The organism is Paenibacillus sp. 01T424 (assembly GCF_056398745.1).
This window is the reverse complement of record NZ_JBFTPZ010000003.1, coordinates 1-230,686: the sequence shown is the minus strand read 5'-3', so window position 1 is coordinate 230,686 and position 230,686 is coordinate 1. Positions and strand designations below refer to the sequence as shown.

200 protein-coding genes, 4 riboswitches and 1 other annotated feature (1 of these 205 cut by a window edge) are annotated in these 230,686 nt (G+C 45.4%); of the genes, 163 read left to right on the top strand and 37 right to left on the bottom strand.

Translation table 11 applies throughout. From position 1 onward, the window contains the following. Positions 1-783: the 5' portion of a Cof-type HAD-IIB family hydrolase gene (locus tag AC1DPK_RS04425; protein ID WP_076268037.1), read on the bottom strand. Its footprint begins 21 nt before the window's first position; only the first 783 of its 804 coding nucleotides appear in the window; the start codon lies at positions 781-783; its stop codon lies off the left edge, out of view. A gap of 276 nt (positions 784-1,059) precedes the next feature. Between AC1DPK_RS04425 and AC1DPK_RS04420 the strand changes: the two genes are divergently transcribed. The 3 genes from AC1DPK_RS04420 to AC1DPK_RS04410 all read left to right on the top strand — a co-directional run bounded on the left by AC1DPK_RS04420 (position 1,060) and on the right by AC1DPK_RS04410 (position 3,371). After that, positions 1,060-2,484: a S41 family peptidase gene (locus tag AC1DPK_RS04420; protein ID WP_441879248.1), complete on the top strand. Its 1,425-nt coding sequence runs from the start codon at positions 1,060-1,062 to the stop codon at positions 2,482-2,484. A 68-nt stretch (positions 2,485-2,552) separates the two neighbouring features. After that, complete coding sequence (locus tag AC1DPK_RS04415; RefSeq protein ID WP_076268035.1) at positions 2,553-2,774, top strand: DUF1450 domain-containing protein; 222 nt, start codon at positions 2,553-2,555, stop codon at positions 2,772-2,774. Positions 2,775-2,867: 93 nt separating this feature from the next. Continuing rightward, positions 2,868-3,371 carry a ferritin gene (locus tag AC1DPK_RS04410; protein WP_076268034.1) on the top strand — a complete coding sequence of 168 codons (504 nt, stop codon included), beginning with the start codon at positions 2,868-2,870 and terminating at the stop codon, positions 3,369-3,371. A 92-nt stretch (positions 3,372-3,463) separates the two neighbouring features. Here the strand turns inward: AC1DPK_RS04410 and AC1DPK_RS04405 are convergent, their stop codons facing one another. After that, entirely contained in the window at positions 3,464-4,492 is a 1,029-nt protein-coding gene (locus tag AC1DPK_RS04405) for a Leu/Phe/Val dehydrogenase (RefSeq protein ID WP_477509452.1), read from the bottom strand. A 243-nt stretch (positions 4,493-4,735) separates the two neighbouring features. Here AC1DPK_RS04405 and AC1DPK_RS04400 point away from each other — a divergent pair, with 243 nt between their 5' ends. The 4 genes from AC1DPK_RS04400 (at position 4,736) to AC1DPK_RS04385 (ending at position 8,716) form a co-directional block, all read left to right on the top strand. After that, a complete protein-coding gene (locus tag AC1DPK_RS04400) occupies positions 4,736-5,713 on the top strand; it encodes a phosphotransferase enzyme family protein (RefSeq protein ID WP_477509451.1) in 978 nt (325 codons plus the stop codon). Between the two features lie 60 nt (positions 5,714-5,773). Next, positions 5,774-6,967 carry an NAD(P)/FAD-dependent oxidoreductase gene (locus AC1DPK_RS04395; protein ID WP_477509450.1) on the top strand — a complete coding sequence of 398 codons (1,194 nt, stop codon included), beginning with the start codon at positions 5,774-5,776 and terminating at the stop codon, positions 6,965-6,967. Positions 6,968-7,004: 37 nt separating this feature from the next. Further along, positions 7,005-7,883 (top strand): RNA polymerase sigma factor SigJ, encoded by an 879-nt coding sequence (gene sigJ, locus AC1DPK_RS04390; RefSeq protein WP_477509449.1) that lies wholly within the window; start codon positions 7,005-7,007, stop codon positions 7,881-7,883. Positions 7,884-8,155: 272 nt separating this feature from the next. Next, positions 8,156-8,716 carry a GNAT family N-acetyltransferase gene (locus AC1DPK_RS04385; protein WP_477509468.1) on the top strand — a complete coding sequence of 187 codons (561 nt, stop codon included), beginning with the start codon at positions 8,156-8,158 and terminating at the stop codon, positions 8,714-8,716. A gap of 71 nt (positions 8,717-8,787) precedes the next feature. Here AC1DPK_RS04385 and AC1DPK_RS04380 read toward each other — a convergent pair whose 3' ends face one another. Both AC1DPK_RS04380 and AC1DPK_RS04375 read right to left on the bottom strand, forming a co-directional pair. Further along, entirely contained in the window at positions 8,788-9,774 is a 987-nt protein-coding gene (locus AC1DPK_RS04380; RefSeq protein WP_477509448.1) for an HD-GYP domain-containing protein, read from the bottom strand. An 18-nt stretch (positions 9,775-9,792) separates the two neighbouring features. Then, complete coding sequence (locus AC1DPK_RS04375) at positions 9,793-12,027, bottom strand: UvrD-helicase domain-containing protein (protein ID WP_477509447.1); 2,235 nt, start codon at positions 12,025-12,027, stop codon at positions 9,793-9,795. A 69-nt stretch (positions 12,028-12,096) separates the two neighbouring features. Here AC1DPK_RS04375 and AC1DPK_RS04370 point away from each other — a divergent pair, with 69 nt between their 5' ends. From AC1DPK_RS04370 to AC1DPK_RS04355, 4 genes are all read left to right on the top strand, one after another. Beyond that, the gene (locus tag AC1DPK_RS04370) at positions 12,097-12,657 is read left to right on the top strand and encodes a GNAT family N-acetyltransferase (RefSeq protein ID WP_477509446.1); all 561 of its coding nucleotides are present in this window, start codon (positions 12,097-12,099) and stop codon (positions 12,655-12,657) included. Positions 12,658-12,762: 105 nt separating this feature from the next. Further along, complete coding sequence (locus tag AC1DPK_RS04365) at positions 12,763-14,067, top strand: MFS transporter (protein WP_477509445.1); 1,305 nt, start codon at positions 12,763-12,765, stop codon at positions 14,065-14,067. Further along, positions 14,060-16,024 carry a glycosyltransferase family 39 protein gene (locus AC1DPK_RS04360; protein ID WP_477509444.1) on the top strand — a complete coding sequence of 655 codons (1,965 nt, stop codon included), beginning with the start codon at positions 14,060-14,062 and terminating at the stop codon, positions 16,022-16,024. Before AC1DPK_RS04365 ends, AC1DPK_RS04360 begins: the two co-directional genes overlap by 8 nt. Next, a complete protein-coding gene (locus AC1DPK_RS04355) occupies positions 15,993-16,448 on the top strand; it encodes a hypothetical protein (RefSeq protein WP_477509443.1) in 456 nt (151 codons plus the stop codon). The genes AC1DPK_RS04360 and AC1DPK_RS04355 overlap by 32 nt, the downstream gene beginning before the upstream one ends. Before the next feature lie 2 nt (positions 16,449-16,450). Here the strand turns inward: AC1DPK_RS04355 and AC1DPK_RS04350 are convergent, their stop codons facing one another. Beyond that, positions 16,451-16,786 (bottom strand): DUF1904 family protein, encoded by a 336-nt coding sequence (locus AC1DPK_RS04350; RefSeq protein WP_477509442.1) that lies wholly within the window; start codon positions 16,784-16,786, stop codon positions 16,451-16,453. 143 nt (positions 16,787-16,929) lie between these two features. Further along, positions 16,930-17,856 carry an RluA family pseudouridine synthase gene (locus AC1DPK_RS04345; RefSeq protein ID WP_441879221.1) on the bottom strand — a complete coding sequence of 309 codons (927 nt, stop codon included), beginning with the start codon at positions 17,854-17,856 and terminating at the stop codon, positions 16,930-16,932. Positions 17,857-18,046: 190 nt separating this feature from the next. On the opposite strand from AC1DPK_RS04345, the gene AC1DPK_RS04340 reads away from it, so the two are divergent. Together AC1DPK_RS04340 and AC1DPK_RS04335 are read left to right on the top strand one after the other, a co-directional pair. After that, positions 18,047-19,597, top strand: coding sequence for a stalk domain-containing protein (locus AC1DPK_RS04340; RefSeq protein WP_441879219.1), 1,551 nt, complete (start codon positions 18,047-18,049; stop codon positions 19,595-19,597). Positions 19,598-19,754: 157 nt separating this feature from the next. Beyond that, a complete protein-coding gene (locus AC1DPK_RS04335) occupies positions 19,755-21,647 on the top strand; it encodes a B12-binding domain-containing radical SAM protein (protein ID WP_477509441.1) in 1,893 nt (630 codons plus the stop codon). An 83-nt stretch (positions 21,648-21,730) separates the two neighbouring features. On the opposite strand, the gene AC1DPK_RS04330 is transcribed toward AC1DPK_RS04335, so the two are convergent. The 3 genes from AC1DPK_RS04330 to mnmL all read right to left on the bottom strand — a co-directional run bounded on the left by AC1DPK_RS04330 (position 21,731) and on the right by mnmL (position 24,382). Next, positions 21,731-22,711 carry a type I phosphomannose isomerase catalytic subunit gene (locus AC1DPK_RS04330; protein ID WP_076268019.1) on the bottom strand — a complete coding sequence of 327 codons (981 nt, stop codon included), beginning with the start codon at positions 22,709-22,711 and terminating at the stop codon, positions 21,731-21,733. Positions 22,712-22,816: 105 nt separating this feature from the next. After that, entirely contained in the window at positions 22,817-23,410 is a 594-nt protein-coding gene (gene mnmM, locus AC1DPK_RS04325) for a tRNA 5-(aminomethyl)-2-thiouridylate-methyltransferase MnmM (protein WP_477509440.1), read from the bottom strand. Between the two features lie 6 nt (positions 23,411-23,416). Beyond that, a complete protein-coding gene (gene mnmL / locus AC1DPK_RS04320; RefSeq protein WP_441879213.1) occupies positions 23,417-24,382 on the bottom strand; it encodes a tRNA modification radical SAM protein MnmL/YtqA in 966 nt (321 codons plus the stop codon). Between the two features lie 282 nt (positions 24,383-24,664). Here mnmL and AC1DPK_RS04315 point away from each other — a divergent pair, with 282 nt between their 5' ends. Both AC1DPK_RS04315 and trmB read left to right on the top strand, forming a co-directional pair. Beyond that, a complete protein-coding gene (locus AC1DPK_RS04315) occupies positions 24,665-24,874 on the top strand; it encodes a hypothetical protein (protein ID WP_477509439.1) in 210 nt (69 codons plus the stop codon). Positions 24,875-25,027: 153 nt separating this feature from the next. Continuing rightward, positions 25,028-25,795, top strand: a complete 768-nt coding sequence (trmB, locus tag AC1DPK_RS04310; RefSeq protein WP_076268016.1) for a tRNA (guanosine(46)-N7)-methyltransferase TrmB — start codon at positions 25,028-25,030, stop codon at positions 25,793-25,795. On the opposite strand, the gene AC1DPK_RS04305 is transcribed toward trmB, so the two are convergent. Then, positions 25,792-26,364 (bottom strand): phosphatase PAP2 family protein, encoded by a 573-nt coding sequence (locus AC1DPK_RS04305; protein WP_076268015.1) that lies wholly within the window; start codon positions 26,362-26,364, stop codon positions 25,792-25,794. The genes trmB and AC1DPK_RS04305 overlap by 4 nt on opposite strands. A gap of 706 nt (positions 26,365-27,070) precedes the next feature. On the opposite strand from AC1DPK_RS04305, the gene AC1DPK_RS04300 reads away from it, so the two are divergent. From AC1DPK_RS04300 to AC1DPK_RS04280, 5 genes are all read left to right on the top strand, one after another. Continuing rightward, positions 27,071-28,309: a glycosyltransferase family 2 protein gene (locus AC1DPK_RS04300; RefSeq protein WP_076268014.1), complete on the top strand. Its 1,239-nt coding sequence runs from the start codon at positions 27,071-27,073 to the stop codon at positions 28,307-28,309. A gap of 66 nt (positions 28,310-28,375) precedes the next feature. After that, positions 28,376-28,533, top strand: a sequence feature (ribosomal protein L20 leader region). A 56-nt stretch (positions 28,534-28,589) separates the two neighbouring features. Further along, positions 28,590-29,087: a translation initiation factor IF-3 gene (infC, locus tag AC1DPK_RS04295; protein ID WP_144376751.1), complete on the top strand. Its 498-nt coding sequence runs from the start codon at positions 28,590-28,592 to the stop codon at positions 29,085-29,087. A 34-nt stretch (positions 29,088-29,121) separates the two neighbouring features. After that, positions 29,122-29,319, top strand: a complete 198-nt coding sequence (gene rpmI, locus AC1DPK_RS04290; protein ID WP_076268012.1) for a 50S ribosomal protein L35 — start codon at positions 29,122-29,124, stop codon at positions 29,317-29,319. Positions 29,320-29,369: 50 nt separating this feature from the next. Then, positions 29,370-29,729: a 50S ribosomal protein L20 gene (gene rplT / locus AC1DPK_RS04285; protein WP_054028358.1), complete on the top strand. Its 360-nt coding sequence runs from the start codon at positions 29,370-29,372 to the stop codon at positions 29,727-29,729. 185 nt (positions 29,730-29,914) lie between these two features. Next, positions 29,915-30,310 carry a hypothetical protein gene (locus AC1DPK_RS04280; protein ID WP_441879209.1) on the top strand — a complete coding sequence of 132 codons (396 nt, stop codon included), beginning with the start codon at positions 29,915-29,917 and terminating at the stop codon, positions 30,308-30,310. A 14-nt stretch (positions 30,311-30,324) separates the two neighbouring features. Here AC1DPK_RS04280 and AC1DPK_RS04275 read toward each other — a convergent pair whose 3' ends face one another. Next, positions 30,325-30,825, bottom strand: coding sequence for a GNAT family N-acetyltransferase (locus AC1DPK_RS04275; RefSeq protein ID WP_477509438.1), 501 nt, complete (start codon positions 30,823-30,825; stop codon positions 30,325-30,327). Positions 30,826-31,339: 514 nt separating this feature from the next. Here AC1DPK_RS04275 and ilvB point away from each other — a divergent pair. From ilvB to AC1DPK_RS04170, 21 genes are all read left to right on the top strand, one after another. Beyond that, on the top strand, positions 31,340-33,085 hold the full coding sequence (gene ilvB / locus AC1DPK_RS04270; protein WP_339207561.1) for a biosynthetic-type acetolactate synthase large subunit: 1,746 nt from the start codon (positions 31,340-31,342) through the stop codon (positions 33,083-33,085). Further along, entirely contained in the window at positions 33,082-33,567 is a 486-nt protein-coding gene (gene ilvN, locus AC1DPK_RS04265) for an acetolactate synthase small subunit (protein WP_076268009.1), read from the top strand. The genes ilvB and ilvN overlap by 4 nt, the downstream gene beginning before the upstream one ends. Positions 33,568-33,690: 123 nt before the next feature. Beyond that, positions 33,691-34,683 (top strand): ketol-acid reductoisomerase, encoded by a 993-nt coding sequence (gene ilvC / locus AC1DPK_RS04260; RefSeq protein ID WP_076268008.1) that lies wholly within the window; start codon positions 33,691-33,693, stop codon positions 34,681-34,683. A 120-nt stretch (positions 34,684-34,803) separates the two neighbouring features. Continuing rightward, on the top strand, positions 34,804-36,348 hold the full coding sequence (locus tag AC1DPK_RS04255; RefSeq protein WP_076268007.1) for a 2-isopropylmalate synthase: 1,545 nt from the start codon (positions 34,804-34,806) through the stop codon (positions 36,346-36,348). A gap of 364 nt (positions 36,349-36,712) precedes the next feature. Next, complete coding sequence (gene leuB / locus AC1DPK_RS04250) at positions 36,713-37,792, top strand: 3-isopropylmalate dehydrogenase (protein WP_339207563.1); 1,080 nt, start codon at positions 36,713-36,715, stop codon at positions 37,790-37,792. A 144-nt stretch (positions 37,793-37,936) separates the two neighbouring features. Continuing rightward, positions 37,937-38,485, top strand: a complete 549-nt coding sequence (locus tag AC1DPK_RS04245) for a peroxiredoxin (protein ID WP_477509437.1) — start codon at positions 37,937-37,939, stop codon at positions 38,483-38,485. A gap of 468 nt (positions 38,486-38,953) precedes the next feature. Beyond that, a complete protein-coding gene (locus AC1DPK_RS04240) occupies positions 38,954-39,370 on the top strand; it encodes a hypothetical protein (protein ID WP_076268004.1) in 417 nt (138 codons plus the stop codon). Positions 39,371-39,602: 232 nt separating this feature from the next. After that, a complete protein-coding gene (sigI, locus tag AC1DPK_RS04235) occupies positions 39,603-40,418 on the top strand; it encodes an RNA polymerase sigma factor SigI (protein WP_477509436.1) in 816 nt (271 codons plus the stop codon). Next, the gene (locus AC1DPK_RS04230) at positions 40,415-41,734 is read left to right on the top strand and encodes an anti-sigma factor domain-containing protein (protein ID WP_477509435.1); all 1,320 of its coding nucleotides are present in this window, start codon (positions 40,415-40,417) and stop codon (positions 41,732-41,734) included. The genes sigI and AC1DPK_RS04230 overlap by 4 nt, the downstream gene beginning before the upstream one ends. A gap of 198 nt (positions 41,735-41,932) precedes the next feature. Next, positions 41,933-43,303: an ATP-binding protein gene (locus tag AC1DPK_RS04225; RefSeq protein WP_076268001.1), complete on the top strand. Its 1,371-nt coding sequence runs from the start codon at positions 41,933-41,935 to the stop codon at positions 43,301-43,303. 232 nt (positions 43,304-43,535) lie between these two features. Next, on the top strand, positions 43,536-45,059 hold the full coding sequence (locus AC1DPK_RS04220) for a leucyl aminopeptidase (protein ID WP_477509434.1): 1,524 nt from the start codon (positions 43,536-43,538) through the stop codon (positions 45,057-45,059). A gap of 92 nt (positions 45,060-45,151) precedes the next feature. Then, on the top strand, positions 45,152-45,859 hold the full coding sequence (locus AC1DPK_RS04215) for a DNA alkylation repair protein (RefSeq protein WP_477509433.1): 708 nt from the start codon (positions 45,152-45,154) through the stop codon (positions 45,857-45,859). A gap of 166 nt (positions 45,860-46,025) precedes the next feature. Next, positions 46,026-47,030 (top strand): acetylxylan esterase, encoded by a 1,005-nt coding sequence (locus AC1DPK_RS04210; protein ID WP_477509432.1) that lies wholly within the window; start codon positions 46,026-46,028, stop codon positions 47,028-47,030. A 293-nt stretch (positions 47,031-47,323) separates the two neighbouring features. Continuing rightward, positions 47,324-50,239 (top strand): 2-oxoglutarate dehydrogenase E1 component, encoded by a 2,916-nt coding sequence (locus tag AC1DPK_RS04205; protein ID WP_339207570.1) that lies wholly within the window; start codon positions 47,324-47,326, stop codon positions 50,237-50,239. 6 nt (positions 50,240-50,245) lie between these two features. After that, the gene (gene odhB, locus AC1DPK_RS04200; protein WP_477509431.1) at positions 50,246-51,475 is read left to right on the top strand and encodes a 2-oxoglutarate dehydrogenase complex dihydrolipoyllysine-residue succinyltransferase; all 1,230 of its coding nucleotides are present in this window, start codon (positions 50,246-50,248) and stop codon (positions 51,473-51,475) included. 228 nt (positions 51,476-51,703) lie between these two features. Continuing rightward, entirely contained in the window at positions 51,704-53,506 is a 1,803-nt protein-coding gene (locus tag AC1DPK_RS04195) for a sensor histidine kinase (RefSeq protein WP_477509430.1), read from the top strand. Further along, a complete protein-coding gene (locus AC1DPK_RS04190; RefSeq protein ID WP_477509429.1) occupies positions 53,499-54,788 on the top strand; it encodes a response regulator in 1,290 nt (429 codons plus the stop codon). Before AC1DPK_RS04195 ends, AC1DPK_RS04190 begins: the two co-directional genes overlap by 8 nt. A gap of 169 nt (positions 54,789-54,957) precedes the next feature. Further along, positions 54,958-56,400: an ABC transporter substrate-binding protein gene (locus tag AC1DPK_RS04185; protein ID WP_477509428.1), complete on the top strand. Its 1,443-nt coding sequence runs from the start codon at positions 54,958-54,960 to the stop codon at positions 56,398-56,400. Between the two features lie 107 nt (positions 56,401-56,507). Continuing rightward, positions 56,508-57,413 (top strand): carbohydrate ABC transporter permease, encoded by a 906-nt coding sequence (locus AC1DPK_RS04180; RefSeq protein WP_477509427.1) that lies wholly within the window; start codon positions 56,508-56,510, stop codon positions 57,411-57,413. Beyond that, positions 57,410-58,285 (top strand): carbohydrate ABC transporter permease, encoded by an 876-nt coding sequence (locus AC1DPK_RS04175; RefSeq protein WP_477509426.1) that lies wholly within the window; start codon positions 57,410-57,412, stop codon positions 58,283-58,285. Before AC1DPK_RS04180 ends, AC1DPK_RS04175 begins: the two co-directional genes overlap by 4 nt. Before the next feature lie 243 nt (positions 58,286-58,528). Next, a complete protein-coding gene (locus AC1DPK_RS04170) occupies positions 58,529-60,340 on the top strand; it encodes a PAS domain S-box protein (protein ID WP_477509425.1) in 1,812 nt (603 codons plus the stop codon). On the opposite strand, the gene AC1DPK_RS04165 is transcribed toward AC1DPK_RS04170, so the two are convergent. The 3 genes from AC1DPK_RS04165 to AC1DPK_RS04155 all read right to left on the bottom strand — a co-directional run bounded on the left by AC1DPK_RS04165 (position 60,332) and on the right by AC1DPK_RS04155 (position 62,982). After that, positions 60,332-61,546 carry an MFS transporter gene (locus AC1DPK_RS04165; RefSeq protein WP_477509424.1) on the bottom strand — a complete coding sequence of 405 codons (1,215 nt, stop codon included), beginning with the start codon at positions 61,544-61,546 and terminating at the stop codon, positions 60,332-60,334. The two genes, AC1DPK_RS04170 and AC1DPK_RS04165, sit on opposite strands and share 9 nt — an antisense overlap. Positions 61,547-61,575: 29 nt before the next feature. Beyond that, on the bottom strand, positions 61,576-62,028 hold the full coding sequence (locus AC1DPK_RS04160) for a MarR family winged helix-turn-helix transcriptional regulator (protein WP_477509423.1): 453 nt from the start codon (positions 62,026-62,028) through the stop codon (positions 61,576-61,578). A 99-nt stretch (positions 62,029-62,127) separates the two neighbouring features. After that, entirely contained in the window at positions 62,128-62,982 is an 855-nt protein-coding gene (locus tag AC1DPK_RS04155) for a helix-turn-helix transcriptional regulator (RefSeq protein WP_477509422.1), read from the bottom strand. Positions 62,983-63,158: 176 nt separating this feature from the next. On the opposite strand from AC1DPK_RS04155, the gene AC1DPK_RS04150 reads away from it, so the two are divergent. The 17 genes from AC1DPK_RS04150 (at position 63,159) to AC1DPK_RS04070 (ending at position 82,561) form a co-directional block, all read left to right on the top strand. Next, positions 63,159-64,286, top strand: coding sequence for a Gfo/Idh/MocA family protein (locus AC1DPK_RS04150; RefSeq protein ID WP_339207580.1), 1,128 nt, complete (start codon positions 63,159-63,161; stop codon positions 64,284-64,286). Between the two features lie 4 nt (positions 64,287-64,290). Next, complete coding sequence (locus AC1DPK_RS04145) at positions 64,291-65,364, top strand: Gfo/Idh/MocA family protein (protein WP_477509421.1); 1,074 nt, start codon at positions 64,291-64,293, stop codon at positions 65,362-65,364. A gap of 205 nt (positions 65,365-65,569) precedes the next feature. Continuing rightward, positions 65,570-66,301 (top strand): UMP kinase, encoded by a 732-nt coding sequence (gene pyrH / locus AC1DPK_RS04140; protein WP_339207582.1) that lies wholly within the window; start codon positions 65,570-65,572, stop codon positions 66,299-66,301. Between the two features lie 209 nt (positions 66,302-66,510). Then, positions 66,511-66,819 (top strand): hypothetical protein, encoded by a 309-nt coding sequence (locus tag AC1DPK_RS04135; RefSeq protein ID WP_477509420.1) that lies wholly within the window; start codon positions 66,511-66,513, stop codon positions 66,817-66,819. Between the two features lie 11 nt (positions 66,820-66,830). Beyond that, the gene (locus AC1DPK_RS04130; protein WP_477509419.1) at positions 66,831-67,412 is read left to right on the top strand and encodes a hypothetical protein; all 582 of its coding nucleotides are present in this window, start codon (positions 66,831-66,833) and stop codon (positions 67,410-67,412) included. 16 nt (positions 67,413-67,428) lie between these two features. Next, positions 67,429-67,983, top strand: a complete 555-nt coding sequence (locus tag AC1DPK_RS04125; protein ID WP_339207584.1) for a sigma-70 family RNA polymerase sigma factor — start codon at positions 67,429-67,431, stop codon at positions 67,981-67,983. Then, complete coding sequence (locus tag AC1DPK_RS04120; protein ID WP_477509418.1) at positions 67,980-68,999, top strand: DUF4871 domain-containing protein; 1,020 nt, start codon at positions 67,980-67,982, stop codon at positions 68,997-68,999. Before AC1DPK_RS04125 ends, AC1DPK_RS04120 begins: the two co-directional genes overlap by 4 nt. A 120-nt stretch (positions 69,000-69,119) precedes the next feature. Next, the gene (locus AC1DPK_RS04115; protein WP_477509417.1) at positions 69,120-71,522 is read left to right on the top strand and encodes an ATP-binding cassette domain-containing protein; all 2,403 of its coding nucleotides are present in this window, start codon (positions 69,120-69,122) and stop codon (positions 71,520-71,522) included. Further along, positions 71,519-72,475: a serine hydrolase domain-containing protein gene (locus tag AC1DPK_RS04110; protein WP_477509416.1), complete on the top strand. Its 957-nt coding sequence runs from the start codon at positions 71,519-71,521 to the stop codon at positions 72,473-72,475. Before AC1DPK_RS04115 ends, AC1DPK_RS04110 begins: the two co-directional genes overlap by 4 nt. Before the next feature lie 39 nt (positions 72,476-72,514). Continuing rightward, on the top strand, positions 72,515-73,084 hold the full coding sequence (locus AC1DPK_RS04105; RefSeq protein WP_477509415.1) for a histidine phosphatase family protein: 570 nt from the start codon (positions 72,515-72,517) through the stop codon (positions 73,082-73,084). A 226-nt stretch (positions 73,085-73,310) separates the two neighbouring features. Beyond that, positions 73,311-74,903 (top strand): response regulator transcription factor, encoded by a 1,593-nt coding sequence (locus AC1DPK_RS04100; protein ID WP_477509414.1) that lies wholly within the window; start codon positions 73,311-73,313, stop codon positions 74,901-74,903. A 2-nt stretch (positions 74,904-74,905) separates the two neighbouring features. Continuing rightward, positions 74,906-76,678 carry a sensor histidine kinase gene (locus AC1DPK_RS04095; RefSeq protein ID WP_477509413.1) on the top strand — a complete coding sequence of 591 codons (1,773 nt, stop codon included), beginning with the start codon at positions 74,906-74,908 and terminating at the stop codon, positions 76,676-76,678. A gap of 124 nt (positions 76,679-76,802) precedes the next feature. After that, complete coding sequence (locus AC1DPK_RS04090) at positions 76,803-78,239, top strand: ABC transporter substrate-binding protein (protein ID WP_477509412.1); 1,437 nt, start codon at positions 76,803-76,805, stop codon at positions 78,237-78,239. Positions 78,240-78,323: 84 nt separating this feature from the next. Further along, positions 78,324-79,262: a carbohydrate ABC transporter permease gene (locus AC1DPK_RS04085; RefSeq protein WP_477509411.1), complete on the top strand. Its 939-nt coding sequence runs from the start codon at positions 78,324-78,326 to the stop codon at positions 79,260-79,262. Next, a complete protein-coding gene (locus tag AC1DPK_RS04080; RefSeq protein WP_076267977.1) occupies positions 79,259-80,089 on the top strand; it encodes a carbohydrate ABC transporter permease in 831 nt (276 codons plus the stop codon). Before AC1DPK_RS04085 ends, AC1DPK_RS04080 begins: the two co-directional genes overlap by 4 nt. Positions 80,090-80,116: 27 nt before the next feature. Further along, positions 80,117-81,961, top strand: a complete 1,845-nt coding sequence (locus AC1DPK_RS04075; RefSeq protein ID WP_477509410.1) for a glycoside hydrolase family 127 protein — start codon at positions 80,117-80,119, stop codon at positions 81,959-81,961. A gap of 120 nt (positions 81,962-82,081) precedes the next feature. Then, positions 82,082-82,561 (top strand): GNAT family N-acetyltransferase, encoded by a 480-nt coding sequence (locus AC1DPK_RS04070; protein ID WP_441879151.1) that lies wholly within the window; start codon positions 82,082-82,084, stop codon positions 82,559-82,561. A 29-nt stretch (positions 82,562-82,590) separates the two neighbouring features. Here AC1DPK_RS04070 and AC1DPK_RS04065 read toward each other — a convergent pair whose 3' ends face one another. Continuing rightward, positions 82,591-83,136 (bottom strand): pyridoxamine 5'-phosphate oxidase family protein, encoded by a 546-nt coding sequence (locus AC1DPK_RS04065; protein WP_477509409.1) that lies wholly within the window; start codon positions 83,134-83,136, stop codon positions 82,591-82,593. Between the two features lie 103 nt (positions 83,137-83,239). Between AC1DPK_RS04065 and pdxR the strand changes: the two genes are divergently transcribed. The 9 genes from pdxR to AC1DPK_RS04020 all read left to right on the top strand — a co-directional run bounded on the left by pdxR (position 83,240) and on the right by AC1DPK_RS04020 (position 92,553). Next, a complete protein-coding gene (gene pdxR, locus AC1DPK_RS04060) occupies positions 83,240-84,643 on the top strand; it encodes a MocR-like pyridoxine biosynthesis transcription factor PdxR (RefSeq protein ID WP_477509408.1) in 1,404 nt (467 codons plus the stop codon). 91 nt (positions 84,644-84,734) lie between these two features. After that, the gene (locus AC1DPK_RS04055; RefSeq protein ID WP_339207598.1) at positions 84,735-85,124 is read left to right on the top strand and encodes a tautomerase family protein; all 390 of its coding nucleotides are present in this window, start codon (positions 84,735-84,737) and stop codon (positions 85,122-85,124) included. Then, positions 85,111-85,518, top strand: coding sequence for a VOC family protein (locus tag AC1DPK_RS04050; protein ID WP_477509407.1), 408 nt, complete (start codon positions 85,111-85,113; stop codon positions 85,516-85,518). The genes AC1DPK_RS04055 and AC1DPK_RS04050 overlap by 14 nt, the downstream gene beginning before the upstream one ends. 184 nt (positions 85,519-85,702) lie before the next feature. Further along, positions 85,703-86,266: a hypothetical protein gene (locus AC1DPK_RS04045; protein ID WP_477509406.1), complete on the top strand. Its 564-nt coding sequence runs from the start codon at positions 85,703-85,705 to the stop codon at positions 86,264-86,266. Between the two features lie 525 nt (positions 86,267-86,791). Next, complete coding sequence (locus AC1DPK_RS04040; RefSeq protein ID WP_477509467.1) at positions 86,792-87,994, top strand: GTP-binding protein; 1,203 nt, start codon at positions 86,792-86,794, stop codon at positions 87,992-87,994. A gap of 169 nt (positions 87,995-88,163) precedes the next feature. Continuing rightward, positions 88,164-89,213, top strand: coding sequence for a LacI family DNA-binding transcriptional regulator (locus AC1DPK_RS04035; RefSeq protein WP_477509405.1), 1,050 nt, complete (start codon positions 88,164-88,166; stop codon positions 89,211-89,213). A 249-nt stretch (positions 89,214-89,462) separates the two neighbouring features. After that, positions 89,463-89,921 carry a VOC family protein gene (locus AC1DPK_RS04030; RefSeq protein ID WP_339207600.1) on the top strand — a complete coding sequence of 153 codons (459 nt, stop codon included), beginning with the start codon at positions 89,463-89,465 and terminating at the stop codon, positions 89,919-89,921. Positions 89,922-89,979: 58 nt separating this feature from the next. Next, positions 89,980-90,675 carry an SDR family oxidoreductase gene (locus AC1DPK_RS04025; protein ID WP_441879136.1) on the top strand — a complete coding sequence of 232 codons (696 nt, stop codon included), beginning with the start codon at positions 89,980-89,982 and terminating at the stop codon, positions 90,673-90,675. Between the two features lie 30 nt (positions 90,676-90,705). Continuing rightward, positions 90,706-92,553 (top strand): glycoside hydrolase family 9 protein, encoded by a 1,848-nt coding sequence (locus tag AC1DPK_RS04020; protein WP_477509404.1) that lies wholly within the window; start codon positions 90,706-90,708, stop codon positions 92,551-92,553. A gap of 75 nt (positions 92,554-92,628) precedes the next feature. On the opposite strand, the gene AC1DPK_RS04015 is transcribed toward AC1DPK_RS04020, so the two are convergent. The 4 genes from AC1DPK_RS04015 to AC1DPK_RS04000 all read right to left on the bottom strand — a co-directional run bounded on the left by AC1DPK_RS04015 (position 92,629) and on the right by AC1DPK_RS04000 (position 96,748). Next, the gene (locus AC1DPK_RS04015; RefSeq protein ID WP_339207603.1) at positions 92,629-93,708 is read right to left on the bottom strand and encodes a Gfo/Idh/MocA family protein; all 1,080 of its coding nucleotides are present in this window, start codon (positions 93,706-93,708) and stop codon (positions 92,629-92,631) included. A 34-nt stretch (positions 93,709-93,742) separates the two neighbouring features. After that, positions 93,743-94,690 carry an AraC family transcriptional regulator gene (locus AC1DPK_RS04010; RefSeq protein ID WP_076267964.1) on the bottom strand — a complete coding sequence of 316 codons (948 nt, stop codon included), beginning with the start codon at positions 94,688-94,690 and terminating at the stop codon, positions 93,743-93,745. Between the two features lie 41 nt (positions 94,691-94,731). Continuing rightward, complete coding sequence (locus AC1DPK_RS04005; RefSeq protein WP_477509403.1) at positions 94,732-95,736, bottom strand: Gfo/Idh/MocA family protein; 1,005 nt, start codon at positions 95,734-95,736, stop codon at positions 94,732-94,734. Positions 95,737-95,896: 160 nt separating this feature from the next. After that, on the bottom strand, positions 95,897-96,748 hold the full coding sequence (locus tag AC1DPK_RS04000) for a helix-turn-helix domain-containing protein (RefSeq protein ID WP_477509402.1): 852 nt from the start codon (positions 96,746-96,748) through the stop codon (positions 95,897-95,899). Positions 96,749-96,880: 132 nt separating this feature from the next. Between AC1DPK_RS04000 and AC1DPK_RS03995 the strand changes: the two genes are divergently transcribed. Both AC1DPK_RS03995 and uxaC read left to right on the top strand, forming a co-directional pair. Then, a complete protein-coding gene (locus AC1DPK_RS03995; RefSeq protein ID WP_339207606.1) occupies positions 96,881-98,173 on the top strand; it encodes a Gfo/Idh/MocA family protein in 1,293 nt (430 codons plus the stop codon). A gap of 21 nt (positions 98,174-98,194) precedes the next feature. Continuing rightward, positions 98,195-99,601, top strand: coding sequence for a glucuronate isomerase (gene uxaC, locus AC1DPK_RS03990; RefSeq protein ID WP_477509401.1), 1,407 nt, complete (start codon positions 98,195-98,197; stop codon positions 99,599-99,601). Between the two features lie 15 nt (positions 99,602-99,616). Here the strand turns inward: uxaC and AC1DPK_RS03985 are convergent, their stop codons facing one another. Beyond that, positions 99,617-99,871, bottom strand: coding sequence for a hypothetical protein (locus AC1DPK_RS03985; protein WP_339207608.1), 255 nt, complete (start codon positions 99,869-99,871; stop codon positions 99,617-99,619). Positions 99,872-99,971: 100 nt separating this feature from the next. On the opposite strand from AC1DPK_RS03985, the gene AC1DPK_RS03980 reads away from it, so the two are divergent. Then, on the top strand, positions 99,972-100,706 hold the full coding sequence (locus tag AC1DPK_RS03980; RefSeq protein ID WP_477509400.1) for an SDR family NAD(P)-dependent oxidoreductase: 735 nt from the start codon (positions 99,972-99,974) through the stop codon (positions 100,704-100,706). Between the two features lie 111 nt (positions 100,707-100,817). Here the strand turns inward: AC1DPK_RS03980 and AC1DPK_RS03975 are convergent, their stop codons facing one another. Beyond that, positions 100,818-102,032, bottom strand: a complete 1,215-nt coding sequence (locus tag AC1DPK_RS03975; protein ID WP_441908867.1) for an aspartate aminotransferase family protein — start codon at positions 102,030-102,032, stop codon at positions 100,818-100,820. 144 nt (positions 102,033-102,176) lie between these two features. On the opposite strand from AC1DPK_RS03975, the gene AC1DPK_RS03970 reads away from it, so the two are divergent. Then, positions 102,177-103,199 carry a dienelactone hydrolase family protein gene (locus tag AC1DPK_RS03970; RefSeq protein WP_477509399.1) on the top strand — a complete coding sequence of 341 codons (1,023 nt, stop codon included), beginning with the start codon at positions 102,177-102,179 and terminating at the stop codon, positions 103,197-103,199. Between the two features lies 1 nt (position 103,200). Here AC1DPK_RS03970 and AC1DPK_RS03965 read toward each other — a convergent pair whose 3' ends face one another. Next, positions 103,201-104,073, bottom strand: coding sequence for a helix-turn-helix domain-containing protein (locus tag AC1DPK_RS03965; RefSeq protein ID WP_477509398.1), 873 nt, complete (start codon positions 104,071-104,073; stop codon positions 103,201-103,203). A gap of 136 nt (positions 104,074-104,209) precedes the next feature. Between AC1DPK_RS03965 and AC1DPK_RS03960 the strand changes: the two genes are divergently transcribed. The 20 genes from AC1DPK_RS03960 to metE all read left to right on the top strand — a co-directional run bounded on the left by AC1DPK_RS03960 (position 104,210) and on the right by metE (position 129,482). Beyond that, positions 104,210-106,183 carry a glycoside hydrolase family 127 protein gene (locus tag AC1DPK_RS03960; RefSeq protein WP_477509397.1) on the top strand — a complete coding sequence of 658 codons (1,974 nt, stop codon included), beginning with the start codon at positions 104,210-104,212 and terminating at the stop codon, positions 106,181-106,183. A gap of 270 nt (positions 106,184-106,453) precedes the next feature. After that, the gene (locus tag AC1DPK_RS03955; RefSeq protein ID WP_441879117.1) at positions 106,454-107,248 is read left to right on the top strand and encodes a Nif3-like dinuclear metal center hexameric protein; all 795 of its coding nucleotides are present in this window, start codon (positions 106,454-106,456) and stop codon (positions 107,246-107,248) included. 23 nt (positions 107,249-107,271) lie between these two features. After that, positions 107,272-108,852 carry a response regulator gene (locus AC1DPK_RS03950; RefSeq protein WP_441879115.1) on the top strand — a complete coding sequence of 527 codons (1,581 nt, stop codon included), beginning with the start codon at positions 107,272-107,274 and terminating at the stop codon, positions 108,850-108,852. 47 nt (positions 108,853-108,899) lie between these two features. After that, positions 108,900-110,675 carry a sensor histidine kinase gene (locus tag AC1DPK_RS03945; RefSeq protein ID WP_441879113.1) on the top strand — a complete coding sequence of 592 codons (1,776 nt, stop codon included), beginning with the start codon at positions 108,900-108,902 and terminating at the stop codon, positions 110,673-110,675. Between the two features lie 135 nt (positions 110,676-110,810). Then, positions 110,811-112,520: a type 2 periplasmic-binding domain-containing protein gene (locus tag AC1DPK_RS03940; RefSeq protein WP_477509396.1), complete on the top strand. Its 1,710-nt coding sequence runs from the start codon at positions 110,811-110,813 to the stop codon at positions 112,518-112,520. A 192-nt stretch (positions 112,521-112,712) separates the two neighbouring features. After that, a complete protein-coding gene (locus tag AC1DPK_RS03935; protein ID WP_477509395.1) occupies positions 112,713-113,687 on the top strand; it encodes an ABC transporter permease in 975 nt (324 codons plus the stop codon). Between the two features lie 15 nt (positions 113,688-113,702). Beyond that, positions 113,703-114,647: a carbohydrate ABC transporter permease gene (locus AC1DPK_RS03930; protein WP_339207630.1), complete on the top strand. Its 945-nt coding sequence runs from the start codon at positions 113,703-113,705 to the stop codon at positions 114,645-114,647. Positions 114,648-114,665: 18 nt separating this feature from the next. Next, positions 114,666-115,685 (top strand): endo-1,4-beta-xylanase, encoded by a 1,020-nt coding sequence (locus tag AC1DPK_RS03925; protein WP_477509394.1) that lies wholly within the window; start codon positions 114,666-114,668, stop codon positions 115,683-115,685. A 28-nt stretch (positions 115,686-115,713) separates the two neighbouring features. After that, positions 115,714-117,762: an alpha-glucuronidase family glycosyl hydrolase gene (locus tag AC1DPK_RS03920; RefSeq protein ID WP_477509393.1), complete on the top strand. Its 2,049-nt coding sequence runs from the start codon at positions 115,714-115,716 to the stop codon at positions 117,760-117,762. A 183-nt stretch (positions 117,763-117,945) separates the two neighbouring features. Then, positions 117,946-118,428, top strand: coding sequence for a hypothetical protein (locus tag AC1DPK_RS03915; protein WP_477509392.1), 483 nt, complete (start codon positions 117,946-117,948; stop codon positions 118,426-118,428). Positions 118,429-118,460: 32 nt separating this feature from the next. Further along, positions 118,461-119,240 (top strand): SDR family oxidoreductase, encoded by a 780-nt coding sequence (locus AC1DPK_RS03910; RefSeq protein ID WP_477509391.1) that lies wholly within the window; start codon positions 118,461-118,463, stop codon positions 119,238-119,240. A gap of 129 nt (positions 119,241-119,369) precedes the next feature. Beyond that, the gene (locus AC1DPK_RS03905; protein ID WP_441879101.1) at positions 119,370-120,395 is read left to right on the top strand and encodes a DUF2332 domain-containing protein; all 1,026 of its coding nucleotides are present in this window, start codon (positions 119,370-119,372) and stop codon (positions 120,393-120,395) included. 72 nt (positions 120,396-120,467) lie between these two features. Then, positions 120,468-121,601 carry a winged helix-turn-helix domain-containing protein gene (locus AC1DPK_RS03900; protein ID WP_477509390.1) on the top strand — a complete coding sequence of 378 codons (1,134 nt, stop codon included), beginning with the start codon at positions 120,468-120,470 and terminating at the stop codon, positions 121,599-121,601. Positions 121,602-121,717: 116 nt separating this feature from the next. Beyond that, positions 121,718-122,968: an MFS transporter gene (locus AC1DPK_RS03895; protein WP_477509389.1), complete on the top strand. Its 1,251-nt coding sequence runs from the start codon at positions 121,718-121,720 to the stop codon at positions 122,966-122,968. Positions 122,969-123,006: 38 nt separating this feature from the next. Further along, a complete protein-coding gene (locus tag AC1DPK_RS03890) occupies positions 123,007-123,342 on the top strand; it encodes an HIT domain-containing protein (RefSeq protein ID WP_477509388.1) in 336 nt (111 codons plus the stop codon). A gap of 100 nt (positions 123,343-123,442) precedes the next feature. Beyond that, positions 123,443-124,051: a TVP38/TMEM64 family protein gene (locus AC1DPK_RS03885; protein WP_477509387.1), complete on the top strand. Its 609-nt coding sequence runs from the start codon at positions 123,443-123,445 to the stop codon at positions 124,049-124,051. Positions 124,052-124,277: 226 nt separating this feature from the next. Beyond that, positions 124,278-125,108 carry a 5-dehydro-4-deoxy-D-glucuronate isomerase gene (gene kduI / locus AC1DPK_RS03880; RefSeq protein WP_076267940.1) on the top strand — a complete coding sequence of 277 codons (831 nt, stop codon included), beginning with the start codon at positions 124,278-124,280 and terminating at the stop codon, positions 125,106-125,108. A gap of 25 nt (positions 125,109-125,133) precedes the next feature. Continuing rightward, positions 125,134-125,928, top strand: coding sequence for a DeoR/GlpR family DNA-binding transcription regulator (locus AC1DPK_RS03875; protein ID WP_430057569.1), 795 nt, complete (start codon positions 125,134-125,136; stop codon positions 125,926-125,928). Between the two features lie 4 nt (positions 125,929-125,932). Then, positions 125,933-126,688, top strand: coding sequence for a 2-dehydro-3-deoxy-D-gluconate 5-dehydrogenase KduD (gene kduD, locus AC1DPK_RS03870; protein ID WP_339207638.1), 756 nt, complete (start codon positions 125,933-125,935; stop codon positions 126,686-126,688). Positions 126,689-126,832: 144 nt separating this feature from the next. Continuing rightward, positions 126,833-127,026: riboswitch (cobalamin riboswitch) on the top strand. Between the two features lie 149 nt (positions 127,027-127,175). Continuing rightward, positions 127,176-129,482, top strand: coding sequence for a 5-methyltetrahydropteroyltriglutamate--homocysteine S-methyltransferase (metE, locus tag AC1DPK_RS03865; protein WP_477509386.1), 2,307 nt, complete (start codon positions 127,176-127,178; stop codon positions 129,480-129,482). A 73-nt stretch (positions 129,483-129,555) separates the two neighbouring features. Here metE and AC1DPK_RS03860 read toward each other — a convergent pair whose 3' ends face one another. Together AC1DPK_RS03860 and AC1DPK_RS03855 are read right to left on the bottom strand one after the other, a co-directional pair. Further along, positions 129,556-129,981, bottom strand: coding sequence for a hypothetical protein (locus tag AC1DPK_RS03860; RefSeq protein ID WP_076267937.1), 426 nt, complete (start codon positions 129,979-129,981; stop codon positions 129,556-129,558). A gap of 3 nt (positions 129,982-129,984) precedes the next feature. Further along, positions 129,985-130,146, bottom strand: a riboswitch (cyclic di-AMP (ydaO/yuaA leader). Between the two features lie 46 nt (positions 130,147-130,192). Beyond that, entirely contained in the window at positions 130,193-130,621 is a 429-nt protein-coding gene (locus AC1DPK_RS03855) for a hypothetical protein (RefSeq protein ID WP_477509385.1), read from the bottom strand. A gap of 439 nt (positions 130,622-131,060) precedes the next feature. Further along, a riboswitch (cyclic di-AMP (ydaO/yuaA leader) is annotated at positions 131,061-131,259 on the top strand. Positions 131,260-131,350: 91 nt separating this feature from the next. Further along, positions 131,351-131,521: riboswitch (cyclic di-AMP (ydaO/yuaA leader) on the top strand. A 118-nt stretch (positions 131,522-131,639) separates the two neighbouring features. On the opposite strand from AC1DPK_RS03855, the gene AC1DPK_RS03850 reads away from it, so the two are divergent. The 6 genes from AC1DPK_RS03850 to AC1DPK_RS03825 all read left to right on the top strand — a co-directional run bounded on the left by AC1DPK_RS03850 (position 131,640) and on the right by AC1DPK_RS03825 (position 138,955). Continuing rightward, entirely contained in the window at positions 131,640-132,038 is a 399-nt protein-coding gene (locus AC1DPK_RS03850) for an NAD-binding protein (RefSeq protein ID WP_441879092.1), read from the top strand. A 123-nt stretch (positions 132,039-132,161) separates the two neighbouring features. After that, positions 132,162-132,239, top strand: a complete 78-nt coding sequence (gene kdpF / locus AC1DPK_RS03845; RefSeq protein WP_076268070.1) for a K(+)-transporting ATPase subunit F — start codon at positions 132,162-132,164, stop codon at positions 132,237-132,239. An 18-nt stretch (positions 132,240-132,257) separates the two neighbouring features. After that, the gene (gene kdpA, locus AC1DPK_RS03840; RefSeq protein ID WP_441879090.1) at positions 132,258-133,937 is read left to right on the top strand and encodes a potassium-transporting ATPase subunit KdpA; all 1,680 of its coding nucleotides are present in this window, start codon (positions 132,258-132,260) and stop codon (positions 133,935-133,937) included. A gap of 18 nt (positions 133,938-133,955) precedes the next feature. Next, on the top strand, positions 133,956-135,989 hold the full coding sequence (kdpB, locus tag AC1DPK_RS03835; RefSeq protein ID WP_477509384.1) for a potassium-transporting ATPase subunit KdpB: 2,034 nt from the start codon (positions 133,956-133,958) through the stop codon (positions 135,987-135,989). Between the two features lie 31 nt (positions 135,990-136,020). Continuing rightward, entirely contained in the window at positions 136,021-136,629 is a 609-nt protein-coding gene (gene kdpC / locus AC1DPK_RS03830) for a potassium-transporting ATPase subunit KdpC (RefSeq protein WP_477509383.1), read from the top strand. A 4-nt stretch (positions 136,630-136,633) separates the two neighbouring features. Continuing rightward, positions 136,634-138,955, top strand: a complete 2,322-nt coding sequence (locus AC1DPK_RS03825; protein WP_477509382.1) for a histidine kinase — start codon at positions 136,634-136,636, stop codon at positions 138,953-138,955. Positions 138,956-139,026: 71 nt separating this feature from the next. Here the strand turns inward: AC1DPK_RS03825 and AC1DPK_RS03820 are convergent, their stop codons facing one another. Beyond that, entirely contained in the window at positions 139,027-139,350 is a 324-nt protein-coding gene (locus tag AC1DPK_RS03820; RefSeq protein ID WP_076267930.1) for a winged helix-turn-helix transcriptional regulator, read from the bottom strand. A 147-nt stretch (positions 139,351-139,497) separates the two neighbouring features. On the opposite strand from AC1DPK_RS03820, the gene AC1DPK_RS03815 reads away from it, so the two are divergent. From AC1DPK_RS03815 to AC1DPK_RS03805, 3 genes are all read left to right on the top strand, one after another. Next, complete coding sequence (locus tag AC1DPK_RS03815; RefSeq protein WP_477509381.1) at positions 139,498-140,262, top strand: DODA-type extradiol aromatic ring-opening family dioxygenase; 765 nt, start codon at positions 139,498-139,500, stop codon at positions 140,260-140,262. A 31-nt stretch (positions 140,263-140,293) separates the two neighbouring features. Further along, positions 140,294-141,040 carry a GTP cyclohydrolase II gene (locus AC1DPK_RS03810; RefSeq protein ID WP_477509380.1) on the top strand — a complete coding sequence of 249 codons (747 nt, stop codon included), beginning with the start codon at positions 140,294-140,296 and terminating at the stop codon, positions 141,038-141,040. Between the two features lie 245 nt (positions 141,041-141,285). Continuing rightward, positions 141,286-142,248 (top strand): aldolase catalytic domain-containing protein, encoded by a 963-nt coding sequence (locus AC1DPK_RS03805; RefSeq protein WP_441879082.1) that lies wholly within the window; start codon positions 141,286-141,288, stop codon positions 142,246-142,248. Between the two features lie 67 nt (positions 142,249-142,315). On the opposite strand, the gene AC1DPK_RS03800 is transcribed toward AC1DPK_RS03805, so the two are convergent. Next, positions 142,316-142,618: a hypothetical protein gene (locus AC1DPK_RS03800; protein ID WP_441879080.1), complete on the bottom strand. Its 303-nt coding sequence runs from the start codon at positions 142,616-142,618 to the stop codon at positions 142,316-142,318. Positions 142,619-142,776: 158 nt separating this feature from the next. Here AC1DPK_RS03800 and AC1DPK_RS03795 point away from each other — a divergent pair, with 158 nt between their 5' ends. After that, complete coding sequence (locus AC1DPK_RS03795; RefSeq protein WP_477509379.1) at positions 142,777-144,096, top strand: VWA domain-containing protein; 1,320 nt, start codon at positions 142,777-142,779, stop codon at positions 144,094-144,096. Between the two features lie 138 nt (positions 144,097-144,234). On the opposite strand, the gene AC1DPK_RS03790 is transcribed toward AC1DPK_RS03795, so the two are convergent. From AC1DPK_RS03790 to AC1DPK_RS03780, 3 genes are all read right to left on the bottom strand, one after another. Next, the gene (locus tag AC1DPK_RS03790; protein ID WP_477509378.1) at positions 144,235-145,614 is read right to left on the bottom strand and encodes a Glu/Leu/Phe/Val family dehydrogenase; all 1,380 of its coding nucleotides are present in this window, start codon (positions 145,612-145,614) and stop codon (positions 144,235-144,237) included. A 432-nt stretch (positions 145,615-146,046) separates the two neighbouring features. Further along, positions 146,047-147,333, bottom strand: coding sequence for a glycoside hydrolase family 27 protein (locus AC1DPK_RS03785; protein WP_477509377.1), 1,287 nt, complete (start codon positions 147,331-147,333; stop codon positions 146,047-146,049). 109 nt (positions 147,334-147,442) lie between these two features. Next, positions 147,443-148,324 carry a helix-turn-helix domain-containing protein gene (locus AC1DPK_RS03780; protein ID WP_477509466.1) on the bottom strand — a complete coding sequence of 294 codons (882 nt, stop codon included), beginning with the start codon at positions 148,322-148,324 and terminating at the stop codon, positions 147,443-147,445. A 74-nt stretch (positions 148,325-148,398) separates the two neighbouring features. Between AC1DPK_RS03780 and AC1DPK_RS03775 the strand changes: the two genes are divergently transcribed. Then, complete coding sequence (locus AC1DPK_RS03775; protein WP_477509376.1) at positions 148,399-148,809, top strand: gamma-glutamylcyclotransferase family protein; 411 nt, start codon at positions 148,399-148,401, stop codon at positions 148,807-148,809. Positions 148,810-148,873: 64 nt separating this feature from the next. Here AC1DPK_RS03775 and AC1DPK_RS03770 read toward each other — a convergent pair whose 3' ends face one another. Then, positions 148,874-149,032, bottom strand: a complete 159-nt coding sequence (locus AC1DPK_RS03770) for a hypothetical protein (RefSeq protein ID WP_339207657.1) — start codon at positions 149,030-149,032, stop codon at positions 148,874-148,876. A gap of 149 nt (positions 149,033-149,181) precedes the next feature. Here AC1DPK_RS03770 and AC1DPK_RS03765 point away from each other — a divergent pair, with 149 nt between their 5' ends. The 26 genes from AC1DPK_RS03765 to AC1DPK_RS03640 all read left to right on the top strand — a co-directional run bounded on the left by AC1DPK_RS03765 (position 149,182) and on the right by AC1DPK_RS03640 (position 181,469). Next, entirely contained in the window at positions 149,182-150,591 is a 1,410-nt protein-coding gene (locus AC1DPK_RS03765) for a copper resistance D family protein (RefSeq protein WP_477509375.1), read from the top strand. Positions 150,592-150,614: 23 nt separating this feature from the next. Then, complete coding sequence (locus tag AC1DPK_RS03760) at positions 150,615-151,472, top strand: sensor histidine kinase (RefSeq protein WP_477509374.1); 858 nt, start codon at positions 150,615-150,617, stop codon at positions 151,470-151,472. Continuing rightward, positions 151,469-152,173: a response regulator gene (locus AC1DPK_RS03755; protein ID WP_477509373.1), complete on the top strand. Its 705-nt coding sequence runs from the start codon at positions 151,469-151,471 to the stop codon at positions 152,171-152,173. The genes AC1DPK_RS03760 and AC1DPK_RS03755 overlap by 4 nt, the downstream gene beginning before the upstream one ends. 133 nt (positions 152,174-152,306) lie before the next feature. Then, positions 152,307-152,786 (top strand): ATP-binding protein, encoded by a 480-nt coding sequence (locus AC1DPK_RS03750; protein ID WP_339207663.1) that lies wholly within the window; start codon positions 152,307-152,309, stop codon positions 152,784-152,786. Beyond that, positions 152,783-153,127 carry an STAS domain-containing protein gene (locus AC1DPK_RS03745; RefSeq protein WP_477509372.1) on the top strand — a complete coding sequence of 115 codons (345 nt, stop codon included), beginning with the start codon at positions 152,783-152,785 and terminating at the stop codon, positions 153,125-153,127. The genes AC1DPK_RS03750 and AC1DPK_RS03745 overlap by 4 nt, the downstream gene beginning before the upstream one ends. A gap of 37 nt (positions 153,128-153,164) precedes the next feature. Continuing rightward, positions 153,165-154,385 (top strand): PP2C family protein-serine/threonine phosphatase, encoded by a 1,221-nt coding sequence (locus tag AC1DPK_RS03740; protein ID WP_477509371.1) that lies wholly within the window; start codon positions 153,165-153,167, stop codon positions 154,383-154,385. Positions 154,386-154,416: 31 nt separating this feature from the next. After that, complete coding sequence (locus tag AC1DPK_RS03735; protein ID WP_477509370.1) at positions 154,417-156,633, top strand: AAA family ATPase; 2,217 nt, start codon at positions 154,417-154,419, stop codon at positions 156,631-156,633. Positions 156,634-156,800: 167 nt separating this feature from the next. Continuing rightward, complete coding sequence (locus AC1DPK_RS03730; RefSeq protein ID WP_477509369.1) at positions 156,801-157,379, top strand: Pvc16 family protein; 579 nt, start codon at positions 156,801-156,803, stop codon at positions 157,377-157,379. Continuing rightward, positions 157,372-158,172 (top strand): peptidase associated/transthyretin-like domain-containing protein, encoded by an 801-nt coding sequence (locus AC1DPK_RS03725; protein ID WP_477509368.1) that lies wholly within the window; start codon positions 157,372-157,374, stop codon positions 158,170-158,172. Before AC1DPK_RS03730 ends, AC1DPK_RS03725 begins: the two co-directional genes overlap by 8 nt. Before the next feature lie 102 nt (positions 158,173-158,274). Beyond that, positions 158,275-159,987, top strand: coding sequence for a phage tail sheath family protein (locus AC1DPK_RS03720; protein ID WP_477509367.1), 1,713 nt, complete (start codon positions 158,275-158,277; stop codon positions 159,985-159,987). A 38-nt stretch (positions 159,988-160,025) separates the two neighbouring features. After that, a complete protein-coding gene (locus AC1DPK_RS03715) occupies positions 160,026-160,460 on the top strand; it encodes a phage tail protein (protein WP_076267913.1) in 435 nt (144 codons plus the stop codon). A 126-nt stretch (positions 160,461-160,586) separates the two neighbouring features. Continuing rightward, entirely contained in the window at positions 160,587-160,967 is a 381-nt protein-coding gene (locus AC1DPK_RS03710; protein WP_028611985.1) for a hypothetical protein, read from the top strand. Between the two features lie 17 nt (positions 160,968-160,984). Further along, positions 160,985-161,164, top strand: a complete 180-nt coding sequence (locus tag AC1DPK_RS03705) for a DUF6760 family protein (protein ID WP_076267912.1) — start codon at positions 160,985-160,987, stop codon at positions 161,162-161,164. A gap of 9 nt (positions 161,165-161,173) precedes the next feature. Then, positions 161,174-161,635, top strand: a complete 462-nt coding sequence (locus tag AC1DPK_RS03700) for a phage tail protein (RefSeq protein WP_256710880.1) — start codon at positions 161,174-161,176, stop codon at positions 161,633-161,635. A gap of 71 nt (positions 161,636-161,706) precedes the next feature. Continuing rightward, on the top strand, positions 161,707-165,501 hold the full coding sequence (locus AC1DPK_RS03695) for a hypothetical protein (protein ID WP_477509366.1): 3,795 nt from the start codon (positions 161,707-161,709) through the stop codon (positions 165,499-165,501). Positions 165,502-165,528: 27 nt separating this feature from the next. Then, on the top strand, positions 165,529-166,155 hold the full coding sequence (locus AC1DPK_RS03690) for a CIS tube protein (RefSeq protein ID WP_076267910.1): 627 nt from the start codon (positions 165,529-165,531) through the stop codon (positions 166,153-166,155). Positions 166,156-166,159: 4 nt separating this feature from the next. Continuing rightward, a complete protein-coding gene (locus AC1DPK_RS03685) occupies positions 166,160-167,245 on the top strand; it encodes a phage late control D family protein (protein ID WP_076267909.1) in 1,086 nt (361 codons plus the stop codon). Continuing rightward, complete coding sequence (locus tag AC1DPK_RS03680; protein WP_477509365.1) at positions 167,242-167,970, top strand: phage baseplate assembly protein V; 729 nt, start codon at positions 167,242-167,244, stop codon at positions 167,968-167,970. Before AC1DPK_RS03685 ends, AC1DPK_RS03680 begins: the two co-directional genes overlap by 4 nt. A 22-nt stretch (positions 167,971-167,992) precedes the next feature. Further along, positions 167,993-168,394, top strand: a complete 402-nt coding sequence (locus AC1DPK_RS03675; protein WP_076267908.1) for a GPW/gp25 family protein — start codon at positions 167,993-167,995, stop codon at positions 168,392-168,394. A gap of 14 nt (positions 168,395-168,408) precedes the next feature. Further along, a complete protein-coding gene (locus AC1DPK_RS03670) occupies positions 168,409-171,507 on the top strand; it encodes a baseplate J/gp47 family protein (RefSeq protein ID WP_477509364.1) in 3,099 nt (1,032 codons plus the stop codon). A gap of 53 nt (positions 171,508-171,560) precedes the next feature. After that, positions 171,561-173,825, top strand: coding sequence for a putative baseplate assembly protein (locus AC1DPK_RS03665; protein WP_477509363.1), 2,265 nt, complete (start codon positions 171,561-171,563; stop codon positions 173,823-173,825). 33 nt (positions 173,826-173,858) lie between these two features. Then, on the top strand, positions 173,859-175,964 hold the full coding sequence (locus tag AC1DPK_RS03660; protein ID WP_477509362.1) for a phage tail protein: 2,106 nt from the start codon (positions 173,859-173,861) through the stop codon (positions 175,962-175,964). Positions 175,965-175,990: 26 nt separating this feature from the next. Then, entirely contained in the window at positions 175,991-177,661 is a 1,671-nt protein-coding gene (locus AC1DPK_RS03655; protein ID WP_477509361.1) for a hypothetical protein, read from the top strand. A gap of 106 nt (positions 177,662-177,767) precedes the next feature. Beyond that, entirely contained in the window at positions 177,768-178,817 is a 1,050-nt protein-coding gene (locus AC1DPK_RS03650; RefSeq protein ID WP_477509360.1) for a DUF1835 domain-containing protein, read from the top strand. Further along, on the top strand, positions 178,817-180,475 hold the full coding sequence (locus tag AC1DPK_RS03645; protein WP_477509359.1) for an SGNH/GDSL hydrolase family protein: 1,659 nt from the start codon (positions 178,817-178,819) through the stop codon (positions 180,473-180,475). Before AC1DPK_RS03650 ends, AC1DPK_RS03645 begins: the two co-directional genes overlap by 1 nt. Positions 180,476-181,190: 715 nt before the next feature. Further along, positions 181,191-181,469, top strand: a complete 279-nt coding sequence (locus AC1DPK_RS03640; protein ID WP_477509358.1) for an IS3 family transposase — start codon at positions 181,191-181,193, stop codon at positions 181,467-181,469. Between the two features lie 53 nt (positions 181,470-181,522). On the opposite strand, the gene AC1DPK_RS03635 is transcribed toward AC1DPK_RS03640, so the two are convergent. Continuing rightward, positions 181,523-183,346, bottom strand: coding sequence for an MORN repeat-containing protein (locus AC1DPK_RS03635; RefSeq protein WP_477509357.1), 1,824 nt, complete (start codon positions 183,344-183,346; stop codon positions 181,523-181,525). Position 183,347: 1 nt separating this feature from the next. Then, on the bottom strand, positions 183,348-183,734 hold the full coding sequence (locus AC1DPK_RS03630; protein WP_441879030.1) for a DUF4280 domain-containing protein: 387 nt from the start codon (positions 183,732-183,734) through the stop codon (positions 183,348-183,350). Positions 183,735-183,967: 233 nt separating this feature from the next. Between AC1DPK_RS03630 and AC1DPK_RS03625 the strand changes: the two genes are divergently transcribed. The 6 genes from AC1DPK_RS03625 (at position 183,968) to AC1DPK_RS03600 (ending at position 197,771) form a co-directional block, all read left to right on the top strand. Then, entirely contained in the window at positions 183,968-186,697 is a 2,730-nt protein-coding gene (locus tag AC1DPK_RS03625) for an adenylate/guanylate cyclase domain-containing protein (protein WP_477509356.1), read from the top strand. 25 nt (positions 186,698-186,722) lie between these two features. Next, positions 186,723-187,220, top strand: coding sequence for a GNAT family N-acetyltransferase (locus AC1DPK_RS03620; protein WP_477509355.1), 498 nt, complete (start codon positions 186,723-186,725; stop codon positions 187,218-187,220). Positions 187,221-187,226: 6 nt separating this feature from the next. Next, positions 187,227-190,259, top strand: coding sequence for a cyclic nucleotide-binding domain-containing protein (locus tag AC1DPK_RS03615; RefSeq protein ID WP_477509354.1), 3,033 nt, complete (start codon positions 187,227-187,229; stop codon positions 190,257-190,259). A 514-nt stretch (positions 190,260-190,773) separates the two neighbouring features. Continuing rightward, positions 190,774-191,808 (top strand): phenylalanine--tRNA ligase subunit alpha, encoded by a 1,035-nt coding sequence (pheS, locus tag AC1DPK_RS03610; protein ID WP_477509353.1) that lies wholly within the window; start codon positions 190,774-190,776, stop codon positions 191,806-191,808. Between the two features lie 24 nt (positions 191,809-191,832). After that, positions 191,833-194,274 (top strand): phenylalanine--tRNA ligase subunit beta, encoded by a 2,442-nt coding sequence (gene pheT, locus AC1DPK_RS03605; protein ID WP_441879021.1) that lies wholly within the window; start codon positions 191,833-191,835, stop codon positions 194,272-194,274. A 242-nt stretch (positions 194,275-194,516) separates the two neighbouring features. Continuing rightward, the gene (locus AC1DPK_RS03600) at positions 194,517-197,771 is read left to right on the top strand and encodes a hypothetical protein (protein WP_477509352.1); all 3,255 of its coding nucleotides are present in this window, start codon (positions 194,517-194,519) and stop codon (positions 197,769-197,771) included. Positions 197,772-197,851: 80 nt separating this feature from the next. On the opposite strand, the gene AC1DPK_RS03595 is transcribed toward AC1DPK_RS03600, so the two are convergent. The 3 genes from AC1DPK_RS03595 to AC1DPK_RS03585 all read right to left on the bottom strand — a co-directional run bounded on the left by AC1DPK_RS03595 (position 197,852) and on the right by AC1DPK_RS03585 (position 199,837). Further along, positions 197,852-198,532, bottom strand: coding sequence for an SDR family NAD(P)-dependent oxidoreductase (locus AC1DPK_RS03595; RefSeq protein WP_339207694.1), 681 nt, complete (start codon positions 198,530-198,532; stop codon positions 197,852-197,854). A 340-nt stretch (positions 198,533-198,872) separates the two neighbouring features. Continuing rightward, positions 198,873-199,259 (bottom strand): cytochrome C oxidase subunit II, encoded by a 387-nt coding sequence (locus AC1DPK_RS03590; protein ID WP_339207695.1) that lies wholly within the window; start codon positions 199,257-199,259, stop codon positions 198,873-198,875. Between the two features lie 218 nt (positions 199,260-199,477). Further along, positions 199,478-199,837: a phage holin family protein gene (locus AC1DPK_RS03585; protein ID WP_076267892.1), complete on the bottom strand. Its 360-nt coding sequence runs from the start codon at positions 199,835-199,837 to the stop codon at positions 199,478-199,480. 255 nt (positions 199,838-200,092) lie between these two features. Between AC1DPK_RS03585 and AC1DPK_RS03580 the strand changes: the two genes are divergently transcribed. The 5 genes from AC1DPK_RS03580 (at position 200,093) to cysK (ending at position 205,939) form a co-directional block, all read left to right on the top strand. Then, positions 200,093-202,462, top strand: coding sequence for an endonuclease MutS2 (locus AC1DPK_RS03580; protein WP_339207696.1), 2,370 nt, complete (start codon positions 200,093-200,095; stop codon positions 202,460-202,462). 51 nt (positions 202,463-202,513) lie between these two features. Continuing rightward, on the top strand, positions 202,514-202,936 hold the full coding sequence (locus AC1DPK_RS03575) for a DUF350 domain-containing protein (protein ID WP_076267890.1): 423 nt from the start codon (positions 202,514-202,516) through the stop codon (positions 202,934-202,936). 112 nt (positions 202,937-203,048) lie between these two features. Then, positions 203,049-203,669 carry a hypothetical protein gene (locus AC1DPK_RS03570; RefSeq protein WP_144376747.1) on the top strand — a complete coding sequence of 207 codons (621 nt, stop codon included), beginning with the start codon at positions 203,049-203,051 and terminating at the stop codon, positions 203,667-203,669. A 127-nt stretch (positions 203,670-203,796) separates the two neighbouring features. Beyond that, a complete protein-coding gene (locus tag AC1DPK_RS03565) occupies positions 203,797-205,002 on the top strand; it encodes an MFS transporter (RefSeq protein ID WP_339207698.1) in 1,206 nt (401 codons plus the stop codon). A 19-nt stretch (positions 205,003-205,021) separates the two neighbouring features. Next, on the top strand, positions 205,022-205,939 hold the full coding sequence (gene cysK, locus AC1DPK_RS03560; protein ID WP_477509351.1) for a cysteine synthase A: 918 nt from the start codon (positions 205,022-205,024) through the stop codon (positions 205,937-205,939). Between the two features lie 18 nt (positions 205,940-205,957). Here cysK and AC1DPK_RS03555 read toward each other — a convergent pair whose 3' ends face one another. Beyond that, entirely contained in the window at positions 205,958-207,028 is a 1,071-nt protein-coding gene (locus tag AC1DPK_RS03555) for a CotH kinase family protein (protein ID WP_477509350.1), read from the bottom strand. A gap of 422 nt (positions 207,029-207,450) precedes the next feature. Between AC1DPK_RS03555 and AC1DPK_RS03550 the strand changes: the two genes are divergently transcribed. The 14 genes from AC1DPK_RS03550 (at position 207,451) to AC1DPK_RS03485 (ending at position 219,641) form a co-directional block, all read left to right on the top strand. Beyond that, on the top strand, positions 207,451-208,173 hold the full coding sequence (locus tag AC1DPK_RS03550; RefSeq protein WP_477509349.1) for a DUF6897 domain-containing protein: 723 nt from the start codon (positions 207,451-207,453) through the stop codon (positions 208,171-208,173). A gap of 71 nt (positions 208,174-208,244) precedes the next feature. Further along, a complete protein-coding gene (locus AC1DPK_RS03545) occupies positions 208,245-208,919 on the top strand; it encodes a DUF2642 domain-containing protein (RefSeq protein WP_441879009.1) in 675 nt (224 codons plus the stop codon). A 134-nt stretch (positions 208,920-209,053) separates the two neighbouring features. Then, on the top strand, positions 209,054-210,181 hold the full coding sequence (locus AC1DPK_RS03540; protein WP_477509348.1) for a GerAB/ArcD/ProY family transporter: 1,128 nt from the start codon (positions 209,054-209,056) through the stop codon (positions 210,179-210,181). Continuing rightward, positions 210,178-211,632 (top strand): spore germination protein, encoded by a 1,455-nt coding sequence (locus tag AC1DPK_RS03535; RefSeq protein ID WP_477509347.1) that lies wholly within the window; start codon positions 210,178-210,180, stop codon positions 211,630-211,632. The genes AC1DPK_RS03540 and AC1DPK_RS03535 overlap by 4 nt, the downstream gene beginning before the upstream one ends. Further along, positions 211,629-212,804, top strand: a complete 1,176-nt coding sequence (locus AC1DPK_RS03530; protein ID WP_477509346.1) for a Ger(x)C family spore germination protein — start codon at positions 211,629-211,631, stop codon at positions 212,802-212,804. Before AC1DPK_RS03535 ends, AC1DPK_RS03530 begins: the two co-directional genes overlap by 4 nt. Before the next feature lie 88 nt (positions 212,805-212,892). Further along, positions 212,893-213,117, top strand: a complete 225-nt coding sequence (locus AC1DPK_RS03525; protein ID WP_339207707.1) for a hypothetical protein — start codon at positions 212,893-212,895, stop codon at positions 213,115-213,117. A 36-nt stretch (positions 213,118-213,153) separates the two neighbouring features. Further along, a complete protein-coding gene (locus AC1DPK_RS03520; protein ID WP_477509345.1) occupies positions 213,154-213,549 on the top strand; it encodes a spore coat protein in 396 nt (131 codons plus the stop codon). Positions 213,550-213,747: 198 nt separating this feature from the next. Beyond that, the gene (locus AC1DPK_RS03515; protein ID WP_076267879.1) at positions 213,748-214,239 is read left to right on the top strand and encodes an Lrp/AsnC family transcriptional regulator; all 492 of its coding nucleotides are present in this window, start codon (positions 213,748-213,750) and stop codon (positions 214,237-214,239) included. 16 nt (positions 214,240-214,255) lie between these two features. Then, complete coding sequence (locus AC1DPK_RS03510; protein ID WP_076267878.1) at positions 214,256-215,476, top strand: aminotransferase class I/II-fold pyridoxal phosphate-dependent enzyme; 1,221 nt, start codon at positions 214,256-214,258, stop codon at positions 215,474-215,476. A 93-nt stretch (positions 215,477-215,569) separates the two neighbouring features. Continuing rightward, positions 215,570-216,142 (top strand): cob(I)yrinic acid a,c-diamide adenosyltransferase, encoded by a 573-nt coding sequence (locus AC1DPK_RS03505; RefSeq protein WP_441908963.1) that lies wholly within the window; start codon positions 215,570-215,572, stop codon positions 216,140-216,142. After that, on the top strand, positions 216,139-217,098 hold the full coding sequence (locus AC1DPK_RS03500) for an RluA family pseudouridine synthase (protein WP_477509344.1): 960 nt from the start codon (positions 216,139-216,141) through the stop codon (positions 217,096-217,098). Before AC1DPK_RS03505 ends, AC1DPK_RS03500 begins: the two co-directional genes overlap by 4 nt. Before the next feature lie 38 nt (positions 217,099-217,136). Next, positions 217,137-217,517, top strand: a complete 381-nt coding sequence (locus tag AC1DPK_RS03495; RefSeq protein WP_076267876.1) for an arsenate reductase family protein — start codon at positions 217,137-217,139, stop codon at positions 217,515-217,517. An 8-nt stretch (positions 217,518-217,525) separates the two neighbouring features. Beyond that, a complete protein-coding gene (locus AC1DPK_RS03490) occupies positions 217,526-218,731 on the top strand; it encodes an aminotransferase class I/II-fold pyridoxal phosphate-dependent enzyme (protein ID WP_477509343.1) in 1,206 nt (401 codons plus the stop codon). 43 nt (positions 218,732-218,774) lie between these two features. Next, on the top strand, positions 218,775-219,641 hold the full coding sequence (locus AC1DPK_RS03485; RefSeq protein ID WP_430057621.1) for a 5'-3' exonuclease: 867 nt from the start codon (positions 218,775-218,777) through the stop codon (positions 219,639-219,641). Positions 219,642-219,884: 243 nt separating this feature from the next. Here the strand turns inward: AC1DPK_RS03485 and AC1DPK_RS03480 are convergent, their stop codons facing one another. Next, entirely contained in the window at positions 219,885-220,766 is an 882-nt protein-coding gene (locus AC1DPK_RS03480; RefSeq protein WP_477509342.1) for a phosphotransferase enzyme family protein, read from the bottom strand. 210 nt (positions 220,767-220,976) lie between these two features. Between AC1DPK_RS03480 and AC1DPK_RS03475 the strand changes: the two genes are divergently transcribed. The 10 genes from AC1DPK_RS03475 to AC1DPK_RS03430 all read left to right on the top strand — a co-directional run. Further along, on the top strand, positions 220,977-221,387 hold the full coding sequence (locus tag AC1DPK_RS03475; RefSeq protein WP_076267870.1) for a helix-turn-helix domain-containing protein: 411 nt from the start codon (positions 220,977-220,979) through the stop codon (positions 221,385-221,387). Positions 221,388-221,487: 100 nt separating this feature from the next. Next, positions 221,488-222,240 (top strand): YveK family protein, encoded by a 753-nt coding sequence (locus AC1DPK_RS03470; RefSeq protein WP_477509341.1) that lies wholly within the window; start codon positions 221,488-221,490, stop codon positions 222,238-222,240. Next, positions 222,230-222,886: a CpsD/CapB family tyrosine-protein kinase gene (locus tag AC1DPK_RS03465; protein WP_477509340.1), complete on the top strand. Its 657-nt coding sequence runs from the start codon at positions 222,230-222,232 to the stop codon at positions 222,884-222,886. The genes AC1DPK_RS03470 and AC1DPK_RS03465 overlap by 11 nt, the downstream gene beginning before the upstream one ends. Positions 222,887-223,239: 353 nt before the next feature. Then, a complete protein-coding gene (locus AC1DPK_RS03460) occupies positions 223,240-225,066 on the top strand; it encodes a polysaccharide biosynthesis protein (RefSeq protein ID WP_339207721.1) in 1,827 nt (608 codons plus the stop codon). A gap of 25 nt (positions 225,067-225,091) precedes the next feature. Continuing rightward, positions 225,092-225,973, top strand: a complete 882-nt coding sequence (gene galU / locus AC1DPK_RS03455) for a UTP--glucose-1-phosphate uridylyltransferase GalU (protein WP_076267867.1) — start codon at positions 225,092-225,094, stop codon at positions 225,971-225,973. A 23-nt stretch (positions 225,974-225,996) separates the two neighbouring features. Then, positions 225,997-227,163 (top strand): glycosyltransferase family 4 protein, encoded by a 1,167-nt coding sequence (locus AC1DPK_RS03450; protein WP_430057627.1) that lies wholly within the window; start codon positions 225,997-225,999, stop codon positions 227,161-227,163. Beyond that, positions 227,126-228,313 carry a glycosyltransferase gene (locus tag AC1DPK_RS03445; protein ID WP_477509339.1) on the top strand — a complete coding sequence of 396 codons (1,188 nt, stop codon included), beginning with the start codon at positions 227,126-227,128 and terminating at the stop codon, positions 228,311-228,313. Before AC1DPK_RS03450 ends, AC1DPK_RS03445 begins: the two co-directional genes overlap by 38 nt. Further along, complete coding sequence (locus tag AC1DPK_RS03440; protein WP_477509338.1) at positions 228,240-229,325, top strand: glycosyltransferase family 1 protein; 1,086 nt, start codon at positions 228,240-228,242, stop codon at positions 229,323-229,325. The genes AC1DPK_RS03445 and AC1DPK_RS03440 overlap by 74 nt, the downstream gene beginning before the upstream one ends. 16 nt (positions 229,326-229,341) lie before the next feature. Further along, on the top strand, positions 229,342-230,253 hold the full coding sequence (locus AC1DPK_RS03435; protein WP_477509337.1) for a glycosyltransferase family 2 protein: 912 nt from the start codon (positions 229,342-229,344) through the stop codon (positions 230,251-230,253). A gap of 38 nt (positions 230,254-230,291) precedes the next feature. Continuing rightward, positions 230,292-230,686 (top strand): EpsG family protein (locus AC1DPK_RS03430; protein WP_477509336.1); only part of this gene is annotated, 395 nt, incomplete at its 3' end.

Here is a 230,686-nt window from a genome sequence, read left to right as displayed (position 1 = left end):
AAATTTCTCAATAACGTGGCGAACGCCTTCCTCGTTATTCGACAACGTTACATAGTCTGCAATGTCCTTCAGAGATTGAATGGCGTTGCCCATTGCTACACCAAGTCCGGCAGCGATAATCATTTCATTATCATTCCATGCATCGCCAAGGGCGATTGTTTGGTCCATTGTACAGCCAAGATGCTCGGCCATAAATTTCAGTGCATGTCCTTTAGTGCCTTCCTTATGCATGAACTCTAAATAGTGCGCTTTGGATTTAGTAATATGCACGCGATCACCGATTAGAGGCTTAAGCTGCTCAGCGATTTCATCGAGGCGAGCCGGATCATCGATAATAAGCATTTTGTTCATCGGAAAGTCGAGCAATTTGTTGAAGTCAGGCTCTATTTTGTAAGGGATATTGGCAAGCTTAGAATAAGCTTTGATTTTGTCATTGTCATGAGTGCTGTAAAGCTCATCGTCAACGTAAAGCTGCAGGTGCAAGCCGTTCTCTTCAGCGAAAGCGTGAAGCTCTTTAGCCGCATCAATCGGTACGTTTCTTTCATACAGGACTTGTCCATCAAGCAGTGTTTTGACGAGTGCCCCTTGATAGGTAATAATAGGAACATTGAGTTCAATTTGCTTAGCAATTTTTTGAGCGGAAGCAAACATGCGGCCTGTTGCCAGTGTAACCGTTACACCTTGGGCAATAGCAGCTTCCATGGCACGCTTCGTTCCTTCCGTTACGGTTAGGTCATCCGTTAATAACGTGTCGTCAACATCAATCGCGATAAGTTTATACATACTAGCGGTGAAGCTCCTCTCCAGCTCTCTATATTTAAAATATAAGAAGTTATAAGTTCCACATGTATAACTAGGCTTATATTTCGCAGCGAAACGATTGCAGACGCCGCCAAAGACAGCGTTGGCCGTTTGCGCTTTGATTAGGTTGATTGTAGCTAAAATGATCCAGACATTCAAGACTAGGCTTATGCTTTCGAAGTAAGTTTTGCTTCACAAAACTAGGCTTATGCTTACGAAGTAAGTTTTACTTCGTAAAACTTTTGAGGAGATGAACAGATGAACTATTTTACATCAGCGGCAGCAAAACAAAGATTTCTGACTCTCTGCGTCATGGGAGCTGTATTATTTACTGCTCTTGGCTTTGCAATAGGGTTTTTCTGGATGGGGAATCAGTATCCGATGATCAAGGAGCCGACCTTTAAGCAATTTACGGTTTCATACAACAAAATTATGAATGACTACTTAAACGGTGCTGAGCCGAAGAAGCTGATTAATGGAGCAATTGCAGGCATGGTTGGCTCGCTTGAGGACCCGTATTCCCGGTATTTGGCTGAGGAAAAGGGCAGTGCCTATACCCAGTCCTATGAGGGAGAAATATATGGAATTGGTGCTGAATTGCGCGAAGAGGAAGGCATGTTCATCATTACCGGGCTCACGAAGGGAGCTCCAGCCGAGCGAGGCGGCTTACTGACGGGCGATATCATTCTCTCGGTAGATAATCAGAAGCTGGCTGGAAAGACGTTTGAGGAGCTGCTTGGCCTTGTTAGAGGCAAGGAAGGAACATCAGTCTCGCTGCAGATTCAGCGCCCGAATCAAGTTGAGCCGATAACATTAAAGCTGAAGCGGGAAGCTATTCCAGTACATACGGTAACGTCTGAGCTTCTTGAAGGCGGTATCGGGCATGTTACGATTAGCCGTTTCGCTGAGAAAACTGCGGATGAATTCGAAGCTGCAATTACGGAGCTGCAGGCGAAGCAGCCTCTTAAGGGATTGTTGCTGGATATGCGATCCAATCCAGGGGGATTGCTGCAGCCAACCATTAAGATTGCGAGCAAGCTTATACCGAAAAACAAGGTTATTTTGAATGTCGTGTACAAAAATGAGCGGCAAACGATTTCGTATAAGTCTGATCAGAAGAAGGAATGGAAAGTGCCGATTGTAGTACTCGTGAATGGACAATCTGCAAGCGCGAGCGAGGTGCTGACGGCTGCGTTAAAGGAATCAGCGGGAGCAACAGTTGTCGGTGAAAAAACGTATGGCAAAGGTGTTGTACAAGCTTTTAATCAGTTTAAGGACGGTTCTGTCTTAAGCTTAACGGAAGCGCAGTGGAAGACGCCGGGCGGCACTTGGATTAACAAAACAGGCGTTTCACCGGATTTTGCAGTAGCCCTTCCCGAATATACGAAACTAAGACCGCTTGCGATTGGTACACATATGAAGATAGGCAGCTATGGCGAGGATGTAAAGACGCTGCAGATGATGCTGAAGGAGCTCGGTTATTCTCCTACAGGACAAGAAGGCATGTTCGATAAACAAACAGCAGCAGCATTAACTAAGTTCCAAAAAGCCGAGAAGCTGGAGGCTACGGGCAGTTTCAATGACAAAACGGGGTATAAGCTGCTGGAGCGTCTACGCGAGAAGCTTGGACGCGAGGACAGTCAGCTGATTAAAGGGTTAGAGGTTCTCAAAAACGGCAGTTGACAACGGGGATGATAATCATTATCATCAAATAGGAAGCAAATCCTTCGTTGCGCTGCGGGGTGTATCTTATGAAGAAGATTAAGTATTGCAAACGGAATCTCAAGAACGGTTTGGAGCCGGTTTATAAGGCGATGAAAAATCGATATCCGGATATTAAGCAGAAAAAAAGTGATTGCCTTGGCGATTGCAAAACCTGCAAGCTAGAGTGCTTCGTCGTGGTCAAGTCGAAGACGGTTAGCGCGCCGTCCGCAGAGAAGCTCTATAAGCGATTGAAAAAAATGATCGGGTAGCTTAAATTTCAATAAATTAACAAGAACGGCATTTGCCGTTCTTTATTTTTATGTTAGAATAAGTACAATCTAGGAAAGCTGAGGTGCATAAGCATGAATGATGGATTAGCAGAAGCATTAAATGAACAGATGAATTTTGAATTTTATTCAGCGCATGTGTATCTGGCAATGGCGGCTTACTGTTCAGGTGAAAGTCTTGATGGTTTCGCTAACTTCTTCATTGTACAGGCTGAGGAAGAACGGTTTCATGCAATGAAAATATACAAGTTTCTGAATGACCGTGGTCGTCGTGCTACGCTGTCTGCTCTTGGAGAGCCGAATAACGAATACTCTTCCATTTTGGACACTTTCGAGCAAGGCTACGGACATGAGCAGCAAAATACAAAACGTTTCTATAATTTATCTGACCTTGCGATCAACGATCGCGAGCATGCAACGATCAACTTCCTCAAATGGTTTATCGATGAGCAGGTTGAAGAAGAGGCGTTGTTTGATAACATTATCCATAAGCTGAAACGCATCGACAAGGATAGCAATGCATTCTATATGCTTGATGCTGAGTTCGCTGGACGTTCCTTCACTCCTCCAGCAGTTTAAGCTGGACACCGCAATAATGAATAATAAGGGGATGTGCCGGAAGTAGAGAAATCTACTTTCGATACATCCCCTTTTTTCGATCGAGTGGTTATTCAGCCCTTAAGCAATTGCTCCACAATTCGATTGGCTGCTGCTGCGGTTGAAATTCCATGTTCGTCAGCTGCTTGAAATACGTTCATCAGTGTACCATTTATTTTCTCAACCTTTTGCTGTGCTGTCGCAGCATCCCCGCCAATAAGCTCAACAGAGGTTACGATGATGCCGCCTGCGTTAATCACATAATCCGGTGCATACAAAATGCCAAGCTCATGAAGCTTCTCGCCATGGCAGCTTTCGGCTAATTGATTGTTCGCTGCCCCAGCAACAATGCTGCAGTCTAGCTGGCCTAATGTAAAATCATTTAGGATGCCACCTAAGGCACATGGCGAGAAGACATCACAAGGTATGCGCATAATGACGTTTGGCTTGCAAGGCATTGCCCCAAACTCCTCGACAACCTTCTTCACTCGTTTTGAATCAACGTCCGTTACAACGAGCTCTGCGCCCGCATGCTTTAAATAGCGGCATAGCTGATAACCTACTTTGCCTAATCCTTGAACGGCAATGATTTTTTGCTGCATATTTTCGGAACCGTAAACCGTTTTGAGAGAGGCCTGAATGCCAAGGAAAACGCCGTATGCGGTCATTTTAGCTGTAAAATCATTTACTGCTCCGAGCGAACCTGATACATCAGTCACATAGGGTGTCTCGAGGCGAACCCAGTCCATATCCGATACATCTGTACCCAGATCCATACCGGTAATATAGCTTCCTTGCAGGTTTTGAATATGCTGGCCTAGCGCCCGAAACAATATTTCCCGCGAGCTTTGACCGGGTTGGCTTAGAATGACAGCTTTGCCGCCGCCAAATGGCAAACCTGAGATCGCTGATTTATAGGTCATTCCCTGCGCTAGCCGCAGCGCATCGAGGACAGCAGCTTCATCGCTGGCATATTGCCAAAACCGGCAACCGCCGAGGGAAGGACCAAGCTTTGTGCTGTCTATTGCAATAATTGCCTTTAAACCGATAGAACGATCCTGGAGGAAGATGAGCTGCTCATAGCTTTGATTCCATACATCCAAGTGGATTCCTCCTTTGAGGTCTGCCTGTCGCGCTTCTTGTATGTAGTGTATTCATTGCTGCTATTATGAGCTACTTCATGTGTCCCAGCCGCATCAATAAAGCGGGCAAAATTAATCATAGTAATTCTCTACCAGATCGGGCACAAATAATTTGTTATAGTGGAATGGAATAGATTCATCATTTGCAAACAGCTAGGATGAATTCACGATTTAAAATAGATAATGAAAAAGGATGAGGTACCCTTGCATTTATTTCCTGTAGCATACTCGCTATTATCAACCGAAGCGTTATTGTCGCATATTAAAGTCCACTATGGCATTCATGAACCCGCTCGTCTGCACTATTTTCTGAGAGGGATGAACGATACTTATATTTTAGAGACGGAGCAAGGCAAATACATATTTAGAGTGTACCGAGCGGACCGGAGAAACCAATCAGAGATTGCTTTTGAGTTAGATTTATTAAACGATCTTCATGCAAAAGGGATAAGCGTGTCCGTACCGATTGAGAAAAATGACGGCACATTTATTAATGAGTTTTTGGTCCCTGAGGGTGTAAAGTTTGGAGTAATGTTTAGTTTTGCTGATGGTCAAGAAAAGCGAATGCAGCATCCAGAAGACAGTCGTCTATTTGGCGCATCCGTTGCTCAAATTCATCAAGCTGCCGACGATTTCACATCTGAGCACACAAGGGGAGAGCTCGATTTGGAGCATTTGATAGACAATCCGCTTCGCATAATTAAGCAACATATGGAAAATCGGAAAGAGGATTATCAATTTCTATATGAGCTGGTTATGCGCTTAAAAGATCAGCTTAACATCCATCTGAAAGCAGGACTGGACTTTGGAATTTGTCATGGGGATTTGCATGGCAATACGAATGTCGCTTTTACGGAAAATGGGACATTGACGCATTATGATTTTGATATTTGCGGTTATGGCTGGCGAGCTTATGACATTGCGGAGTTTAGACTGGCAAGAGAAATTCATAGCAGGCACGATAAAGAAGAGGTTGAACGTCTTTGGGATGCATTTATTTGCGGATACAGAGAAATCAGATCTATAGGCGAAAATGATATTCAAGCGGTTCCGATATTCGTAGCGCTTAGACAGCTTTGGCTCTTTAGCTTATGCTTCAGTGAATCTGAGTTGATCGGAGCAGCTGATTTTGATGATGGATTTATCGACAGCAAGATGGAGTATTTTAGAAATTTAGAGTAGATGTCACAAAAAAACTCATCTTATCGTTACATGTGCAAACATGCACAGGAGCTGATGGAGATGAAAGAGAAAAAGGAAATAACATGTGTCATTATTGGCGGCGGTTATGCAGGGATTAATGCCCTCAAGGCAATACGAAAAACATTGCAGCCGGAATTAGGAGCTGGGAAGCTCCGATTAATTCTAATTGATAAGCAGCCATACCATCTTCGGAAGGTATTGCTGTTCAAGCCGGCTGTCAATGATGATAATATTGTTGTTCCTTTTGGCAGCTTGTTTCCGGATGGTGTGGAATTTATTCAAGGAATGGTAGTGACCATAGAAAAAAGGGATAAGCGGTTATTGTATCAGGATGAGAGCGGGCAAGAGCAGAATTTAAAATACGATATTCTCATATTGGCAGCAGGCAGCGTTATTCGACAGCCCGATGCCGATCAGGGCGGAATTGCCTTGACAGGACTCGCAAGCGCAGCTCATATTCGAGAGCTTTGGCATGAAAACTTGAGAAAAGCGGTAAAGGAAACAAGCCGTGCTGAGCGTCAAAGATGGATGACTGTTGCCGTTGCAGGGGCGGGGATTAGTGGAATCGAATCATCTGCTGAGCTTGTTTATGCTTTGCGTAAGGAAGCAAGTGCACTTGGACTTGATCCGTCAGAGGTGATTCTCTACTTGCTAAATGCGCAGGATAGATTATTTCAGGAGGGACCGGCAAAGGTTGGCATGAAGCTGGAGCGCTTGCTTAAGGGCAGCGGAGTGACCGTTCTGCATGGACGCAAAGCTATTCGTGAGAGGGAAGGGGAACTTCTCTTATCGGATGGTGAGATTTTAAAGGTGGGCTTATGTATTTGGACGCTTGGCTTGCTGCCCAATCCGATGCTCAGAAGCATGGGGCTGCCGCTTACTGCATATGGTCGAGTCATTGTGGATGCTAATTACCGTGTGAAAGAAGCACCTGAGATATATAGCATTGGCGACTGTGCTCAAATTGTTGACCCGGTGAGCGGGCTTGAGGATAGGATGACGTGCAAGGAAGCGACTGCACAAGCGGATAGGCTGGGGAAAGTCATAACGGCAGATGTAATGGGTCATTCTGCACCTGTTCACAAGAGCTATATTGATTTTTTCTGTTTTGGTCTCGGGCCAGAGCGGGGAATGGTATGGACAAGGCAATGGGGCCTCGACATTGTCATAACGGGGAAGCTTGGATGGAAGGTACGGAAAATGACTTGGGATTATGCGAGTCTCATAAAATGATAAGAGCAGCATTTGTTATGAAACGAGGGATGGTGAAATGAAAGAGCTTTACCTGCAATATAAAGCGCTTTTGTTCAAAATTGCATACCAGCTTACGGGTTCGGCTGCTGATGCTGAAGATATCGTGCAGGATGTTTTTGTGAAGGCATATGATATAGATCCAGAGAGCATAGCCGAGCCAAAGGCTTATTTGTGCAAAATGGCGACAAACCGCAGCTTGGATTTGCTAAAGTCTGCTCGAAAGCAGAGAGAGCGGTACGTCGGGCCGTGGCTCCCAGAACCCATTTTTACAGAAGAGACGGATGCACTGGATGCCGTTATTCACCACGATTTGTTGTCTTATGCGATGCTGGTTTTGCTTGAACGGTTAACCCCCTCGGAGCGTGCCGTATTTGTGCTTCGTGAAGCGCTGGGCTTCGAATATTCGGATATTGCAAAGCTAATAGAAAAAAGCGAAGTCAATTGTCGAAAGCTGCTGAGCCGTGCGCGAGACAAAATGGGGATTTCCGAGGCTGAACCTGTTCATGCGCTGCCTGCGGGTGAAGAATGGGTTCGTCGTTTTGTATTGGAGCTTGCGGAGGGAAATGTGAAGGAGGTCCTTTCTCTGCTTGCAGAGGAGGTTGTTCTCCTTTCAGATGGCGGAGGCAAAGTGTCTGCTGCTATTCATCCTATTAAAACACGCGAAAACGTTTCTCGGTTTCTATTCGGTTTGGTTCAAAAAGGACCACTTGCTGATGGCAGTGTGAAAGCCGAGCTTAGAATTCTGAACGGTCAGACGGGACTTGTTTTACGATCAGATAAAGGAATCGAGGGGGTTACTCTTTTCCATGTGGTGCAGGGGGGTGCACTTCATCTCTACATTGTAAGAAACCCAGATAAGCTGAAACTGTTGGAATTGTATATTGGCGGATCATAAGGAGGGAGGTAGATCTTAGCACGGGAACATGGATTTATTTATGAGCCGCCCGGAGATATTCATACGCTCATAACGGAAGACGAGGAAGTGCTGACGCTCTTTATATTAGGGGGAGCGCTGCAATACTTCAATGACAACGATGAGATTACCGGACAAGATGATATTTTCACTCTACTTCAGAAGTATAAGGATTTTTGCGCACAAAATAATATACATGAAAATCATGAGTTGATTTATTAATGCTGAGAGTAAAAATAGGAGAGATTATTGTGATGACACAACTTGCAAAACACATCATTGAGGGAAATTCGGTATTATTGCGTCCAGCAAAGGAGTCCGATATAGAGGCTTATTTAGCTTTTTTACAAGATTCGGAGATGAACCTGCTGACAGGGTCACAAAAAGCTTTTACACGTGAGGAAATCGAAGCTTGGATTCGCAAAATTAGCGTCATAAACGAAGACCGATTTGATTCCATGATTATATTGAAGGAAACAGGAGAGCTGCTCGGCGAGGTTGTACTAAATGATATGGATACGATCAATCGCAGCGCGAATATACGTATCGGTATTCAAGGGACGCAGCATCGCGGCAAAGGATATGGTACAGAAGCGCTGCTTCTCATGCTTAGATACGGCTTTCAAAAGTTGAATTTGCACCGCATCCATCTCGGCGTTTACGCTTTTAATCCGCGCGCCATCCATGTGTATGAGAAGATCGGATTTCATCGCGAGGGAGTAGAGAGGGACGCTTTGTTTATGGATGGGAAGTTTCATGATCTCATTACGATGTCTATATTAGAGGATGAGTTCGACGCGCTATATGGAGCATAAAAATAAACAAATAAAGCGCCAATCGAGGACACGGTTCATTCCATGTTCGGGATTGGCGCTTTTTTTTGTAGCTACATCTCGTTAGAATGGAGCGCAAGGAAGGAGTCAACCAGCTCAGGGTCAAAATGCAGCCCGCGCTGTTCACTAATATATTCCAGCGCACGTTCTTCGGACCATTTTTCTTTGTAGGGACGGGTGCTGGTCAATGCATCATAAACATCAACGACGCTGACGATACGTGCTTCAATTGGAATGTTTTCTCCGGCAAGCTGATGCGGGTAGCCGGTACCGTCCCATTTTTCATGATGGTATAAAATAATATTTTTACCCATTTCGAGCTCAAGCTTAAATAAATCATCTGTAAGCTCAGCATAAATTTTATCAATGATATCAACGCCGATTTGGGTGTGCATCTCAACAATATTTCGTTCGTAATAAGCGAGAGGACCCGGTTTATATAGAATGCCTTCAGGAATTCCTGATTTGCCGATATCGTGCAAAATGCTCGCATGCGAAATGCGGTTCACGGCTTCCTCCGTCCAGCATAATTGCATGCGTTCATTATGGAAGTGAGTGAGCCGTTCCGTTAAATCCCGCACACGGACGAGATGCTGCTCGATGCCCGGATCACGAATTTCGCAAGAAATGGCGAGCACCTTAAGCATCGAGCTTTGAATGGAGCCGATGCGCTCCTCTGGTAAATAGAAGCCGCTCTTTAACTTCTCCAGCTCACGAAAAATACCGATATAATAGGTTACCCCTTCGATTTGCAGAGGTGTTATGGTAATGGAGGAATGCCAAATGCTGCTGTCTCTTCGCCGATTTGTTAGTACGCCTGACCATGGCAAGCCTTGTTTAAGAGCTTGCTTCATCTGATCATGCGTTTCCTTTGGCGTATAGGATGTTCGCAGGATGCCAGCCTTTTTCCCTGCTATTTCTTGTGATGAGTAGCCCGTAACCTTCTCGTAGGACGGATTGACTGCAAGAATATGATGTTCTATATCTGTGATGATCACAGCATCAGCTAGTTTAAGGTAATGGACTAGGTGTTCATTCATGTTGCAAATCGTTTCTCCTCACTTCTTTTTCTTCGGCAATATCTTTGTGCCTTGCTCCATTGGAGACTGACATAATGGGCAAGCACGAGTCTCTGATTGTGAATCCTCGTAAGTAATAATACGCTGCCATACCTCGCAGGAATTGCTAGTACATAACCATGCAAGAGCAGATTCTGTATCACCGTCCTCTTCTTCACCAGACATAAAGGCAGAGCGGATGAACCTTGATAGTTCAGCCGGTTTTCCCCGGTACAGAGCAGGGGAGCTGATATACAACTCCTCTTGGGCTCTAGTGACAGCAACATAGGCGAGTCTACGTTCTTCCTCCAGCGCTTCTGCCAGTGCGTTGTCTCCGGTTTGAATAGAGCTCCGGTCACTATGCTTATCCGCAGCTAATGCAGAGCTATGAGGTAAAATGCCTTCTGAGGCACCGATGACGAATACAACAGGAAATTCAAGTCCTTTGGATCGATGAATGGACATCAAAGATATCGCACTGCGGTTATGATTATGTTTCTGAAGCTGCTGCACGGCAGCATGCTTGTCTGTAATATCATCAATATAGGCCAGAAAAGCTTCGATGGTATCATAGGTGCTCGCCGCAGACTCGAACTCATCAAGCACTTCCTTTAGACCTTCCTTATGCTCCGTCATTTCATGACGCTTGCTCGTTTCAAGAAATTGATCATAAAAGGATTGGCGAAGCTGCATAATAGCTTCAGCAGGCTTTAATTCGGCCAGCGCTTTAATAAGCTTGATGCGTTCTTTGATTTTGTCTTTCTGAAATTCTTTGATCTGCGGAAATTCAAGCAGATGTATGAGCGGCCATTTCTTAGCACGCTGCTTGTCTTGGTTCCATATGAAAGCCATAGCCTGTTCCCGATTGACATAAAGCGAGGGCAGCAAAATTTCCATCGCATCGAAATTGCGGCGATCCATTGCAAGCCTCAGATGGGCAACTAGCGGCTTTATCGCCCACTGGTCATAAAAGAGCTGGCCGTCGCCGAAGTCGATAAATGGAAGCTCCTTTGTAAGAAGCAGCTCGACGAGCGCCCTGCTGCTGCTCGCAGTACGGAATAAAACAGCAAAATCGCCAAAGGAGCGATTGCCTTGAGCAATTAGCATGCTAATTGTGTCCGTAATGAGCTTTGCCTCGTCTTGCGTCGTCTTGAGCCGTGCATAGGAGGGGCTAACTCCTTTGGGCTTGACAGCAAAGAGCGATTTCTCTTTGCRGAGCTTATTATATTGAATGATAGCATTGCCAAGTCCGACGATTGTGCTCGTTGAGCGGTAGTTAATATCCAGTACATAAGTTGCTGCACCTGGATATTGATGCTCGAAGTTCAATATATAATCGTTTTTTGCACCGTTGAAGGAATAGATCGTCTGATCGTCATCGCCGACGACCATAAGATTGCGATGCTTGTCGGCAAGCATTTGGACGAGCACGTATTGCACCTGATTTGTATCTTGGAATTCATCGATCATGATGTACTGAAAGCGCTGCTGAAGGGTAGCAAGCAGCACCTTGTCGTCCCTCAGAAGCTTGTACGCTTCAAGCAGCAAATCATCGTAATCGAATTTATCCATCTCTTTCTTCCACTGCTCATAACGGGTGAAAAGCAGCTTTAGCTCTCTTTCCTCCGTTGTAGAAGCGGGAAGGTCTTCGATGTTGATCATCAGCAGCTTAATGGCGGAGAGCTGTGCAAGAATGGTTTCGGGCTCATATTCGTTTTGCAGCAAAAGCTCCCGCATCAGACGTTTGAAAAAAATATGCTTTTGTCCGGTTTCACCCAAAATGCCTTGGCGATAGCCGCGCCCTCGCAGCAGTTGGAGGCAGAAGGAATGAAAGGTACGAGCCTCTACGCCGCTTGCTGCTTGCGGATTAAGCACAGGAAGAGCGCGAATGCGGCTTCGCATTTCATCGGCTGCTTTTTTGGAAAAAGTCATTAATAAAATATGCTGTGGCAAGGCGCCTTGCACAGCCAGCAGATAAGCAGTTCGGCATACGAGTACAGACGTCTTGCCCGATCCTGCTCCTGCCAGCGTTAGTGCTGCTCCTTTGTTATGGCGAACAGCGGCAATTTGAGGCCTATTGAGTGATATGCCGAATTGCTCTAAAGACCGGAAGAAGCCGGCATCCTTCTGGCTTGCATCAACAAGCTGAAGGCTCGTTTCGGCTTCTGCTTGCTCGGCAAAAGGAACCTGACTGTTCCGAATGCCTATGGGAAATGTATAATAGACATGACTCACTACTTCATCACCTTTAAGAATAATATTCACTTATTATAACAGAACATTAAAAGAATGAGGGATGACATCATGATTGAACAAGCTGTGAAAGAAGACTTAAAAGAAGTAATGCCGCTGCTGCTATCTGCGATCGGCCATATTGCCTACACCTTGGCAGGAACTGAGGATGATTATGAAGTAGAGCGCATCCTTGGCGATTTTTATGTTCGCGAGGACAATCGGATTAGCTATAAGCATGTTCTTGTCGATAGGAGAGAAGATGGCATTGCAGGAATGCTTATTAGCTATTCAGGCGATGGAGCTGCAGAGCTGGATGTGCCATTTGTTACACGTCCTGGGCGAGATAAAGGTGTGCGTGCGGATGAAACGATTGCTGTTGAGGCACAAGAAGGCGACTTTTACTTGGATTCCATCGCAGTCGCCGAACGTTATCAGGGGCAGGGCATAGCTAAGGCGCTAATTAGCGCTTTTGAACAGAAGGGTGAAGAGGCTGGATGCAGCAGGCTGTCGCTGATTGTAGAGCCAGAAAATACGAGGGCTTATGCGATTTACAAAAAGCTTGGTTTTACTGAGGATGGTACGATTTTAGTGAGCGGAAGTCCTTATATCCGAATGGTGAAAATGAAGTAATTGTTCAATAAGTTAATTATGGAATAAAAAGGGTTTGTGCGGTAAGATGAGAGAGTTATATGTAATTTATAATAGACTTTCATCGTAACCGGGGGCGTTTTATTTATGGCTATGGCAAGCTTCAAATCGAAATTAGCTTACAGCTCGGGAAATTTATCAGTCAACTTAATTGCACAGGCCTTCGCATCTTACATCGTTTTTTATTATGTGGATGTGCTTGGTGTAAAACCGACTTTAATCAGTCTGGCCATGGTGATTCACGGCATCGTCAATGCGGTGCTAAACCCGTTGTTCGGACACATTTCCGACCGTACGAGCTCCCGTTTTGGCAGGCGCATTCCGTACATGCTGTTTGGCATGGTGCCGCTGGTGGCCTTGTTTACTGYGATTTGGTTTCCAGTTGGCACCGGATCAGCGCTGTTCTGGTACTTCTTAACGATCGTGCTGCTCTATGACATTATGTTCGTGATGGTTGTATTGAACTATTCTGCACTGTTCCCTGAAATGTTTACAACGATGAAAGAACGGGCAACGGTGTCTTCATGGCGTCAAATGTTCGGCATCTTAGGAATGATTATTGGTGTGGCTCTTCCTCCCCTCGTTTATGCGAATATGGGCTGGGGACCGATGGGAGCGATTTTTGCCGGGATCGCGCTTATTTTCTTTATTGTTATGGTATCGGCAAGCAAGGAAAAAATGGTTGTTTCGCGTGAAGAGGTTGGTTTCGTTCAATCCTTGAAATTCACATTCTCGAATAAGGCGTTTGTTTTATTCGTTATCGGCAGCTTTTTCGTCCAGTTTACCTTTGCCATGCTGCCCGCGGCTATCCCTTTCTTCACCAAATACGTGCTCGGAGCTGAAGATAGCAGCAATACGATTTTGCTTGGCGCTATTTTTGTCGCTGCCATCCCGTGCGTCTACATATGGGGGAAATTTCTGCAGAGATGGGGCCCGCGCAAGACCGTTATGATTGCCGTTAGTATTTACGCATTTGCAACGATTCCATTTTTATTCGTATCCAGCGTTGCAACTGCGGCCATGGCGGCGGTCGTGATCGGCATCGGTTTAGCGGGTTTGCTGGTATTGCTGGATGTTCTGTTGTCCGAGATTATTGATGAGGATGAGAAGCAGACAAACGTACGCAGAGAGGGCATGTACTTTGGGATGAACGGCTTTATCGTCAAATGGGGAATTTCACTGCAGGCTGTTGTTCTGGGTGTTGTGCTGGAGGCTACAGGCTATGTGAAGGACGCGGTTCAAGCGGATGCGGCTGTGTGGGGCATTCGTTCAATGCTCAGCTTCATCCCGTTCATAGCTCTGCTTGTGGCTCTTCTATTTTTCTATTTATACCCTATTCGTCCTACGAATACTATTACAAGAAGCGAAGCGGTGACCCATAGTAATGACTAGTTTTATAGATTGGGTAAAAAAGAACCCATTATTGCTGCTTCTGTTTCTCGTCGGGGCTGCGGTGAGAGTGGTATATGCGGGCGCCATACCAGGCGGCTTGAATCAGGATGAGGCATCGATCGGCTATGAGGCTTATTCTATTCTGCATTATGGCATTGATCGCAATGGCATATCGCTGCCGGTTCATCTTATTGCATGGGGAAGCGGTCAGAACGCGCTTTATGCTTACCTGTCTATGCCTTTTATCTATTTATTTGGTTTAAATGAACTGTCAGTTCGAATGGTTAGCATCTTATTTGGCCTACTGAGCATGGTGCTATTTTATCGGATTGCAAATCAGCTATTTAAAAGAAAGCATGCAGCTGCGGCTGCAGCTTTTTTTATCGTCATATGTCCTTGGCATATTATGATGTCACGATGGGCGCTGGAGTCGAATATTTTTCCTACTCTAGTGCTAATCGCCGTGTTTTTTTTGTTGAAAGCGCTGCAGCAGCCGAAATGGCTGATTGGCTTTACATTAACACTAGCCGCTTCGCTTTATGCTTATGGAACGGCTTATTTTTTTGTACCTGTTTTTGGAGTAGGCGTATTGGCTCTGCTCGTTGTTAAAAAGGCGTTCAAGCTGCGAGTTCTGCTTTGGAATTGCGCGGTTCTCATTATATTAGCAGCACCTATCGGTCTGTTTCTTCTTATTAATCGATATGGCATGGCGACCATACAATTTCTGTTTTCTATTCCTAAGCTAACTGTTCCTCGTGTAGAGCAAATCTCTACGGCATTTGGCGGTCATTTTTTCTCAACGTTTGCGGACAATTTCAAATCATTTTTGCAAATGTATTTGACTCAAAATGATGGTTTGCTGTGGAATGCCATGCCTAAATTTGGGTATATGTATCCGTTAGCATTACCGATGATCGGAATTGGCATCTTATATGGTGTTATGAAACTGATTAATAATTTCCGCATAGAGACAGCAGTCATTGCTATCTGGTTCGGAACGGCAATTCTAATGACATTGATTACTGATGTGAATATCAATCGTATTAATATTATTTTTTATCCGACGGTATACTTGGCAGTTGCAGGCCTTATGTGGCTGCACAAGCGGATTAAATACTCTTTCCCTATCGTTATAGCGGCATTCTCTATTTTCTTTGTTTTCTTCTGTGCTAACTATTTCACTACTTATTCCAAGCAAATAAGCCCGCTTTTCTATGAGTCCTTTGGAGAAGCTGTACAGTATGCATCGGATGAAACGGAGGGCAATATTTATGTGACGGATCAAGTGATGATGCCTTATATTTATGTATTGTTTTATGAAAAAATGGATCCGAAGCAGTTTATGAGCACAGTCGACTATATCAATCCGGGTGAACCCTTTCAGTTTGTTCGGGCATTCGGCAGATACCATTTTGGGCAGCCTGAGCTGAAGCCAAACGAGGAAGCGGCTTATATTTTCAAAAATAGCGACTCTATTCCGGGTGAGGATTCAGGCTATAAGATTAAAAGATTTAAACATTATACGGTCGTGAGCGGTACAGGAACAATGGTAGCTCCGAATGTTCATGAATCATTTCAGAACGGCGGCTTTGAGGAAGGGCAGCAGTATTGGTCATTTACTTCCGGTACGGGGATAGGCTCAAACCGTCCTTACAGCGGTTCCAACTTAATGTATGTTGACCCAGGCAACGGTCGTGTCGTTTCCCAGACCTTCTCGGCTGCTGATGACGGTGACTATATCCTTTCTGCTAAAGTGAGTACGAGCGCTGCTGGTGGAATGATCGGGCTTTCCATCAATGGAGTAAAAGTTGAAGATCTTGCGATTAACGCACAAGAGCAATATGTAGAAGTTAAGCTGCCTGCAGTATCCGTGAACATGGGGGATACCGTTTCTATCTATTTTACTGGAGGGGCGGGCTGGTTAAATGTCGATGATGTGGCGTGKAGCAAGAAATAGTGACCGTATTATTTTGCGTGCTAGAGTAATGTTGATTATTTTGATTCTTCTATTTGTTATTGTCTTAATAGGCTGCTCAAATAAGCAGATGGGAATGAAGGAAACAATCACCGCATATTACGACCACATGCATAATGGAAAGATGGAGGAGTCTCAAAACCTTTTGGATTGGGACTCCGGGGAGTGGGACATTGTTGATTATTACGTTACAATGCCTCTCATGAATAAAGACTATGGTTTGGTTTCGTTAGAAACTTTTGAAATTAGTTCATCCAAGAATGATGATGCTTCAGGAGAAGCTGTAGTTAAAATTACTTATAAGGATAAAGCTGATAAAAATCGAATTGAAATCAACACGTTAGAGTTACATACAGATTCCAACGATAACTGGAAAATAACGTCCATCACACGAAACATGGAATGAAATTAATCCGATACGGCTTCACCGTTAATATAATAGCTGTCCTCACGATATGCATGAAACACGATCTCAATTTCAGATAAGCCAATTTGGCTGACATATTTGGTAACTGCCTGTGCAAATCGATTTCTTACTTGCTGTCCCCGCTCGAACCAGCCGACCTCGATAAATGCAAACCCTTGATCATCTGCCTCACTGCCAAAAACGCTGGTCGTATTTAGACAAGCCATTGTAAAATTATCGGTACCGCACTCGCAAATAGCGGCAAGCTCAGCGGCAAGCGGTGTCGAAACAGACTTTAACTGCTCGGACGGTACTCCGCGGAATAATAAATGTGGCATTGCACTGTTCCTCCTGCATAGATAGATTAAATATCCATAGTAGTATATCAAAAAAAAGCATCAGCCGCTTATACCAGGGAATGCCGTCTGATTCACAATCATTGGCATTCCTGTATAACGACTGATGCTTGTTTGTTTGCTGCTTACTCCGTCACATGAAACGGCTTAAGAAACAGCTTAGGAATTTCAGTTTCAAACTTGACGAGTTTGCCGGTTACCGGATGCGTGAAGGACAATACGCGGGCATGCAAGCCAAGGCGGCCAATGATGCGTGTGCGTGCGCCGTATTTTTTGTCGCCAACAACGGGATGGCCAATGTCCTCCATATGAACGCGAATTTGGTTTTTTCGGCCTGTCTCGAGATTCACTTCGAGAAGCGAGAAGTTTTTATTGGAACGAAGCACCTTGTAATGGGTAACGGCGTGCAGACCATCGTTCGGATAGGAGCTGGAATACATTTTGAGCGTTTTGCTTTCCTTCAGCCACGAACTGATTGTACCTTGCTCCTTCTTAACCAATCCTTCTACGAGCGCGATATAGCTGCGTTCTTGAACCGAATCCTGCCAGCTGTTTTGCAACTGCTGCTGAACCGCCTCGCTCTTTGCAAACATCATGACACCTGAAGTATCACGATCCAGACGATGCACAACGTAAATCCGGTTTTTCGTATTCTCGACACGTACATGCGCCATAAGCTGGCGATAGGCGGTCACTTCATTTTCTGGCGCAGAATCAGATGATATGGACAGAAGTCCCGATTCCTTCTTTATAACGATAATATGCTCATCCTCAAAAAGGATCGCGAGCCCTTCCAGCGGTATTTTATCCTGCGGCCGGTCTCTGCCTACCGTAACGGTTTGACCGGGCTGAAGCGGATAGTTGTAAGCGGTCGTTGATTTTCCGCCTACAGATACTTGTCCATTCGCTAATATGGATTTCACTACATTGCGTCCAGCACCTGAAATATTTTTTATGAGAAAGGGAAGCAGTTCCATCGGTTCGTTAACCGGGTAGGACTTGCTCTTATCTGCTTGTGATTGAGGAGCTCCGCGCTTTTTTCCCCTGTGCATGCCAAAAAACCTCCTAGATTCAATGCTCCTACTATACCATGAGTATGGGCTTCAGTTCTAATCTTCTGTTTAGCAGTTTAACAACGCTCTATGAATCTCGATCTAATAGACAAAGAGTTAAGAGGAGTGGTAGGATTAATGATAGATTTACCAAATGGTGAAAAAGGAAAAGTTTGGAGGAAATGATCGCGTGAAAACAAAAATTTTAAAGACTATGCTAAGTCCTATGCTCATTGCCGGGTTATTGCTTGCCCCATTGTCAACACTTAGCGTAGATTCTGTAGCGGCAGCCAGCGCTGCAAGCAAGACGGTTGCCGTATCGACGCAACAACTGCAGGTGATTGTAGATGGCAAGAAATTATCTCTATCAGCCGGCGCGTATGCAGAGAAAGGCGTCACATTTGTTCCGATGCGCGATATTTTTACAGCACTGGGCGCTACCGTAACTTGGGAAGGCAAGACGGAGACGATTATTGGACGTAAAGGCAATCGTTCTATTTCTCTTAAAGTAGGCATGAAGCAAGCGGTCATTAACGGTAAAACAGTGAAGCTCGATTCACCTGCTGTCGTTCGCAAAGGCGTCACGTTTGTACCCGTTCGGTTCATCTCGGAAGCTCTTAACGCAAATGTGAAATGGGATAAAGCCGCTAACGCGGTTCGAATCACATCGCAAGAGGCTGCCGAGCAAGCAGAATACAACGAGTGGCTTGAGCAGCAGAAAAACATTCCTAGACTTACTCCTAAAGAAATCGTAGATAAATATGATGAGAGCGTTGTTCTCATTATGACCAATCGCGCTCAAGGCAGCGGCGTTGTTATTGGTGATAATCTGATTCTTACTAATTATCATGTTATCGGAGATGCAGCCTCTGCTACTATGCTGGATGTTTATGGTGATGAGCTGAAGATTACAGGCGTAGTTCATTATGATAAGTCAGCAGATCTAGCTATTGTTAAAACAGAAAAATCAATTGATATTCCGCCGGTCGTTCTAGGTTACGGGTTAAACTCGTATAAAGGCGGCAAAGTCGTTGCCATTGGAAGTCCGCTTGGACTGCAAAATACAGTTTCAGACGGTCTGATTAGCAACATCACCTATGAAGACGGTATCCGATACATTCAGACAAGTGCTCCGATCGATCACGGCAGCTCAGGCGGGGCATTGTTTAATGAGTTCGGAGATCTTATTGGTATCACCACGCTTGGATACTCTGGGACGAGCGCGGATTTGAATTTTGCTGTATCCGTTATTCATGCTGCTAGTTTGAATAGCGAAGTAACAGAGGAGAAAATAAAGAACGCTAAGTTTTTACCTTCAAGCTTGCCGGATACGCTCGTTGGCGCTCCTTTGGCTGATATCGAGAAGGTGCTGAAAGATCAATTCTCTTCTGTATCTACTACTGAAGGCGAGGCTAAGTTTACGAAGTGGGAAGCCAAACGTGATTCCGCTGGCTGGCTCGTACTGACAGCAGATATTGATCCTAGGTTTTATATGTTATACGGAGCGTCGATGTCTCAGGAGCTCAGGCTTTGGGCAATTAATCTAGGGAATGAGTTCCATAAGATGCTGCCGGATGAGAAAATTCAAGTGCTTATTTCCTTCGAGCGCGATTATGGTTTCGAGCCGCGCGGCTTTGAATCGGGCGAGGTCACAGCACTTGGCGGCGACAAATGGCGTGTTCGCTATCCAATTATCGATATGCAGCTCAAAAATGAACTTTATATTAAAGTAAGAGTGTAAAAAAATGGAGGCATCTGCTGCTGCGATCTGCGGCAAGGGATGCCTCTTCTTTTTTTTGATTTTTTTCTGTACAATAGAAGGCATCTTGCTATAAGCGCTGAAGGCTTTCGCAAGCGTGCTTTATAGGCAAATGCTTAAGTTAGAGAGGTTATTACTTATGAAAGTGGTACTGTCCACATTAAATGCCAAGTTTATACACACATCACTGGCGCTGCGCTGTTTGAAGGCGTTTAGCGGCGATCGATTCGATATTGAAATTGCAGAGTACACCATCAAAGATCCAGTGATGAACATCGTGTCCGATATTTTTTCGAGAAAACCGGATGTAGTCGGATTCTCCTGCTACATTTGGAACATCGAGGAAACGATTACGGTTATTAATATGCTGCGCAAAATCATGCCTGAAATCAAAATTATTTTAGGCGGTCCAGAAGTCAGCTATGATATGGACTATTGGATGGAGCGTGTGCAAGAGGTTGATTTTATCGTGGTGGGCGAAGGCGAAGAGACCTTCCATCATTTGCTTACTGAGATTGAAGGCGATGGCAAATACCATATGGTATTTGGAATTACCTATCGGAAGCAGCGCGAGGATCGCGTCGAGGTGCTGATTAATCCGCCGCGTCCCAAGCTGAATCTGAATGAGCTGCCATCCCCGCATCGCTTTGAGGAGGATATTCCTCATTTGGGAAGCCGTGTCGTTTATTTTGAGACAAGCCGAGGCTGCCCGTTCAGCTGCCAGTTTTGCCTATCCAGTATCGAGGTTGGCGTTCGTTATTATGATATGGAGCGGACGAAAGCGGATATTTTGTATTTGATCGAAAAAGGCGCCAAGCTTATTAAATTCGTCGATCGAACATTTAATATTAAACGGGATTACGCGCTTGAAATTTTTGAGTTTTTGATCAAAAACCACCAGGGCTGTGTTTTTCAATTTGAAATAACAGCAGATATCATGAGACCTGAGGTGCTTGATTATTTGGCTGAGAATGCGCCTCCAGGCATATTCCGCTTTGAAATTGGCGTACAATCTACGAATGATCCAACAAATGAAGCGGTTCAGCGTCGTCAGAACTGGATGAAGCTGGTGCGTACCGTTATGAAAGTGAAAAATTCTCAAAAAATCGATCAGCATCTTGATTTGATTGCCGGTCTGCCGCTTGAGAACTATGATACGTTCCGCGGAACGTTTAATGATGTATTCGAGCTGCGTCCCGAGGAGCTGCAGTTAGGCTTTCTCAAAATGCTGCGCGGTACGGGTCTCCGCCGTGAAGCAGATAAATGGGGCTATATCTATATGRACAGATCGCCTTATGAAATGCTGGGCAACGATCTGATGCCATTTGGCGATATCGTTCGCATTAAACGGGTAGAGGATGTATTGGAGAAATATTGGAATGCGCACCGAATGGATCATACGCTGCTTTATTTGGTTGATCGTGTGTTTCCATCGCCATTCGACTTCTTCCAGGCGTTCGGCGATTTCTGGGAACGAAGCGGCTGGCAAAAGATCGGCCATCAGCTGGAGGATCTGTTCTCGCGGCTCTCGGCGTTTCTTGGATCGCTGCCTATCTCAGCAGAGAAGAACTTCGAACAGGTGCCAGCACTGCAAGAGGATACGAAGAGAGTTTCTGCTTCACCAGAAGAAATACTTGCAATTGCAGGCGAACGCTTAGATAAGGACGTCGTGCTGGGGCTAATGAAATACGATTATTTCCTTAATCATAATTATAAGCCTCGCAAAATTTGGTGGGAGTTTACGATGGACAAGTCGCTGTGGAGCGGCTGGATGCGCCACTTAGCGGATCGCCCAGAGGATGTATCTCCTGAATTCGCAGCACTGCGATTTGGCGAGAAGGAGCTTCACAAACATGCGGTTATTGAGAAGCTGCCGTTTGATCTTGCAACGTTCCTTGCTACAGGAGAGGTTGATCGCGAACATCATACGCTGCTCGTTGTTCTGTATGCACTTGAGGCAGGTAGTAGCAAACCGAAGCCGCGTCCTTTCACTTTAAAGATTAAAGCTGGTCAAGAAGCGATGATTAAGTAGTCCAGATTGAAATGAAAAGAACCTCCAAACCCATGAAGCAAACGGGTTTGGAGGTTCTTTGTTATTGGTTTGAAAATATGAAATTAAACAGAAGCAGGTACAATGCTGCGAAGTACAGTCATGCTGCCGGAAAGCTCATAGTCGCCAAGATTAGCGGGAAGGAGGAAGCACTCGCCTGCTTTAACGGATTGCTCGCCATCTGCCCATTTCACTTGTCCCTCACCATCGGCAACTACAAGGATAACGAAGCTATCAAGCGATGTGGACAGCTTCCAAGGAGCGGCTACGATACCTTTCTCAACGATGAAGTAAGGAGAAGAAGCGATGGTCAGCCACTGGCCAGCTACTGCGCTGTCTGTTTTCATCCGCTCAGCGCCTGCGCCTTCATAGGCAATGACATTAAGAGAATCTTCGATATGAAGCTCGCGCAGCTGACCATCAAGCCCAAGGCGATTGTAGTCATGTAAGCGATAAGTAGTGTCGGAGTTTTGTTGAATCTCAGCTACAACAACGCCAGAGCAGAGAGCATGAACGGTTCCTGCGGGAATGTAAAATGCATCACCGGCTTCAACAGTCACTTCTTGAAGCGCGTCCATAATGCGGCCTTCAGTGATTGCTGCTTCCATCGCCGCACGGTCAATGCCGTCTTTTAGGCCATAGATGATTTTTGCGCCTGGCTTAGCGTCGAGGATGTACCACATTTCTGTTTTGCCAAGCTCGCCTTCAGGCAGCCCTTCGTATGCATCCGTTGGATGGACTTGAATGGATAGGTCATCATTGCAATCGAGCAGCTTGATAAGGAGCGGGAAACGTCCGTTTTTCTCGGAAAAGCCTTGTGAGCCAAACCATACAGGTCCGTAAGTTTCACGAATTTGGTCAAGTCCAACGCCAGCAAGCTCGCCGTTCATTACTTTTGTAATGCCGTTAGGGTGATCACTGATCATCCAGCCTTCGCCAATTGAGCCTTCAGGCATTTCAAGGCCAAAACCTTCTAGTGCGCGTCCTCCCCAAATACGTTCTTTCATTTCTGCTTTAAATTGTAATGGATAAGGTTTTACTGTCATTATTTATCTCTCCCATATCGGTAGTATGTCGTTCTACTTCAGCTAAAAAATAACATTCAGAGCAATTGGCTTTAAAGAGCTGTAAGGTCAACGCGTTGCAAAAGATTAACGAGYAGTTGGACGCTTCTCTGCCGCAATAAGGTAAGGGGCAGCCTTGCGCTGGGTCTGCCTGTAAATAACGGTCTGCGCTAGGCTTTGAGGCAGCTGCTCTGCCCATGATTCCACGGAGGCGGCTTCCTCAGCACCGCCAGGATGCCCTGGATACAAAACGCAGGTCACGATACCTCCAGGACGCAGCAGCATTATAGCTGCATCGAGCGCAGCCAGTGTTGTTGCAGGCTCGGTTATGATCGTGAGATCATCGCTTCCCGGCAAATAACCGAGATTGAACATTACGGCTGAGACTTGTCCGATAATAGAAGGATCAACAGTCTCAGCCATACTTGCGTGATTGCTCAGCACAAGTTTAATATCGGGAAGCTTATTGTTATTTTGAAGGGAAGAAAGGCGCTCTTGCGTGCGATCAAGCGCCTCCTGCTGGATATCAAAGGCATATACTGTGCCGTTAGGTCCAACAAGCTCGGCAAGCGCAAGTGTATCTACACCACCGCCGGCAGTAGCATCAATGACGATGTCACCCGGCGAGGTACGCTCGTTGATCCATTTGTGAGCCATGCTTAGGACTGATAGAAACCCCATATTTCGCTAAACCTCCTGCTGCCATAACTTGCCTTGCCACGTATTGCGGCGCGTAAGCTCGTCGTCGAAGGCATTCAGCACTGACCATTTATTCATGCTCCACATCGGACCAATCAACAGGTCACGCGGCGCATCTCCCGTAAGGCGATGCACGATCATTTCTGGCGGCAGAAACTCAAGTGTATCAACAATCAATTTCACATATTCATCCTGCTCAAGAAATTGAAGCAGACCAGCCTCGTACTGACGTACCATCGGCGTCTTGCGCATGAGATGAAGCAAATGAATTTTAATGCCTTGCACGTCCATCTTGGCGACGGCGCGACCTGTATCAAGCATCATTTCATGCGTTTCCTGAGGAAGACCGTAAATGATATGCGCACATACACGAATGCCGCGTTCCCGAAGACGCTTTACGGCATCGAGATAGCAGGCTGTATCATGTGCACGGTTAATGAGCTCTGAAGTAGATTCGTGCACGGTTTGAAGTCCCATCTCCACCCAAAGATAGGTTCGTTCATTCAACTCAGCCAAATAATCGACTACATCATCGGGCAAGCAATCAGGTCGTGTTGCAATGGACAAACCAACAACGCCAGGCTGCTGCAAAATGACTTCATAATATTCCCTTAGCTCTTCAACGGGCGCATACGTATTTGTATAAGCTTGGAAATATCCAATATACTGCGCATTTTGCCATTTCTGATGCTGACGGTCCCGTATTTTATTGAATTGTGTAACGAGGTCGTCCCGCCTGCTGCCCGCGAAATCACCAGAGCCGCGAGCGCTGCAAAATGTACAGCCGCCCTTTGCAATGGACCCGTCACGGTTTGGGCAAGTGAAGCCGGCATCAAGCGTAACCTTGAATACCTTGCCTCCCAACTGCTCATGCATTTCGTAATTCCATGTATGAAATCGTTTATCGCCCCAAAGCAGTGGCTGCTGCTGTTGCGATGTTGATAATTTAATCATCGTTTTCCCCTTCATTCAAGACCTACACCCTATATTTTAGCGAAAAACGAGTGGAAAAGCCACGTTTGTCATGCGAATAGATATTGAATGTTCGGAAAACGCTTTAATTGGAAATATTTTTTGAAATGGGTGTTTTTAGACTTGCGTAACCTTACATGAAGTGTTATATTAAAAGTGCGACAAAACAACAAATAAACCTAACATAGCCCATATGCACCTGCATTCATGAAACGTCGATTAAATGGAAATACTCTTACTAATAAATCGATGAGGTGATTAGAGATGAATRATGTAACCAAAATCCCGCACGGCGACGATACTGTAACTGTTGAGCTTACTGTAAAAGAATTGATGGCGCTTACAGGCGTCCGCTTTCACAATAATCATGGTGTAGAAATTTCTGCTCGCAAGAAGTTGAATGAAGTATTAGTGGGAACATACGAGCGTGAACAGAAAGAGAACGCTCCGATTCCGTATCAGCTTTTGCTGTAACGACTATACATCCAATGACATGATAAGCAAGCCGCATCGCCAATAATTGGCTGCGGCTTTTTTCTATCCTCTTTACATTGCTCAATTTCTTGGGCACAATAAGGACTAGTCTATTCGTTGCATCGTCTACGATAAATGGAGGAATCACTGCATATGCGTTTAAGAGGAAGAAAAGGTATTCGTGAAAGTTTAGAGGGTCAGCCGGAGCTAGTCGTGCTCGATGCTGCGCCGCACAAAGGCAAGTGGCGTGAGTTTTTTGGCAACGACCAGCCTATATATGTAGAGCTTGGCATGGGCAAGGGTCGTTTTATTAGTCAAATGAGTGCTCGCTACCCGCACATCAATTTTATTGGTGTCGACATGTATGATGAGCTTCTTCGCCGCGCAAGCGAGAAGGCACGCATCGTATGGGAGCAAAAAGGGGAGTCTCATCCGCCCAATCTTGCGCTGCTTCGCGCTAATATTGAAGGAATCGAGACGATGTTTGCTCCGGGTGAGCTTGAACGTGTCCATCTGAATTTTAGCGATCCTTGGCCAAAGGCTAAGCATGCGCGCAGAAGACTAACGCATCCAAGACTTGTTGCCAAGTATATTGAACTGCTTAACGAGCGCGGCGAAATCCATTTTAAGACGGATTCACAATCTCTATTTGAGTTTTCATTGAACAGCTTCGCGGAAATGGAACTTATCATGCGCAATATTTCGCTTCATTTACACAAAGAAGGCCCTCGAGAGGACCTTGTGTTTACGGAATATGAGATGAAATTTATGGAAAAAGGACAAAATATTTATCGTGTTGAAGCCGTTATCGGCTCCGAGGCTATTCGGAAGCATCGTGAAGCGAAACATGAGAAGTCGCTTAAAGAGGAAGCTGAGGCATCAGAATCCGTATCGAATGATTCGGATGATGAGGATAATTAATTTAGTCCTACTGCAGACGATACCCAGGAATAATTGACTGCCAAAGCTGTTATCGTTCCGATCAGTGCGCCAGCTGCAACATCAGATGGGTAATGCAGCCCTAGATACATTCTTGACCATCCAACGGATAGTCCAATTATTAACGCAAGCGGCACCAGCAGAGTCATCCATATCCCGCTAGTCAGCAATATAGGGACTAGCCATGCGAAGATCGCTGTTGTGTGTCCGGATGGAAATGAAGAATCGACAAGCGGCTTATGACATGTATTTACATCAGGCAGCGCTTGATAAGGTCGAAGTCGTTTGAATTTACGCTTTACAATTGCTACTGGCAGATGGCTTATGACGACCGCAGTTAAGCATTGCCACCCAGTAAGGCTCCAAGGAGCAGGTGCAAGTAGTGCATATAGAAGGGCGGTTGCGAGCGTAAAGGTTGCGCCGCCCATATGTGTGACCGTGCTTAACCATTTCCCCAGAATTCGATGTCTTTTTCTCCCTGAAGGTCTCCGGTTTGCCCAAATCAATAATCTTTGCTCACTCGTTTTCAGCCAGCCTATCATTCGTTCCATCGCTGTCATCCTCCTAACGGTGGCTTACTTCTATAACATTTATCAATTCCAGACTTAATTTTAGCATGTTTTTGTTCGCTGAGCGTAAACTATTTCTTGTCCCTATATTAAGGATAAGTAAGTATTATAGCACTAACTTGCTTTCCATGGGTGCTGCCTGATGAGAATGCGCTGTCATGCGTCTATCGGTATCCTGTTTTCGCTCCAAATACAGGGAATAAATATTGATTTCAAATTACTGTTTAATAATGTGCATTTGATGGTAAAACTGTAATGGACAAATTCCACGCGGTTGTGACAGGGTCTGTCGAAACCGCAAAAGATGTCGGAACGGAACTTTCTCGTTCACTTGTTCGTCACATAGACCTATTTCGATTTAAGAAACATTTTCACACATTTTAACGTAAATAAGGACGTTAGTGCTAAAAACTTAGCAATTGGTTGAAAATAAGGCTGAGTCGTCGTAAAAGGAGGTAATGTATTCATCCGTGAGCAATGCAAGCGTTTTTCTGCCGAGATTAAGCGCAATGAAGACTAATTCAACTTTTGACAAAGAAGTTGTTTCTGTGGAGAATCAATTATGGTCCGAGAGTGTTTGCAGAGAAACACTCATACAAAGAGAAAATATATAATAAAAAGCTTACGGCAGCCACGGGTGGATGCTGAAAAAAAGCAAAAAAAATGGGGTCTAAAGGGGTAATGCCGCATGTTCAATACGATTATGTTTGTGGTTCAAATTCTATTTGCGTTGCTAGGTGTGTATCAGCTGTTTTTAACGTTTTTCGGATGGCGGCGTAAAAAAGAAGATCTTTCTCATGCACCGAAAAAAACATTCGCACTGCTGATAGCAGCTCATAACGAAGAGCAGGTTGTTGGGGCACTGATTGAAAACTTGCAAAAAATGAAATATCCACGGGAGCTTTATGATATTTTTGTAATTTGCGATAATTGCACCGATGGTACAGTCGATGTTGTAAATAGTTATGATGGAGTATATGCATGTGTTCGTGAAAATCCAAATCAACGCGGCAAGGGCTTTGCAGTTGAGTGGATGCTTAAAGAGTTGTGGGCTATGCCAAAGAGCTACGACGGCGTAGCGATCTTTGATGCCGATAACCTTGTAGCGACTGATTTCTTGCAGTACATGAACAATGATTTGAGCAATGGATTCCGAGTTATTCAAGGCTACCTGGATACAAAAAATCCAAATGATTCTTGGGTCAGCTCAGCAAATGCAATTAACTACTGGTTCTGCAACCGGCTTTGGCAGCTTCCGCGTACAAATCTTGGCCTTGCCAACTTTCTAGGTGGAACAGGCATGTGCTTTGATTCAAAGCTGCTTCAGGAAATGGGCTGGGGAGCTACAAGCTTGGTTGAAGATTTAGAATTTACAGTCCGCTGCATTAAACGCGGAATTTATCCGAAGTTCAACTTTGAGGCAAAGGTGTTCGACGAGAAGCCGATTACGTTCCAAGCATCAGCTCGCCAAAGGCTTCGCTGGATGCAAGGACACTTTGATGTTACTCGTAAACATATGCTTCCTCTGCTTTGGCAGGGAATCAAGGATCGCAGCATGACGAAGATTGATGCGGCCCTTTATGTGTTCAATGCTTATAATTATTTGGCTGGATTTTTTATTGCAGCGATCATTTGGGGAGACATCCTGCTGTCAGGCGGAGATAACGTCACCTCCGTGTACAACCTGCTTCCAATTTGGCTGAGCATTCCGTACATGGCATATATTTTTGTGCAAATACCTTTATCCATGTATATGGCTAAAGTTTCGTGGAAGCTATATTTGCGGATTCCGACTTTTCTATTGTTCACCTTGTCATGGTGGCCGATAACGGTGCATGCATTCTTCACGCAAAACAACAAAAAGTGGAGTCATACCCAGCATACACGCGTCATCCGTCTTGAAGAAGTTCAAAGCAAACAAGTGTAATCGCTTGTTGACAAGGCTTTGTAGGCCATGGTATAGTAACACGGTAACATTTACAACTAACTTAATACGCACAAGCAGAAGCACCCGCTTCTCACCTTTCGGCTCAGGCTGGCTGGTTCGCGATAATCGATTAGTCATTCCATCATTTCAACTGAAGTGATGCTCTGACATACATGTACGGTTATGAGATGCGGGTTCGAGCGAACCCGCATTTTTTTATTGCGTGGAGACATGAACAAACCAATTTTGGAGGTGGCACGTTATTAGCAGAGAACATCAAATCAATGATGAAATCCGGGCCAGAGAAGTGCGTTTAGTAGGCGCTGAAGGCGAGCAAATCGGTATTAAATCCATTCGCGATGCTATGCAGCTTGCTATTGAGCTGAATTTGGACCTGGTGAACGTCGCACCGACGGCTAAACCGCCGGTATGCCGCATCATGGACTACGGAAAATTCCGTTATGAGCAGCAGAAGAAAGAAAAAGAAGCACGCAAAAACCAAAAGATCGTTGATCTTAAAGAAGTTTGGTTCCGTGCTAACATTGATGAAAATGACTACCAAACGAAGTTTCGTAACGTTGTTAAGTTTCTCAATGAAGGCGATAAAGTGAAAGCATCCGTAAGATTCCGTGGTCGTGAGATTGCTCATGCATCTCTAGGCCAAAAGATTTTGGATCGTCTTTCAAAAGAGGTTGCCGAATTATGCAGCGTTGAGCGCGCTCCTAAGCTGGAAGGCCGGAGCATGATTATGATTTTGGCACCCAAAACCAACAGCTAACAACTGATGAAGAACTTTAAGGAGGATAACTGATATGCCTAAGATGAAAACTCACAGCAGTCTGAAAGACCGCTTTAAAATTACTGGAACTGGTAAAGTAAAACGTTACAAAGCTTACCGTAACCACTTGCTTTCACACAAATCCGGTCGTCAAAAACGCGTACTTGCTGGCCAACCGCTTATGGCTGCTGGCGATGTTCGTCGTTTGAAACAAGGCCTTGCTAACTTGTAATAATAAGCTACACCAAATAAGCTAATTCAACCTACAGGAGGTTTCCACTCATGGCAAGAGTTAAAGGCGGTTTTGTCCGCACTCGTCGTCGCAAAAGAATTCTAAAGCTAGCTAAAGGTTATTTCGGTTCGAAACATCGTCTGTTTAAAACAGCGAAGGAGCAAGTTGGTAAGTCCCTAATGTACGCTTACCGTGACCGTCGCAACAAAAAACGTGACATCCGCAGACTGTGGATCGTTCGTATTAACGCGGCAGCTCGTATTAACGGACTTTCGTACAACAAATTCATGCACGGCTTGAAACTTGCGGGCGTAGAAGTAAACCGCAAAATCCTTGCTGACCTTGCAGTTAACGATATGACTTCGTTCAACTCGCTTGCTGGCATTGCAAAAGAAAAAATTAACGCTTAGGCGTTGACCACATATAAGGGCTGTCCAGGTCATCTAATCGATGATTTTTGGACAGCCTTTTTTGCGGTTTTTTTTTGCGAAAATGAACCGACATGCGCACATTTATTAGAGCAGAGGACAAATAAACAGACGGATGCCACCCTCCGCGAATATGCTGTAGGACAACGGGAAGGGAGGGATTTCGCATGCGTAACGTTTCCAAGCAGCAAGTACGGAAACTGGTCGGCAAATCCATTTATGCAGTACGTCCTGACGGCTCTGTCGTCACTGGCAAGCTCGTTCGGGTACACCAAAATAAACTGATCGTCGCTCCACTCGAAAAAGACAAAGGCAAGCTCGTGCAAACGAAAGCAATTTTGCCTCTCGTATTGTTTGACCTTCTTGCCATCGGCACGCTTCCTTTATGGGGCGGCGGCTTTGGTGGTGGTTTTGGCGGTGGCTACGGCGGCGGTGGCAACTGCTGCAATAACAATTTTAACCAATACGGCAATGGCAACTATGGTGGCTATGGTGGCAATGCTGGTTATAACGGCAATGCTGGCTACGGCGGTTATGGAAACCAGGGCTACAACGGTTTTTAATGGCAATTAAGTAATCATAGCGGGGTGAGCGGTTTAAGTAATTCGTAGCAGCGCAGCTCAGGATAGTATTGGACGGTATAGTAACCAAGCTTACTATAGAGTTGATGTGCTTTACCATTAACCTGATCGACAAACAGCCTGGCAACTTTGCAATTCTGCGTTTTGCCGTAAGCTTCGCTATGAGCTATTAATTTTCTGCCCCATTGTCTATTCCGATGATCAGGATGCGTGACGATCATATCTAAATAAAGCACCTCACCCATCACTTCAAAATGGATGAAGGAGACTGGAGGGCTTTTTTTAGATAAGGATGCTACAAAAGTAACACCGCGACGGAAACGCTTAGGGAGCTCTCGAATCGTTTGCGCATCATGTTGGTGTACCGTATGGGATAAGGGAATAAGCTCATTGCGAATGAGGCGAACCACTTCGGCTTGATCATACCTTGGCTCATAAATACGAATCATGCTCATCATTCCATTTCTACCGCGCCAAATGGATCTGGGACGCAGCATGAATTTGCCGCATTAGGGCTAAACTAGTATATGTAGCGCGCTAAAGGATTGCGCCGAATACATTTTACAACAAGAGTTGTTTATGGTTCTTGACGAACGGAGATTCACGGCATATAATAAGGAAAGTCTTATCTACCACGTACTGGTATTCGTACCATGTGGTAAATACAAAATCAGCATTGATGAGGACGAAGTGCTTAGGGCCCTTTTGAACAGAGAGCGGATGGATTAGCTGCAACCATCGCCAAAATCCCTTTTCTACGAGCTCACCTCGGAGCTGTTTCCTTGAAAAGCAACCATGTGTTGCCTATTAGGGGGAATCGCAGGGCAAGCGTTACAGTGCCATTGGTAGAACGTATATGCATGACGTTCTTACTTGTAGAGGTTATACATCGGGAGATGTGTAACGAATTTGGGTGGTACCACGGAAGATATACCTTTCGTCCCTCGTTGCTTCGTATTGGAGCATGAGGAACGAGAGGTTTTTTTGTTTTTTCTGAGAGGAGGATGACTGATGATAACGCAAGGTGCAACACTGAAGTCAAAAGAGGAAATGAAGGAAAGAATTTCGAAACCTGAGGTTATTTCTGGTTCGGAAATTTTGCTAAGAAGTCTATTGCTTGAGGGTGTAGATTGTGTGTTCGGCTATCCAGGTGGAGCAGTGTTGTACATTTATGACGCGATGCACGGAAACCCCGATTTCAATCATTTACTAACACGGCATGAGCAAGGCGCGATTCACGCGGCAGACGGTTACGCCCGCGCAAGCGGCAAAGTAGGCGTATGTATCGCTACATCAGGTCCTGGTGCAACAAACCTCGTGACGGGAATTGCAACTGCATATATGGATTCCGTACCACTAGTTGTTATTACCGGTAATGTCATCTCCAGCCTGATTGGCAGCGATGCTTTCCAAGAGGCAGACATTACGGGAATCACAATGCCAATCACTAAACACAGCTACTTGGTTCGCGACGTTGAGGATTTGCCTCGTATTATTCACGAAGCATTCCATATTGCCAACACAGGGCGCAAAGGTCCAGTATTGATCGATATTCCGAAGGACATCTCAGCGGCTAAGACATTGTTCAAGCCAGTAACAGAAGTAAGCATCCGTGGTTACAATCCAACGGTCACGCCTAACAAAAATCAAGTGGATAAGCTGATTAAGGCGATTGAACAAGCGGAGCGCCCGTTAATACTAGCAGGCGGCGGAGTCGTTTACTCTGGCGGACATGAAGAGCTGTTCGAATTCGTTACTAAAACGCAAATACCAATTACAACAACATTGCTTGGTTTGGGAGCTTTCCCAAGCGGCAATGATTTATTCCTAGGCATGCCAGGCATGCATGGCACATATACGGCTAATAAATCGATTCAAAGCGCAGACTTGCTAATTAACATTGGCGCTCGCTTCGATGACCGCGTAACCGGCAAGCTTGCGGGCTTTGCACCACTGGCGAAAATCGTACACATCGATATCGATCCAGCGGAAATCGGTAAAAACGTACCAACAGACATCCCGATTGTCGGCGATGTGAAGACTGTTCTTGAGATTGTAAATAAGCTCGCGAAACGCGCAGATAAAGCGGATGATTGGCGTGCGAAGCTCAAAGCTTCATGTGAGCAATATCCATTCAGCTATACGGATTCTGACGTTGAGCTTAAGCCGCAGTGGGTTGTTGAGCTGATCCATGAGACAACGAATGGCGATGCGATTGTAACAACTGACGTTGGTCAACATCAAATGTGGGCTGCACAGTATTACAAGTTCAATAAGCCTCGTTCATGGGTTACTTCCGGAGGGCTAGGCACTATGGGCTTCGGATTCCCTTCTGCTATCGGCGCTCAAATGGCGAATCCGGATCGCGTAGTCGTTTCCATTAATGGGGACGGCGGGATGCAAATGTGTGCGCAAGAGCTTGCGATTTGCGCAATTAACAACATTCCGGTTAAGGTAGTAATTATCAATAATCAGGTGCTCGGTATGGTAAGACAGTGGCAGGAGCTTATCTATGACAACCGCTACAGTCATATTGATCTCTCAGGCAGCCCAGACTTTGTGAAGCTGTCAGAAGCTTACGGAGTTAAAGGCTTCCGCGCAACGAACAAAGAAGAAGCGCGTGCCGCATGGGAAGAAGCATTACGCCATCCTGGTCCAGCTGTTGTTGAGTTCGTCGTTCGCAAAGAAGAGAACGTGTACCCAATGGTAGCGCAAGGAAGCACCATCGACGAAATGATCATGGGGGATGCGGAATGAAAAAACACACGATCGCAGTAATCGTTAACGATCAGCCCGGCGTTCTACAGCGCGTATCTGGTTTGTTCGGACGCCGCGGCTTCAACATTGAAAGCATAACAGTTGGTTCTAGCGAAGAAGCAGGCTTGTCGCGTATGGTCATCGTCACTTCTGGTGATGATCATACGCTAGAGCAAGTAACGAAGCAGCTATATAAGCTGATTGACGTTATTAAGGTCATTGATCTTAGCTCAAATCCGATGGTTGGCCGCGAGCTTGCACTCATTAAAGTGAATGCAGAGCCAGCATCTCGTCCGGAAATTTTAGGTGTTGTTGAAACTTTCCGCGCAGCGGTTGTGGACATTGGCACTCATTCGCTTATGGTACAAGTAGTAGGGGACACTGAAAAAATCGATGCTATGGTTGAACTGCTTAAACCGTATGGCATTCGTGAACTGTCGCGCACAGGAGTAACAGCATTAAACAGAGGCAATTCCAAGTAATAAGAGTTCATCATTCAACATCCCGCTTTGAGCGGGAGTTTAAGGGGAGAACCGCTGCTTAAGGGTCATTCTCTGCTTAAACACCCGCTCAAAAGGGTTAAACTAAAGGAGGCAATTATTAATATGGCAGTTACAATGTACTATGAAAAAGACGCTGATCAAGGCGTACTACAAGGTAAAACAATTGCAGTTATCGGTTACGGCAGCCAAGGTCACGCTCAAGCACAAAATCTTCGCGACAGCGGCTTGAAAGTTGTTATTGGTCTTCGTCCTGGTAAATCCGCAGACGTTGCTAAAAAAGATGGTTTCGAAGTACTTACAGTTGCTGAAGCAACTAAAGTGGCTGACGTTGTTCAAATTTTGCTTCCTGATGAAACACAAGCGAAAGTGTACAATGATGAAATCGCTCCTAACTTGAAAAAAGGCGCGGCTCTTATGTTCTCCCACGGCTTCAACATTCACTACGGACAAATCGTTCCGAACAAAGATACAGATGTATTCTTGGTAGCTCCAAAATCTCCTGGTCACATGGTTCGCCGTACGTACCAAGAAGGCTTTGGCGTTCCTGGACTAATCGCTATTGAGCAAGATGCAACTGGCAATGCTAAAGCTATCGGTCTTGCATATGCTAAAGGTATCGGCTGTACTCGTGCAGGCGTTATCGAAACTTCTTTCAAAGAAGAAACAGAAACAGATTTGTTCGGTGAGCAAGCCGTTCTTTGCGGTGGCGCTACTGCACTAGTTAAAGCTGGTTTTGAAACGCTTGTTGAAGCTGGCTACGCTCCAGAAATGGCTTACTTCGAGTGCTTGCACGAGCTTAAATTGATCGTTGATATGATGTATGAAGGCGGAATGGCGTCCATGCGCGATTCTATCTCCAACACAGCTGAATACGGCGATTATGTAACTGGTCCTCGCATTGTTACTGAAGAAACGAAAAAAGAAATGAAACGTGTATTGGAAGATATCCAATCCGGTCGTTTTGCTCGTGACTTCATCTTGGAAAACCAATCGAACCGTGCAATGCTTACAGCTACTCGCCGTAATGAAGCTGCTCACCCGATTGAAAAAACAGGCGCACAGCTTCGTGAATTGATGCACTGGATCAAGAAGTAATAAAAGATAGAATGTAGGAAAATATCCCGGTTCGCCGGATCGTTTGACGATGAGCACGTAGTATCGCCATGTGGTCCGAGCGCACCGGGATCATTTTGTTCACGGAGGTGCATTGCACAAATGCGGAAAATATATGTTTTCGATACAACGCTTCGTGATGGAGAGCAATCTCCTGGGGTTAACCTGAACACGAAGGAAAAGGTAGAGATTGCCCTTCAGCTTGAAAGGCTGGGAGTGGACCGCATGGAAGCTGGCTTCCCTGCTGCGTCTCCGGGAGACCTTGCTGCAGTTAATGCGGTAGCACGAGCAGTTAAAAATGCTACAGTTATCGGACTCTCACGCTCGCGTGAGCAGGATATCGATGCTGTTCGTGAAGCGCTTATCGGCGCACAGGATCCGTGCATTCACGTATTTCTTGCTACAAGTCCGATTCACCGCAAGCACAAGCTGCGGATGGAGAAGGAGCAGGTGCTTGAAACGGCAGAGCGTGCCATTCGGTATGCAAAGCAATATTTTGACAAAGTTGAATTCTCAGCAGAGGATGCAGGACGTACAGAGCTGGACTTTCTGTGTCAGGTCGTTGAGATGGCCATTAAAGCGGGAGCAACGGTCGTAAACATTCCGGACACGGTCGGTTATATGAATCCGCAAGAATTTGGGAACATCTTCAAGGTGTTGAAGGAAAATGTGCCGAATATCGAAAAAATTCAGCTGAGCGCACATTGTCACAATGATCTCGGCATGGCGACTGCAAATTCGCTAGCAGCGATCTTGAATGGTGCAGATCAAGTTGAGGGTACGATCAATGGTATCGGGGAGCGCGCAGGTAACACAGCGATCGAAGAGATTGCAATGGCTCTTGCTACGCGTCCGGACTACTTCGGAGCTCAAACTACGCTGAACCTGAAAGAAATTGCCAAGACGAGCCGCCTTGTCAGCAAGCTGACGGGCATGGTCGTTCCAGGCAACAAAGCAATTGTTGGTGCCAATGCATTCGCGCATGAATCTGGTATTCATCAGGATGGCATGCTGAAAGAAAAAACAACGTATGAAATCATTTCACCGGATACGATCGGACTGAAGGAATCCAAGCTGGTGCTTGGCAAGCATTCAGGACGCCATGCGTTCCGTGAGAAGCTGATCGACCTAGGTTATGAGCTTGAGGACGAAGCGGTTAATGCTGCTTTTGCTAAATTTAAAGATTTGGCAGATCGCAAGAAAACCGTAAGTGATGAGGATATTCTTGCTCTGCTTGAAGAGAAGCTCATCGATACGCCGGAAGTATTCAAATTAGAAATGATCCAAGTCAGTTATGGCAATCAATCTACGCCAAGCGCATCCGTTCGGATTCGTAAAGCGGAGGGTGAGGTCATAGATGAAGCGGCAATCGGCAACGGTTCCGTAGACGCCATCTATAACGCGATCGATAAGGTGACACAGGAAGTTGTGGAGCTTGAAGATTATTCGATCAAATCCGTATCGCAAGGCAAGGATGCGCAAGGTGAGGTTCATGTTGTACTAAAGCAGGATGATGTTTCTGCTCAAGGACGTGGACTTAGCACGGACATTCTTGAAGCTAGCGCGCGAGCATACATCGATGCACTTAATCGACTGATCGAGAAGCGCAAGACGCCAGGTCGCCGCGATAAGATGAGTCTAATCTAAATGAAAAGCAGTTCGCCAGAGTATAACCTTTGGGCGGACTGTTTTTTTGTTCTTTGATAGATATAGCTTCAAAAAAGGGATAATGAGTGACCCTATAGTTACAGCCTATAGAGTAAATAGATTTTATATCTTGGTAATCAACTCGTTTTTATGGTACAAATGATAATAGAATGAGAATGAATGTGTAGACTTGAACTTTTCAACAGGATTCGCCAAGCAAAAACGCTTTAGCGTCCTTTGGACGCTGAAGTAGCTTTGACGGTGAAATATAAGCCCTTTATAAGCTAACAAACTTATAAATTCTTATATTTTTGAAAACGTTGAATGGACAAGTTTAACTCAAAACGAGGAGTGTTACATTATTATGTCAGAAGTTAAAAAAATTGCAGTTATTGCCGGCGACGGTATCGGCCCTGAGGTAGTTGGCGAAGCGCTTAAAGTGCTCAAAAAAACCGAGGAGCTTTACGGCTACAAATTCGAAACAGAACACGGCTTGTTCGGCGGTATTGCAATCGACGAGAAAGGCACACCATTGCCGCAAGAAACACTTGACCTTTGCAAAGGTGCAGACGCGGTATTGCTTGGCGCAGTAGGCGGACCAAAATGGGACAACAACTCCAAGGAGCTTCGTCCAGAAACAGGCTTGCTAGGCATTCGCAAAGCACTTGGCCTTTTCTCAAACATTCGTCCAGCTACCGTATTCGATTGCTTGAAAGAAGCTTCAACTTTGAAGCCAGAAGTGCTTGAAGGCACGGATCTCATCGTTGTTCGTGAATTGACTGGCGGTATTTACTTTGGCGAGAAATTCCGTCGTGAAGGCGCTGGCGGCGAAGAAGCGGTTGATACATGCGTATACAACGTGCAAGAAATCGAGCGCATCGTTCGTCAAGCATTCGATATCGCTATGACTCGCGGCAAACGTCTTGCTTCTGTTGATAAAGCAAACGTACTAGAAACATCCCGCCTATGGCGCGAAGTGGTAAACCGGATCGCTCCTGAATATCCAGAGGTAGAGCTAGAGCACGTGCTTGTTGACAACTGTGCAATGCAATTGCTTCGCCGTCCTTCGAGCTTTGATGTCATCGTAACAGAAAATATGTTCGGCGACATTCTTAGTGATGAAGCTGCAATGCTGACTGGATCAATCGGAATGCTCTCATCTGCATCGCTTGGCGAAGGCAGCTTCGGCTTGTATGAGCCGGTACACGGCTCAGCACCTGACATCGCGGGTCAAGGCATCTCCAACCCAATTGCAACAATCCTTTCCGTAGCGCTTATGTTCCGCCTTACATTTGGTTACCACGAGGCTGCTGCAGCAATTGAAGCAGCGGTGAAAGAAGTTCTTGATGCAGGCCACCGTACAGGTGATATTGCTGTTGATAAGAGCACAGCAATTGGCACAACAGAAATGGGCGATTTGATCGTAGCTGCTCTAAGAAAATAGCATCTAGATTATAATTATTATAAATAAATATTAATTATAATATTGACTTGTTTATAAACTAGTGATACTATTTACTAGGTAAGTCACACAGACGAAGTGACATAAACAATAAAATTTATGGATAGGTCAAGGAGGTTTTCTATTATGGCAGAGCGTTTGGTAGGCCGTCAGGCCCCTGATTTTTCAATGGAAACAGCAACAGGTGACGGTAAAGATTTCGGTACAGCATCACTTGCAGATTATAAAGGAAAATGGTTGGTATTGTTCTTCTACCCACTAGATTTCACATTCGTATGTCCAACTGAAATTACTGCACTTAGCATGGCTGCAGCTGAATTCAAAAACTTGAACACTGAAGTTCTTGGTGTCAGCATTGATAGCAAACATAGTCACCGTGCATGGATCAACACGCCGGTTAACGATAATGGTCTAGGTCAACTAGAATTCCCTCTTGCTGCTGATATTACGAAAAGCGTAGCTCGTGACTACGGTGTATTGATTGAAGAAGAAGGTATCGCTCTTCGCGGTCTATTCATCATCAATCCAGAAGGCGAAGTACAATATCAAGTTGTTAACCACAACAACGTTGGCCGCAGCGTAGACGAAACTCTTCGCGTATTGCAAGCATTGCAATCCGGTGGTCTTTGCCCAATCAACTGGAAACCAGGTCAACAAACTTTGGTATCGAAATAATATATTTCGAATAGCAGTATTAACAAAACCCGTGCCATTTAATGGTACGGGTTTTGTTTTTGTCTACATAGCGATACGGATAATGTGAGGAGAAAGCAGGAATTTCGTCCATGCAGAGCGAATATGGTATACTTAGCAACAGATAATAAAAAATGATAGGTTTGTTAACGCAAACTTTAGATGATGGTTTTGAAGATAGGTTTGCTTACGCAAGCCTAAGATGATGCTTACGAAGATAGGTTTACTACGTAAACCTAAGTTGATGCTTACGAAGATAGGTTTGCTACGCAAACCTAAGATGATGCTTACGAAGATAGGTTTACTGCGTAAACCTAAGATGATGCTTACGAAGATAGGTTTACTGCGTAAACCTAAGATGATGCTTACGAAGATAGGTTTGCTACGCAAACCTAAGATGATGCTTACGAAGATAGGTTTGCTGCGCAAACCTTTGAGGAGGAGTCGTCAATGAGTTTTTGCTGTGGAGCTAGTATGATTGGAACAAAAGGTACACTTAAGCATATTCGGACGCATATTCACAATGTGCCCATTATGTTTTGTCCTGTCTGTCACCGTGTAGATATTCATTATTTAATCGAAAATGAATATGAGATACTAGCCGAATATGCACATGGCGACGGTGCTGCTGAAGTTGATTTTCAGGAGTACGTAGAGCAAGAAGGCAAGGCGCTGCTTGAGAATTGTGTTAACCATGAGAATGAGGATCCAATGGATGTTGTCCACAGTCAAATCGATATGGCACTTGATTTGCTAAGCTTTGCTAAGCAAATTGAGGATACGGAATGGCAGCTTGTTCTTAAGAAGCGTCTAGGGATGCTTAACAATAGAAGGAATAAGCTCCGTCAACGCCGTACTTCCGTTTAGTTTTTTAAACATGAATGGTGAGCCTCCTTCACGGGGGCTTTTCTTTATTTTGATCATATAAAAATGTATCATTTTGTAATTTTATTAAATTCGTTTGTTTCTCAATCAACGGTTTTTTGGCGATATAAAGGGGACAAAAGATGCTTTTAAATGAAAATTAAGATTTTCTCAGAATGTACCCCCCGAAACCGGGCAGACAGAAACGAATCATACTAATAGTGAGGTGGAGCGGTTGTTACTTGTTTTGTTCAAACGCTTTCTGCGGAAGTCTGTTTCTGCCAAAGCAGCAGAGGATGAGCAGAAGCTCACTCCAGAACAATGGGTTGCTCATATTCATGAAGGTGACGAGCTGCTGCGTGAGCAGTTCATAGCAGACTATAAGCCATATATAATGAAAGTTACAAGTCGATTTTGTAAACGGTATATCGATCCGAGTCGAGATGATGAATTCAGCATAGCGCTGCTCGCTTTTAATGAAGCCATCAATCAATTTTCCAGCAGTGCTGGAAAATCATTTCTCGGATTTGCTGAAACCGTCATTCGTCGTCGGCTTATTGACCATGTCCGGAAAGAACAGAGGCATTCTCAGGTTGTGCCTTACAGTATGTTCGACTCAGAGGATGAGGAGCAGCCTCAATATAATTCAGTCGAGACAAGACAAGCGATGACTGCATTTGAAATGAAGCGCACAGAGGACGAGAGAAGGCTTGAGATCACTGAGCTTAATCAAGAGCTTTTGCGATTTGGCATTTCCTTTGCAGAATTGGTAGACAATTCTCCCAAGCATACCGATTCAAGAAAGCTGTTGATTGGTATCGCGCAAACGCTCGTAAGTGAAACGGATTTATTAGATTCTTTAAGGCAAACAAATAAGTTGGCTGTAAAAGAGCTGACCGAAATGTGCGGCGTTTCCCGCAAAACGGTGGAAAGAAATCGAAAATATATTATTGCTATCGCACTAATCATTTCTGGGACATACCCTTACATGCATGATTATTTACATATATCCGATGAGCGCATCGTCGAGAATAAGGAGGCAAGCAAATGAAACGTGGAGTCGTTATGAGCATTCATAAGCAGTATGCAGTTGTGATGACGGCAGACGGTCAATTTTTGCAGGCCCCTATTCAGGGAACTACACAAATCGGAGAAGAAGTGACATTCGAAGAAGAGTTTAAGAAGCGCGTCATCCAGAGGCCGATTTATTGGTATGGGAGTGCTGCCACCCTTATTTTGATTCTGTTTGTTCCACTTTTATTTTTCATGCAAAGAGACTCACAATCCGTAGTTGCTTACGTGAGCATGGATATTAATCCAAGCATAGAGCTGGGCGTCGATGAAAACGAGAAAGTACGTGAGCTTCGCGCACTTAATGAAGATGGAGAAGTCATTATTAAAGGGCTCAAATACGCAGGTATTCATGTGGAAGAGGTTGCAGCTTCTATTTTGGAGAGGGCTAAAGGCTCACATTATCTGGATACGCCAAACAAAGATATTTTTATTACGAGTGTTTTATTAGACGACAATTTTGCGAGTAAAGGCGATTTTGAGAATATTTTGACGGGAAAAGTCGACGAGAAACTGAAAATGCTGCTCGCTCAGCTTGAAGCAGAAGCAGCAACTGCTACAATTACAACGTTGTCGCTGCCTAATGAGGTGCGTGAGGAAGCAGCTATAAATGGTATTTCTTCAGGCAAGATGGCCGTATATTTAATGGCAAAGGATGAAGGCTACAGTATCGAATTGGAGCAATTGAAAAAGCAATCCATCGATCAGGCAACAGCGTCTATCGGCGGAGTGAAGACGATTGTAAGCAATGCGGGAGATACGAGCAAAGAAAAGCTCAAGAAGTTGGTAGCACTGGAGAAAGAGGATAAGGTTAAGCAGCAAAAGGAAGAAACAAAGACGAAACCGAAACCGATTAAACCGACTACGACTCCAACTGCAAACAAGCCTGTAAAAGTGGAAAAACCAAATAAGCCTGTCGTTAGCGGAGTAAATAAAGGCAACGCAACTAATAAGCCCAATAAAAACGGGACATGGGGCAACAAGCCGGTAATTACGCCAGGGAAACCAACGAAGCCAGTTCAGCCTACAATGCCGAGCGGCGGTAAAAACGATCATAACGATGACGACAAAAATAATAACAATCATAATCATGATCGAAATAATAATGATGATGACAATGATCGAAATCGAGATCGCAATGATAGCAACAATAATCGCAATAATAACGTAAACAGTCATCAAGGCAAGCAAGAAAATGATAATTGGAAAAATCGATATGATGATAAAAAAAATAAGGAATGGAAGCATGATTGGGATAGATGGTATAAAGGTCGGGGGAGCAACAATAATGATTAGACTTCCGATATAAAAATGAACAAATAGCAGGAAATGAATGCAGTAGGCTAAAGTCCTAGATGACTTTCGGGCAGACTTTTTGCCTATTTACGGTGCATAATTCGACAGGATTTCCGATTGACAGGGATTGTAAACTCGCCCTATGATTAGTAGTAACTGTAACCGTTATTTATAGATGCTGCCGGGGAGGAGTACAAGATGTTGGCCATTCGAAAGCGCTATTTCCCGGCGCTTGCCGAGTATATTCGGAGTGGTAAGGAAGTATCATTATTCCATGCTAACGAGCTTGGCAAGGAGCTTTACGGAATAAACCCTGAAGAAATTATTGCCGTACATGAGGAATGCATACAGTCTTTGGCTGCAAATGTTGACTCGGAGGAGGCTGTGCGATTATATAATCGTTCCTTTGTTTTTTTAATGGAGATTATGGTTGCTTGCCGATTTCGTTTGCAGCCAGAGAGATCAACGGAGCAAAAATTCACTGAAATGCGAGAGATGCTTTTCAGGTCCAACCGCTCCTTTGAACGAGTCAAAAATAAGTATGAAAATGTTTTGCAGCACATGGACAGCGGAATTGCTTTGTTTGATAGTGATGGAATCTTATCGTTTATTAATGTACAAATGGCCAAGCTGCTCGACATCCCTCGGAAAACATTAATTGGTTGTACGATAAAGGAAATATTAAGACATCGGCGGCTTACTAGCAGCACGAAGCGAACAGTTCTTAGACTCTACAAAGAAATGTTTCTCATGCATAGCAAGTATTATGAGTTCCAACACAAAGATGGTAAACATCTATTGGTAACGGTTACATACGGTGATCAGTTAGACGGTGATTTTTTAATTAGCGTGAAGGATGTTTCTGAATATAAGCAAATTGAGCAGACGGCATTGCAAAACGACAAGCTTGCCATGCTCGGGAAAATTGCTGCTGCAATTGCACATGAAATTCGTAATCCGTTGACAAGCATTCGCGGCTTTATTCAGCTATTGCGGCCATATTTACTGGAAGTGGGCAAAGAAGAGTACGCTCGTATTATTTTAACGGAAATCGACCGGGCAAATGATATCATTTATGAATTTCTAAATTCGTCCAAGCCATCAGCACCAATGAAACAATTGGTGTCTATCGATCATTTAATAAAAGAGGTTGTGCTTCTGACCGAAAGTGAAGCTTTGATGCGGAATTGCGAAATTAAAGCGGAGTGTTATTGCTCAGAGCATCTCGTCTCGATTGATGTTAAACAAGTGAAGCAGGTTATTTTGAACATTATTAAAAATTCACTCGATGCGATTGAAGAAGTTCAGAGCGAGCGAAGGGGCCTTATTGATATTATTACGCGTGGAAATGGACAATTTGCCGAAATTATTATTAAGGATAATGGAAAAGGCATGGACAAAGCAACGATGAGCAGATTGTTTGACCCCTTCTTTACGACGAAGCAGTCGGGTACAGGGTTAGGCTTATCGGTAAGCTACAGAATTGTTCGCAATCATAATGGTACGATTAGAGTGGATAGTCAATTAGGGGTAGGAACTGAATTTATTCTGACACTGCCATTAGCTTAATGTTCACTACAAAAGGATTGGCTTAGCTGAAATGAATCGGATGCTCTCCCCCAATCGTGGGCGGGGAGTATTTTGCTTTTTCATATCATGTTAGCTAAGTGACAAGTCTGCAATTATAAACATGGCAAAGAGGAGAACGCTTAGGTATAATGAGTTTGAAAAAAGCGATTGAAACGATTCAAATGAAATGGATTCGGTTAGGCAAATCCATTTGGAGAGCGAGGAAATAATAATGACTATTCAATTTACATACGGGGTTCGCGGTACAGAGCAAGCAAATGTAGATGCGGTTATTCGTTTTGTCAGTAAAAAAGAGTTGACGCAATCAGATGCAGTTACCCCGATCGTACAGCCGCAAATCGATGAAGCGCTTAGAGGACGTTATGCTAAAGGATTGTTTAAAGCGGATTCGGAGCAAACGGAGATTATGCCGACACTTGGATTGTATCCTGCGTCTCACATCGTGTTTGTTGGGCTTGATCAGGATGGCGGAGCTACGAGCCTGCGGCTTGCAGCAGCGGCTGCAGCCAAAGCATTGAAAAAATTACAGGCGGTAAATGTGCAAGTACTGCTGTCTGATGCACTTGTTGAAGGGCAAGCTGAAAACCTTGGAGCAGAGTCTACTGCACAAGCGCTGACTGAGGGCTTGCTGCTCGCGCTTCATGATCGACAGCCGTTGAAACGGGAGAAAGCGGAGCGATTTTCGCTGAAAGAGGTTGCACTCGTACCACAGGGAGCAGCTGCATCAGCAGAGGAAGCCGCTTTATGGACACAAGGAATAACAAAAGGCCGGTTGTATGCTGAAGGGGTCATTTTAGCAAGAGATCTTACGAATCTGCCTGGTAATGATCTTACGCCAGAACGGTTGGCGTATCATGCAGAGGAATTAGCGCGTGAGCTTGATTTGGAAATAGAAGTCATTGACGAGTGGAGCGCGGCTGAGCAGCGGATGGGCGGTCTATTAGGCGTTGGACAAGGCAGCATAAATCCACCGCGTATGATTGTTATTCACTATAAAGGCAATCCAAATTCAGAAGAGGCATGGGGACTAATCGGAAAAGGAATTACGTTTGATACGGGCGGTATTTCCTTGAAGAGAGCGGAAGGCATGCAGGATATGATTTCCGATATGGGCGGCGCAGCTGCTGTGCTGGGTGCTATTCGCGTCATTGGAGAGCTGAAACCAGCAATTAATGTCATCGCAGTCATTCCAACAGCTGAGAATATGCCTTCGGACCGAGCGATTAAACCTGGAGATGTGCTGCGCATGATGAGCGGCCATACCGTTGAGATTGTGAATACCGATGCTGAAGGCAGATTAGTGCTGGCAGACGGACTTACGACCGCCATTACAAGAGGAGCAACGAAGCTGATTGATGTGGCAACTTTAACTGGTGCCGTATCCGTAGCCTTGGGTACGCACGCAACAGGCGCGATTACAAACAATGACGAGCTCTACAAACAGGTGCAGCTTGCGTCAGAGAGAGCTGGCGAACGAATCTGGCAGCTTCCTTCTTATCCGGAATATAAGCGGCAGATTAGAAGCGATGCAGCAGATTTGAAAAATAGCGGTGGAAGATATGCCGGTACGATAACAGGCGGATTGTTCATTGGACATTTTGCCGAAGGATTGCCGTGGGTGCATCTCGATATTGCCGGAACTGCATGGCTGGATTCGAGCAGAGGCTGGGAGCCTAAGGGAGCTACCGGCGTCATGGTTAGAACTTTAGTTGAATTGATTGTACAGCAAGAATAAGCTTTGAGATGTGATGATTTGGAGGTTCGCCGCGCATGGCGTACCTCCTTTATTTGCGAAGTAATACGTGGACTAAAATGGAGGGCTGACATATGACCTATGAAGAGATAATGAAGGAATTAGAGCGGCTAGGCAATGAGCAAACAAAAATGACCTTTATTCGTCATGGAGCGATGGAGCCGCTCTTTGGTGTGAAAATCGGTGATTTGAAGAAGCTTGTTAAATATGTGAAAAAAGACGAAGAGCTAGCGCTAAAGCTGTTTGCGTCCAGTAATAGCGATGCGATGTATTTGGCGGGACTTTCAGTTAATCCCAAAACCATTGCTAAAGAGACGCTGCAGCAATGGGTCAAACAAGCTTATTGGTACATGGCAGCAGAATATACGGTAGCAGGTGTCGCAGCGGAAAGCCCTTTTGCCCATGAGCTGGCAGTAGAATGGATAGACTCCTCGGAAGAGATGGTGTCCACGTGCGGCTGGAGCACTTATGCGAATTACATCTCTATTACACCGGACGAGCAGCTGGATTTTGATGAAATACGCTTTTTGTTAAATAGAATAAAGGAAACTATTCATACGGAGCAAAATCGTGTTCGTTATACGATGAACACCTTCGTGATGATTGTCGGTATTTATGTCACGGAGCTGCGTGAAGAAGCAGAGGCCGTTGCAGCATTCATCGGCAAGGTGCATGTAGATGTCGGAAATACAGCGTGCAAGGTCCCGTTAGCTAGTGATTATATCCAAAAAACAGTTTCTTTGGGCAAAGCGGGCGTTAAGAAAAAAACATGCATCTGCTAACTGTTAATGCCCTATGGTATATAATGAACAATTCATTTTCAAAAAAGGCTATTTTTGGTTTGGCTCAATGAGTTAAACTGGAGATAGCTTATTTTATTTATGCCTCAAAGAACAATTTCTTTGTGTGTCGGAACGAAAATACATAGTGGAATAGGGGTATACTTATATGCATGCAATAAATAGAAGGAAAAATGATTTATTAGCTTATCGGCCATCCGTAACGATGGATGTTGAAGAGTTAAATCAATACTGGGAAAATGTATTAAACAGCTATGCAGAGAGGCCGCTTGATGTGAGGAGACAAACGGTTGAAACTCCAATCACGACGGTGAGAACGGAGCGTTTAACTTTTAAAGGCGGAGATGATACGCCTATTCACGGGTTATACATCGTGCCTCAGCAAGGATTGAACGGTGCGAAGCTGCCTTGTGTCGTTTTTTATCAGGGTTATACAGGCGATAAGGGACTACCAGAGCGTTATGCTGCGTGGCTGCTGCTGGGTTATGCCGTATTTGCAGTTGATGCTAGAGGGCAAGGAGGCGAAACAGGCAGCTTGCTAACCACTGATGAAGGTTTCGTCAAAGGCTGGGTTTCACAGGGAATAACGAATACCGAGCGCAGCTACTACCAGGCGATTACAATGGATGCGGTTAGAGCGGTGGATACAGCTGCCCTACAGGATGAGGTGGATGAGTCGCGGATAGCGGTTGTTGGCGCTAGTCAAGGAGGCGGATTATCATTGCTTGCTGCAGCGCTGAACTCCAAGGTAAGCGCGGTCGTTGCCGATATTCCGAACATGTGCCATATGGATTTTGGCCTAATGAATTCGACGAGCTCGCTTACGGAAATTGCTCAGTACATTAAAAGGTATCCTGATCGGCTCAACGCAGTGCTGTCTACGCTTGCTCATTTTGACCTGTTGAATTTGGCTGAACGCATTAAGGCGCCGGTGTTGATGTCGGTTGGCTGGAAAGATACCGTGTGTATGCCAGAGACCATCTACGCCGTATACAATCGGATACGATCGCTTAAGCAGCTCAATGATTATCCATTTTCAGGTCATGAGGTAAGCGAATACCAGAACCGAGAATCGATTTTGTTTTTACAGGAAGCGCTGAAAAACGGCCTAAAGCCTTCAATTGATGCAATCGAGCAGCAAGATCAGAATTAATGCTCAATTAGTTGTCCAAAAGAGACAATCAATGCTTCAAATGGATGATATCGATGCCAATATGGTTATGGATGGAGAGCGTACTATGTACTAGAATATATATGAGCTATAAAACGGTGTCCTTGACACATGTTCATTTTTCTTACTTTTCCCTTTATATGTTAAGGGATTAGTGTTTGCTTGATTATTATTGAAAACGATTTAGGCAAGTGCAAGTTGGCGAGCATGTATGGCGAGCATCGCCTTAGAAAATAATAGGATGGCAATGAATAGAGAGGGTGGAATTTTCTGCAATGAGCAACCATGATGAGCGAAATTATTCGCCTTGGCAAAGCTACTATGGCCCCAACCTTGGGTATGTGCAGGAGCAATACGAGCGTTTCTTAACTGATCCAGACTCCGTAGAGTCTACAGTTCGTGAGCTTTTTGTACGTTTCGGGGAACCTCCGGCTACACTACAAGGAGAAGCTCCGAGCATTACGGCTAAGCCAAGCGAGCAAAAGGCTGCATCACATGCAGCAGCACCTGGTCCGATTGATTCAAATATGTTGAAAAAGGTTGTCGCTGCGCATCAGCTAATGCTGAACATTCGCAGATACGGCCATTTAGCTGCAGATATTGATCCGCTCGGCTTCAGCCCTGCTGCTGATACAAAGCTGCTTGAGCCAGAAACTTTCGGACTTACGCAAGCGGATTTAACTTCTATTCCAGCATCGCTTATTTGGGATAATGCGCCAGCATCAATCTCGAATGGCTGGGAAGCAATCAACCGCTTGAGAGAGATTTATACCCGTTCAGCGGCGTATGAATTTACACATATTCATGATGAGAGTGAACGCAATTGGCTTAACAAACAGGCGGAGTCGGGAAGTTTCCCAGCACCGCTGTCTGCAAGAGAACGTTCAGCACTGCTTGAGCGTCTAATGGAAGTTGAGTATTTCGAGAACTTCCTGCACCGGACATTCGTTGGACAAAAACGTTTCTCTATCGAGGGCGTAGACATGCTCGTGCCAGTGCTTGATGAAATCGTCCGCTCCGTAGCGCATGATGGAGCAAACCATATCCTTATGGGCATGGCGCATCGCGGTCGTCTCAACGTACTGACGCATGTACTTGGCAAGCCTTATGAGAAAATATTTTCTGAATTTCACCATGCTCCGAATAAAGAGCTTATTCCGTCTGAAGGATCAATGGGCCTTAATTATGGCTGGACCGGCGACGTAAAATATCATCTAGGTGCTGACAGAGCTGTGAAGGAAGGCGAAACGATTCGTGCGAATCTTACCCTTGCGAACAACCCGAGCCACTTGGAATTTGTTAATCCAGTAGTTGAAGGCTTCACACGTGCTGCTCAAGAAGATCGCAGCAAGCGGGGAATGCCTACACAAGATCCAGCGAAAGCAGTGACGATTGCCGTTCACGGCGACGCGGCTTTCATTGGAGAAGGAATTGTTGCGGAAACGCTCAATTTCAACAAGCTGCAAGGTTATCACAATGGCGGTACGATTCATATTATCGCAAATAATCGCCTTGGCTTTACGACGAACAGCATTGATTCACGCTCGACGCATTACGCAAGTGATCTTGCGAAAGGCTTCGACATTCCTATCGTACACGTAAATGCGGATGAGCCGGAAGCTTGCTTGGCAGCAGTACGCCTCGCTTGTGAATACCGTCTCCGCTACAATAAAGGTTTTGTTATTGATTTGATTGGTTACCGTCGTTTCGGCCATAATGAAATGGACGATCCAGAAGTAACACAACCGCTGATGTATGCAAAGGTTCGCAATCATCCGACCGTAAGCGTGCTTTACAGCGAGCAGTTGAAGGGTGAGAAGGCGATTACGGAAGCGCAGGTTGAAGAATTGCGTCAACGTACGAACGGCAAGCTGCAAGCAGCCTATGATGCAATGAAAGCGAAGGAAGGCGAGCCGAAGCTTCGCGGTGAGCAAAACAAAACAACGCTGCCTACAGGCGAGGAAGTACGCACTGCAGTTCCGCTTGAGACGCTTCGTGAAATCAACCTGGAGCTGCTTAACCGTCCAGAGGGTTTCACCGAATATACGAAGCTTCAACGTATTTTGCAGCGCAGAGCTTCAGCTTTGAACGATGGGGAAAAGGTTGACTGGGCACATGCCGAGACGCTTGCATTCGCAACGATTCTTGCAGACGGTACACCTATTCGTCTAAGCGGTCAGGATTCGGAGCGCGGAACGTTTGCACATCGTCACATCATGCTTAATGATAATGCGACGGCAGCAAAGTTCTCGCCGCTGCACATTTTACCGCAAGCGAAAGCATCCTTTGCCGTTCATAACAGCCCATTGTCGGAAACGGCAGTACTCGGCTTTGAATATGGCTACAACGTATTTGCGCCTGAAACCTTTGTTATCTGGGAAGCGCAATATGGTGACTTTGCCAACGTTGCCCAAGTTATTTTTGACCAATTCATTTCAGCTGGCCGTGCGAAATGGTCGCAAAAATCAGGCATTACGATTTTGCTGCCGCATGGCTATGAAGGCCAAGGACCGGAGCATTCAAGCGCTAGACTTGAACGTTTCCTTCAGCTTTCAGCTGATAACAACTGGACCGTTGCGAACCTTTCAACGTCCGCTCAATATTTCCACTTGCTGCGTAAGCAAGCAGCGTCGCTTGGCACGGAGCATGTTCGTCCGCTCGTTCTAATGGCGCCTAAGAGCTTGATCCGTAACCCTCGTGTTGCGTCGCATGGTGTTGCTTTCAGCGAAGGCTCATTCAAGCCGGTGCTTCCGCAATTCAAGCTGACAGAGCCGAAGGAACAGAAGGATAAAGTAAAACGTTTGCTTCTTTGCACCGGTAAAGTAGCTATCGATATTGAAGAGGCGCTTGCATCGACAAATGCTGAAGATTATGAATGGCTGCGTGTTGCAAGAGTAGAGCAGCTGTATCCGTTCCCTCATGCAGAAATCGAACGTATTGTGAAGCAATTCGACAAGCTTGAAGAAATCGTATGGGTACAAGAAGAACCGCAAAACATGGGGTCATGGAGCTTCATGGAACCGCGTCTTCGCGCGTTAGCTCCTAAGAAGGCAGCTGTTCGCTACGTTGGCAGACCTGATCGTTCAAGTACTGCAAGCGGACACCAAGAAGTACATGCCGCAGAACAAAAATGGATTATTTCGACAGCATTGAACGGCAAACCAGTTGAAACAAGTTTGATTAGGGGGTAGTGACTAATGGCTGAAATTATTGTACCGGAACTAGGCGAGTCCATTTCTGAGGGCACAATTACCAAATGGTTCGTGAAGGAAGGCGACTCCGTCAATCAGGGAGATGTCCTACTAGAGCTTGAAACCGATAAGGTTAACATAGAAATTAGCGCAGACAATAGCGGTGTTGTATCTCGCATCGCTAAACAAGACGGAGAAGTTGTACTTGTAGGCGAAGCGATCGGTTCGATTGGAGAAGCAGCGGGCGGCGCAGCCGTACCTGCTGCTCCGGCAGCTGAGCCAGCACCTGTTGCTGCTCCTGCCGCAGTAGCTGCACCAGCTGCTGCTCCAGCAGCGCCTGTTGCCTCTTCTGCAAATGAAAGTGCAGCAACGATTAATGCATCGCCAGCTGCTCGTAAACGTGCTCGTGAGCAAGGCATTGATCTTTCAGCGCAAGGACAAGCTCCTGCTGCTGCACCTGCACCAGCGGTTGCCACTCCGGTTAAATCTGCTCCGCTAACACAATCAGAACCTGCTAACGCAGGCAAAGATGTGAAGCCAACTGAACGCAAACGGATGTCTCGTCGCCGGGTTACAATTGCTAACCGCCTAGTTGAAGCACAACGCACAGCAGCGATGCTGACGACTTTCAATGAAGTGGATATGACTGCGATTCTTGATTTGCGCAAACGCCGCAAGCAAGCTTTCTTCGAGAAAAATGATGTAAACCTAGGTTTTATGTCATTCTTTACGAAAGCTGTAGTTGGTGCGCTTAAAGCATTCCCACTGCTTAATGCTGAAATTGACGGCGAAGATATTGTTACGAAAAAATTCTATGATATCGGCATTGCAGTATCTGCAAAAGAAGGTCTTGTCGTTCCGGTCGTTCGTGACGCGGACCGTCTAAGCTTCGCTGAAATCGAGAAAAATATCGTTGAGCTTGCTGGCAAAGCAAGATCAAACACGCTTGCTATTTCTGATTTGCAAGGCGGAAGCTTCACTATTACGAATGGCGGCGTATTTGGCTCCTTGCTGTCCACGCCAATTCTTAATGCACCGCAAGTTGGTATTCTCGGCATGCACAAAATTCAAATTCGTCCAGTAGCAATCGATGACGTTCGTATGGAAAACCGTCCGATGATGTATCTTGCATTGTCTTACGATCACCGTATCGTAGATGGCAGTGAAGCTGTTCGCTTCCTCGTAACCGTCAAAGCGCTTCTAGAGGATCCAGAAGCACTTCTTCTCGAAGGCTAAATATAAAGTATCACATTAGAGACTGTCCTTTAAGTAGAGTGATCTACTCAAAGGACAGTTTCTTTTTTTTGTGATTAAGATGGCCATTTTATTATGTTATGAAAAAAGATGTCGAAAAAAGATCTGAATATCGATTACAATAAACATAATATTGAACATGGAAGCGGGCGTATTATCGGCTACAATTAAGATTTAAGAAGTATTCAATGGAGAGAGGCTGCATAATAGGTGCGAGAATCCTTTACTAATCTCACAATGCTCCAGCGGTTCATCGCGTTGTTTATTGCACTAGTCGTTATACCTGTTATTTTTATGGATTGGGTTGTCTCGCGGAATGTCGCAGAAATTACGGAACGGCAAGTGGGTTCGACGCTGGTGAAGTGGGTGGAATCGAGTCATGTAACGATTGATCGAACTATCATGCATATGGAAGAGACCATGAATTCGATCATGATGACCAAGGAAATTCAGGAAATGCTTAATATCCCGTTGTCTTCATCCTACGAGCGTTTTAGACGATTCACATCTCTGGATGAGATGCTGCTCAAACAAACATCTCCTAAAATAGCATATTCTTTTTTTATGCCGGATTCTGAAAGCCTTTACTCTTTTGTGCCTTCTTTGGATATGCAGACGCGAGGCATCTACTTCTCTACAAATGTGGATGCGCTTCCATGGTATAAGGAGGCTTATCGTGCACAGGGGCGGGGAGTGCTGAAGGTACTGCATCAATTCGGAGATAACCCGTCCGATCTGGAAACGCTTGTTATGGTTAAACAAATGAACAGCATAACGAATGGGCGCTCACCAGAAGCTGGGTACTTAATCGCGTCGGGACTTGAACGTGTGCTGGCAAGTGATCTTGATCCTGATAATGTGGCGAAGGATGGCGAATTATTGATTTTAAATGAAGATAATACGATCATCTCAACAACAAGCAACTACTCCATCGGAAAGATCCTCCCGTTGCCGGACTACGTATCGAATTCCAAAGGTGGATATTATACGCTAGAGGTTGATGGGAAAAAGTGGCTATATGCCATTCATCAAAGCGAGCAAAGTAAAACAAAGCTGCTCTACAAAACACCGCTGCAATCTATAATCGGCGATCATGAGGTTATTGAGCAGCTCGTTTATTATTCGATGATGGGTTATTTCCTGCTCTTGCTCCTATTAGGTGTTTACTTTATTCGTTCCATCGTTCGTCCAATTTCTAGACTCGCTAGGCATACACGCTCTTATGAGCCAGGCAAACCGCTTGGCTTAACACAATATCCACAGCGTACCAAAGATGAAATCGAAATTTTAAACAATAATTTCATGGATATGACAGAGCGGTTAAATGAAACGATCCACGATAAATATGTGCTTGAGCTGAAGCAAAAGGAGGCGGAGCTGTCGATCCTTCATTCACAAATCAATCCGCATCTGCTGTACAATACGCTGGAGTCTATTTATTGGAGGATGACGCTTGAGGGAACGGACGAGTCAGCGGAAATGGTGCGTGATCTGTCCCTTGTTATGCGAATTGGCCTTAGCCGCGGCAAATCATTAATTACGATCGAAGAAGAGCTGCAGCATGCAGAGGCTTATGTAAGGCTGCAGCTAAAACGTTATGATTATAATTTTAATGTCAATTGGATCATTCAAGAGGAAGCGAAGAGCTGTCTTATTCCGAAGGTTGTGCTGCAGCCGCTTATCGAAAATGCAATCGTGCATGGCATTAAACGAATGGATAGTGATGGTGAGCTATGGATATCAATCAAGCTGGAGCTGGATTGCATCGTCATTGCAATAGAAGACAACGGATATCGCTTGAGGGATGTTGCGCACATTTATGATATTTTGGAAGGCCGAAATCCTGATGCAGGATACGGCATTCGAAACGTCAATAAACGAATTCAATTGCATTTTGGCGATTTATTCGGTTTGGAATATGCTTTGCGTGCGGAAGGCGGGCTTCGGGCTCAGCTTACGTTACCAATCTCACATACCATAGATGACCTCATGAGGGAGGAAGAGCATGTATAATATACTGATTGTTGATGATGAACCGATGATTTGTAAAGGGATCAGCTCAATATTAAGGCAGTCGGATATTCAAATCGGCGAGCTGTTTACGGCTGGCAATGGCTTTGAAGCTTTGGATTATTTTCGATTGGAAAAAATAGATTTGATCATTACAGATATTCAGATGGAGCATATGAACGGCATTGAACTCATGGAAACGATATTTGTAGAAAATAGTGCGGTCCCGATTATCGTGCTGTCAGCGCATGGAGAGTTTGCTTATGCTCAGAAAGCAATGAAGTTCGGCGCCAAAGAATATATCGTGAAGCCAGTCATGCCGAAGCAGCTTATTCAAATAGTTGGAGGTTTGTTAAGACATAAGGAAAGTAAGCTCCGTACGGCATCCGATGCTGCGTTCAACCGCAAGTTTTATTTGGAGGAAACGAATCCAAAGCAGCATATGCTGCTTAACGAGTTAATTACGGAAGGGCTTGGCGAATCGGAGGTTGAAGCTTTATTTCAATCATTAGGATTAAAAATGGATGGCCCCTACTTCAGTTTATTTACGATCCAGCTGCATTTGAAAAACGCTGGTAAAACGGATAAAGACATTCAGTCCTTGCGGGATCGGAATTTGCTTAAGTATGCCTGCTACAACGTGGTAGAGGAAACGATCAGCAGCTGGGATAAGTTATTGTTTTATTCACCGAATGGAGCTCTGACTGTCGTGCTGCAGCTTTCAGCAAAAGAGCTGGACCATTCAATGAGGAGCAGTCTGCTGACGACGATTGGACAACAGCTTCATGCGCATTTGCTGGAATATTTGAATGTCCAATGCACGATTGGGATTAGTACGATTAAGGAAGGGCTGTACAGCTGGGCAGAGCTATACAAGGAAGCGATCTCTGCGCTGAAAATGACAGAGGTTCATCATGATCATCATGTATTTTTGGCCGAGGATGTGTCAGACAAAAAATCTACGGAGGATCATAATGGAGATATTCAGGAAGCGAGAGGCTACATAGACCAACATTATAGTAAAAAAGGAATGAAGCTGCAGGATATTGCGGATGCCGTTCATCTAAGTCCCAATTATTTGAGCTATTTATTTAAAAAGGTGCTTAATATTACGATATGGGATTACTTGACGAAGCAGAGAATGGAAGCGGGAAGAAGGCTGCTGCTTACGACTGATATGCGGAGATACGAGATTGCAGATGAGATTGGTTATGAGTCGCCGGAGCATTTTAGCAAAATGTTTAAAAAGTATTTTGGCTATAATCTATCAGATTTAAAAAAATAACATTTCTGCTCGTGCTGCTGCGCGAGCAGTTTTTATATGTCGAACCCTATGTCGAAATCATAACAGCGCACACCTTAACCGTAACAGCGACCATCGTGTAGAGGGAAGAAGCTGACTTATAATGAGGATGCAAGCAACAAAAGACCTAATTGAGAGGGGAACCAACACGATGAAGATCAGKGGAATCGTAATCAGCATGCTTGTACTAATGATTGTATTGGCAGGCTGCAGTGGCAGTAACAATGGCGGAAACAAAGGGAAAGTAGAAAATGCTGGAAAAGCAACGAATGCAGCTGTAAACAAAACAGAGGAGCAGCCAGCAACTGAGAAACCAGCAGAGCCTGTAGAAATTACAGTTCAAGGCCAACCGCCGGATAGAACAGAAGCGATCGAGCAGTTGAACCTGAAAATTGAGCGTTTCAAAAAAGCAAACCCTAACGTAACGATCAAAACGGACGATTGGCAGTACAACCCAACTGAAATCGGAATTAAAATGGCTGCTAACAATGCGCCAACTGAGTTTAATGCTTATTTGACAGAAGGACGTGTTCTAGCTGAAAAAGGCTGGGCGGCTGATGTTACGAGCCTTATTGAAAATTGGAAAAACAAAGATGATTTAAATCCAATTATGACTGGTCCGTTCTCCGTTGACGGTAAAATTTATGGTATTCCAGTAGATGCTTATGTTATGACAATTACGCTTAACAAGAAAATTTTCGAGGAAAAGGGCGTTCCGCTTCCATCGCTTGACTGGACTTGGGAAGAGCTGATTGAAACTGCGAAAAAAGTAAACGATCCGGCTAAAGGTATTGCTGGCTTTATCCCAATGGGCAAAGGCACAGAAGCAGGCTGGAACTGGACGAACTTCTTGTTTGCAGCGGGCGGCGACATTCAAACGGTTGAGAACGGTAAAGTAAAAGCAACATTCAACAGCGAGCAAGGTTTGAAAGCGTTGGAGTTTTACAAGCAGTTGAAAGATGCTGACGTGCTTCCGAAAAACTGGGCACTAGGCTACGGCGATGCACTCAACCTGTTTAACCAAGGCCGTGGTGCAATGGTTATGTGCGGAAGCGGCAATGCAGCGGATGCAGCCATCAACACAGGCGGTATCAGCAAAGACGACGTCGTTATTTATCCAATCCCATCCGTAACTAAAGGCGGCAAACACACTGGCGTACTAGGCGGCAGCTTCAAAGTTATCAACCCTAAAGCAGATGCTGCACAGCAAAAAACAGCATTTGACTGGTTGACTTCCGAGTATTTCACTGACGAATTCATTAATGCAATCGATGGTGAAATTACTACACGTAAATCAGAAAACAAAGTATATATTCCACAAACAATTTTCTATTGGACACCAGAATCGGAGTTCGGTCAAAAATGGGATACGATGTTGGCTAAACACGACAATGTGTTCACATATGACCCTGCTTTGATGGCTTTGCTTGATGGTAAGCCGGAGCCGCAATATGAAACACAAGCTTTCTATGCAGAAATGGCTAACGTTATTCAAAAAGTGTTCACGACAAAAAATGTTGATTTGAAAAAAGTGTTGGATGAAGCAGCAGCTAAAGTCCAATCGGAATTCTACGACAAAATTACGATTCAATAAAAAGCCGCGACACCAAGGGCCAATACCAATAACCTCGGTATTGGCCCGTTTTTTTTACACATTAGAAGTGATCATAAGTATCGCTGCACCTTGGGAGGGGGAGAACCATGGCAACACAAACGATTGCATCAACGATAAACACGAAGAAAAAGCGCAAGTGGAACCTCTATATGTGGGGAGCCTTGTTTGTACTTCCCGAAATTATCGTTTTCTTGCTCTTTCTCTGGATTCCTATTATTAAGGGAGTTCTGTACAGCTTTCAAGAGGTGGATTTCGTTAAAGGGAATGTTTTTGTTGGACTGCAAAACTACACCGATATTACGAGTTCAAGTGACTTTTATATCGCAATAAAAAATACGCTGTATTATATGGGACTTTGCGTAGTCATTGGATTTTGGGTGCCTGCTGCGGTTGCTATTGCTGTATCGGAGCTCAGAAGATTTCAAGGACTAGCTCGCGTAGCGGGTTATTTGCCAAGTGTAATACCAGCTATCGTGCTATATGGCATGTGGGTTTGGTTTTATGATCCGATCGGACCAATTAATGCATTTCTGATGGGCATCGGATTGCCGGCAATTGATTTTTTTACAAAAGGCATGTCCATGATCTCGATCGTTATTATGGAAACGTGGCAAAACTTTGGCGGCGCGGTGCTCATCTATTTGGCTTCAATCGTCGGAATACCGCGGGATCTGTATGAAGCTGCCGAAATCGACGGTGCAAGCGTATGGCAACGGATTAAGTTTATTACACTGCCTAATTTGCGCTCATTGCTGTTTCTGATGTTTTTACTGCAAATCATAAACACCTCGCAAAGCTTCCAAGCACAACTGGCTATGACTGCCGGAGGTCCGGACAACGCGACCTTAACTTATATGCTGCTTATGAACAGAAATGCATTCACTTATTTGGATTTTGGCAAAGCAACAGCAATGGGTACGATGATGTTCGCCGTTATGATGGTGCTCTCCTTCTTCTACCTGAAAGTGCAGAATAGGAGTGAAAAAGGATGAAAAATACCGAGCGTTCCATAATCTCGTCATTTGATTTCAAACGTTGGCAAGTAAAGCTGGGTTACGCAGTGATGGTGCTTTTTATCGGCATAATCATTGTATCCATGCTGTATCCCTTTCTGAATACGCTGCTTAGCTCTCTGAAGACGACTGGGGAATTTTTTGCTTTCCCTGCGCCGTTTTTCCCAAAGGATTGGCTGTGGCATAACTATATTGATGCATGGCATGTTATTCCGATGCTTAAGTTTTTGAAAAATACGCTGATGATTTTTATTGGAACAGTTATTTTCGCCCTTGTCTTTATTGGCATGACGTCATTCGCGTTGTCACATATGCGGGTACCTTTCAAGAAAGTGGTCATGCTGTTTTTCTTGTCTACCCTGATGATTCCATCTGCTACTTATTTAATTCCAAACTTCCTTAACTTGCAAAGCTTAGGTTTGCTAAACAGCTACTGGGCCTTTTGGCTTCCAGCAGGCGCGAATGCTTTTTATTTGCTGCTCATGAAAAACTTCTTCGATGGATTGCATAAGGAACTGTTTGAAGCAGGCAGAATCGACGGAGCTAGTGAGTTTCTATGCTTCATTCGGATCGCGATTCCTTTGTCGGTACCTATCCTAATGACACTTATCATCTTCTATTTCTCCAGCACATGGAATGATTTTTATTGGCCGTCACTTGTTATGCTGGAGAAGGATATGTATCCTCTTGCAACAGGTATTTTCAGATATGTGGTGTATTCCGGCTCCACGATTCAGTGGAACGTGAAGTTTGCGGTGCTTTCGATTACGATGGTTCCGCCGCTAATATTTTTCCTTATTTTCCAGCGTTACATCATGGGTGGACTTAATGTAGCTGGGGTGAAAGGTTAGCATTTCATCAGCTAGAGTTTTAGCTGCACGGGGCTTTATGAATGAGTAGTAAAACGAATTAATGATTCTCTTATAGACATTGCCGCTAATCGATACATTTGCTGGCGGCAATGTTTTTTTGTATTTTAAAATTGAAGTTGAGCAGGAAGAAGGCTGAAGATGTTGAAAGTAATCAACAGGATGAAGCTGCTTGTTGAAATGAGATGAGATGAGGGGATTAAAATCGTCGAGGTTAATGAACAATTGAGGGAAAGCGAAGAGAGATATCAGCATTTAGTTCATATGCTTCCTGACGGGCTTATTGTTGTGTTAGAAGATAATATTGTTTTTGCTAATCAAGCAATGCTAACTATGCTGGGCATTAGCAATTTCGATGATATTATTGGAGACCCCATAAACAAATTCATACATCCCGAGTTTATGGAGCGGTTTCCAGCTATGATCAACTATTTGATTCTAGAGGCTAATCCTTCTACGTTTACCTATTACGAGCTGCTTCGTCTGGACCAGCAAGTGATAGAGGTTGAAATGAGAGCAGTAGCTGTGAAATTTGATGGTAAAAATGCTGTCCAGCTTATTATTCATGATATAACCAAGCAGAAGCGAATGGAAGCTTCCTTGCACGAGAAGGAATATTTATATAAAAGCTTGATGGAAAACGTTGTAGCAGGTGTATTCGTAGGGCTAAGGGATAAGATTGTTTATGCCAACCCATATCTAGCGGAGATGTATGGTTATACGGTAGAGGAGATGTACGCCATCTCGATAAACGATTTAATGGATCAGGATGAAATCAATATTCACAAAAGCAAGATTTTACAAGGAATGGGTATTGGATTAAGTCAATTCCCTATCAAAAGTAAAGGAATAAAAAAAGACGGCAGCCGCATCTATTTGGAGGGAAACAGTACAGTTATTATGTTTAATGGAGAACTGTCCTTGCTTGGAACCGTTCAAGACGTTACACCTAAACGTGAAAAAGAAAAATTGTTAATGGAAAATGCCAAGTTGTATCAAAAAATTATAAAGTTTGTTCCCGAGCCGATCATTATGAGTGATCAAGGGATCGTGCTTTACGCGAACAAGCTAGCTTTGGAAGTGCTAGGAATTGAATCGGAAGCAAAGATAATCGGTACAAGTGTGTTCGAATTTATTCATCAGAGCCACCATGCATTATCGCTTGAAAAAATGCATCTCATTATGTCGACGGACGAGGCAACACCTTTTGAGGAACGTGTTCTTATTCGTACGGACGGAAAATTACTGGATGTGGAAGTTTCAAGTATCCGAATTAACAATTATTTGGGCAAGGATGTCATGCTCAGTGTGATTCGTGATTTGACCGACCGCAAACGCTCGGAGGAGGTTCTTATTCGTTCGGAGAAGCTGTCGGCAATTGGTCRGCTTGCCGCAGGCGTAGCGCATGAAATTCGAAATCCGTTAACAGCGCTAAAGGGCTTCACGCAGCTATTAAGCAGTAAATACCCGGAGAACCCGCATTATTTTTCAATTATGGCCAATGAAATTGACCGTATTACTTTAATCGTAAATGAGTTTATGACGTTAGCGAAGCCGCATTTCGCGAACTATCGCAGCGAGCCTCTAGAGCCGATACTGCGAAGTGTATTATCTTTGCTGGAAACACAAGCTATTCTTATAAATGTGGAGTTGAAGGTTTGTTTTGACCATACACGGCCGAGTATATTTTGCAATGTGGACCAGCTTAAGCAGGTTTTTTTAAATATTATTAAAAATGCGTTAGAGGCAATGCCGCAGGGCGGCGAAGTTGTTGTGACGGTTGCAAGCTTGGAGGATGGCTTCGTTCATATCCGAATTATAGATGGCGGTCCAGGTATACCGGAGGAGCTTATTTCAAAAATCGGCGAACCTTTTCTGACAACGAAAGAAAAAGGGACTGGGCTTGGCATAATGATCAGCAACCGCATTATTGAAGCGCACAAGGGTACGCTTCAAATTAGCAGTGTGATGAACGAAGGAACAGTCGTGGAAATTATGCTGCCTGTTGAGGATCAGCTAACGATAGGCCTAGGATGAGCTATAGGCGTTATCGTCTGATGTCGCCAACAATCTTTTGCGTTTATGGTGAAGTGTGAAATAAATGACGGAAGATAAGGCAATTATAATGGCACAAAGTATATACATAACGCTGTACCCGTAGCTTGAAGCCAAGGAGCCAAGCGTGTAGGATCCAATTCCATATCCAAGATCGAACAGCAAATAAAACGTTGCTGTAGCGAGCCCTCTGCGATGAGCCGGAGCAGCAAGCACGGCTATGGTCTGAAAGCAAGGCAGCAGGGCTCCGTATCCGAGGCCAATGACAGCACCGGAAACAAGCAGAATAACGGGCGAGCTTGCTTGGCTAAGCAGCAGCATGCCGATGGCAAATATAACGATGCTGGGATATACAATGACATGATCTCCTACACGATCAAGCAATTTACCGACAAGCGGACGAGGCAATACAATCATAATGCCGAAGCACACAAAGAAATAGCTGGCATATTGATCAATAGCCTGTTCATGAGCATAAACCGACATAAACGTTACGAGCCCGCTGTAGGCGAACGCGACTACAAACCCGCTAAGTGCAATGGGAACAGCTTTCTTCTCTACAAGATCGCGCCAATGCAGCTTGCTCTTCGTTTTTATGATCGGTTGTTCAGCTTTGGCAGCGGCGGGTTTCTTGGCTGTTGAAGCGCCTAGGATGAAGGAGATGAGCGCGCACACCGCGCATAATGCGAACATCGCTGTAAAGCCGCCATGCGTTGTTATCGTTAAGCCAACGAAAGGGCCGATGACCATCGCGAGGCTCATAAATAAGCTGAAGTAACTAATTCCCTCTCCTTTGCGATGCTCGGGTATGATTCCGATTGCAGTCGTATTCGTAGAGGTAGTTGCGATAGCGAACGTGCCGCCATGAAAAAAACGAACCAGCAGCAGCATCGCGTAGCCAAAAACACCTAAGTATGCGATCGAAAACAATAGAAACAGCAGCAATGAAATAATAACGATCTTCCGTTCCCCATAACGGGTCATCAATTGGCCAGCGAAGGGCCGAAGCAGTACTGAGGCGATAACGAAAACAGTCATCGATAATCCGGCTTGCGTGTCAGATCCTCCAAGCCCATTGGTCACATAAACGGACAACGCTGTTGCTAATGTATAAAAAGCAAAAAATAGAAAAAAGCTGCTTAAACATATTTTAATGAAGTCGGCGCTCCATAGTTTATTCGTATTCATTATAGGTTCCCCTCTCAGATGTTCGCCGATCATTCACTCGTCTTTGTGTTTGATTCGTGGTTCAGTTCTGCGTTTTTAGTTATTTTGGCGATAAATTTTTTGAATGATTGAATTTCGTCTTCCGAAATATCTGTCAACAGCTGTGCAACAAATTTTGCTTCGATAGGTGCCAGTTCATTAGAGCATGTTCTGCCATTAGCGGTTAAATAAAGCAGCTGTGATCGGCGGTCATTCGGATTGGCGACACGTCGGACAAGCGCTTTTCGTTCAAGCTGGTCAACAAGCCGTGTAATGTTGGCGGGATCCTTGTCGGAGCGCTGCGCCAAATCTTTATGAGTCATGCCATCGTGCTCATCAAGATACATAAGCAGCGACCATTGTTCAGGCGTAACGTCATAATCTTGAAAAAGCTGATGCAGCCGAAGGTTTAGTTTACGGCCTGTATTGCTGAGCATATAGCCTACTGATTGTATAATTTCCATTGATTTCACCTGCTATTTTCATTTAGTTGTTATGACAATAATACGCTTAACAACTAAATGGGTCAAGAGCTTCAATCCACAAATTTGGAATGAAGCGGTTTACAATTGATCGGAAGAGACATGATTTTGCTTGCGATATTGTTCGGGTGTAAGATCGGTATGCAGCTTGAAAGCGCGGCTGAAATGAGAGGGATGCTTAAAACCAACATCATAACCAATGTCGGTGATGGGGTGAATGGTGTTGATAAGTTCGATTTTGGCCTGATAGATTCTACGCTGCATGAGAAACTGGAAGATTGTAAATCCAGTAACCTCTTTGAATGTTTTAGCCAAATAGTATTTGCTTAAGTGCAGCTCTGCTTGAATCGCCTCTAGCGTAATATCATCATTATAATGACATTCCAAATAGGAGATGATCGATTGAACATGGCGTTCTTTGGAGGTAGGAAAGGATGGTTTATCCTTCAGCGGCTTCTGGCAAAGCTGATTGATCTGAATAAGAAAATCGAGCATTAAAGCTTGAAATCGCTGAATGGAGAAGCTGTCCTGCAGGACGTAAAGCTGTTCAAGCTTGTGAAGACTAGCTTCTATTTCTGCTTTCTCATTGCCCCTCAGCTGCAAACGTATATTTTGAAGCTTCTCGAATGGTTCGAGCAGGTCCGCTGCAAATGAAGGCTGAATAAATTGCTTGAAGTAATACGGATCAAAATGTAGGATCGACCGGTGGTAAACTGCGCTTGGGTCGACATGTGCCCGGTGCAGTGTCATCCCGTGCATAAGCAGCAAGTCGCCAGGCTCCAGAACATAGATGCGGTCATTAATAAGATAGTTTACTTTGCCGCCATGGAAATAATAGATTTCGTAATGAAAGTGACTATGATAGGGAATATGAGCATTAAAATCAGAGCTGGTTCCCATTGTGAACGGTAATTGGATTTGTTGCTGCTTGCTCATCATTTCGCCTCCACTCATAAATACCATCATTATACACCAACCACAGTCAAATAAAAGCGTAAACAAGTTAATGCGAATGAAGCCCACTGCATCCCAAAATGCTACCATATAGGCAGGCAAAACGATTGTGAAAGCAGCTGCTATTATAACATTGTAAATAAAGGGGCGGTATTCGGATGCAGATCGTTCGTTTGGGAATTATCGGACTAGGAAATATGGGCAAGGGTCATATTGGCTACTTGTTAAAAGGTGAAGTCAGTGGAGTTGAAATAACCGCAGTTAGTGATTGTGTACAAGCAAATCTTGCGTGGGCAAAAGAAAAGCTTGGCGATCAAGTCGGATTATATGAGGATCCTTATGAAATGATGGACTCTGGACTTGTTGACGGAGTGCTTATTGCGACGCCGCATTTCTCCCACCCAGAGCTTTCTATTGCTTGCTTTAAGCGTGGTCTGCATGTGCTTTGCGAGAAGCCGGCAGGTGTTTATACGAAGCAGGTTCGCGAGATGAATGACGCAGCCAGCCAAACAAATGTGAAATTCAGCATGATGTATAACCAACGGACAAATCCGATATACGTGAAGCTGAAAGAATTGATAGATAACGGCGAGCTAGGTGAAATAAGAAGAACCAATTGGATTATAACCAATTGGTATCGCTCTCAAAGCTATTATGACTCCGGTACTTGGCGTGCAACTTGGGCTGGTGAAGGCGGCGGAGTGCTGCTAAACCAAGATCCGCATCAGCTCGATTTGTGGCAATGGACGATCAGTATGATGCCAAAGCGCGTCCGTGCTTTCTGCTACTTCGGCAAGCATCGTGACATCGAGGTTGAGGATGATGTAACCGCATTCGTAGAGTATGAGAACGGAGCTACTGGAGTGTTCGTGACGACGACTGGCGAAGCGCCAGGCACGAACAGACTGGAAGTGAGCGGTGATCGCGGTAAAATTGTAATTGAAAATAACCAATTAACATTCTGGCGTCTAACAGTTCCTGAGCCGGAATTCAACAAGCAGTTCAAAGGCGGCTTCGGTCAGCCGGAATGTTGGAAATGTGAAATTCCGATTCATGGCAGCAACCCCGATCATAAAGGCATTACACAAAACTGGGTGAATGCGATTCTGTTCAATGAACCATTGATTGCTCCAGGTGAGGAAGGCATCAAAGGGCTTATGCTCTCGAATGCGATGCTGCTATCGACATGGACGGATGGCTGGGTAGATTTGCCGATTGATGAGGAGTTGTTCTATAAGCATCTGCAAGAGAAAATCGCAAGCTCAGCCTATCAGAAGGAGGACTAGATCGATGAGTAATGCAGATGGCATGAAATATGCGCCAAAGGGAAAGCCGAATAGAGTAGTTGAGGATGGGCAATTCGTAATCGCCGCTGTTAGTCTTGATCACGGTCATATTTATGGCATGTGCAACGGACTTGTGGAAGCGGGCGCCACTTTAAAATGGGTATACGACGCTGACCCCGCTAAGGTTGAAGCATTTATCCGTCAATATCCGCAGGTACGGGCAGCTGAGTCGGAAGAGCAGGTGCTCTCCGATGATGAGGTGCAGCTGGTTGCAGCTGCAGCGGTAACATCGGAGCGCGGCCCGCTAGGCGTTCGCGTCATGCAGAGCGGCAAACATTATTTTACCGATAAAGCGCCATTTACAACGCTTGAACAGCTCGCGGACGCTCGCGCTGCAAACGCAGATACAGGAAAAAAATACGCAGTATATTACAGCGAGAGATTGCATGTGGAATGCGCGGTTTATGCGGGTCAATTGATCGAACAAGGTGCAATTGGACGTGTTGTTCAAGTCATTGGACTAGGGCCGCATCGTTTGAACGCTGCCTCTCGCCCGTCATGGTTTTTTGAGAAGGAAAAGTATGGCGGCATCATTTGTGATATCGGATCGCATCAAATTGAACAATTTCTATATTTTACAGGCAATCAGAATGCCAATGTTGTAAACAGCAAGGTGGCCAACTATGCCAATAAGGAGTATCCAGAGCTTGAGGATTTTGGAGATATGACGCTTGTTGGCGAGAATGGGGCAACCGGTTATTTCCGTGTCGATTGGCTAACACCAAGCGGTCTTGGAACATGGGGCGACGGTCGTACTATGATTCTCGGAACTGAAGGCTACATCGAGATGAGGAAGTACATTGATATCGCTAAAGATAAGGACGGAGATCAGCTTTATTTGGTAAATGCAGATGGCGAGCAGCATATCCAGCTTCGCGGCAAAGTCGGCTTCCCTTATTTTGGCCAGCTCATTCTCGATTGCTTGAACGGCACTGAGCTTGCTATGACGCAGGAGCATGCTTTCAAAGCAGCTGAGCTGTCGCTTCTTGCTCAGAAGCATGCGACAAAAGTGGAGTAGAAATGTTTGCTGCTAATGGGTAGTTGCTTTTTTGCTCGTACTCAGTATAAAATATGTGAGAATTAATAAATGGAAGGAGTGGGAATATGAGGATCAAGTGCAAGGTTGCGTTATCCAATTGTGTTTTTCATATTCCCATTTCACTTTTACACTAAAGCATCTATTGCTTTAGTGTTTTTTTTATCCTAAGGAGGTGTAACGGCGAATGAGGTACAAGAGAGTTCTTATTAAGCTTAGCGGCGGGGCAGTAGCAGGAAATGCTGAATTCGGTTTTGAGCCTGAACGGTTAAATTACATTGCGAATGAAATTATATCCGTGGTCCGTTTAGGTGTTGAGGTGTCGCTCGTTATTGGCGGGGGGAATATATTTCGCGGCAATATGGCGGAAAGCTGGGGAATCGAAAGAGCGGAAGCAGATAACATCGGAACACTTGCAACCGTCATTAATAGTTTGATGCTTCGCGGGGTGCTGAAAGCTAAAACAGACAAAGAAGTTCGCGTCATGACAGCGATACCGATTACTTCGGTCGCCGAGCCATACATCAGACTGCGTGCAATCCACCATTTGGAGCAAGGTTATATCGTCATATTTGCTGGAGGCAACGGTCAACCCTACGTGACAACGGATTATCCTTCGGTACAAAGGGCCATTGAAGTGAATAGCGAGGCGCTTTTGGTTGCAAAACAAGGCGTAGATGGCATTTTTAATGCCGATCCTAAATACGATGCCGATGCGAAGCGGTTCAAATCTCTTCATTACAATGATGTTTTGCAATATAATTTGAAGGTAATGGATCAGTCAGCCTTTATATTGGCTAGAGACTATCATTTGCCTATGCATGTGTTCAACTTCGACAAGCCCGGATCCATGAAAGAAATTTGTGAAGGCGGAAACAATGGAACCATCATTAGCGGTGAATCTGTTCTTGCCTACTAATAACTGTTGAAATAAAAAGGACTGCTTATAAAGGTACTCCCGTTTAATGAAAGCCGGGAAATGTACTTTTTAAGCAGTCCTTTGATGTTTTTAGGAGTCGGGAATTTTATATAGACCTTATTCAACATCATAACAGAGCCGTAATTATAAGTCTATATTTTTGAATGATAATATGTAAAAATTTGATTATCTTGGATGGGAGGTACAGCATGAACCTACAATCATTATTTTCTGAACCTATTATGTCACAGTCCACTCTGGGTGGCTTTGCTAGTGACGTGTTTCTAGTCATCACGGAAGCAGGGGAATACGTTGTTCGGTCATCCGGCGTAGATGAGACCGTTGATGTTCCTTTTGTATGGGCATGCAGCAATTTGTTCGGGAAACAATTAAGCGAGACGTTTGATATGGAGATTATTAATCAATATCTCTCACGATTGACAAGCAATATCGCTATTCCCAGTGTACTTGGCAAGGCCGTGATCGATGGAAGACAAGTGATTTCGGTTGAAAAATAAATGGAGTTCCATTGTCATTTCAAAATAAACCCGCGATGCTGATGGAGGATTTTGGCCGATCGATTGCGGAGATCCATTCCGATAAAGGTAAGGAATGGGGTTCTCTAAATGGCTCAGTTCGGTATGCATTAGCGGATTTCCCTCAGAAGCTAGCAGATGCATTAAGGGTGATGGCAGCACGTTATTACAAGGAAAATGCGGCAATCCATGAATCTCTTAATTACTACTGTTCATTAGCTGAAAATATGCCGGTACCGGAGTATGCCTCATGCATCATGCTCGATATGGATCCGAGGCAGTTTCTATCAAATGGAGAACGTGTTAGCGCAATCGTTGATACAGAAGCGTATGTGCTTGGTCCTCGTGAAATGGATTTAATAGCGATTGAATGTTCGTTGGATGAAGCGGGAGCTCATCATTTCCGCAAAGGTTATGCTGAAGTGCTGCCTTTCCCTGATTTATTACAGGTGCGTGATTTGTACCGATATTTCTTCTGCTTACTCGAAATTAAGGGACCGGCTTTTGACTATCACAAATGGATGTCCTTTCCTCACCTATTCGGGAACTTTAGGAACGCAGAAGGGTCTTCTTAATTAGAGAGGTGATGAGGTGGAGCTCGAATATGTGAAGTATTTGGCAAAAGGATTTGAAACGGATGCCGTATTGATTGATTTGATGAATGCACATGGCAACGACGTTTGGAATTTTGCATTCTTTTTAATTCGGAATGCCGATGCGGCAGATGACATTTGTCAGGATGTTTTTTTGACAGTATATGAGAAGCTGCATACATTTCGAGGCGAAGCCAGTATGAAGAGCTGGCTGCTTGCCATTACACGAAACAAAACGTATAAATACAAAAGAAGTGCTTATTTTTCTAAGGTCATTGTGATGGATTTCGTAACAAGAAGGGAAACATCCAGATCAGCGGAAGCGGAAGTTTTTGACCTTATGGAAACCAAATATATTTGGAACACCGTTATGAAGCTTCCGCTGCGCTACCGAGAAGTCCTCATACTGGAAATTCATTATCAATTATCGATGCAAGAAATGGCAAGTTTGCTGCAAATAGCGGAAGGGACGGTTAAATCGAGGCTGCACCGCGCACGCAAAAAAATGACAAGTTTACTGCAAAGTGATTCAAAAGGAGGAAACATCATATGAAGGAGCCAAAACAGTGGGAAGAAGCGCTTAGCCGCTCCCCGTTTGTGAATCCTCGCTTCACTGAGCAATTGAGGGAGAAAATTGTTTATAGGGCCAATGATAAACCGAAGAAAAAGTCTTATATTGCTCGTCTGGGAGCACTTAGTGCAATCGCAGCCGTTCTTGTCTATATACTGTTTGCCACAGATTTGAGCAAGCTGTTTACAAGCCCTTCACAAATCGTCGGAACAAATGGAAGCGGCAGGGTAGAGGAAATTCGAACGGAATACAGGAAGAACGGCGAAATGATATTTCAAGTATTTCCTGAAGAGAATGTGGTAGCGAGTGTCATGCAAGGCTATGTTCTCCATTTCACGCAGTCCATTGATGTTTTTCTTGGCAAAAACATTTCTATTGAAGGTTATCATGCGCAATCGGGAAAACGGTTGACCGTTATGTCCCCTGTGACCATTACAGAGCCGAGCTCAGGGTATGAGACGTTGGAACGTTTTACAACCAGCTTTAGCCTGCCGCTGGGCGGAACATGGACATTCGAGGTCAAGCTGAATGAACAATTTTACGGTGACTTTATTTTGGCAGTGCAGGAGCCTTCGCCATGGATAAGCACATCTACGTTCAAATTGCCGTATACAGGCAACGATGGAATGCCTCACAACTATGTGCTTGCTGGCGAGAAAGACAAGGTTGGATTTCTTGTAGGCCCTTATCAAAATGAGCAAGGATTGATCCTAGACGAGCAGCCGATTGTTGCGGGGAAAGGAAATAAGTACATGTGGTATTTCTGGGGGAGCAAGAAGGAACTCACGGGCAGCTTTAACGTTATGGGCGTAAAAGAAGGCACTACGCAGGAGATTGAAGTTTTCTCTGCGCGCAGTGTGGGCTCTCCGCTGAATGGGGCAGACGCGGTTATTCCATCATCGATGGTACTGCCCGAAGCCGGCATGTGGCGGCTAAACGTATACATTCAAGATAAGTTATTTAGCAGTATTACTATTCAGGTGGAATCGGCGAGCTGATATTCATTATTTTAAAAGGAGAAGGCTTCCATTAGGCAGCCTTTTTAGTAAACTATTTACATAAGAACGTATGTGCGGTAAATTATGGGTATGAGATCTATGCCAGAATGGAGTGCATGCATGAAAGCGTTCATAGAGATAGAAGGAGCAAGGCTGCATAACCTCAAGGATATCAATGTTCGTATACCGAAAAATAAGCTTACAGTCATAACAGGCGTATCGGGAAGCGGCAAATCGAGTCTTGCTTTCGATACGTTATATGAAGAAGGAAAGCGGCGCTATCTATTGTTCTCAGGTACGCAGTATATGGTTGATGCAGTGTCTTCTTTTGATAAAATAACGGGTTTGTCCCCTGCGGTAGCCATTGAGCAGCGTATCGTCCGGCAATCCAATCCTAGAAGTACAGTAGGCACGCGGACAAAAATCGGAAATTTACTTGCCATTTTGTTTGCAACGTATGGCAAACGTGATCCTGCCTACAATGACGGGCTGCCGCTCTCCATGGAGTTGTTTCAGAGGAACTCACCTAAGGGAATGTGTGTGAAGTGTCTTGGTACGGGAAGCCATCAGATGATTCAAGAAGAAGCGATTCTTAATCCGGAAACACAAATCAAAAACGTGTTTGATGGTTTTTTGGTCAAGCATCGTTTTCATAGAGGAAACTTCAAAAAGTTTTGTGAAATATACAAGATTGATATAAATGACAAAATCGGTGTTTTGCCGGATGATGTTTTTCATTCCTTCAAGTATGGCTGCCGCAAGAGTGGATTTGTAGGCGCCGTTGTTGTTTTTACAGATATGATGAAACATATGGCCAGCAAAGTGAAGAGACATGGGAGCAAAGACAAAGAAGTGAATTTATGGGGGATTAATGCGGATTCCATCCCATGCCCCAAATGTAAAGGCACAGGTCTTGGCCTTCAGGCGATTCATACCACAATTGGTGAGAAAACGATTAAAGAGCTCGAGGATATGTATATCAACGAATTGCTTGCGTTTTTGCAAAAGCAGCACGCCAATGTATCAAGCAAAAATTTGCTGGATGAAATGGTCATGAAACTTCAGTGTATGGTCGATGTAGGGCTTCATCATCTTTCTTTATCGCGTCCAGTTCCTACGCTCTCAGGCGGTGAAATTCAGCGTCTGTTTCTGGCGTCTTTTATTATTGCGGATATGGATTCTATTATTTTTATATTCGACGAGCCTACAATCGGATTGCATGAAGTAGAGAAGGAGATGCTGATAAGCATCATTCAAGGCTTAGTGGAGCGAGGAAACACAGTCGTTGCCGTAGAGCATGATCATAAATTTATGCAAGCTGCCGATTACATTGTCGATCTTGGACCCGAAGCGGGAGTTCAAGGCGGAGAGCTTATTTTCCAAGGCAGCTACCTTGATTTTATGGCTTGTGAACGATCGCGAACAGCCCCCTATCTGAATGGCACCAAAACCTTGCATGTCAAAACACAATATAAGTTAGCCGATCCAAGCAAAGTACTTAGGCTGGAGCATGCGAGCCTACATAATCTTCGGGATGTCTCCGTGACGATACCTCTTGGACTGATGGTAGGAATAGCGGGAGTATCAGGCAGCGGCAAATCCAGCCTAATCCAGCACACACTAGTACCAAAGCTTAAGCAATCACTCCAAAGCAAGTTCATATATGACAACGATGATACAGAGCTTGTGCTGCAAGACGAGGTGACGTTACTTGGATTCGAGCAGATTAAAAAATGTATAGTGGTGGACCAGAAGCCCATTGGAAGGAGCAAAACCTCTTGTCCAGCAACCTATACAGGTATATTTGATCGAATCAGAACTTTGTTCAGCAAAACACCTGATGCGGTGGAAAAAGGATATACAGCCAGTCTGTTTACCGTTAATTCTGAAGGAGGCTGTAGAGGCTGCAAGGGCGAAGGTTTTAAAAACCATTATGTTGGCTTCGGCAACTTCATAGAGGTAGAGTGCGATATGTGYGGGGCAACAGGATTTGTTGAAGAGGCTCTAAGTGTAAGGCTTGAGGGAAAGAACATAAAGGAAATTATGATGATGAGTGTCGCGGAGGCCAGCATTTTTTTTGGAAATGAACAATCTATGGCTTATGACAAAATGATATCGGCCACGCTCAGTACGCTAGAAAGTGTAGGGATGAGTTATATTACGCTCGGCCAAAAGACGCCATCTATTTCAGGCGGTGAAGCGCAGCGGATTAAGCTCGCCAAGGAGCTGTGCAGGCAAAGCGGGAAGKATAATGTATATATTTTGGATGAACCGACGACAGGCCTTTCTTTCTCAGATACGGAGCGGCTGATGACATTGCTGCAGCAGCTCGCAGATGCTGGCAATACGATTATCATTACCGAGCATGATCCAGCTGTGCTTGCCAATTGTGATTATATTATCGAAATGGGACCTGGTGGCGGAAGTGATGGGGGAGCTATTATCGCAGAGGGCATGCCGCTTGAACTAATGTCGAACCGTCATTCCATCATCGGGAAATATATAAAGCAGGTGTTGAAATGAGCTTTGAATGGCAGTTGTCCACTCCCGAGGCGGAGGGAATGGATGCTAAACTTCTAGAGCAGATAGATGATTATGTGAAGCAAAAGCGATATAGACTCATAAACAGCGTGATCATTGTGAAAAACGGGAAACTGGTTTATGAACGTTACTTCAATAAGTGTAATGAAAATACGAGGCATTCTATTAAATCAGTATGGAAGAGTATTTTAGCCATCGCTGTAGGCATCTGTTTGGACAAAGGCTTGATTAATAATCTAGATGAACCGATAGGCAATTATTTGCCCGCCTTTGCTGGTCATAGTCATCATTATCATAAGCTGATTACGATTCGGCATTTGCTAACGATGTCATCAGGCATTTACTGGAATGGCGGAGTTCATTACCATTGTCCGATGCTGCAGCAAATGATGCGTACGAATGACTGGCTATCGCATATCGCTGATATTGACATGCACAGTGTTCCTGGCATGAATTTTCAGTATAAGGAATGGGATGTCATGTTGTTATCAGCGGTCATAGGCAAAGCCTATGGAAGCACATCCTACGACCTCATTTATCATGAAATGTATAAACCGCTCGATATCGCCAGTGGAATTTGGCCGAGCAGTCCATGCGGCTTCTCCTATACGGTAATGAAGGGTGAAGAACAATCGGATTTGTCTGCTAGAGATATGGCTAAGGTAGGTTTGCTATTTTTAGGAGATGGCAGTATTAATGGCAAACAGATTGTTTCTCCAGCGTTTGTGAAGCAAGCGATAACCCCATCCTATCCGTCCTATGGTTTTTTGTGGTGGCTGTCTCAAGCTGGATATGGATGTCGCGGATTTGGTGGGCAAGAGGTGAATGTCATTCCTGAGCACCAATTTGTATCCGTCATACAAGCGACCCCCACACCATCGAGCAAATCGTATCCGGATATTCATGACTTGTTTCTTAGCCAAGCGATTAAATAAAAGCTGCTTATGATCTGAACGTTAACGGAGGATAAACCTATGAATACGGTCATTTATATGGTTAGACACGCAGAATCGCCTTTTGAATTTGGACAAGAACGAACACGCGGGCTTTCGGAGGAGGGTTTCTCAGAAGCAAAACGTGTTGCAGAGGTGCTGGGCGATGTCGATATTCATTTTATGGCATCCAGCTCTTACACGAGAGCGGTGCAGACGATTGAGCATTTAGCAAAGCGGAAAGCGATGACGATTGTAGAGTATGAAGAACTGGTGGAAAGAGCGATAAAGGGTTTGGATTATAAGGCTACTTGGGACGTTCTGTATGAAGCGATAAGGAAATCTTTTATCGATATGGATTTTGCTTTGGAGGGCGGCGAAACGACTCGAAGCGCACAACAAAGAGCGATACCCGTCATAGAGAGAATACTGGAGGAGCACCGAGGTAAAAACATTGTTTTGGGTACCCATGGCAATATTATGACGATCATTATGAACCATTATGATAATAAGTTTGGATTTGATTTTTGGAATACGACCTCGAAGCCGGACATTTATAAATTAACATTTAATCTGAATAAGCTTGAGCATGTGGAAAGGATATGGACTTAAGTAAGGCGACGAGAATCCATTGAAACCAGTGGTCATCCTGCAAAGGATGGCCTTTTTGTATGCTATCAATTCAAAATGTGCGTTCATTACATATATAGGATCATGTAATATTTTTTTGCAACAGACCAGATATTTAGTGTTATACTCGCTATTAAATTAACAACTAATGCGGAAATTCAACAGTAAATGAGTGAAAGCGACCGCATGAAGATGGAGCGTGAGCGGATTGAAAATACTAATTGTAGACGATGAGCCAAGGCATCTCAGAGGAATGGCTAAATTAGTTAGTGCGATGCGGCCAAAAGCTGAAATATTAGTAGCGAAGGATGGGGCAGCTGCTATCGCTATCATTCAACAGGATCAACCGCAAATTGTACTGACGGATATCCAGATGCCTAATATGGATGGATTGACTTTATTGAAATGGCTTGAGGATAAGGAACATCGACCGAAGGTAGTTATGGTATCGGCTTATAATTTATTTGAATATGCGCAAACTGCTCTGCGCCATGGCGCTTATGACTACTTGTTGAAGCCGATTGATATAGATAAAGTGGAGGATATTTTGGGGCGGCTTGATGCACAACTAGCGGCGGAGTCCATGCAGAGTGAAGCTTCCGAAAAACTGCAGCATCGGCTTAAGCTAACCTCCTCTGCCTACCAGAGCAATCTGCTTTTGTCATGGTTAAGCGGCAATCTATCAGCAGCGGAGCAAGTGGAGCTTGAAGCACTCGATATTGTGCAAGGAAGCGGTACAGTTATCTTTTCTGAACTCACCATTCGGCTTGAGGAGGATAAGAGCATCTATACGCCTGCGTTGCTGCAACAGCTGGAGCATTTGGGGTCCTGCTACGGTCAAGCCAGTACCTTCTCCATCAATACGCTTCGTGAAGATGCATTCCAAGCAATTACTATTGTGCGTACGCCGAGCCCATTCCTTAGACGCGATGAGATTCGATTGGCATTTAGCGAACTAAACAAGGAGTGGCTGCCGTATGGCCGGCTTGTTCATGGCATGGGGACGAGCTGTTTATCATTAGTAGAGCAGCTGCCGCATTCTTACCGAACGGCTCAAACTGCCTGTGATTATAATTTCCATGATTGCTGGCAGGGGGTCCTATTTCATGATGAGCTGAACCACTCCAGCAAGTCCTTTCACTTAGATGGGGAGCGGCTTTTTGAAGCGTTGCAGGATAATGATCCAATGGCTGCCATCCTGCTGTGCCGATCTGCCTTTCAAGAACTGGCAGGCGAGGGCCACACGGAACCGCAGCTTATTAAAGAGTGTGCCTCACTCACACTTATGAAGCTTAAAAGCCGAACAAGAGATGTTGTCGAAAGAAACTTTGGAAGCGTACTCACGAATACGGTCGTAACGGAAATACCTGCATGCGATAGTTATGGTGAGCTGCTGACGCTCTTGGAGTCTCAAATTCATGATCTGCACCAAGCGTTACGGAACATGAAGCAAGGGAAAAACGAGATTATTATGGAACAGTGCTTGAGCTGGATACAAGAGAATTATATGGAGGATTTGACACTAGAGATGGCAGCTGAACAGTTTGCCTTTAATCCGTCTTATTTCAGCACATTGATTAAAAGCTGTACCGGAAAGTCTTTTTCTGACCATATTACCGAGGCTCGGATGCGACGGGCAAAACAATTGCTCAGAGATGGCCATTTGAAAATTTATGATATAGCTGCGCAATGCGGCTATCGCGATACGAAGTATTTTTGCCGAGTGTTCAAGAAGCAGAATGGTCTATCGCCGGAAGCTTATAAGCATAAATCCCTTACAACGAATAGAGACGAGATATGAATATGACATTTCGATCACGGTTGTTCATCAGCTATATCATTCTAATTGCTTTGCCGTTCCTTGTGTTAAGCACTTTATTTTATCGTACAAGCCTCAAGGTTGTGACAGAGCAAGCACAAAAAAATGTTTATGAGATCGTCAAAAAAAATAATGAAGTCATCGATACGAAGCTCAAAGTTGTCGATCAGAGCAGTTTGGCCTTGTTCGTAGACAAGGATCTATTTCAAATTTTCAGTCAGCTGAATCCAGCAAAGGCTGAGGAGCTGCTGGCAGCTGATCGACGCGTATCTACTATTCTCAGCAAATATTTTTCACAAAACGACGATGTTTACGCCTATCAGCTTTGGACTTCTTACTTCACCTTCGGCAATTCGCAAAACATGCCGCAAGGAGATCCTACACTTTCAAATATTTACAAGCAAGCTGTGCATGCGGGTGGAAAAATGATTTGGTATCCTACCTATGATTTTACGGAGATGTTTGATCAGTCTTATCTTTCCAAGAGCATGATCGATTATCGCTATTTATATTCAGCCACGCGTTTGCTCAATTTCTCACATATGGAAGACAGTACATTAATTAAGCTGAATCCGAATGTGGAGCGTCCAGTGCTTACGATAAGCTTCAAATCGACTGTACTGGATGCCTTGTTTGAGAAGAGCATACCAGTCGGTTCCCGCTATATGGTATTAGATTCGAACGACATGGTAGTTGCCGGCAGTGATGTGTCACAAGTGACAAAAAGCTTCAACGAGAATTGGGTGGATTCATTCCGCATGACGGGAAGCGGTACTCAGCGAATGAAGCTGAACGGCGAGAATATGATCATATGCTTTGACCGCTCAACCGTAACCGGATGGTTGTCGATCGTAATAACGCCGGAGTCTGCATTGGTAAGCAACCTTGTGCCTGTTATTCGAACCTCAACGATTGTGTTAGCTGCTATATTGAGCGGAATCGCATTTTTATTTGCCTATTTTATATTAAGCCGAATCACAGGTCCGATTAAGAAGCTGCTCGGAGCGATGAGATCCGTTGGCGAAGGCGATTTTCAAACCCGCGTGGAAGTCAGCACGAATGACGAATTCGGCATCTTAATGCAGCGATTTAACCGGATGAATGATCGGATTCACCTGCTCGTCAAAGAAAACTATGAGATTAAGCTAAAGGAAAAGGAAGCAGAAATTCACGCGCTCAATATGCAGATGAATCCTCATTTTCTGTATAACACGCTCAATATTATGAATTGGACAGCGATTGAAAATAATCAGAAGGAGCTAAGCAAGATGCTCGTCTGTTTGTCCAATATGCTGCATTATACTTCTCGGAAGGAATGGGGCGCCGTTCATCTGTCAGAGGAAATCGAATGGATGAAAAACTACTTTTATATTATGTCTGCACGGTTCGAAGGCAAGTTTACGGTTAATTATGAAATTGATCCGATCCTTTATGATCATAAGCTGCCTAGGTTGCTGTTTCAGCCGTTTGTTGAGAATGCTATTTTGCACGGATTTAATCAGATGGAAGAGGGAGGCGTTATCCTCATTCGCGGCTGGGCAGAGGAGGGAAAACGTTTTTTTGAGATTAAGGATAATGGACGAGGAATAAGCGAAGAGATGATCAAGGTGATTTTGTACAAACAATCTTCTTCGGTCGGCATTAAAAATACGATCTCCCGTTTACAGATGGCATACGGTGATGAATACGGCATCGAGATTCGGTCTGTGCCAGGATCAGGTACCAGCATTCTGATAAGACTGCCACTTGATACCTAATAATAGTCCACCATTCCAATAATACTCGGGTTTTGAAAGCGTTATCTATCGATTACAATAAAACCATCATAGACTGCAGCTATGAGCCAATGAGATGGATAAATGAAAGGGGCTCGTTACGAATATGAGAAGACAATGGAAATCGGTTTCCGTTCTCTTAGTTGTGCTGCTTATGGCAATCAGCGTATTATCGGCTTGCACGAAGTCTGATTCGGGTAACAAAAATTCTCAGGCTGGGGCAACGAATGGCTCAAGCAACACCGAAAATACGGGCAGCGGTGAAAATGTATCCAAAGATCCGATCAAACTGCGTCTTACCGCTTGGGGCGCACCTGATGAGATCGCAGCATTTAAGAAAGCAGTCGCTAGTTTTGAGGCTAAGCATACCAATATTAAGGTTGATTTCCAAGCCATTTCAGCGGATTACGATACGAAATTAACGACCATGGTAGCTGGAAACGATGAGCCGGACATTGCCATGATGGAGTCCAGCACGATCGCTTTTCCTTTAGCGGAAGAAGGCAAGTTCGTCAACCTTCAGGATTTCCTTGATAAGGATACGGAGTTGACTGTGGATAGGCTCGTTCCTAACATTATGTATTCCTCGGAGCCAGGCAATGTAGTCGGTATTGCGCCTGGCCCAGAATCTTTTGCTTTATTTTATAACGAAGATGTATTTAAGGATGCAGGCTTAACACCTCCGCCAGCCAAAGCTTCTGAAGCGTGGACATGGGATCAGTTCGTAGAGGTTTCGAAGAAACTTACGATGGACAACAAAGGCAAGAATGCGACAGAAGAAGGCTTTGATCCTAAAAATATTAAACAATTCGGAGTCAACGTACCAACTTGGTGGGGCGCATACAGCAACTTCATCTATTCAAATGGCGGAGACTTCTTGTCTGAGGACGGCAAAACCTTTGCTCTGAACCAGCCAGAAGCTGTAGAAGCTATTCAGAAGATTTCCGATCTTATTAATGTTCATCATGTAGCACCGTCACCTGTTCAAGCGAAAAATATACCAGGCACCAACGTTGCGCTGCAAACCAAAAAAGTAGCGATGGCATTTGATGGTCAATGGGCAAGCACAAGCCTGGCACAATCCAAATTCAATTTTAACGTTGGCGTGCTTCCCGTGATGAAACAGCCGATGACGACTGTCGTTTCTGGCATGTTTTCGATGTTTAAATCAACGAAACATCCGGAGGAAGCATGGGAGCTCTTGAAGGCGCTGATTGATCCAGAAGCTTCAATCGAGCTGCTAACTGCCGGCACTTGGATGCCATCTCATAAAGAGTGGTACACGGATGAATCTTACCTAACCAGATGGACTGAAAACCTGCCTTCTCGCCCATCGGGCTACAAAGATGCGGTCGTYGAGATGGTATTGAGCAACAGCCATGCAACACCAACCGCTTATGTGAAAAACTTTAATAAAATTATGGATATCGTTAATCCAGCACTCGATAAAGTTTGGTTAGGCCAGCAAACCGCTCAAGAGGCAATGGATTCTATCGCTGCGAAAGCACAAGCACAGGTTCAAGGACGTCGTGATGTACAATAATCATTTAAAGAAAGAACTATAGTCAGATTGACGGCGTTCTTCCTGAAGACCGCCGTCTTCTTAGGATAGGAGGCAAGTATGGGCATGGATATTCCTGCGCAAACCATTCCAGCAGCCAGTAAAAAAAGTCGCATAAGAGAGCGTAAGGCGTTATTCTACGGGTTATTGTTTACAGCTCCTGCCATACTAGGCTTCATCATATTTACGCTCGGACCTATGATTGCTAGTTTGGTGCTCAGTTTAACCGATTATAGCGTGTTCAAAGATACAACCTCATTTATTGGTTTCGATAATTACGCCAAGCTTTTCTCAGGTGAAGATGATTTATTTTATAAATCACTAGGCGTTACCTTCTATTTTGTTATTCTGCGGGTACCTGCCGTCATCATCATCTCTTTTCTGCTGGCGCTGCTCCTTAATATGAATGTAAAGGGTAGATCGTTGTTCCGCACCATTATTTATTTACCAAGTATCGTTCCAGCGGTTGCATCGTCCATGATATGGCTGTGGCTGCTTAATCCAGACCTTGGTTTAGTCAATACGGTGCTCGCATGGCTTCATTTGCCGACAAGCAACTGGTTGTTTGGCGAGAGCAGTGTTATTCCATCTGTTGTCTTAACGACGCTTTGGGGAATAGGCGGCACGGTCATTATTTTTCTAGCGGGGCTTTCGGGTATTCCGAAGCAGTACTATGAAGCCATTGATGTCGATGGCGGAGGATGGATGCATAAGCTGCGCCATATTACGATCCCGATGGTAACGCCAACAATTTTCTTTAATACCATCATGACGATTATCGGTTCTTTCCAGGTGTTTAGCGAAGCCTACATTTTGACACAGGGCGGGCCTAATAATAAAAGTTTATTTTTCGTGTTTTATTTGTGGAGTACAGCATTCCGTGATACAGAGATGGGTTATGCATCTGCCCTGGCATGGATTCTATTTATCATTATTTTGTTCTTTACGTTTATCGTATTCAAAACCTCGAAATCTTGGGTTTACTACGAGGGGGAAAAATCATGAGAGAGTCCAAACTCAAGCTGACAGCAGGTTATGCGGCCCTTATTATTATTTCAGTTATGTTTATCATTCCGTTCGTTTGGCTGATTCGAAGCTCAGTGATGGATTTGTCGCAAATTTTCGTTATGCCGCCGGAATGGATTCCAAATCCTTTTAAATGGGATAACTACGAGAGAGCACTTACTGTGCTGCCTTTCGGACAATTTTTCAAAAATACGCTTATTATTGTGTTCAGCGTTATTATCGGAACTGTGCTGACGAGTACGATCGCAGCCTTTGGTTTCTCTCGTATTCAGTGGAAAGGCAGAGACACCATTTTTGCAATCCTCATGACCAGCATGATGCTGCCTGCTGCGGTTACGTTAATTCCGAGCTTTCTCGGATGGAAAACGCTGGGCTTCTATGATACGTTCTATCCCCTTATCGTACCGGCGTTCTTTGGCGGAGGTATCTTTAATATCTTCCTGCTGCGCCAATTCTACATGACGATTCCGCGTGACTTTGACGAGGCTGCTTTTGTGGACGGGGCTAATTATTTTCAAATTTACTGGCGTATTCTTATGCCGCTTAGCCGTTCGGCTGTTATCGTCGTTGCGCTATTTACCTTCTTAGGTTCATGGAATGACTTTATGGGGCCGCTTATCTATTTGAAGAGTGACAGCCGCTTTACGCTAGCACTTGGCTTGCAAATGTTTCAAGGCAGCTATACAGCGCAATGGGATTTGCTCATGGCGGCTTCAGCAACTGTCGTTATGCCCTGCGTGCTCGTATTTTTAATCGGCCAGCGTTATTTTCTGGAAGGCATTACGTTAACGGGATTGAAAGGATAACAATTAGCGATGAAAGGATGGTTAGACATGACATTAACGGAAACGAAGGCGATAAAAGGCTGGCAAAACGTGCCCTTTACGAAAGTTGAGATCGATGATGCTTTCTGGAGGCCGCGGCTGGAAGTTATCAAAAATATTACGATGAAGGCATGTTTAGTCAAATGCGAGGAGACAGGCCGAATTGACAATTTTGCAATAGCAGGCGGACTGCTGGAAGGCAAATTTGAAGGGATGTATTATAACGACTCCGATGTGTATAAGGTGCTTGAAGGTGCCGCTTATGCACTTATGACGGATCGTGATCCAGTACTGGAAGCAGAGATCGATCGCATTATTGATCTCATAGCTGCGGCGCAGGAAGCGGATGGATATTTAAGTACTTATTACACGCTTGAAGCGCCTGATCTCAAATGGTCGGATATGGAAAAACACGAGATGTATAATGGCGGCCATCTGATTGAAGCAGCGGTTGCTTATTTCGAAGCGACAGGCAAGCGGAAGCTGCTGGATGTAGCATGCAAAATGGCTGATCATTATGATCGCGTATTTGGCCCTGGCAAGCGGCACTGGGTGGAGGGGCATGAGGAGATTGAGCTTGCGCTTGTGAAGCTTTACCGCACGACCAACGAGGATCGTTATTGGAAGCTGGCGCTTTGGCTGCTTGAAGAACGTGGTCATGGTCATGGTAAAGGTGCCATTTGGGACAAAGAGGAATGGGGCCCTGCGTACTGCCAGGATGATGTACCTGTTCGAGATATCGAGAAGGTAACAGGACATGCTGTACGAGCGATGTATTTGTACACCGCGATGGCTGATGTCGTGCATGCTTCCGGTGATCCGACGTATATTGATGCGCTGCACCGCGTTTGGTCGCATACGGTTGAAAGGAATATGTATGTGACAGGCGGCATCGGGCCGTCTCAGCATAATGAAGGCTTTACACATGATTACGATTTGCCGAATGATTCGGCTTATTGCGAGACCTGTGCGGCGATCGCTATGGTTTTTTGGAATCACCGGATGAACTTGTTGTTTGGCGATGCCAAATATGCCGATGTTGTAGAGCGGGAAATGTACAATGGCGCTTTAGCCGGAATCTCGTTGTCTGGCGACAAATTTTTCTACGTCAATCCGCTTGCATCAAATGGCGAGCATCACCGCGTGGATTGGTTTGGCACTTCTTGCTGCCCGACTAACCTAGTTAGATTTTTACCATCCATTGGACAATATGCTTATGCTGCTAAGGATGCTGGAGTAGTCGTCAATCAATACATGAACGGGGAAACTGCTTTGGAAATAAAAAGTGGGACAACCGTCAAACTTAAGCAGACAACCGCGTACCCTTGGGATGGAAAAATCGAAGTTGCGGTAAGCTTGGATCAAGCGGAAACGTTCGAGATCCGGCTTCGTGTTCCTGGCTGGTGCAGAGGATATAAGCTATCGCTTCTAGGGGAGCACCCGCAGCCATCGGAAGGAAAGATCGAAAATGGTTATCTCGTATTGAATCGCTGCTGGACACCGGGAGACTCCATTGTATTAGAGCTGGATATGCCGGTTGAAGTTATTCGGTCACGGCCGGAGGTGGAGGCTAACATTGGAAGAATAGCTCTGCAGCGCGGACCTGTGGTGTACTGCATGGAGCAGACTGATAATATGGAGTTATCCTACGATGAATTTTCTCTTGCAGCACATGACCCGCTATTCATTGAGCACCGAGCAGAATGGCTTGGCGGCGTGACTGTTCTGAAAGGAAAAGTGGCTGAAGGCAGCGCTTGTTTATTTATTCCTTATTATGCATGGGATAACCGAGATGCGGGCTTCATGCAGGTATGGATTCGTGAAAAAGAAGATCGTCACTTATATCGTTATTAAGCAGAATGCTTTAAAATGAAATAGATAGATAAGCAAAAATCCGAGAGACAAGACGCTTTTTTATAAAGTGTCTATCTTTCGGTTTTTTGTTCAGGAAGCAGTTAAAGGGAGACATAATAAATGAATGTCGTAAACGCAACATTAGAAGATCTAAATGGATGGTTAGAGCTGGCTGCTGAGGTGGAGTACCTCTTTGGCCCAATGGTAGATGATCCAAACTTTGTTCTGGCACTAGAGAGAAATATACATCAAAATCGCGCGTTCTGCGTGCGGGAATATGATGGTTCGCCAGGGTGCAGCCTGTTAGGGGGACTATTGCTTTCTACATCTAACGCCCCAAGCTACAAAATCGGTTGGTTGTCTGTCTCCGCTAAAGCAAGAAATAAAGGCGTGGCATCGGCATTGCTGAATCATGTTCTAGCGCTTATAGATGTTCCTTCAGAAATAGCAGTCACAACATTTGGCGACGATATTCCAGACGGGATGCCTGCAAGGCGCCTTTATGAGAAATTTGGTTTCATTCCCTTGGAGGAATCGATTCCAAACGGTCCCGAAGGCGGTTCAAGGCAAAAGTTCCAATTGACGATTGCTCATCGGTAATGATGATTTCTTTAGTTGTCTAACCGTTATTACAAATCGTTGTGTACCGTTTTACCTGGATAAAACATAGCGCTCTCTATCTTCTCGTTTTCTTTTGCAGAGATGGAAGCAGCTATTAATTTAAATACTTTAGTTTTACTCCCCAAGGAAGATTCATATTTTTCGAAATGCGATTTGGACAACGGTTGTTTATAGTAGCCAGGCACATATTTGTCCAGCATGCTTTGCATAGCTTTTGCAGCCTCGTCTATTTCATTAACAAACTGTATTTTCCCAGAAACCATAACGCTCATATAAGAGGTGTCGGTATGAGCAGGTACGGGGTCAGTTAATGTTCCATATTCTTCGCTCACGGTAAAACAAGCTTCAGGATTTTGCTCGATATAGGAGATTTTCCGCCCTTCAGCAGCACCATGAAAATAAACCGTGTCGTTCAGCCAAGTGAAATTTAACGGAACAACGTAAGGGATTCCAGCGGCAGATAGGCCAAGGAATCCTGTTTTTGCGTTTAACAAAAAGGTTTGAATCTTGCCCTGATCAGTACACTCTCTTTTCTGTAATCTTACAGGAAACATATTTAGGCACACCCTTTGTCTTTATGATAATGTAATAATAATGAACAATTGTCCCTGTGAAAAGGGGCAGATTCCGAATATTTCATGGGGTCAGGTGCTGCATATGATTGAGATTACTCCTTTACTCGATAAGCAGGGAAAACATCCTTTATACTCGCAGCTGTATACGTATATTAAGAATCAAATTGAATCTGGATCAATGGCTGAAGGTACTAAGCTTCCATCGATTCGTGAGTTGGCGCACTATTTGAAGATTAGCAAAAACACTGTAGAAGCTGCTTATCAGCAGCTGCTTGCAGAAGGGTATGTGGATAGTAAAAGTCGTAATGGAATAAGAGTGCTGCCGTTAGAGGATGTGAATACAAATCGAGATTCAGTTCAAGTAAGTTCCACTAAAGATGTTAATTGGAAAAGGTATCGGTATGATTTTAACTATGGTGATATTGAATGGCATCGCTTCCCGATGAAGATATGGAAAAAATGTTTGTCGGATGGTTTAAATGGTGACCCTTATCGAATATTGGGTTATGGACATCCACAAGGAGAAGAGGAGCTTAGGGAAGAAATTGCAAAATACGTATTTCAATCTCGCGGAGTATCGTGCAGCTCCAATCAAATTATCATTTGTTCAGGAACACAACATGCCGTAAGCATGTTATTGCAGTTTTTGTCTCTAGGGGGGCAAAACATAGCTATGGAAGAACCCGGCTATAATGGCGTTCGAACGATTTTTAAAAATCATGGCTGCGAAATTACGCCCATTTCGGTCGATTCTGATGGCTTGAACATAGAAGAGCTGCAAACAAGCAATGTCAACGCAGTGTATGTGACACCATCACATCAATTTCCATTAGGCATGGTGATGTCAGTACAGAAACGAATGAAGCTGCTTCAGTGGGCAAACCAAAACGACGCTGTCATTATCGAGGATGATTACGATAGTGAGTTCCGATATGTTGGCCAGCCGATTCCCTCTCTTAAAGCATTGGACTCAGGAGAACGTGTCGTTTATTTGGGGACATTTTCGAAATCGTTTTTGCCTGCGGCCCGATTAAGCTATATCGTCTTGCCAACAAACATGCTGGAAAAGCGGGATGAGATATTTTCCGTTTACAGTCAGCCTGCATCACCTATCATTCAGCAGGCCGTGTTTTTGTTTATGAATCGCGGACATTTTGCTGGGCATATACGCAAAATGAGAAGACTGTATCAAGCGAAGCATAAAGCTTTAGTTACTGCGATATCACTGTATATGGGTGATCGTGTAAGTATCATTGGGAGCAAATCAGGACTGCATTTGCTGCTTGATGTTAAGGACAGAGAAAGCGGCCAGCTGATCGAACGGGCAGCAGAAAATGGGGTAAAAGTGTATTCTCCGAATGTACATTGGATGGATAGTGAGCGCTGTCCGGCATCCTTTGTATGGCTTGGATTTGGCGGAATGAGTGAGGATGATATTGAAGAAGGCATTCGTCTGCTAAGCCATGCTTGGTTTGGCTCAGCATAGGAGATTTATTCTAATTGCATGTGCTATAATTTTACTAAAAATACAAGATTACACTAACAACCATTGGAATTAGAAAGGTGAGATTAGTAGAATGGCTCAGGTGAAAGTTTTTGGACTTAAGGATCAATTAAATCCGATAAAACAGCAATTATCAGAAGTTATTCATTCCTGTGTAGTGGATGTATTTAAAATGCCGCTCGATAAGAAGTTTCATCGTTTTTTCGCAATGGAGAAAGAAGATTTTTATTACGCTCCTGGACGAACCGAGGCGTATACGATTATCGAAATAAGCGTATTTGAAGGTCGTTCCATCGATTCCAAAAAACAGCTTATTCGTTCGCTCTTTGATCACATTCAAGCACAATTGCATATTTCTCCTGAAGATATCGAAATAACAATTTTTGAAACTCCAAAATATAACTGGGGCATTCGCGGCCTGCCAGGGGATGAACTGCAGCTCTCCTATAATGTTAATGTGTAGCGCGCGCAGATTAGATTCTTCTGAGGCTAGTATTGCACCGTGGCTGTCGGTCAACAATGCGGCCGAGGCAATAAAGTTTTATAAAGCGGCATTTAGTGCAGTCGAGCTTTATCGGTTAGAGGACGGAGACGGGAATATAGCTATTGCTGAGCTTTCCGTTAGAGGAGCGAATTTTTGGATTCAAGAAGAGGCTGCCGCTATACCCGCAATGGTAGGTCGTGGCTTCTTCCGGATGGTTATCACGGTCAACGACCCCGATGCCTTATTCGAATTGGCTATCGCTGCGGGAGCAACAGAAATTGCACCTATAAATGAAGAACATGGCTGGCGTATTGGTCGTGTAGCGGATCCGTTTGGCTATCATTGGGAGATCGGCAAACGACTGTTTGAATAGACAAATGATAATAGGTCGATGAATCCAAAGCAAAGGGGTCATCGGCTTTTTTTGTATAATGATCATACACTTAGCGAGGTGCGAGGATATGTATAATTTCACAAAGGAACGAGAGGGATAGATGCAACTAATATCTCCCAATTACGTCTTTAACATTGCATAAATTCAATTGGGGGGCATTAAAATGAAACGTTTATGCTCAGTTTTACTCCTATTTGCAGTTATCGCAAGTGGTTGCAGCAAGGGGACGAGTGCAGGGATAAACACGGTTGATCAGCATCAACCAACAAATGATATCGTTATAGAATCAAACAATATGCCTAAAGAAATGCCGAGTGATTTTGATTTCATGGTGCGTTACGGATACAGCGAAGTGAACAAAAACGAAATTAATACTTTCCTAGATACGGCTACAAAGGATTTAGTGATGAACGGGACTGCATCTGCAAAAATTGCGTTTACGACAGAAGAGATGCGCAGCATTTATGAGAAAATGAGAGAAATAAATATAGTGGGAACAAAAAACTTAAAGCCTGCTGCTATAGGGTGTGAACGGACTCCTTACGGGGAAGACAGCTGGGAAGTTAGTATAAACGGGGAATCCAAGACATTTACTTGGACCGAGAAATATTGCGAGTTAACAAAGGATGCGAAGCAGTTGCTGGAACTGCGACAGTTCATTCATCAAATCGTTGCAGGGAAGGAAGCCTATCAGAAACTGCCAGAAGCAGAAGGCGGATATGACTGAAGATTAGAGAGAATGAACTTGAATAAAGTAGGGAGACTCTCTTGTGTGCATTCGTGCAAAAAGATTTATTGTACAGAAGCTTGGATTTGAAAAAGAGAATTACAAACAAATCTTTATGAGAATGTACGTGTGGAACCATAATCATAAAAAGAAGGAAAAGATGCAAATTTTCAAGCTATTGGAGCCGAACAGCAATAAACTAGTCGTGTTAAATGATAATACGGATATAGATGGTATTCGGATGGGGGAAATAATACATTCAACTTTATAAAATAGCAGGATATGAGATATTCCGAACAAAATTAATCAATGCTCAATTAAGTTTGGTTTTCATGGAAAAAAGATAAATGGGACAAAAAGCATAGTTGTTTAATTGTAATGAATACGATCTTGACGAGTGAGCGAGATATCGTTATACTCATTAAGCGTAATGATTACTATTAATTGAATTCGCTTTTTTTATTTGCTATATAATCGTAATTATTACGTTTAATCGAAAGCTTAAATTAATTGGAGGTGCCAATGATGACTGTTAAAAAACTGCCTGTAACTGTATTGAGCGGATATTTGGGTGCTGGCAAGACGACGATTATGAATCATATCCTACATAATCGCGATGGCTTGAAAGTCGCTGTTATCGTAAATGATTTGAGTGAATTGAATATAGACGCTAGTCTTATTAAAGATGGGGGCGGCTTGTCACGGACAGAAGAAAAGCTTGTCGAAATGTCCAATGGCTGTATTTGCTGCACGCTTAGGGAAGATTTGCTTAAGGAAGTAGAGAGCTTAGCGAAAGAAAATCGCTTTGATTATATTCTGATTGAATCAACGGGTGTTGGTGAGCCTGTTCCCGTAGCTCAGACCTTCTCCTATATCGATGAAGAGCAAGGGATTGATTTAACACAATATTGCAGGCTGGATTGTATGGTAACGGTTGTTGATGCTTATCGCTTCTGGCATGATTACGCATCAGGTGAAACATTGCTTGATCGCAGTCAAGCCGTTGGCGAAGACGATACACGCGAGGTAGTTGATTTGTTGATTGATCAGATCGAGTTTTGCGATGTGCTTATTTTGAACAAATGTGATCTTGTTGATGATGAGGAATTGGCGGAACTAGAAGGGGTTCTCCGGACCATGCAGCCGCGCGCCAAGTTTATTCGTACTTCCAAAGGCGAAGTTAATCCGAAAGAAATTTTAAATACGTCGTTGTTTAATTTTGACGAAGCTAGTCGTTCAGCAGGGTGGATTAAGGAATTGGAAGCTCCATCACATACACCTGAAACGGAAGAGTACGGCATATCCTCCTTCGTATACGAACGTGCGAAGCCATTTCATCCGCAGCGTCTTAAAGCTTGGATGGAGCGCTGGCCAGAGGAAGTCGTTCGAGCCAAAGGTATTGTATGGCTTGCGACTCGTAGCGCGTATGCACAAAGCTTGAGCCAAGCAGGGCCTTCCATACAGTTTGGACCGGCTGGTTTATGGGCTGCTGCATTGCCGGATGCGGAACGAGAAGAATTACTGCTCGAAGACCCAGAGCTGGCAAACGTATGGCACGAGGAATATGGTGATCGTGTTAATAAGTTTGTACTTATCGGCATCGCGATGAATCGTAAGCAGCTGACCGATTCGCTCGACCACTGCTTGCTGAGAGACGAGGAGCTGCCGCTTGACTGGAACGTGTTTATTGATGAATTTCCGAATGCGATGAATGATCAGATGTACTGATATTTCGGCTGTCAGTGTTGTATTTATATAAGAAGCAGCCTCAGGGAAACCTTTGAGGCTGCTTCTATTTTAATATCTTTAAAGCAGCTTGCAATTATGAATTGACAGCGCTTCGGAACATTGGTACCATATTTTCATAAACGCGTGTTTACGGAAAGAGGGACTAGGATTGAGCAAGGAAATTAATAGTACGGAAATTGCTAAGCTAGCAGGTGTTTCCAGAAGCACGGTCAGCCGTGTTATTAACAATTATGCGAATGTTCCTGAGCAGACGAAGCAAAAGGTATTAAAGGTCATTCAGCAATACAATTATTACCCTAATCTATCCGCGCAGGTGCTGGCAGGCAAACGCACGCGAACGATTGGTTTGTTTATGGCCGATTCCGGGCGAGTATCCGGCGACAGCATTTCAAGCTTGCTGCTTGCCCGGGTTATTGAAAACGCTTCTTCGCATGGATATTATGTGCTGACTCATATCGTTCACGATATGAAAGATCAGAATGAGGCTCGTACGATTAAGGAGAGCTTCTATCAGCGCAGAATCGATGGAGGCGTGTTCATTGGAGCAGCTAATCATGAACCGCTTATTGAAGAACTTATAGCCGAAGGATTTATGGTGGCAATCGTAGATCAGCACTTGCCAGGACGGACCGAATCCAATCGTATTGTGTTCAACTTTGACAACGAAACGGGTGTAGGGCAAGCGATTGATTATTTAGTCAGCTTGGGCCATGAGCGAATTGGCATGATTAACGGAGATATGAATAGATACTCCGGACCATCCAAGTGGCGCGGCTTTCAAGCAGCAATGGCAAGGCATCAATTACCGCTCGTGCAGCAGTGGATGCTGCCGGGAGATTTTAACGAATCAAGCGGCTACATGGCTATTAAGGAATTTATGAAATCCAAGATGGAGCTGCCGACAGCGATATTTGCGGCAAACGACAGCGTTGCATTCGGAGCTATTCGAGCATTGAAGGAATCCGGTATTCGTGTGCCGCAGGATGTATCGATCATAGGTTTTGATGACCATATATTGAGTGCACATTCCAGTCCGGCATTAACGACGATTCGGGTTGATTTTGCAGACATGATGGACAAATTAACGAAAACCTTGATCTCCAGCATTGAGAATGGTTCGGGCGACTATCAGCCGGTTGCGGCAAGCACGGAGCTTGTTGTCCGTGATTCCTGTCAAAGGGCAAGGGAAGATTCATAGTTAAGACCAAGACCTACGTAGTTAGAGGTCGTTATGATTTGCATAATGGCTTCTAATGTCAGGTTTGAACTGCACATTATTTTTTACTTTCAAATGAACGCGCGTTCACATGTTGTAGCTTTGTGAGAGGGGGAATGCGGATGTAGGTGAAGGAATTTCAATGAATTGGAGTATCCAGATATTGAATAGTGATTACACGGCTTTTACAGCACTTATAACGATAAAATCAACCTACAGGGGGAAACGGGCATGGATAAAAACTTGATTGGAACACGTACAGTAACTCAAATTGGATTATTAGTTCATGATATTGATACAACGTCGCAGGCGTATGCCGATTTTTTTGGAATTGAAAAGCCGAATTGGTTTTGGACAGACACGGTGGATAAAGCACAAACGGAATACAATGGTGAATCGTCAGTGGCTCGCGCCAAGCTTGCTTTTTTTGATATGGGTTCCTTGCAGCTTGAGCTTATCGAGCCGGATGAACATCCTAGTACGTGGAGAGAGCATCTCGACAAGCATGGTGAAGGCCCGCATCACATCGCGTTCGTCGTTGACGGCATGAAAGAAATTGTAGCATCCATGGAGAAAAACGGAATGGCATTGGTTCAAAAGGGAGAGTATACCGGCGGACGATACGCTTATATGGATACTTTTAAAAATTTGAAGATCATGCTGGAGCTGCTGGAAAACGATAAAAAGTAAATAATGCGATAACGAGTTTCCCAATATAGGTGATGAATGAACAGGAGGAATGAGCGGTATGAACATATTAATTACAGGCGCCAATCGAGGTCTTGGCTTAGCGATTGCTAGTGAAGCGTGCGAACGAGGGCATTATGTGTTAGCTGGGGTTCGCAGCCCGGGATCATCCGCAGAGGGCTTGCAAGAGCTGCTCACAAAATTTCCGGATCAAGTAACGATCCTGCCGCTTGATGTTGCGGATGAGAATTCGGTTCGCTACGCTTCCGAGCAAGCGGAAAACCGAGTACGCAGTCTGGATGCGGTTATAAACAGTGCAGCGATATTGCTGGGACGGGATCAGAAGCTGGAGCAGCTCGACTTGGAGCAAGTAGAGCAATCGTTCCAGACTAATCTTTTTGGGCCGATCGTCGTGCTCAAGCATTTTTTGCCTATGCTTCGTCAAGGAGAGCGGCAAAGCATCATTAATATTAGCTCGGAAGCAGGAAGCTTTACAGGCGCTTATGGCGGCGACTATTCGTATGCGCTGTCAAAGTCTGCTCTGAACATGTTCTCGGCACAGCTGCGGAATGAGCTTGCACCGCAAGGCATTGTTGTTCATGCACTTCATCCCGGCTGGATTAGAACAGATATGGGAGGCGAGCAAGCACCTGGAGATGCGACAGTATCTGCAGCTGGCATCTTGAACATCGTCGAGCGGAAAACGGAAGCAGATGCGCTTTTTATTGATCATAACGGCGCTCCTATGAATCTGTAAGGCAGAACAAAATAAAATTGGCGGTGGCTGATGAGCATACGCAGACGTACTTTGTATGTCATAGGCGGAATCATTACTCTTTTGTTAGTCGTGACGATATCATTTCGACTGTTATCAGGGTCAGAAGGCGGGAATACATTGAATAAGCAGCAGGAACAAGGAAATGCTCCAATAAACAATGCTGAATTGCCAATTGCAACGGAACCTGACTCGCAGCCAGAAATTAAGCAAGGAATGCAAGTGAAGGTGGATCAGGTTGGCTATGGAACAGCGCATGCGAAGTTTGCCATCGTGGAGGGTGAGTTGCCAAGCGAAGCGGAATTCTCGTTAGTAGACAGCAATGGCAACACGATGTTTACGGGCAGCTTATCTGAGCCGCTTGCGGATGCAGCATCACAAAAGACAATAAGAAGAGCGGATTTCTCCAGCTTCCAAACGGCTGGAGAATATAAGCTGCTAGTCGCTGGGGCGGGCAGTTCTTACCCTTTTGTCATTGGAGATGCTCCATATGATGATGCGCTCGCTGCGCTGCTCAGATCTTATACATTGCAGCGTTCGGGCGTAACGATCGACGATCCGATTACGAAGCTGAAGCAGACAGCAGGACATTTACAAGATGCGCAAGCAGAGATCTTCTTTGATGATGGAGTATCGCATAAAGGTGATCTCATTGATGTATCTGGCGGCTGGTACGACGCGGGTGATTATGGGAAATACATACCTCCAGCAGCTGTTACAGTTGCTCAGCTGCTGCTCGCTTATGATCTCAATCCAGAAGCATTTCCTGCGGGACAGCTTAAGCTTCCTGAAGGGTTAAAGAATGCGAATTCCTCGCTTCCTGATATTTTGGAAGAGGTGCGTTATGAGCTGGAATGGATGCTGCGCATGCAGCGTGCAGACGGTGCGGTTTATCATAAAGTGAGCGGCTCCGCATGGACTGGATTTGTTACACCAGATACGGATACGCAAACTCGTTATGTATTTGGTTTGTCGACGTATGGCACTGCTCAATTTGCGGGTGCAACAGCGCTGGCGTCCCGAATATATAAACCCTTCGACGAAAAATTTTCAAATCGACTGTTAGCTGCGGCTGAGAAAGCACAGAGTTACTTGAGCGCAAACGAAGTCGCTGCTTTCCGGCAGGATCCGATGCAGGATAACGGCTCTGGCGGATATGGCAAGCAAACCGACGCAGAAGAGAGGATGTGGGCACTTGCTGAGCTGTTTCGCACTACGGGAAATAGCAGCTATAGCGACGTGCTTACTAGTCGGTTTGATTATTTGTTGAAGAGCTCCCCACAGGCGGTCAACTGGGCGAATGCCCAGCTGCTTGGTCAATGGGCGTACTATCGTGCGGAGAAAGCGGATGAGCAGTGGAAGGAGCTTATTCGTACAGCAGTAATTGATCGAGCGAAGGAGCTTGTTGCAAGATCCGAAGCAGACGGCTATTTCAACCTATTGAACGCAGAGGAATACACGTGGGCATCGGTGAAATCCGGAGCTGCTTATGGCTGTATCCTTCTGATTGCAAACCTAATGAAGCCTGAAGAAGCTAGCTTCAGAGCTACTGCGCTTGAGCAGCTGCATCATGTATTTGGCCGCAGTGCAACGGGGTTTAGTTATGTGACGGGAATAGGCAGTCAATACCCGCTGGAGCCTCATCACCGCATTAATGCAGCTACTGGAGTATTAATTCCAGGCTTGGTCGTTGGAGGTCCGAATCGTTACGGCGGAGATCCTGATTTGGATGCGGTCAAGGATAGTCTCGCACCTGCCATGGCTTATTTGGATGTAAGAGGTTCTTATTCGAGCAATGAATACGCGATTGATTATAATGCTCCTGTCATTTTATTGGCCTCTTTTTTCGTTAATGAGTAATTCAATAGGGGTATAAAAAAAAGAACTGCCTGCAAAGTCTGTATAGACCAAGCGAGGCAGTTCCTTTTGTGTAGCTTATAGATATACGGCTTTGCCGGTTTTGGATGATTCATAAATCGCTTCAAGAATTTGAGAAACGACAAAAGCTTGCTCTGGTGTAACAACAGGCTCAGTGTCCTCTTCAATAGCTTTCAGCCACATTCTCATTTCGAGATCAGCATCGCTTTCTGTTTTGCCATCGTAGAAAGCAACTCCGCCTGCATTCAGATCAACCTTTGTTGCAAATAGACGGCTATGCTTCTCGCCATTAATGCGAAGGCCATCCTTCATGTCCGCGCCGCCTTCAGTACCAGACAACGTACATTTTGCTTCGTCAACTTCAAGTGTATTAAGTGCCCAGCTGGATTCAAGCACGATTGTAGCGCCGTTTTCCATAACGATCATACCAAATGCGGAATCTTCAACCGTGAACTTCGCAGGATCCCAAGGGCCCCATGCATTAGCAGCGTTCTCACGTTGCGAAAGCTTGTGGTAAGAAGTACCAAGCACTACTTTTGGCTTGTAGTTGTCAAGCATCCAAAGCGTCAAATCAAGTGCGTGAGTACCGATATCGATAAGCGGTCCGCCGCCTTGTTTTTCTTCGTCAAGGAAAACGCCCCAAGTTGGAACTGCACGGCGACGAACAGCATGCGCTTTCGCGTAGTAGATGTCACCAAGCTCACCAGCTTCACACAATTTTTTCAAGTGTTGGCTGTCTGGACGGAAACGGTTGTTGTAGCCAACAGTAAGTTTCTTGCCAGTACGGCGAGCAGCGTCAACCATACGTTGTGCATCGTGAGCTGTTTTGGCCATAGGTTTTTCAGTCATAACATGTTTGCCAGCTTCAAGCGCAGCAATGGCAATGTTCGCATGTGAATCGTTTGGTGTACATACGTGAACAACTTCAATGGAAGAATCGTTCAACAGCTCCGTGTAATCCGTGTATACTTTCGCGTCTTCTGCGCCGTATTGAGCAGCTGCGTCAATCGCACGTTGTTCAACGATATCGCAAAATGCAACGATTTCAACGTTTTTAAGTTTCTTCAAGCTTGGTAGATGTTTACCGTTTGCAATTCCGCCACAGCCAATAATAGCAAGTTTGTATACTTTAGACATGTTATAAAGCCTCCTAGTAGTATAATGAATTTTTTTATTGAGAAACGGTTTGACGAGCATTCCTGCGATATTCGGAAGGAGTGACGCCGAATTTCTTGCGAAATACAGCGTGTAAATAGTTGCCGCCGGCAAAACCGGATAACTTAGCTATTTTCTCCACCGAATGCGAACTCTCGAGCAGCTCACGGCATACGACAGCTAGCCTGATGTCTTCAAGAATACGGCTGAATGTATGTCCATGATGAAGCTCCTTGAATAATCGCTGAATTTGCCGTGAGCTTAAATTAAGCTTGTCCGCAACGTCCTCAAGCGTGATGAAGCCGTCATAGTTAGCGTAAATATACTCCAAGGCGAGTCGATAACGATAAGCCTTCATATCCCGCGTTGGAAAATGCTTCTGTTCACTTGCTGTTTCATAAGCGCGAACCGCTCGCATTAAAATCTGGATAACTGTCTGCTTAATGGTAGTATAGCTGCCGACAAAATTATCGTTGCAAGCTTGATACGCTTCAAGAAAGCGAGGCATCGCTTGATGAAGATCCATTGTTGGATACAATGGAAGCGCCTTGAGCTTCTCGATACAATTTCGTGCTTCAGCAGCTTCCCAGTCGTCATAGGAATGAACATCCTCGCCGTTATTCTGCTCGGTGCGATCAATGATATCGACATGTAGACAAAGCTCATCCATCGCTTCAAGCGGGTCTGCTTCTTGATAATGCATGATCTCAGGTCCGGTTAAATAAAGCATGCCAGGTTTTAACGCATACTCCTGGTCGCTAATAATGACCTTTCCTTTGCCCTGCGGTATGAAGTGAAATTCATATTCCGCGTGCTTATGAAATCCAATCATTCTGCCGGGAGGAAATTGCGTCAGATGGAAGCGCAGTACATGGATGTCGTAGGGTCCCCATCTGATGCACAGCTCCAGGCGTTCAAGCGCATCCTGGCGTTCATGCATGACCTCATACGGGAAGTTAGGCATGCCGATCACTCCTTGGAGTCGTTCAAATTATGTGTGTCGTATTACTCGCTCAGCTCATCGATGCGGATTGCACGGTGCTCATTAGCAGAACGGTTTGAAGCTTCCATCAGCTTTGTTAAGTCAATGGCAAGGCTTACATTTTCGTCAGCGGACGTGTTGTTCTCGATGTGCTGTACCCATTGGTCAAATGCACTTTCTCTGTTCGGCGGAATCACTTGTGCCGTCCATTGCTCAGATGATTGTGCTCCTGGTGTAGAAGTGCGAAGCAGCAGCTGGCTCTCAGGATTGCCATACAATAGCGTTCCTTCAGTTCCATGCACCTCAAGCGTAAATGGTGAATGATTGTTAACGAAGCCGGCTTCTACGATTCCGATTGCTCCAGATGGCGCGTTCAATATCGCAACTGCGTTATCTTCTACTTCTTTGCCAGTCAAATAACCAAAGTGAGCAGAAACCTCTTTTGGCATTTCATTCAAGAAAAGTCTAGTCAAATACATAGGGTGACAGCCCAAATCGATTAAAGCGCCGCCGCCGCATTGCTCTAGGTTGTAGAAGTGTTCAGGCAGCCAGTTCGCTGTTGCTCCGTTATGTGAGAGACGAGCACGAACGAGTGTGATTTTTCCAAGTACGCCTTGTGACAAAATATCGCGAATCGCCAGTGTATAGCCGTCATTTAGACGAGGCAACGATACAGTTAATTTTACATTATTTTTAGCTACTTCATCTAGTATAACATTTACTTCTTTAAGAGTTGGGGCAATAACTTTCTCTGTGAAAATATGCTTGCCGGCTTTAGCCGCTGCTACGATAACCTCTTGGTGTCTGAAGGTTGGAGCGTCAACAATAACTGCGTCAATATCATCGCGACTCAACATTTCATTAAGATCGGAATGAAAAGTAACGCCAAGCTTCTCGGCAGCTGCTTGACCGCGTTCCGCGATTTCGTCCCATACAGCAACGATTTCCGTACCAGGGTGCTCCTGAGCTTGTTTCGTATAATCCCATGCGTGTACATGCCAATAACTGATTTTACCGATTCGAATCATAGGTTCATCTCTCCCTGGGCATCTATTAGCGAATTTGCATTGCATATATAAATTTATGACAACAGCTATAATTTAACATAGTTTTATGCTTATTTTTAGTGTAATTTAATGACCAAATTTGTATGAAATTACGACAAAAATTTGTTTGACTTAAATTCTCTTACATATATTGCTTCCGATATTGACGCGGGGATATGCGGGTAATCTTTTTAAAGGTTTTACCGAAGTGGGAGAAGTTATCGAAGCCAACCGCAGCGGCAATATCGGTAATGCTCCTATCGGACTCGCGAAGCAGACGCTGCGCTTCTTTCATGCGCGTCAGAATGATGTAATCGGAGAAGGTAAAACCTGTCAGCTCCTTGAACATGCGGCTTAAATAATAAGGACTGATGAAAAAATGTTTTGCGACCTCGTCAAGCCGAAGCGTCTCCCCAAAGTGAGCGTTAATGTAGCGGATAACCTCTGAAATTTTGGCATGCATGGGAGTGGCGTGGTGCAGAGGCACTGGCTCATGCTGCTGAATATGTCTAGCTGCAGTCAGCAGAAGCTCTGTTACGGCAAACGCAGGAAACAGCTCGAAGCCAGCAGGCTGCTGTCTGATCTCTGAGAGCGTTCTACTCATTAATTGTGCTGTCGCCAGCTGCTCTTGCATAGRCATACGAATAATATGGGATTGCTGTTCAAATGGCGTCAATAAGAAGCTGGCATGTGCTCCTACCAATTTACTCAACATGGCATCATCAAAGTGTATGATAATTCGTTCATGAGCGGCATCGCCGGATTGCATCGTTTTGTGCAGCTCATGCTTCGAAATAAAGACGAGGTCGCCTTGCTCAACTGAATAGGAACGGTCACGTATAAAATAAATCCGCTGCCCTGACAGCATATAGTAAATTTCATAATAGTCGTGGTAGTGATTGTATTCCATCGTGTAGGGTGCTGTTCGCTTCGTATACTCAATGTATAGGTCGGATATAGAGCCAAAGCTATAGATGTCGGGCTGGATGCTCATTAGGGATGTACTCCTTTTGATTTTATCGCAAAATAAGCGGTGTTTGATTGAAATAGAGCAGGATATGCAGAGAATTATATCACTATCATGCAGTAATATGAAGGTAATTGGAATCGAGGAGGAATAATGAGTATGGCAAAAAAACGGTATGTATTGGTAGGCAGCGGCGGCAGGGCAGAATTTTTCTACGGTGCGCTTGCAACCGATTTCAGAGAAACGTCGCAGCTGCTCGCTTTTTGTGATATTAACCAAACTCGGATGGACTATGCGAATCGCATATTAGTTGATAAATATAACCATGAGGCTGTAAAAACGTACAAATCAAATGAATTTGAACAAATGATTGAGCAGGAGAAGCCGGATGCGGTCATCGTTACGAGCATGGATCGGACGCATCATACGTACATTATTCGTGCGCTGGAGCTTGGCTGTGATGTTGTAACCGAGAAGCCCATGACGGTGGACGAGAAAAAATGCCAGCAAATTTTGGATGCGGTTGAACGGACGGGTCGCAATGTGCGTGTGACGTTCAACTATCGGTATGCGCCGCATCATACGAAGGCTAGAGAGCTGATTGCTAATGGTACAATCGGCAAAGTAACCTCCGTTCACTTTGAGTGGCTGCTGAATACGCAGCATGGCGCAGATTATTTCCGCAGATGGCATCGCAACAAGCAGAACAGCGGCGGTTTGCTGGTGCACAAATCGACGCATCACTTTGATCTCGTGAACTTCTGGATTGGCTCGCAGCCGGAATCGGTATTTGCCTTTGGTGATCTCTTGTTCTATGGTCGCGAAAATGCAGAGCAGCGCGGGGAGACGCAATTTTATGAGCGCGCAACGGGTAATCCGCTGGCTGAGAATGATCCATTTGCGCTGCATTTGGACAAAAATGATCATTTGAAAGCGATGTATTTGGATGCGGAGCATGAGGACGGCTACCGCCGCGATCAAAGCGTGTTCGGTGACGGCATTAATATTGAAGATACGATGGGCGTGCTTGTCCGCTACAAAAACAATGCGATCTTAACCTACTCCTTAAACGCATATTTGCCATGGGAAGGCTATCGCATTGCATTTAATGGAACAAAGGGACGCATCGAGATGAATATCGTGGAACAATCGTATGTGAATTCCGGCGGCGAGAAATCCGATGAGGGCGCGCTGAAAGAGCAGTCGATTAAAGTATTTCCAATGTTTGCAGCTCCTTATGAGGTCGAGGTAGAGGAAGGCGTTGGCGGTCATGGCGGCGGCGATCCGGTATTGCTGAACGATCTATTTGGAACGCCTGTAGAGGACCCATTCCATAGGGCGGCGAATCATATTGATGGAGCAAGATCGATTCTAACGGGCATTGCAGCAAACCGTTCAATCCAGACGGGACTCGCAGTACAAATTGATGAGCTTGTGAAATTTCATAACTAGGTTGCGGAGGAGGAAGCTGGAATGAAGCCATTTATGGACGATCATTTTTTGTTGTCAAACGAAACGGCGATTAAGCTGTATCATAATTTTGCAAAGGACATGCCGATCATTGATTACCATTGCCATTTGAGTCCGCAGCAAATTTTTGAGAATAAAAGCTTTGAGAACATTACGGAGGCATGGCTGTACGGTGACCACTACAAGTGGCGGGCAATGCGTGCGAATGGAGTAGAGGAGCGTTTTGTAACAGGCGGCGAGGGAGTAACCGATTACGAGCGCTTTGAAGCATGGGCCAAAACAGTTCCGCAAACGATCGGCAATCCGCTTTACCAATGGTCGCATTTGGAGCTTCGTCGTTATTTTGGCATTTATGAGCTTATTAATGAGAAAAATGCACCGTCCATATGGGAACAGGTTAACGCCAAGCTCGCGACAGGCCAATTTAAAGCGCGTGATTTGGTCAACATGTCCAAGGTCGAGGTCATCTGCACGACAGATGATCCTGTTGATTCGCTGGAGTATCATATCGCGATCAAAGCTTTAGATGATTTTAACGTACAGGTGCTGCCTTCCTTCAGGCCTGACAAAGCGCTGGAAATCAATCGTCCTACTTTTCTAGAATGGGTTGGCAAGCTTGAAGAGGCGGCTGCAACGACGATCGACAGCTATGATGCGCTGCTTGATGCGCTTGAGGCAAGAGTAAAGTTTTTCGCTGAGGTGGGCTGCAAAGTATCTGACCATGCGCTGGACTACGTTGCGTATGCAGAGACAACGAAGGCTGATGCTGCCGCTATTTTTGCCAAAGCCTTGAACAAGGAAACGGTCTCCCTGGAAGAAGAGAAGCAATACAAAACGTTCACGCTGCTCTTCTTGGGACGTTTGTATGCCGAGCGCGGCTGGGCGATGCAGTTCCATATCAATGCGGCTAGAAACAACAGCTCGCGCATGTTTGGCAAGCTCGGACCGGATACGGGTTTTGATTCGATCAATGATAGCGACGTAGCTTACCCGCTAACGAGGCTGCTTGATGCGCTGGATATGGACGACGCGCTTCCGAAAACAATCGTGTATTCGCTAAATGCCAAGGACAATGATGTACTGGGATCCATTATTGGAAGCTTCCAAGGGGGCGGGGTGCCTGGGAAAATTCAACTTGGCTCTGCATGGTGGTTCAACGATACAAAAAATGGTATGCTTGATCAAATGAATACGCTTGCCAATCAAGGACTGCTTAGCCGCTTTGTTGGCATGCTGACCGATTCTCGCAGCTTCCTCTCGTACACCAGACATGAATATTTCCGGCGTTTGCTCTGCAATTTGCTAGGTGAATGGGTCGAGAATGGCGAGGCGCCGGAAGATATGGAGCTGCTGGGTCAAATGGTTCAAAATATTTCTTATCGCAATGCGAAAGCTTACTTCGGCTTCTAGCATGCTTGAAACGTTCTACAATTCCGCTAGCTCAGCGGGGGCTGTGGGACGTTTTTTTGTATCCAAGCGATAAGCAGCCATCAAAAATTTGAGCATCTGCGGTCCGGCTATATTCGCGGCAATTCCGAATAGCTCGGAATGCACTGCTTTTCGGCATAGCAAATAAAATGCCGCGCCGCCGATGAGCTCAAAGGCAATGAACTCCTTCCATTTCCAGGCGGGAACAATGTATATTTCAAATTCTTCTTTTTTGGCAGCTCGTGTACGCAAAATGGGAGCCCTCCTGCTAATTAGGCGCATTACAACCGTAACTAGATTATGCGGAGCAGCTTATCCATCATTCGCAATGATTTCAATAAGTATAATAGGAGTGATTGCATTGAAGAAAACAGCCTTCGTAACCGGAGCAGATCGAGGAGTAGGCTTGGCCCTCGTGAAATGCTTGCTTGAGCTAGAATATGACGTTTTTGCTGGACAATATGCGGACCATGTACCGCAGCTTGATGAGTTAAAAGAAGCACATGCAGGTCGGCTGCAGGTGCTGCAGCTGGACATATCAAGTGATGAGAGTGTGGCGAGGGCGTTCGCGGCAACAGCTGCAAGGACGGATCAGCTGGACCTATTAATCAATAACGGAGCGATATTGGGAGATATTACAGCAACGGTGCTGGATCCGCTTCATTACGCGGAGATGCTTGATGTTTTTAATGTGAATACTCTAGGCAGCTTGCGGTTGAGTCAGACCTTTATGCCGCTCCTGCTCAAGGGAGAATCAAAGTTTCTGCTCAATATTTCGTCGGAGGCGGGCAGCATAAGTGATTGCTACCGGGACAGCTGGTATGCGTATTGTATGTCAAAGGCAGCGCTGAACATGCAATCCAAGCTGATCCATAATGGCATTAAGCAGCACGGAGGCCGTGTACTGGTTGTGCACCCAGGCTGGGTGCAGACGTATATGCAGGGCAAGTTAGATGCTGCAGCGTCACTTACGCCTGAGCAATCGGCGTCCTCTATTCTAAAGCTAGTTGAAGCCCGCATAAGCTTGGATGCTGTGGCAGCAGATTGTGAATACGTGGATTATGCAGGCAATGCGCTGAATTGGTAGAAGCTTGAGACGCGGATTGGATTGTGCAGCTGAGGCTAGCGCAAGAGCTCACTTCAATAAACCAGCCGATTCAGCATTCGCTGGATCAGCTGGCTCGTTACGAATGAGTCATTATTTAGCAGCAAGCAGTTGACGGAAAGAGCGGCGCAGGATGAATATCATGAGATCGATATCCTTCTGCGTTACAATTAATGGAGGAACGAGGCGAATGGTAGATGAATTCAGTGCATTGATAAGCAGTCCCTCACGCATACAAATCGCAGCAAGCTCATCAGCGGTGTTCTCAGGTACGTCAAATGCGAGCAGAAGTCCTTTGCCGCGAATATTCGCAATCGGAAATTCGTGAGAAAGATCACGAAGGCTGCCTTCTAGAAATTGGCCTTGCAGCTTAGCGTTGTTTGCCAAGTTTTGCTCCAGCAGTTCCTGAAGCACGGCATAACCTGCGGCCATGGCAAGCGGGGCTCCTGTATAGGTTCCGCCTTGATCTCCCGGCTCAAATAAGTCATATTTGCTTTTTGTCAGCATCGCCGCTAACGGAAAGCCAGCACCAATGCCTTTGCCTAAGGTGATGACATCAGGCATAATACCGTAATGCTCATAAGCGAACAGCTTGCCTGTTCTGCCCATCCCCGTCTGTATTTCATCAAATATTAACAGCATGCCGTACATATCGCATATTTTACGCAATCCGAACAAATACGCTTCATCTACGGAATGAACGCCGCCTTCCCCTTGCACGAGCTCGACCATAATTGCACAGGTGTTGTTCGTAACCGCAGCAAAGCAAGCATCAAGGTCATTAATAGGTACATGTTTAAAGCCTTCGACCTTAGGAGCGTATAGATCCTTCCACTTTGCTTTCCCAGTTGCAGACATCATAGCTAGCGAGCGTCCGTGGAAGCTGTTCGTTAAYGTAATAATCTCATATGCTCCATTCAAATTAACAGAGCCATGTTTTCTTGCCAGCTTAATTGCACTTTCATTCGCCTCAGCACCGCTGCTTACAAAAAAAGCTTTATCCATACCGCTGACGCTGGTCAGCGTCTCGGCGAATTCAATCATTGGTTTATTATAGTAACCGGGGCTTGCATGAACAAGCGTTGAAGCTTGACGTGACAATGCCTCCTGCAATACAGCAGGGGAATGCCCCAAGCTTGCAACCGCCCAGCCGCCGACAAAATCCAAGTAACGATTTCCATCCGTATCCCACAAAAACATACCCTTGCCTTTTTCCATCACGACGCTGGGACGGTGCGCCGTAAAAAGAACCGATTTCTCCGCCGTTTCTAATAATGCCTTTGTTGCTGACTTTTCCATCTGAATCATTTACGAGCCTCCCGGTTATTCATTGTATTGCATAAATATACAACATTAAGAATAAAGATTCAACCACTTTGCTTGAATTTTCTTAAAGACAACAGAATGTAGGGAAGTGGACAACAAAAATGCAAACAAAGAGGAGAGATCACGATGTGGAATGGTGATTCTTATTTAACGAAGCTATATGACGAAGCCATTGCTCGGCATCAACAGCTTCGAACTCTGCAGCTCCGAAATGAACGCAGGCCGAAGCTGAAATCAGTGCTGCGAGAGTTGGTAGGCCAGTTCGAGCCTAATCTCGCACATATACCGAAGGTGCTTGAGCGCGTTCAATGCGATGGATATGTTCGCGAACGGGTGGAGCTGTCGGCTACGCCAGAGCTGACCTTTGCCGCGTATGTGCTTATTCCGAGTGATGTGCAGGGGCCGCAGCCGAGTGTGCTGGCACTGCATGGTCATGGTTATGGGAGCAGACAAATTGTTGGTTTGCGGCAGGATGGATCACAAGATGATGAAGACCCGGGCATCCATCAGCATTTTGCTATTCAGCTCGTGAAACGGGGCATGGTCGTGATCGCACCAGACGTCATCGGCTTCGGCGAACGCAGGCTCCATGCCGATCTGGCGCTTAATCCAGATACGCCAAGCTCGTGCTACCGGCTGTCGACGCAGCTGATGATGCTTGGCAAGACATTGACCGGCCTGCGCGTATCAGAAGCGTTAAAAGCATTTCATTATTTGTCTACGCGTAAAGAGGTTGATGCTGATCGGATTGGCCTCATGGGTTTTTCTGGCGGAGGTTTAATTGGGTTTGTGACGGCCGTGCTGGAAGCGCGCATAAATGCAACGGTATTGACTGGCTTCGCGAGCACAGTCAAAGACAGCATCTTTGCCGTTCATCATTGCATTGATAATTACACGCCAAGTTTACTCGTTCACGCGGAGCTGCCGGAATTAATCGGATTAATTGCTCCGCGTCCGTTATTTCTTGAATCTGGAGAAAATGATCCAATTTTTCCGGTGGCAGGCTTTCGGAAGGCGGCAGCAGAGATTCAGGCCATTTATGAGGCGGATGGAGCTGGTGACAAGCTTCTAACGGACGTATTTCCGGGTAAGCATGAAATAAGCGGCCGACTGGCTTACGATTGGTTGAAGCAAACGTTATCGCCTTAAATTACGTCGTATATTGCTTGCGAAACTTCGTAGGCGGCAACCCGATTTGCTGCGTAAAGCAATTGGAGAAGTAGGGAACATTTTCAAATCCAACATATTGCGCGATTTCTGCGATCGGCCATTCTGTTTTGAGCAGCAGCAGCTTGGCTTGCTCAAGCCGATATTTGGACAAATAGTCGATAGGTGTCATGCCATACACCTGCTTCATGCAGCGGGTAATGTAGTTATAGTGAAAATTGAGAGCTTCAGCCATCGTTTTGCTTGAAATTTCAAATCGATAATTATTTTTTATATAAGCCTCCGCTTTCTCAGCTAGAGTGACAATGGGGCTTGTATAGCTGTCATTTTGCCGCAGGTCCATCATGCGCAGCAGCTCCTCGAATGTCTGCTGCTGCGTCCAGAATGCACTCGACTGACGCTCTCCTCCAGCTTTGTTCAGCGTACGCATTAATCGAAACGCTTGCTCTGGATAGGGGAGCGTCCATGCTTTCTGCAGGTGAAGGGAGTAAGGAGAAGTTAGAAAACGATTGTAATGCTCTTCTTGGTTAATGCCTGAGTGATCGAGCTCCGTTTGCTGCCATTCCCCCACCGCTTGAAAATGAACCCAGTAAAAGCGTGTTTTTTCCTCGGAAGGCTTTACGGAATAGTGATAGCGGTCAGGCAGCAGAAGCAAGGTTTGCCCGTCTGTTAATTGCCATTTCCGCTCATCCTCGCCTATAAATAAGCAGCCATGTTCTATGATAAGAAGATCAAATACGCCTAGCTGCTTCCGGCTCGGATGCTGATCGCCCCGTTCGTGATTCGTAACGCCGCTCTCTAAGTAATAAGGAAGCGGAGGGGCTGCAAAATAAATATGCTCCGATGCTGCTATCATAATCAATTACACTCCCTGCTTGTGTGAAATTTTATAAGTATTTAGTTATTTTCGTTTGTATTTAAGTTTTATTTTAACCCATAAAATAGAGATCAGCAGTATGAAGTTATTCATTTCGGAAGAGGGGTTTTAATAAATGGAGCAAATCGCAAGCAGGGACCATGCCAAACCCGTATCACTTAAGCAGATCAATATTCAAGATTCATTTTGGAATTATTATATTAATCTAGTTAGGGATGTTGTTGTACCCTATCAATGGGATGCTATAAATGATCAAGTAGAGGGAGCCGAACGAAGCGGAGCGGTTCGTAATTTTAAAATTGCGGCAGGTTTAGAAAAAGGTGATTTTTACGGCTTCGTATTTCAAGATACCGATGTAGCCAAATGGCTGGAGGCGGTCGCTTATTTGCTTGAGACAAAGCCAGATGCTGGTCTAGAGCAAATTGCTGACGAAATGATCGACATTATTGAAAAGGCGCAGCAGCCTGACGGTTATTTGAATACCTTCTATACGATTAAAGAGCCGGGCAAGAAGTGGACAAATTTGACAGAGTGCCATGAGCTTTATACCGCAGGCCATATGATCGAGGCTGGAGTAGCTTACTATAAAGCAACAGGCAAGAAGAAGCTGCTTGAAATTGTATGCCGCATCGCAGATGATATTGCTGTCGTGTTTGGTGATGGACCAGGTCAAATCGCAGGATATGACGGTCATCAAGAGATTGAGCTGGCGCTTGTGAAATTATATGAGACAACGGGTGAACGCAAATATTTAGAGCTGAGCAGCTACTTTATTGATAAGCGCGGCCAGCAGCCCAGCTTCTTCGAAGCAGAGGCTGACCGCAGGGGCAGAACTTCCCATTGGAGCAATAATAAAATTCATATCGAAGCGGATTATTTCCAAGCGCATTTGCCTGTTCGTGAGCAAGAAGCAGCGGTTGGCCATGCGGTACGTGTCGTTTATATGCTTGCGGGTATGGCGGATGTTGCACGCGAAACGAGCGACGAGTCTTTGCTTGCGGCATGCCGCAGATTGTGGGACAATATAGCCTCCAAGCAGATGTACATTACTGGCGGTATTGGATCAATGGCGCAGGGCGAAGCTTTTTCATTCGATTACGATCTGCCAAATGATACGGTATATTCAGAAACGTGCGCATCGATCGGCCTTATATTCTTCGCTCATCGCATGCTTCAGCTCGAGCCTAACAGCCGCTATGCGGATGTTATGGAGCGTGCTTTGTACAATACCGTTATTGCAGGCATGTCGCGCGACGGCAGACATTTCTTCTACGTGAATCCGCTGGAGGTAACGCCGGATGTATGTGAAGGAAGAAACAAAAACTTTAATCATGTGAAGCCTGTACGCCAAGAGTGGTTCGGCTGTGCATGCTGTCCGCCTAATATTGCTCGCTTGCTTGCCTCGCTTGGCGAATATTTGTATTCCACAAAAGGTAATACCATTTATTCGCATTTGTATATCGGCGGAGAAATGGAGCTTTCATTAGGAGATACAAAAATCAAGCTTCATCAGCAATCCAATATGCCTTGGGCAGGTTCAGCACGTTTTGAGGTGACACTCGGCGAGCCGGCTGTATTCACTTTGGCGCTGCGTATACCAGACTGGTCTTCCAATGCAGCGGTACTCATAAACGGAGAAGCCTATTCCATTACGAATCAAATCGTGGACGGCTATGCGCGAATTGACCGGGAGTGGACGTCCGGCGACGTTGTGGAGCTTGCACTCGATATGCCTATATTACGAGTAAGAAGCCATCCGCTAGTGAAGCAAAATGCTGGAAAGGTAGCGCTGCAGCGCGGACCGCTCGTCTATTGCCTAGAGGAAGCGGACAACGGAAAGCAGCTTCAGCAGCTACTTCTGCCGCAGGATGCCAAGCTGGAGGAAACGTTTGAACAACATCTGATTGGCGGCATCCAAGTCATTAAGGCGCAGGCGCTGAAGCTTCAATTCGAGGATTGGGGCACTCAGCTTTACCGCACCAACGCAGACGCAGCTCTTGAGCAGACGGATGTTACGTTTATTCCCTATTACGCATGGGCGAATCGCGGCAAAGGCGAGATGGCGGTATGGGTGAAGGAACGACTATAGGCCGTTTGCATTCCAGCTTTTTTGAACTGAGATGATCAAAATAATTTGGCGATTGCTTACCGAGATTAATTCGGAAGTAATCGCCTTTTTTGTGTTGCAAAATATATAGTTTATAGGGTTGACACTATACTTTTTACATTGTGCAGTTTATTTTTTGAAATTACAATTTAATTAAACATGAATACGATTTATTTCATGCTATTATTGGCGTTATAACACTAATGAAATAAACGACATGTCATACTATACCTACAGGGGAGGGCATGAAAAATGATCCGAATACACAATGTGATTGAACAGTTAAAGGCTCCCATTGATCATATAGAAGGCAGTGTTGATACGTTAAAGTTTGGAAACGCTCAGACGGAGGTTAAAGGTATTGTCGTTGCCTTTATGGCAACACAACAAGTGCTGGAGAGATCGGTCGAATTAGGGGCTAATCTCATCATTACGCATGAGGGTACTTTTTTCAGTCACCATGATGCAAAGGAATCTACTTATGTGAATGATCCTATTTATAAGGCTAAAAGCCGATTTATTGAAGAATCAGGATTGGCGATTTATCGCTTTCACGATTATTGGCATCGTTACGAGCCAGACGGCATTATGGAGGGGCTTATTCACGCCTTGGATTGGAATGATTATGTGACGGAGCATTTGCCTGCCGCATCAATCGTTGCCGTTCAACCGATGAAGCTCGAGCAAGTGATCGAGCATATCAAAAAAAAGCTGGGAATCCGTTATGTACGTACAGTAGGGGATTTATCCACAAGTTGCAGCCGGATTGGATTATTGGCCGGCTACAGAGGTGGAGGGGACAACGCGATTCCTTTATTTGCAAACTATAAGCTGGACTTGATCATATACGGCGAAGGCCCGGAGTGGGAGACGCCAGAGTATGTAAGGGATGCCGTCCACCTGGGCAGGCACCAAGCACTAGTTGTTCTAGGACATTCCGAAAGCGAGCAGCCAGGTATGAAACTGCTGGCTGATCGGCTTCGCCATAAATATTCCACTATTCCTGTTCATTTCTTGCCTGTAGATCCCGTTTTCAAAGTGGTCTAACCCCCAATAAGAGGAGGAATTTGATGCATTTACATCGTGCAATTCTGGTAGATGATGAACCATTTACCCGCAAAGGCTTAATGAAGCTGATCGATTGGGAAACCTGCGGCTTTCAAATCGTAGGGGAGGCTGACAATGGCGAGGATGCGCTTGAGCTGATCAAGCGTGTGCAGCCTGAGCTTGTCATAACGGATATTCGTATGCCGGTTATAGATGGGCTTGAGTTGATTCGTTTAGTCACGATGGAAAATATAGCTGCGCCCTACTTTATTATTATAAGCGGCTACAATGATTTTAATTATGCGCAGCAAGCGATGCGTTATGGCGTACATGACTTTGTTGTTAAACCAATTGATGAGATTGAATTCGCCAATACCTTAACCAAATTAAATGACAAACTTAAGCTCAAACAAATGGAGCAAGTTAGAAACAATCGGCTCATGGGCGGCGAAATGATTCAATCACTTATTCTCGGAGAAGCAAGCGAAACAACCATAATAGAATGGGAACAGCGCCTCAATTTGAAGGAAGAAGATCGTATATTTTATTTGTTTGCTGAACTGAATGATAACTATAATTGGTTTCCTTATGAAGAGAAGGTTTCCTACGCGCGATTCAAAGAACTTGTAGAGCAAGTGCTTGTTCGTATTACTTCAGCAGAACAGCCAATTTGCTTCAATGAGCATCGCAATCGTATCGGCATTCTACTGCCGGGCTACTTGCTGGCTCATTGGGGTGGGGATATTGAACGATTTTTAATCGCCTTTAGAGATGCGCTTGATGCGCATTTGGGAAAAGGCGTGTTTCTTTATTCTGGTTCTGTTGTACAGGGGCTGTTAGATATTCGTGAATCGTACAAGACCGCCAAGGAAGCCATTTTATATAAATATGTATATGAGGATAGTCGTATCGTTATCTATGATCAAATCCAATCGGAGAAGCTGAACTATATCGGGTTAGATCCAGCTGATTTTAATCAATTTATGGAGCAAATGGAGGAGCTGCAGCTTGATGCTGCGATAGTATTCGTCGATAAATGGTTTCATGATTTCCGGGAGAAACGGTATGCCCCAGAGGCTGTGAAGATGAACATTCAGCTGTGCTTGATGGGAATATTGAAAACCATTCGGAATATGGAGGGTGACGAACAATCCTTGCAGACGCTCGGGCCGCTGCTGAGCTGGCATGATTCTCATTTATCGCTTGGTGAACTAAAAAAACTATTTATTGCATTTATCGAAGAAAGTCAACAAAGTATTGCAGTGCTTAGGAAGGAACAGTTGAAGAGCGATATTCAAAAAATTAAAAGTTATATTGAAGTCAATTATTCGCAAAACATCAGTTTAAAGAGTATTGCAGCACTATTTTATGTCAATCCCGTCTACTTAGGCCAATTGTTTAAGAAGACATATCGTGTATATTTTAATGAATTTTTACTTCAGCTTCGAGTGAACGAGGCCAAAAAGCTGCTGAGACAATCGCGTACCATGCGCATATATGAGATTGCAGAGAAAGTCGGCTTCAGCAATGCAGATTATTTTGTCACGCAATTTGAGAAAATTGAGCATATGACACCTACTGAATATCGAAATAAGCTCTTGTAGGCCTTCGTGCTTAAAGCATCCGTTATTTGAAGAAAAGGAGAATATCCGTGAAGCTGAGCCTAAGTCTCAATAATGTTCGTCTACGAAATAAGCTGCTCATTCTTTATATTTTTTCGGTGTTTCTTCCCATCGTATTAACCAACGTTATTTTTTATAATGTGACGACGGAAAATGTGAGAAACCAGCGGATGAAGGATATTTCACGAGCAGTAGAACAAATTAACAACGAATTCCGGTCCGAAGTCGAGGACGCGGTTACGATTTCTTCTGTATTTTATACGGATTATAATTTAAATGAAATTTTAGAGAGGGATTATCAAGAGCCGGCAGCTTATGTTGAAGCTTATGATACTTATTTCCGAAGAATTTTGAATAGCTACACGCCTGTTTATGCCTCTATTCAGAACATCAAAATTTTTGTGGAAAATCCGACAATGCTGCATTCAGGCGGCGTTGGTTATTTATCGGACGAAATTAAACAGTCTGACTGGTACAAATTGCTCAAAGAAAGAGACAATTCTTACCCTATTTTCATTCGAACGCAGCAAGAGGATATCTATCTGAAAAACGATAATTCTACCAGTAGGAATACATTTAGTATTATCAGTAAGATGGATTATTTTGAATCGAAAAATAAATGGCAAAAGTTTTTGAAAATTGATTTGAAAACGAGCACGATTGATCAAATATTTCGAAACCAAAACCTGCAAGGCAACATTTATTTGATTGATGATAAAGGTAAGGTTGAATATACGACTGACCCCGAGGTAGACTGGAGCAAAAAATCGCTTGCGTTTGATGAATTAGTTTTCCCTAAGGATTCAATTGAGTTTCCTTCCACTAATTCCTATGTAAGTTATTTGGAAAATTGGCGTATTGTCGGTACGATCTCGGAGGAAGAGGTGCTTAAGGATGTTAGACAGTCCAGAGAATTTGTTTTTGTGCTGGCCTGTTTAAATATTTTCATCCCAACGCTGATTATATTATGGATTTCACGTTCACTGCACGAGCGGTTGGTTCGCATTTTGCAGCATATGAAAAAAGTGAAAAACCAGAACTTCGATACGATTAAGCAGGGTGAATCCTTGGATGAAATCGGACAATTAACGAGTGAATTCAATCGAATGACGATACAAGTGAAAAGCTTGATTGATGATGTTTATATTGCGGATATTCAGACAAAAACATTGGAGCTTGAGCGGAGGAAAGCGCAGTTGAATGCGTTGCAAAGCCAGATCAATCCTCATTTTCTGTTTAACGCGCTGGAAACGATTCGAATGCGAAGCCTCATCAAGGATGAGATGGAGACGGCTAAGATCATACACAATATGGCGAAAATATTTAGAACCTCGCTCACTTGGGGCAAGGACCGCGTTATGGTTAGTGAAGAAATTGAATTTATTTTGTGTTTCCTCGAAATTCAGAAATACCGCTTTGAAGATCGTATGAATTATCACATTCACGTAGATCCTTCTGCTAAAGAGTGTAAGGTGCCGAAAATGATGTTTTTGCCGTTTGTAGAAAATGCAAGCATCCATGGCATTGAGCCGTTAAGGCAAGGGGGGAGCATTCAAGTACAAGTTGAGCGTGATGCTGACACGTTAATCTTCTCGATTAGAGATAATGGAATCGGCATGAATGATCAAAAAGTCAAACAGTTTTATGGCTATTTGGAAAGCGACGAAGAGCTAGGCGAGAGAATAGGCGTTCAAAACGTTATTTATCGCTTAAAGCTGATTTATGGCGACCGTTTTCAACTATTAATTAAAAGTGAACCTGGGGAAGGCACCTTTATAAGGGTTGCTGTTCCAGTTGAGATATAGGGCTGCTCGTTAAATCGATTATCCTATATGTTTTTTTAAGTTTGAACTATAGTTTATTGGGTAAACAAAGTATTTTAGATTACTTATAATGAAAGTGCTTACAAAAAAAGTTGCACTCGAAAGGGGCTGGGGAAAGTGAAAAAGAAAATATTATTGACTTGTATGACTGCCTTTATGATCTTTACTGCTGCATGCTCGAACAGCGGCAATGGCGGAGAAGCAAAGCCAACAAACAGCACAAACACTCCTGCAAATACTGCAAGTGAAGGGAAAGAAACAGATAAGCCGGTTGAAAAAGTTACTTTTTCTTATTTCAATGGTGTTGCAGCAGCTAAGGACATTAACAGCAACGAGACGACGATTGGTAAAATTTTGGAGGATCAAACGGGTGTTAACTTTAAAATCGAGCATTTGGTTGGCGATTTGAACACAAAGGTTGGCACGATGATCGCATCAAACGCGTATCCGGATGTTATGATTCCGGATGCTGCAATCGACAAGATTTTAGATGCAGGTGCGTTTATTGCATTGGACGATCTTATTGAGCAATACGGCCCTAATATTAAACGGGTATATGGCAAGTATTTTAATCAAATGAGAGCCGCGGACGGCAAAATTTACTTCCTGCCATTCTCTAATACAGTTGGCGAGTATATTCCGGATCCGAATATTAACCAAGGTGCTTTCTGGGTACAACGCAGAGTATTAAAAGAAGCGGGTTATCCGAAAGTAACAACGCTTGATGGCTACATGGATCTCATTAAAAATTTCGTAGACAAGCACAAGGATGAGGATTTGACTGGTTATGTTTCACTGACACATGACTGGAGATTTTTCGCAACATCCAACCCGCCAAACCATTTGGCAGGTTATCCGAATGATGGAAATGTCATTGTAGATATGAACACCTTCGATGCAAAAACATACGCTGCGGATGAAAATACAAAGCGCTGGCTTCAAAAGCTAAATGAGATCAATTCTGAAGGCTTGTTCGATAAAGCTTCCTTCGTAGATAACTTTGATCAATATTTAGCTAAACTGACTTCACACAAAGTGGTTGGCTTCTTCGATTACGGCTGGCAGTTTGCTAATGCGCAAAATGCGCTCAAGGACGCCGCTAAACAAGATCCAACACAGGATGATTTCGTATACTTCCCGCTGCCAGTTACTTTTGACGGCCAAAAGGATCAATACCTGGATCCTCCAGGCTTTGTTAAAAACCGCGGTATGGGTATTACCGTGAGTGCGAAGGACCCAGCGCGCATTGTTCAATACTTGGATAATCTTCTAACAGACGAGAACCAAATTCTTCAGAAATGGGGAATTAAAGGGGAAACGTACGAAGTAAATGAAAATGGAAGAATGTACCGTACAGCGGAACAAATCGCCAAAATCGATGAAGCTTTCAACGAAAAATTTGGATTTAAATATTATTCTTGGAACTGGCCGCTTTACAACAATGGCTCGTCTCTGCCGGATGGCAACTCCGTATCACCAGGAATGCAAGCAGAAGTATTCCAAATGAGCCTAACTAATGAAGACAAGACTATTCTAGAAAAATATGGCGTGAAAACGTATTCCGAACTGTTTGCAGCACCGGACGATCGTCCATGGTACCCTGCTTGGGGCATTCCGAAGGAGCAAGGCTCCACGCAGCAAATTTGGGAAACGAAAAAAGATGAGCTTACGAAAAAATACTTCCCTAAGCTTGTCCTTGCGAAACCAGCTGACTTTGAGAAGGTATGGACAGAATATACAGATGCATTCGGCAAGCTGGATACAGCTGCCTACGAGAAATGGACAACAGATGAAGTGAAGAAATTGATTGAAGCATCCAAGCAATAAAATAGAAGGATCGGTGAAAGGCCGGCTTGCGGATGCAAAATGCCGGCCTTTCTTCAAATATAAGAATTTATAAGTTTGTTAACTTATAAAAGACTTATATTTCTCTGTCAAAGCTGCTTCGGCGTCCAGAGGTCGCCGAAGACGCTTTTGCTTGCTATCCAGCATCATTCAGTCCGGAAGGAGAGATTCAAGATGGAACATAAGCCCGATATGTCATCGTCAAACCTGGTGCTGCCTAAGAAGCCGTCGGGACTGAAGAATTTTGCGAAAAAGCTCATTGAGCAGCGCGTGCTTGTTCTTATGTCTGTACCGTTTCTAGCGTGGTTGTTTATTTTTAAATATATGCCTCTATGGGGGTGGACGATCGCCTTTCAAGCCTATAAGCCAGCGAAAAGCTTTAGTGAGCAGAAATGGGTTGGATTTGATCATTTTAAATTTTTATTCGAGGACGAAAGGTTTCTTCGCGTCTTAAGGAATACAGTAGCGATGAGCGGAATCAATCTGGTTCTCGGCTTCATTACGGCAATCACACTCGCTTTGTTGTTAAATGAGGTCAGGAAGGTTGCTTTTAAACGTATTGTTCAAACGGTCAGCTATTTGCCCCATTTTATTTCATGGGTAGTTGCGGCAAGCATTATTCAAACAACGTTATCTCCAGATGGCATTATTAATCAAATGCTGCTTTGGATCGGATGGGTGGAAAAAGGCGAGGAAATATTGTTTCTCGGTATACCTGAACAATTCTGGACCATTTTTGGAGCAAGCTCTGTATGGAAAGATGTAGGCTGGAATACAATCGTCTACCTAGCGGCAATGACGATGATTGACCCTGCGCAATATGAAGCAGCAGAGATGGATGGAGCAGGCCGAATTAAACGGATGTGGTATGTAACGCTTCCGGGTATCAAACCGGTTATTATCGTATTGCTCATTATGAATATCGGGTATTTGCTGGAATCGGGCTTCGAGCCGCAGTATTTGCTGGGGAACGGCATGAACGTCGATTTTTCCGAAAACCTTGACATATTTGTTCTTAAATACGGGATTGCGCAAGGCAACTACTCGCTATCGATTGCAGCGGGCATGTTTAAAACCATAATCAGCTTTATTTTATTGTTCGCAGCGAACAATCTTGCAAAACGTATGGGCGAGTCCAGACTGTTTTAGAGGGAGGGGTACAACATGAGTCATTCGGCATCGGAAGCTGTGTCAAACAAACCAAGCCGCATCCGCTCATCACGCGGCGATCTCATATTTGATATTTGCAATTATATATTTCTTACCTTACTGATGGTTGTTACATTATATCCTTTCTTGAATACGGCCGCCGTATCACTTAACAATGCGACAGATTCGATTAAGGGCGGCATTTATTTGCTGCCAAGGATATGGACGCTGGACAATTATGCCTATGTGCTAAAAGAAGCAACGATATTCCACGCAACGCTGATTTCAATCCTTCGAACAGTGATTGGAACGATTGCTACCGTTTTTTGCTCAGCGATGGTCGCTTACACGATTACTAGGCAAGAATACGTTCTTAGGAAATTCGTAACGATTGCGTTCATCTTGACAATGTATTTTAATGGCGGACTTATTCCCAACTTTTTGTTAATCCGTGATTTAGGCTTGATCAACAATTTTTGGGTCTATATTTTCCCAGGCTTAATCGGCGTATTTAACTTAATCATTATTCGTTCCTTTATTGAAGGGCTGCCAGAGAGTATTTTGGAATCAGCAAGAATAGATGGTGCAGGCGACTTCAAAATGTTCTACAGCATCGTTCTGCCGCTTTGCGTACCTGTACTTGCAACGGTTGCTTTATTCTCAGCCGTGTATCAGTGGAATCAATGGTTTGATGTGTTCTTGTACAATTCCTCGAATATCGATCTCAGTACGCTGCAGTATGAGCTGCAAAAAATTCTTCAGAACTCCAATGCATCCTTGACGGCGAAGACGGCTGCCGATGCATTCTCGGGCGCGGCCAATTCTGGAGGGAATTCGGTGACACCGCTTGCGGTTCGGGCAACGATGACGATTGTGGCTTCCTTGCCGATCATTATGGTATATCCGTTTCTACAGAAATACTTTGTAAAAGGTATGACCGTAGGCGGCGTGAAAGGTTAATAGACAGGGGGAAATAAGATGAGCAGTAATGCAGCGAGTTCTATTCCTAAGTTATACGAAGCATTTAAAGATTCATTTGATATAGGCGCAGCGGTTAATCCGCGTACCATTGTTCAGGCTCGCGATCTCATTGCGACCCATTTTAACAGCTTGACTGCTGAGAATGAAATGAAATTTGTTAGCTTGCACCCTTCCGAAGATACCTATACGTTTGAAGAAGCAGACAAAATCGTCGCATTTGCAAGAGAGCATGGGAAAAAAATGAGAGGGCATACACTGGTTTGGCATAATCAGACATCCGATTGGCTGTTTGAAGAAGCGGATGGCAGCCCAGTTAGCGGCGAGAAGCTTTTGGATCGATTGAAATCGCATATTCATACCGTTGTTGGCCGTTATAAAAACGATATTTATGCATGGGACGTCGTAAATGAAGTCATTTCTGACGAAGGCGCAGCTATGCTGCGTCCAACCAAATGGCTGGATATCGCCGGTGTGGACTATATAGCCAAAGCGTTTGAATTCACACATGAAGCAGATCCTAAAGCTCAGCTTTTCTACAATGATTATAATGAGTCGAACCCTCTGAAACGCGATAAAATCTATCAATTGGTTAAATCGCTGCTAGAGCAGGATGTCCCGATTCATGGCGTTGGCCTTCAAGCGCATTGGAGCTTGTATCATCCTCATTTAGATGAAATACGGGCTGCGATCGAGAAGTACGCTTCACTTGGCCTACGACTGCAATTAACAGAGCTTGATATATCGATGTTCCGCCATGATGATGTACGAACCGACTTAGCAAAGCCTACTGAAGAAATGCTGGAGCTGCAGGAGAAACGATATGAGGCTGTCTTTCATTTGCTGACGGAATATCGCAATCATATTGATGCGGTTACGTTCTGGGGAGCGGCGGATGATTATACGTGGCTCAGTGATTTTCCTGTACGTGGACGGAAAAATTGGCCAATGCTATTTGATGAGAACCATGAGCCAAAAGGTTCGTTCTGGCGCGTCATGAAGCAGCACTCATCTCTCTGAGCCAGCTTACAAGGAGGCACGTTAATAAATGGACAGTCACACGTATAAGGCTTGGCTGAATCCTCAGCGGATAGAGGATTTGCATTTGAAAAAGGAGTATTCGGCTCTTTTTGGTCAGATCGTCTTTAGTGGCGTGGCGACTGGCGTATTGGAAACGGCAATCAAAGAGCTGCAGCATGGTATTCATGCCTTAATCGGCATAATCCCGGCAGTAAAGGAGCGGGCTGAGCCTGCGACGGCTGGCTTTCTTCATATTATGGTGGACTCCGTATTGATGGATTCGGATAGATGGGAGCCATCCAAAGCGGGATATATGATTCGGTACAGCTCTCAGCAAGGCCATGGCAATTTATCTCTTGTCGGCGGATCAGATACAGCCGTATTATATGGCGTGTTTCATTTGCTGCGTCTATTAGGCGCCGGTAAGCCAGTGAAAGAACTGAATGCCGAGCAATCTCCAGCCATGTCGCTTCGAATGATTAATCAGTGGGATAATGCTGACGGTTCGGTAGAGCGAGGGTATGCGGGACAGTCTATATTTTATCAAAACGGAGAAATAACGAGTGATTTTAATCGAATAAACGATTATGCGAGAATGCTCGCATCCGTTGGCCTCAATGCGATTTCTATCAATAATGTGAATGTTCATGAGATTGAAACGATGTTCATCACAGAGGAAAAGCTTCCTGCTGTTGCGGTTATTGCAGACATTTTCCGCAGGTACGGAATTACGCTGTTTCTGAGCGTTAACTTTGCTGCTCCTCTACAAATCGGAGGTCTGGCCACTGCAGATCCGCTGGATGCTAGTGTGCAGCAGTGGTGGAAGGAAACGGCTGAACGGATCTACGCGTTTATACCTGACTTCGGTGGTTTCGTCGTGAAGGCAGATTCTGAGCATCGGCCCGGGCCATTTGCTTATGGACGTGACCATGCAGATGGAGCGAATATGCTCGCTGAAGCGCTGGAAGCTCACGATGGCATCGTCATTTGGCGCTGCTTCGTTTATGACTGCATGCAGGATTGGCGTGATCGGAAGATCGATCGAGCACGTGCTGCATTTGACCATTTTAAACCGCTCGATGGTCGTTTTCGGAGTAATGTCATTCTACAAATTAAGAATGGACCGATGGACTTTCAGGTTCGCGAGCCCGTATCCCCATTGTTTGGCGCGATGAAGAAAACGAACCAGATGATGGAGTTCCAGATCACTCAAGAATATACCGGCCAACAGAAGCATCTTTGCTATCTCGTCCCGCAGTGGAAGCAGGTAATGGATTTCGATACCTATGCGGAAGGTGCATCGACTGAAGTTAAGCGAGTGGTGGATGGCACATTGTACGGTATGAAATATAGCGGAATTGCAGCGGTGAGCAATATTGGGAATGAAGAGAGCTGGACAGGGCATATTCTCGCACAAGCCAATCTTTACGGATATGGCCGGCTGGTGTGGAACCCGGCTTTAACAGCCGAGGAGATTTCGCACGAGTGGATAGCCGCAACGTTTGGCAATGATGCTGAGATAGCTTTAGCAATCGGTGACATGCTGATGAAGTCGTGGCTGTTATATGAAAGCTATACGGCACCGCTTGGCGTAGGCTGGATGATCACGCCTAACCATCATTTTGGTCCGGATGTCGATGGCTACGAGTATTCAAGATGGGGAACCTACCATTTTGCAGATCGTGACGGTATCGGCGTTGACCGGACGCAGGCGAGTGGAACAGGATATACCGCACAGTATAATGAACCAAACCGTTCGCAGTATGATAGTTTGGACACTTGTCCAGACGAGCTGCTGTTATTTTTCCATCATGTGCCTTATACCCATGTACTCCATTCTGGCAAGACGGTCATTCAGCATATCTACGATACCCATTTTGCGGGTGCGGAGGAAGCAGATCAGATGCTGCGGGATTGGGCAGGTTTGGCGGGCAAAATCGATGAAGCAAGGTTTGCGCATGTCGCTGAGCGCTTGACCTTTCAAGCTGCTCATGCCAAGCATTGGCGCGACGTGATCAATACGTATTTCTACCGCAAATCGGGCATTGCCGATGCGGCTGGTCGGAAAATATTTTAATGGGTTTGCATGCGAGGTGGAGATTTGTCCACCTCGTTTTTTGTTTACAAGCACAATATTCAGTCCGCTGCCGCGTTGGTAGAGGGCTGTTTTTGTCTATAGATAAAACCTTTACAAATGAGGAAAGCTTTGCAATCATAAAGTAATGGGATTTTATTGGAAATTGCGATGAGGAGTGAAGCTATGAAAGTCATGAGAGGATTTGATTGGTTAGCTATTGCAATGAACTTAAGCGTAATATCTGCATTTGTTGTATTGTTAAGCGCTTGCAGCAATACAGTTAAAGTCGAGCATATCGAGGCATTTAGCATAGAAATTTCAGAGGAAAATAAAGATGGCTTTTATGAACAAACAGGCTTTAAGAAGGTGAACTCTATTACTGCTTTTGCAGAAAATAAAAATTATTTAAGCTCTGACATCAAAATGGTCGTGGATTATTATGATCTGGATGGAAAATATGTTAAATCAGAAATCGTACATACGAAATTCAGCAAGTCTCATATCACGATGGTTGAAGATGGAGATAATCGAAAAAAAGAGCTTGAGGAGCCATCAACCATTATCATACCTGATGACAATTTACAAAATTTTCGATCCAGTGCTCTATCAGACGATGAGAAAAAGCAGATTAAACAACATGTATTAAATCTAATAGATAGATTATAAGTACAGGATAAACGAATATGGAGGAATTGCGAATGATCTCATTAAAAAATAAAATAGCAATCGTTACAGGAGCGAGCAGATCCACGGGAATTGGAACAGCGATTTGCCGTTCGCTTGCACGCTTAGGAGCAGACATTTTCTTTACGCATTGGCATGCCTTTGATGAAACGGAAGGCAATGGGGGAGAGAAGGATTGGCCTGAGCAGCTGCGTAAGGAACTAGAAGACTTAGGCGTGAGGGCAAGTCATATGGAAGCGGATTTTGCCGATGTGGAAACTCCTGCCCTTATAATGGAACAGGTAGAAAGGTCGTTAGGCCACGCGACTATTTTAATTAACAACGCCACCTATTGCGTACCTTCCAATTATAAAAGCTTGGATATAAATATATTGGACCAACATTATGCTGTGAATAACCGCGGGCCGATATTGTTAAGCACAGAGTTTGCGAGCAGATTTGAGAAAAACCAAATAAAAGGGACATCGGGCAGAATTATTTTTATGGTTTCAAAAGGGCCTGATCCGAATAATTTGGCTTACATAGCAACAAAAGGCGCATTGATTGGGCTTATCGAGCCGCTATCTGTAGGGTTGGCTCCGCTTCAAATTACAGTAAATGGATTTGATCCAGGTCCCACCGATTCTGGCTGGATGGATGAGCAGATGAAGGCTGGCTTTTTGCCAATGTTCCCTATGGGACGCATCGGTTTGCCGGAGGATGCAGCTAAAGCAATCAGCTTCTTGGCGAGTGACGAATCACAGTGGATAACCGGGCAAGTTATAAAATCTGAAGGCGGTTTTTTAGGTAAATAGCTGATTTTGTCCTTTATCATCCTACGTACACGTGATAAAAGAAATCTATATAGTTTATAAAATCATTGAAATATAATTTATCGATAGCCATGATACAATGCCGTTAAGTGGGAAAATGGAGGGATGGCATTGTTGAACAAACCTATTTTGACTGAGCAATTTATGGTGTTCGCGACGAGGGAATGCAAAGGCTCAAGCCGTTTGTATGAACAGCTATCATTAGCCATTGCAGATGATGATGAAATGCTTCAGATGGCTTCTTATTGCAGAGAAGGCCAGCCAGTTCCCAATCTTTTTTTTGCTGCGGTTCAGTACTTGCTGGACAAAGAGAGCAGCCACGAACTGCAAAAGTTTTACGGCAGCATAGTTAACGATCCGAGAGATGCGGCGGAGGCATTCCCTTTTTTTAAACACTTTTGCCTTCAGCATAAAAACGAAATTGTTCAACTGCTCCAAAGCAAGCTTGTACAAACGAATGAGGTTAGACGCTGTGCTTACTTGTATCCTGCTTTTTGTTATATGTATCAAAAAACGAACAAACCATTAGCAATCATTGAAATCGGCACAAGTGCGGGGCTGCAGCTTTTTTGGGATAAGTATAGTTATCAATACAACAATAGTGAAACCTATGGAAATATAGATGCTGAACTGGTACTGCACTCGGAAGTTCGTGGAGACATTGCCTTGCATCTCCTAAAACAAAGTCCGCCAGTGATTGCAAGGATAGGAATAGATTTGCACGTTAATAATCTGGAAGAGGAAGACGATTATCTTTGGTTAAAGTCGTTGATTTGGCCTGAGCATAATGAGCGGATTGTGAATTTTGACAAAGCAGCTTCTTTATTAAAAGGGCAGCAGATGGAGTTGTTTCAGGGGAATGGCGTGAAACGACTTGCTGAAATGGTTGCTAAAATAACGGAGGATTGTGTTATTGGTGTGTTTCACACCCATGTAGCCAACCAAATGACTCATGACGACAAAGTTGAATTAACAGACAGCATTAGGAGAATAGGGCAACAAAGAGATATATTTCACCTCTACAATAATATGTGGGACCCAAATCTTCATCTTGATTATTATTTGGAGGGCAAGGTGCAATCGAAAACGTTAGCGGAAACAGATGGTCATGGCCGTTGGTTTCGGTGGATGCTTTGATCCTACCTCGTTCATTGTGGATTTAACGAAAGAGCATAATTTCAGCGCGCAGGGATAGAGGTCGAGAGATTTATGGAATGGGATGCGGGTGCTTACACCGTTGCATGGAAAGCACAAAAGATTGTACTGCTTCCGAAGGAATATGCGCTGCTGCATTTCATGCACAGCCATGCAGGGCAAACGCTGTCGCGCGAACAGCTGCTAGACAACGTCTGGCCAATGGAGGCGCCGGTAGATCGTACAGTAGATGATCACATTTACCGGCTGCGGCGCAAGCTTGCACAATGGTCGCCGACTATTCAGATCGATACGGTACGTGGACTCGGTTATCGACTGCTGCTGAAGCAGGAAGGTTTGAATGACAACCCACTAATCGAGCTGCCTTCGTTCACGAAGGAGCTAAGCGGAATCGTCAGCACTTATTTGCGCTATGGAAGAGGAGATGCGCTCCTCATGCTGACTCGAAATGAGCAAGTATTAGGCTTTAAGGTGGACCCAACCTTAAAGCTTTTATTTCGCGTAATGGAAGGCGATGTACGTTTTATTGTGCGGGAGGAGGAGGGCTCATTTGCAGATCGTGCCTTCCTTTTGCTGTACTTATATCAGTTTATTGACCCGCAGGACAACCGTGAGTATGTGGCGATCGTTCGTAGGCAACAGGTGCTGGCGCAGTTATGGCAAAACGAGCTCGAAACGATGTCGATCATCAGCATGCTGATGGATTGGGGAGAGTTCGAGGCTGCCAAGGAAAAGCTGGATTTGCTTAAAGCAGAAGTGAAGCGGAATAACTGGGAAGGGCTCATCCCCTACACCGCTAATCTAGAGCTGGAATTTGTGCTGCGCGCTGAGCTGTGGTCAGAAGTTGAATCGGCTGCAGAGGTTGTTGAGGCGAAGCTCAAACAGTTTCCTTATCAACGCGAGGAGGGGCATTATCGTATTTTGAAGGGGATAGCGCTTTATCGTTCGAACAGAAAATCCGGCTTGTCCTTTATTGAACAGGGATTCTCGCTGCTGAAGCAGTCGCATTTTTTAGCCAATCTGTTAAACAGCTATCACACCCTTCTGATCATAACCAAGGTGCATGGCTGGGGAGCAGACCGGGATTACTTTGTGAAGGAATGGAGCCGGTTAACGGCACAGATTGGGCTGGATGATATTGCAAAACAGGTAAAGGAGCAGCTTCAAGCTGAGCTGAAATCCTACTAATAATTCTCTAGTAAATTTCTATTAAATCTCTATTTAATCTTTATTCATGCTCTGATATTGCTCTGATAATTGTCCGGTATCGTTGGTTCTATCAACTCATACCGGAGGTTATCAAGATGGAAAATGCAAAAACGAATGATCCGATTTGGCGCCCGCTGCGGGCAAAAAGCTTCCGCCAGCTGTTTATTGGCCAGCTGTTGTCCGACCTTGCGAATTGGCTTGATTTTATAGCGCTTAGCGCATTAATTGTTTATGCATGGAATCACGGCTCTATGGCAGTTGCCGCTTTATCGATCTGTGTCGGTTTGCCTTATGTCATTGTGGGACCGTTGATGAGTGTGCGTCTAAGTTATATTTCCGGAAAAAGCTTGTTAATCGGATGCGATCTATTGCGATTTGTATTCGTGCTGGCCATGGCTTGGGCGCCGTCACTTCCTATTCTCCTGCTATTGGTATTGCTTAAGCACAGCATGAGCGCTGTATTTGATCCGGTTAGGCAAAGCGCTGTTAAACGAATCGTTGACCGGCATTTGCTGGCGCAGGCCTCTTCACTCAGCCAAATGTCGGTTAATTTGACGAAGGTATTGGGACCTATGATCGGCGGAGCAATAATGGCATGGCTCGGAGCAACGGTTCCATTTATCATAAGCGCTATATTGTATGCACTATCAGCTCTGATGCTCAGTTTTATCCCGTCTTGGAGAGGACAGAAGGAGCAAGCGGCAAAATCATCCGGCGGATTAAGGGTTGCCTGGGAGCATGTGATGCGCAGGCCGCTCCTGAAGGCGGTCATTATGTATGCTGCTTCTTTGTTTTTCCTTATCTTTTTGTATGATGGTTTGTTCGTTTTGCTGGCGAAGGAATCGGGAATGGCTGAGAATTTATTCGGACTGCTCATTGGCTCGGTTGGTGCAGGCAGTGTTGCCGGCGCTTTACTGGCAGGACAATGGAGCGGGTGGAAGCAGCGGCCGCTTACCCATATGACGAAAGCGGGTATCGTAACTGGATTTCTCGTTATTGCGGTAGGAATTAGCGGAATGGGCATATTCCAAGCGGAGCTCGCTTTGTGGCTGCCGTTATGTGCGGCACTTGGCTTTTACAGCGCACAAAGCGCGGTGCCGTTTGGCTATGTGCTGCAAATAGAGACGACGGATGAAACGGTTGGTCCTGTGTTTGCGTTAGCGAATGCTTTTCAGACGAGCTCTATGCTCATTGCACCGGTAATAGGGGCGATGATGGCTTCGTGGTGGAGTGTCGGCAGTGTATTCCTCGGTGTTGGGGTAGCTACAACAGGAATAGCGGCTATTTACCTTTATTACAGTGAGACGAAGGTAAATAAGCAGCGGCTAGAGGAGAAAGCATTTTGAAATAAAAGTATAACATTAGAAAAGGTGGTATTACACGAATGTCTGAGGACTTTTATTGTGATGAAGTATTAAGCGGCCGAACATCTGTACAGAAGGTGATTGAGACGGATCGAGTACTTGCTTATCACCATACCAAACCATTTTATCCCGTCCACATTGTTGCAATTCCAAAAAAACATATCTCCTCATTGCTTACTTTAGAAGCGGCAGACAATGACCTGTTTCTTGAGTTAATGGATGTCGTAAAAAAAGCAGCCACTCAAGTGGAATCCGAACATGGTGCTTGCAGAGTCATCACTAATTTAGGCAAATATCAAGACTCTAAACATCTTCACTTTCACATCGTTTACGGCCAACCTTTAAACAAGAACTGAACGACTGATCACTGGCTATCTTAAATTTGACACAATGCATTGCTCGTATTTATCTTCAATAATGATAAGCTGGAGATATCTACTATTCAGGGGTACAACGATGCTCAAAAAAACAGGTTTAGCTGCTTTGTATGCCAGTATTGCTTTTCTTATTTATCGTTTTGGTGATGTGATTTTGACGTGGTTTCAGCAAGCGGATAATGTGCCGCTCGTCGTCATTATGGCAACGCTCGTCGCACTATTTCCTGTCATCCCGTATCCCGTAATCGGCGGGCTCATTGGTGCTGCTCTTGGCCCAGTGTTAGGCGCGGCAGTGACTTGGACGGGCTCAGCGGCAGCATCCATTGTGATGTTTCTGTTTATCCGCTATGGCTATCAAGAGTGGGGGAAGAAATTTCTCTACCGTTATCCAAGCATCGGAAAACTAACGGTGATGTTTGAGCAGAATGCTTTTCTGACGATTATGTTTGCTCGGCTCATTCCGTTCATTCCATCCATTGCAGTTAATATGTACTCTGCGCTAAGCCGTGTTTCCTTTACCGTTTATGCGATCGCCTCATCGATTGGCAAAATTCCAGCGATGCTGCTGTTCGCCACGATCGGTGATACGCTTATGACGGACCCAAGAAACGTATTTGTTACCGTCTTAGTATACGGCTTGTTTATGGCGGTATCTCTTTTTGTTTATCGAAAGTGGAAGCTTCAGTAGATTTTCTCTAAAACAACAGAAGGCCTCTTCGCAAATGATGCGCGCAGAGGTCGTTTTTTTGTTGTACACTCTTCTCGAAAATAAAATGTTCCTGCTAATCCAAAATGTTTAAAATGTTCTTTTTATGTTCGTAAATGTGTGTTATTATAAAAACGAACAATAACAAACATTAGCGTAGCTTGCGAGGCGAGTCTAACGCAAATAACTTTTAGGAGGCTTTTATCCAATGGAAGTACGCCATACTACGAATCCTACTGATGTGAAGCAATATGATACGGAACGTCTGCGCAGCGAGTTTTTGATCGAAAGCTTGTTTGAGCAAGATCAATTAAAAATGACATATACGCATTATGACAGAATGGTTGTAGGCGGAGCATTGCCTGTGAACGAGACGCTTGAGCTGGAGGATGCTGCAACGCTAAAAACCGAATATTTCTTGGAGCGCCGCGAGGTTGGTTTCTTGAATATTGGCGGACCTGCTTCGATTTCCGTTGATGGGGAAGTATACGAGCTGAATAAGCTCGACGTGCTTTATGTTGGCAAGGGCAAACGTCAGGTGCTGCTTTCAAGTGTCGATAAAGCGAACCCTGCGAAGCTTTATTTCTGTTCCGCGCTTGCGCATGCTGAAATTGCAACACGCAAGATGACGATGGAGGAAGCGAATCCGACTCATCTTGGTTCGCAGGAGACTTCCAATGAACGTATTCTTTATAAATATATCCACGCAGACGGCATCCAAAGCTGCCAGCTTATGCTTGGTGTAACGAGCTTGAAAACGGGAAGCGTCTGGAATACGATGCCTTCGCATGTCCATGACCGCCGCATGGAAGCATACTTATACTTCGACATGAATGATGATGCTCGCGTATTCCATATGATGGGCGAGCCTTCGCAGACGAGACATCTTGTTGTTGCCAACGACCAAGCGATTCTTTCACCGCCATGGTCGATCCACTCAGGAGTGGGCACAAGCAATTATACATTCTGCTGGTCGATGGCTGGAGAGAACTACACATTTACAGATATGGACGCCGTACCTGCAAGCGAGCTAAAATAGAAACATTCGCTACAGGGGGTGCACTATGCTTGCTGCCGAACGGCATCGTAAGATTATAGATAAATTGGAGCAGCTTGGCGCGGTTAAAGTTTCCGAGCTAAGCGAGCTGTTTCAAGTCACGGAGAAAACGGTTCGTGAAGATTTAGAGAAGCTGGAAGAGAAGGGATTGCTGAAACGGACTCATGGCGGAGCTGTGCCCCAGCATAGAGGCGAAGACAGCCTTTATCCGCTGCAATTCCCAAATAGCAAGCATCAGCGGGAGAAGGCGGCGATTGCGGAGCTTGCTCTTTCCTGCATCGAGCCTAATGATATTATTGCGCTTGATGCTGGCAGTACTACGCTCGAAATGGCAAAACGTCTGCCCAACATCCCGGTTACGGTGCTTACGAACGATCTGCTTATCATTCGGGAGCTGACTGCGAAGGACCAAGTAAGGCTTGTTATTCCTGGGGGCTACCGGCATAACAATTTGCTTATCGGCGCAGAATCGCAGGAATGGATTAAACGACTGAATGTACACAAGCTGTTTCTTTCCACAACCGGCATTCATATGGAATATGGGCTTACCATATTCACAGAAGAATTGACGAAGCTGAAGAAGCTGTATATGGAAAATGCCAAGGTCGTCTACTGCCTTGCCGATCATAACAAATTCGATAAGGGTGCACTAATAACGTTTGCCGGTTTGCATGAAATTGACTATATCATCACAGACGAAGGTATAGATGCGGACGTTGCGGCGAGGTATGAGTCACAAAATATAAAAATGATGAAAGCAGCGCTTTCGGAAAATGGGAAGCGTACTAAAGGTAGGAGCTGAGCCGATGAGTTTGTTTGATTTGACGGGTAAAACAGCTGTCGTCACAGGTGCAGGGCGCGGGCTTGGGGAAGCGATTGCGCTTGGATTAGCACGAGCGGGTGCGGATATCGCGCTTGTCACGAACCAAACGCCTGCTGACAAAACGGCAGCAGCGATAAGAGAGCTTGGACGCAAAGCGATTACAATTCAGACCGATATTGCTGACCGAACGAAGCTTGCTGGAATTGTTGATCGTACAGTTGAAGAACTGGGACGCATCGATATTTTGGTCAACAACGCGGGTATCATTCGCCGCACGCCCGCTGCAGAGCATAGCTACGAGGACTGGCAGGATGTACTCGATGTTAACTTGAATTCTGTATTTCTCCTTTCCCAGCTGGCTGGGAAACATATGATTGAACAGGGCTCAGGGAAAATTATTAACATTGCGTCGATGTTAACCTTCCAAGGCGGAATTAATGTTCCGGGCTATACGTCCAGCAAACATGCCGTTGCCGGTCTTACCAAAGCGCTTGCTAGCGAATGGGCAGCTAAAGGCTTGCAGGTAAATGCGATAGCCCCAGGCTACATGAGTACAGACAACACCGAAGCGCTTCGCGAGGATCCTGTTCGCAGTGCTCAAATTTTGCAGCGCATACCAGCGGGACGCTGGGGTACATCGCAGGATTTGATTGGACCAGCGGTGTTCCTAGCCTCTTCAGCTTCTGATTATATGAACGGCCATATTTTGGCTGTTGATGGCGGTTGGCTGGTTAGGTAATTATATAAAAAACCAATAAGGCTTTCCTTTTACAGCGCAGGCTGCTTAGAGGAGAGTCTTTTTTTGATATTATAGTGATTTCCATTGTATGGTTATTATTTTGCGTGTATAGTTATTCGTGATCCTAAAAAATGCGATCAACAACTGAAATAAGTGGAAATAGGTGCTCTTGCTGTATAGCTTGAGCTTAAAAGGGAAGTCCGGTGCAAAACCGACGCGGTCCCGCCACTGTAACAGAGGAGTCTAAGCGCTAACGCCACTGATCTTAACCGGTTGGGAAGGCAAGCTTACGATGATGATTCTGGAGCCAGGAGACCTGCCTATTTGAACGACACTGATTTTACCTACGGGAGATAGGGAGGTGTTAAGACAGAACCGCTGTTTATTAAAACGCCGGGCGTCTTTACCTTTGCTTCTTTAAGGTAACGACGCTCTTTTTTGTGCTTTTATTTCATAATAATCACATTTATTAGGAGGAAATATGAACGTGAGCAAACTGCAAAACAGTGTACTTGGATATCCGCGTATCGGCGAAAATCGGGAATGGAAAAAAGCGCTTGAAGCTTTTTGGAAAGGTGATTTGGACGAAACGATATTCCTTCAAACGCTTGAAAGCATTCGTCTAAACAACTTGAAGCTGCAAAAAGATAAAGGAATTTCGCTAATTCCTGTTAATGATTTTACGTTGTATGATCAAATGCTGGATACTGCAGCGATGTTTGGCCTTGTGCCAGATCGTTTTTCCTATGATGGAGGTCCTGTTCCCGTACAGACCTACTACGCAATGGCGAGAGGGACACAGGAAGCACAAGCCTGCGAGATGACCAAATGGTTTAATACCAACTATCACTATATCGTGCCAGAACTTGCGGGTGCTGCGCCGGTACTGACGGAAAACCGTCCGCTAATTGCGTACCGCGAAGCCAAAGAAAAGCTTGGCATTGAAGGTAAACCTGTCATTATCGGTCTATACACCTTCCTCAAGCTGTCGAAGGGCTACGATGCCAAGCAGCTTCCGCAGCTCATTGAGCAGTTTATACCGCTTTATGCTCAGCTGCTTAAGGAGCTTGAGCAAGAAGGCGTACAATGGGTGCAAATCGATGAGCCCATCCTTGTTACCTCTATCTCTGAGGAAGAGATGCAATGGGTTGAATCGATTTATGCAAGGCTGAACCAAGCAGCGCCAGCGCTTAACATAATGCTTCAAACGTATTTTGAGGCGGTTGAGCATTATGAAGCTGTAGTTGCTCTCCCGGTACAAGCGATCGGTTTGGATTTCGTTCATGGTTTGGAGCAAAACTTGAAGTCGCTGGAGCAATTTGGTTATCCGAAGGATAAGCTCGCTGGTATCGGACTTGTAGACGGACGCAACATTTGGCGCTCAGACTATAAGCAAAAGCTCGAATTGCTGCAAAAGCTTTCCGCATACATTCCAGCTGAGCGCACGATCATTCAATCGTCATGCAGCCTGCTGCATGTGCCGGTAACGGCAAAAAACGAAACCAATCTGCCAGTAGAGCTGCGTGAGGCGCTTGCATTCGCGGAAGAAAAGCTGGATGAAATTGTGTGGCTAAGTGAAACAGCGACTGTAAATGAGGCGGACATCTCAGAACTGCGCAAGCTTGAGCTTAAGCTTAACGGCGAGCGGATTCATCATTTATCCATTTCTCCTGCCCGCAATCGCCAAGCTGCTGATGCAGCAGCGATAGCGGCGCATCCTTCAACGAGGCAGAAGCCATTTGCGGAGAGACAAAAGCTGCAGCAGCAAAAGTGGAATTTGCCGTTCCTTCCAACAACAACAATCGGCAGCTTCCCGCAAACGCTGGATGTACGCCAAGCAAGGCAAAAATGGAGAAAAAACGAGCTCAGCTCGCAGGACTACGCTTCCTTTATCAACGATAAAATTAAAAATTGGATTGAAATCCAAGAAGAGCTTAACATAGACGTCCTCGTTCATGGTGAATTTGAGCGTACGGACATGGTCGAATTTTTCGGAGAGAAGCTGGATGGGTTCGCATTTACAAAAGCCGGCTGGGTTCAATCGTATGGTTCCCGCTGCGTAAAGCCGCCGGCCATTTATGGCGATGTTGTATTTACTGAGCCAATGACAGTAACCGAAAGCGTGTATGCGCAGTCGCTGACAAGCCGTCCGGTAAAAGGGATGCTGACGGGGCCGATTACGATTTTAAACTGGTCATTTGTTCGCAACGATATCACACGCGAGCAGGTCGCATACCAAATTGCGCTTGCACTCTCAGAGGAAGTAAAGGCGCTTGAGAGCGCAGGTATAGAGATGATCCAGGTTGATGAGCCAGCTTTGCGAGAAGGCTTGCCGCTTAAACGCAGTGATTGGGATGCCTATTTAAAATGGGGCGTGCATGCGTTCCGTCTATCGACTTCAGCTGTGCGTGACACAACACAAATTCATACACATATGTGTTATTGTGAGTTCCATGATATTATCGATTCCATTCTTGCGCTGGATGCGGATGTCATCTCCATTGAAACCTCGCGCAGCCATGGCGAGCTGATTCATAGCTTTGAGGAGAACACCTATGACCAAGGCATCGGCTTAGGCGTTTACGATATTCACAGCCCGCGTGTACCTTCAGTGGAAGAAATGGTCAGCATGATCGAGCGCGCCATTAAAGTGCTAGATCCTGCGCTCTTCTGGATTAATCCGGACTGCGGCTTGAAAACACGCGGAATGGAAGAAACGGTTGCTTCACTACGCAACATGATGCTGGCTACTTACCAAGTCAGAGAGCAGCGTGCTGCATTAGCGAAGGTTTAATCCCTAAATACAATAAGACAGTCCAGAACTAGGTTATCTGTTCTGGACTGCCTTTTTTTTCTTATGAACGAAATTAATCCAAAGAGATGTAGGAGACGGAACGTTGACGCAAAACAGACTCTTCATGGTCGTTGCTGTACGGGGCTGCATCGGCGGATTGTGCTAGGACATGCTTGACGGCGGAGACGAATAAGTCGAGAACGCGCCCATCCTGATCCGTTTTGTCATAGTGATACTGGTTAAGAGGTGGTAGAGGAATGCTGCCGATAAAAGACTGAAGCAGGTCGCTCCATCGTTCTAAGTCAATGAGCTCTTCTGTGTCGCTGGCAAATAGTTCACTCCAGCCGAAGCCTTGATTGCTTGTTAAACGAAGACATACGCGATGGCCTGCAGAATCGACGGCAAGAGCAGGAATGACGAATAGCTCGATTCGTGTGACAGATAAATAAGGGGTCTGTTCCGTAAAAAGATGCAGATTTCGTGCACAATTTGTCAACATATACATCTCTCCTTTATTCGCTTACGAGGTTAGCTGTCGGATTCGGGCTAGAGAGAAAGCCCTACCAGGGTTACAAATCCCTGGATTCACCCCTTGCGAATCGATCTCGATCGATCGCGATGGTTCCCCCGCTTTTTCATTCGAAAAATTCAGCGTAAATAGTTTACTCTTAATTATACCCTTCATTAACGCATCTGTAAATCAGAAGTGCTTAAAATAACGATACATAAGAGATAGCTTGTTTAAATAAAGTATGCTCTTCACGGTCATATTCACAGTTTGGAAAAGTGTAATGATTGGATTCTATATGCAAAGCAGCGGCTGCAAACAAATGAAATATACGCTCGTCCTTCATCATTGGATCTGTTTGAAAAACAAAAGGAGACGCAAGAGGAAGTGTGCCGATGAACCTTAGCAGCATACTGCTCCATCTGATCCAGTCGCAAGGCTTCTCGGATTTTTTAATAAACAGCTCACTCCAGCCATGACCATTAGCAGTGGAGAGCCTCAGGCAAACACGGTAACCATTCGATTCAAGCAAGCAAGCCGGCAGCACAAACATTTGAATTCGTTTAATTTCAAACAAGGCAGCAGGATGATTTTCCAAGCTTGGCAAAGGTACTTCAACTGGTGTAGACATCAATGAGATCTCTCCTCGATTTGAATAATTCACCGATAATACTCAGCCATATTGGCTTGCCGTCTATGGTAAACCCGAAATGCAATATTGTAAAACTGTGGTATATCGTGAAAAGGCAGCCATATGCCATATTAAAAGAAATCCATTCGTTATGGCAGTAAAAAGATATTTATTCTTCGAAATACTCGTTTATTCTCTTCCATTCTCGATTATAGAGAAATCTGATTATTCACGCATAAAATCGTTGGAAAGGGATTGAACACTATTTTTGAAAACAAGAGTAAAACTGAGAAATAGTGAGATATCGAGAGATCGAAATGAATGTAAGCGTTGCGAATCGCTCTGCAAGGCTGAAACTGGCTAAATTAGGTAGCAGACTGCCTTTACAGTATTTATAGCGAGGAGTAATATTCGATACAGGATTTATAAATAAGTTTCGATTTACTGATCGCTGAGTTTCCGTGAAAGCGGAAGCGGGGGAACCAATAATGACGCGATGCGCCTGTTCGATGTGAGAGTCGAACAAACGCAGAGCAGGGGTGAATCTTTGACAGGTGCCATGGATACCGGTCAAAGTAGGGCGACTCTCACCGCCCGAATCCGACAGCTAACCTCGTAAGCGTGGACCGAGAGAGGAATGATGAAGCTTGTGATCGATTAACTTCGACCGCAGAGTGTCATAGACCTCTGTGGTTTTTTGTGCCCAAAAAAGCTTAATTTGCTACAAAATGTAAGAAAACGCTGAGTCCTGCAGCAGCAGGAACGGGGGAACCAACGAACGATTCGTGTGTAATCACGACTTCGCTTCATGGGGTGAATCGCTTGAAAATGATCAAGCGTAGGGCAACTCTCAAGGCCCGAATCCGACAGCTAACCTCGTAAGTGTACTCGAGAGAGGCAACAGCCATCGTGCTTCCCGCGGCTTATTCTGCTGCGGGCAAAGAAGCCGCGGGAAAAGTTCCTCTTATCCCAAGGCTTCTTTTTTGTTGCCTTTTTTACCATATGGAGGAGAATTCGGTTGCAGGAAGAGCATATTATTGTTGCTGGTTTAAACGAGGCTGGCCAATCATTTATACGAACTTTGCAGTTTCATCAATTAAAATTTATCGTTTTGACAAATAGTAAACAGGAAGAAAAACAGCTTCGCAAGCAGGGCATCAGCAATGTTTTGTACATCAATACGAATGATCGTCAAAGCTGGAATGTTCCTTCGATGAACATTAGCGAGGTATTTATATTCGAGAGCAGCTTGGCGCTTAGCTGCCGCTTTGTACAGTGCTGTAGAGCTTGGACCTCAAAGTCCATTTACGTCATCACACAGCAGTGGAATCCAAGGGCTATTTACAAGGGGCTTGGAGCGGATCATATCGTATTCTCTCATACCGGTGAAGTCGGTTTTCTATTAAGCAACAAATAATGCAGGAGGGGTTTACATGCAGGATTTTTATATGTTCGGGGCGTTGTTAGCTAGCTTCGGTTTATTTTACGGATTTTTAACTTGGTGCTCCAGTGTTATTGAGAAAACAGGGGGCGAAGGCTAATGACTGTCATAGCGATAGCGGCTGTATTTGTTTTCGTTTATCTGATTTATGCTTTAATTCATCCGGAGAAGTTTTAATAGAGGGGGATTTACAAGATGGATATTTTACAATTGCTTATCGTCATTGCCGTTCTTGTATTGTTAGTTAAGCCGCTTGGTACTTACGTCTATCATGTGTTCTCAAATGAACACAATCGGTTAGACAAAGTATTCGGAGGGACGGAGCGATTTATATTTAAGCTTATTGGTCTCAAAAAAAGAGAGGGCATGAGTTGGAAGATATACGCACTCAGCTTTGTTGCAACCAATTTAATTTTAGTTGCTTTCAGCTATTTGATATTGCGGTTCCAAAATGCACTGCCGTTTAATCCAAATGGCATGGCAGCCATGGAGCCTACACTGACTTTCAATACAGTCATCAGCTTTATTACCAATACGAATCTTCAGCATTACAGCGGGGAAAGTGCCTTATCTTATTTCTCCCAAATGGCGGTCATCATGATGATGATGTTCACGTCAGCGGCGACGGGCTTCTCGGTTGCCATCGCGTTTGTTCGTGGGATTACGAGTAAAGGAACGACGATCGGCAACTTTTTCGAGGATTTTGTAAAAGCACACACAAGAATTTTTCTTCCGATTTCCTTTATTATCACGCTAGTGCTTGTCGCTCTTCAGGTGCCGCAAACACTTGATCCAACATTTACAATTAAAACGCTTGAGGGAGCCATGCAGCAAATTGCAATCGGTCCTGTAGCTTCGCTTGAATCCATCAAACATTTGGGCACAAACGGCGGCGGTTTTTTTGGAGTGAACTCGGCTCATCCATTTGAAAACCCAAATCCATTAACGAATGTGATTCAAATCTTGTCGATGTGGGCGCTGCCGGCTTCACTGCCTTATGCATTTGGGCTTTTTGCTAAAAACAAAAAGCAGGGCTGGGTTGTATTCTCCGCCATGATGTGTCTGTTTCTTGTGTTTCTAAGCCTTGCTTACACATCGGAGAAAACAGGCAATCCTGCAATGAGCGCACTAGGAATCGACGCGACTCAAGGAAGCATGGAAGGCAAGGAAGTAAGGTTCGGTATCGCGCAATCGGCACTGTTCACAACGGTAACAGCTGCTGCGACAACGGGTACCGTCAACAATATGCATGACACGCTTACACCGCTTGGCGGCTTGGTTCCGCTTGCTGAAATGATGCTTAATGTCGTCTTTGGAGGCAAGGGAGTAGGGCTTATCAATATGCTCATGTACGCCATACTAGCTGTGTTTATATGCGGGCTGATGGTCGGCCGAACGCCAGAGTTTCTGGGACGAAAAGTAGAGCCGCGAGAAATGAAACTGATAGCGATAGCGATTCTAGTTCATCCCTTCATTATATTAGTGCCCACAGCCATCGCTTTTATGACGGATTTGGGTCACGGGGCGATAACGAATCCAGGGTTTCACGGCATTAGCCAGGTGCTTTACGAATATACGTCATCGGCTGCGAATAATGGCTCCGGCTTTGAGGGATTAGGCGATAATACGCCTTTCTGGAATATTAGCACTGGACTTGTCATGCTGACCGGCCGCTATATTTCGGTGATTGCGATGCTTGCGGTTGCAGGATCTCTTGTTCGCAAGCAGCCTGTTCCAGAAACAATCGGGACGTTCCGTACAGATAATGGACTTTTCACTATATTACTAATTGGTACTGTTCTTTTAATTGGTGCATTAACCTTCTTGCCGGTCATCGTGCTTGGGCCGGTTGCAGAATATTTGACACTCCGCTAACGGATGAGGTGAACGATAATGAATAAAAATAAGAAGAATAATTTGCTGTCGGGAGACGCGGTTAAACATGCCGTTGTCGATAGCTTTGTGAAATTAAATCCAGTTACGATGATGAAAAATCCCGTTATGTTTGTTGTCGAGGTAGGGACGGTTATCGTTCTGCTGATGACTATTTTTCCAAATTACTTTAATTCTCAAGAACGCATAGGCTTTAATATTACCGTGTTTTTCATCCTGCTTTTCACGCTGCTGTTCGCAAACTTTGCTGAAGCCATTGCAGAGGGCAGAGGCAAGGCACAGGCCAATTCGCTCAAAAAATCTAAGCAGGAAATGAGCGCCAATAAGCTCGTCGGCAGCTCTATTGTAGTCGTATCATCAACGGAGCTCCGCAAAGGCGATATTTTCATCGTCTCCCAAGGTGAGATGATTCCTGGTGATGGCGAGGTCATTGAAGGGCTGGCTTCCGTAGATGAATCAGCGATTACAGGTGAATCGGCGCCAGTTATTAAAGAAGCTGGAGGAGATTTCAGCTCGGTTACAGGCGGTACAAGGGTTGTGAGTGACAAAATTAAAGTGCGCATGACGAGTGACCCCGGGGAGTCATTCATCGATCGGATGATTGCCCTTGTTGAAGGAGCGAAACGTCAGAAGACGCCTAATGAAATTGCGCTCAATACACTTTTGACTAGCTTAACGATTATTTTCTTAATTGTAGTTGTTACGTTGGCACCAATCGCTAACTATTTGGATATCCACTTAGAAATTCCAGTATTAATTGCGCTGCTTGTATGTTTGATTCCGACGACCATCGGCGGACTATTATCAGCAATCGGCATTGCTGGGATGGATAGAGTAACTCAGTTTAATGTACTGGCTATGTCAGGTAAGGCTGTTGAAGCAGCAGGCGACATTAATACGATGATTTTGGATAAAACAGGAACGATCACATTCGGCAACCGGATGGCAAGCGAGCTTGTGCCTGTCGGAGGCAGCAATCTTCAAACTTTATCGGGTTGGGCGGCTATTAGCTCGATTAAGGATGAAACGCCTGAAGGCCGTTCTGTGCTTGAATGGATGAAGAAGCAGGGCTTAAGCTATGATGCTTCACTTGCGGAAGGCGGCGAATTTATTGAATTCAAAGCAGAGACGCGAATGAGCGGTATTGATCTGGCAAACGGCCGCCGAGTTCGGAAGGGCTCTGTCGATGCGGTTCGGAAGTGGGTAGCTTCACAGGGGGGGACCATACCAACCGATTTAGAAAATATTTCGAATACGATTGCTACATTAGGCGGTACACCGCTCGCAGTAGCTGTTGATAACCAAATCTTTGGTGTTATCTATTTGAAGGATACCGTTAAGCCAGGAATGAAGGAAAGATTCGATCAGCTGCGTGAAATGGGCATCAAAACGATTATGTGTACGGGAGACAATCCGCTTACTGCAGCAACCATCGCACATGAAGCGGGAGTCGACGATTTTATTGCGGAGAGCAGGCCGGAAGATAAAATAGCTGTTATACGCCGTGAACAAGCCGAAGGAAAAATGGTTGCGATGACTGGTGACGGTACAAACGATGCTCCTGCACTTGCCCAAGCGGATGTGGGTCTTGCTATGAACAGCGGGACGATTGCTGCTAAAGAAGCTGCCAATATGGTTGATTTGGATTCGGACCCTTCCAAAATTATTGAAGTCATTGCTATCGGCAAGCAGCTGCTTATGACAAGAGGGGCACTGACGACTTTTAGTATCGCTAATGATATCGCCAAATATTTTGCAATCATTCCAGCGATGTTCATGCTTGCCATTCCCGAGATGGGCGTTCTAAATATTATGAATTTAGGCTCTCCATTGTCTGCTATACTGTCGGCGCTTATTTTTAACGCGATTATTATTCCGCTGCTTATCCCGCTTGCCATTAAAGGCGTAGCGTACAAACCGATGAGCGGAGCCAAATTGCTTAGCCGCAACGTATTCATTTATGGTCTGGGCGGTGTCATTGTTCCGTTCGTTGGCATTAAACTCATCGACTTTGCAGTGCATTTATGGATTTAATATAACCATACACGAAAGAAGGCTTACCTATATGAATGAACAAGCGAAAAACGCTTCACGATTCCAGTTGTCATCGTTAATGATACCTTTGCGAATCAGCATCATATTTATGATTATTTGCGGCATTATTTACCCGCTTGCAAGCACGGGAGCAGCTCAGCTGCTGTTCCCTAAGCAAGCGAATGGAAGCCTTATAAAGGATAGCTCTGGCCAAGTCGTTGGTTCAGAGCTGATCGGCCAAAGCTTTGTTGATCCGAAATGGTTTCAAGGACGTGTATCAAGCATTGACTATAATGCTGCCGGTTCTGGATCGAACAATTTTGGACCATCCAATCCAACTCTAATCGAAAGGACCAAAGCTTCCATTGAGGCTTGGAAGGCACAAAATCCAGATGTACCGGTTTCCCAGCTGCCGATCGCTTTAATTACGAACTCAGGCTCTGGTCTTGATCCGCATATTACGCCGCAGTCGGCTGATGTACAGATCGCAAGAATCAGCAAGCTGACCGGCGTATCGCCAGCAGAGCTTGAGCAATTGGTTAAAGCAAATACGGAAGGCCGCGATTTAGGCGTTTTCGGTGACGAACGGGTTAATGTGTTGAAGCTGAATATCGCATTGTCAAAAATGTTGGGGGAATAGCCATATGGCTCCGCTGAAAAAGAAAACGCCAGAGGAGCTGCTACTCTCCATCGCAAAGCTGCATCAAGGACGTCTGAAAATACTCATTGGAGCGGTGAGCGGTTCAGGCAAAACGTATCATATGCTGCGAGAAGGAACAGAGTTGAAGCGAGATGGCATTGATGTTGTCCTTTGCGCGGTTCCTAGGCCGCAGAGTCCGGAGACGCTTGAATTGATTGAACCTTTCGAGCGTGTGCCAAGCATCCATTGGCAGAAGGATGGTGCAGAGCAAAAGGATCTAGATCTGGATGCTTTGGTAGAGAGGGACGCTGAGGTGCTGCTCATAGATGGGCTAGCCCATCGCAATCGAGAAGATGCAAAGTTTCAAACGCGGCTAGAAGATATTATTTTTTTGCTTGGCAAGGGCATAAGCGTTATTACGACAATCAATGTGTATGAGCTCGAGGGTGTAAATCAGGCTGTTCTCAAATGGACGGGAATTCGTCCGAGCTGCACCGTTCCTGCTCATACGCTTGAGCTTGCTGATGAGGTTAGGCTAATTGATGTATCGCCTGAAACGATGCTTAAGCGGTTTGAGGATGGAACGCTTGGCGTAAAGCCAGATCCTGCAATTTCCCTGCGGGGAAATCTTGCAGTGCTGCGAGAGCTGTCGCTGCGGCTCGTCGCAGAGGGAGTCAATGAGTCGCTGGAGAAGCATCGGGAGGAGATGGGGCTCACGGGTCCGTCGGGTGCTTCCGAGCGTATTCTGGTAACTGCACAATATCATTGGAACGGCTCTTTATATGTAAGAAGAGGGCAGCAAATTGCCCGCAGGCTTAATGGAGATGTCGTAGTCGTTTCCTTTAAAGAGCCGCAAAAAAAACTGTCCAAGGAAGAGCAGGCTTTTAAAGCTTCAATAAAGAAGCTTACCGTTAAAGTAGGGGGCACATTTGAGGAGCTGCCGTTGCAAAGCCGCCGTCGTTTGCCGTCCGCTCTAGTAAGGTACGCGGAGGAGCATCAGGTTACTCGTATCGTTATGGGCCATTCCAAGCAGAGCAGATGGCAGCAGCTGAAACAGGGCTCAATTGTTGACAGCGTGCTGCGCAAGCTCAAGCAGATCGATTTATTTCTTATGGCAGACCGCTCAGAGCAAGAAGGCGAGCGGATTTTGCCTGTTAAGCAAAGAAGTGATTCGCGGAAAGCATTGTTTCGAAGGTTCAGCCCAGATGAGCGCGAGCAGCAAATGGAGTCCATGAGAAGAGGCAGCTTCAATCTGTATATCGGGGCGGCTCCTGGCGTCGGGAAAACGTATCGGATGCTTGCTGAAGCGAACATGATGTATCAGAAAGGTATAGATGTCGTTATTGGCATCGTGGAAACACATGGGCGCGAGGATACATTGAAGCAGATTGGAGATCTGCCGATTATCGCTAGGCAAACGATTCAATATCGAGGTACTCAGCTCGAAGAAATGGATGTTGAAGCGATAGTTAGCAGAAATCCCGATGTTGTGCTGGTGGATGAGTTAGCTCATACGAATGTGCCGGGCAGCTTGAGGAAGAAGCGTTATGAGGATGTCATTTATTTGCTGCAGAAGGGAATATCGGTTGTTTCGACGATGAATGTGCAGCATATTGAAAGCTTGAATGACGCCATTGAGCAGGTTACTGGCGTTCGTGTTAGAGAAACGGTACCCGATGCGATCATAAGGCTGGCAGATCAAGTAGAGCTGATCGACGTGACACCGCAAATGCTGCAGCAGCGTATGAGAGATGGGAAAATATATGCCAAAGCCAAAGTGGAACAAGCGCTTGGTGCTTTTTTCACGACGGGCAATTTAATTGCGCTGCGAGAGCTTGCCCTTCGCGAGCTTGCTGATGATGTGGATGAACGGCTTGAAGCATGGGATCGCAATCAGACGCTGCGTGGAACGCTGCGCCGAAGAGAGGTCATCTTTGTCGGCATCGATATTCTCGCGGACGCAGAGCGTCTTATTCGGCGGGGCTTCCGCATCGCGTATCGCCTGAAGGCGCAGTGGCATGTGCATCATGTGCAGGATGGCGCACCTTGGACAGACGAGGCGATCAATAAGCGTGATCTGTTGATGAAGCTGACCGAGAGGCTTGGTGGAGTATTTGAAATGTCCAAAGCGGAGAGCAGGGAGCATATTGCGGGTACACTTCTAACGGCAGCCAATCGCATCAAAGCAACGCAGCTTATCGTTGGGCAGCCTAGCAGAAAGGCGTGGTATGCAAGCTTTCGCGGCAATATCGTCCGTGAATTGCTGCAAGCCGGACGCCATATGGATATGCTCATTGTGGCAAACCGGATTACGGATAAATGTTAAAAAAAGGGATTATCTAGTCAGCGCTTAAACACCGCTGAGCAGATAATCCCTTTTATGCTGTGTAGGATGGATTAGACTTTGGTTATCGGTTCAATCCAGTCTTGAGACCACACTTGTATTTCACGGATAATCGGCTCAAGAGCAAGGCCTTTTTCCGTTAATGAATATTCTATGCGTACAGGTATTTCAGGGTAAACATGTCTATCGACAATACCTTCATTCTCAAGCTCTTTGAAACGTTCTGACAGCAATCTGCCGCTGATCGGAAGGGCGGACTGAACGGCGCAGAAGCGCTGCGGGCCGGACAAAAGCTGGAATATGATAAGGCCGGTCCAACGCTTGCTTATAAGCTCCATTCCCTTCTGAAAACGGGGACAAAGGTTAGATTGATCCATGCGCATCACCTCTTTTTACTTCTAATAAGTATAACTCCAATATCTTATTTATACAAGCACACTTGGATATTGTTAATTACTTGACTATCTTTAGTTATAAAATTATAATTAGTTACAAATAGTAAGTGAATTTAAGGAGGTACCGCAATGAATCCTTTATTTCTAGCGCATGGATCACCGATGCTCGCTGTCGAGCAAAATGAATATAGCGAATTTCTGAAACAAACAGGCGCGAGTCTAAAGCCGGATGCGATCGTTATTTTCACGGCGCATTGGGAGACGGACATCGTTACGATTTCATCCAAGGATGATGAATATGAAACGATTTATGACTTTTATGGTTTTCCTGATGAGCTTTATCAGATCAAATATGCTGCTAAAGGCTCAGTAAGAGTCGCTGAGCATGTTGGCCATTTGCTGAGCGAAAATAATATTCAGGTAGCATATGATAATGAAAGAGGACTGGATCATGGCTCATGGACGATGCTGAAGCATATGTTCCCGAAGGCAGATATTCCTGTCGTGCAGATTTCTGTAAATCCATATCGTGCTCCGGAGGAGCAGTTCCGAATTGGCGAGGCGCTGCGAAGCTTAAGCTCACAAAATATTTTGCTCATAGGCAGCGGCGTGACCGTTCATAATCTTCGTGCTGTAAACTGGGGACAGAAGGAGCCGGAGAGCTGGGCTGTACAGTTTGATGATTGGCTAATAGAAAAAATGAATAAGCACGATACAAATTCGCTATTTCAGTATGAACAGCTTGCTCCACATGCTAAAATGGCAGTACCCCGTGCAGAACATTTTGTTCCATTATATATAGCTTTAGGAAGCGGCAGCCCAGAGTCAGCTCCAAAGGTCATTTATCGAAGCTATGAATTTGGTACGCTAAGCTACTTATGCATGCAATTTTAATTGCGTATACTTTTAGAGAAGGTGAACTAGCATGATTAAACCTAATATAGCAGCACTTATTAAAAACAAACTAAAACGAACGCAAAGCGGCAATGATGACATTTATGTGATCGGTCCTGTGAAGCTTCCCGTCGACCTTGACGGAGAAACTAAGATTTTTCATTGGTATAGCTGGCTCCGCAAAGAAGCAGGCGAGGAGCTGTCTCCCGAGCAGCTCGTTGATGATTTAAATCGTTTCTCTTATGCGGATCTGCAGCAATCAAGCGTTCTCGTATATGGCGATTTTGAAAATAATGAAGACGCGCTAATTCGGATGCACAGCATCTGTCATACAGGCGATATCTTCGGAAGCGCAAGATGTGATTGCGGCTTTCAGTTAAAGCAATCGATGCGGATCATAATAGAGCACGGCACGGGGGCGCTCTTTTATTTAGCCAATCATGAGGGCCGTGGAATCGGTTTGTTCAGTAAAGCGATTGCCTACTTGCTTCAAGAGGATGGGCTCGATACGGTTGATGCGAATACAGAGCTTGGTTTCGCAGATGATTCACGCGATTATAGTGATGCAATTGCTGTACTGAAGCTGCTGCGTAAGCACCCGGTATCGATCATTACCAACAATCCGCGGAAAGTGGATGCACTGCGCAAATCGGGTATGAACGTGGCGGGAAGAGTCCCATTATGGGGCAATTCCTCTACTTATAATGAAAAATATATCCAAACAAAAATGAAGCGATCGGGTCATTATGGACAAGAGCCTCATACGCTTGTTAAATAATTTATTTGTGAAAGCAGCCAAAGAAGCCGGTTTCTACGTTAATTCGTTGAGACGGCTTTTTTGTCTGAACATTGGTCATAATAGTCAAAGTAGATGTCCTATCGCTGACCTAGAAGGTGTTTGCAGAGTAGACAAAACTGCTTCTAAATTAACCATAAAACGACAAAATTATTTTGCGTTCCTCTTTCTTTTCAAGTATGATGAGATAAAATGAACTCATGTTCACATCAAAGGAGTAACAAAGCATGCAATCAAAAACAAGCCACTGTAAAATTGTTGACTGCACGATCCGTGATGGCGGACTCGTAAATAATTGGGATTTTAGTGTCGAGTTCGTTCAGCATTTGTACCAAAGCTTGAACGAAGCCGGCGTCGATTATATGGAAATCGGCTACAAAAACTCTCCAAAACTGCTTAAGGGTGCTGAAAGTGCAGGACCTTGGCGTTTTCTAAATGATGATTTCTTGAAAAAAGTCATCCCTAACAAAGGAAATACGAAGCTTTCCGCACTTGTTGATATCGGTCGAGTTGACGAGAACGACATTTTGCCGCGCAGCGAGAGCTTGCTTGATCTGATTCGCGTTGCTTGCTACATCCAAGATGTAGATAAAGCGCTTGAGCTGGTTAAAGTATTCCATGATCGCGGATATGAAACGACAATTAACATTATGGCTCTCTCTAACGTAATGGAGAACCAGCTTATTGAAGCTTTCCAGCTTATCAATGAGAGCGTTGTTGACGTTGTTTACGTCGTTGACTCCTACGGCAGCTTGAAGCCAAGCGATATGAGCTACCTCGTTGACAAGTTCCGTCAGCATTTGCCTAACAAACGTCTAGGCGTTCACGCACACAACAATTTGCAGCTTGCATTTGCTAACACGCTGCTAGCAGCAGAACATGGCGTTGAGCTGCTTGATGCATCTGTTTATGGCATGGGCCGCGCAGCGGGCAACTGCAACACGGAGCTATTGGTATCTGAGCTTCAAAACACGAAATATAACATCCGTCCTGTCCTTGATATGATCGAGAAGTATATGGTTCCGCTTCGCGAGAAGGAAGAATGGGGTTACATCATTCCTTACATGATTACAGGTATTTTGGATGAGCATCCACGTTCCGCTATGGCGCTTCGTGATTCTGCAGACAAAGATAAAGGCGTAGAGTTTTATGATCGCCTTACAACGCCTGAAATTGCTCACGGCAAATAATAATAAATCAAAAGAAGCTAAGGCAAGTCATTAACATGACTTATCTTAGCTTCTTTTTTTGTGTGCATTATGTTTCAAGCAGCTCGCCATCGCCCCGAACAGCAGCAGCTTGATGAGGCTCATTCGGATGAAAATAGCCTTTGCCTCGGAAGGTTTGCCCACTGCTGGCGACAGCAGTAAGCTCAATTCCGATATCCTCATTTCTGCCAAACCATGCTAATAGCTCACGATCGCCAACGCCATTTATATCCACGTACCATAATCGATCCCCATACTCCGTAACTCGAACGAGCTCAGCGGAAGTAAAAGAAAGCTGAATCGTCTTTTGCTGATATGTCATTTCAAATGCGATTAATTCGAATGTTTCCAAGGTGAAGTCCTCCTGAATAATTGCTTCATGCAGCCGATCATGGGACTCGCAGCATGTCTGTTAACGATTGTAATGTTACTGGCTTATTAATGCAACATTACACTTCCAATAATCGTCAGATTAGGAAACGTAAATATAAATAAAAAGGGGCTGAAGGAATGAAAGCGGGTCATTCTCTCAACAAGGATGTTAGACAAAGAAAAAGATTGGGCTGGATTACCGTTGTTTTGCTCTCCCTGTTTCTTGTATTAAGCGCGTGCTCTTCCTCTAAGAATGATGCCTCGAACAGTGGTAACCGAGACATGGAATACAAAAGCAGTTCGGAGAGTGTAGCTCCGAGCAAAGGAGAAGCTACTACAAGTGGTGAGGATCGAAAATCCATTAGTGTGGAGCCTCTAAGACAAAAAGAGGGGGGCAAACGCGGGTATTCAAATCCAGACAAAATAGAGCAGGYCGGGCAACTAACTGCTGGCGAATGGGATGATATAGCTGCTTGGGATCGCTTTGGCAATTTACTCAACTCGCAAGAAGGGGATAGCAGCAAGCGGGTATGGCAGTTTTGGAATTTTAACCGCCTTGAGGTTATCGTCACAGCTGGAGGCAAAGCATTGTCAGATGCACAGGTAGAACTATACGCAGGCAAGAAGACGATATGGAAGGCGCGTACAAACACGGAGGGCAGAGCCTATGTGTATGCAGGTTTATTTGAAAGTGATACGGCGAACTTAGGCCGTTATACTGTTAAAGTGCAATCGGGTCAAGAAAGCAAGACGACGCAGGAGATCGACATCCCACAGCAAGGCAGCATTAAAGTTGATTTAAGTAAAAGTACAGCGCTGTCAGATCAGGTAGACATCATGTTTGTTGTGGATACGACAGGCTCCATGGAAGATGAGCTAAATTATTTGGAAGCGGAGCTTAAGGATGTTGTGAAGCGAGTGTCCGATGAGCATGCAAATCAGCTTGGTATTCGTATTAGCGCAAACTTTTACAAAGATAAGCATGATGATTATATCGTCAAGCCGTATCCATTCACTACGGACATAAATAAAGTGATAGATCAATTTAACAAACAAAAGGCGGATGGGGGCGGAGATTATCCCGAGGCTGTTGATCAGGCGCTGCGCGATGCGCTTCATGAGCATGAGTGGAGCAAGGATGCTAGAGCGCGTCTGCTGTTTCTCGTTCTAGACGCACCGCCTCATGATGAACCACAGGTTATCGACGAGATAAAGCAGCTTACAGAGGATGCGGCAGAGCAAGGGGTTAGAATTATACCTGTAGCTTCTAGCGGAGTGAGTGCAGAGACGGAATATTTGATGCGTTTCATGGCAACAGCGACGGGCGGCACGTATTTGTTTTTAACCGATGACAGCGGTATTGGCAGTGATCACCTAGAGCCAGCAGTAGGCGAATATGAGGTTAAGCTGCTCAATGATTTGCTTGTTGAAGTCATTAATCGTTATGTTCAGCAGTAGTTTTCTTCATTATAAAAAGGGCAATTCCTCGGCAGCCAAAGCTGGTTGAGGGATTGCCCTTTATTTGAATCTGTAAAGTCACATTTATGACTAAGAAGCTCTTAAAGGAGCATGCAGATACCTAGTCAGGAAGGCATGTTAATAAAGCTTGCCTTGACGATACAGCACGGTTGACAGCTTCATAACCGCATGATTATAACAATTTTGACGCAGCGGGAAAGGGTCGCCGAAGAAAGCGGGCAGAATGCCGTTTAACGTTGTTTGCATTTTCTCATACAACATCTTATACACCTGTTCCTCGGTGAAAAATTGTGTTTCTCTCCCTTGCAGCCATTCGAAATAGGAGACGATAACACCGCCGGCGTTTGCAAGAATGTCGGGAATAATGATGGTGCCCTTTGCAGTCAGCACCTCATCAGCCTCGCCAGTGACAGGGGCATTCGCACCTTCCACAATGATGCGGGCTTTTACTTGATCGACGTTGTCCTTGCGAACTTGCTCCTCAAGTGCAGCAAGAATAAGCACATCTACATCTAAATAAAGGACTTCTTCGCGGCCAAGAATTTGGGCTTTCATATCAAGCTCAGACAGCGCGGCTTCGTCCGAAGGCAAATCACCTTGGTGAAGCGATGCGTATTCAAGCAATGAAGGGACAGAGAGACCATCTGGATTGTATAACGTGACGTTGCGATCACTTACAGCTATTACTTTATTGTTTAAATAAGAGCATTTATATGCTTCCATTGCAGCGACTGAACCAACGTTGCCGAAGCCTTGAACGGCGATCGACAGCGGCTTGTCCGCATGCGCTAACGCGGTTTGCACAAACGGGTTTGTGCTGCCAGCTAGCCAGCTGCTTTGCTCTTTAAGAAAATCATAAAGCATGTAACGGAAAGTGAAATAAACGCCTTTTCCGGTAGCTTCTCTGCGGCCTAAAGACCCGCCGTTAATGACGCTTTTGCCGGTGAAGCTGCCGAGGTAAGGATGACCAGGATGAATGCTTTTGTACTCGGCCATCATCCAGTCCATTTCACGCTCGCCGGTTCCCATATCAGGTGCCGGAATATCTTTGTCAGGCCCAAGCACGTCACTGAAATATTGCACGTATTTTTTGCAAATGAGATAAAGCTCTCTAGCGGAATAGGAGCGTGGATTAATAACGACTCCACCTTTACCTCCGCCGAAAGGCACCTCGTGAAGCGCGTTTTTGAGCGTCATTAGCGCAGCTAGATTTGTTACTTCATCTTCGCTTACGGATTCGTGAAACCGAATTCCGCCTTTATAAGGCCCGAGTGTATCGTTATGCTGTATGCGATAGGCCGGAATTCGAACGACATTGCCGTTATCTACCGTAATGCGCAAAAAAGCTTTATGAACTTTATTTGGCGTGGAAAGAATAGCAGCAAGTGATAAGAATGCTTGCTCACGTGCTTGAGCTTGTAAATTTGGTAAAAAAGCAGGGTCTCCCATTAGTGCGTTTAAGGATTGCTGTACGATGGCTCCTGTTTGGCTTGCCATAACTAAACGACCTCCTATGTATTCAGGAATGAGATTTTTTCAAGCTGCAGCGTATAATTGCCAAAGGATATGAGGCAGATACGCTAGCAACTGAACTCTAACTGTAACATATTGGAACGTTATAAGCCAAAACTAGGGATAGCTTGATGTGCCAATGGTTACAAAATCATAGGGATTCAGCTTCGAATCCACTCTTATTAAGCTGGGTAACAGGAAAACTTCCCGTTATATTAGCGAATAAACGCCTTGCAACACAAATAACAGGAAAAACTCCAGCTTATTTCGATGCAAATGACTCATTAGTGGTCTTTTGCAGAAATTAACGGGAGTTTTTCCGTTTCAAGCATGGTAGAAGCAGCATTTGAGCGAGTTTAACAGCAGAAATTCCTGTTAGAATAAACAATTGGCGGCCGAGCGTGATCATTAAATATGCTATGTTAATTTGAGCAATAACGATCCGTGTGGAGGCAGAGAGAATGACAGCTCGTTCAAGCTCCCGAGATTCTCTTGTGTCCAAAGATTGCGTACGAGCGGAGCATCGGCTAAACCAAGCTGCGCAAGCGTCACGGCAACCGTATCCTCTTGATCACTCGCATTAAACAAAGCAACGTACAATGCATCATCGCCCTGTGCTGTCCATGCAATACGGTCCTGTTCTCGATAAAGCTGGCGTGCACCGCGTCCATTCCGATGAAGGGATAATACTTCCTCATTTGTGAGCAATGACAGCGTCCATTCGTCGTTGTCCCGCATTTCACCGCCAAACATAAGCGGCGATCGGAAAATAGCCCATAGCGACATCATCGTTACCTGCTCGTCCCGTGTAAATCTTGTCCAGCGATCGCTGCCTCCGCCATCTACAGAACGAATGCCCAAATGCCCCAGCGGCAGCATATCGCAATCCGGCCACGCTCCATCCCGAGCATGCGGCGCCCACTTCTCGCAGCGCTCAAACATCTCATAAAGCAGGTGCCACAAATCCCAGTAATCATCTGTCATTCGCCACATATTCGCATGCTCTGCAAGCGGACCCGCATGTTCGAGAGGAGCAGGACCAGGCGATAGGCTAAGCACCATCGGTCTGCCGCATTGTTCTATTGCGTGATGAATAAGCTTGATTTCATCCAAATGAATGCCGTAAATTCTGGAAGCGGCAATATCATCCACTTTAACGAAATCGACACCCCATGAAGCGTATAAATCAAATAACGAATTATAATATTGCTGTGCGCCCTCTTTGGAAGCATCAACGCCATACATGTCTGTGTTCCACGGGCAGATCGAATTCGGATGTGCAATCTGGCGAGCGGTTATGTTTGTTCCAAGCAGGCTGGTGTCTGCATGAACGGCTTGACGAGGAATGCCCCTCATCATATGGATACCGAATTTTAGCCCGAGTGAATGAACATAATCAGCTAGAGGTTTGAAGCCTTGACCGTTCGCAGCGGATGGAAATCGGTTAGCTGCGGGCTGCAAGCGGGAATACTCATCCATCTCAAGCGGAACGAAAGGACGATATTGGGACGAATTTGCCCCTGGCTCATACCACTGAATATCAACAATGACATATTCCCAGCCATAATCTCGCAGATGTTCGGCCATATATGCCGCATTTCCGCGAACCTCGTCTTCTCTCACACTTGCGCCATAGCAGTCCCAGCTGTTCCAGCCCATAGGCGGWGTTGCTGCATAGTGATGATGTTTGGAAGTTGTATACATTTGATTTCGTCCTCTCTTATCGTAATATTGCTCTATACGACAATCGTAAAACGAAACGTTAGTCGATGACTAGCGTAATTTATTGCGTTGATATGTAAAATATTGCTCTTCAATCGAACTGTAAACGATCGATTGAAGGAAGCTCCTTGGCTAAGCGGAAATCAGCAGGAGGGAAGCCGACGCGGCTTCGAAATACTTTACTAAAGTAGCTGCCGCTCGAGTAACCAACCGTATGAGCGATTTCTTCGACCGTGAGGCTGCTGCTCCTAAGCAGCTGAACAGCCTTCTCGATTCGGAGCTTCGTTACAAAGTCCATTGGTGACATGCCTGTCGTCTTCGTGAACATTCGCGTAAAATAATATTTAGACAATCCAGCCGCAGCTGCGACATCATCTAAGCTTTGCAAACGATGGAATTCAGCTTCCATATAAGCTGTTGCCTGCTTAATTTGTAGTGGCCAATTCATTTTCTCCTGCTGCTGCAGCGTACTTGATTGCAGCAGTTCCATCATAAGACGATAAATAAGAGATGATGCTTGGTAGCTGTTCTGAATACGATTGCTGCGAGCCTCTGCATATAAATGTTGAAGGCTGCGAACGACAGCGCTTATAGGCTCAAATGTTGGTGTGGCACCGACGGCATGCAGCAGCTCAGACCACAGCGCTTGCATATGCTGCTGGCGGAATAATACAAAATAAAAAGTCCAGTGGTCGCTCGACTGCGGCAAGCAATAGTGATGATCTCCAGGGATTTCTACAAGGAAAGCATTGCCTGCATAGAGATCATGTGTTTCATCCCCGAGTCTGAATTGACCGAAGCCGGAGACGGTATATTGGAATAAGTAAAGCGGGCCGTCAATTCGTTTCATCCCGTCCCAGTAGTAGTTAGTCTCTGTTACCTCTTGATAGCCGGTTGCAAATAACTGATAGATGGGAAGCTGCGGCGGGTCTTGAAATCGATAACCATATACACCGTAGGGCTGATTCATCATCACTTGGAATAATCACCTCGAAGGAAGACGGATTTTCAATCTAGTATTTCATGATGGAAGGTGCTCGAGAAGAGATGCGGCAAATACCTGTTTTTATTTACGGTTCGTTACTGCCTGGTCAAAGCAATCATCATTTTGTTTCATCCTATGTGCAATCGATTCGACCTGGAAAGATCGCAGGGAGACTGGTGGATTGCGGAGATTATCCAGCGGCCGTTCGAGATGCTATTGCTAAAGAGTGCAATAGTATTATAAGCGGTCAATGGATAGTCGTCGATAGAGAAGGACTTGCATCCATGGATGAGCTCGAGCAATTTTATGGTCACGAGGAGCAAAATGATTATGAAAGGGTATGGGTTGCTGACGCAAAGGATAAGCTTGTTTCAGGCTGGGTGTACGTTTGGGAATCCGATAGAGGCTGCCCGGCAATCGCGGATGAATACTGGCCGCTATTTTTCGCTCGTAAAATAAGGGGCATTTTATAAAAAAAGACATAGCCTCTGTGAATTGCACAGGAGCCATGCCGTTGATTACGCCTTAATATGCTGTTTAGGCTTTATCTTTTTCATTATCTGCGTCTGCGGCATAAGCAATTAATGCGACTTCTGAGCCATAAGTTTTAGTCAATTGCTGCTCCAGCTTGCGAATGGCATCGAGCGCATCGCTTTGGTTATTTAATTCAGCGAGATGATAGTCCTTGTCCATCATTAGGGTTCACGTCCTTAAATTCATGGTTTTAATAGTAGAATGGGCATAAAAGTAGGTTGCTATACTTTTTTGCTTGACCGAACTGCAATTGTTCTTTTTAGAGCGGTCGAGTACACTGAAACAGTATGACATAAAGGGATGTGACATCTATGGGAAAATATTTGCTCCAACTAAAACAAATGGCGTCCGGCAGATGGGCGAAATATATGGCAATGGTACTATTGTTTCTTCTGATCGCCGCTGCTGCTTCTTTGTGGGTATCGCCGCCGCAGGCTTTTGCACAGCTGTATTCCGGAATGGAAGAAACAAATTTTGATCCTCACAAGCAGGTTGGCCATAATCATTCGGACGGGACACAATCAGAAGCAGGAATAACCGTTTCGCAAGCTTTATTTTACACGGTTAGAGCGATTTATTATGCTGCCTTTATGTTCGCTGCTGGATTAATGCTTTGGTCCATAACGCTGCCAAAGGATGAGGAATCCACTCTGAGCAAGCTCGTGCAAAAATGGAGCATCTATTCGCTTAGAGGATTGCTGCTTGCCGTGTTGCTATTCGTATTTGTTCATGCGAGTCAATTAATGAAGGGATATGACGGCGGTAATTCGAATGAATGGGTCCGCTTGCTGACGGAGACGTCCACCGGACAATCGTGGCTTGCACTGATCGTACTTTCGCTGCTTGGATTTACGGTTCTGCGAATGCATGATTCACTCAAAATGATTTGGGCTCTGCTGCTTATTGCGGTTGAAAGCTTTAATGGGCATGTTAATGCACTTCCAAGCAATACGTTTGCTATAGTGTTCGACTTCATACATATCGTCTGCTCTGCTTTGTGGGCTGGCGGATTAATGCTGCTATTGCTATTGTGGCGGACTGATCGCAAGGAGGCAGGGAGATTCGCCGAGCGATTTACGAAGGTCGCATGGCTGACAATAGTGCTCCTATCGATTAGTGGAATTGGCATGACGGCACTTCTTCTTCCAAGCTGGCGCTATTTGTTTTATACAAGCTGGGGGTTCATGCTGCTTGCCAAATCAGGATTGGTACTGATTGTTGCTTGCGTTGGATTTCTGCTGCATAAGCGTGCCAAACAGCAAAAGCTGCCTAACGGCAAGCTGCTGAAGCTGGATGGACTTTTGATGGCTTTGGTGCTGATTCTTGCAAGCATCTTCACTTACGTAAGTCCGGTTCCCGATACAGAGCCGTTATCCTATCATAAAATGGGTGAAACGCTCCATTACACGGTAATCATAACGCCAAATGGACCTGGTCCAAATGACGTAAAATTAAAAATTTGGCTGCCTAAGACGCTTGGTTCGCCGGCATCTGTACAATTTCTGCTTCGTACGCCGGACAATCCGAAGAAAGCGGATATTAACGTTCCAGTGCGCGGCGCCAGCGGGGAAAATTATTTAGCTTTCCCAGGGTTTTTAGAAACGGATTATGAATCCGATAAGTTCGAGCTGCCTACACGCGGGGCATGGGAAGCAGAACTGATCATTACGGATCAGACTGGCGCAGTAACGAAGCAGTTGATTCCGTTTCGGAATGACTAATGGGGAGAAAGGGAGCTGAGCAGATGTCGTATAAATGGCTGAAATGGCTAATTTTATGGATTCCGACGGTCGCTATCGGGCTATGGGAGTATTTGCGCCACGCACTGCTGCTCCCGTTCATTTCGATGGATCTCGGCAATTTGCTCGCGCCTGTTTTTGTTTTTATTATTTCGCTGACGCTGCTCCGTGCGTTATTCGCTAAGCTGGAGCAAACGCAAGAGACGCTGCAGCGCGAGCGTATTGTCAAGGCGGCTCTTGAGGAACGTGAGCAGCTCGCTCGCGAGCTTCATGATGGCATATCACAATCGTTGTTTATGCTATCGGTTAAGCTGGACAAGCTGGAGCGGGCGGAGTCCGCTTCTGATGCACAGCAAACGACGGATCAGATTAGAAAAACCGTGAGGCATGTATATGATGACGTCAGACAATCTATTGCCAATTTACACGATGCGCCTTTACCAGCCGATATGTCATGGATGCAAAGCATCCACCATTTAACCGTTGAAATGGAACAGACCTCCGGCATTCAAACAACAGTGGAGTGGCATGTACAGGACGGCTTGTTGTCCTATAAGCAAAAGGTCGAATTACTGGCCATTATGCGTGAGGCTCTTATGAACGTACAGAAGCATGCGAAAGCAAAACAAATTATTATTCAAGGTGAAGGAGTCGGAAGCTCAGAGAAGTCGCCAAATACTTTCCGCTGCTCCATTTTCGATGATGGTATAGGGGCTGAGAAGGAGAAGCTTCACGGCAAAGGCAAGTATGGGGTCAAAATGATGCAGGAGCGAGCAGCTGCGATGGGCTGGACGATGACGGTACAGCAGACGAAACCGCAGGGCACAAAAGTCGAAATCATCGGAAGGAGTGATACCAAATGACGGATAAAACGGCTAAGGTACGCGTTTTTTTAGTAGATGACCATCCCCACGGCCGGGAAGGCATACGCGATATAGTATTAAGCGATGACTCATTTGAAGTAATAGGGGAAGCGGCAAGCGGCGAGGAGGCAATCGCTGCGATCGAAGAATTACAGCCCGATTTGGTGCTTATGGACATTAATATGCCTGGCATTGGCGGACTCGAAGCGACGCAGCGGCTGAAGCTGCTCATGCCCTCATTAAAAATTGTCATGGTAACGGTCTCCGATGACATTACTAATTTATTCGAAGCGATTAAGCGAGGAGCACAAGGTTATTTGCTCAAAAATCTTGCGCCGTCCTCATGGATGGAATATTTGCGAGCGATATCTTTAGATGAAGCACCGATGTCGAAGGAGCTTGCTTTTCGCATGCTGCAGGAATTTTCGAAAATGAAGCCGCAGGAGACGAAGCATCTTGTGAATAAACCTCAAATGCTGGATAAAAATGCGTCTATTATTACGACTCCGCTGACCGATCGGGAGAAAGAAGTGCTTGAGCGGGTGGCTACAGGCGCTTCCAATCGTGAAATTGCAGGCGAGCTGTGCTTGTCGGAGCATACGGTAAAAAACCATCTGAAAAATATTTTGCAAAAGCTTCATCTCGCTAATCGCGTACAGTTGACGATTTACGCCTTTGAGCAGGGGCTTGTTGAACGTTAAAACTTTTGCTGAAGATGCACTTCAAACTATTCGACAAAAATAGCAGGATTCCAACAAAATTCGTAGAACTACTAGATTCATATCTTGCTTAGTTTCTGCTCGTATAGGTCAGATTCAATTTGGGGGGTAGTAAATGTCGAACGATTGGCAATTTCCCATCGATCGTGAAATTAAGCTGTACAATCGGCTGGATGAGCTTCAGCGTCTGAATGAAGGGCTTGAACAAATCGGTGCCGAGGCGGGCTGGTCTGAACGCGCAGTTCTCGACTTGTCTCTAGCATGCGAGGAGCTTGTCATCAACATTGTAAACTACGGCTTCCCATCTGGGGGAGAGCATCATATTGACGTCATTATTCAAGCTTCTCCAACCAGTGTTGAAGTGAAAATAGAAGACGGGGGCGTTCCCTTTAATCCGCTGCAGGAGGCTGATCCTAGAGCACTATTAGAGCTCGAGCTGGAGGATCGTCCGATTGGCGGCTTGGGTATTTTTTTTGTGAAAAGGTTAATGGATGACATTCATTATGAATATGCGGGCGGTTTGAATCGCTTCCGCATGCGCAAGCAATTCGTACTTAATAGCAATGGCGATAAGCGGGAGGAAGCAGACATATGAACATTCAAGCAACGGAGTTAAATGGCATTACGATTATTCCACTAGAGGGAAGATTGGATGGAAATAATGCGACGATAGCGGAGCAAGCTTTCTTGAAGCTATTTGCAGAAGGCAAGCAGCAATTTATTTTTGATTTTACGAATCTGCAATACATAAGCAGTGCGGGACTGCGCGTTATACTGGTGGCGGCTAAGAAGCTTAGAGCCTCTAAAGGACAGATGGTTTGCGCATGTCTCGGCGAGCAAGTCTATGATGTATTTGAAATGTCGGGTTTTACAACCATATTGGATATGGCGAAGACACTGGAAGAAGCGCTAGTCAAACTGGGAGCAGGGGCTTAATGATGGTTCAGCTGAAGCTAGAGAGGCGGTAACGGTCTTGTCAGTACTCTATTTAATATTCGGAGCTGCGGGCCTTGGCGCTGCGGCATATTTATTCGTTTGCAATCGTCGTCTTACCGCAAAGCTGAGGCGTGCGGAAATGCTGTTTGATTTAAGCACGCAGGTTCATTCCTCGCTGCATCAGCCGGAGCTAATAAATTCGGTAAATGCAGCAGCGAAGCAGCTTATATTCGCAGAAGAGGCAGCGGTTGGTCTGGTCGATGACTGGGATTCGCAAGATAATGAGCTTACAAAAACCATGGATCATAGCGTCGGCGATAAGGTAAGCGTGCCGATGATGGCGAGAGGCCGTAAAGTGGGTGTTCTGGAAGCAACCGCTAAGATCGGCGGAGCTCGATTTAGTAGGGCAGATCATGAGACGCTTACTCAGTTCGCAAGGCCGCTGGCATTGGCACTGGATAATGCTAGACTCTATGAAGCGCTTGAGGAGTCGGTGGGGGAGCTGCAAATGGCAACAGCACTCAAGGATCGCCTTGAGAATGAGCTGCAAATTGCCGGCAGCATTCAGCTCAGCTTTCTTCCTACGACAATGCCTTCCGCAAATGAACCTTTTGACGTTTGTGCACTGTTGAAGTCAGCGAAAGAGGTAGGAGGCGACTTCTACAACTTTTTCAAAATAGACGAGGAGCATCTGTTTTTCACACTAGGTGACGTGTCGGATAAAGGAATACCGGCTGCGCTGTTCATGGCGATGACGCTTTCGTTAATTAAAGGGAAAATGAATGCGAGGCTGTCGCCAGGCGAGCTGCTGGAAATGGTCAACGATGAGCTTTGTACGGACAATGCGCAGCTATTCGCAACGATCATATGCGGCGTGCTGAACATTGCGACTGGCGAGGTTGTGCTTAGCGATGGCGGACATTGTACTCCTTACATTGTCAAAGCGGACGGCTCCGTTCTGCCGATTAAGCTCCCCAAAGGCATCCCGCTTGGTTCTTTCCCGGAATTCACTTATCGGAATCAGACCATCGAGCTTGAGCATGGCGATCGTTTTGTCCTCTACACCGATGGTATTACCGAGGCTGAGAACGAACTGCAAGAGCAGTATTCCACTAGTCGTTTACAAAATTTCTTATCTCAAACGTCCGGTTATTCTAGCGCTGAAATCATCGATGCGCTGCTGATGGACGTGTTCATGTTCGCGGACGGAGCTCCACAATCCGACGATATTGCGGTACTTTGCCTCATGCGCCGATAAGCGTAATGCATTCATATAAGGGTGAACCATCATGCGATTTTATGAAACAGGATTCGATTATTTACGTGACGAGCTCGCTTTGCTGGAACAAGGGCTGCGAGTTCTTCTTGCAGATTTTGAGAGCAAGGAAATCGATGGTCAAACGCCAATGTCAATGCGCGGCCTCGTCGTTAATGCTATCGATATAGAACGATCGTTTCTAGGAAACGAGTCTTTACAGGAAGTAGATGCACTAGCTTCGTTTAGACAATTTCGTGTAGAGGCGGAACGACAGTTTTCACAGCACATCCATGACAGCGTAAGCGAGGGAGCAAGGCTCCCGTTCGCCTATTTGTCATGGACTCTTCGTCTTTCGACATGGGAAAAACGCTGCGTTATGTTATGCCTTGCAGCTGAGCTTGATTCACGTTATGAAAGCTGGTTTGGCTATTTGAATGACGACGTTACGCTGCGGGTGCCTACCGCGGAGCTTGCGCTGCGATTGTTAGGAGATTCGAAAGAAGAGTTTTATCATGCTCGTTCGCTGCTCGCAGGTTATTCGACCCTTGGCAGATTTGTACTGAGATCAGGCAGAGCGGCAGTACCCGCTGAGAGAAGCATGCTGAAGCAGCCGCTGCGCATGGACGCCCGTATTATCTCGTTTCTGCTGGATACTGAAAAGCTGGATTCCAGAATTGAAGACGTTTGTACCTTATACGATGGGGCGAGGTCAGCTCCAGAGCTGGCGTTTAATTGCGAGCTTCAAGACATGCTGCTGCAAATTGTGCAAAGGGAACGATCCTTCAAGGGAGACAAATCATTCACTCAAGATGATGAGAATGAGCAGTATGAAATACCGTTTATTCAGTTAAGCGGACCTTCGGGCGCCGGCAAAAAGCTGCATGCCAGACATCTGGCTCAGTCTTTGGAGCAGCCGCTGCTGCTTGTCAAGCTAGACAAGCTTGCTAAGGATGAAGATGCGATGACGGAGCAGTTGAACAATATTGTACGTGAATCACTCTTATCTGTAGCTGTTTTATGCTTCGATGAGGGGGAGGGTGAAAGAAGCGCAGCTGAGGGCTGGCCTCATCAGCAGGAAAGGGTTCGCAAGGCGCTTACTAACTATATAGAATTAGCAAGGCTCCCTGTCGTGTTATGGCTAACGCGAGTAGAAAGACGCTCCTCACAGCTGCCGCTTCCAGCGTTTTCTGCATTAACGAGCCACACTGTGCATGTTCCTAACGCAGAAGTGCGATTGCAGCTCTGGCAGCGCTGCAGCGATGAAAGAGCGGATCGTAGTCTGCTTAGACATTTAGCCGATAAGTATGCTTTTACAGCTGGGCAGATCGAGGGAATGAGCAAACAAGCAGATCGCCTAGCTTACCATAACAAGCATGAATTCCCTACACTTGATGATTATGCCCATGCCTCGCGAACACAGGTTCAGCATCGTTTGTCCGAGCTTGCGGAGAAGCAACGGCTAGTTCGGCGATGGGATGATCTGATATTGCCAGAGGAGCCGCTGGAGCTTCTTAAGGATGCGTGCAGCAGGCATAAGCATAGCGAAACGGTGTTTAATCGATGGGGCTTTGGTCATAAGCTGCCTTATGGTCGAGGCTTAAGCATGTTGTTTGCTGGGCCTCCTGGCACGGGCAAAACGATGGCAGCTGAAGTCGTTGCGGGAGAGATGGGACTAGAGCTTTACCGTATTGATCTGTCGCGCGTTGTGAGCAAATATATCGGAGAAACGGAAAAAAACTTGAGAGAGCTGTTTGCTGAAGCGGAAAGCAGCGGGGCTGTCCTGTTTTTTGACGAAGGAGACTCCTTGTTCGGCAAACGAACGGAAGTAAAAGATTCAAATGATAGATTCGCGAACATGGAGGCATCCTATCTTCTGCAGCGCATTGAAAGTTTCGAGGGTATCTCGATTCTAGCAACCAATTTGCTGCAAAATATGGACGAAGCCTTTTTGCGAAGAATGCAGGTAATCGTTAACTTTCCATTCCCGGATGCCGCCCATCGGGAGCAAATTTTCCGCTCGCTGCTGCCTAAGGATGCGCCGCTTGATCCTGACCTTGATCTGTCATTTCTAGCAGCGCGCATCGATGCATCAGGCGGTCATATTAAAAATATTGTCCTGTCTGCCGCGTTTATGGCTGCCTCGGAGCAAGCTTCAATCGGCATGAGGCATATGGTTCGTGCGACACGTCAAGAGCTCCACAAGATGGGGAAAATTGTCGTGAAAGAATCGTTCGAACCGTATAACTAGCAAGTTTTTATTAATAATTTGTTGTAAAATGTAGTAATTTTACTGAATTTGGTTCGCGAAGTCAGGAAAATTGACATAAATTGAGTAATTTTGCGTAGTCAATTGGTAGTAGAGAAGCTATAATAGAAATCGAATACCATTTTGATTTTTTTGGGAGTGATAGGCTGATGGGTGGATATACGGTTATTGCGGATTTGGAAGCCAGCATGCTGCGCTTGCTACGTGATCATCTTACGCCTGACCCAGTGCCGCGTCCCGAGTTGATCGGAATGGCTTCGCCCCGGGATGCAGGCGATCTAGCTCTTTCCTTGTTTTTGTTCAACGTTAAGGAAAATGGCGAATCTCGCCGGACGGGCATGGTGGATCGTGGAGGTGTGCTTCAGTACCCGCCGCAGGCGCTTGATTTTTATTTTTTAATGACAGCGCATTCGAGTGCGAATCGATTAACGCGTGCATTGGACGAGCATCGGATATTAGGTCGTGCTATGCAGGTCTTTTATGATAATGCCGTACTCAGCGGTACATATCTTGAAGGCACGCTTGCTGAAGGAAACGGTGCGATAAGGATGAATCTAGTCAGCATGGAAGGCGAAGATTTACTGAAGCTTTGGCAGTTCGGTGATACGCCGTACAAGCTTTCTGTCGTCTATCGCATAGGCCCTGTCATGCTCGATTCGAATCGTGTGAAGCCGGTTTCGCGAGTTGTCGAGCGTCATATTGTGCTTGAGGAAAAGGACGGTGGCTAATATGTCACACCATCGTTCAACGAGGGTAACTCGCTGCTCGCTTGTTGTATCGCCAGTTGACGTATGGACAAGAAGGCTGCTTGCACCTTCCGCGTTATCCGTTTCACTTGAGGGCATTCATAAGAAACCCATTCGGAAGCCTAACGGGACCTTTCTGTTTCTTGACCTTCCCTCTGGCAGCTATGTGCTCTCCGTTACCTCATCTGTATTTATACCCTACAGGAAACAGATTGAAACCGCTTCTATTTCAAAATTATACCCAATGATTACAGTACCGCTTTTGCCTAGTCCCAAATATGCTTATCCTGCAGATTCGACAGCTGTCACCTTTGAGTTATGTGATGCTGCTAGCAGACCTTGTGCTGATGCTGAGGTTTGGGCTTACATATGCGAGGATGCCGCAGCACGAGGTAGAATTATGCAAGATTCGCTGCTTGCTGGTGCAGATACAGCAGCAGTGGGGCAGTTGCAGGGACAGACGGTTGCAGGCGAGAGCTTACTGCTTCGCGGTCAAGGCAATGAGGAGCTTGTGCGTGTAGCTGAGATTTTGCCCGGCAATGGACTGCGATTCGAGCAGCCATTGCAGGAAAACTATCGAAGAGGCGCGCTATTATTGCCTGCTGTTCAAACGAGCAGTGCAAATAACGGTATCGTTATTCTTCCATTCCGCGGCATACTGCCCACCAGTTTTCCTATTAAAGTGTTTGCAATTAATGAACATGGCAGCGCTGCGACCGAGTTGACGGCGCAAGCGGGTGAAGTAGTATCAGCGCAGACTTTAGTCCTTCAGTAGGATTAACTATTCTGACGCATTCCAATTGGTCTTGGGGTTGACGCGGGAGAAATATGCCTGCCATTACCTAATACATAAATAGATTCAGAGAGGAGATCACACATGGCTGAGTATTTATCGCCAGGCGTCTATGTGGAGGAATTTGAGAGCGGCGCCAAACCACTGGAAGGTGTTAGTACGAGCACAGCGGGCTTTATTGGGCTTGCTGCTCGCGGACCAGTCGAGGGTTTACCGCAGCTTATTACAAGTCCAGCTGATTTTGGACGTGTATATGGTTCCTATTTATCTGAAAATGCTTTTGGCTCATACCGTTTTCTTGCGCATGCGGTTAATCAGTTTTTCACAAACGGAGGCTCCCGCTGCTTCATTTCCCGGGTAGCGCCGTCAGATGCCAAAACTGCCTCTAACGAAGCTCAGAAGGATGCGGTTCTCTCCATTACCGCCAAAAATCCAGGCGCTTGGGGCAATCAAATTCGTGCTGTTGTTGTTCCTGCAAGCAAAGCAAAAACACCGATCTTTGAAGCAAGCGAAGGCAATCGTTACCGCGTGAAAAACGCTGCTGGCTTTTATGCTGGGGATGTGGTCGTTTTTACAAATGGTACAGACAAGCAATACAACCGCATCATTTCTGTTCATGATCAAGTGATTGAGCTTGCAGAAGCACTTAGCGGCGATGTAGTGGATACGGCTCTAGTTCCAACTAAAGTACTAAGCTCCTCGGAGTTTACGATTAACGTGCTTTACGGAACAGAGTCGGAAACCTACGAGAAAGCATCACTAAATCCAGAGGCTCCAAACTATGTGGAGAAGCTGGTATCCCGCTCGAATATCGTAAGCGTACAAGTACTAAAGGCATCGGAAGAGAGCATTGCTCCGCTGGAGCAAATTGCTGGTTCTGAGCTTGCCGTATTTGAAATTCTGCTTGCGGGAGGTAGTGATGGTTCTGCTGCGAGCTTGTCGGCTGCTGATTTTATCGGCGAAGACTTTGGTCCAGGCAGAAGAACAGGCATCCAGTCGTTTATCGACAACGATGTTGTCAGCATCATGGCGATTCCAGGTGTAACCGATCCTAACGTACAGCTGTCGCTGGTTGCTCATTGTGAAAGCTTGGGAAGCCGCTTTGCGATTCTTGATCTTCCTCGCGAAGTAACGAAGGTACAGGATGTGCTTGCTCATCGTGATTTGTTCGATTCAAGCTATTGCGCACTGTATAATCCATGGCTGCAAGTGTTTGACCCGCTCGACAAACGCAATATTTTCATCCCGCCATCTGGTACAATCGCTGGGGTATATGCTCGTTCGGACACGACACGCGGCGTACAAAAGGCGCCTGCCAACGAAACGCTTCGCGGTGTAGTAGGCCTAGACGTTCAATATAACAATGGCGAGCAGGATATTCTTAACCCAGCAGGCGTCAACTTGATTCGTGCTTTTACAGGTCAAGGCATTCGCGTATGGGGCGCTCGTACATGTTCATCCAATACACTTTGGAAATATATCAACGTACGCCGCTTATTCATTTTCATCGAAGGTTCGATCATGAATGGATCAAGCTGGGTTGTATTTGAACCGAATACCGAGCAGCTATGGGCCCGGGTTCAGCGCACGATTGACGCATTCTTAACTCGTGTATGGCGTGACGGAGCATTGTCCGGTACAAGCCCGTCTGAAGCATTTTATATTGAAATTGGACGTTCAACGATGACACAGGATGACATCGACAATGGACGATTGATTTGTGTAATCGGCGTAGCGCCGGTGAAACCAGCTGAATTCGTCGTATTCCGCATCACACAAAAAACAGGTTCGGAATAGTCATTAGCTTCCATATCGAATAACGGAAGGGGATCCACATGCCAGGAGATCGTATTGATCCATATCGCAATTTTAGATTTCGTGTAGAAGTAGAAGGTCTTGAGCAAGCAGGATTTAGCGAGGTTTCCGGTTTTGAGGCAACCTTTGATGTGGTCGAATACCGCGAGGGCAACGAGGTTATTACACCTCGCAAGCTTCCAGGCTTAATCAAGTACGGCAACATTTCACTGAAATGGGGCACGACTGAATCGATGGAGCTGTATGATTGGCTTCAAGAATGCGCCGAAGGAACGATTGAGCGCAAAACGATTACGATCATCGCGCTTGACGAAGAAGGCGAAGACGTGGCTACTTGGCAGGTTATCGAAGCTTGGCCTGTTAAATATACTGCGCCTACCTTCAATGGTACCGGCAATGATATTGCGCTAGAGCTGATTGAATTCGCTCATGAGGGTTTAACGCGCACCGCATAGAAATGAGTAATTAAAGCTGGTTTATGGCGAACAAGGGAGGTCAGCAGGCGAGAAATCGTTTGCTCCTCTCTTGTTTTCCGCTTTTCTAGAAATTGATTCTATTTTACATATTGGAGTGATGACCGGATGGCGTTTCAAACGGAATATGAATTTGAATTGCCTCGCGGCTACGTGGATGATCAAGGCAATCTCCACCGGCGGGGGGTTATGCGGCTTGCTACGGCAGCTGATGAAATTTTACCGATGAAGGACCCGCGCGTACAATCCAACCCTAGTTATTTGACCGTTATTTTGATGGCTAGAGTGGTAACGAAGCTTGGGGACGTTAGGCATATTGATACGAAGCTGATCGAGAAGCTGTTTACGGCAGATCTTGCTTATTTGCAAAATCTATATCGTCAGATTAATGACTTAGAGGCGCCTAAGGTGCTTACGGCTTGTCCGAAATGTGACCACGAGTTCGAGGTGGCTGTCGATTTTTTGTCCTTAACGGAAGCTCTCTCTTAGGTTATCCGGTTGACCGGCTGTACGAGGAGGTAGGCTTCGTCGCGTATTATTTTCATTGGTCGCATGACGAAATTATGAGCATGGAGCATGCAGAACGCAGGCGCTGGTGCGACGAAATTTCCAAAATAAATCGCAAGATGAACGATGAATCAGATAGCGGTAAGAAAAATATTTTCGACGTTTTTGGAAAGAGGTGACGCGGCGCTATGGCAGTCATGAAGGGGCAAGAGAAAGGTCGCTTTCACGATGTAGCTACAACATTCAAGTTTTGGGTGGAGCTCGATGACATTTTTGTTGCTGGGTTCTCTGAGGTTTCGGGACTTGAGGCAGAAACAGAAATTGAGGAATACCGTGAAGGCGGAGTGAATGGTTATGTTCATAAGCTGCCGATGGGCGTTCGGTTCCCAAATCTCGTGCTGCGCAAGGGTATGACTAAATCGCCTGCTCTTTGGAGCTGGTACGAAAGCACAATAGATGGAACGATTGACCGCAAAACAGGTGCGATTGTACTGCAATCTGCTGACGGAACAGAATTTGGGCGCTGGAGCTTCTTTGATGCTTATCCGGTGAGGTGGACCGGGCCGCATCTGAATGCGAGCACGAGTGACATTGCGGTTGAAACGATAGAAATTATTCATAGCGGTTTATATGGCGATTTTCAGAAGTAGGGTTGTGCATGTAGTCAAACGTTAATGAATCATAAAATGCAAGTTGAACGGGAATAGGAGGATGCACCGGTATGAAACGAATTTTGGACCGTATGGGCAAAGCTGCGACAAAGCAATCAACGTCGGTTCAGCCGTTTGCCGGAGGCATCTTAAATAAATATAAGACAGGCACAGGACGCAAAATATTTGAGCGGGTCGCTATGTCGCATGTGATCAAAAATGAACCGACCATTACTCAGCAAACGCTGCATGTGCAAGTCGTAGCACCTAAAGCAGCAGCACCAAATAACGGCTACAATAAAAAAACGCCGCCTAGTCCAGAGCGCAAGCCTGAGCGCATCATGATGCGCGAGCGAGTAACGGTAGAGCGTGAAACGATCGTATTCAGAGATGTGACACATATTATCAAAGAACTAAGAACGATAAGAGAAATAGCAATAGCACAGCCTGTTCAAGGGAAAGAAACGAATGATGGAGCACTCCACAAAATAGGCATTACGAAGCAGTTAGATGAGATTGTTAACAGCAGTATAATTACGAACAGATTTAAGCATGACCATTCCAAACGAATAATACCGCATGTTTCGCAGCTGCCTACTCAACCATTGAAGGCAGAGCAGCAGACGGATTACTATAAATGGCTGCAAGCCAAGCTTCAACCCGGTATTGTTATTCAATCGCTTCGAAAGCTGGATAACCTTAATAAGCCGCTGGCGAAGGATCGAGCTCAGCTTAAGTCTAACCTCAAGCAGGCTAACGATTCTGGCGCATCATTGAGCAAGGCGCCTTTGCAGCTTACGAATGCACGCAGAGCAGTCGTTTCACAAGAGCAGCGGGAAGCGGAGAAGAGAAGCGCCGCTGCGGGCAAGGTTCTAAGCGAGGCTGGGAAGAGAGCCGAAGCGGTGAAGCTGGAGCAGCGGGAGGCGGAGAAGAGAAGCGCCGCTGCAAGTAAGGTTAAAAGTGAGGCTGGGAAGAGAGTCGAAGCAGTTAAGTTGGAGCAGCGGGAGGCTGGTAAGCAGAGCGCGGCTGCGGGCAAGGTTCTAAGCGAGGCTGGGAAGAGAGCCGAAGCGGTGAAGCTGGAGCAGCGGGAGGCGGAGAAGAGAAGCGCCGCTGCAAGTAAGGTTCTAAGCGAGGCTGGGAAGAGAGCCGAAGCGGTGAAGCTGGAGCAGCGGGAGGCGGAGAAGAGAAGCGCCGCTGCGGGTAAGGTTATGAGCGAGGCAGGTAAGAGAGCCGAAGCAGTGAAGCTGGAGCAGCGGGAAGCGGGTAAGCAGAGCGCCGCTGCGAGTAAGGTTCTAAGCGAGGCTGGGAAGAGAGCCGAAGCGGAGAAGCTGGAGCAGCGGGAAGCGGAGAAGAGAAGCGCCGCTGCGGGCAAGGTTCTAAGTGAGGCTGGGAAGAGAGCCGAAGCGGCGAAGCTGGAGCAGCGGGAGGCGGATAAGCAGAGCGCCGCTGCGAGTAAGGTTCTAAGCGAGGCAGGGAAAAGAGCCGAAGCGGCGAAGCTGGAGCAGCTAGAGACAGCGACACATACGTTCCGTACGCTCTCGAGTAGACAGGCCGATGATGTGTTACCGCAAGAAGATCGTGCAAAAGGAAAAAAACAGCTAAAGCTAAAGCATCGTAATCATCAAAAACATATCTCCGAGCAAACGGAGATGTCGCAAGAAGCAGCACCAAATGGCAAGGAAGCGGATGTACAATCAAATGCCTCCGCGAAAAAAACGAATCAACCGAATCGTTTGGCAATGCCAAATGCAGAATCAGAAACAGAAGCTGCCGCTATCCATTCAAGTATCAAGGTAACCGCTAGCAAGATAACTGATGTTAATCGAAATAGGCTTCAGCTTCCAGTATTGCAGCGCAAGCCGCAGCTTTTGAACGAATTAACTGAACGGAGCAGCCAATCAGCGATTGCTGCCAAACGTCTCATTCATCGAGCGAATCGTTCACAGTCAGATCAGCCTCGAGAGGTCGATAATGATTCAACTGTAAATCTGAATAATAGCAGCATGATTAATACAGTCGTGCCTTCCAATAAAAAAGAGATTAAAGCTAATCCAGCTGGTATCTCATCGAATGTAAGCAGCTGGAAGCAAAATGAAACAAAACCTAGCAGTGCTGCTACTTCAATCCATAAAGCAATTGCAGCACAAGCAGGGATATCAGCTGATGGATCTCAACGGTTTATACCGTCAAGGACATTATCAAATGCTCTTGCAGAAGCAGCAAGAATAAGGAACCGGATTATGGCTTCGAGGCCTGCCCAGATGGTTTTGCGACGTTTTGAACAGAGACAGCCTGCGCAGAGCGCAGTGCCAGTGCTAAGGCAGGATGCAAGCAAGGCATCCGAAGCTACCGCCCTAAAGAAGCCGTTAACTCAGCTCAACTATAAGCATAAAGCTGCAACGGATCATAATCCGGAAGGGAATATACGTGCTCAAAGCCGCCGTGCTATTTTACATAAACGAACAATCGTACCAGAATCGCAAACCTTAACTCATGATGCGAATTTCATTCAAGGCGCTTCTGCTCGTGCCAGTCGAACAGACGCGAGTGCGACATCAGAGAATTTGTCTAAAATGGCAGAATTGAAGCCAAGCGAAGAGGCTGGTTTAAATACGGGCTTGGCATCTGTTACCGTTCGCGGACAATTAATTGCGAGAGCAGCGAATAATAAGAAGACGTTATTGAAAAACGGAGCATCACTGTCGCATAAGCGGCGAGTGATAGCGGCAAATCATGAAGCGAGCATCAGCGCTATACTTCAGAATGCAATACAAGGGAAAAGAAAAGGGACAACAATGCCTAGTCCTTTTTCTCCTGCCAATGCTGGAGCAAAAGTAGATTCAGCTTCTCCTTTAGTAGGAAGAACGGTTCATCGTTTTTCTGCTGAATGGCTCCCATCTGAAGCGATTAAAACCTCAGCATATGCGGTTGAAAACAATAATATCAGGTATACATCCAATTCATTAGTGCGGAGGCTAGCGGAGCAGACTTCTCCAAACACAAAGCCAAGCACTAGCGCTGAAGCGAAACAAAAGCCGGTCGAATCAAGACTAGTTCAACGGCAAGTCCGTAAAAATAACAGCACCTCGGTAAATGAAATAGAAAAAACATATGGCGCTGAATCATTAAATGATGTGGCGAATAAAGCATCACAAACGTTGGCTAACCGCTTTGAAATGTCAGCCGAAGCTACGGAATCAGCGAAAGCTTCCGCATCCATGCGCGCGTATCCAACACTAAGCGTGCACAAGCAGACAGAATCAGGAGACATGAAGCTGTCAGCTCCTGCTCTCCCTATTGGCGAGAGAAATAAACGCAGTGGACAAACCAATCCTGTGCATCGTCAAACGTTAATGTCATCTTTCTTGAATAGCGGATCCAGAGCAGGAGTGACTCCATTCCGAACGATTCAAAGACATTCTGGCTTCGCTAATCTTGCTGCAAAAGCATCCATAGAAAACAAGCCGATGCTTAGCGGACTAACATCCGTTGTAAAAGCCGGCATTGAGCCTAGTTCCGTTCAATCTAGCGGCACAATTGGCGATCAAGTAAGGCTTAGTTATACAGCAGCTGCCCGTCATCGTAATACAGCTGGCCAAGCTGCACCTAGCGGAGTAGAGACGAACGCTGCTTCATTTGTTGAACGAGGCGAGATGCCCACACTTTCGCATCATAAACCAAGTGGGCCCGCTGCACAGGAGCCGCCGCGTCAGGTGAAGGTGGAAGCGCCTCGCGAGCTGGACCCTGTGCAGCTGCAGAAGATGATTATGAAAATGCCGCAGCTGCATCCAGAAGCTATTGCGGATCAAGTATATAAGGCGTTGGAGCGAAAGATGAAGCTGGAGCAGCGAAGAAGAGGCTTCTAAAATGAACAGATTTGGAGGGGACATCGAATGGCATTAAGCAAAGCGCAGTTTTGGATCTTTCGAGCGAAAGAAACCGAGAAGGTAGACGTGCTTTTTAACCCGACTGATTATGAGATGGAATCCGGAAATCAATATGCGGAGAAGGAGATTGCGGGGCTGCAAACCCCGCTCTCCCAATTTACGAGCGGTGAGCGGACAACATTGAAGCTGAATTTGTTTTTTGATACGTATGAAGCGGGCATTGACGTTCGTACCTATACTTCCAAAATCGTGGGCATACTCGATGTTGACTCGGATTTGCATACGCCGCCGACCTGTAAATTCATTTGGGGCTCGCTTGATTTTAAAGGTGTTATTACAAGCATTACGCAGAAATACACGATGTTTCTGGAAACCGGCGTCCCTGTTAGGGCATCCTTAACGGTCGATATGCTGAGCTCGCAAACGATGAAGGAACAATACCAAGAAATTCCGCGTCAATCTGCCGACCGTACGAAGCAAAAGACGGTCAAGCAAGGGGATCAGCTGTGGTCAATAGCGGCTGAGGAATACGAGGACCCGGGAGCATGGCGCCATATCGCCGAAGCGAATGGGATTGATAACCCCCGTATGCTGTTATCCGGAAGAAGCTTGACGATTCCGAGATTGGAGTGAAAACGTGGCTGCAAACTCCTTTGAGGATTTGGAATCCAAATATGGTGATTTTAGCGCACCTGAGGTTGATATTTTAATAGAGGGTCAATTGATCAAGCTTTCAAACATGGCCGTAGAATGGGTTGATGTCGAGCAAACGACGGATGCACAGGCGGATATCGCCAGGTTTTCGATTTCTAATGGCTATATATGGAGCGAATCCCGTATGCAATGGGTAGGCACAACGATTGCGGTAGGCAAGAAGGTGCAAATCAAGCTTGGTTACGCAGATAAAAAATCGCTTGTATTTGATGGAATCATGACAGGCTATACCATTGATTATCCTTCAAACGGCAGCCCAAGCATTGTCGTAACGGCGATGGACCGCTCTTTTCTCATGATGAAGACGTCACACTCTAAGGTGTGGAACCAAATGAAGGACAGCGATGTTGTTCGGCAAATTGCCGGAAATTATGGTTTGTCTGTCGATTTGGACGATACGGGCGTCACCAAAAAAACGATTGAGCAAATTGGGGTGAGCGATTATCATTTTGTCCGCTCGCTTGCGATGGATAACGACAGGCATTTCTATGTAGAAGCATCCAAGCTTATTTTCAAAAAACCGAAAACATCGGGAGCGCCGCTTATTACGCTGAAATATGGGAAAAACCTCGTTCAGTTCACGTTGACGGTGGATGCTTCCAGCCAGACTTCGCAAGTCAAAGTTCGCGGCTATGACGTCGATAAGATGCAAGCGATAGAATCCGTTGCCAGCTCGGTTACCATTATTGGTACGAACACCAAAAGCGGCCCAAGTGTAGCAAGCATGCTCTCTAATCAAAAGATGGAGGTCGTATACACGCAGGCAGCATCGCAGGACGAGGCGCAATCGCTTGCGAAGGCGATGCTGGATCGTATTTCCCGCGAGCTCGTGAGCGGTCATGGAACTTCGATTGGTTTTCCAGAGCTGAAGCCAGGTGAATTAATCAAGATTGAGGGTCTCGGCAGCGACAAGCTGAATCAACTGCTGCGATTGACGAAGGTTACGCATCGACTCGACGCAACGGATGGCTACATGATTTATTTTGAGACGGAGGGGAATGCGATATGAGCACGATGTATCCTGGTTTTTTTGACCAGCATCAGCGCTCCATGCAATCCGAGCAGCTGTCCGGAGTGTGGAATGCAATCGTTACCGACAACAAAGACCCGGATAAGCTTGGCCGCGTAAAGGTGAAGTTTCCACTGCGTGAAGGCGAGCTCCAGACCGATTGGGTGCGCGTTGCGACTTTAATGGGCGGGAACGACATGGGCTCTCTCTTTTTGCCGGAGGTGAATGATGAGGTGCTTGTCGCCTTCTTAATGGGGCGGCTGGATCAGCCGATCGTCATTGGCTCTTTGTGGAGCAAGAAACAAAAGCCGCCTGCGCCGAACGACAAAAACGATATTCGCAAAATCAAGACGAAAACCGGGCATGAGATTACGTTTGATGATACGAGCAGCGCAGGCACGGTTACGATAAAAACGTCAAAAGGCCATCATATTACGTTTGCCGATAAGGATAAGACGGTTACGGTTGAAACGCAAGACAAGCAGCAATCGATCAAGCTGGATGAGATGGGAAAGAAGGTCACCATCAAATGCGGTTCAGCGTCTACGATTGAAATGAGCGCGCAAGGCGATGTAAAAGTGACGGGCTCAAAATCGGTTACCGTAAAAGGCGCTCAGGTGAAGGTGGAGGCGGATGCAGCGCTCACGCTTCAATCCAATGGCATGCTTGAGGTAAAGGCTAACGGCATTTTGTCGCTGAAGGGCGCGATGGTTAAGATCAATTGATGGCTGAGGGAGGCTGCAGCAGATGTCGGCATCGTTTTTGGGGAAAGGATGGAAATTTCCCGTTCAGGTAGACGCAACAACCGGCCGTATTCGCATGGCGGAAGGCGAGGATGACATTGAAGAGTCTATCCGAATTATTATTCGAACGTCGAAGGGCGAGCGATTAATGCGTCCTGATTTTGGCTGCGGCTTACGGGATTTTGTATTTGGCACAACGGATGAGACATCGCTTAGACTCATTGCCAGTGATGTGCAGGAAGCCATTCGAATTTGGGAGCCGAGAGTAAAGGACGTAGAGGTAGAGGTGAAGCCTGATCGGCAAAATAACGGCCGTGTGCTAATGAGCGTCTCCTATGCGGTAAGATCCACAAACAATCTTTTTAATCAGGTGTTTCCTTTCTATTTAGAGGAAGGAAGCAAATAACGGGAGCGAGCAACGTGATGAAGCACGGGGGAAGAAATGGCGGTGACAACCGTCCGCCAAAAATCAATCATAATAACTTATCCTCTTTTATGGCTCAGTTAAAGGAGATGGCACCTCATTATACGCCGGAGTGGCGATTCTCGCAGGAGGAGCCTGATGCGGGGACGGGACTAGCCTATTTGACCGCTGAGATGCTGGAGGACAYGGTTAATCGGCTTAATCAAGCGCCGCTCAATCATTTCCTTGCTTTCCTCGATCTTATCGAGGTCAAGCTGCAGCCGCCTCGTCCAGCCCGGGCGACCGTTGTGTTTCAGCTGAGTGAAGGAACGGTCGACCCCGTTTATTTGCCGGCAGGCATTGCATTGACAGCCCCTCATCCTGATGGCGGCGAGCCGCTCGTATTTGAGACGGAGAAGGTGCTGCTCGCTACACCAGCGAAGCTGATGGAGTGGATTAGTGTAAATCCACAAAAGGATCATATTGCTACTGCAGCACTGGACTATGGAGAGCGATTGAAGAGCGGCCTAGCTGAGCCGATCAGCTTGTTCGATACCAGCTCTATGCCAAATGAGCAGGAGCATACGCTTTATATTCGGCATGACGATATCTTTCTAGTAGATCGGCCAAGCCGATTTTACATAAATGTTCACCACACCGAAAAACGTTACTCTGAGCCGGAGCTTGCTGCCTCGCTCGCATCAGAGTGGGTGGAATGGACGTATCCATGCAATGGGGAATGGGTGAAATTTGATTCCGCAACGGCTGCAGGCAGCATGGTCGTATTATATAAACAGCGAGCTGGAAAGCTGGAGCTCACTGAGCATGAAGGAATAACTGGCCGCTGGATCAGGTGTACCGTGAAACAGCTGCAAGGCGCCGCCTCTCCTCTGCTTAACAAGCATTTGGAGATGGATAAAATAAGGCTTCGTGCGGCGCATGATGCGGCCGGCGACAATGTTGGCATTGAGCCAGGCGCATTATATTTTAATGATACGGAGCTCTTGAAGGATGGGTTTTACCCGTTTGGAGAACATTTTGTTCCTTATTCCGTTTTTTATTTATCGTGTGAAGAGGCGTTTAGCAAGCGTCAAAGCAAAATCAAGTTGACCTTCTCTGCGAGGGCGATACCGAGTAGGCTCAGAATGGCGCAGGATCCCGAAGTAAAGTGGAAAATGGTCATGCGGACTTCCGATTTTGATGAGAAGGATCCTCCGCGCGTATGCATCAGAAGTGTTCAATGGGAGTATTGGGATGGCAGCAATTGGGGCAGGCTGCCTGGCAGCGAGCAATTCGGAACATTGTTTGCCGAACTGCCGGAGCAGAGTGAACGAAGCTTTACTTTGACGTTCAACTGTCCAGACGATATGGCGGAAACGTTCGTAAACGGTACGTCTGATTATTGGATTCGGGCACGTGTGCTGCAGACTGATCCCATTATCGCGCCAGTCGTGGAATATATGTCACCTTGGCTCGCACAACCTATTCTGTCCTATGCCCATGCCTCGCAAAGCTTATTTATGCCAGAGCATGTCTATACAAGAAGCAATATTGACAATCGTGATCGAACGCCTTCTGCACAACATGGCGGTCAGTCCTTTAAGCTGTTTGAGCAAATTCCAGCAAGTCATCCTGCGATGTATGCTTCCTTTAATGCAGCGCCGTTAAAAGGTCCCATTCGTCTACATATTGAGCTGGAACGCAGGTTTACAGCCAGCAATCAACCGCCGTGGGTGGAGTGGGAAGCGCTTTGCTTGGAAGCAGGCCGCTACATTTGGCAGCCGCTGAAGGTGGTGGACAACACTGAGGCATTTACGATAAGCGGAGAGCTGCAATGGGTAGGTCCATCTACGATGGCGCCGGCTCGCTTGTTCGGGCATGAGCGTTATTGGATACGCGCGGTCAACCTTGATGGCTCGCTCGGAGATTCCTATCCGGGCAATCCTGTAGCCTCAAGCATGCATCTGAATGCTGTTTCGGTCAGGCAGCAGGTTAGTCAGGAGAAGGAGCTTACAATTCCTGCGGACGGCTTTGTACAGCTAGCGCCTACGGCATTCATTGAAGAAGAGGTGTGGGTAGATGAGCTCGCACATTTCACGCCAATGGATCGAGTGAAATGGTCTGACTCCGAGCCTGAATTTTATATGCTGCAAAGAGACGGTGACGGTAATGACCAACGCTTCTGGGTGAGATGGCAGCCGGTCGTTTCGCTTGCAGAGTCTGGCCCAATTGACCGTCATTATTCACCGGACCACGCAGGCGGAATGCTGCAATTCGGAGATGGCATCCGCGGGAAGCTTCCTTCCTCTGATACGGCGGAAACGGTGCGCGTTCGCTTTAAAACTACCGCGGGCGCAAACGGGCATGTCGATGCCGGGCAAATAACGGGGATGGTGCTTCCATTTGCATTCGTCAGCAGCATCAGCAATCCGGCTCCTTCAATTGGCGGCGGTGATGCGGAACGGGTAGAGCAAGTGCTCGTAAGGGGACCGCAGCGGCTTAAGCACCGCGGACGGGCAGTTACCGCAAGCGACGTAGAATGGATTGCTAGAGAGGCATATCCGCAGATTGCAAAGGTGAAATGCTTAAGCAATCGAAATGCAAGGCTGGAGCGCTCACCTGGCTCCATGGTTGTGGTTGCTTTCCCAGCGGGCGGCTTGGAAAGCGCTGCTCAGTTTCCAGAGCTGCGCAAAGCAGTGGAGCGTGAGCTCATGCTGACAGCATCGAATCTGGTTTCCTTGGGCGGTGCCATACGGGTTATCGAGCCGGCCTATTTGGAAGTGTCCGTGCATGCAACGGTGGCATCCCAGTCCGTGGATGATCTGCTTCCACTAGAGATGGCTTGTACAGCCAAGCTGAATGCGTTCTTACATTCGGTAACTGGAAATGTTGACGGCAACGGCTGGAATATTGGAGAAACGCTGCATGTGTCAGTGCTTCACTCCCTTTTGCATGCTGTCCACTCGCTTTTATATATCGAACGTCTTTATTTACATATTGTCAAAATAGAAAATGGAAATCGTACCGAATGGGATCCCGTCCGGATGAATGAGGTTATTCATGGCATCGTCGTTAATGGCAGCCATAGCATAACGGCTTTCCCTGGTCCGAAATAAGAGTTCCGAATGAGGGTAGTACGATCAAAAAAAGAAAAGGAAGGAGAGATCAAATGCTGCCGAGGCTGCCGCTAGACGACCGCACGTATGCGGAAATTGTTCAACAAGCAAGAAGGCTCATCCCGAAACGGGTTCCGGAATGGACGGATGAGAATGCGCATGACCCGGGCATTACGTTTATTGAGCTATTCGCTTGGCTGACAGAGATGCAGCGTTATTTCATTGGCCGTGTCCCGGACAAGAACAGGCGCAGGTTTCTTGATCTGCTTGGTATTCAGCCTGCAGACGCAAGTTCGGCGAGAGCTACCGTACAGTTCTCAAATATTAAAGCTCCGGTGACGCTGCCTCGCGGAACAAAGCTGATGGCTGAGGATCAGATGTTTGAGACGGAAGCCTCCATTTCCCTTGTGCCGCTTGCGCTGGATAGAATCGTTACGCGAACGGAACGGGAAGCCAATGACGTCACAGCTACAAATGATCATGCCAATGTTGCCTTTTATGCGTTCGGGAAGGATGCAAGGACAGCCTCGAAGCTTTATCTTTCCTTCGATCGTGAGCTGAGCCCACAGGAACAGGTCACGATAAACATCAATCTTTTGGAAGCGGATAAAGGCGTTGGCAATGACGAGGTGCAGCATCTGGTAATCAATCGCGAAGCCATTTCTCCATCTGCAAGGCTCTCGTGGAAAGCTTATTGCTGGGATGAAGCAGCAGGGACAGCGGGGTGGATGCCCGTTGAAGTGCTAGAGGATGAGACGCTCCATTTGACGCTTAGCGGTAAAATATCATTTTGCCTAAGGGCACCGATGCGTACGGTAACTGTGCATCCTGCAAGCGAGCAGCCGCGATATTGGATATGTGCAACAGTTGAGGAGTCTGGTTATGAAATGCCGCCTCGCATTCGTCAGCTAATGCTGCATACGGTCAAAGCTGAGCAGAAGGATACATTAAGCGAAGTGATTGATTTTACGGTATCAGGGGAGCCCCATGAAGAAATACATATTGCTACCTACTTAGCTGTTTTTGGACAAATACGTGTTCAAGTGCAAGATGCTGATGGCGCATGGCGTTACTGGCAGGAGATTGCTTCCTTTGAGGAGCTGCCTCACTCTGATCGCCCGCCTGCGTTTTATAGCGTTTTAAGACATGCTTCGATGGATCATGTAACGGTACAGTTTAGCGATGGCTCTACCGGAGCTGTTCCGCCGCCTGGACAAACGGTTCGTATCATTGCTAGTGAACCTAGGTTTGATCTTTACCGATTCATTGGACGAAGCAATGGGCTGCCCAGCCAAAGCTTTGAGCTGTACAATCTATCCTGCAAGAAACGCGAGGCACTAAAGCTGCAGGTAGGTGAACAAGAACCGGATGGCCATTTCAAATGGCAGGATTGGAAGCGTGTAGATGAGTTTGACCGCTCTAAGCCAGGTGATCGTCATTATATTTATGATCCCGTCAAAAGACTCATTTACTTCGGCAATGGCGAAAAAGGAGCTATTCCGCCAGTCAGTATGGACACCAATATTGTTCTTACCGGTTGTGAATTAGGCGGTGGTGATCGTGGCAACGTTAAGCCTTATCTCATATCTGAGTGGGTGAACGAAGCACATAAAGCATTGCAAATCGAAGTGAATAATCCAAGTTTTGCAGCTGGAGGCTCGGAAGCGGAAACGCTGCAGGTAACGCTGCAGCGGGCGCAGTCAGAACTGAAGCATACATTCCGTGCCGTCACCAATGAGGATTACGAAACTTTGGCTTTAGCAACACCAGGCGCTGCCGTAGCTAGAGTACATGCAATTCCTCTCTATAAGCCGGGACTTGATGATTATCCGAGAGAGAAGGCAAATGGTCAAGTTTCTGTTGTAGTCGTACCATACGGTTTAAGCGATACACCAACGCCAAGCGCCGGTTTTCTGCAAACTGTAAAACGTCATTTGGATACAAGAAGATTAATAACGACAGAAGTACATGTCATTCCCCCCATTTATATTAAAGTAACCGTCAATGCCGTTGTTGTTGTCGAGCCACAATTCGTAGATGAAGGACAACGTTTAGTAGAGCAATTGAAAAAGCTGCTAAGACCGCTTGATGGTGAGCATGGAACCAAGGGCTGGAAATTTGGCCGTTCTGTCTATAAGGGAGACATTTATAATGCGCTAAGCAAGGCGAGCGGCGTAGTATACGTGCAGGATTTGTGGATTGATGCGGAAGGTGCGCATGTTAGGAAAAGTGCAGGAGGAGACATCATTCTTCCGCCGCAGGGACTTGTTTTCTCGGGTCAGCATGAAATTGAACTTATTAGTCGCACCCATCTATAGCATCGTGGCAATCGGCTGCAAAGGAGGTATAGCATGAACGGAAAAGACCAGTTTTTCTCGATTAACCGCGAGCTGGATTGGCTGCGCGGCAACGGGTATAATCTTGATTTTCATTTAGCAGGCTTCGGCGTTCGCCGCGATAACAAATACGGAATAGCGGGAACGATTCAGCTGAGTGACCTCGCAGGTACAGCTGCCATTCAAGAGCTGGCTGTTTCCCAGCATGAGCATATGTTTTTGCTGGATGAGCGCGCGGATCTGTGGATTTACGACCGCCGTAATGCTGATCATAAGCGCTTGTTTACACAAGGGCATGGTCTGTTCAGCTCCCATGCTAGACTTGCTGCCTCCGGCGAGCTTTTAATTGCCGCCGATCGCACAGGTGAGAGGACAGTCGCTGCTTACCATACCGGCAATGGACAAACGCTTTGGTCGCGCGGAGGCAATGAAGCAGATGGAGTTCTGCTGCATCCGCTTGCGATAGCAGCGGATAACCGGTATGTGTACGTGCTGACACCGCTTGAACTGGACACGGGAGGCGATGAGCCGGCATTAGCAGAAGGCGCTAAGCTGGGTATCATCCAGTTTACGTTAGGCGGCGCGATCGTCAGTGTATGGAGTGATCCAAGCTTTACACAGCATGTACGAGCGAAGCTGAGGCATTTGAACCGAACTTACTTTATGACCGTCGCGGCATCGGGTGAGCTTTATATATTTGATACGTTATACGCAAAGCTATTTTCATTCGGGCCTACCGGAACATTGAGTGCGAAACGTGAACTCCCTGCTCTTCCTTATGCAGGACTATGTGCTGACAGCAGCGGCATGATTTATATTGGCGACACGAGGCAAATGGATCAAGTGAGCGAGGATGACCGCTTTATCGTCCAGTTGAATGCTGCTGGCGAGACAGTTGGACGCATTACAGGTTTCCGTGGCAAAGCGGATCAGCTGTTGATTGATGAGAAGGATCGCATGTACATTTTGAACAGCGAAGACGGAACGATTTCGATCTTGAACTTACAGCCACAGACGCTGTTGATGGAGGAAACGGGTGTTCCTGAAGGGGTCTGGCTTTCACGGGCGTTCGATAGCGCAGAAGCCGAAACCGTCTGGCACAAGATGGCGCTTAACTCCTTTATTCCAGATGGCACACAGATTCATATCTCCTATTTCAGTCAAAATGACGATAGCTGCATTATCGCCGGAAGCTATCGAAAAGTAGACGATTGGCTAGCTGATGCGACGATTCCCTACCGCGAAAAGCTGAATGCACTAGCTGAATTTTGGTCAGCGCCGGTTATTAATCCGAGTGACGCATTGTTTTTTGGAGCAAAAGGACGTTACTTGTGGCTAAAAATCGAATGGATCGCTTCGGAGCGGTATACGCCACTATTGGAGTCCATGCGAATTTATTTTCCGAGAGACACTTATTTAAATTATTTGCCTGCTGTCTATCAAGAGGACCCGGCAAGCCGTGATTTTCTTGAGCGTTATTTATCATTATTCGGCACGTTGTTTTCCGAGATTGAGGAAGAAATTGAGGATTTATCGGAATACATCGATCCTGAACGGGCAACAGGCGAGCATTTACGCTGGCTGGCGACTTGGGTTGGCCTAGAAACGGATGATTATTGGACGGATGAGCAGGTGCAGGCGTTCATTCAGGCCGCACCGGAGCTTTATCGTTACCGTGGCACGCGTCAAGGCTTAATGAAAACGATCGAGATTTATACGGGTATTGCACCGCTCATCGTGGAATATTTTCAAACAAAGGCGATGCGCGACAACGGAGAGCTGCGGCATCTGACAGATCAGCTTTATAGCGGTGATCCGTATACGTTTACCGTGCTGCTGCGTCCGGAACAGGCGCCAACTGAGAAGCAGCGAGTCGTTATCGAACAGCTGCTGGATGAGCAAAAGCCAGCCTATACGGAAGCGAAGCTGGTGCTGCTGCAGCCTTGGATGTATTTGGATTTACATACGTACTTAGGCATAAATACGGTGCTGACTGAGCCTTCACTGCTCAAGCTGAACCCTGATCGTTCGATGCCAAATGATACGCTGATCGTTGACGTTGGCATGGAGAAGCGCATGGATATCCATACCCGTTTAGAAATGGATTCAGAGCTGGAATAGTATAATTACGCGAAGGAGCGGTACAAGTGAAAAAATCGAGGCTGTATCCATTTGAGAGAAATCGTTATTTTTACGGAAAGCTGTTGACGGTACGCGATTTCGAGTCGGAGCAAAAATATTTTAATGATAAAAGAAGGCTGTTGAACCGTTTGCTCTATGGCAGCGGCGTGTTGTCCGGCATGCAGGTTGTAGCGGTAGATGACAAAACAATTTCGGTCGAAATGGGCGTAGCAATCGATTATATCGGACGAGAACTCGTTATTCCTTCACCTGTAACGTTAAAGCTGTCGATGATCGAGGGCTTTACAAACAATGAATATAAGAAAAATGTATACTTGTGCGTCGCTTATGATGAGAAAGGCAAGGAGCCGGTTCACTCGGTAGGCAATTCTGCAATTCGCAACGACGAAGTGAGCGAATATAACCGTGTGCTTGAATCCTATCGTTTATTCATTAATGAAGAAGCGCCTGCACCGTCCTCATTTGAATTCGTTAGATTGCTTGAAAATGTAGCTACGATTTATGAAGATGCGAATGTACGGATTACGCAGCGTATGCCTAAGTATGTGAATGTCGGCGAGGTTGTTGAGGTCAAGCTGGTGGTTGAGAAGACACTGCAAACGCCGCGAATTGCTTTCCAATATGATTATGAAGCAATGGGCTTCACCTCTGTTGGCCATGATGGGAATACCGTTATGTTTGTTGAGCCGGGCGATGCGCAGGAAACGGAGTACTCGGTTAGTTTTCATTTGAAAGCGCCGCAGACTGCTGGCGTCAAAGCACAGCTTACTGTACCTAATCATGCTGCGAAGTTAACCATTGGCGACTCGGCTATTCCACTGGATACGAATGCGAAGCACATCATTGAGGTGCTGGACGAGCCTGTAGCGAATCGTATATTGAAGGATTGGCATGAACGCAGCTTAGAGCAGGCAGTAGAGGGATCTGCTGATCAAAGCATCTGCCTGGCTAAAATCAGCTTGCTCCAAATGGGACCGACCTACATGATTGAGAAGGTGGATCGTGTACCTTTTGATGAATATATTGAGAGCACCGCGCTGCTGCAGCGTTTAACGCAAACGTCGCAATCCTCAACGCTTCATAAGTTTTATGCGAGCGCGGAGACGCATGATCTGGAATATGATGAGAAGCCATCTCTTGATGTACAGTATCATCCCGAACGCAATGAATTTGATTTCAAGCTTGGTATTCCGCGGCCTCAGCATTTGTATGATGAGATTTCAACGGGTACAATGGAAGTAGCGCTGGAGTCTATCGGCAAGACAGGCGGCTTCTTCTTCTCGCGCGGCAAAAAAAACTATGTGTCGGATGAAATTCAGCATGGCCTTGGCGAGGGTCAAGTATCGGTTGTAGTCGGCTTGGAAGAGATCGATAAGACGATTTTGGCTGACCAAACAAGCACGATGAAAAAAGTATATTATGGACAAATCGACGTATTTAAAGGCACAGAGTTTGAGCCTGATATACCGAATGTATCGCTTGGAACAATTGTTTATCCGGAGAAGGGCACATTCCGTATCGGAATGAAGCTTCAAGGTGAAACCGAGTCGGCTGCGTCTGTAATCGCCGTTCGCTGGTGGGCATTCAAAAGTTTAGGCGCGGCAAAAGCGGCTGATCAAGTAAATGATGAGATAGATCAAGGGTTTGCAGAAGCAGCTGCATCGCAGCAGGAGTAAACAATTATAAGCTGTTCAGAAGGTCGATAAGAACGATGATCTTGCTGAGCAGCTTTTTTTATATATGGCGTAAACTAGTATAGGTGTACAAGAAGGAGGCTTTGATTTGAAAGACCTTTATGAGCGTTTAAGGGAGCTGAGCGAGGGTGAGGCTAGAAGCCTTCTAAATGACATTCTAAAGCTGACTGTACCGTTTACTGAACAAGGAAATGGGGAGCAGAAGGCTCTGGCTGACTCCATTGTACAAATGTATGAAAAAAGCGTGCAGCACTCACATTCCTTGCGAGTTGAAGCTGATCAGCGCAAAAGCATGGTTCATCTCGTATGCAGCATGTCGGATGCAGGATCTTTGAAAGTAGCCCTAAGCAATTTAGGAAAACATGCAGACAATGAGGTATTGTCGTTTAATGATTGCTTTTCAGTAGGTCCAATTAAGAATATTGATCGTGTGGAAGGACAGCGGGCACGAGAATTTTGGCAAATGGAGAAGCTGTCTGGTTTTATGTTTAATCACCACATGAATCGTGAGCATCAGATTCAGAGAATGATCGAGAAAATAACAGCCATAGCTGAGCATAAAACGATCATCATCTGGTGTGCCGATAACGCGCACGATCAGGTAGGACTACGTTTCATCATGCATTTGCTAAAGAATCGTACCAATAGCGTACATATGATGAATGTTTCTGAGCTTTTTCGGCTTAACGCGGCAAGCATGCAGACTAACCTGCCTCACTATGCGCAAGGGCTGCTAGAGAGGGATGTTTACTTAAATATCGTAAACGGATATGAGCAAGCAGAGAAAATAGTAGATAGTGAGAGACGACGCTATGAAGCAGAGTGGTTGGAGCTGTCTCAGGAAGAGTGTACACTGCGTTTATGGGAAGATGACAAGATTAAGCATGCTGCTGAAGAAGAGCTTGATAGAAGGCTTATAGCTATTATTGATAAGCTTGCAATCGAAAGCGAGGATGGTTTTGTAAAGGCAGGAGCTGTTATTGGAGAATTACAGGACCATTATTTCCTGCTAATCGACTTTCGTTTCACTGAATATCGGCTGTGGACGCTAATTAGCGATGGCTGCTTGGCGTTTAGAGGACTGCCGGGTGCGATGCATCAATATTCCGTGCGAAACAACAAAGGGAGGACAATTTGATGAAGCCGTTATTTGGGAAGGATTCTGCTATACCAGATAAGAAAAAGATCGTTTTTTTAGGAGACAGCATTACGGATGAGGGTACGTTTATTGCTTACATGGATGCTTATTTCCTGCAGCATATGCCAGCCAATCAAATGACACTCATTAACCTTGGCGTAAGCAGCGAGACAGCATCTGGCTTAAGCGAACCGGAGCATCCTTTTCCTCGTCCCTGCGTGCATGATCGGCTTGGCAAGGCTCTAGCGGAAAGCAAACCGGACTGGGTCGTTGTATGTTATGGGATGAATGACGGCATCTATTATCCTTATTCTTCTGATAGATTCGAAGCGTATCAACAGGGTCTATTACGGGTTGTTACTCAGATTAAGGCTGCGGGAGCCAAAGCAATTCTTATGACGCCGCCTCCATTTGATGCTGCATCGTTTACCGGCGGCAGCTTGCTTCCTTCGGGGCAACCAGCATACAGCTATTCTCAACCTTTTGCTGACTATGAGGATGTATTGAAGCGATACGCAGACTGGGTGCTGACTTTGGATGATGTCGCAGATGCGCTCGTTTCTATCCATGATCCAATGCTTCGCATGTGGGAGCATAAGCGTAAGGAGACTCACAATTATATAACGGGGGACGGTATTCATCCGAATGCAGAGGGGCACTGGCTGATCGCCGCGGCTCTGCTTCGCGTGTTGTTTAATATATCACTGGAGCAAATGCCCGAATATGTGCTCCAACCAGACTCTTCATCGCTATTCTCAGCTGTACAGCAGCGCCATCGATTGCTTAGCTCGGCATGGAAGGAGCATGTCGGACATACGAACCCGAATAAAGCGGAAGCGCTGCCGCTGGAGCTGGCATTGAAGGAGGGCGAAGCGCTTAAAAATCTTATTCTCTCCTTGGCTGATCGTCCAGAGAACATAAATAATAGCCGTACTTCAAGCTGGAAGGGCTATGAGCGTATCGATTTTATGCTGGAGGGAAGAGAAGGACTAATCGTTTTTCCTAAAACATTTGCCGAAGGCAGGCCTTGGATATGGCGCACTGAGTTTTTTGACGCGTTCTCCTATGCCGATATGGCTTTGCTCGAGCAGGGCTGGGCAATTGCTTATTATCGACTAAGCGACATGTATGGATGCCCGGGTGCGGTAGAGCGGATGCGAACGTTCCAAACCTACGTGACAAAAGCTTATGAGCTCGCTCCAAAAACGGTGCTTTTTGGCTTCAGCCGCGGCGGGTTATATGCGTTTAACTATGCAGCCAAGTACCCAGACCAAGTGAAGCAGCTATACTTGGATGCCCCTGTACTCGATATGCGCAGCTGGCCGGGCGGGAAAGGCGTGGCTGCAGGTGGAGCGGCTGAGTGGGAGGAGTGTCTGGCTGTGTACGGCGAGCTGGAAGAAACGGAATCGTCACTTAAGGGCTGCTCTCCTCTGGACAGAGTAGAAGAGCTGGCAGCAGGCGGTATTCCCGTTTTGATCGTTGCAGGAGATGCTGATATTCCGCTGCCTATAGAAGAGAACACGCTGCCATTCGAGAAACGTTACCGGGAGCTTGGCGGGACCATTAAAGTCATTGTGAAGCCGGGAGTCGGTCATCACCCGCATAGCTTGGAGCAGCCAGAGCCGATTTTATCTTTTATTCAGCAATATTCCGAGTGAAAGAATGATAGCCATAAAGAACGGATGATGGGAAATGGACGAAAATGACAGTCTTCATCTTTGGAAAGTGGAGCTAACGGACATCAGAGCCGTTAGTTGCTTGGTATCTCCATTTTTATTGAGCTAACGGACATCGGAGCCGATATTAGCGTGGAGATTCCATTTTTATTGAGCTAACGGACATCAGAGCCGATATTAGCGTGGAGATTCCATTTTTATTGAGCTAACGAACATCAGAGCCGATATTAGCGTGGAGATTCCAATTTTTATATTGAGCTAACGGACATCGGAGCCGATATTAGCGTGGAGATTCCATTTTTATTGAGCTAACGAACATCAGAGCCGATATTAGCGTGGAGATTCCAATTTTTATATTGAGCTAACGGACATCAGAGCCGATATTAGCGTGGAATCTCCATTTATAAAGAGCTAACGGACAACGGAGTCGTTATTTGCTTTGGAAACCCTATTTTTAACGATCTAACGGACATCAGAGCCGTTATTTGCTCGGAATCTCCATTTTTAAGGAGCTAACGGACATACAGTCTCTTATTTGGCTTCAAGAGCAATGATTATCCTTCAATTTGGATAAATAACGCATCTGATGTCCGTTAGAATTGGAAATGGGCTTAAAATCAGTAAATAGCGGAATGTATGTCCGTAATAATATGCTCCCCAAATAGTAGACAGGTGAAGTAATAAAAAACCTATTGCTATGAGTGGAGCATTTTCATGTCTAAATCCTTTAGAGAAACTAACCATTATCGAAGAAATCGAAAGTGGTGAACTTGGCCCTATAGCCGCTGCCTTCAACAGTCCCATAGAATCCTTCTGGGGAACCCTGAAGTGTGAAAAATATAATTTGCAAACATACCGATCTTTTGATGAGCTTGAACAGGACATTGAAGCCTACATTCACTTTTACAATTACGAACGATTTCAGGCAAAACTAAACGGCCTCAGTCCAATGGAGTGTAGGACTAAGGCCGTTTAATGGTTTTTATTATTTGTACTGTCTACTTGACGGGGGGAAGTTCACTTTTATTGTTATTCCTCAGGAACGATATAGGACATTTCAAGTCGTACAGGCTTATCTTTATTTAATAAAAAAGTGAGAAGCGTACTGCCAGACTTGAACAGAACCCTTACTCGGCCATTGTCGAGCTTTTCCTTGGTGGATACCGTTTTGGCGGCTAATAATCTGCTGTACGTTTGTTCCATGACAACTGGATTCCATGTCGTCAGTTGACTTACAAAAAAAGCTTCTGGATTGTCTTCATCGACCTCCAGTACAAAGGACATTTGCATTGCGCTGAACGTCAGCGTTTGCGGCAGTATTGGATCGAGTGCTAAGTCGGGATCAACAAATACAGGGTCTTCGCTTTTCGTTGTATCCTTCTCTGTGTTCGCCGCCGTTTCCTTGGTGCTGCCTAGTGCAGCAGGTAGAGCAGTGGAGCCGCCAGCAGCCATTGTCTTTGTCTGAATGCTTTGCGGTGTTGCTGTTGGCATTGCGGCTGAATTACTGCTGCTTTCCGGCGTCGCCGAAGGTACTATCGCTGCTTGGTCTGTCGCTTTCGGTTCAGGTGATGAAGAATCTGCTGAGGCATCAGCTTCGTCGGTCGTTATAGGTTCTGAAGGTTCGTCTACAATGATTTCTTCAGTAAGCTCTTCCTCAGGAACAGTTACAGGAGCATCAGGAACACCCAACGTTTCTTGCAGCTTTACGAGCGACAGATTCATGAAGCCTTCAGCGTACAAGCTGCCGTCTCTGAAAAAACCTTTGTAGAGAGGCGCGCCGTCCATATCGTACAGTGCTCCTATGCCTTCATATTTGTTATTGACGAATTTGCCGTCATAGACAATACCGCCTGAGGCATTAAACATTTGTCCGCTGCCATTCTGCTGTCCGCTGGCGAACGACCCTGTATAAACAACGGAGCCTGTCTCATTAAATAAGCTGCCAACCCCGTGATAGCTGCCGAGCAGAAAGGCGCCGTCATATTTTACGAAGCCTGAAGGGTAATATTGTTTTCCCGGGCCTGACAGCTTGCCAGCAAGGAAGCTGCCATCGAATAATAAAACGCCATTATTGTCGAACTGCTTGYCTGTACCCTCATAAACACCATTATTAAATTGGCCTTCATAAATCAGCTTGCCTGATTCATTGTAAAGTTTGCCATCGCCGCTGTATGAACCTTTCAGAAAGGCGCCAGCATAGATGATCCCGCCGCCAGCATCATATGCTGTACCAGCTCCATCGTACGCTCCGGCTACAAACTCGCCCACATATTGAGGTTTTCCCCCTGGATAAAATAAAGTTCCAGCACCCGCATATTGATCGTCAGCAAACTGTCCGCGGTAGAGAAGCTCGCCCTCTTCATTAAACAACTCGCCTGAGCCCGCCATCATTCCTTTAGCGAAATCTCCTTGGTAACGAAGCTTGCCGTTTGGATAATATAGCTTCCCTGGACCGCTGTATTGACCATCGACCAGTTCTCCTTTAAACAGCAGATTACCTTCCGCGTCAAGGACGGATGCAGCTCCTGTGAAGCTGCCATTCGCAGCAGCAGCTGCTTCCAGCTGAGTCGTTCGTCCGAACCATTTGTTAATGAAGGCTGGCGGGCTTACAAATCCAAAATAAACGATGATCAGAGTAATGACGAGAACAAGTGCGATAAGCTTCTTCGCTATGTAGTAGCTCCCGATGCGCAAATAATTGTTGAGCGATCGAAGCGGGCCAAAAATAGCAGTGACCAGCCATTTGCGGAGCACGGCAAGCATACGCTTTGGCAGCGTTTTCGCCCGTTTAAGAGGCGCAATAATTTTTCGCTTAATGGGCTTGATTATGGGATTTAGAATTTGCGCTATCATATCATGGTACCTGTATCGTCATCTGTCCCGGATTCACGAACTGAATGACGCCTCCCCAGTTGCACATGCATTTGGACGAATTGTTTAAAGCGGGCAGGTTCGCAACTAACACGGTTGGCGAGCCGGGCACCCATGGAGCGGCTGTAACGGGAATACAGGGCTGAGGGGTAAGTACGCCTAAGGCAGCAGCAGTTGCGGCTGCGACCATCGGATTGGCCAGCGAATTACAAACTCCAAAGGGCAGTATATTAACCATCGGTTTATTATCCATAATGTTCGCGATCGGCATAGCCGTCAAAACGCGATTGGCAGGCAACACATTAAACGTGCCGGGAGCTGCTCCAAAAGAGCATTGCATGGTAGCTCCTCCGCATATAAGTTGTCCCATATAATTCCTTCCTGAGAGTAGGCCTTACTTAATGCCTCTCCTGTTTTTTTGCTATATTCTACTATTTTAATAGTACTATAAGCCCTAAAAGCCATCAACATAAACCTACTAAAATAGCTAACATTCGATGAATTCTTACAACAATGCTGATGCTAAATGACTAAACATGTAGTAATATGGAAATAGAAATATTTTGAAAAATGAAAGCGATGGTGCACATGCGAAGGTCCACTATGGGTATGACTCTTCTGAGTATAATAGCAATTTGCCTCGGCTTCTGGCTTTATCCAAACTTAAATCACTTTCAAACCCCTCCGTATAAAACAGAGAAACCCCTCACTTATTTATCCAAGGCATCGGCAGGGCCGGATGGAAGCATGATCGTTATCGGAGATTCACGTCAAGAGATTATACGAATCGGCAGCAAAGGATCTATTGAAGAGGTCATTCGGCAGGATGATGCGACCATAAGACATGATTTTACAGATATAGCGGTGGCGGCTGACGGCACAATCTATGTTCTTGATACGATTTTGGACGGATATGGGCTTTATGTACGCGAAGAAAGAATTGTTCGCTACGCGATAGGCGATACAAAAGGAACGGTCCTGTTTACGTTCGAGGGAAGCGGTACCAACAAACGGGTAGGGCTGATCAAAGGTCTTCAAGTTGTAAAGGAAGATATTTATTTTTACATTAACGAAGAGACGAACGTACAATTAAATCGGTTATCTGCTGCGGGCGGCAAGGCAGAGGAGCTGCTAACATTTAAATTGCCTGCAGATCGTTACTTATCAGAAATCGTAGGTTATGCGCCGGATCAAATCTATTACTCTACAAAGCGCGGCGCTATTTTCAGAGTGAATGCAGGCGGCGAAAGCGAGCTGTCCTATCCGCTGGAAGGCATGGATCGCACTCGCAAAAACTTCCCTGAAGGACTGCTTCTGCACGAGAATGGAAAATTATATTTTATTGATCGCCTAGTAAATGCAGTTACGAGTATGAATGCGAAGGATTCCAGCAATTTAAGAACGGTCATAGATGAAGCATCGTTAAAAACAAAAGCTCCGCGTGCGGAAAGCCTTGATATTATGGATTTGACAATGAATGCAACAGGTCAGATGGAGCTTGCTTTAGGTGACAGCATCGTCAGCATGGATGAGGCTGGCAGCCATACGAGTGTCCTTACGAAGCTAACTTATGATCGCGGTTCGGTGGCACAGGGCTGGATGACGTGGCTGGCAGCTGCCGTATTGCTCGTTATTTTAGTTATGATAATCAGACTGTTCTATGTACATGTGCTTAATCGCAGAATTTCATTGTTTTTCAAACAAGTTTTTGCAATTGTACCGATATTGATAATAGCGATGATTATGTTATCCAATTTTATTTATGATAGTTTCTCCAGCAAAATGGAAGATGAGATGCAGAAGCAGCTGTCTTTGCTTGCGCGCAATGGTCAAAATATGATTAACGGCGATCAACTGAATCGATTGACTTCGCCAAACGATTATATGAGCAAGGATTATGAATCGATTCGGAGCAAAATGAACTTCTTGTTCGAAAGCGAGGATCCTGCAAATCGCAAAGGTCTGTACAGCACATTATACAGATATGAAAATGGTGAAATCTTCATCATTATGGATGATGATGACGGCGTTAATATGTACAAGCCTTTTCCTAAGAACGAGCTGAACCGGCTTGTGGTTGAGAAGGGCGAGGTTGTAACGGACCGATGGGAAGATGCTACAGGCAAATGGCTATATGCGATTGGACCAATCTATGATTCTACTAACAAAATTGTAGGCGTTTATGAAACAGGCCGGGATTTGAATGTATTGTATCAATCCAACCAAACTATTTACAAAAGCATCATGCGAAACATTGGGCTTATAAGCTTAGTATTAATCGTTCTCGTACTCGCTGTAACGTATTATCTGCTCTCGTCGCTGCGCAAGCTTCGCAAAAGCGTAATGGAGATGGCAAATGGCAACTGGGATGTGAAGGTGAACATACGATCACAGGATGAGGTCGGCGATTTGGGAGAGCAGTTCAATCGTATGGCGCTTCATATTCGAACGTACATAAAGGACATTACTTCGTTCAGCGAAGCTTCGCATCGCTTTGTGCCGCAGCAGATTTTTAAATATTTAGGCAAAAAGGGAATTACCGATATTCACCTTGGAGATCAGGTTCAGCAAAATATGACGGTTATGGTCGCGAATATTCGCTCATTCCATCATTTATCGAAGCAGCTGACTCCAAAGCAAAATTTTGATTTTATGAACACCTTTCTAAAACGGTTTAGTCCCTTCGTTCGGACAGAGGAAGGACTAATAAGCAAATATTTGGGCGCAGGCTTTATGGCTCTGTTCCCTTCACGAAATGAAGATGCGCTGCGCGCGGCTGTTGCGATACGCAGAGAGCTCGTTTCCTATAATGAAAGCTTGAAGGCTTCCGGCTTTGCTCCAGTTGATCTAGGCATGGCCATTCATAAAGGGCCGCTTATGCTTGGGATCGTGGGTGAAGAGCAGCGGATGGAAGGCAATGTTATCTCCGATGACGTGAATATTACAGCAACATTAGAACGAATGTCCGATACGATGGGCGCATCAATACTTGTCACTCGTACGTTCTATGAGCAGCTGCGTTCACCTGAACGCTTCCGCTTCCGTCTGCTTGGTCGTGTACGTATTGACGGCAAAGATGATCCGATTGAGCTTATTGACGTATATGAGGGAGATTCAGATACAGAGCGCGCTTTAAAGGATCGTACAAAGCCGCTGTTTGAGAAGGGGATTATGCTTTGCCAAGAGGGGCGTTTCTTCGATGCGAGAGAAACCTTTATAGAAGTGATCAAAATTAATCGTTTCGACAAAGCGGCAAAGCTATATTTTTACCTATGTGATGAGTATTACCAGAAGGGATCAACTGAGGGCTGGAATGGCACACTCGCCGTTTAAAAATTGAAGTTAGGAGGAAGGTCGAATGCTTGTTGGACAGTTTCGGATTAGTCGCATCTCCACAATAGATGAGGCGGAAAAAGTCGTCGCATTTTTATTATCAGGCTTTTCATTTGATGATACTCGTTACACGCCAGGCGAGCTGACGCATTTCCGAGAGCTTCCATTTCGCGCGGTAAATAATGAAATTTATTTCTGGTATGCCGAGGATGAGGATGGAAATGTCATAGGCATAAATTGCATCGCTGAAAATGAGCAAAAAACCGGAGGTTTCAATTGGGACTACATGGTTGTTCATCATGATTATCGCAAAGTAGGCGTTGCGGCGCTGCTGATGGAGCAGATGTATGACTTTTTGGGAGAAGTAAACGCCAGATATCTAGTAACCTATACTTGCGATCTGCCAGAGTACAACCGCATTCGTCAATTGTTTGAGAGCAGCGGCTTTGCACTGGTTGGTAGATGTCCAGATTATTACTACGAAGGGGAAGACCGCTTAATCTATCATCGAAAGCTGGTTTAAAAAGATATGACTAAAGATACCATATTGCGCGCAATCGGTGCCCGTCCAGAGGATCAGCGAAAGCTGCTTATGATGGCACCTGTTTTTTTTATTTGCGGCATATCTGAAATGCTTAATTACAATGGCTTTATGACGTTGTTCAATCAGCGGTTCGGAAGTGAATACCTTCCGTATGTATATGCGGCGGAGGCTATCATATTGCCGCTAGAGGCGTGGCTCTTGTCCTGGCTTGCTGTTAGGCTGCCAAAGCCGAAGCTGATGCGCGTCTTATATGGAATAATGTTAGGCATCGTTGCCGTAAATGCATTGGTGCTGCTAGTATTGCAGAGCTTCGATCTAGAGCTGAGAGGATATTATCCCGTCTTGTTCATAGCGTCCAGCTTTGTCGTAAGGCAGCAGACCCTATTGCTTTGGAGCTTGGCGGTTGATTTGTGCTCGACGCAGCAAGCGAAGCGTCTCATGCCCGTGTTCGTTGGCTCTGCAACGCTTGGCGGAGTAGCGGCAGGTTTGCTTGCACAGCTTTTAAGCCTGTTTTTTGGACCCGAGGTTATTTATGCCGCTTCCGGTTTGCTGCTTCTGGCTGCATTGCCGAATTACCGTAAAGTGATCACCCGTTATTTGGTGCCATTGTCGATCAAAATCGAAGCAAATGCTCTGGAAGAGGAACCGGTGTCAACGGGAGCGGTGTTTAAGCACGCGCTTCGATCTCCTTTTTTGCTAACCGTTATTTTGCTCATGACACTGATGCCAGCTCTTTATTTTCTAATGGAATATGAGTTTCTGAACGTAACAAAAATGTCATTCCCAAGCGAACAGGCTTTTAGCCGGTTTTTTGGGATGATTACGATGGTGTTGTTTGTTCTTGCCTTTTTGCTGCAAACCGTCTCAGGCAAGCTGATGGCACGCCTTGGTGCAAGCCAAATGCTTACGGCTATATCAGGCGTTTATGTTCTCGCCTTTGCCGGCGCTTTATTTTTTGTTGGCGGTCCAGCGGCGCTTCCAATGATTTCGATCGGCTACATGCTGTTATATTTGCTGCTTTATTATTCAGCCGAGCCTTCCTATCAGCTGTTCTTCAAGACGCTTCCGCTTGCGCAGCGTGACAGCTACAGATATGCAGCGCAAGGAATTGCGGCTACGGCGGGCATTTTGATCGGCGCTGGCTTGCAGTTTTTGCATTCAGGCTTTGGGGTATCCTGGACAGCCTTGTCGTTTGTAGGATTTGCAGGCGCTGTGCTGCTGTTTGTGCTTGCTTGGTTCGGCAGAAGATTCTATATGCGCGAGCTTGTAGGCAGCATACAGACCATTGGCGAGCAGGATTTAGCGGAGCAGTTCGATGAATTTAGTCGAAACGAAGCTGCAATGGCAGAGTTCAGGGCCATGTTAAAGCAGCCGATAGATTCTGCGAAAGAAATTGCCTTGCAAATTATCGGCAGGCAACAAAATCCGAATGATGTTGCCGATTTGCTGGCGCAGATTGATGATCCGAATCCACGCATTCGCGTTGCTGCCGTTAGAGCGATGAATCTCGAGCGTGCAGACCTGCATGCAATGGTGAAGGTAGCAGCATTTCTTGAGGATCAGGACGATGAGATGCGTGCCGAAGGAGTAAGACAGATTGGCAGAATGAAGCATATGGAGCATCAGGCTTTTTATTTCCTGCGGCAAAAGCTGCTTGATCGGCATCCGAGCGTCGTTGCAGAGGCAGTCAAAGCGATGTATTCCTTTAACAATGCGGCAAGTATCGAGGCTTGCGCGGAAGTGATCGATCGTATTCTTGATGCGGGAGGCGAATCCTCGGTTTATATTTGCCGAGTTATCGCGGAGCTTGAGCTGTATTCGTTTGTGCCGAAGGTTGAGAAGCTTGTTGATGATGCGCATCCAGCGGCAAGGGTTGCAGCAATTGCATGTTTGGGAAGGCTTAAGGTTACTTCTATTATTCCCATTCTGCTGGAGAGTCTCCCGCTTATGGACCAAGAAATGTTCCGCACGACGACAGAAAGCTTTATTCAGATGGGCGATGGAGCGATCGAGCTGCTGACTGTCAGCTTGAATGGCGCGCCGCCGAAGCGATGGACAGCTGTGATGATTGCGCTCTCGGCACTTCTGCCAGACGAGCAGGTGCGTTCTAAGCTAACGGATGAAGCGCTAAATCGTTTAAGTGAGCTTGAGGCAGCGTCAGGTTATTCCTTGTCGCTTAAGCAGCTAGGGAAGACGGAGCTTGCAGAGCTTGCTTTGCTGCGCTGGCGAGAGGTTCGCGACTTTATTTTTACAGGTGTATGGGCGGTGCTGACCAAGCTTGCGGATGAGCAGGTTGTTGACGCGATCAGAAGGGCAGCTGCTGATGAAGATGAAGAAATTCGCAGCAATGCTTGGGAAGTGCTCGCGGAGGGCATGGGTGAGCGCAGATTATCGCAGTTTCTGCTGACCGTTCTAGAACGCGGCGAAGCTGGAAGAGAAGTAACTGCCGATGAGGAAGCGATTGTCCTATTGGAGGCAGCACTAAACGGAAATGATGATTGGTGGCGGGAGATCGCTGCAGCGGCGTTAGTGGAGGAGGGGGAACAAATGTCCAAAGACCAGCAGATGATGAGCCGTTTAAACAAAGTAGTCTTTTTAAGGCAGGTTCCCTATTTCGCTGATTTATCGCTTGAGGAGCTAGGCTTAATCGCTAATATTGCCGAAGAGTATGTATGCCCGGATGGAGAGAACCTGCTGCAAAGAGGAGAGCCTAACCCCGCGATGTATGTCATCGTTGACGGCAATATCGAGCTTACGAGCATTTCCGCAGCAGGCTGGGAAGGAACGATCGGCGTACTCGGTGCAGGGGATGTGTGCGGCGTAACTTCAGCGCTCGACAGCACCTCATCTACAGTAACGGCGCAATCCTTGCTTGGCGATGTGAGAGTGCTGAAGCTGCTGGGCGAGAATGTGTCAAGGCTCATTCGTTTGTACCCGGAAATAGGAATCGGGCTGCTCCGAGCGTCGTTCGCACGCATTCGATTGCTGGAAGAAATGATGATGCGAATTGATTCGTAGCAATAAAGCAAGCTTAGCGGTTGCAACGGTACTTCAGATTGCATATAATATAGATTATTATTTCATATTCGAAGTAAAGCGATGATGGAGAAGAGTAAGCAGTACTTTCGCACAGGAAGAAGACGCCGTAGACTGAGAGCGTTTTTGTGAAAATAGGCTGCCCAAGTTCACTCCTGAGCAGACACCTGAAACGCCATGATATACGGCGCGTGTAGGGAAGGTCCGGTTCCCGCCGTTATGGGGCTAAGGGATTGTCATTCAGCGCCTCTAGGCGACGTTAGCCACACTTGGTTATGCGTACAGGCTGATGCTCAATCCGAATTAGGGTGGTACCACGGTTCTTTCGTCCCTTTAGGGAGAGAGGGCCTTTTTTTGTGTAAATATAACAATTTATAAGTTTATTAGCTTATAAAGAGCTTATATTTTACCGCGAAACGTTAGCTAGGCCTCCTAAGGATGGCTTTAGCCGTTACGCTTGCATGATTTAGGGATGATGATATGGAGGCGAAGAAAAATGAAGGAAAGATTGGAAGGACTGCGCGTTGAAGCATTGCAGGAGCTTCAGCATGTGGATACACCACAGCAGCTAAATGATTTGCGCGTTAAATATTTAGGTAAAAAAGGCGCTTTGACTGAAATTTTGCGCGGCATGGGTGGACTAAGCGCTGAAGAACGTCCAGTAATTGGTCAAGTAGCGAATGATGTTCGAGCAGCTATTGAAACGGTTATCGATGAGAAGCAGGATGCATTCCAGCAAGCTGAGACGAACAATAGACTCCTTGCAGAGACGCTGGATGTTACGCTGCCAGGCAAGCAATTGCCTACCGGCGCAGTGCATCCTTTAAACAAGGTTGCCCAAGAAATTGAAGATATTTTTATCGGTCTTGGCTATACAATTGCCGAGGGTCCAGAGGTTGAAGAGGATTATTACAACTTCGAGGCATTGAACTTGCCTAAGAACCATCCAGCCCGCGACATGCAGGATTCGTTCTATATTACGGATGATATCTTGATGCGTACGCAGACCTCCCCGGTTCAGATTCGTACAATGAAAGCAATGAAGGGCCAAACGCCTGTTAAGGTCATTTGTCCGGGCAAAGTTTACCGCCGCGATGATGACGATGCGACACATTCATTCCAGTTCAATCAAATCGAAGGTCTTGTCATCGGCAAAAATATTAGGATGAGCGATTTGAAAGGAGCATTGCTGCAATTCGTTCAGCAAATGTTCGGCTCACAAGCGCAAATTAGACTTCGTCCAAGCTTCTTCCCATTCACGGAGCCAAGTGCTGAGGTTGACGTTACTTGCGTTCAGTGTGGTGGCAAAGGCTGCCGCATGTGCAAGCATACGGGCTGGCTTGAAATTCTTGGCTGCGGCATGGTGCATCCACGCGTTCTTGAAATGGGCGGTTACGATCCGGAAGAGGTCAGCGGCTTTGCATTCGGCATGGGCATTGAGCGTATCGCGTTGTTGAAATACGGCATTGACGATATTCGTCATTTCTATACGAACGATCTGAGGTTCTTAAGCCAATTCGCAAGAATGTAGCAATGAGAGAAGGGAAGAAAAGAGATGAATGTATCCTATAAATGGTTAAATGAATATATCGATTTGTCCGGCTTCACAGGACAGGAGCTTGCGGAGAAAATGACGCGCGGCGGCATTGAAATCGACGTTGTGGAATCCCGCAATAAAGGCGTGACCGGCGTCGTAGTTGGTTATGTGAAATCGAAGGAAAAGCACCCGGATGCGGATAAGCTGAACGTGTGTAAGGTTGACGTTGGCACTGGCGAAGAGCTGCAAATCGTTTGCGGAGCCAAAAATGTCGATGCAGGCCAGCTTGTTCCGGTTGCGGTAATCGGTGCTGTACTGCCTGGCGATTTCAAAATTAAGCGTGCAAAGCTTCGCGGCGTTGAATCCCAAGGGATGATTTGCTCGGCGAAGGAGCTTGGCTTGAATGAAAAGCTTCTGCCAAAAGAACAGCAGGAAGGCATTCTTGTTCTTCCAGCTACAACGAAGATCGGTGCGCCAATTGGCGATGTGCTTGGCATTAACGATGAGGTGCTCGAGCTTGATTTGACGCCAAACCGTTCAGACTGCCTCAGCATGATTGGCGTTGCTTATGAGATTGGAGCTTTAACTGGCCGTGAAGTTCGTCTGCCAAAGGCTGTTATAAATCATACAACCGTACGTGCGGATAGCCTTGCAACGGTCAGCATTAGTGCACCTGAGCATTGCTCACATTATTCGGCTCGTTATATTAAAGGCGTAAAAATCGGTGAGTCCCCATTGTGGCTGCAAAACCGATTGATCGCTGCCGGCGTTCGTCCAATCAACAACGTTGTTGACGTTACAAACTTTGTTATGCTTGAATACGGCCAACCACTTCATGCTTTTGATGCAGATCGTTTGCCTGGCGGCCGCATTGATGTTCGCCTTGCAAAAGCTGGCGAAACGCTTGTTACCTTGGATGATCAAGAGCGCAAGCTAGAGCCGCATATGCTCGTTATTACTGATGGCGAGCAGCCAATTGCCCTTGCAGGCGTAATGGGTGGAGCAAGCACCGAAGTTACAGGCGAAACGGTCAACATTTTGCTAGAATCAGCAAAATTTGATGGCGGCACCGTGCGCAAAACGTCACGTCAACTAGGACTTCGCTCGGAATCAAGCATTCGCTTTGAGAAAGAAGTAGATCCGGCGAGAGTTATTCCTGCGCTCGATCGTGCTGCTTCCCTTATCGCAGAGCTTGCTGAAGGTTTAGTTGCTGAAGGTATTGTAGAAGTGCATGCAGGTGAAGTGAAACCAGCCAAAGTGTCCGTTTCATTGGATAAAATTAATGGCTATCTGGGTACAGAGTTGTCCAGACTTGAAGTTCAGACGATATTTGGTCGTTTGCACTTTGAATATGAGCTGTCAGGCGACAATGTATTTACTGTAAATGTTCCTACACGCCGTGGTGACATTACGCGTGCAGTAGATCTAATCGAGGAAGTAGCTCGTTTGCACGGCTATGATGAAATTCCTACTACGCTTATTCACGGCGATGTTGTGCCAGGTTCGCTAACGAAGCCGCAAGCTATTCGCCGCGAGCTGCGCAAGCGCCTGTCAGATGCAGGTTTGCATGAGGTTGTCAGCTATTCCTTCACGGGACCTGAGCGGACGAAGTTATTCCCTGCACTGGCGGAGCATACGAATCCAATTCGCCTAGCCATGCCTATGAGCGAGGATCGCAGTGTACTTCGTACGACGCTTATCGCACAGCTTTTGGAGACTGCGGCTTATAACCGCAATCGCAAAAATGAATCCGCAGCGATCTTTGAGATCGGCAGCGTATTCCATACCGATGAAGAGCAATTGACTCGCCTGCCTCATGAGAAGCATCGTTTTGCAGCTCTTCTGACTGGCAATCGTTCAGAAGCGGAGTGGAATACAAAAGCGGCTCAAGTTGATTTCTATGATGCAAAGGGCATTTTGGAAACGGTATTTGCCGTACTTGGCTTAACAGCCAGCGTATCATTCGAAGCGGCACAGCCTGAGCATTTCCATCCAGGAAGAACGGCTGCTGTTCTTCTTCACACGCCTAAAGGCAATGAAGTAATTGGTTATGTTGGCCAACTGCACCCTGCTCTTCAACTTGAGGAGGATCTAGCTGATACGTACGTGCTGGAAATTGGACTTGACCTCATCTATGAGCAAGCAGATGCGGCAATCGAATATAAAGTATTGCCCCGCTACCCGGCTATGCAGCGTGATATTGCAGTAGTCGTGGATCAAGAGGTTGCTGCTGCCAAGCTAACTGGCGTGGCATGGGACATTGCAAGCGAACTGCTTGAGTCTGTACGCGTCTTTGACGTATATACAGGAGAGAAGCTGGGAGCTGGCAAGAAGAGCGTGGCTATATCGCTTGTTTACCGTCATGGCGAGCGTACATTGACGGATGAAGAGGTAACAGAGCTGCATGGCAAGGTTGTTTTACAATTAGAACAATCTTTTGCAGCAGAATTACGCAAGTAGGCAGGAAACCTTCAAAGCCGCATCGAAATAGTTCCTAGTGAGCTATTGATGCGGCTTTTTTCCTTGTAAATATAAGGAATGATTGGTTTTTTCATAACGGTCATGTATTTATATTTGCTAGAGAAACGAAAGCAGTTCCTCTCTGGACGGCAACGGTTGAGAACGTAAACAACGTATGCCCCTGAAGGATGATGTCAGCCGTTTAAGCTAGCTCTACTTGTATATTAGGAGGATTCGCCTTAATGGATGCTGAACAAACGGTAGTTACGGTTGATATATATGGAATTCAATATAAGTTAAAGGGCCATACCAACGTAGAATATATGAAAAGGGTTGCAGCGGCGATTGACGAGAGCATGAAGAAGCTGGCGAAGGGGTATCCGCGTCTTGATATGCCGAAGCTGGCTGTCCTCTCTGCTGTGCAAATAACAGAGGAAGTATTTCGATTGCGCCGCGACAATACAAGACTCCTGGAGGAAGAAGCGAAGCTTAATCTCCTGATCAGAGAGCTGGAGCAAATGAGCGAGCAAGCGGTCTCGCTTAAAGCTGAGCTTGCTGAGACGAAGCGTATGGCAAGCGAGCAATTGCAAAAGGCTAAAGCGGCGGCAGAAGCAGAGCTGAACGAAATGCTGGCGCTTGCCGCAGAGCAAGCTTCAGCTCAGCAAGCGGCAGCAGCCGAGGCAATGAAGGTGCAAGAGGAGACGATCATCCGTCTTACACAAGAAAATGTGGAACGGATTACAGCGCTCAGAACGAAAAAGGATGAGCAATTTGCACAGCTCCAAGCTCGGAAGGATTCAGAGCTGAATGAATTAAAGCGTGTGATGGAAACGAAAATAGAAGAGCTTAGCAGCAAGAAGGCTGCTGAGCTTGCAGAACTTGCAAATCTGAAGGAAACAGAACTTGCAGAGCTTGCAAGTCAGAAGGAATTAGAACTGGCAGAGCTTGCAAGTCTGAAGGAAACAGAACTTGCAGAACTTGCAAGTCTGAGGGAATTAGAGCTTGCAGAACTTGCAAATCAGAAGGAATTAGAGCTGGCAGAGCTTGCAAGTCAGAAGGAAGCAGAGCAAGCAGAGTTTGCCATGCTGAGAAAACAAAAGGATGCAGAACTGGCTGAATTGCGATTGTCCAAGGAAAATCAGCAGCTTGAATTGGAGCTGGAGAAGGAAGAACTGCGATTGGAGCTTGAACAAGTGAAGGCAGATGAACTGGCTTCACTTAGACAAGAAAAAGAAGCCCAATTAAATGCTTTAGCCTCGGAGCAAGAAACACTGCTTACAGCATTAAAGGCAGAGAAAGAGGCGCAGCTGACTGAGCTTGAAGGAAGCTGGCAGAGTAAATGGGATGAGCGAGAACTCAGCTGGTTAGCCCATGCAGAAACCTCGCAGCTAGAAATTGCCCGCCAGAGTGAAGAGCGTGAGCAGGCTTGGAAGGCAGAAGCCGTTAAAGCGGAACAAGCTTTTCGTGCTGATCTTGAGYGGCGTAGAAACGGCTGGCTGGAGGAGCGAGGCAAGCTGCAAACCCAAATTGCTGAGCTTCAAGAAGGCTGGAAGAAGGACAAGGAATTATTTGAAAATCGTATAAATTCAGCAGATGAGCAGCTCGTTCAGGCAATGGAGCAGGAGGAATCCTTCCGCACATCATATGCTCAGCTGGAACAGGAGCTCCGTGAAAAAGAAAACGAATGGGAGCTGCTGCAAAGCGAGCTGAATGAAACACGCAGCAAGATCGAGGAGTTGCAGGAACAGAGCAGCCAGTCCATAGCACAAATCCAAGAGCTGGAACAGAAGCTTGTTCATGAACGCAGTCATGTTTCCGCTGCGGATAAGCGGGCAACAGATTTGCAAACGCGATTGAAAGAAGCAGCGGAACGTGAGCAGCAGCAGGAACAGAAGCAGCTTGAGCTTGAAGAGGAGTTATTAAAGCTGCAGCTTGAGCTGGAAGAGCAAGAATTGATGAGTCAGAAGCAGACAGAAGAGCATAACAACCTGCTTCGGATTGAGCTTGAAAATCAGAAGGAATTGCTGGAAGAAGAGCATGAGCAGAAACTGCAAAAGCTTGAGGATGAGAAGCGTGAGCTTGCTAGGACGCTGCGCGAGGAGCATGAAGGACAGCTGCGAATAGTCGAAGCCGACAATGACGAGCTGTTTAAGCAAATGACCGCAGAAAGCAATGAACGCTATGAGCAGTTGGCAGAAGAGAAGGATGCTAGGTACAAGGAGCTCGCAGCAAGCCATGAGGAACTGAATAAGAAGCTTGCTAGACAATATGAAGAGCAGCTGCAGCAGCAAGCAGAGCAACATGAAGAGCAGCTTCTAGAGCAGGCACTGCTATATGAGGAGCAAAGTAAACAGCTTGTCCTTGAATACGAGGAGCGGAGCAAGCAAAAAGCAGCTGAGCATGAAGCAAATAATAGAACAATGGCTTCGCTTCATGAAGAACAGCTGCTAGAGCAGGCTGTGCAGTACGAGGAGCAAAATAAGCAGCTGGCTCATGATTATAATGAGCAGGCAAAGCAAAAGGCAGCCGAGTATGAAGCTAGGCAGAATGAACTCGTTCAGAAATACGAAGAGAAGCTGCTTGAGCAAGCGATTCAATTTGAAGATGCTCAGAAGCAGCTGACAAATGATTTTGAAGCCAAGTCCAAAGCAGCGGCTATCGAGCAGGCCGCTATTGCGGAGCAGCTCGTTGACCAGTATGAAGAGCGCTATAATGAGCTTGCTGCCAAGCAGGATGAGGTTCGCAAGCAGATAGTGAATGAACGTGAAGCTCGCTTGCAGCAACTGGCAGCAGAGCATGACGAGCAATTGAAGCAGCTATCTGCGGATCAAGAGGAGCTGCTGCTGCTTCAGCAGCACGATTACGAGACTGCGACCCAGAAGCTGCAAGCGCAGCTGGACAAAATTGAGCAAATTGCGGCTTCTGCGGCAAACGGAGAACAGGTCTATAAGGCTAATTTGGAGAAACTGCAAATTAGAGAACAAGAGCTAACGGAGCAGTTGGAATGGACAGCAGCTCGAGAGCGCATTGCAGCTCAGCAGCTAGAAGCGGCTTCTGCCCGTGAACGTGAGCTCAGTGAGCGATTGCAGGCACAGCAGCAATATGCGGAACAGGTGGCTGCTGAGGTGAAGCAGTATGAGCTTGAGAAGAAGTCGCGTGAATCAGCGGAAGAGGAGCTGAGAGAGCGGCTAGAGCGAGCAATGCAGGAAGCAGCTGCCGCATCCGATTTGAAGGAAGAGCTGAGCGAGCATACGTCTAAGCTTGCAACAGAAAGAGATGAAGCAGCTCGTCAGGCTGCGCGATTAGCCAGTGAGCGTGATGAGGCGGCAAGCGCACTTGAGTCACTTGTCTATGAACGCGATGAAGCAGCTCGTTCTGCAGAGAGGCTAGCTGAGGATCACGCTGATCTGCAGGAGCAGCATCATAAGCTGAAAAATGAATATTCGAAGCTGCAAACCGAATACAACGAATGGATCGAGCTCATCGAGCACAGCTGATCCAGCGATAAGAACCAAGAAACCGCAGAAACAAACAAAGGCTATTGCCGACGTTTGTTTCTGCGGTTTCTTTTTAGAGATTAACCATAAGATACGATTGTGCCAGTTGGACCGCCGGCGGACAAGCTTGCTAGACGAATCAAGTCCGGTGTAACGATTGCAGGATCTTTGCCGGTCGCGTGCATTTCTGTACGAAGCATGCCGGGATTATAGAGGTTTGCAAGAATACCATGCTCATACTCCTCATCGGCTAAGGTGCGTGTCAACGACTCTAATCCTGCCTTGGCTGCGCTATATGCTGCATAGCCGCCTGCGCCGTTCCATGACAGGCCGGAGGTAATATTAATAATTCGTCCATATTTTGCTCTGCGCATAGTTGGTAAAACAGCCTTAGTCAGCAGAAATGGTCCTGTCAGATTGATCGCAATTTGATTTTGCCATTCTTCTGAGGTTAGTTCGAGCACACTACCTGATTCAAGAACAGCAGCATTGTTCAAAATAATATCGATATGCCCAAATTGCTGGACGACTGCTGAAATGGTGTCTTGGACTTGCTGCTCATCGGAGACATCTGTTTGCAGCACTAATGCATCTTTTCCCGTCTTTGCCTTTACAATCGAAGCAGTTTCCTCAAGCTTCGCAAGTCTTCTCCCAAGCAGCACAACATCTGCGCCTTCTGCTGCAAACGAGATTGAAGCTGCACGTCCAAGCCCCGTACCAGCTCCACTAACAATGGCGACTCGATTTTGTAAAATTCCCATCACCATTTCTCCTTTCGCTTTGCATATTGTTAATATTTTATCAGAGGGGACAAGGAGGGGAAAGAGGAAGGTCATCAAATTTTCTTACTCGATTGTTAAATAAAAATGATATATGCGATAAAAGAAAAATATATGTAGTTTGGCTGCGTGAATAGAGAAAAAAATGATATGATCCCCCAAATGCTCACTGCTTAGGTAAAAAATAAATATAACGGAAGTTTATCCTGCTTTAGCCTCTCTTCTCAGAGTAAAATAGAACAGGAAACAACAAAAAAACAGCAGAGCAGATTCATTCCATCCAGCTCGGCTGTTTTTAAGTTTTATTTATTTTCAGAAACGTTTATTCTACGACTAAAACAGCTTTCATTTCTCTATGCCCTGCTCCGCATGGAACGGAACAAATCATTTGATAACTTCCTGGCTCACTAATGTTTACAGCGATCGTGTCGCCATTTGAAAGCTTGTAGTCGGTTTTTTGGATCTGAACGCCATGAATGCCGTCAACCGAATCAAGCTTGAGATTAACCGTCTCGCCGGCTTTGATTTTATATTCCTTTTTGTCAAATTTCCAGTTAGATGCTGTCATGACAAGGTCAGATGAAGAAGCTCCGCTATCTGCTACTGTTGTATTTGTTTCTTTATTTTCGGGTTTGGCTGTGTTTGTGCCGCATGCAGCAATGACAACGACTAAACACATTGCGCTTGCAAATAATAACCATTTTTTCATTCGTAAAGCGTCCCCTTTCGATTATCCAATGTAATAGGAATGTTTTGGATTGTATCTATTGTACCTTAACTAGCTTTCAATTGCAGTGACGGTGTGATGACAAACTCATGAATTTCTTGTGAAATGATTAGGGGAAACGCGAAAATTTGGCAGTACGCAGCAATCAGCCCTTGACCGCCATTAAGGCAATCAAGGGCTGGTCTCACATAAAGCCTGCATTAATCGCGATCGCGTCTGCCTGCTTCATAGGGAGTGCTGACCGGAATGAACAGGTCGATGATCCCGATAACAAGAGCAGCTAAGATGGCGCCAAGCAAGGTTACAGTTACGCCGCCTACGATAAACTGAGCAATCCAGATAACAGCTGCGCTTGCGATGAAGCCGACGATTCCTCGGCCAAAGGGTGTAACCCGCTTGCCGAATATGCCTTCAATTACCCAGCCTAGTGCAGCAATGACAAGCGCTAAGAAAAAGGCGCTCCAAAATCCGCCTACGCTAAATTGTGGAACGATAAACCCAACAAGCATTAATACCAGCGCGGCTACGATAAACCGGACGACATGTCCCAAAAAAGACATTTTATAACCCTCCTTAAGTTTAACAAATGGAAAACAAAACTGGAGCTGTTTTGGTACTTGTGTAGCTTATAGTCGCCCACGTTCGCAGTTCTTTGTTATTTCCTTCCGTACAGTATTGCTAAAGTTGCGTCGTTAGACGGCTCGTTCGTTTATATTGTGACCAATTGAGCATCATTTATGTATGAAACAACGGTTCAGTTCGTGCATCAAAGTCGTGATTCGGCTATAATAGGAAGGCGAGAGGAGTGTTAATTGTTGGACACTAAAATTTTGAAGACACTTGAATATCCTAAAATCATACATAGATTGTCTCAGCATGCAGCAACATCGCTTGGGAAAACCATTGCTGAGTCGCTGCAGCCGGTTTCGGATCTGGAATCGGTAAAGCAGATTTTGCAAATTACCGACGAGGCCTACACAGCTGATCGTCTTAAAGGCAGTGCGCCATTTGGGGGAATTGTGGACATATCRGCGCCGCTTCACCGTGCCCGTATAGGCGGTACCCTTAATCCGGCTGAGCTTCTGGATATTGCGAATACCGCACGGGGCGGTAGACGTGTAAAACGGCATATCAGCGTTTTGCATGAAGATAATCCCATTCCAATGCTGCACCATATTGCAGATCAAATAAGTGAGCATAAGTCGCTTGAGGATGCGATTTTTGATTGCATCGATGACCAAGCGGAAGTGATGGACAGTGCTAGTGCTGAACTGGCCTCTATCCGGCGCGAGCTTAGAAATGGCGAATCACGGATTCGTGAGAAAATGGATCAAATGGTCCGTTCCTCGTCCGTTCAAAAAATGCTGCAGGACGCCATCGTAACACTTCGCAACGATAGATATGTTATTCCAGTGAAACAGGAATACCGTTCTCACTTTGGCGGAATCGTGCACGATCAGTCTGGTTCTGGCGCAACGTTGTTTATCGAACCGGAAGCCATAGTTGCAATGAACAATAAGCTTCGAGAGCTAAAGGCAGGCGAGCTGCGGGAAATTGAGAAAATTTTGCAGAAGCTAACTGCTTTGGCATCCGATTATGTAGAAGATCTTATTTATAACTTGGATTTGCTTGGTCAAATCGATTTTGCTTTTGCAAAGGCTCGGCTTGCTCATCTCATGAAGGCTACACAGCCGCGGATGAATGACCGAGGTTTTCTGAAAATAAAACGTGGACGCCATCCGCTAATTGCACCTGAGCAGGTTGTTCCACTCGATGTGGAGCTTGGCAATCAATACACTTCCATCATTGTAACGGGACCGAATACAGGCGGTAAAACGGTTTCCTTGAAAACCATCGGACTGCTTAGCCTTATGGCCATGTCAGGATTGTTTGTACCTGCTGAGGATGGCAGCCAGCTTTGTGTATTTGATGCTATCTACGCCGATATTGGTGATGAGCAGAGCATTGAACAAAGCCTCAGTACGTTTTCCAGCCATCTCAAAAACATCATTCGCATTTTAGGCTCCATGACATCAAAGAGCTTAGTGCTGCTTGATGAGCTTGGTGCAGGAACAGATCCAGCTGAAGGCTCGGCGCTTGCGATTGCCATATTGGAGCATGTTCATGCTATGGAAAGCCGTATTGTAGCAACTACGCACTACAGCGAGCTGAAAGCTTATGCTTATAATCGCAAGGGAGTCATTAACGCCAGCATGGAGTTTGATGTTGCTACTTTAAGCCCTACGTACCGTCTGCTTGTTGGTGTTCCTGGCCGAAGCAATGCATTTGCTATCGCCGAGCGTTTAGGACTTGCTCGTTCGATTATTGAGCATGCAAGAGGAGAAGTAAGCGAAGAGGATCAACGGGTTGAAAATATGATCGCCTCCCTTGAAGAGAACCGGTTAGGCGCTGAAACGGAACGTCAAACGGCAGAGTCGCTCCGCCGTGAGATGGAGACGCTGCGCGCGCGCCATGAGGCAGAGAGTTTGCGCTTTGAAGAGCAGAAAGAAAAGCTGATGCAGAAGGCGCAAGATGAGGCTCGCGAGGCTGTCCTCAAAGCCAAACGCGAGGCAGAACAAATTATTGCGGATTTGCGCAAGCTTGCAATGGAGGAGGGTGCCTCCGTCAAGGAGCATAAGCTCATTGAGGCACGCCGCAAGCTTGATGAAGCGGCTCCCGAGCTTCAGAAATCGAAGCGGGGAGCTTCCAAGACAGCAACGAAGCAGGTTAAGATTGAAGCTGGCGACGAAGTAACCGTTTATAGCTTAAATCAGAAGGGCACGGTTGTGGAAATTCATGGTTCCGATGCTACAGTGCAGCTGGGCATTATGAAGATGAAGGTTGCGCTGGATGATTTGGAGCTGCGAAGCTCTGGAGCTGCCGCTAGTAAGACACAACAGCCGAAGCAAGCAGCCAGCTTGCAGCGCACCAGAGAAGAAAATATTAAGATGGAGCTCGATCTTCGCGGAGAAAATCTGGAAGAAGCAATCCTTGAGGTTGACCGTTTTCTTGATGAGGCCTTTTTATCAGGCTTAGCTCAGGTTGCTATTATTCATGGTAAAGGCACTGGTGTGCTTCGTACTGGAATACAGCAATATTTGCGTAGACACAGCCATGCGAAGAGCTTTCGACTCGGCAATTATGGCGAGGGCGGCGTTGGCGTGACGGTTGTGGAGCTTAAATAGCTCCTAGCCATTGCGCAATCGAATACGGCAGATGATGGAGGGGTCTTGTAAATGAGTAATGAAGTCGATCAGTTGCTGAGCAATCCGTATGCTGCTTCACTTGTTTATGTATCGGTTGCGGTGCTGTCTCTCATCGTTTTTTTATCGTGCTTTGAGCTCGTAACCAAATATAAATGCTGGACGGAGATAAAAAAGGGAAACGTTGCTGTTGCTATGGCGACAAGCGGTAAAATATTCGGTATTTGTAATATTTTCAGGTTTTCCATCGAGTCCAACGATTCGGTGTATCAAAGCCTTATTTGGGGTGCGTTCGGTTTCGTCATACTTATGGCAGCATATTTTTTATTCGAATTTCTAACGCCTGTTTTTCGAATCGATGACGAAATCGCTCGTGATAACCGTGCGGTAGGGCTTATTGCAATGATCATTTCTGTATCTTTATCTTACGTGATTGGTGCAACTGTCATTATATAAACGGGGTGAAACCATATGAAATATTTATGGAGAATACTAGCGGTTGTCGCTGTTTTGTTTTTTGTTTTCGGTATCGTATATTTAATGAATCATTAGAGGGGAAGTTATGAGCATGGATGAGCATTTGATATGTCCTTGGTGTTTAACGGAAATTGTATGGGATGAAGAAATTGGGCCGGAATCGCATTGTCCGCATTGCGACAATGAATTAAGCGCATATCGTACGATAGAGCTTGGTTATGATGAGGATGAAGTGGAAGCTGATGAGCATGAAAAAGCTGTTCAGGCGCTAAAAATCAATGATGCTCGCAGAGCAGCAAAGCAAAATGGCGAGGAACCTGAAGACGATTGGTCAGACGATGAACTGGAGGAAGAAGCGGAAGAAGACGATTCCGATGATCCGAACCATAAACGTTGGCTAGCTCAGGGTGATGGTTTCCGCAATGCTGACAGTGCACGATTTGCTGTGGAAGAAACGGTTCAGCGTGTGCTTGATGATCAGGATGAAGTACCTGAATGCCCGGCATGTCGGGCGTATATGATCGAAGCAGGCGTACAGACAATTGATGGGCAGCAATTCGAGTCTAGAATCGCTCCATCTTTAGGAAAAGCGGTGCTCGAAACTCCTTTTCAATTGACCTTGTACGTTTGTCCCGTTTGCTATCAAACCTCGTCCTTGCTGAGTTCAGGCGACCGCGAGCAAATGATCAATCGTCTAACACCGGAAGAATAACAAACAACTGGCAATAATGGACGGGCATGGGCTGCATCCAAAAAGGGAATCTTACAAAACGTAATTCTGATACGTAAAGGGCTAGACATGTGAATGCATGAACTGGCCTGCGGCAGGAGGAATCGTTTTGGCAAAAACCTTAAATGGACAAGCAGCCCTTTTACTTATTGTGCAGGCGCTTTACGGTATTGCGAACGCGCTGTCTGGGACGTTTGTTCCCGTATACTTATGGAAAGCAAGCCAATCTTATATGTTGATCGGTTGGTTCACTATGGGTCAATATGTAATGAGTGGTTTAACCTTTTGGGTTGTTGGGAAATGGGTAAAAGAGCATAACAAAATGAATAGTTTGCGCATAGGCATTATTTTGTCAGGCGTGTTTTATTGTTCAGTACTGCTGCTGGGTACACAAGCGAAAGTATATTATTTGCCGCTTGGCCTTTTAAATGGGATGGCACTCGGTTTTTTTTGGGTCGCATTTAATGTAGTTTATTTCGAAGTGACAGATCCAGATAATCGGGATCGTTTCAATGGCTGGTCGGGGCTGCTTGGTTCTGCGGCAGGTATCGTGGCGCCGTGGGTATCAGGCTTGCTTATCACGTCGATGCAAGGAGAAAAGGGATATAGGCTTATTTTCACCCTTTCATTAATCATATTTTCTATAAGTGTAGTGCTCAGCTTTTGGCTTAAAAAACGCCATGGTCAAGGCCGCTATAATTGGAAGCATGGCTTCCAGCAGCTGATGCAAAAAGGAAATCCGTGGCGTCGCATGTTTCCAGCTATTGCAGCGCAGGGCGTGCGAGAAGGCGTATTTATGTTTCTTGTTGGCCTTACGGTATACGTAGCTACGCAAAACGAAAGCAAGCTAGGAACGTATTCACTCATTACATCCTTAGTTGCTTTAATCAGCTTCTGGATTGTTGGCAAAAAGCTCAAAAAAAACAATCGCAAATGGGCGATGCTCATAGGCGTTATCATGATTGGAATCGTTATATTGCCGCTGTTCTGGAAGGTCTCTTATGCTACATTGCTTATGTTCGGAATCGGAACATCACTGTTTATGCCGCTTTATATTATACCTATGACCTCAAGAGTATTTGACCTCATTGGCCAGTCCGAGGAAAGTGCGCGGGAACGAGAGGAATTTATCGTCCTTCGTGAAGCGGGATTAGTTTTTGGCAGGATTATCGGCTTATCGTCATATTTAATCGTTTTGCCGCTGAATCATTCTGCTGTCGCCATTACTTGGCTCTTGTTTGCGGTTGGCATCGTGCCGATTGCTGGTTGGTGGTTCATGAAGCCGTTTCTTACAGAGCAGCAAGCACAAACCTAAATAGAAAGGAAGTGAAGGAATGCCGAAAGTAGTTGCAGACATTACGCAATTAATTGGGAATACGCCTGTCGTAAGGCTAAACCGTCTTCCAGAGGAAGGCAGCGCCGAAGTATGCGTTAAGCTGGAACGCTTCAACCCAAGCGGCAGCGTAAAGGATCGCGCAGCCTTCTCTCTTATTAATGATGCCGAGAAGCGCGGTTTGATTAAGCCTGGTGATACCATTATTGAACCAACTAGCGGCAATACAGGCATAGGCCTAGCCATGAACGCAGCAGCTAGAGGTTACAACATAATATTAGTTATGCCGGACAACATGACTGCTGAGCGGATTAAACTGCTGCAAGCATACGGAGCGGAAGTTGTGCTTACGCCTGCTGCTGAACGCATGCCGGGAGCAATTCGAAAAGCGGAGGAGCTTCGGGCTGAGCGCCCGGGCAGCTACATACCGAATCAATTCGAGAATCATGCGAATCCGCGGATTCACCGAATGACGACTGCGATAGAAATTATCGAGCAAACAGATGGCAAGCTAGACGCTTTCGTTGCTACCGCAGGTACAGGCGGCACGATCACAGGAACAGGTGAAGCGCTAAAGGAAGTGCTCCCTCATTTGTATGTAGCGGTAGTAGAGCCGCAAGGGTCACCGGTGTTGTCAGGAGGAAAGCCAGGTCCGCATAAGCTTGTCGGTACTAGTCCTGGTTTCGTGCCCGCTATTCTTAATACATCGATTTATGATGAAATCATTCAAGTTTCAGATGAGCATGCTCTAACGACAATGAGAGCGTTAGCGACGCAAGAGGGTTTGCTGCTAGGACCTTCCTCAGGCGCTTCGGTATGGGCAGCGATGCAAATTGCAAAACGTCTTGGTGCTGGGAAGCGAGTGCTGTGCATTGCTCCAGATACTGGAGAGCGGTATATGAGCATGGATATTTTTTGATCAGCATACGGGAGTGGTTTATAACCATTCCCGTAATGATTGCTGCAATATATTGCGTCTTTCATCAATATAGTTATGAATAAAGGCTGGTTCTGCTAAAAAGGTGTCATAGCTCGCCTTTCGCGTATAATCGCTGCGAATAGCCGGAGATAACTGTGCATGCATCTGCGAAATGACGGGTTCCAGCTTCTCCACAGTAAATGCGGATAACAGCAGTTTCTTTATGATCGCTCTATATTTTCGTCTGCACGATGGGAATGTAAATAGCTTCTCTGTCAGCGTATTGTAGCCCTGAAGACGGACGAGATCGCTGCCGCAAGGCTTTCCGTAACAGTTTCTTCCCCAGGTTCCCTCGTAATCCCATGGAATGATTCGATATTTCCCACTTTTGCTATGCTCATAAAGCGCATAGTTTTGATCAAATCCATCGTAATTTCCAGTCAATACAGCTCCGGCAAGCCATAATAAATATTGTGATACATCAAGGCGTTTGGCATTATGCTCATTCAGTTTACTGCCAGACAAACGATTGATATTTCGAACGAACGATACGAGCCTCTTTTTTGTCCCCGTCTTTCCCAGCTTCAATTCATAACCATCAAATAACGAAGCTTTCGTACCTTTAGAGACAGGGTCCGTTAAGCTGAAGTCGGCACTGTCATTGACGGCATAGAGAAGAGAACGGCAGCCAATGCCCCTTTTTTCGAAAAAAAGTTGATCTACCGCTTCGATTTCCAAATAAACGCCTCGAGGCACGTCATTTATTATGAGCCAGAAGTGGTTGGTTTGAGGGGATGGCACACCAATTTTATTGAAAAAGTAAAAGGAAAGTGYGTTCCGCATCATGGATGGATCGTCATATTCCGCATTCCAATGAAATGTTTTGCCATTTTCAAGCCGAACTTCATAAGATTTTTTGGAATAATTACGTGTATGTCCTCCCCGCAAGCCAAACTCTGCAGTATAGGTTTGTCCCTCCATCTCGAGCTGTGCCGGTTTGAAGGAACGCCCCCAAGCATCGCTTTGTATCTCTTGGAAATCAGAAGCATTCATGCGTATGGAACGTGTCGGCAAGACTTCAGCAACCATCTAACCATCTCCCGAAGCAAAAGATAAAGCCTACCGTTACACGATAGGCGTTTTGATCTTAATACTCTATTCAGCTAATGCCCAGATGGTCACGATTATTTGGTCATGAATGTTTTCAATCCTAATGATCACAATGGAAAGCTTCCATATCTGAACCAGTAGAGTTCAAAATCTATAATTATACTACTCTATTATTTATAGGGGAATTGCTCAATCTCTCATAAATAGATAGCAATCTAGTACCACTTCCATACGGTATACATATTAATATATTACATTTCGTAACTCATGATAGATGGAGTGAATGGGAAAAGGAGGATGCAAAGCAACAGAGTAATGAATGGGAAGTGAATAGGTCGTAAGGGCGTATTTGAAGACAGTCTTAGAACAACAAACTATGAAATTATCGGAGGGATTTTTTTATGAGTCTATGGTATAACAATGGTTATTCAGCTGGTCAATCTGTTGCTAGTTATAACAATAGCCACAAAAGCAACAAGAGTGGAAACAAGGATCATAACTTTCTTCAAAGCTTGGTAGGAAAAAACGTAAAAGTTAATCGCGGCGGACCGGACTCACTTCAAGGCAAGCTCCACTCTGTAAAAAGCGACTATCTTGTTTTAAACACAAATGAAGGTGTCGTTTATATCGCAGACAGCCATGTTAAGAGTGTTACTGAGGGAGGTGCCAGCAATTCAAGCGGAGGCAACAAAAGTGGATCTGGCAACAGAAGCGGAAGTCGCAGCACAGAAGTTATTCGTGCAAACAATTTCAATGGTGTTATTCGTGCAATGAATCAAACCTTTGTACAGCTTAATTCCGGCGGACCTGAGAAAGTTGAAGGTTTCATTGCTCAAGCAGGCAGCAACTCAATCCTGCTCGTTTCCGGTAAAGAAGCTATGCAAATCCAGAACTTCCACATCAAATCAATTAAAGCAGCGGGAAGCAACAAATCTGGCGGAAACAACAATAACAAAAACAACAATAACAGCAAAAACGAAAACAAAAGCAACAGCAAAAACGAAAACAAAAGCGACAGCAAAAACAACAATAAAAACAAAACACAAGGCAATCGCAGCGGTGGAAAAAGCAATGCAAATGCGGCTGCCGTAAAAACAACTCGCAGTTCAGTAAAAAAATCATAATGGCCTGTCGGGCAAAAGGTAGAGCTTTTGCCCGATTACGCGATCTATCCGGATGAAAGGAGGTTAATTGCATGAAAAACCGTCATCCGCTGTTGGATAAGCAGGTCGAATTGGAGATTTCAGGGAAAGTAGCGCCTATACGAGGTAAATTGATCGAGTTTGGTCAGGATATATTAGTGCTGCATAATGGAACACAATTTTTGTATATCCCGCTTATTCATCTGCAGCAGCTTCGTCTTTCAACTCGTAAAGAAGAAGCAGAAGAAATATATGAAGTACCGGAAATGCCTTTCGAGCCTTATAATGAGCCCGTCTCGTACCGAAAAATATTAATGAATGCGAAAGGTATGTTCTCTGAGATTTATATTACAGGTAATCAGTCTATTCATGGTTATTTGACCACCGTTATGAATGATTTTTTCGTCTTCTATTCTCCCGTTTATCATACGGTGATCATCTCTCTCCACCATATGAAATATTTAATTCCGTACAGTCCTAACGTAACACCATACACGTTAACACCGGAACAATTCCCTCTAAAGCCATCCCCGCTAACCCTTGCAAGAACTTTTGATCAACAGCTTCGTAAATTAATCGGCGAATTCGTCGTGCTTGATCTCGGCGAGAATTCAAATAAAATCGGCGTTCTGAAAAATGTCGATCAAAGCATGATTGAGCTTGCGACTGTAAGTGGAAACCCCGTTTTTTTACATTTTGATCATGTGAAGACGGTTCATATTCCGTAGGAAAGAAGACTATGCTCTTAGCCAGTAGACGGCTTAAGCATAGTTTTTTTTGTTCTCTTTAAATAAAAGATTGACAGGATGCATTTAGATACATAGATCTGGAAACATTATCTTTGGAAGGAAGTGACAAGATTATGAAAGTGAAACCATTTGGGATTTTACCCTCTATGTTAATGATGGTTTTGTCTGTTGGACTTGTAAATCATGTTCTGGTTGTACCGCTGCTGCTTGATGCTGCTAAGCGCGATGCATGGATTTCTGTTATTTTTGGCCTTGTAATCGTCCTTCCTTGGGTTTTGTTTCCTTTTTATGGAATATTAAAGCGAATGGATGGAACTCCGTTTGATCAATGGCTCATACAGCTTATGCCGCGGTTTTTGGCTTGGATAATTATTAGTATTTTTCTGCTGGTACAGCTGAGTATTGCTTTTGAATCACTTATTATTACAGCTTCGTGGACTGCGACAACCTATTTGCCCAATACGCCCTCCATGGTGGTTTGTACTGTTTTTTTAGGTCTTTGTATGTTTGCATCAGTCTCAGGGCTGCGGACCATTGCTTATGTTAGCTGTATATTATTGCCGATCGTTGTACTGTTAGGCGATTTTGTCATGTCTGCGAACATGCCTCACAAGGATTATCACTATTTGCTGCCTATGCTCGAGAATGGGATGAGCCCGGTCATGAAAGGCATTTATTATGTGTTGACTTCGTCTTGCGAGTTTTTTGGGTTCATGTTCATCCAGCATCATATCCATGGAAAATTTAAAAGATGGCATTTCATCGTGCTTGTTTTGTTCTTATCGCTGCTGACACTTGGTCCGGTAATGGGCGCGATTGTAGAATTCGGCCCTGTTGAAGCTGATAAAATGCGGTACCCTGCTTTTTCGCAATGGAGACTGGTCTCCATCGGGAAATATTTTGAGCATGTTGATTTTTTTGCAATTTTTCAGTGGATGTCAGGCGCACTTATTCGTCTATCGATATCCATTCACATTTTGTCAGAATTTTGGCCGCTGCGCCGTTTAAAACAGAAGTGGATATCACCTACTGTGCTCGGCGTGATCATTTTGGTCATCTCGGGCGCTGGCATCAAAAATATGCTTCAGGTAAGGACGGCATTACATGCTGCATTTCAGTACACCGGCATTGTCGTCATGCTCTTAACGATCGTAATTTGGATCGTGTCTATGTTTAGAAAAAAACAGGGTGATAAAAAAAGAACAGCCATTATCGGCTCGGAGGAGGCAGAGCAGTTATGATTCATGACGAGCATAATAGTGAGATCGATCAAAACGATATTTCGTTGGATCAGTTAAAACACATATTGAAGGATTGTCATGATGTTATTGAATATAATCTGACACTCGACGTTGACGGTCCAATGGAAGTGACATTGATTTATTGCGATGGATTAATCGACAACCAACAATTGCAGCTAGGCTTATTGCCGTTATTGGAGAAATGGGCGGAGCAATTCAGAACGGTGCCAGACGCAGATACAGGTGAAAAACATAAGCCCAGCATGTTATTTAGTAAAATTCAGTCTGGGGATCTTGACAGCAACGTATTTGCCCGCCTATTTGCAGGCAGTGTCATATTGTCCTTTGCTAAATTCGAAGGATTGTTTGAATTTGACATCGCTAATCAGCCTGGAAGGACACCAGAGGAGTCGGTGCTTGAAGTATCGATTCGAGGACCGCGCGACGGGTTCGTCGAACAGCTTTCAACGAATGTTGCATTAGTCCGCATGAGGCTAAAAACACCAGATATGCATGTAGAGTATCGAAAAATCGGCTCCGAGTCCTTAACGGAGGTCGCTTTGCTTCATATGGAGGGCAAGGCCGATCCCAAGCTTGTTAAAGAAGCTAGAAGGAGACTGGACAATATCGATATTCCGGCTCTAGTAGGAGGAAGTCAACTGGAGGAGCTTTTATCCGACCGCCGCTTATCTTTATTTCCACTCGTTGAATTTGTAGGACGGCCTGATTATGTCGTTCAATCCTTGCTGCAAGGCAAGGTAGCAATATTGCTCCATGGGTCGCCATCTGCACTTATTGCTCCAGGAAACTTATTGCTGCTCATCAAATCACCAGAGGACGCACATTTACCCTTTTATTATGTTTCATTAGAACGTTTGTTAAGGCTCGTAGGACTCGTATTAGCTATTTGTTTGCCAGGTTTTTGGATAGCGCTGTCAGCATTCAACACGGATCAGATTCCATTTACGCTGCTAGCAACCGTTACGATGTCGCGAATCGGATTGCCGCTGTCGGCAACGATGGAAATGTTTCTGATGCTGACCATGTTCGAGCTGTTCAGGGAAGCCGGTGTAAGACTTCCAAGGGCAGTAGGCCAAACCGTTTCTGTTGTAGGCGGATTGATCGTTGGAGATGCAGCCATCCGTGCGGGCATGACATCGCCAACGATGCTCGTAATGGCCGCGGTAACGGCGGTATCAACCTTTACTCTCGTGAATCAGTCATTAAGCGGCTCCGTAAGCATCATCCGTTACCTTGTCCTTATCTGCTCATCTGTGCTGGGCATTTTCGGTTTTTTTGTCGGCTCCTTTGCGGTACTTATCTATTTGTGCACGTTAGAATCATTTGGACGCTCTTACTTATACCCGGTTGCACCTATGCGCTTAAAAGAGCTGCTGCCAGCGCTTATACAAATGCCATGGAAGCTTAAGAGTACGAGGAGGAATAAATGATGCTCTTTGCATGGATTACAAAGCAGGGAACACAGCTTAGAAAGTGTGCGGCACTGGCAGGCATCGTGTTTATGTCGTTGCTGCTGCAAGGCTGCTGGGATGAAGTTAACTTGGCGGATGTGAGCTATATATCCGCATTTGGCATCGACTATAAGGACGGACAATACGATATTTATGCCCAAACGATTAAATTTGGCCTAATTGCAAAAACAGAATCGCTTCAGCCTGATCCAAATCCGGTTTGGATCGGAAAAGGGTCGGGAGATACCGTATTGCTAGCTCTAAATGACTTGGCTCGCTCTGGCCAAACGATTTTGAGCTTGGAGCATTTAAAAACCGTGATCGTACAGGAGAGAGCGATGAGCAAAATCGCTGACATCATGGACGGGGTGAATCGTCAGCGGGCATCGCGGTATACGTCGCTGCTTTTCGGAACCAAAGCTCCGATTGAAAAAATTTTTACTAGCGATACTTTTTTTGATCAATCACCGCTTAACAGCATTATGTATATGCCGGGCCCTCTCGACAGCCAGAGAAGCTTCATTCGTCCTTATTCCTTGCAGCTGGCGGTACAGACGCTGAATGAACCCTCCATGGTCACTACTCTCCCTGCTTTGAATGCAAATGAAGAATACTGGAAAAGAAAGAAACAACCGCTGCAAATCCAGTTAATAGAAGGGATATTTATATTTAAAGATCTTAAATATCTCGGTTATCTTACGGAGCCTGAAGCCACAGGGCTAAGATGGGCAGATCCTGAATTCAAGCATTTTCTGCTCAAAGCGCAAGGGGAAAAAGGGAAAGCAGCAATCGCTGTCGTTTCATCCAGAGGGAGTGTGGATGTGAGTTTTAAAGGTGACAAGCCCATTTTCACATTAAAGATGCGAGTAGACGGGAATGTCGCAGAAATGGATGGCGTTATACAGGAACATGAAATTGTTTCGTCAGTTAAAGCGCGGATTAAGCAGGAGATGGAGGATACGTTCCGCAAGGGGCTCGAGAAGAAAGTTAGTTTCTTTCAACTGGAGCATCATCTGTACCGTTACCATCAAGCTTATTGGCAGCAAGCATGCAAAAGTAAGGAGTGGCTGCCAAAGCCCGATCAGTTAATTATAGAGGTGGATTTCCAATTAATTCACACCGGCAATTTCGATTTAAATATTGACACATAAATAAAGGAAATTTAGCTCATAATACGTTTGGCACGAAATAAATGGATCAAATCGTAATTTTGGACCAAGTTTAGAGGAGGATGATTAAATGATGCAGCCAATGACGGCAAAAGAGCTGGAGTACATTGCAGACTCTATGTCCAACGAGGATTTATTAATTAAGCAATGTGCAACGCTTGTTGCTACCGGTACTACACCAGCGCTTAGAAATTTATGCTCACAAATGATTCAAACCCATCAGCAGCACTATGATTCTTTGCTGCATGCGATTTCGCACCATCAGCAAATGGCTCCAACACAGCCTCAACAATAAGAAGGATTTTAAAAGAAGATTAGGAGGTCAATCATAATGCAGCAACAACAAAAGCAATCGATATTGACTGAGGAAGATTTGGCAGGCACGATCCTTAGCGATTTGAAAAGAGTTGTTCGTGAATATGCAACAGCAGCAACAGAGTCTATTTGTCCTGATATTCGCCAGCTGTTTACGAAATTGACAGACAGCACGTTGGCACTGCAAGGCCAGCTGTTTACGGCGATGCAGCAAGCGAATATGTACAATACATCCTCGCCTGCGCTGCGTCAGGAGCTGGACAAGCAGGCTAAGCAATATCAGCAAACCAAACAAAAAACGAGCCAGTTTTTACAGCAAAACCTTGGGCAACAGCAAAACCAAACAATGTATACGCCGCAAATGCAGCAGTCCGGCCAATATCAACAAGGCTCACAAACGCATTACATGTAAAGACCCCTTTGGGGTCTTTCCTTTTTATAAGGAATAGCAAGCAGAAGCAGCTTTTACATATCATGCTAATATTTCTCCGCGAGAAGTGCTGAAGCCGCCAAAATAAAGGCTTCAGCCTTTTATGCTTTGATTGCGCGAGAAACAAAAACGTTGTAAAATATTCTTTATAATTGCAGTTGTACTGGAAGGAGTTATACAATGACCGAATTACAGTTGAAAGTGCTTGAACTGCTTCAGGAGGATGCGCGCAGAGATGCAGATTTGATCGCAACCATGTTAGCCGTAACAACCGAGGAAGTAAAGCAAGCCATCGCCGAGCTAGAGAAAGACCATATTATCGTGAAGTATGCGACAGTCGTAAACTGGAGCAAGATTGACGACCAGAAGGTAACTGCACTTATTGAGGTACAAATTACACCAGAACGCGGTCGCGGTTTCGAAGGAATCGCTGAGCGCATTTATTTATATCCAGAAGTAAAATCCGTCTACCTGATGTCGGGAGCATACGATTTGCTCGTTGAGGTTGAAGGAAAAACGTTGAAAGAGGTCGCCTCTTTTGTATCGAATAAACTATCGCCTATTGACGCAGTATTATCGACAAAAACATTTTTTATTTTGAAAAAATACAAACAAGACGGCATTATCTTCGAGGAGCATGAAGGTGATCATCGGTTGATGGTTTCGCCGTGAAAAAAGGGTGATGGCAATGATTAAAGATGAAGAGAAACAACCCTCCACACCTTTGCAGCGTCAATCGATGGCTGATTATTTGTCACCGCTCGTTCGGGGCATCAAACCGTCGGGAATCCGTCGGTTTTTTGATTTGGTCAGTACGCGCAAGGATGTTATTACATTAGGAGTAGGGGAACCCGACTTTGTGACGCCATGGCATGTTCGGGAAGCTGCTGTATATGCGCTTGAAATGGGGAAAACGCAATACACGTCAAATGCGGGAATGCCAGAGCTGCGGGAAGCAATCGGGCAGTACTTAAACGATCAATTTGCCGTGCCTTACAACCCTGCGGACGAAATATTAGTAACCGTTGGCGGCAGTGAAGCCATCGATCTTGCACTTCGTGCGTTTATTGCGCCTGGCGATGAAATTTTGATTCCTGAGCCATGTTATATTTCCTATTCACCAATAACCGCGCTTACCGGAGGAAAACCTGTCGGTATTGAAACGTTTGCCAAGGATGAATTTAAGCTGAAGGCTGAGTCGCTTCAAGCCGTTATAACGCCAAAATCAAAAGTACTTATTTTATGTTATCCAAGCAACCCTACTGGCGGCACTATGACCTATGAGGACTGGCTGCCTATTGCAAAGCTAGTGGAAGAGAATGATCTTATTGTTATTTCCGATGAGATTTATGCGGAGCTTACTTATGGCTCGAAGCATGTAAGCTTTGCTGCAATGCCAGGGATGAAGGATCGTACCATTCTTGTGAGCGGCTTCTCGAAAGCTTTCGCGATGACAGGCTGGCGGATGGGTTATGCTTGCGGCCATCCTGATCTTATTGCAGCTATGTTAAAAATTCATCAGTATACAGTGATGTGCGCGCCGATTATGGCACAGTATGCAGCACTTGAAGCACTTCAACATGGCTTAGAAGAGAAGGACCGCATGGTGGAGGCTTATAATCAGCGCCGGCGTCTTGTCGTAAAAGGATTCAGGGAAATCGGACTCGATTGCCATGAGCCGCAGGGTGCATTTTATGCATTCCCATCGATCGTATCGACTGGCTTATCAAGTGAGGAGTTTGCGCAGCGTCTGCTCGACGAAGCGAATGTTGCAGCTGTTCCGGGAGATGTATTCGGTCTCGGAGGCGAAGGCCATCTTCGCTGCTCCTATGCAACTTCTGTCACGAATCTGACTGAAGCGCTTGATCGAATAGGCGGCTTTGTACATCGCTTGAAGCAAGAAGGCTAATTTAGCGCCTTTAATAAACAGCAGGTCAGGAGCTTATCCGACCTGCTGTTTGCATGAATAGAGAGTAATGGATGAAAAAAGGAGGCAAGGCCGATGAAACTATACACAAGAACGGGCGATAGCGGTCAGACATCTTTAATTGGCGGCCGCGTGCGCAAGGATGATGTTCGTGTTGAGGCATATGGTACCATTGACGAATTGAATTGTTTTGTAGGGCAGGCAGCGGCGGAAGCTGCCAAACACGAAGAGCTGGCAGAAATGGCAGCTTGGCTCGTTGATATTCAGCAGGAATTGTTTGACTGCGGCTCAGATCTTGCTTACGCCGTTGAAGGCGCGCCTCTAAAAATATCAGCAGAGCCGTCTAAACGTCTGGAAGAATGGATTGACCAATATACAGCAGAGGCGCCGGAAATCACGAGGTTTATTTTGCCGGGAGGAAGCTCTGTTTCTGCAGTTCTGCATGTATGCCGAACGGTATGCCGTCGGGCAGAGCGCCGCGTTGTAACGCTTGCAGCGGAGCATCCGATTAATGCCGATGTACAAACGTATTTGAATCGATTGTCCGATTTTTTCTTCGCCGCTGCTAGAGTTGCAAATGCGAAGCTTGGCGTATCAGATACGGAATATGTACGCAGCGCAGAAGTATTTCGGAAGCCTAAAAAATGATGGATAGACTTGAATTATTATATTATCGGCCGTTGGTGGCTGCGGTTAGTGAGGCAGAGCATGGAATGACCGTCCGGCGGGTGCTGGAGCGTCAACTGGGCGTATCACGCAAGCTGCTCTCGCAAGTAAAGCAAACGGAGCATGGACTGACTGTTAACGAGATTCGTGCCTATACAACAGCTCCCGTTGCAGCGGGCGATATCATTCGCGTACGCATGGAGAGGGAAATTTCCGGAGATATTTTGCCGCAACCTATTCCGGTACAGATCGTATTCGAGGATGAGGATCTGCTTATCGTAAATAAACCAGCCGGTATGATCGTCCATCCGACCCATGGACATTACACGGGGACGCTTGCTAATGGTATCGTCTACCATTGGCAAGAGGCGGGAGAGAAGGTGCGTTTCCGTCCCGTCCACCGCCTTGATGAAGAAACATCCGGACTTGTTGCTATTGCAAAAACCTCATATGTACATCAACAGCTTTCGGAGCAAATGCAGGCAAACGGTATTTTAAAGCTGTACCGTGCTTATGTTTATGGCTGCCCTGAGCCAGCTGCGGGAGTGGTTGATGCGCCGATTGACCGTGACCCAGACCAGCCGCATGTTCGCATCGTCACGCCAGAGGGTTATCCGTCTATTACGCACTATGAGACGATTGCACATTATGAATCTACTTCGGACAAGCCTGCCGCAGCGGCAGTGCGCTTAAAGCTCGAAACGGGACGGACGCATCAAATTCGCGTTCATATGAAGCATATCGGCTGCCCGCTTATCGGAGATAAAATGTATGGTACTCAGCAAGGTGTGGAGGAAGAGTGGGAGGACGCAGTCGGTCGTCAAGCACTCCATGCCGAGATACTGGGCTTTACCCATCCAATTACAAAAAAATGGATGGGATGGCGTGCGGATTTGCCGCCTGAGCTTGAACGATTAGAACGGAGTCTATCAAAATAAATGGGACTAGTCAGCCCAATGCTGGAGGAAACAAGAGGATGACGAAACAAAAGGAACTAACTATCATTCAATATCCAAAATGCGGTACATGCCGCTCAGCGCTTAAATCGCTGCAAAATAAGGGCAACGATGTCGTATCCAGAAATATTGTTGAGCAAACACCTACAGCTGCGGAACTGAAGGAGATTGTCAAAAACAGCGGTCTGGAGCTGAAAAAGTTTTTTAACACATCTGGAGATGTGTACAGGGAGCTTGGTTTGAAGGACAAGCTGGCTGACATGTCTGAAGATGAGAAATATGACTTGCTTGCTTCGAACGGCATGCTGATTAAACGGCCTATCGTGACGGATGGCAAGACGGTTACTGTTGGATATAAGGAAGAACAATACGAACAAGTTTGGAACAATGGAAAAGGGTGAATGGACGTATGTCACAAACCAAATGGCGTTCCAATAGGCTGTCGCAGCTAGGATCATCCATATTTGCAGAAGTTGCAGCGTGGAAGCGGTCAGCTGTGGAAAGCGGTCTTGATATTATTGATCTTGGCATCGGAAATCCGGATCAGCCGCCTTCGCCCGCCGTTAGACAGGCGCTTAGTGAAGCGGCATTGCGCAGTGATATGTACTCGTATCCAGCAATTAAAAGCGGCTTGCCATTTCGAGAGCATGCAGCGAAATGGATGAAGCATCGATTTAACGTGGAGCTGGATGCTGGAGACGAGATCGTAACACTGCTTGGCTCACAAGACGGTCTTGCCCATCTTGCCATGGCGCTTTGTGATCCTGGCGATATCGTTTTGCTGCCTAATCCGGGGTATCCGATTTATGCTGCATCATTAGCGCTCGCGGGAGTCGAATCTGTATTGATGCCGCTGCGCGAGGAGAATGGCTTTATGCCTGATCTGGAGGCAATACCGGATTCGGAATGGGACCAGGCAACGTTTATTTTGCTCAATTACCCGAACAACCCGATTTCTGCTATAGCGGACATCTCCTTTTTTGAGCGATTGATTGATAAAGCAAAGCGTCATAACGTATTGGTCGTTCATGATCTTGCATACTCCGAAATGGGATTTGAAGGCTGTGAGCCGCCTAGCATTCTTGAGGTACCAGGTGCAATCGACCATGCGGTTGAATTCCATTCTTTGTCCAAAAGCTTCAACATGGCTGGCTGCAGAATTGGTTTTTTGGCTGGAAATAGAGCAGCAGTCGCCGCTCTCCGCGAGCTGAAAGCGAATATTGACTACGGCGTGTTTGATCCTATTCAAGAGGCAGGAATTGTTGCACTTCAGGAAGCGATAGCAAATGTAGAGAAGCCAAAGGCAGGAAAGCTTTATGAGCAGCGGCGTAATACATTCCTTGAAGCGCTTCGAGCAGAAGGATGGGATATTGCGGCACCTCGGGCAACAATGTTCGTTTGGGCGCAGCTTCCTCCTATGCAGTGGTCGCTTAGCGAGCCGTGGACGTCCAGGCGAATTTCCCAGGAAATGCTTCGTCAAACAGGCGTTGTCGTTGTGCCTGGGGAAGCTTTTGGCTCCGAGGGTGAAGGTTATGTAAGAATAGCGCTGGTAGAAAGCGAAGAACGGTTGAAGGAAGCTGCGGGGCGGATTGGAAAATTTATTCGTGGGCAATAAATATTAATAATGGTTTTATATGTTTGAGAGGGGTTTTATAACGATGAGTGAACAACGTTTACTTTTGGTTGATGGGATGGCAATCTTATTTCGGGCTTATTTCGCTACTTCATTCGGAGGAAGCGTTCGTAAAACAAGTGCAGGCGTACCTGTTAATGCAGTACATGGTTTTGTTCGGTATTTCATGGATGCAATCAATACGTTTAATCCAACACATGTCGTATGCTGCTGGGATATGGGAAGCACGACATTTCGTACGGAGCAGTATGATGGTTACAAATCCAATCGTCCGTCTGCGCCAGAGGATCTAATTCCTCAGTTTGATCTTGTGAAAGAAGTTGTTGCCAGCTTCGGTGTACCGAATATTGGGATCGCAGGATATGAGGCGGATGACTGCATTGGAACACTTGCTGCTGCACTTAAGGATCAAGCGCAAATTTTTGTTGTGACGGGTGACCATGATATGCTTCAGCTGGTGGACGACCGGGTATCGGTTGCGATCATGAAGAAGGGCATCGGGAACTACATGGTGTATACGCCGGAAACGCTAATGGAAGAACGCCAACTTACGCCTATTCAAATTATCGACATCAAAGGGTTAATGGGAGATACAGCGGACAATTACCCTGGCGTGAAAGGTATCGGAGAAAAAACAGCTCATAAACTTATTCAAGAGCATGGTTCTATCGAGGGTTTGCTCGCTAATTTGGAGGCGGTATCCAAAACTATCCGAGTGAAAATTGAAGCAGATCTTGATATGCTGCATCTATCCCGTGATTTAGCGACAATTCGCTGTGATGTGCCAGTATCGGCAGAGCTTGATGGCTGCTGCTGGGCGTATGAACGCGAAACCGTATTGCTCAAATTTGAAGAGCTGGAATTTAAAAGCTTGATTTCGCTTATTGGATAAATGAAAAGGATCTCCTCTTACGGTTATATACCGTAGTGAGGAGATCTTTTTTTATTGACGTTCATAAAAATGGGTAATTATAGTTGGATGAACGAGGAAGGAATAAATAGTACATGAAATAAAAAAGTTTGTGCATGTACAGTAGGAAGTGCGAGTCAAGAAGGGCAGCAAAAAAGGTTGAACATGGCTTCGTCTTGTTCAGCCTTGTTTTACGTGTTTTGTGAAGGCTTGTGCAACTAAATTTTATATCTTTTTTGAAAAATCGTATAAATCTAGCTCTTTCAAGTAAGGGTTGTTAGTGATTAAGCTTATTATTGTATCACGGGTATTTGTCCCCTTTGGCACTTTTTTATGCCTACTGTACAATATCCATCTGAGGCATGCGATCGCTTCAAAAAGCTGAACGTCATTTTGTGAAATTGGATTTGTTTTTAGATAAGCAGTACGAAATGCAGAAGCATTCTGTTCAGACACATAAATGCTCTTTAAAACGAACGACCATGCAAAATCATACCTTATGTCACCTAACTGACCATTGGTCCAATCAATGACGGTATACTTTCCATTATTTTCGAGTATATTTGCTAAATGAAAATCACCGTGTATCAATTGTTCTTGATTCATCTCTGTCATACTCAAAAAATGTGTTAATGCGAGCAATAAATCGGGATGTTCTTTTATGGCAGAATAAAAGTAGTCGATGAAGTCATACTTTGGAAGCTGTACATGTAAGAGCTCTTCCACTGGAGTTTGATGGATACTTGCTAGTAGGAGCGCAAGATCGGACATTTTCTTTTTATTTACTTTCTTAACGGCTGCTCCGTCAAACGATGTGAACAATACCTTTTCGCCATTAGCGTTCATCCCCCAGCCAATAGGCTTCGACACGGATAATCCACGGTCAAAGAGTGCATTCAATAAATGAAACTGGAAACTAACATCAGGTCTGGAGTCCTTGTTCCATATTTTTAATACATAGCTTGTTTGCTCCAAAGTGACCTTTACCACCTCAGCTTCAAAACCTTGATCCATTGTAGAAATGGCTAAGTTATCTTCTTGTTGCAATAGATGATCGATAAGGTCATTTTTCGCTATCCAGTCTATCGATTTAAGCGAATATATCATAAATAATCTCCCTTTCAATAAATATTTACAACTTCTGCTTTTGCAAAAATTGTACATCTTTGCTGCTTCTTTGCATATAAAAAAATGGAATGCTATTGACCTGTTCTTATTAAAGAACTAAAATATACATATTGTCTGTTATAAAGTGTTAGTTTGTGTTGTTTTTGTTCAGCTTTACGTTTAGATCTAATCTGGCCGAAGGAGAATATTATGATAGGGGAACGGATTAAAAGTCTACGGGAAAAAAAGGGCTACTCGATCACGAAGCTTGCTGACCTAGCGGGCGTATCCAAGTCCTACTTGAGCTACATTGAACGCAATATGCAGAATAACCCATCTCTTCAGGTAATGGCAAAAATAGCAGCTCCACTAGACTCTAACATTGAATATTTACTCGGAGAAGAGCATTTACCAAAGATTCATATGGATGAAACGTTGGATGAGGAATGGCGAGTCATTATTAAAAATGCGGTTGATGAAGGTATGAGCAAGGGTGATTTCCAAGCACTAAAAGACTTGATCCGTTCAAATATGTGGAAGGAAAGCAGAACGGAGACGAATGTCTACTCTGCTGACAAAAAGAAATCATCAAATATTATTATTCTTCATATCGATAACTGACATGGAATAAAAAGTCGGGAAAGTGTATTGACATGTTCTATATAAAGAACTAATATTGTGTTATTGTTCTTTATAACAAACATAGTAAGCAGGTGTGCAAATGGAAGGTAAACGGCTGGAGGATTCACAAGCATTGCATCATGATCAAGACAGAGTGAAGATTAAAGAAATAAATCTCAAAGCATTATTTCTCACGGTAAAAAAACGTCTGTGGATAGTCATGGTCATTACTATTCTCTTTACAGTCGCTGCAGGCTTCTTTAATTCAAAGCCTGAAACGCCAATGTATGTATCAAACACGCGGATGATCGTGGCTGCTTCCTCGGATATGATGGGCACAGTGAGGGTATTGTTCAGAGAGCCAATCGTTTTGGATCAGGTAATTGAAAAGCTCGGTCTTAATCTTTCGGCAGCAGCATTACGAAGCCAAATTAGAGTAGACAGTGTAGATGCCTCGCTTGTTACCGTAGTTTCTGTTATGAATACCGATCCAAGGCTTGCAGCTGAGATCGCAAATACAGYAGTGGAAACCTACAGGCAAGTAGCATCGGAAGTGCTTGGAATTACGAGCATCAGATTGTTGACGAAGGCAGAAGAAAATCCTTTCCCAATTAATGAAAAAAGCAATCGTATCGTGTACATTGCCTTCTTGCTGGGCATGATTTTGAGCGTAGGGTTAGTATTCCTGCTAGATTCACTCGATGATTCTATCAAATCAGAACGAGAAGTGGAAGAGCTGCTCGGCCTAACGATGCTTGGTCAAGTTAATAAAATTAAACGAAAAGATTATGCTAGCAGTCGTTTGAAAAAACAAAAAAGCATTTCTGTAAGAGGTGAGACGATTGGTTCGTGAACGGCAAAAGGTGTCAAAGTCTTATGTAAACAAAAGCTTACTCGCTTATATTAATCCGCATGGCATCGTTTCGGAGCAATATCGAACCATTCGAAACAATATTCATTATGCAGCGAGCGGCGGCAAGGTGCGTTCTTTACTGGTTACTTCGCCCTCAGAGGGTGAAGGGAAATCGACAGCGGCAGTCAACTTAGCAGTCTGTATGGCACAACGTGGCGATAGAGTGCTGATCATCGACGCAAATTTTCGCAATCCAATCATAAACAAAATCTTTAATGTGCAAACCTCGCCAGGCTTGTCGAATGTTTTAGGGCAGCAGCTCGAAATTCGTGAAGCGATTTATAATACGGAGGTCGAAGGACTCGATATTTTGCCAAGCGGGCAGCGCCTCTATAATTCGACAGAACTGCTCGATTCACAGCTCATGGTAGATGTAATGGCATTTGCAGATGAGCATTATGACATGGTCCTGCTGGATTGCCCGCCGGTTCTTGGCGTTCCGGATACGAATGCGCTGGTAAGTAAATGTGACGGCGTACTCTTGCTTTTAAAACATGGGAAAACACAGCAGGAGCTTGCACTGGAAGCGAAACGTGCATTGTTGTTTGCAAAAGCTAATATATTGGGTGTCATACTAAATAAGTAGAGCGTTTGATGATATCAATCGGATAGCGCTTTTTTTACGGACTATTGTTCTTTATAAAGCACATTAAGTGTTTGTAAAGGCAATTTCATTCGGTAATGTCTCCTCACCGTTATCAATGGAGGCACTCGGCCATACTGTGGGTTGCAAAAAAACCTTAGACGCGAGTCGTCAAGAGTGTGGTGTGAGGCGGGGTTCGATGCCCCTGGACTCTATTTTAGAGTCTTTAACTAAATGGTTTGGTATAAAGCCTTTTAGTTAAACACTCTAAGAGTGTAGCAGAGATATGAAACTTGATTTTTTTAAGCCAATAATTTCGTTTGTTTTTCTATATCTGAAGAAAGGGTGAATGTTCTTTGACGTATCGACAAAGATTGTCTTTATTGATTTTAATCGACTCCATTATCGTTTTTACCGCCATTTTTTTTAGCAGGTTGTTGCTAAGTGCTTCACTTGATGTGGTGACTGCACCCATTGTAATTAGTTCAATTACTTTGCTATTAAGCCATCATTTCTTTTCCTTCTACTACAATTTGTATAAGAAGGCATGGGAATATGCGAGTGTAGGGGAGCTATTGATTATTACAAAGGCCGTTTCCTTCTCGATCTTTGCAGCAGCGATTATTCAGCAAATTGTGATGCAGGATGTGTTTTTCAGGCTGCTGGCCGTGACCTGGATGATTCATATGCTGTTAATCGGAGGATCGAGGTTATGCTGGAGAATTTTCCGTGGCAGCTACCAGAAAAATGCTGGATTGCGTAAAAGCACGTTAATTGTTGGTGCTGGCTCTGCGGGTACGATGCTTGCCCGTCAGCTCCTTAGCAACAATGATATGGAGCTATTGCCAACTGCGTTCATAGATGACGATGTAAACAAACATAATCTAGATATTATGGGCATTCCGGTGTTGGGCGGAGTTGAAAGCATTGCGAAGGTAGCGCTTGATTATGAGATTAACAATATCGTTATTGCGATACCCTCACTGAGCAAAAAACAGCTCAACACGATTTTTAGCGAATGCGCTAAAACGAAAGCAAAAACACAAATCATTCCTATGCTTGAGGATTTGGCTACCGGCAGAGTGTCGGTTAGTCAATTTCGTGATGTTCAGGTTGAGGATTTATTAGGGCGTGAGCCTGTAGAGCTCGATATTGAGAGTATTTCAGGTTACGTCACTCAGAAGGTCGTTATGGTAACAGGCGCTGGGGGCTCGATTGGATCTGAGGTGTGCAGGCAGGTTTCGAGGTTTTTACCGGAGAAGCTTATTTTGCTTGGACATGGAGAGAACAGCATCTACTCCATTGAGATGGAGCTGAAAGAGCTTTACGGACATACAAAAATAGAATTTGTGACAGAAATCGCCGATATGCAAGACGCAAATAAAATGCTGGCCGTTATGCAAGCTCATCGTCCGCAGGTCGTTTATCATGCAGCAGCACATAAGCATGTTCCACTGATGGAGAGAAATCCAGAGGAAGCGTTCAAAAATAACGTAATGGGAACCTTGAATGCGGCAAGAGCAGCCAGCCAAGCTCGCGTGGATACGTTTGTCATGGTATCGACCGATAAGGCGGTTAATCCAACCAGCGTTATGGGCGCGACAAAAAGGATTGCAGAGATGGTCATTCAGCATATGGACCGGTTCAGCAATACCAAATTTGTAGCGGTAAGATTCGGCAATGTTTTGGGCAGCCGCGGCAGCGTTATTCCGCTGTTCAAGAAGCAAATAGAGAAGGGGGGACCCGTAACGGTTACACATCCGGACATGGTTCGCTATTTTATGACCATTCCTGAAGCTTCAAGGTTAGTCATTCAAGCTGGTGCACTTGCCAGAGGCGGTGAAATCTTTGTCCTCGATATGGGTGATCCGGTTAACATTACCGATCTTGCACAAAATGTCATCCGGATGTCGGGCTACTCGGTCGAGGAAATCGGCATTGAGTACACAGGAATTCGCCCAGGCGAGAAGCTATTCGAAGAAATGCTTAAGGATGATGAAATCAATGAAAAGCAGGTTTATCCAAAAATCTACATAGGCAAATCATCCGAGATTTATTTTGAACATATTGAAGAAATTATTGCCCTGCACGGGGGAATGAGCAAAGCAGAATTGCGTACAAGGCTGCTGGATCTAGCGAATAATGTCGTAGAGCTTCCTGGATTTGCATCTGTAACAGGTTAAAAAAAGAAGGAGTTGCATAAAAGTTATGAAGGTTAGAAAAGCGATAATACCAGCTGCTGGTCTGGGTACAAGGTTTCTCCCAGCAACAAAAGCGATGCCAAAAGAAATGCTGCCAATCGTCGATAAGCCAACTATTCAATATATTGTGGAAGAAGCGATTGAATCAGGCATCGAGGACATTATTATTGTAACGGGTAAAGGAAAACGGGCAATCGAGGATCATTTTGATAACTCACTTGAGCTGGAGCAAATTTTGACTGCCAAACATAAATACGATTTATTAAGTGAAGTGCGCAAATCAGCGGATATGGTAGATATTCATTATATCCGCCAAAAGGAGCCGAAGGGGCTTGGGCACGCCATATGGTGCGCTCGCAAATTTATTGGCGATGAGCCGTTTGCCGTACTGCTTGGGGATGATATTATCTCAGCGGAGAAGCCTTGTATCAAGCAGATGATCGAAAAATATGATGAGTATCATACTTCGATTATCGGCGTGCAGCGTGTGGCGGATGAAGCCGTATCTCGCTACGGAATTGTAGATGGCACTCTTATGGAAGAATCCTTCCACCGGGTTAGACATTTGGTCGAGAAGCCATCCAAGGAGCTGGCGCCATCGAATATGGCGATTATGGGCAGGTATATTTTGAACCCGGCGATCTTCGACATTCTCGGAAATCAATCGCCTGGAGCGGGCGGAGAAATACAACTGACCGATGCGATTGCTGCTTTAAACTTAATGGAAGCCGTATACGCTTATGAATTCGAAGGCAAGCGTCATGATGTGGGTGAGAAAATGGGCTTTATCCAGACGACGATTGAATTTGCTCTTCAGCGTGAGGATTTGCGTTATGAGCTATTAAACTATTTATCGCAAATGGTTGAAAGAGAATCTGCTAGAAAATAATTCTAGTATAGGATGGTAGAAGCATGCCAAATAAAATTTTATTTTGCGCAACGGTTGATTATCATTTCAAGGCATTTCATATGCCTGTTCTCGAATGGTTTAAGCAGCAAGGGTGGGAGGTCCATATCGCCGCAAAGGGCGAGCTGGAGCTCCCTTTTGTTGACCGGAAGTTTAATATTTCCATTGAGCGCTCACCGTTCCATTCCAACAATGTCAAAGCATACCGAGAGCTGAAGGCAATTATTCAGCAGCAGGATTATAATATCATTCATTGCCATACGCCAATGGGCGGYGTGTTAGCAAGACTCGCGGCACAGCCGGCGAGAAAACAAGGAACAAAAGTTATTTATACCGCGCATGGTTTTCATTTCTGCAAAGGTGGCTCGCTCCTGAACTGGATGCTTTATTATCCAATTGAGAAGAGACTATCCAGCATGACGGACTGTTTAATTACAATCAATACAGAGGACTATCAGCTCGCTGTCACCAAAAAATTTAAAGCAAAGCGGATCGCTCATGTTCATGGTGTTGGCGTAAATACAACACATTTTAAGCCTTTGCAAAAGCTTGATAAATGGCGATTGCGTCAGGAACTCGATTATCGCACGGACGACTTCCTTATGTTTTATGCTGCTGAATTTAACCGAAACAAAAACCATCAACTGCTCATTCACGCGTTGGCCGCTATTAAAGAGGCGGTACCGCATGGCCGGCTGCTGCTGGCTGGTAAAGGGCCTTTGCTTGAGGAAAGCCAGGCTCTGGCAGAGCGATTAGGAGTTGGATCGATGGTCCATTTTCTTGGCTATCGGACAGATATCGACCGGCTGCTGCCCATGTGCGACGTCGCAGTAGCATCCAGCCTGCGTGAGGGATTGCCCGTCAATTTAATGGAGGCCATGGCCTGCGGGCTGCCCATTGTTGCCACGCGGAATAGAGGCCATTCAGAGCTCGTTATAGATGGCGAGAATGGATTCGTGCTGGAGCCAACCGATATGGAATTATTTGCTGACCGGTTAAGGAAGCTGAGTGAATCGCTGGAGCTGAGGCAGCGGATGGGGGCGTTTAGCCTTCAAATGGTACAGAAATATGGTTTGCTTCAGGTGAAGCTAGAGCTTAATGAAATATACAAGTCCTTTATGTTGGGGGAACAAAATGAATCCCAAAGTCAGTATCATCGTGCCTATATTTAATATGGAGCTGTATTTGGATAGATGCTTGAATAGCTTGCTAGAGCAAAGCTTATCTGACATAGAGATTATTGCAGTAAACGATGGATCTACGGATTCCAGCTTAAGCATTCTTCAGGAATATACGGAACGGGATTCACGAATCATTGTTATTAATAAAGAAAATGAAGGTGTGTCCGCTGCACGAAACGATGGTGTGCTGGCAGCAAATGGGGAGTACATCGGATTCGTTGATCCAGATGATTGGGTGAATTTAAAAATGTATGAAGAAATGTACGAGTGCGCTGTGGAACAAAACGTTGATATTGTGATGTGTACGTATATTCGGGAGTTTGGGACACATTCGAAGGAAAAGCGCTTCAACATGCCTGACAAGCAATTGTATCTTATGGATGAGGTACAAACGACTATGCTAAGGCGGCTTGTTGGTCCATTAAAGGAAGAGGTAGCGAATCCCGAATATCTGGATGCTTGGGGGACGGTATGGTCAAAACTTTATCGTACATCATTGCTGAAAGACAATAAGGTGAAATTTAAAGATCTCAGCATCATAGGCAGTAATGAGGATACACTCTTCAACATTCATGTCTTTTATAATGCTGAATCTTTTTTGTTTCTGAATCGTCCTTTTTATCATTATTGGCGGGCAAATACTACTTCAATTACATCCACTTATAACCCGATGCTCGCTGAGAAGTTCGAAAAGCTCTACTGTTCAATTGAGTCTTTTATAGAGGCAAAGCAGCTTCAGATTGAATATAAAATAGCTTTTCACAATCGGATTTGTATGAATGTAATAGGACTTGGTCTTAACATCATGAGTAATAAAAAATCATCCTCGATGCTTACAAAGGTAAAAGCTTTGCAAATGATGTTGAATGGGAATCGGATAAGAAACTCTTTCATGCAATTTGATGAAGCGTATTGCCCTTTAGTGTGGAGGGTGTTTTTTTTATGTGCAAAAAATAAGTTTTCTTTAGGTATTTATTTGATGCTTACGGCTGTGAATTGGATGCGTATAAAAAATGTGGGGAGGGCTAAAGTTGCAACCAGTAAGAATCTTGCAAGTGGTAATGATCATGAATCGTGGCGGTTTAGAAACGATGCTAATAAACTATTACCGTCAGATGGATCGAAGCAAAATTCAGTTTGACTTTATCGTTCATCGACAAGCTGAAGGACACTACGATCAAGAGATCCTAGCATTAGGTGGTAAAATTTACCGAATGCCTCAGATTAGGCCGGGAAATTATTCTCAATACTTTAAAAGCCTTGATCAATTCTTTATAGATCATCCTTACTATAAGGTCGTTCATGCTCATATTAATGAGAATAGTAGTTTTATTCTAAAAGCAGCAAAAAAGGCGGGAGTTCCTTGTCGAATCACTCATAGTCATTTAAGTGATCTAGGTATAGATATTAAGCTGCCATTCCGTCTGTATGCAAGACTAACGATGAAGGATAATCCTAGCAGCTACTTTGCATGCTCACAAAAAGCAGGTAAATGGCTTTTCGGAAAAAAAATAGCTGATTCCGGTAAAGTAGTTGTATTAAATAACGCTGTTGATGTAAGCCAGTTTTCATTTAATCAAACTATTCGTGATGAAATAAGAGAGGAGCTCTCGGCGGGAGATCGATTAGTTATTGGTCATATTGGAAGGTTCACTGAACAAAAAAACCATGATTTTTTGATAGATGTCTTTAAAGCTGTTCATGACAAAAAACCTAATTCAATGTTGGTATTAGTTGGTGAGGGTCATTTGAGAAATGCGATTGAGAAAAAAATAGAGAAATTAGGTTTAACAAATTGTGTGAAAATACTCGGTGTACGAAAGGATATCTCCAATCTCTTGCAGGGAATGGATATCTTTTTGTTCCCTTCTTTATTTGAAGGATTGCCCGTTGTTCTAGTAGAAGCACAAGCTTCAGGGATACAAAGTATTATCTCAGATACGATTACTACGGAGACAGATGTAACAGGCAGGCTTCAATTTATTAGCTTAAAGCAAACTGCAGATTATTGGGCTGAGCAAATTATTAATACTTCCCCTGGGCATGTGGACACATCGGACTCTCTGAGAGAAAAAGGATACGATACTTCTACTATGGCAAAATGGTTATCTGACTATTATATGAATCAGATGCCCATGGCTGTTTTAAGGTAAGAGGGGGGATAGTGTATTGAAACCGATGTTGACTGTTTTTACACCTACCTATAACCGGGCATATACACTGCATCTTTGTTATGAGAGTCTGAAACGTCAAAGCTGCAAAGATTTTATATGGCTCATTGTTGATGATGGATCTACGGATAATACGAAGGAACTAATCGAGAGTTGGGTTCAGGATAATCAAATACCGATTCAATATCATTATCAGAATAACCAAGGCATGCATGGCGCACACAATGCTGCTTATGAACGTATTGAAACAGAGCTTAATGTTTGTATAGATTCGGATGATTATTTAGCAGATGATGCTGTGGAGAAAATAACTGAATTTTGGAAGACATCTGGCAGCAAACAATACGCGGGTATAGTAGGCTTAGACGTCTCTCAGGATAACGAGATAATTGGTACTAGGCTTCCTGAACATGTGAAACAATCAACTCTTAGCGACTTATATGCTTTGCATTCAGTAAAAGGTGATAAAAAGCTGGTATATCGTACTGATATTATGAAAAAATATCCGCCATACCCTTTATTCGCAGGTGAGAAATATTGTCCCTTATCATACAAATACATTTTGATCGATCAGGATTATCAATTACTAATCATGAATGAGGTACTGTGTGTAGTTGAATATATGCAAGACGGATCTAGCTTAAATATCATTAATCAGTATAAGAAAAATCCACATGGGTTCTCATTCTTCCGAAAGGTTGCTATGTTATATGCTCCATCCTTGAAAGAGAGAATTCGCGAGGCAATTCATTATGTTTCCAGCAGTATCATTATTCGAAATAAAAACTTTCTTAAAGAGTCACCTCGTAAAGGAATTACAATGTTAGCAATTCCGTTAGGGGTGTTACTTTACATTTATATTCAGAATACGAGTAAAACAACGGTTGCTGTTAAGAAAAGTCACGGTTAGCAAGTGCGAAAATGATTGTAAAGGAGGGATTAAATAATATGACGATACTGTGGTTCACCCTGGTTATTGTATTCACAGTTGCTCTTACAGCTAGATATTTTTCGGTTCAAGCAGGGCTAGCCCCTGCTCTAATTAAACCAAATAAATTTTTAGCTGTAATAGCAGCACTTGCACTTGCTACGGTATCGGGTTTGCGGATAAACATTGGTGATACATTTCTTTATATGCATAGCTATTCAATAGGTGATTTTAGTTGGAACACTGTTGTCCGAAGCCAAGACAAAGGTTTTAATATATTCCAAATGCTGCTAAAGCAAATATCGGATGATCCGCAAATTCTTGTTTTAACGACCGGAGTGCTAACAAACGTACTGATAGTAATCGTCTTGTATAAATATACGAGATTATTTGAGTTAAGCGTATATCTATATAT

Coding starts and splice junctions, on each gene's coding strand:
- AC1DPK_RS03615 (WP_477509354.1), top strand. CDS start 187,227: ATGACTAAAGATACCATATTGCGCGCAATCGGTGCCCGTCCAGAGGAT.
- AC1DPK_RS03780 (WP_477509466.1), bottom strand. CDS start 148,324: ATGATGAATCAGCCCTACGGTGTATATGGTTATCGATTTCAAGACCCG.
- AC1DPK_RS04020 (WP_477509404.1), top strand. CDS start 90,706: ATGAGCATACGCAGACGTACTTTGTATGTCATAGGCGGAATCATTACT.
- sigJ (WP_477509449.1), top strand. CDS start 7,005: ATGAAAGAGCTTTACCTGCAATATAAAGCGCTTTTGTTCAAAATTGCA.
- AC1DPK_RS04180 (WP_477509427.1), top strand. CDS start 56,508: ATGGCAACACAAACGATTGCATCAACGATAAACACGAAGAAAAAGCGC.
- AC1DPK_RS04155 (WP_477509422.1), bottom strand. CDS start 62,982: ATGAGCAAGCAGCAACAAATCCAATTACCGTTCACAATGGGAACCAGC.
- AC1DPK_RS03960 (WP_477509397.1), top strand. CDS start 104,210: ATGGAGCAAATCGCAAGCAGGGACCATGCCAAACCCGTATCACTTAAG.
- AC1DPK_RS03525 (WP_339207707.1), top strand. CDS start 212,893: ATGATGCAGCCAATGACGGCAAAAGAGCTGGAGTACATTGCAGACTCT.
- AC1DPK_RS03970 (WP_477509399.1), top strand. CDS start 102,177: ATGTGGAATGGTGATTCTTATTTAACGAAGCTATATGACGAAGCCATT.
- AC1DPK_RS03855 (WP_477509385.1), bottom strand. CDS start 130,621: ATGTCTACACCAGTTGAAGTACCTTTGCCAAGCTTGGAAAATCATCCT.
- AC1DPK_RS03755 (WP_477509373.1), top strand. CDS start 151,469: ATGACGGATAAAACGGCTAAGGTACGCGTTTTTTTAGTAGATGACCAT.
- AC1DPK_RS03505 (WP_441908963.1), top strand. CDS start 215,570: ATGAAACTATACACAAGAACGGGCGATAGCGGTCAGACATCTTTAATT.
- ilvB (WP_339207561.1), top strand. CDS start 31,340: ATGATAACGCAAGGTGCAACACTGAAGTCAAAAGAGGAAATGAAGGAA.
- AC1DPK_RS03955 (WP_441879117.1), top strand. CDS start 106,454: ATGATCCGAATACACAATGTGATTGAACAGTTAAAGGCTCCCATTGAT.
- AC1DPK_RS03815 (WP_477509381.1), top strand. CDS start 139,498: ATGAATCCTTTATTTCTAGCGCATGGATCACCGATGCTCGCTGTCGAG.
- AC1DPK_RS04120 (WP_477509418.1), top strand. CDS start 67,980: ATGAAGGAGCCAAAACAGTGGGAAGAAGCGCTTAGCCGCTCCCCGTTT.
- AC1DPK_RS03640 (WP_477509358.1), top strand. CDS start 181,191: ATGAGTGGAGCATTTTCATGTCTAAATCCTTTAGAGAAACTAACCATT.
- AC1DPK_RS03585 (WP_076267892.1), bottom strand. CDS start 199,837: ATGTCTTTTTTGGGACATGTCGTCCGGTTTATCGTAGCCGCGCTGGTA.
- uxaC (WP_477509401.1), top strand. CDS start 98,195: ATGAAGCCATTTATGGACGATCATTTTTTGTTGTCAAACGAAACGGCG.
- AC1DPK_RS03515 (WP_076267879.1), top strand. CDS start 213,748: ATGACCGAATTACAGTTGAAAGTGCTTGAACTGCTTCAGGAGGATGCG.
- AC1DPK_RS04215 (WP_477509433.1), top strand. CDS start 45,152: ATGACCTATGAAGAGATAATGAAGGAATTAGAGCGGCTAGGCAATGAG.
- AC1DPK_RS04300 (WP_076268014.1), top strand. CDS start 27,071: ATGTTCAATACGATTATGTTTGTGGTTCAAATTCTATTTGCGTTGCTA.
- kdpC (WP_477509383.1), top strand. CDS start 136,021: ATGAATGAACAAGCGAAAAACGCTTCACGATTCCAGTTGTCATCGTTA.
- AC1DPK_RS04165 (WP_477509424.1), bottom strand. CDS start 61,546: ATGAATACGAATAAACTATGGAGCGCCGACTTCATTAAAATATGTTTA.
- AC1DPK_RS03570 (WP_144376747.1), top strand. CDS start 203,049: ATGGATGAGCATTTGATATGTCCTTGGTGTTTAACGGAAATTGTATGG.
- AC1DPK_RS04015 (WP_339207603.1), bottom strand. CDS start 93,708: ATGTCTAAAGTATACAAACTTGCTATTATTGGCTGTGGCGGAATTGCA.
- AC1DPK_RS04205 (WP_339207570.1), top strand. CDS start 47,324: ATGAGCAACCATGATGAGCGAAATTATTCGCCTTGGCAAAGCTACTAT.
- ilvN (WP_076268009.1), top strand. CDS start 33,082: ATGAAAAAACACACGATCGCAGTAATCGTTAACGATCAGCCCGGCGTT.
- AC1DPK_RS03660 (WP_477509362.1), top strand. CDS start 173,859: ATGAACGGAAAAGACCAGTTTTTCTCGATTAACCGCGAGCTGGATTGG.
- AC1DPK_RS04080 (WP_076267977.1), top strand. CDS start 79,259: ATGAGAGAGTCCAAACTCAAGCTGACAGCAGGTTATGCGGCCCTTATT.
- AC1DPK_RS04275 (WP_477509438.1), bottom strand. CDS start 30,825: ATGCTGCGTCCCAGATCCATTTGGCGCGGTAGAAATGGAATGATGAGC.
- AC1DPK_RS04330 (WP_076268019.1), bottom strand. CDS start 22,711: ATGACAGTAAAACCTTATCCATTACAATTTAAAGCAGAAATGAAAGAA.
- AC1DPK_RS03545 (WP_441879009.1), top strand. CDS start 208,245: ATGAAAAACCGTCATCCGCTGTTGGATAAGCAGGTCGAATTGGAGATT.
- AC1DPK_RS03825 (WP_477509382.1), top strand. CDS start 136,634: ATGGCTCCGCTGAAAAAGAAAACGCCAGAGGAGCTGCTACTCTCCATC.
- AC1DPK_RS04410 (WP_076268034.1), top strand. CDS start 2,868: ATGAATGATGGATTAGCAGAAGCATTAAATGAACAGATGAATTTTGAA.
- AC1DPK_RS03885 (WP_477509387.1), top strand. CDS start 123,443: ATGCTCAAAAAAACAGGTTTAGCTGCTTTGTATGCCAGTATTGCTTTT.
- AC1DPK_RS04175 (WP_477509426.1), top strand. CDS start 57,410: ATGAAAAATACCGAGCGTTCCATAATCTCGTCATTTGATTTCAAACGT.
- pyrH (WP_339207582.1), top strand. CDS start 65,570: ATGAGGTACAAGAGAGTTCTTATTAAGCTTAGCGGCGGGGCAGTAGCA.
- AC1DPK_RS03710 (WP_028611985.1), top strand. CDS start 160,587: ATGGCGTTTCAAACGGAATATGAATTTGAATTGCCTCGCGGCTACGTG.
- AC1DPK_RS03680 (WP_477509365.1), top strand. CDS start 167,242: ATGAGCACGATGTATCCTGGTTTTTTTGACCAGCATCAGCGCTCCATG.
- AC1DPK_RS04280 (WP_441879209.1), top strand. CDS start 29,915: ATGCGTAACGTTTCCAAGCAGCAAGTACGGAAACTGGTCGGCAAATCC.
- AC1DPK_RS03745 (WP_477509372.1), top strand. CDS start 152,783: ATGAACATTCAAGCAACGGAGTTAAATGGCATTACGATTATTCCACTA.
- AC1DPK_RS04385 (WP_477509468.1), top strand. CDS start 8,156: ATGACACAACTTGCAAAACACATCATTGAGGGAAATTCGGTATTATTG.
- odhB (WP_477509431.1), top strand. CDS start 50,246: ATGGCTGAAATTATTGTACCGGAACTAGGCGAGTCCATTTCTGAGGGC.
- AC1DPK_RS03480 (WP_477509342.1), bottom strand. CDS start 220,766: ATGATATATTCGCTTAAATCGATAGACTGGATAGCGAAAAATGACCTT.
- AC1DPK_RS04045 (WP_477509406.1), top strand. CDS start 85,703: ATGAAACGTTTATGCTCAGTTTTACTCCTATTTGCAGTTATCGCAAGT.
- AC1DPK_RS03875 (WP_430057569.1), top strand. CDS start 125,134: ATGCTTGCTGCCGAACGGCATCGTAAGATTATAGATAAATTGGAGCAG.
- AC1DPK_RS03790 (WP_477509378.1), bottom strand. CDS start 145,614: ATGGCAAGCCAAACAGGAGCCATCGTACAGCAATCCTTAAACGCACTA.
- AC1DPK_RS04040 (WP_477509467.1), top strand. CDS start 86,792: ATGACTGTTAAAAAACTGCCTGTAACTGTATTGAGCGGATATTTGGGT.
- AC1DPK_RS03695 (WP_477509366.1), top strand. CDS start 161,707: ATGAAACGAATTTTGGACCGTATGGGCAAAGCTGCGACAAAGCAATCA.
- ilvC (WP_076268008.1), top strand. CDS start 33,691: ATGGCAGTTACAATGTACTATGAAAAAGACGCTGATCAAGGCGTACTA.
- AC1DPK_RS04085 (WP_477509411.1), top strand. CDS start 78,324: ATGGATATTCCTGCGCAAACCATTCCAGCAGCCAGTAAAAAAAGTCGC.
- AC1DPK_RS03750 (WP_339207663.1), top strand. CDS start 152,307: ATGTCGAACGATTGGCAATTTCCCATCGATCGTGAAATTAAGCTGTAC.
- AC1DPK_RS04225 (WP_076268001.1), top strand. CDS start 41,933: ATGTTGGCCATTCGAAAGCGCTATTTCCCGGCGCTTGCCGAGTATATT.
- AC1DPK_RS03520 (WP_477509345.1), top strand. CDS start 213,154: ATGCAGCAACAACAAAAGCAATCGATATTGACTGAGGAAGATTTGGCA.
- AC1DPK_RS03630 (WP_441879030.1), bottom strand. CDS start 183,734: ATGGGACAACTTATATGCGGAGGAGCTACCATGCAATGCTCTTTTGGA.
- AC1DPK_RS03925 (WP_477509394.1), top strand. CDS start 114,666: ATGAGCAGTAATGCAGCGAGTTCTATTCCTAAGTTATACGAAGCATTT.
- AC1DPK_RS03860 (WP_076267937.1), bottom strand. CDS start 129,981: ATGTTGACAAATTGTGCACGAAATCTGCATCTTTTTACGGAACAGACC.
- AC1DPK_RS04075 (WP_477509410.1), top strand. CDS start 80,117: ATGACATTAACGGAAACGAAGGCGATAAAAGGCTGGCAAAACGTGCCC.
- kdpA (WP_441879090.1), top strand. CDS start 132,258: ATGGATATTTTACAATTGCTTATCGTCATTGCCGTTCTTGTATTGTTA.
- AC1DPK_RS03935 (WP_477509395.1), top strand. CDS start 112,713: ATGGAACATAAGCCCGATATGTCATCGTCAAACCTGGTGCTGCCTAAG.
- AC1DPK_RS03915 (WP_477509392.1), top strand. CDS start 117,946: ATGAAAGTCATGAGAGGATTTGATTGGTTAGCTATTGCAATGAACTTA.
- AC1DPK_RS03730 (WP_477509369.1), top strand. CDS start 156,801: ATGGGTGGATATACGGTTATTGCGGATTTGGAAGCCAGCATGCTGCGC.
- AC1DPK_RS03820 (WP_076267930.1), bottom strand. CDS start 139,350: ATGGATCAATCTAACCTTTGTCCCCGTTTTCAGAAGGGAATGGAGCTT.
- AC1DPK_RS03645 (WP_477509359.1), top strand. CDS start 178,817: ATGAAGCCGTTATTTGGGAAGGATTCTGCTATACCAGATAAGAAAAAG.
- AC1DPK_RS03995 (WP_339207606.1), top strand. CDS start 96,881: ATGGCAAAAAAACGGTATGTATTGGTAGGCAGCGGCGGCAGGGCAGAA.
- AC1DPK_RS03775 (WP_477509376.1), top strand. CDS start 148,399: ATGCGGCAAATACCTGTTTTTATTTACGGTTCGTTACTGCCTGGTCAA.
- AC1DPK_RS04255 (WP_076268007.1), top strand. CDS start 34,804: ATGCGGAAAATATATGTTTTCGATACAACGCTTCGTGATGGAGAGCAA.
- AC1DPK_RS04230 (WP_477509435.1), top strand. CDS start 40,415: ATGAAACGTGGAGTCGTTATGAGCATTCATAAGCAGTATGCAGTTGTG.
- AC1DPK_RS03765 (WP_477509375.1), top strand. CDS start 149,182: ATGGGAAAATATTTGCTCCAACTAAAACAAATGGCGTCCGGCAGATGG.
- AC1DPK_RS04370 (WP_477509446.1), top strand. CDS start 12,097: ATGATTGAACAAGCTGTGAAAGAAGACTTAAAAGAAGTAATGCCGCTG.
- AC1DPK_RS04095 (WP_477509413.1), top strand. CDS start 74,906: ATGACATTTCGATCACGGTTGTTCATCAGCTATATCATTCTAATTGCT.
- AC1DPK_RS03690 (WP_076267910.1), top strand. CDS start 165,529: ATGGCATTAAGCAAAGCGCAGTTTTGGATCTTTCGAGCGAAAGAAACC.
- trmB (WP_076268016.1), top strand. CDS start 25,028: ATGCGTTTAAGAGGAAGAAAAGGTATTCGTGAAAGTTTAGAGGGTCAG.
- AC1DPK_RS03715 (WP_076267913.1), top strand. CDS start 160,026: ATGCCAGGAGATCGTATTGATCCATATCGCAATTTTAGATTTCGTGTA.
- AC1DPK_RS03950 (WP_441879115.1), top strand. CDS start 107,272: ATGCATTTACATCGTGCAATTCTGGTAGATGATGAACCATTTACCCGC.
- AC1DPK_RS03590 (WP_339207695.1), bottom strand. CDS start 199,259: ATGAAAAAATGGTTATTATTTGCAAGCGCAATGTGTTTAGTCGTTGTC.
- kduD (WP_339207638.1), top strand. CDS start 125,933: ATGAGTTTGTTTGATTTGACGGGTAAAACAGCTGTCGTCACAGGTGCA.
- kduI (WP_076267940.1), top strand. CDS start 124,278: ATGGAAGTACGCCATACTACGAATCCTACTGATGTGAAGCAATATGAT.
- AC1DPK_RS03595 (WP_339207694.1), bottom strand. CDS start 198,532: ATGGGAATTTTACAAAATCGAGTCGCCATTGTTAGTGGAGCTGGTACG.
- AC1DPK_RS04380 (WP_477509448.1), bottom strand. CDS start 9,774: ATGAATGAACACCTAGTCCATTACCTTAAACTAGCTGATGCTGTGATC.
- AC1DPK_RS03760 (WP_477509374.1), top strand. CDS start 150,615: ATGTCGTATAAATGGCTGAAATGGCTAATTTTATGGATTCCGACGGTC.
- AC1DPK_RS03495 (WP_076267876.1), top strand. CDS start 217,137: ATGACGAAACAAAAGGAACTAACTATCATTCAATATCCAAAATGCGGT.
- AC1DPK_RS04110 (WP_477509416.1), top strand. CDS start 71,519: ATGAGCTTTGAATGGCAGTTGTCCACTCCCGAGGCGGAGGGAATGGAT.
- AC1DPK_RS03675 (WP_076267908.1), top strand. CDS start 167,993: ATGTCGGCATCGTTTTTGGGGAAAGGATGGAAATTTCCCGTTCAGGTA.
- pdxR (WP_477509408.1), top strand. CDS start 83,240: ATGATTGAGATTACTCCTTTACTCGATAAGCAGGGAAAACATCCTTTA.
- AC1DPK_RS04345 (WP_441879221.1), bottom strand. CDS start 17,856: ATGCACAGGGGAAAAAAGCGCGGAGCTCCTCAATCACAAGCAGATAAG.
- AC1DPK_RS03445 (WP_477509339.1), top strand. CDS start 227,126: ATGAATCCCAAAGTCAGTATCATCGTGCCTATATTTAATATGGAGCTG.
- AC1DPK_RS04240 (WP_076268004.1), top strand. CDS start 38,954: ATGAGTTTTTGCTGTGGAGCTAGTATGATTGGAACAAAAGGTACACTT.
- AC1DPK_RS03810 (WP_477509380.1), top strand. CDS start 140,294: ATGATTAAACCTAATATAGCAGCACTTATTAAAAACAAACTAAAACGA.
- AC1DPK_RS04135 (WP_477509420.1), top strand. CDS start 66,511: ATGAACCTACAATCATTATTTTCTGAACCTATTATGTCACAGTCCACT.
- rpmI (WP_076268012.1), top strand. CDS start 29,122: ATGCCTAAGATGAAAACTCACAGCAGTCTGAAAGACCGCTTTAAAATT.
- AC1DPK_RS03700 (WP_256710880.1), top strand. CDS start 161,174: ATGGCAGTCATGAAGGGGCAAGAGAAAGGTCGCTTTCACGATGTAGCT.
- AC1DPK_RS04050 (WP_477509407.1), top strand. CDS start 85,111: ATGTTAATGTGTAGCGCGCGCAGATTAGATTCTTCTGAGGCTAGTATT.
- leuB (WP_339207563.1), top strand. CDS start 36,713: ATGTCAGAAGTTAAAAAAATTGCAGTTATTGCCGGCGACGGTATCGGC.
- AC1DPK_RS04150 (WP_339207580.1), top strand. CDS start 63,159: ATGCAGATCGTTCGTTTGGGAATTATCGGACTAGGAAATATGGGCAAG.
- AC1DPK_RS04415 (WP_076268035.1), top strand. CDS start 2,553: ATGAAGAAGATTAAGTATTGCAAACGGAATCTCAAGAACGGTTTGGAG.
- pheT (WP_441879021.1), top strand. CDS start 191,833: ATGAATGTATCCTATAAATGGTTAAATGAATATATCGATTTGTCCGGC.
- AC1DPK_RS04005 (WP_477509403.1), bottom strand. CDS start 95,736: ATGATTCGAATCGGTAAAATCAGTTATTGGCATGTACACGCATGGGAT.
- AC1DPK_RS04025 (WP_441879136.1), top strand. CDS start 89,980: ATGAACATATTAATTACAGGCGCCAATCGAGGTCTTGGCTTAGCGATT.
- cysK (WP_477509351.1), top strand. CDS start 205,022: ATGCCGAAAGTAGTTGCAGACATTACGCAATTAATTGGGAATACGCCT.
- AC1DPK_RS04065 (WP_477509409.1), bottom strand. CDS start 83,136: ATGTTTCCTGTAAGATTACAGAAAAGAGAGTGTACTGATCAGGGCAAG.
- mnmL (WP_441879213.1), bottom strand. CDS start 24,382: ATGATTAAATTATCAACATCGCAACAGCAGCAGCCACTGCTTTGGGGC.
- AC1DPK_RS03625 (WP_477509356.1), top strand. CDS start 183,968: ATGGGTATGACTCTTCTGAGTATAATAGCAATTTGCCTCGGCTTCTGG.
- kdpB (WP_477509384.1), top strand. CDS start 133,956: ATGAATAAAAATAAGAAGAATAATTTGCTGTCGGGAGACGCGGTTAAA.
- pheS (WP_477509353.1), top strand. CDS start 190,774: ATGAAGGAAAGATTGGAAGGACTGCGCGTTGAAGCATTGCAGGAGCTT.
- AC1DPK_RS03920 (WP_477509393.1), top strand. CDS start 115,714: ATGGACAGTCACACGTATAAGGCTTGGCTGAATCCTCAGCGGATAGAG.
- AC1DPK_RS04055 (WP_339207598.1), top strand. CDS start 84,735: ATGGCTCAGGTGAAAGTTTTTGGACTTAAGGATCAATTAAATCCGATA.
- AC1DPK_RS04305 (WP_076268015.1), bottom strand. CDS start 26,364: ATGGAACGAATGATAGGCTGGCTGAAAACGAGTGAGCAAAGATTATTG.
- AC1DPK_RS03720 (WP_477509367.1), top strand. CDS start 158,275: ATGGCTGAGTATTTATCGCCAGGCGTCTATGTGGAGGAATTTGAGAGC.
- AC1DPK_RS04420 (WP_441879248.1), top strand. CDS start 1,060: ATGAACTATTTTACATCAGCGGCAGCAAAACAAAGATTTCTGACTCTC.
- AC1DPK_RS04350 (WP_477509442.1), bottom strand. CDS start 16,786: ATGCCACATTTATTATTCCGCGGAGTACCGTCCGAGCAGTTAAAGTCT.
- AC1DPK_RS04070 (WP_441879151.1), top strand. CDS start 82,082: ATGAATGTCGTAAACGCAACATTAGAAGATCTAAATGGATGGTTAGAG.
- AC1DPK_RS03530 (WP_477509346.1), top strand. CDS start 211,629: ATGATGCTCTTTGCATGGATTACAAAGCAGGGAACACAGCTTAGAAAG.
- AC1DPK_RS03930 (WP_339207630.1), top strand. CDS start 113,703: ATGAGTCATTCGGCATCGGAAGCTGTGTCAAACAAACCAAGCCGCATC.
- AC1DPK_RS04030 (WP_339207600.1), top strand. CDS start 89,463: ATGGATAAAAACTTGATTGGAACACGTACAGTAACTCAAATTGGATTA.
- AC1DPK_RS04105 (WP_477509415.1), top strand. CDS start 72,515: ATGAATACGGTCATTTATATGGTTAGACACGCAGAATCGCCTTTTGAA.
- AC1DPK_RS03895 (WP_477509389.1), top strand. CDS start 121,718: ATGGAAAATGCAAAAACGAATGATCCGATTTGGCGCCCGCTGCGGGCA.
- AC1DPK_RS03500 (WP_477509344.1), top strand. CDS start 216,139: ATGATGGATAGACTTGAATTATTATATTATCGGCCGTTGGTGGCTGCG.
- AC1DPK_RS03620 (WP_477509355.1), top strand. CDS start 186,723: ATGCTTGTTGGACAGTTTCGGATTAGTCGCATCTCCACAATAGATGAG.
- AC1DPK_RS03665 (WP_477509363.1), top strand. CDS start 171,561: ATGCTGCCGAGGCTGCCGCTAGACGACCGCACGTATGCGGAAATTGTT.
- AC1DPK_RS04160 (WP_477509423.1), bottom strand. CDS start 62,028: ATGGAAATTATACAATCAGTAGGCTATATGCTCAGCAATACAGGCCGT.
- AC1DPK_RS03535 (WP_477509347.1), top strand. CDS start 210,178: ATGATTCATGACGAGCATAATAGTGAGATCGATCAAAACGATATTTCG.
- AC1DPK_RS03550 (WP_477509349.1), top strand. CDS start 207,451: ATGAGTCTATGGTATAACAATGGTTATTCAGCTGGTCAATCTGTTGCT.
- rplT (WP_054028358.1), top strand. CDS start 29,370: ATGGCAAGAGTTAAAGGCGGTTTTGTCCGCACTCGTCGTCGCAAAAGA.
- AC1DPK_RS03510 (WP_076267878.1), top strand. CDS start 214,256: ATGATTAAAGATGAAGAGAAACAACCCTCCACACCTTTGCAGCGTCAA.
- AC1DPK_RS04210 (WP_477509432.1), top strand. CDS start 46,026: ATGCATGCAATAAATAGAAGGAAAAATGATTTATTAGCTTATCGGCCA.
- AC1DPK_RS03965 (WP_477509398.1), bottom strand. CDS start 104,073: ATGATAGCAGCATCGGAGCATATTTATTTTGCAGCCCCTCCGCTTCCT.
- AC1DPK_RS03440 (WP_477509338.1), top strand. CDS start 228,240: ATGAATCGTGGCGGTTTAGAAACGATGCTAATAAACTATTACCGTCAG.
- AC1DPK_RS03910 (WP_477509391.1), top strand. CDS start 118,461: ATGATCTCATTAAAAAATAAAATAGCAATCGTTACAGGAGCGAGCAGA.
- AC1DPK_RS03490 (WP_477509343.1), top strand. CDS start 217,526: ATGTCACAAACCAAATGGCGTTCCAATAGGCTGTCGCAGCTAGGATCA.
- AC1DPK_RS04220 (WP_477509434.1), top strand. CDS start 43,536: ATGACTATTCAATTTACATACGGGGTTCGCGGTACAGAGCAAGCAAAT.
- AC1DPK_RS04245 (WP_477509437.1), top strand. CDS start 37,937: ATGGCAGAGCGTTTGGTAGGCCGTCAGGCCCCTGATTTTTCAATGGAA.
- AC1DPK_RS03475 (WP_076267870.1), top strand. CDS start 220,977: ATGATAGGGGAACGGATTAAAAGTCTACGGGAAAAAAAGGGCTACTCG.
- kdpF (WP_076268070.1), top strand. CDS start 132,162: ATGACTGTCATAGCGATAGCGGCTGTATTTGTTTTCGTTTATCTGATT.
- AC1DPK_RS03575 (WP_076267890.1), top strand. CDS start 202,514: ATGAGTAATGAAGTCGATCAGTTGCTGAGCAATCCGTATGCTGCTTCA.
- AC1DPK_RS04145 (WP_477509421.1), top strand. CDS start 64,291: ATGAGTAATGCAGATGGCATGAAATATGCGCCAAAGGGAAAGCCGAAT.
- AC1DPK_RS04395 (WP_477509450.1), top strand. CDS start 5,774: ATGAAAGAGAAAAAGGAAATAACATGTGTCATTATTGGCGGCGGTTAT.
- AC1DPK_RS04190 (WP_477509429.1), top strand. CDS start 53,499: ATGTATAATATACTGATTGTTGATGATGAACCGATGATTTGTAAAGGG.
- AC1DPK_RS03805 (WP_441879082.1), top strand. CDS start 141,286: ATGCAATCAAAAACAAGCCACTGTAAAATTGTTGACTGCACGATCCGT.
- AC1DPK_RS04010 (WP_076267964.1), bottom strand. CDS start 94,690: ATGCCTAACTTCCCGTATGAGGTCATGCATGAACGCCAGGATGCGCTT.
- AC1DPK_RS03770 (WP_339207657.1), bottom strand. CDS start 149,032: ATGATGGACAAGGACTATCATCTCGCTGAATTAAATAACCAAAGCGAT.
- AC1DPK_RS03900 (WP_477509390.1), top strand. CDS start 120,468: ATGGAATGGGATGCGGGTGCTTACACCGTTGCATGGAAAGCACAAAAG.
- galU (WP_076267867.1), top strand. CDS start 225,092: ATGAAGGTTAGAAAAGCGATAATACCAGCTGCTGGTCTGGGTACAAGG.
- AC1DPK_RS03540 (WP_477509348.1), top strand. CDS start 209,054: ATGAAAGTGAAACCATTTGGGATTTTACCCTCTATGTTAATGATGGTT.
- AC1DPK_RS03735 (WP_477509370.1), top strand. CDS start 154,417: ATGCGATTTTATGAAACAGGATTCGATTATTTACGTGACGAGCTCGCT.
- AC1DPK_RS03485 (WP_430057621.1), top strand. CDS start 218,775: ATGAGTGAACAACGTTTACTTTTGGTTGATGGGATGGCAATCTTATTT.
- AC1DPK_RS03890 (WP_477509388.1), top strand. CDS start 123,007: ATGTCTGAGGACTTTTATTGTGATGAAGTATTAAGCGGCCGAACATCT.